The organism is Pararhizobium sp. IMCC3301 (assembly GCF_030758315.1).
Classification (GTDB): Bacteria; Pseudomonadota; Alphaproteobacteria; order Rhizobiales.
The window spans coordinates 2,132,672-2,361,619 of record NZ_CP132336.1 but is presented as its reverse complement, the minus strand read 5'-3'; the positions used below and the strand labels follow the sequence as shown (position 1 = coordinate 2,361,619).

228 protein-coding genes, 1 tRNA gene and 1 other RNA gene (2 of these 230 only partly in view) are annotated in these 228,948 nt (G+C 56.5%); 108 read left to right on the top strand and 122 right to left on the bottom strand.

What is annotated here, in order from left to right; genetic code table 11:
* The 5 genes from RAL88_RS11450 to RAL88_RS11430 all read left to right on the top strand — a co-directional run.
* Positions 1-245, top strand: partial view of an ABC transporter ATP-binding protein gene (locus RAL88_RS11450; RefSeq protein WP_306263481.1) — the final stretch only. The gene continues 1,381 nt to the left of window position 1, outside the view; the window shows 245 of its 1,626 coding nt (coding positions 1,382-1,626); the start codon falls outside the window, past its left edge; the stop codon is at positions 243-245.
* Positions 229-1,686, top strand: a complete 1,458-nt coding sequence (locus RAL88_RS11445; protein WP_306263479.1) for an aldehyde dehydrogenase family protein — start codon at positions 229-231, stop codon at positions 1,684-1,686. The genes RAL88_RS11450 and RAL88_RS11445 overlap by 17 nt, the downstream gene beginning before the upstream one ends.
* Before the next feature lie 14 nt (positions 1,687-1,700).
* Complete coding sequence (locus RAL88_RS11440) at positions 1,701-2,447, top strand: SDR family oxidoreductase (protein WP_306263477.1); 747 nt, start codon at positions 1,701-1,703, stop codon at positions 2,445-2,447.
* Between the two features lie 87 nt (positions 2,448-2,534).
* Complete coding sequence (locus RAL88_RS11435; protein ID WP_306263475.1) at positions 2,535-2,789, top strand: type II toxin-antitoxin system ParD family antitoxin; 255 nt, start codon at positions 2,535-2,537, stop codon at positions 2,787-2,789.
* A complete protein-coding gene (locus RAL88_RS11430) occupies positions 2,786-3,103 on the top strand; it encodes a type II toxin-antitoxin system RelE/ParE family toxin (RefSeq protein ID WP_306263473.1) in 318 nt (105 codons plus the stop codon). The genes RAL88_RS11435 and RAL88_RS11430 overlap by 4 nt, the downstream gene beginning before the upstream one ends.
* Before the next feature lie 31 nt (positions 3,104-3,134).
* On the opposite strand, the gene RAL88_RS11425 is transcribed toward RAL88_RS11430, so the two are convergent.
* The 7 genes from RAL88_RS11425 to RAL88_RS11395 form a co-directional block, all read right to left on the bottom strand.
* Complete coding sequence (locus RAL88_RS11425) at positions 3,135-4,529, bottom strand: TRAP transporter large permease (RefSeq protein WP_306263472.1); 1,395 nt, start codon at positions 4,527-4,529, stop codon at positions 3,135-3,137.
* A complete protein-coding gene (locus RAL88_RS11420) occupies positions 4,529-5,197 on the bottom strand; it encodes a TRAP transporter small permease (protein ID WP_306263470.1) in 669 nt (222 codons plus the stop codon). The genes RAL88_RS11425 and RAL88_RS11420 overlap by 1 nt, the downstream gene beginning before the upstream one ends.
* 64 nt (positions 5,198-5,261) lie before the next feature.
* Positions 5,262-6,266: a DctP family TRAP transporter solute-binding subunit gene (locus RAL88_RS11415; RefSeq protein WP_306263468.1), complete on the bottom strand. Its 1,005-nt coding sequence runs from the start codon at positions 6,264-6,266 to the stop codon at positions 5,262-5,264.
* Positions 6,267-6,512: 246 nt separating this feature from the next.
* Positions 6,513-7,871: a sigma-54 dependent transcriptional regulator gene (locus tag RAL88_RS11410; RefSeq protein ID WP_306263466.1), complete on the bottom strand. Its 1,359-nt coding sequence runs from the start codon at positions 7,869-7,871 to the stop codon at positions 6,513-6,515.
* Positions 7,868-9,718 carry an ATP-binding protein gene (locus RAL88_RS11405; protein WP_306263464.1) on the bottom strand — a complete coding sequence of 617 codons (1,851 nt, stop codon included), beginning with the start codon at positions 9,716-9,718 and terminating at the stop codon, positions 7,868-7,870. Before RAL88_RS11405 ends, RAL88_RS11410 begins: the two co-directional genes overlap by 4 nt.
* Before the next feature lie 50 nt (positions 9,719-9,768).
* On the bottom strand, positions 9,769-10,659 hold the full coding sequence (locus tag RAL88_RS11400; protein WP_306263463.1) for an NAD(P)-dependent oxidoreductase: 891 nt from the start codon (positions 10,657-10,659) through the stop codon (positions 9,769-9,771).
* Positions 10,656-11,249 (bottom strand): Crp/Fnr family transcriptional regulator, encoded by a 594-nt coding sequence (locus RAL88_RS11395; RefSeq protein ID WP_306263462.1) that lies wholly within the window; start codon positions 11,247-11,249, stop codon positions 10,656-10,658. The genes RAL88_RS11400 and RAL88_RS11395 overlap by 4 nt, the downstream gene beginning before the upstream one ends.
* Before the next feature lie 99 nt (positions 11,250-11,348).
* Between RAL88_RS11395 and RAL88_RS11390 the strand changes: the two genes are divergently transcribed.
* The gene (locus tag RAL88_RS11390) at positions 11,349-11,918 is read left to right on the top strand and encodes a hypothetical protein (protein WP_306263460.1); all 570 of its coding nucleotides are present in this window, start codon (positions 11,349-11,351) and stop codon (positions 11,916-11,918) included.
* A gap of 16 nt (positions 11,919-11,934) precedes the next feature.
* Here RAL88_RS11390 and RAL88_RS11385 read toward each other — a convergent pair whose 3' ends face one another.
* The 8 genes from RAL88_RS11385 to RAL88_RS11350 form a co-directional block, all read right to left on the bottom strand.
* Positions 11,935-13,182, bottom strand: coding sequence for an FAD-binding oxidoreductase (locus tag RAL88_RS11385; RefSeq protein ID WP_306263458.1), 1,248 nt, complete (start codon positions 13,180-13,182; stop codon positions 11,935-11,937).
* Positions 13,183-13,190: 8 nt separating this feature from the next.
* Entirely contained in the window at positions 13,191-13,958 is a 768-nt protein-coding gene (locus tag RAL88_RS11380) for an ABC transporter ATP-binding protein (RefSeq protein WP_306263455.1), read from the bottom strand.
* Positions 13,955-14,842 carry an ABC transporter ATP-binding protein gene (locus RAL88_RS11375; protein ID WP_306263453.1) on the bottom strand — a complete coding sequence of 296 codons (888 nt, stop codon included), beginning with the start codon at positions 14,840-14,842 and terminating at the stop codon, positions 13,955-13,957. Before RAL88_RS11375 ends, RAL88_RS11380 begins: the two co-directional genes overlap by 4 nt.
* Complete coding sequence (nikC, locus tag RAL88_RS11370; RefSeq protein ID WP_306263451.1) at positions 14,839-15,777, bottom strand: nickel transporter permease; 939 nt, start codon at positions 15,775-15,777, stop codon at positions 14,839-14,841. The genes RAL88_RS11375 and nikC overlap by 4 nt, the downstream gene beginning before the upstream one ends.
* 8 nt (positions 15,778-15,785) lie before the next feature.
* Positions 15,786-16,841, bottom strand: coding sequence for an ABC transporter permease (locus tag RAL88_RS11365; RefSeq protein WP_306263449.1), 1,056 nt, complete (start codon positions 16,839-16,841; stop codon positions 15,786-15,788).
* 12 nt (positions 16,842-16,853) lie between these two features.
* On the bottom strand, positions 16,854-18,455 hold the full coding sequence (locus tag RAL88_RS11360; protein ID WP_306263448.1) for an ABC transporter substrate-binding protein: 1,602 nt from the start codon (positions 18,453-18,455) through the stop codon (positions 16,854-16,856).
* Positions 18,456-18,662: 207 nt separating this feature from the next.
* A complete protein-coding gene (locus RAL88_RS11355) occupies positions 18,663-19,724 on the bottom strand; it encodes a dipeptidase (protein ID WP_306263446.1) in 1,062 nt (353 codons plus the stop codon).
* Positions 19,721-20,575 carry a 3-keto-5-aminohexanoate cleavage protein gene (locus tag RAL88_RS11350; RefSeq protein ID WP_306263443.1) on the bottom strand — a complete coding sequence of 285 codons (855 nt, stop codon included), beginning with the start codon at positions 20,573-20,575 and terminating at the stop codon, positions 19,721-19,723. The genes RAL88_RS11355 and RAL88_RS11350 overlap by 4 nt, the downstream gene beginning before the upstream one ends.
* A gap of 248 nt (positions 20,576-20,823) precedes the next feature.
* On the opposite strand from RAL88_RS11350, the gene RAL88_RS11345 reads away from it, so the two are divergent.
* From RAL88_RS11345 to RAL88_RS11335, 3 genes are all read left to right on the top strand, one after another.
* Positions 20,824-22,320, top strand: coding sequence for an alginate lyase family protein (locus RAL88_RS11345; RefSeq protein WP_306263441.1), 1,497 nt, complete (start codon positions 20,824-20,826; stop codon positions 22,318-22,320).
* A gap of 147 nt (positions 22,321-22,467) precedes the next feature.
* The gene (gene pobA / locus RAL88_RS11340) at positions 22,468-23,640 is read left to right on the top strand and encodes a 4-hydroxybenzoate 3-monooxygenase (RefSeq protein WP_306263439.1); all 1,173 of its coding nucleotides are present in this window, start codon (positions 22,468-22,470) and stop codon (positions 23,638-23,640) included.
* A 506-nt stretch (positions 23,641-24,146) separates the two neighbouring features.
* Positions 24,147-24,698, top strand: a complete 552-nt coding sequence (locus RAL88_RS11335; RefSeq protein ID WP_306263438.1) for a DUF1465 family protein — start codon at positions 24,147-24,149, stop codon at positions 24,696-24,698.
* 58 nt (positions 24,699-24,756) lie between these two features.
* Here RAL88_RS11335 and rpmE read toward each other — a convergent pair whose 3' ends face one another.
* Positions 24,757-24,981 carry a 50S ribosomal protein L31 gene (rpmE, locus tag RAL88_RS11330; protein WP_306263436.1) on the bottom strand — a complete coding sequence of 75 codons (225 nt, stop codon included), beginning with the start codon at positions 24,979-24,981 and terminating at the stop codon, positions 24,757-24,759.
* 303 nt (positions 24,982-25,284) lie between these two features.
* Between rpmE and RAL88_RS11325 the strand changes: the two genes are divergently transcribed.
* Positions 25,285-27,102: an ABC transporter transmembrane domain-containing protein gene (locus RAL88_RS11325; RefSeq protein WP_306263434.1), complete on the top strand. Its 1,818-nt coding sequence runs from the start codon at positions 25,285-25,287 to the stop codon at positions 27,100-27,102.
* Between the two features lie 22 nt (positions 27,103-27,124).
* Here the strand turns inward: RAL88_RS11325 and RAL88_RS11320 are convergent, their stop codons facing one another.
* Genes RAL88_RS11320 through RAL88_RS11310 form a run of 3 tightly spaced genes read right to left on the bottom strand, consistent with a single transcriptional unit; the run spans position 27,125 to position 29,617 of the window.
* Complete coding sequence (locus RAL88_RS11320) at positions 27,125-27,529, bottom strand: hypothetical protein (protein ID WP_306263432.1); 405 nt, start codon at positions 27,527-27,529, stop codon at positions 27,125-27,127.
* 41 nt (positions 27,530-27,570) lie between these two features.
* The gene (locus tag RAL88_RS11315) at positions 27,571-28,599 is read right to left on the bottom strand and encodes a peptidoglycan -binding protein (RefSeq protein ID WP_306263430.1); all 1,029 of its coding nucleotides are present in this window, start codon (positions 28,597-28,599) and stop codon (positions 27,571-27,573) included.
* Between the two features lie 13 nt (positions 28,600-28,612).
* Entirely contained in the window at positions 28,613-29,617 is a 1,005-nt protein-coding gene (locus RAL88_RS11310; protein ID WP_306263428.1) for a flagellar motor protein MotA, read from the bottom strand.
* 275 nt (positions 29,618-29,892) lie between these two features.
* Between RAL88_RS11310 and RAL88_RS11305 the strand changes: the two genes are divergently transcribed.
* The 4 genes from RAL88_RS11305 to RAL88_RS11290 are packed head-to-tail and all read left to right on the top strand — an operon-like array spanning position 29,893 to position 33,376.
* The gene (locus tag RAL88_RS11305; RefSeq protein ID WP_306263426.1) at positions 29,893-30,783 is read left to right on the top strand and encodes a metal ABC transporter substrate-binding protein; all 891 of its coding nucleotides are present in this window, start codon (positions 29,893-29,895) and stop codon (positions 30,781-30,783) included.
* Positions 30,776-31,690 carry a manganese/iron ABC transporter ATP-binding protein gene (locus RAL88_RS11300; RefSeq protein ID WP_306263423.1) on the top strand — a complete coding sequence of 305 codons (915 nt, stop codon included), beginning with the start codon at positions 30,776-30,778 and terminating at the stop codon, positions 31,688-31,690. Before RAL88_RS11305 ends, RAL88_RS11300 begins: the two co-directional genes overlap by 8 nt.
* Positions 31,687-32,547 (top strand): metal ABC transporter permease, encoded by an 861-nt coding sequence (locus RAL88_RS11295; RefSeq protein WP_306263421.1) that lies wholly within the window; start codon positions 31,687-31,689, stop codon positions 32,545-32,547. The genes RAL88_RS11300 and RAL88_RS11295 overlap by 4 nt, the downstream gene beginning before the upstream one ends.
* Positions 32,531-33,376 (top strand): metal ABC transporter permease, encoded by an 846-nt coding sequence (locus RAL88_RS11290; RefSeq protein ID WP_371932177.1) that lies wholly within the window; start codon positions 32,531-32,533, stop codon positions 33,374-33,376. Before RAL88_RS11295 ends, RAL88_RS11290 begins: the two co-directional genes overlap by 17 nt.
* Positions 33,377-33,395: 19 nt before the next feature.
* Here RAL88_RS11290 and RAL88_RS11285 read toward each other — a convergent pair whose 3' ends face one another.
* From RAL88_RS11285 to RAL88_RS11260, 6 genes are all read right to left on the bottom strand, one after another.
* Positions 33,396-34,052 carry a response regulator transcription factor gene (locus RAL88_RS11285; protein ID WP_306263418.1) on the bottom strand — a complete coding sequence of 219 codons (657 nt, stop codon included), beginning with the start codon at positions 34,050-34,052 and terminating at the stop codon, positions 33,396-33,398.
* Positions 34,049-36,169 (bottom strand): ATP-binding protein, encoded by a 2,121-nt coding sequence (locus RAL88_RS11280; protein WP_306263417.1) that lies wholly within the window; start codon positions 36,167-36,169, stop codon positions 34,049-34,051. Before RAL88_RS11280 ends, RAL88_RS11285 begins: the two co-directional genes overlap by 4 nt.
* A gap of 247 nt (positions 36,170-36,416) precedes the next feature.
* The gene (locus tag RAL88_RS11275; protein ID WP_306263416.1) at positions 36,417-36,968 is read right to left on the bottom strand and encodes a DUF1178 family protein; all 552 of its coding nucleotides are present in this window, start codon (positions 36,966-36,968) and stop codon (positions 36,417-36,419) included.
* Positions 36,965-37,840, bottom strand: coding sequence for a carbon-nitrogen hydrolase family protein (locus RAL88_RS11270; protein WP_306263414.1), 876 nt, complete (start codon positions 37,838-37,840; stop codon positions 36,965-36,967). Before RAL88_RS11270 ends, RAL88_RS11275 begins: the two co-directional genes overlap by 4 nt.
* A gap of 11 nt (positions 37,841-37,851) precedes the next feature.
* Positions 37,852-38,112, bottom strand: coding sequence for a glutaredoxin 3 (gene grxC / locus RAL88_RS11265; protein ID WP_306263413.1), 261 nt, complete (start codon positions 38,110-38,112; stop codon positions 37,852-37,854).
* Between the two features lie 76 nt (positions 38,113-38,188).
* Complete coding sequence (locus tag RAL88_RS11260) at positions 38,189-39,067, bottom strand: ComF family protein (protein WP_306263412.1); 879 nt, start codon at positions 39,065-39,067, stop codon at positions 38,189-38,191.
* A 111-nt stretch (positions 39,068-39,178) separates the two neighbouring features.
* On the opposite strand from RAL88_RS11260, the gene ssrS reads away from it, so the two are divergent.
* The 5 genes from ssrS to ruvC all read left to right on the top strand — a co-directional run bounded on the left by ssrS (position 39,179) and on the right by ruvC (position 42,197).
* Positions 39,179-39,339, top strand: a non-coding RNA gene (gene ssrS, locus RAL88_RS11255) — 6S RNA.
* 33 nt (positions 39,340-39,372) lie between these two features.
* Entirely contained in the window at positions 39,373-39,993 is a 621-nt protein-coding gene (locus RAL88_RS11250) for a 5-formyltetrahydrofolate cyclo-ligase (RefSeq protein WP_306263410.1), read from the top strand.
* On the top strand, positions 39,990-40,820 hold the full coding sequence (locus RAL88_RS11245; RefSeq protein ID WP_306263409.1) for a TIGR00282 family metallophosphoesterase: 831 nt from the start codon (positions 39,990-39,992) through the stop codon (positions 40,818-40,820). The genes RAL88_RS11250 and RAL88_RS11245 overlap by 4 nt, the downstream gene beginning before the upstream one ends.
* Before the next feature lie 88 nt (positions 40,821-40,908).
* Entirely contained in the window at positions 40,909-41,658 is a 750-nt protein-coding gene (locus tag RAL88_RS11240; RefSeq protein WP_306263408.1) for a YebC/PmpR family DNA-binding transcriptional regulator, read from the top strand.
* 32 nt (positions 41,659-41,690) lie between these two features.
* The gene (gene ruvC / locus RAL88_RS11235; RefSeq protein WP_306263407.1) at positions 41,691-42,197 is read left to right on the top strand and encodes a crossover junction endodeoxyribonuclease RuvC; all 507 of its coding nucleotides are present in this window, start codon (positions 41,691-41,693) and stop codon (positions 42,195-42,197) included.
* A 196-nt stretch (positions 42,198-42,393) separates the two neighbouring features.
* Here the strand turns inward: ruvC and RAL88_RS11230 are convergent, their stop codons facing one another.
* Complete coding sequence (locus RAL88_RS11230; RefSeq protein WP_306263406.1) at positions 42,394-43,086, bottom strand: GntR family transcriptional regulator; 693 nt, start codon at positions 43,084-43,086, stop codon at positions 42,394-42,396.
* Between the two features lie 156 nt (positions 43,087-43,242).
* On the opposite strand from RAL88_RS11230, the gene RAL88_RS11225 reads away from it, so the two are divergent.
* From RAL88_RS11225 to RAL88_RS11190, 8 genes are all read left to right on the top strand, one after another.
* A complete protein-coding gene (locus RAL88_RS11225) occupies positions 43,243-44,208 on the top strand; it encodes a tripartite tricarboxylate transporter substrate binding protein (RefSeq protein WP_306263405.1) in 966 nt (321 codons plus the stop codon).
* A gap of 4 nt (positions 44,209-44,212) precedes the next feature.
* The gene (locus RAL88_RS11220) at positions 44,213-44,662 is read left to right on the top strand and encodes a tripartite tricarboxylate transporter TctB family protein (RefSeq protein WP_306263404.1); all 450 of its coding nucleotides are present in this window, start codon (positions 44,213-44,215) and stop codon (positions 44,660-44,662) included.
* 21 nt (positions 44,663-44,683) lie between these two features.
* Complete coding sequence (locus tag RAL88_RS11215) at positions 44,684-46,186, top strand: tripartite tricarboxylate transporter permease (RefSeq protein ID WP_306263403.1); 1,503 nt, start codon at positions 44,684-44,686, stop codon at positions 46,184-46,186.
* 29 nt (positions 46,187-46,215) lie between these two features.
* Positions 46,216-47,493: a hypothetical protein gene (locus RAL88_RS11210; protein WP_306263402.1), complete on the top strand. Its 1,278-nt coding sequence runs from the start codon at positions 46,216-46,218 to the stop codon at positions 47,491-47,493.
* A gap of 657 nt (positions 47,494-48,150) precedes the next feature.
* The gene (locus RAL88_RS11205) at positions 48,151-49,419 is read left to right on the top strand and encodes an ABC transporter substrate-binding protein (RefSeq protein WP_306263401.1); all 1,269 of its coding nucleotides are present in this window, start codon (positions 48,151-48,153) and stop codon (positions 49,417-49,419) included.
* Between the two features lie 72 nt (positions 49,420-49,491).
* The gene (locus RAL88_RS11200) at positions 49,492-50,379 is read left to right on the top strand and encodes a carbohydrate ABC transporter permease (RefSeq protein ID WP_306263400.1); all 888 of its coding nucleotides are present in this window, start codon (positions 49,492-49,494) and stop codon (positions 50,377-50,379) included.
* Positions 50,376-51,239 carry a carbohydrate ABC transporter permease gene (locus tag RAL88_RS11195; RefSeq protein ID WP_306263399.1) on the top strand — a complete coding sequence of 288 codons (864 nt, stop codon included), beginning with the start codon at positions 50,376-50,378 and terminating at the stop codon, positions 51,237-51,239. Before RAL88_RS11200 ends, RAL88_RS11195 begins: the two co-directional genes overlap by 4 nt.
* A gap of 65 nt (positions 51,240-51,304) precedes the next feature.
* On the top strand, positions 51,305-52,405 hold the full coding sequence (locus RAL88_RS11190; RefSeq protein WP_306263397.1) for an ABC transporter ATP-binding protein: 1,101 nt from the start codon (positions 51,305-51,307) through the stop codon (positions 52,403-52,405).
* 46 nt (positions 52,406-52,451) lie between these two features.
* On the opposite strand, the gene RAL88_RS11185 is transcribed toward RAL88_RS11190, so the two are convergent.
* Positions 52,452-53,693: an ROK family transcriptional regulator gene (locus RAL88_RS11185; RefSeq protein ID WP_306263395.1), complete on the bottom strand. Its 1,242-nt coding sequence runs from the start codon at positions 53,691-53,693 to the stop codon at positions 52,452-52,454.
* Positions 53,694-53,952: 259 nt separating this feature from the next.
* On the opposite strand from RAL88_RS11185, the gene RAL88_RS11180 reads away from it, so the two are divergent.
* Together RAL88_RS11180 and RAL88_RS11175 are read left to right on the top strand one after the other, a co-directional pair.
* Positions 53,953-54,999: an SIS domain-containing protein gene (locus RAL88_RS11180; protein WP_306263394.1), complete on the top strand. Its 1,047-nt coding sequence runs from the start codon at positions 53,953-53,955 to the stop codon at positions 54,997-54,999.
* Positions 54,996-55,991 (top strand): ROK family protein, encoded by a 996-nt coding sequence (locus RAL88_RS11175; protein WP_306263392.1) that lies wholly within the window; start codon positions 54,996-54,998, stop codon positions 55,989-55,991. The genes RAL88_RS11180 and RAL88_RS11175 overlap by 4 nt, the downstream gene beginning before the upstream one ends.
* 445 nt (positions 55,992-56,436) lie before the next feature.
* On the opposite strand, the gene RAL88_RS11170 is transcribed toward RAL88_RS11175, so the two are convergent.
* The 3 genes from RAL88_RS11170 to RAL88_RS11160 form a co-directional block, all read right to left on the bottom strand.
* Entirely contained in the window at positions 56,437-57,390 is a 954-nt protein-coding gene (locus RAL88_RS11170) for an acetyl-CoA carboxylase carboxyltransferase subunit alpha (RefSeq protein ID WP_306263391.1), read from the bottom strand.
* 63 nt (positions 57,391-57,453) lie between these two features.
* Complete coding sequence (locus RAL88_RS11165) at positions 57,454-58,455, bottom strand: site-specific tyrosine recombinase XerD (RefSeq protein ID WP_306263389.1); 1,002 nt, start codon at positions 58,453-58,455, stop codon at positions 57,454-57,456.
* Between the two features lie 9 nt (positions 58,456-58,464).
* On the bottom strand, positions 58,465-58,605 hold the full coding sequence (locus tag RAL88_RS11160; RefSeq protein WP_306263388.1) for a hypothetical protein: 141 nt from the start codon (positions 58,603-58,605) through the stop codon (positions 58,465-58,467).
* A gap of 147 nt (positions 58,606-58,752) precedes the next feature.
* On the opposite strand from RAL88_RS11160, the gene RAL88_RS11155 reads away from it, so the two are divergent.
* From RAL88_RS11155 to RAL88_RS11125, 7 genes are all read left to right on the top strand, one after another.
* Entirely contained in the window at positions 58,753-59,355 is a 603-nt protein-coding gene (locus RAL88_RS11155; protein ID WP_306263386.1) for a shikimate kinase, read from the top strand.
* Positions 59,352-60,485, top strand: coding sequence for a 3-dehydroquinate synthase (gene aroB, locus RAL88_RS11150; RefSeq protein WP_306263385.1), 1,134 nt, complete (start codon positions 59,352-59,354; stop codon positions 60,483-60,485). Before RAL88_RS11155 ends, aroB begins: the two co-directional genes overlap by 4 nt.
* Positions 60,486-60,572: 87 nt before the next feature.
* A complete protein-coding gene (locus RAL88_RS11145) occupies positions 60,573-61,865 on the top strand; it encodes an HlyC/CorC family transporter (RefSeq protein ID WP_306263383.1) in 1,293 nt (430 codons plus the stop codon).
* Complete coding sequence (locus tag RAL88_RS11140; protein WP_306263381.1) at positions 61,862-62,971, top strand: NAD(P)/FAD-dependent oxidoreductase; 1,110 nt, start codon at positions 61,862-61,864, stop codon at positions 62,969-62,971. The genes RAL88_RS11145 and RAL88_RS11140 overlap by 4 nt, the downstream gene beginning before the upstream one ends.
* 75 nt (positions 62,972-63,046) lie before the next feature.
* Positions 63,047-63,379, top strand: a complete 333-nt coding sequence (locus tag RAL88_RS11135) for a helix-turn-helix transcriptional regulator (protein ID WP_306263379.1) — start codon at positions 63,047-63,049, stop codon at positions 63,377-63,379.
* A 10-nt stretch (positions 63,380-63,389) separates the two neighbouring features.
* Positions 63,390-63,851, top strand: a complete 462-nt coding sequence (locus RAL88_RS11130) for an SRPBCC domain-containing protein (protein WP_306263377.1) — start codon at positions 63,390-63,392, stop codon at positions 63,849-63,851.
* 199 nt (positions 63,852-64,050) lie between these two features.
* On the top strand, positions 64,051-64,437 hold the full coding sequence (locus RAL88_RS11125; RefSeq protein WP_306263375.1) for a nuclear transport factor 2 family protein: 387 nt from the start codon (positions 64,051-64,053) through the stop codon (positions 64,435-64,437).
* A gap of 115 nt (positions 64,438-64,552) precedes the next feature.
* Here the strand turns inward: RAL88_RS11125 and RAL88_RS11120 are convergent, their stop codons facing one another.
* Positions 64,553-65,098 carry a peptidoglycan-binding protein gene (locus tag RAL88_RS11120; RefSeq protein ID WP_306263373.1) on the bottom strand — a complete coding sequence of 182 codons (546 nt, stop codon included), beginning with the start codon at positions 65,096-65,098 and terminating at the stop codon, positions 64,553-64,555.
* Between the two features lie 253 nt (positions 65,099-65,351).
* Between RAL88_RS11120 and RAL88_RS11115 the strand changes: the two genes are divergently transcribed.
* A complete protein-coding gene (locus RAL88_RS11115; RefSeq protein WP_306263371.1) occupies positions 65,352-65,732 on the top strand; it encodes a YkvA family protein in 381 nt (126 codons plus the stop codon).
* 195 nt (positions 65,733-65,927) lie between these two features.
* On the opposite strand, the gene RAL88_RS11110 is transcribed toward RAL88_RS11115, so the two are convergent.
* The 3 genes from RAL88_RS11110 to RAL88_RS11100 are packed head-to-tail and all read right to left on the bottom strand — an operon-like array spanning position 65,928 to position 67,629.
* Positions 65,928-66,488, bottom strand: coding sequence for a hypothetical protein (locus tag RAL88_RS11110; protein WP_306259178.1), 561 nt, complete (start codon positions 66,486-66,488; stop codon positions 65,928-65,930).
* On the bottom strand, positions 66,485-67,057 hold the full coding sequence (locus RAL88_RS11105; RefSeq protein ID WP_306263369.1) for a ComF family protein: 573 nt from the start codon (positions 67,055-67,057) through the stop codon (positions 66,485-66,487). Before RAL88_RS11105 ends, RAL88_RS11110 begins: the two co-directional genes overlap by 4 nt.
* Positions 67,054-67,629: a recombinase family protein gene (locus tag RAL88_RS11100; RefSeq protein WP_306263367.1), complete on the bottom strand. Its 576-nt coding sequence runs from the start codon at positions 67,627-67,629 to the stop codon at positions 67,054-67,056. The genes RAL88_RS11105 and RAL88_RS11100 overlap by 4 nt, the downstream gene beginning before the upstream one ends.
* A 148-nt stretch (positions 67,630-67,777) precedes the next feature.
* Between RAL88_RS11100 and RAL88_RS11095 the strand changes: the two genes are divergently transcribed.
* Both RAL88_RS11095 and RAL88_RS11090 read left to right on the top strand, forming a co-directional pair.
* Positions 67,778-68,122, top strand: a complete 345-nt coding sequence (locus RAL88_RS11095) for a hypothetical protein (protein WP_306263365.1) — start codon at positions 67,778-67,780, stop codon at positions 68,120-68,122.
* A 241-nt stretch (positions 68,123-68,363) separates the two neighbouring features.
* Positions 68,364-69,502 (top strand): IS3 family transposase gene (locus tag RAL88_RS11090; RefSeq protein ID WP_306263363.1). Its coding sequence is split into 2 segments (ribosomal slippage): positions 68,364-68,619 and positions 68,619-69,502, totalling 1,140 coding nucleotides; the frame shifts between segments, so codons are not numbered across the junction.
* Positions 69,503-69,970: 468 nt separating this feature from the next.
* Here RAL88_RS11090 and RAL88_RS21710 read toward each other — a convergent pair.
* From RAL88_RS21710 to RAL88_RS11075, 4 genes are all read right to left on the bottom strand, one after another.
* A complete protein-coding gene (locus tag RAL88_RS21710) occupies positions 69,971-70,195 on the bottom strand; it encodes a ribbon-helix-helix protein, CopG family (protein WP_371932157.1) in 225 nt (74 codons plus the stop codon).
* A 73-nt stretch (positions 70,196-70,268) separates the two neighbouring features.
* A protein-coding gene (locus RAL88_RS11085; RefSeq protein WP_306264932.1) for an IS3 family transposase occupies positions 70,269-71,407 on the bottom strand; the annotation gives its coding sequence in 2 pieces (ribosomal slippage) (positions 70,269-71,152 and positions 71,152-71,407; 1,140 coding nt in all).
* An 85-nt stretch (positions 71,408-71,492) separates the two neighbouring features.
* Complete coding sequence (locus tag RAL88_RS11080; protein WP_306269539.1) at positions 71,493-71,660, bottom strand: hypothetical protein; 168 nt, start codon at positions 71,658-71,660, stop codon at positions 71,493-71,495.
* Positions 71,661-71,992: 332 nt separating this feature from the next.
* Positions 71,993-72,916, bottom strand: a complete 924-nt coding sequence (locus RAL88_RS11075; protein ID WP_306269537.1) for a DMT family transporter — start codon at positions 72,914-72,916, stop codon at positions 71,993-71,995.
* Positions 72,917-73,304: 388 nt separating this feature from the next.
* Here RAL88_RS11075 and RAL88_RS11070 point away from each other — a divergent pair, with 388 nt between their 5' ends.
* Positions 73,305-73,568 carry a DksA/TraR family C4-type zinc finger protein gene (locus RAL88_RS11070; protein WP_306269535.1) on the top strand — a complete coding sequence of 88 codons (264 nt, stop codon included), beginning with the start codon at positions 73,305-73,307 and terminating at the stop codon, positions 73,566-73,568.
* 48 nt (positions 73,569-73,616) lie between these two features.
* Here the strand turns inward: RAL88_RS11070 and RAL88_RS11065 are convergent, their stop codons facing one another.
* From RAL88_RS11065 to RAL88_RS11055, 3 genes are all read right to left on the bottom strand, one after another.
* Complete coding sequence (locus tag RAL88_RS11065) at positions 73,617-74,891, bottom strand: GGDEF domain-containing protein (protein WP_306269533.1); 1,275 nt, start codon at positions 74,889-74,891, stop codon at positions 73,617-73,619.
* Between the two features lie 514 nt (positions 74,892-75,405).
* A complete protein-coding gene (locus RAL88_RS11060) occupies positions 75,406-76,461 on the bottom strand; it encodes an aldo/keto reductase (protein WP_306269531.1) in 1,056 nt (351 codons plus the stop codon).
* Positions 76,462-76,510: 49 nt separating this feature from the next.
* Positions 76,511-77,086, bottom strand: a complete 576-nt coding sequence (locus RAL88_RS11055) for an arylesterase (protein WP_306269529.1) — start codon at positions 77,084-77,086, stop codon at positions 76,511-76,513.
* Positions 77,087-77,269: 183 nt separating this feature from the next.
* Between RAL88_RS11055 and RAL88_RS11050 the strand changes: the two genes are divergently transcribed.
* Positions 77,270-77,992 carry an ABC transporter ATP-binding protein gene (locus RAL88_RS11050; RefSeq protein ID WP_306269652.1) on the top strand — a complete coding sequence of 241 codons (723 nt, stop codon included), beginning with the start codon at positions 77,270-77,272 and terminating at the stop codon, positions 77,990-77,992.
* Positions 77,989-80,583 carry an ABC transporter permease gene (locus RAL88_RS11045; protein ID WP_306269527.1) on the top strand — a complete coding sequence of 865 codons (2,595 nt, stop codon included), beginning with the start codon at positions 77,989-77,991 and terminating at the stop codon, positions 80,581-80,583. The genes RAL88_RS11050 and RAL88_RS11045 overlap by 4 nt, the downstream gene beginning before the upstream one ends.
* A gap of 21 nt (positions 80,584-80,604) precedes the next feature.
* On the opposite strand, the gene RAL88_RS11040 is transcribed toward RAL88_RS11045, so the two are convergent.
* The 5 genes from RAL88_RS11040 to RAL88_RS11020 form a co-directional block, all read right to left on the bottom strand.
* The gene (locus RAL88_RS11040) at positions 80,605-81,465 is read right to left on the bottom strand and encodes an RNA polymerase factor sigma-32 (RefSeq protein WP_306269526.1); all 861 of its coding nucleotides are present in this window, start codon (positions 81,463-81,465) and stop codon (positions 80,605-80,607) included.
* 196 nt (positions 81,466-81,661) lie between these two features.
* Positions 81,662-82,249, bottom strand: coding sequence for a CarD family transcriptional regulator (locus RAL88_RS11035; protein WP_306269525.1), 588 nt, complete (start codon positions 82,247-82,249; stop codon positions 81,662-81,664).
* Between the two features lie 556 nt (positions 82,250-82,805).
* Complete coding sequence (gene fdxA, locus RAL88_RS11030; protein ID WP_306269523.1) at positions 82,806-83,144, bottom strand: ferredoxin FdxA; 339 nt, start codon at positions 83,142-83,144, stop codon at positions 82,806-82,808.
* Between the two features lie 94 nt (positions 83,145-83,238).
* Positions 83,239-83,625, bottom strand: coding sequence for an RNA-binding S4 domain-containing protein (locus tag RAL88_RS11025; protein ID WP_306269522.1), 387 nt, complete (start codon positions 83,623-83,625; stop codon positions 83,239-83,241).
* 40 nt (positions 83,626-83,665) lie between these two features.
* On the bottom strand, positions 83,666-86,932 hold the full coding sequence (locus tag RAL88_RS11020; protein ID WP_306269520.1) for a helicase-related protein: 3,267 nt from the start codon (positions 86,930-86,932) through the stop codon (positions 83,666-83,668).
* Between the two features lie 1,005 nt (positions 86,933-87,937).
* On the opposite strand from RAL88_RS11020, the gene rpmB reads away from it, so the two are divergent.
* Together rpmB and RAL88_RS11010 are read left to right on the top strand one after the other, a co-directional pair.
* Positions 87,938-88,228, top strand: a complete 291-nt coding sequence (rpmB, locus tag RAL88_RS11015) for a 50S ribosomal protein L28 (RefSeq protein ID WP_306269518.1) — start codon at positions 87,938-87,940, stop codon at positions 88,226-88,228.
* A gap of 106 nt (positions 88,229-88,334) precedes the next feature.
* A complete protein-coding gene (locus tag RAL88_RS11010; protein WP_306269517.1) occupies positions 88,335-88,994 on the top strand; it encodes a VUT family protein in 660 nt (219 codons plus the stop codon).
* Here the strand turns inward: RAL88_RS11010 and RAL88_RS11005 are convergent.
* From RAL88_RS11005 to RAL88_RS10990, 4 genes are all read right to left on the bottom strand, one after another.
* Positions 88,948-90,087: an esterase-like activity of phytase family protein gene (locus tag RAL88_RS11005; protein WP_306269516.1), complete on the bottom strand. Its 1,140-nt coding sequence runs from the start codon at positions 90,085-90,087 to the stop codon at positions 88,948-88,950. The two genes, RAL88_RS11010 and RAL88_RS11005, sit on opposite strands and share 47 nt — an antisense overlap.
* A complete protein-coding gene (gene cobT, locus RAL88_RS11000; RefSeq protein WP_306269514.1) occupies positions 90,059-91,960 on the bottom strand; it encodes a cobaltochelatase subunit CobT in 1,902 nt (633 codons plus the stop codon). The genes RAL88_RS11005 and cobT overlap by 29 nt, the downstream gene beginning before the upstream one ends.
* A gap of 17 nt (positions 91,961-91,977) precedes the next feature.
* Entirely contained in the window at positions 91,978-92,988 is a 1,011-nt protein-coding gene (gene cobS, locus RAL88_RS10995) for a cobaltochelatase subunit CobS (RefSeq protein ID WP_306269512.1), read from the bottom strand.
* A gap of 65 nt (positions 92,989-93,053) precedes the next feature.
* A complete protein-coding gene (locus RAL88_RS10990) occupies positions 93,054-93,683 on the bottom strand; it encodes a J domain-containing protein (protein WP_306269511.1) in 630 nt (209 codons plus the stop codon).
* Between the two features lie 115 nt (positions 93,684-93,798).
* On the opposite strand from RAL88_RS10990, the gene RAL88_RS10985 reads away from it, so the two are divergent.
* Complete coding sequence (locus RAL88_RS10985; RefSeq protein ID WP_306269509.1) at positions 93,799-94,062, top strand: BolA family transcriptional regulator; 264 nt, start codon at positions 93,799-93,801, stop codon at positions 94,060-94,062.
* A gap of 100 nt (positions 94,063-94,162) precedes the next feature.
* Here RAL88_RS10985 and RAL88_RS10980 read toward each other — a convergent pair whose 3' ends face one another.
* Complete coding sequence (locus RAL88_RS10980) at positions 94,163-95,005, bottom strand: peptidylprolyl isomerase (protein ID WP_306269507.1); 843 nt, start codon at positions 95,003-95,005, stop codon at positions 94,163-94,165.
* Positions 95,006-95,295: 290 nt separating this feature from the next.
* On the opposite strand from RAL88_RS10980, the gene secA reads away from it, so the two are divergent.
* Positions 95,296-98,001: a preprotein translocase subunit SecA gene (gene secA / locus RAL88_RS10975; protein WP_306269506.1), complete on the top strand. Its 2,706-nt coding sequence runs from the start codon at positions 95,296-95,298 to the stop codon at positions 97,999-98,001.
* A gap of 86 nt (positions 98,002-98,087) precedes the next feature.
* Here secA and hppD read toward each other — a convergent pair whose 3' ends face one another.
* Positions 98,088-99,182: a 4-hydroxyphenylpyruvate dioxygenase gene (hppD, locus tag RAL88_RS10970; protein ID WP_306269505.1), complete on the bottom strand. Its 1,095-nt coding sequence runs from the start codon at positions 99,180-99,182 to the stop codon at positions 98,088-98,090.
* Between the two features lie 118 nt (positions 99,183-99,300).
* Between hppD and RAL88_RS10965 the strand changes: the two genes are divergently transcribed.
* From RAL88_RS10965 to RAL88_RS10940, 6 genes are all read left to right on the top strand, one after another.
* Entirely contained in the window at positions 99,301-99,768 is a 468-nt protein-coding gene (locus RAL88_RS10965) for an Lrp/AsnC family transcriptional regulator (protein WP_306269503.1), read from the top strand.
* A 224-nt stretch (positions 99,769-99,992) separates the two neighbouring features.
* Positions 99,993-101,045 carry a TRAP transporter substrate-binding protein gene (locus RAL88_RS10960; RefSeq protein ID WP_306269501.1) on the top strand — a complete coding sequence of 351 codons (1,053 nt, stop codon included), beginning with the start codon at positions 99,993-99,995 and terminating at the stop codon, positions 101,043-101,045.
* A gap of 60 nt (positions 101,046-101,105) precedes the next feature.
* Positions 101,106-102,386, top strand: coding sequence for a flavin-dependent oxidoreductase (locus tag RAL88_RS10955; RefSeq protein ID WP_306269500.1), 1,281 nt, complete (start codon positions 101,106-101,108; stop codon positions 102,384-102,386).
* A 9-nt stretch (positions 102,387-102,395) separates the two neighbouring features.
* Positions 102,396-102,908: a TRAP transporter small permease gene (locus tag RAL88_RS10950; RefSeq protein WP_306269499.1), complete on the top strand. Its 513-nt coding sequence runs from the start codon at positions 102,396-102,398 to the stop codon at positions 102,906-102,908.
* A complete protein-coding gene (locus tag RAL88_RS10945; protein ID WP_306269497.1) occupies positions 102,905-104,227 on the top strand; it encodes a TRAP transporter large permease in 1,323 nt (440 codons plus the stop codon). The genes RAL88_RS10950 and RAL88_RS10945 overlap by 4 nt, the downstream gene beginning before the upstream one ends.
* 151 nt (positions 104,228-104,378) lie before the next feature.
* Entirely contained in the window at positions 104,379-105,329 is a 951-nt protein-coding gene (locus RAL88_RS10940) for a formylglycine-generating enzyme family protein (RefSeq protein ID WP_306269496.1), read from the top strand.
* Between the two features lie 263 nt (positions 105,330-105,592).
* On the opposite strand, the gene RAL88_RS10935 is transcribed toward RAL88_RS10940, so the two are convergent.
* The 4 genes from RAL88_RS10935 to RAL88_RS10920 all read right to left on the bottom strand — a co-directional run bounded on the left by RAL88_RS10935 (position 105,593) and on the right by RAL88_RS10920 (position 107,114).
* A complete protein-coding gene (locus tag RAL88_RS10935) occupies positions 105,593-105,754 on the bottom strand; it encodes a hypothetical protein (protein WP_306267982.1) in 162 nt (53 codons plus the stop codon).
* A gap of 131 nt (positions 105,755-105,885) precedes the next feature.
* A complete protein-coding gene (locus RAL88_RS10930; RefSeq protein WP_306267984.1) occupies positions 105,886-106,047 on the bottom strand; it encodes a hypothetical protein in 162 nt (53 codons plus the stop codon).
* A gap of 350 nt (positions 106,048-106,397) precedes the next feature.
* Positions 106,398-106,847 carry a host attachment family protein gene (locus tag RAL88_RS10925; protein WP_306269495.1) on the bottom strand — a complete coding sequence of 150 codons (450 nt, stop codon included), beginning with the start codon at positions 106,845-106,847 and terminating at the stop codon, positions 106,398-106,400.
* 102 nt (positions 106,848-106,949) lie between these two features.
* Positions 106,950-107,114: a hypothetical protein gene (locus tag RAL88_RS10920; RefSeq protein ID WP_306269494.1), complete on the bottom strand. Its 165-nt coding sequence runs from the start codon at positions 107,112-107,114 to the stop codon at positions 106,950-106,952.
* Positions 107,115-107,470: 356 nt separating this feature from the next.
* Between RAL88_RS10920 and RAL88_RS10915 the strand changes: the two genes are divergently transcribed.
* Both RAL88_RS10915 and RAL88_RS10910 read left to right on the top strand, forming a co-directional pair.
* Positions 107,471-108,073, top strand: a complete 603-nt coding sequence (locus RAL88_RS10915) for a DedA family protein (protein WP_306269492.1) — start codon at positions 107,471-107,473, stop codon at positions 108,071-108,073.
* A 258-nt stretch (positions 108,074-108,331) separates the two neighbouring features.
* Positions 108,332-108,580 (top strand): hypothetical protein, encoded by a 249-nt coding sequence (locus RAL88_RS10910; protein ID WP_306269491.1) that lies wholly within the window; start codon positions 108,332-108,334, stop codon positions 108,578-108,580.
* Between the two features lie 146 nt (positions 108,581-108,726).
* Here RAL88_RS10910 and RAL88_RS10905 read toward each other — a convergent pair whose 3' ends face one another.
* From RAL88_RS10905 to RAL88_RS10870, 8 genes are all read right to left on the bottom strand, one after another.
* Entirely contained in the window at positions 108,727-109,095 is a 369-nt protein-coding gene (locus RAL88_RS10905) for a PRC-barrel domain-containing protein (RefSeq protein WP_306269489.1), read from the bottom strand.
* 503 nt (positions 109,096-109,598) lie between these two features.
* Positions 109,599-109,760: a DUF1328 domain-containing protein gene (locus tag RAL88_RS10900; RefSeq protein ID WP_306269488.1), complete on the bottom strand. Its 162-nt coding sequence runs from the start codon at positions 109,758-109,760 to the stop codon at positions 109,599-109,601.
* A gap of 147 nt (positions 109,761-109,907) precedes the next feature.
* Complete coding sequence (locus RAL88_RS10895) at positions 109,908-111,146, bottom strand: sodium:proton antiporter (protein ID WP_306269486.1); 1,239 nt, start codon at positions 111,144-111,146, stop codon at positions 109,908-109,910.
* Positions 111,147-111,254: 108 nt separating this feature from the next.
* Entirely contained in the window at positions 111,255-112,286 is a 1,032-nt protein-coding gene (locus RAL88_RS10890; RefSeq protein ID WP_306269485.1) for a LacI family DNA-binding transcriptional regulator, read from the bottom strand.
* A 79-nt stretch (positions 112,287-112,365) separates the two neighbouring features.
* Entirely contained in the window at positions 112,366-112,704 is a 339-nt protein-coding gene (locus tag RAL88_RS10885; RefSeq protein ID WP_306269484.1) for a hypothetical protein, read from the bottom strand.
* A 45-nt stretch (positions 112,705-112,749) separates the two neighbouring features.
* A complete protein-coding gene (locus RAL88_RS10880; protein WP_306269483.1) occupies positions 112,750-113,625 on the bottom strand; it encodes an NAD(P)-dependent oxidoreductase in 876 nt (291 codons plus the stop codon).
* Positions 113,615-114,139: a gluconokinase gene (locus tag RAL88_RS10875; protein WP_306269482.1), complete on the bottom strand. Its 525-nt coding sequence runs from the start codon at positions 114,137-114,139 to the stop codon at positions 113,615-113,617. Before RAL88_RS10875 ends, RAL88_RS10880 begins: the two co-directional genes overlap by 11 nt.
* A gap of 16 nt (positions 114,140-114,155) precedes the next feature.
* Positions 114,156-114,917, bottom strand: coding sequence for an SDR family oxidoreductase (locus RAL88_RS10870; protein WP_306269650.1), 762 nt, complete (start codon positions 114,915-114,917; stop codon positions 114,156-114,158).
* A 276-nt stretch (positions 114,918-115,193) separates the two neighbouring features.
* Here RAL88_RS10870 and RAL88_RS10865 point away from each other — a divergent pair, with 276 nt between their 5' ends.
* Together RAL88_RS10865 and RAL88_RS10860 are read left to right on the top strand one after the other, a co-directional pair.
* Entirely contained in the window at positions 115,194-116,246 is a 1,053-nt protein-coding gene (locus RAL88_RS10865; protein ID WP_306269480.1) for an L-idonate 5-dehydrogenase, read from the top strand.
* A gap of 138 nt (positions 116,247-116,384) precedes the next feature.
* The gene (locus RAL88_RS10860; protein ID WP_306269478.1) at positions 116,385-117,287 is read left to right on the top strand and encodes an SMP-30/gluconolactonase/LRE family protein; all 903 of its coding nucleotides are present in this window, start codon (positions 116,385-116,387) and stop codon (positions 117,285-117,287) included.
* 6 nt (positions 117,288-117,293) lie between these two features.
* Here the strand turns inward: RAL88_RS10860 and RAL88_RS10855 are convergent, their stop codons facing one another.
* The 4 genes from RAL88_RS10855 to RAL88_RS10840 form a co-directional block, all read right to left on the bottom strand.
* Positions 117,294-117,641 (bottom strand): TfoX/Sxy family protein, encoded by a 348-nt coding sequence (locus RAL88_RS10855; RefSeq protein ID WP_306269477.1) that lies wholly within the window; start codon positions 117,639-117,641, stop codon positions 117,294-117,296.
* A gap of 89 nt (positions 117,642-117,730) precedes the next feature.
* Positions 117,731-118,117 (bottom strand): VOC family protein, encoded by a 387-nt coding sequence (locus RAL88_RS10850; RefSeq protein ID WP_306269476.1) that lies wholly within the window; start codon positions 118,115-118,117, stop codon positions 117,731-117,733.
* Between the two features lie 75 nt (positions 118,118-118,192).
* On the bottom strand, positions 118,193-119,431 hold the full coding sequence (locus RAL88_RS10845; RefSeq protein ID WP_306269473.1) for an RNA polymerase sigma factor: 1,239 nt from the start codon (positions 119,429-119,431) through the stop codon (positions 118,193-118,195).
* Entirely contained in the window at positions 119,343-119,801 is a 459-nt protein-coding gene (locus RAL88_RS10840; RefSeq protein ID WP_306269471.1) for a YciI family protein, read from the bottom strand. The genes RAL88_RS10845 and RAL88_RS10840 overlap by 89 nt, the downstream gene beginning before the upstream one ends.
* Positions 119,802-119,967: 166 nt before the next feature.
* Here RAL88_RS10840 and RAL88_RS10835 point away from each other — a divergent pair, with 166 nt between their 5' ends.
* Positions 119,968-120,666 carry a DUF899 domain-containing protein gene (locus tag RAL88_RS10835; protein WP_306269469.1) on the top strand — a complete coding sequence of 233 codons (699 nt, stop codon included), beginning with the start codon at positions 119,968-119,970 and terminating at the stop codon, positions 120,664-120,666.
* 23 nt (positions 120,667-120,689) lie between these two features.
* On the opposite strand, the gene RAL88_RS10830 is transcribed toward RAL88_RS10835, so the two are convergent.
* From RAL88_RS10830 to RAL88_RS10820, 3 genes are all read right to left on the bottom strand, one after another.
* Positions 120,690-122,801 carry a TRAP transporter fused permease subunit gene (locus RAL88_RS10830; RefSeq protein ID WP_306269467.1) on the bottom strand — a complete coding sequence of 704 codons (2,112 nt, stop codon included), beginning with the start codon at positions 122,799-122,801 and terminating at the stop codon, positions 120,690-120,692.
* Positions 122,802-122,874: 73 nt separating this feature from the next.
* Positions 122,875-123,897 (bottom strand): TAXI family TRAP transporter solute-binding subunit, encoded by a 1,023-nt coding sequence (locus RAL88_RS10825; RefSeq protein ID WP_306269466.1) that lies wholly within the window; start codon positions 123,895-123,897, stop codon positions 122,875-122,877.
* A gap of 250 nt (positions 123,898-124,147) precedes the next feature.
* Positions 124,148-125,164, bottom strand: a complete 1,017-nt coding sequence (locus RAL88_RS10820) for a sensor histidine kinase (RefSeq protein ID WP_306269465.1) — start codon at positions 125,162-125,164, stop codon at positions 124,148-124,150.
* 534 nt (positions 125,165-125,698) lie between these two features.
* Between RAL88_RS10820 and RAL88_RS10815 the strand changes: the two genes are divergently transcribed.
* Positions 125,699-126,451 carry an SDR family NAD(P)-dependent oxidoreductase gene (locus RAL88_RS10815; protein WP_371932176.1) on the top strand — a complete coding sequence of 251 codons (753 nt, stop codon included), beginning with the start codon at positions 125,699-125,701 and terminating at the stop codon, positions 126,449-126,451.
* Positions 126,452-126,577: 126 nt separating this feature from the next.
* On the opposite strand, the gene RAL88_RS10810 is transcribed toward RAL88_RS10815, so the two are convergent.
* Complete coding sequence (locus RAL88_RS10810; RefSeq protein ID WP_306269462.1) at positions 126,578-127,267, bottom strand: GntR family transcriptional regulator; 690 nt, start codon at positions 127,265-127,267, stop codon at positions 126,578-126,580.
* Positions 127,268-127,506: 239 nt separating this feature from the next.
* Between RAL88_RS10810 and RAL88_RS10805 the strand changes: the two genes are divergently transcribed.
* Positions 127,507-128,256 (top strand): Crp/Fnr family transcriptional regulator, encoded by a 750-nt coding sequence (locus RAL88_RS10805; RefSeq protein WP_306269461.1) that lies wholly within the window; start codon positions 127,507-127,509, stop codon positions 128,254-128,256.
* 35 nt (positions 128,257-128,291) lie between these two features.
* Here the strand turns inward: RAL88_RS10805 and hemN are convergent, their stop codons facing one another.
* Complete coding sequence (gene hemN, locus RAL88_RS10800; RefSeq protein ID WP_306269459.1) at positions 128,292-129,647, bottom strand: oxygen-independent coproporphyrinogen III oxidase; 1,356 nt, start codon at positions 129,645-129,647, stop codon at positions 128,292-128,294.
* Positions 129,644-130,123, bottom strand: coding sequence for a hemerythrin domain-containing protein (locus RAL88_RS10795; protein ID WP_306269457.1), 480 nt, complete (start codon positions 130,121-130,123; stop codon positions 129,644-129,646). Before RAL88_RS10795 ends, hemN begins: the two co-directional genes overlap by 4 nt.
* Positions 130,124-130,299: 176 nt before the next feature.
* On the opposite strand from RAL88_RS10795, the gene ccoN reads away from it, so the two are divergent.
* The 18 genes from ccoN (at position 130,300) to RAL88_RS10705 (ending at position 150,115) form a co-directional block, all read left to right on the top strand.
* Positions 130,300-131,946, top strand: coding sequence for a cytochrome-c oxidase, cbb3-type subunit I (ccoN, locus tag RAL88_RS10790; RefSeq protein ID WP_306269456.1), 1,647 nt, complete (start codon positions 130,300-130,302; stop codon positions 131,944-131,946).
* Between the two features lie 11 nt (positions 131,947-131,957).
* Positions 131,958-132,689: a cytochrome-c oxidase, cbb3-type subunit II gene (gene ccoO / locus RAL88_RS10785; RefSeq protein ID WP_306269455.1), complete on the top strand. Its 732-nt coding sequence runs from the start codon at positions 131,958-131,960 to the stop codon at positions 132,687-132,689.
* Between the two features lie 10 nt (positions 132,690-132,699).
* Entirely contained in the window at positions 132,700-132,855 is a 156-nt protein-coding gene (locus RAL88_RS10780; protein ID WP_306269453.1) for a cbb3-type cytochrome c oxidase subunit 3, read from the top strand.
* Positions 132,856-132,859: 4 nt separating this feature from the next.
* Positions 132,860-133,732, top strand: coding sequence for a cytochrome-c oxidase, cbb3-type subunit III (ccoP, locus tag RAL88_RS10775; protein ID WP_306269451.1), 873 nt, complete (start codon positions 132,860-132,862; stop codon positions 133,730-133,732).
* 182 nt (positions 133,733-133,914) lie between these two features.
* Complete coding sequence (ccoG, locus tag RAL88_RS10770) at positions 133,915-135,435, top strand: cytochrome c oxidase accessory protein CcoG (protein ID WP_306269449.1); 1,521 nt, start codon at positions 133,915-133,917, stop codon at positions 135,433-135,435.
* Complete coding sequence (locus tag RAL88_RS10765) at positions 135,435-135,926, top strand: FixH family protein (RefSeq protein WP_306269447.1); 492 nt, start codon at positions 135,435-135,437, stop codon at positions 135,924-135,926. The genes ccoG and RAL88_RS10765 overlap by 1 nt, the downstream gene beginning before the upstream one ends.
* Before the next feature lie 4 nt (positions 135,927-135,930).
* Positions 135,931-138,261, top strand: coding sequence for a heavy metal translocating P-type ATPase (locus RAL88_RS10760; RefSeq protein WP_306269446.1), 2,331 nt, complete (start codon positions 135,931-135,933; stop codon positions 138,259-138,261).
* On the top strand, positions 138,258-138,407 hold the full coding sequence (ccoS, locus tag RAL88_RS10755; protein ID WP_306269445.1) for a cbb3-type cytochrome oxidase assembly protein CcoS: 150 nt from the start codon (positions 138,258-138,260) through the stop codon (positions 138,405-138,407). The genes RAL88_RS10760 and ccoS overlap by 4 nt, the downstream gene beginning before the upstream one ends.
* 161 nt (positions 138,408-138,568) lie before the next feature.
* Complete coding sequence (locus RAL88_RS10750) at positions 138,569-139,942, top strand: HD-GYP domain-containing protein (RefSeq protein ID WP_306269444.1); 1,374 nt, start codon at positions 138,569-138,571, stop codon at positions 139,940-139,942.
* Positions 139,943-140,193: 251 nt separating this feature from the next.
* Positions 140,194-141,711, top strand: coding sequence for a sugar ABC transporter ATP-binding protein (locus RAL88_RS10745; protein ID WP_306269442.1), 1,518 nt, complete (start codon positions 140,194-140,196; stop codon positions 141,709-141,711).
* Entirely contained in the window at positions 141,712-142,707 is a 996-nt protein-coding gene (locus RAL88_RS10740) for an ABC transporter permease (RefSeq protein ID WP_306269440.1), read from the top strand.
* Positions 142,704-143,732 carry an ABC transporter permease gene (locus RAL88_RS10735; protein WP_306269438.1) on the top strand — a complete coding sequence of 343 codons (1,029 nt, stop codon included), beginning with the start codon at positions 142,704-142,706 and terminating at the stop codon, positions 143,730-143,732. The genes RAL88_RS10740 and RAL88_RS10735 overlap by 4 nt, the downstream gene beginning before the upstream one ends.
* Before the next feature lie 189 nt (positions 143,733-143,921).
* Positions 143,922-145,163 (top strand): sugar ABC transporter substrate-binding protein, encoded by a 1,242-nt coding sequence (locus RAL88_RS10730; RefSeq protein ID WP_306269436.1) that lies wholly within the window; start codon positions 143,922-143,924, stop codon positions 145,161-145,163.
* Positions 145,164-145,244: 81 nt separating this feature from the next.
* Positions 145,245-146,564, top strand: coding sequence for a histidinol dehydrogenase (hisD, locus tag RAL88_RS10725; RefSeq protein WP_306269434.1), 1,320 nt, complete (start codon positions 145,245-145,247; stop codon positions 146,562-146,564).
* Between the two features lie 62 nt (positions 146,565-146,626).
* Entirely contained in the window at positions 146,627-147,688 is a 1,062-nt protein-coding gene (locus RAL88_RS10720; protein ID WP_306269433.1) for a LacI family DNA-binding transcriptional regulator, read from the top strand.
* Complete coding sequence (locus RAL88_RS10715) at positions 147,685-148,272, top strand: hypothetical protein (protein ID WP_306269431.1); 588 nt, start codon at positions 147,685-147,687, stop codon at positions 148,270-148,272. Before RAL88_RS10720 ends, RAL88_RS10715 begins: the two co-directional genes overlap by 4 nt.
* Entirely contained in the window at positions 148,272-149,159 is an 888-nt protein-coding gene (locus RAL88_RS10710; RefSeq protein ID WP_306269430.1) for an N-acyl homoserine lactonase family protein, read from the top strand. Before RAL88_RS10715 ends, RAL88_RS10710 begins: the two co-directional genes overlap by 1 nt.
* Before the next feature lie 2 nt (positions 149,160-149,161).
* On the top strand, positions 149,162-150,115 hold the full coding sequence (locus RAL88_RS10705; RefSeq protein WP_306269429.1) for a 3-hydroxyacyl-CoA dehydrogenase: 954 nt from the start codon (positions 149,162-149,164) through the stop codon (positions 150,113-150,115).
* 9 nt (positions 150,116-150,124) lie between these two features.
* On the opposite strand, the gene RAL88_RS10700 is transcribed toward RAL88_RS10705, so the two are convergent.
* The 9 genes from RAL88_RS10700 to RAL88_RS10660 all read right to left on the bottom strand — a co-directional run bounded on the left by RAL88_RS10700 (position 150,125) and on the right by RAL88_RS10660 (position 159,137).
* Positions 150,125-151,636 carry an aldehyde dehydrogenase (NADP(+)) gene (locus RAL88_RS10700; RefSeq protein WP_306269427.1) on the bottom strand — a complete coding sequence of 504 codons (1,512 nt, stop codon included), beginning with the start codon at positions 151,634-151,636 and terminating at the stop codon, positions 150,125-150,127.
* Between the two features lie 41 nt (positions 151,637-151,677).
* Positions 151,678-152,679 carry a 4-hydroxythreonine-4-phosphate dehydrogenase PdxA gene (locus RAL88_RS10695; RefSeq protein WP_306269425.1) on the bottom strand — a complete coding sequence of 334 codons (1,002 nt, stop codon included), beginning with the start codon at positions 152,677-152,679 and terminating at the stop codon, positions 151,678-151,680.
* A 2-nt stretch (positions 152,680-152,681) separates the two neighbouring features.
* Positions 152,682-153,413, bottom strand: coding sequence for a GntR family transcriptional regulator (locus RAL88_RS10690; protein ID WP_306269424.1), 732 nt, complete (start codon positions 153,411-153,413; stop codon positions 152,682-152,684).
* 1 nt (position 153,414) lies between these two features.
* The gene (locus RAL88_RS10685) at positions 153,415-154,326 is read right to left on the bottom strand and encodes a dihydrodipicolinate synthase family protein (RefSeq protein WP_306269422.1); all 912 of its coding nucleotides are present in this window, start codon (positions 154,324-154,326) and stop codon (positions 153,415-153,417) included.
* A gap of 17 nt (positions 154,327-154,343) precedes the next feature.
* Positions 154,344-155,519 carry an L-rhamnonate dehydratase gene (locus RAL88_RS10680; RefSeq protein WP_306269421.1) on the bottom strand — a complete coding sequence of 392 codons (1,176 nt, stop codon included), beginning with the start codon at positions 155,517-155,519 and terminating at the stop codon, positions 154,344-154,346.
* Complete coding sequence (locus RAL88_RS10675) at positions 155,516-157,018, bottom strand: tripartite tricarboxylate transporter permease (protein ID WP_306269420.1); 1,503 nt, start codon at positions 157,016-157,018, stop codon at positions 155,516-155,518. Before RAL88_RS10675 ends, RAL88_RS10680 begins: the two co-directional genes overlap by 4 nt.
* A 5-nt stretch (positions 157,019-157,023) precedes the next feature.
* The gene (locus tag RAL88_RS10670; protein ID WP_306269419.1) at positions 157,024-157,491 is read right to left on the bottom strand and encodes a tripartite tricarboxylate transporter TctB family protein; all 468 of its coding nucleotides are present in this window, start codon (positions 157,489-157,491) and stop codon (positions 157,024-157,026) included.
* A gap of 57 nt (positions 157,492-157,548) precedes the next feature.
* Positions 157,549-158,541: a tripartite tricarboxylate transporter substrate binding protein gene (locus RAL88_RS10665; RefSeq protein WP_306269417.1), complete on the bottom strand. Its 993-nt coding sequence runs from the start codon at positions 158,539-158,541 to the stop codon at positions 157,549-157,551.
* Positions 158,542-158,777: 236 nt separating this feature from the next.
* The gene (locus RAL88_RS10660) at positions 158,778-159,137 is read right to left on the bottom strand and encodes a hypothetical protein (RefSeq protein WP_306269416.1); all 360 of its coding nucleotides are present in this window, start codon (positions 159,135-159,137) and stop codon (positions 158,778-158,780) included.
* Between the two features lie 302 nt (positions 159,138-159,439).
* On the opposite strand from RAL88_RS10660, the gene RAL88_RS10655 reads away from it, so the two are divergent.
* A complete protein-coding gene (locus RAL88_RS10655) occupies positions 159,440-159,691 on the top strand; it encodes a type II toxin-antitoxin system RelE/ParE family toxin (protein ID WP_306269414.1) in 252 nt (83 codons plus the stop codon).
* An 8-nt stretch (positions 159,692-159,699) separates the two neighbouring features.
* A complete protein-coding gene (locus tag RAL88_RS10650) occupies positions 159,700-160,071 on the top strand; it encodes a helix-turn-helix domain-containing protein (RefSeq protein WP_306269412.1) in 372 nt (123 codons plus the stop codon).
* Here the strand turns inward: RAL88_RS10650 and RAL88_RS10645 are convergent.
* From RAL88_RS10645 to RAL88_RS10620, 6 genes are all read right to left on the bottom strand, one after another.
* The gene (locus RAL88_RS10645; protein ID WP_306269410.1) at positions 160,068-161,561 is read right to left on the bottom strand and encodes a sulfatase-like hydrolase/transferase; all 1,494 of its coding nucleotides are present in this window, start codon (positions 161,559-161,561) and stop codon (positions 160,068-160,070) included. The genes RAL88_RS10650 and RAL88_RS10645 overlap by 4 nt on opposite strands.
* Before the next feature lie 22 nt (positions 161,562-161,583).
* A complete protein-coding gene (locus RAL88_RS10640; RefSeq protein ID WP_306269408.1) occupies positions 161,584-163,071 on the bottom strand; it encodes a sulfatase-like hydrolase/transferase in 1,488 nt (495 codons plus the stop codon).
* Between the two features lie 142 nt (positions 163,072-163,213).
* Positions 163,214-164,275, bottom strand: coding sequence for a LacI family DNA-binding transcriptional regulator (locus RAL88_RS10635; protein WP_306269406.1), 1,062 nt, complete (start codon positions 164,273-164,275; stop codon positions 163,214-163,216).
* A gap of 132 nt (positions 164,276-164,407) precedes the next feature.
* A complete protein-coding gene (locus RAL88_RS10630; RefSeq protein WP_306269405.1) occupies positions 164,408-164,914 on the bottom strand; it encodes a tripartite tricarboxylate transporter TctB family protein in 507 nt (168 codons plus the stop codon).
* Positions 164,907-166,379 carry a tripartite tricarboxylate transporter permease gene (locus RAL88_RS10625; RefSeq protein ID WP_306269403.1) on the bottom strand — a complete coding sequence of 491 codons (1,473 nt, stop codon included), beginning with the start codon at positions 166,377-166,379 and terminating at the stop codon, positions 164,907-164,909. The genes RAL88_RS10630 and RAL88_RS10625 overlap by 8 nt, the downstream gene beginning before the upstream one ends.
* Positions 166,380-166,472: 93 nt before the next feature.
* Complete coding sequence (locus RAL88_RS10620) at positions 166,473-167,420, bottom strand: tripartite tricarboxylate transporter substrate binding protein (protein WP_306269401.1); 948 nt, start codon at positions 167,418-167,420, stop codon at positions 166,473-166,475.
* Between the two features lie 339 nt (positions 167,421-167,759).
* On the opposite strand from RAL88_RS10620, the gene RAL88_RS10615 reads away from it, so the two are divergent.
* Positions 167,760-167,960, top strand: coding sequence for a hypothetical protein (locus tag RAL88_RS10615; protein WP_306269399.1), 201 nt, complete (start codon positions 167,760-167,762; stop codon positions 167,958-167,960).
* Between the two features lie 107 nt (positions 167,961-168,067).
* On the opposite strand, the gene RAL88_RS10610 is transcribed toward RAL88_RS10615, so the two are convergent.
* Positions 168,068-168,142, bottom strand: a tRNA-Gly gene (locus RAL88_RS10610).
* Positions 168,143-168,388: 246 nt separating this feature from the next.
* On the opposite strand from RAL88_RS10610, the gene ltnD reads away from it, so the two are divergent.
* The 6 genes from ltnD to RAL88_RS10580 all read left to right on the top strand — a co-directional run bounded on the left by ltnD (position 168,389) and on the right by RAL88_RS10580 (position 172,843).
* On the top strand, positions 168,389-169,306 hold the full coding sequence (ltnD, locus tag RAL88_RS10605; RefSeq protein WP_306269397.1) for an L-threonate dehydrogenase: 918 nt from the start codon (positions 168,389-168,391) through the stop codon (positions 169,304-169,306).
* Positions 169,307-169,318: 12 nt separating this feature from the next.
* On the top strand, positions 169,319-169,840 hold the full coding sequence (locus RAL88_RS10600) for a prolyl-tRNA synthetase associated domain-containing protein (RefSeq protein ID WP_306269395.1): 522 nt from the start codon (positions 169,319-169,321) through the stop codon (positions 169,838-169,840).
* Positions 169,841-169,985: 145 nt separating this feature from the next.
* Complete coding sequence (trxA, locus tag RAL88_RS10595; protein ID WP_371932175.1) at positions 169,986-170,969, top strand: thioredoxin; 984 nt, start codon at positions 169,986-169,988, stop codon at positions 170,967-170,969.
* Between the two features lie 32 nt (positions 170,970-171,001).
* Entirely contained in the window at positions 171,002-171,670 is a 669-nt protein-coding gene (locus RAL88_RS10590) for an LON peptidase substrate-binding domain-containing protein (RefSeq protein ID WP_371932174.1), read from the top strand.
* Between the two features lie 274 nt (positions 171,671-171,944).
* Positions 171,945-172,121: a Trm112 family protein gene (locus RAL88_RS10585; protein WP_306269392.1), complete on the top strand. Its 177-nt coding sequence runs from the start codon at positions 171,945-171,947 to the stop codon at positions 172,119-172,121.
* Positions 172,122-172,234: 113 nt separating this feature from the next.
* A complete protein-coding gene (locus RAL88_RS10580) occupies positions 172,235-172,843 on the top strand; it encodes a TetR/AcrR family transcriptional regulator (RefSeq protein ID WP_306269391.1) in 609 nt (202 codons plus the stop codon).
* 22 nt (positions 172,844-172,865) lie between these two features.
* Here RAL88_RS10580 and RAL88_RS10575 read toward each other — a convergent pair whose 3' ends face one another.
* A complete protein-coding gene (locus RAL88_RS10575) occupies positions 172,866-174,074 on the bottom strand; it encodes an NAD(P)/FAD-dependent oxidoreductase (protein ID WP_306269390.1) in 1,209 nt (402 codons plus the stop codon).
* A 185-nt stretch (positions 174,075-174,259) separates the two neighbouring features.
* Between RAL88_RS10575 and RAL88_RS10570 the strand changes: the two genes are divergently transcribed.
* The 3 genes from RAL88_RS10570 (at position 174,260) to RAL88_RS10560 (ending at position 176,341) form a co-directional block, all read left to right on the top strand.
* Entirely contained in the window at positions 174,260-174,820 is a 561-nt protein-coding gene (locus RAL88_RS10570) for an RNA polymerase sigma factor (protein ID WP_306269388.1), read from the top strand.
* The gene (locus tag RAL88_RS10565) at positions 174,813-175,175 is read left to right on the top strand and encodes a DUF6768 family protein (protein WP_306269387.1); all 363 of its coding nucleotides are present in this window, start codon (positions 174,813-174,815) and stop codon (positions 175,173-175,175) included. Before RAL88_RS10570 ends, RAL88_RS10565 begins: the two co-directional genes overlap by 8 nt.
* A gap of 188 nt (positions 175,176-175,363) precedes the next feature.
* Positions 175,364-176,341: an alpha/beta hydrolase gene (locus RAL88_RS10560; protein ID WP_306269383.1), complete on the top strand. Its 978-nt coding sequence runs from the start codon at positions 175,364-175,366 to the stop codon at positions 176,339-176,341.
* Positions 176,342-176,356: 15 nt separating this feature from the next.
* On the opposite strand, the gene RAL88_RS10555 is transcribed toward RAL88_RS10560, so the two are convergent.
* Together RAL88_RS10555 and RAL88_RS10550 are read right to left on the bottom strand one after the other, a co-directional pair.
* Positions 176,357-176,854, bottom strand: a complete 498-nt coding sequence (locus RAL88_RS10555) for a DUF3291 domain-containing protein (RefSeq protein ID WP_306269381.1) — start codon at positions 176,852-176,854, stop codon at positions 176,357-176,359.
* A gap of 1 nt (position 176,855) precedes the next feature.
* Positions 176,856-178,124: a ubiquinone biosynthesis hydroxylase gene (locus RAL88_RS10550; RefSeq protein WP_306269379.1), complete on the bottom strand. Its 1,269-nt coding sequence runs from the start codon at positions 178,122-178,124 to the stop codon at positions 176,856-176,858.
* Between the two features lie 175 nt (positions 178,125-178,299).
* Here RAL88_RS10550 and tesB point away from each other — a divergent pair, with 175 nt between their 5' ends.
* From tesB to RAL88_RS10520, 6 genes are all read left to right on the top strand, one after another.
* A complete protein-coding gene (tesB, locus tag RAL88_RS10545) occupies positions 178,300-179,205 on the top strand; it encodes an acyl-CoA thioesterase II (RefSeq protein WP_306269376.1) in 906 nt (301 codons plus the stop codon).
* A 312-nt stretch (positions 179,206-179,517) separates the two neighbouring features.
* On the top strand, positions 179,518-179,856 hold the full coding sequence (locus tag RAL88_RS10540; RefSeq protein WP_306269375.1) for a P-II family nitrogen regulator: 339 nt from the start codon (positions 179,518-179,520) through the stop codon (positions 179,854-179,856).
* Between the two features lie 42 nt (positions 179,857-179,898).
* Positions 179,899-181,275 (top strand): ammonium transporter, encoded by a 1,377-nt coding sequence (locus RAL88_RS10535; RefSeq protein WP_371932156.1) that lies wholly within the window; start codon positions 179,899-179,901, stop codon positions 181,273-181,275.
* Positions 181,276-181,472: 197 nt separating this feature from the next.
* Positions 181,473-182,822, top strand: a complete 1,350-nt coding sequence (locus RAL88_RS10530; protein WP_306269374.1) for an aminotransferase class I/II-fold pyridoxal phosphate-dependent enzyme — start codon at positions 181,473-181,475, stop codon at positions 182,820-182,822.
* Positions 182,815-185,595: a DNA translocase FtsK 4TM domain-containing protein gene (locus RAL88_RS10525; RefSeq protein WP_306269372.1), complete on the top strand. Its 2,781-nt coding sequence runs from the start codon at positions 182,815-182,817 to the stop codon at positions 185,593-185,595. Before RAL88_RS10530 ends, RAL88_RS10525 begins: the two co-directional genes overlap by 8 nt.
* Before the next feature lie 81 nt (positions 185,596-185,676).
* Positions 185,677-186,366, top strand: coding sequence for an outer-membrane lipoprotein carrier protein LolA (locus RAL88_RS10520; protein ID WP_306269370.1), 690 nt, complete (start codon positions 185,677-185,679; stop codon positions 186,364-186,366).
* Between the two features lie 52 nt (positions 186,367-186,418).
* Here RAL88_RS10520 and RAL88_RS10515 read toward each other — a convergent pair whose 3' ends face one another.
* From RAL88_RS10515 to RAL88_RS10490, 6 genes are read right to left on the bottom strand one after another with little or no spacing between them, the layout of a single operon-like run.
* Positions 186,419-187,387, bottom strand: a complete 969-nt coding sequence (locus tag RAL88_RS10515) for a tyrosine recombinase XerC (protein ID WP_306269369.1) — start codon at positions 187,385-187,387, stop codon at positions 186,419-186,421.
* Positions 187,388-187,443: 56 nt separating this feature from the next.
* The gene (maiA, locus tag RAL88_RS10510; protein ID WP_306269368.1) at positions 187,444-188,115 is read right to left on the bottom strand and encodes a maleylacetoacetate isomerase; all 672 of its coding nucleotides are present in this window, start codon (positions 188,113-188,115) and stop codon (positions 187,444-187,446) included.
* Complete coding sequence (locus RAL88_RS10505; RefSeq protein ID WP_306269366.1) at positions 188,115-188,303, bottom strand: DUF2783 domain-containing protein; 189 nt, start codon at positions 188,301-188,303, stop codon at positions 188,115-188,117. The genes maiA and RAL88_RS10505 overlap by 1 nt, the downstream gene beginning before the upstream one ends.
* The gene (locus RAL88_RS10500; protein ID WP_306269365.1) at positions 188,300-189,886 is read right to left on the bottom strand and encodes an FAD-dependent oxidoreductase; all 1,587 of its coding nucleotides are present in this window, start codon (positions 189,884-189,886) and stop codon (positions 188,300-188,302) included. Before RAL88_RS10500 ends, RAL88_RS10505 begins: the two co-directional genes overlap by 4 nt.
* Positions 189,886-190,836 (bottom strand): MBL fold metallo-hydrolase, encoded by a 951-nt coding sequence (locus RAL88_RS10495; RefSeq protein ID WP_306269364.1) that lies wholly within the window; start codon positions 190,834-190,836, stop codon positions 189,886-189,888. The genes RAL88_RS10500 and RAL88_RS10495 overlap by 1 nt, the downstream gene beginning before the upstream one ends.
* Positions 190,837-191,844 (bottom strand): fumarylacetoacetate hydrolase family protein, encoded by a 1,008-nt coding sequence (locus tag RAL88_RS10490; protein WP_306269363.1) that lies wholly within the window; start codon positions 191,842-191,844, stop codon positions 190,837-190,839.
* Between the two features lie 65 nt (positions 191,845-191,909).
* On the opposite strand from RAL88_RS10490, the gene RAL88_RS10485 reads away from it, so the two are divergent.
* On the top strand, positions 191,910-192,494 hold the full coding sequence (locus tag RAL88_RS10485; protein WP_306269361.1) for a DUF2585 family protein: 585 nt from the start codon (positions 191,910-191,912) through the stop codon (positions 192,492-192,494).
* Positions 192,495-192,563: 69 nt separating this feature from the next.
* Here RAL88_RS10485 and hmgA read toward each other — a convergent pair whose 3' ends face one another.
* Positions 192,564-193,925, bottom strand: coding sequence for a homogentisate 1,2-dioxygenase (hmgA, locus tag RAL88_RS10480; RefSeq protein WP_371932155.1), 1,362 nt, complete (start codon positions 193,923-193,925; stop codon positions 192,564-192,566).
* 146 nt (positions 193,926-194,071) lie between these two features.
* On the opposite strand from hmgA, the gene RAL88_RS10475 reads away from it, so the two are divergent.
* Positions 194,072-194,572, top strand: a complete 501-nt coding sequence (locus RAL88_RS10475) for a MarR family winged helix-turn-helix transcriptional regulator (RefSeq protein ID WP_306269360.1) — start codon at positions 194,072-194,074, stop codon at positions 194,570-194,572.
* A 39-nt stretch (positions 194,573-194,611) separates the two neighbouring features.
* On the opposite strand, the gene RAL88_RS10470 is transcribed toward RAL88_RS10475, so the two are convergent.
* Both RAL88_RS10470 and RAL88_RS10465 read right to left on the bottom strand, forming a co-directional pair.
* The gene (locus tag RAL88_RS10470; protein ID WP_306269359.1) at positions 194,612-195,067 is read right to left on the bottom strand and encodes a cyclic nucleotide-binding domain-containing protein; all 456 of its coding nucleotides are present in this window, start codon (positions 195,065-195,067) and stop codon (positions 194,612-194,614) included.
* Between the two features lie 260 nt (positions 195,068-195,327).
* Complete coding sequence (locus RAL88_RS10465; protein WP_306269357.1) at positions 195,328-196,011, bottom strand: response regulator transcription factor; 684 nt, start codon at positions 196,009-196,011, stop codon at positions 195,328-195,330.
* Positions 196,012-196,194: 183 nt separating this feature from the next.
* Here RAL88_RS10465 and RAL88_RS10460 point away from each other — a divergent pair, with 183 nt between their 5' ends.
* Positions 196,195-196,737: a L,D-transpeptidase gene (locus RAL88_RS10460; protein ID WP_306269356.1), complete on the top strand. Its 543-nt coding sequence runs from the start codon at positions 196,195-196,197 to the stop codon at positions 196,735-196,737.
* 6 nt (positions 196,738-196,743) lie between these two features.
* Here RAL88_RS10460 and RAL88_RS10455 read toward each other — a convergent pair whose 3' ends face one another.
* On the bottom strand, positions 196,744-197,535 hold the full coding sequence (locus RAL88_RS10455; protein WP_306269355.1) for an inositol monophosphatase family protein: 792 nt from the start codon (positions 197,533-197,535) through the stop codon (positions 196,744-196,746).
* 11 nt (positions 197,536-197,546) lie between these two features.
* The gene (gene efp, locus RAL88_RS10450) at positions 197,547-198,110 is read right to left on the bottom strand and encodes an elongation factor P (RefSeq protein WP_306269353.1); all 564 of its coding nucleotides are present in this window, start codon (positions 198,108-198,110) and stop codon (positions 197,547-197,549) included.
* A 224-nt stretch (positions 198,111-198,334) separates the two neighbouring features.
* Between efp and RAL88_RS10445 the strand changes: the two genes are divergently transcribed.
* The 5 genes from RAL88_RS10445 to RAL88_RS10425 all read left to right on the top strand — a co-directional run bounded on the left by RAL88_RS10445 (position 198,335) and on the right by RAL88_RS10425 (position 203,621).
* Positions 198,335-199,984 (top strand): FAD/NAD(P)-binding protein, encoded by a 1,650-nt coding sequence (locus tag RAL88_RS10445; protein ID WP_306269352.1) that lies wholly within the window; start codon positions 198,335-198,337, stop codon positions 199,982-199,984.
* An 83-nt stretch (positions 199,985-200,067) separates the two neighbouring features.
* Positions 200,068-201,489 (top strand): GAF domain-containing sensor histidine kinase, encoded by a 1,422-nt coding sequence (locus tag RAL88_RS10440; RefSeq protein ID WP_306269350.1) that lies wholly within the window; start codon positions 200,068-200,070, stop codon positions 201,487-201,489.
* Positions 201,490-201,734: 245 nt separating this feature from the next.
* Complete coding sequence (locus RAL88_RS10435; protein WP_306269348.1) at positions 201,735-202,109, top strand: STAS/SEC14 domain-containing protein; 375 nt, start codon at positions 201,735-201,737, stop codon at positions 202,107-202,109.
* Positions 202,110-202,112: 3 nt separating this feature from the next.
* On the top strand, positions 202,113-202,907 hold the full coding sequence (locus tag RAL88_RS10430; protein ID WP_306269346.1) for an APC family permease: 795 nt from the start codon (positions 202,113-202,115) through the stop codon (positions 202,905-202,907).
* Between the two features lie 87 nt (positions 202,908-202,994).
* Positions 202,995-203,621 carry an APC family permease gene (locus RAL88_RS10425; protein ID WP_306269345.1) on the top strand — a complete coding sequence of 209 codons (627 nt, stop codon included), beginning with the start codon at positions 202,995-202,997 and terminating at the stop codon, positions 203,619-203,621.
* Between the two features lie 79 nt (positions 203,622-203,700).
* Here RAL88_RS10425 and RAL88_RS10420 read toward each other — a convergent pair whose 3' ends face one another.
* From RAL88_RS10420 to tkt, 8 genes are all read right to left on the bottom strand, one after another.
* On the bottom strand, positions 203,701-204,546 hold the full coding sequence (locus RAL88_RS10420) for an SDR family oxidoreductase (protein ID WP_306269343.1): 846 nt from the start codon (positions 204,544-204,546) through the stop codon (positions 203,701-203,703).
* A 386-nt stretch (positions 204,547-204,932) separates the two neighbouring features.
* A complete protein-coding gene (locus tag RAL88_RS10415; RefSeq protein ID WP_306269342.1) occupies positions 204,933-205,901 on the bottom strand; it encodes a tetratricopeptide repeat protein in 969 nt (322 codons plus the stop codon).
* Between the two features lie 37 nt (positions 205,902-205,938).
* The gene (locus RAL88_RS10410) at positions 205,939-206,580 is read right to left on the bottom strand and encodes a thiamine phosphate synthase (protein ID WP_306269341.1); all 642 of its coding nucleotides are present in this window, start codon (positions 206,578-206,580) and stop codon (positions 205,939-205,941) included.
* Complete coding sequence (locus tag RAL88_RS10405; RefSeq protein WP_306269643.1) at positions 206,580-207,599, bottom strand: class I fructose-bisphosphate aldolase; 1,020 nt, start codon at positions 207,597-207,599, stop codon at positions 206,580-206,582. The genes RAL88_RS10410 and RAL88_RS10405 overlap by 1 nt, the downstream gene beginning before the upstream one ends.
* Before the next feature lie 24 nt (positions 207,600-207,623).
* On the bottom strand, positions 207,624-208,820 hold the full coding sequence (gene pgk / locus RAL88_RS10400; RefSeq protein ID WP_306269340.1) for a phosphoglycerate kinase: 1,197 nt from the start codon (positions 208,818-208,820) through the stop codon (positions 207,624-207,626).
* Between the two features lie 10 nt (positions 208,821-208,830).
* Positions 208,831-209,373, bottom strand: a complete 543-nt coding sequence (locus RAL88_RS10395) for a DUF924 family protein (RefSeq protein WP_306269338.1) — start codon at positions 209,371-209,373, stop codon at positions 208,831-208,833.
* Positions 209,374-209,467: 94 nt separating this feature from the next.
* The gene (gene gap, locus RAL88_RS10390; RefSeq protein ID WP_306269336.1) at positions 209,468-210,469 is read right to left on the bottom strand and encodes a type I glyceraldehyde-3-phosphate dehydrogenase; all 1,002 of its coding nucleotides are present in this window, start codon (positions 210,467-210,469) and stop codon (positions 209,468-209,470) included.
* Between the two features lie 65 nt (positions 210,470-210,534).
* Positions 210,535-212,526, bottom strand: a complete 1,992-nt coding sequence (gene tkt, locus RAL88_RS10385; protein ID WP_306269334.1) for a transketolase — start codon at positions 212,524-212,526, stop codon at positions 210,535-210,537.
* 646 nt (positions 212,527-213,172) lie between these two features.
* On the opposite strand from tkt, the gene RAL88_RS10380 reads away from it, so the two are divergent.
* From RAL88_RS10380 to RAL88_RS10370, 3 genes are all read left to right on the top strand, one after another.
* The gene (locus tag RAL88_RS10380) at positions 213,173-213,562 is read left to right on the top strand and encodes a DUF4164 domain-containing protein (RefSeq protein WP_306269332.1); all 390 of its coding nucleotides are present in this window, start codon (positions 213,173-213,175) and stop codon (positions 213,560-213,562) included.
* Between the two features lie 133 nt (positions 213,563-213,695).
* Positions 213,696-214,055: a cell division protein ZapA gene (locus RAL88_RS10375; protein ID WP_306269331.1), complete on the top strand. Its 360-nt coding sequence runs from the start codon at positions 213,696-213,698 to the stop codon at positions 214,053-214,055.
* A 132-nt stretch (positions 214,056-214,187) separates the two neighbouring features.
* On the top strand, positions 214,188-215,117 hold the full coding sequence (locus RAL88_RS10370) for a methyltransferase domain-containing protein (protein WP_306269329.1): 930 nt from the start codon (positions 214,188-214,190) through the stop codon (positions 215,115-215,117).
* 18 nt (positions 215,118-215,135) lie between these two features.
* On the opposite strand, the gene RAL88_RS10365 is transcribed toward RAL88_RS10370, so the two are convergent.
* The 5 genes from RAL88_RS10365 to RAL88_RS10345 all read right to left on the bottom strand — a co-directional run bounded on the left by RAL88_RS10365 (position 215,136) and on the right by RAL88_RS10345 (position 219,902).
* Complete coding sequence (locus tag RAL88_RS10365) at positions 215,136-215,561, bottom strand: (deoxy)nucleoside triphosphate pyrophosphohydrolase (protein ID WP_306269328.1); 426 nt, start codon at positions 215,559-215,561, stop codon at positions 215,136-215,138.
* Positions 215,558-216,346, bottom strand: a complete 789-nt coding sequence (locus RAL88_RS10360) for a GNAT family N-acetyltransferase (protein ID WP_306269327.1) — start codon at positions 216,344-216,346, stop codon at positions 215,558-215,560. Before RAL88_RS10360 ends, RAL88_RS10365 begins: the two co-directional genes overlap by 4 nt.
* Positions 216,327-217,556, bottom strand: a complete 1,230-nt coding sequence (gene argJ, locus RAL88_RS10355; protein WP_306269325.1) for a bifunctional glutamate N-acetyltransferase/amino-acid acetyltransferase ArgJ — start codon at positions 217,554-217,556, stop codon at positions 216,327-216,329. The genes RAL88_RS10360 and argJ overlap by 20 nt, the downstream gene beginning before the upstream one ends.
* A gap of 126 nt (positions 217,557-217,682) precedes the next feature.
* On the bottom strand, positions 217,683-219,230 hold the full coding sequence (locus RAL88_RS10350) for a M48 family metalloprotease (RefSeq protein WP_306269324.1): 1,548 nt from the start codon (positions 219,228-219,230) through the stop codon (positions 217,683-217,685).
* 6 nt (positions 219,231-219,236) lie between these two features.
* Entirely contained in the window at positions 219,237-219,902 is a 666-nt protein-coding gene (locus RAL88_RS10345; RefSeq protein ID WP_306269323.1) for a hypothetical protein, read from the bottom strand.
* A 441-nt stretch (positions 219,903-220,343) separates the two neighbouring features.
* Between RAL88_RS10345 and RAL88_RS10340 the strand changes: the two genes are divergently transcribed.
* Positions 220,344-221,417 (top strand): murein L,D-transpeptidase family protein, encoded by a 1,074-nt coding sequence (locus tag RAL88_RS10340; protein WP_306269321.1) that lies wholly within the window; start codon positions 220,344-220,346, stop codon positions 221,415-221,417.
* Between the two features lie 51 nt (positions 221,418-221,468).
* Here the strand turns inward: RAL88_RS10340 and RAL88_RS10335 are convergent, their stop codons facing one another.
* The 4 genes from RAL88_RS10335 to leuS all read right to left on the bottom strand — a co-directional run bounded on the left by RAL88_RS10335 (position 221,469) and on the right by leuS (position 227,589).
* Positions 221,469-223,244, bottom strand: coding sequence for an SLC13 family permease (locus tag RAL88_RS10335; RefSeq protein ID WP_306269319.1), 1,776 nt, complete (start codon positions 223,242-223,244; stop codon positions 221,469-221,471).
* A gap of 133 nt (positions 223,245-223,377) precedes the next feature.
* Complete coding sequence (gene holA, locus RAL88_RS10330) at positions 223,378-224,418, bottom strand: DNA polymerase III subunit delta (RefSeq protein WP_306269318.1); 1,041 nt, start codon at positions 224,416-224,418, stop codon at positions 223,378-223,380.
* Positions 224,419-224,420: 2 nt separating this feature from the next.
* Positions 224,421-224,969 carry an LPS assembly lipoprotein LptE gene (gene lptE / locus RAL88_RS10325; protein WP_306269316.1) on the bottom strand — a complete coding sequence of 183 codons (549 nt, stop codon included), beginning with the start codon at positions 224,967-224,969 and terminating at the stop codon, positions 224,421-224,423.
* Positions 224,970-225,003: 34 nt separating this feature from the next.
* Complete coding sequence (gene leuS, locus RAL88_RS10320) at positions 225,004-227,589, bottom strand: leucine--tRNA ligase (RefSeq protein ID WP_306269641.1); 2,586 nt, start codon at positions 227,587-227,589, stop codon at positions 225,004-225,006.
* A gap of 138 nt (positions 227,590-227,727) precedes the next feature.
* On the opposite strand from leuS, the gene RAL88_RS10315 reads away from it, so the two are divergent.
* Positions 227,728-228,447 (top strand): YggS family pyridoxal phosphate-dependent enzyme, encoded by a 720-nt coding sequence (locus RAL88_RS10315; RefSeq protein WP_306269313.1) that lies wholly within the window; start codon positions 227,728-227,730, stop codon positions 228,445-228,447.
* A 10-nt stretch (positions 228,448-228,457) separates the two neighbouring features.
* On the opposite strand, the gene fsa is transcribed toward RAL88_RS10315, so the two are convergent.
* Positions 228,458-228,948, bottom strand: partial view of a fructose-6-phosphate aldolase gene (gene fsa, locus RAL88_RS10310; protein ID WP_306269311.1) — the 3' portion only. The gene runs 163 nt beyond the window's last position; 491 of the gene's 654 nt are visible here — the last part of the coding sequence; its start codon lies off the right edge, out of view; the stop codon is at positions 228,458-228,460.

Sequence of the window (228,948 nt, the reverse complement as noted above, 5' to 3'; positions counted from 1 at the left end):
TTCTGGCGGATCTGTCCGGGCGCCTCGGGCTGACCTATCTGTTTATTTCGCACGATCTGTCCGTGGTGCGTTCCATCACTGACCGGCTTCTGGTGATGAAGGCAGGGCGGATTGTCGAAGAGGGCCGGACCGATATGATTTTTGACAATCCCCGGCACGCTTATACGAAATCGCTGATTGCGGCCGCACCGCGTCTGCCCGGACAGCCGCCTGTGGAAAGGATGACCCATGAACCTCAAAGATGATCTCTGGTTTGATCCGGCGCTGTGCTTTATCGGGGGCCGCTGGGTGCGGCCTGCCGGAGGTGAGACAATCGAGCTGGAGGATCCGTCTTCCGGCACGGTGCTCTGCGCCATTGCCCGTGGCACAGCGGCGGATATCGATGCTGCTGTGGCGGCCGCCGGCGATGCTCTGCAGGGTGACTGGGGCCGGATGACCGCGCCGGAGCGCGGGCGCATTCTCGCCCGGCTTGGCGCTTTGGTTCTGAGCCGAACCGAGGAGCTGGCGCGACTGGAAGCCGCCGATGTCGGCAAGCCGCTGAAACAGGCCCGGGCGGATGCAATAGCGCTGGCACGCTATATGGAATTTTATGGCGGAGCGGCGGACAAGATCCACGGTGCGACGATCCCCTATCTGCAGGGCTATACGGTATATTCGCTGCGTGAACCCCATGGCGTGACCGGCCATATTGTGCCCTGGAACTATCCAATGCAGATCATCGGCCGCTCTGTGGGCGCGGCGCTGGCGATGGGCAATGCGGCGGTTCTGAAGCCGGCTGAAGAAGCCTGTCTGAGCGCACTGGCCTTTGCAGCGCTCGCCGAGGAAGCCGGTCTGCCGGCCGGGGCGCTGAATGTGGTGCCCGGTCTTGGTGAAGAAGCCGGGGCGGCGCTGTCAGCGCATAAGGGAGTTCATCATATTTCATTCACTGGTTCTGTGGCAGTGGGATCGCTCATTCAAACTGCAGCCGCACGCAATATTGTGCCGGTAACATTGGAACTGGGCGGAAAATCACCGCAACTGGTGTTTGATGATGCGGATCTGGAAGCCGCGCTGCCGTTTCTGGTGAATGCCGGTATACAGAACGCCGGGCAGACCTGTTCCGCATCCTCGCGCATACTGGTGCAGCGCAGCGTCTATGACAGCGTTGTAGAAAAAATGGCGGCGCGTTACGAGGCGCTGCGGGTCGGCCCGGCGCTGGCTGATCTTGATGTCGGCCCGCTGATTTCGGCGCGCCAGAAGCAGCTTGTCGGCGGTTTTCTGGCGAAGGGAGACGATCTGCAACAAGTTGCGAAAGGCCGCATTGTCGATGATGCGCCGGAGCGCGGCCACTATGTCGCACCGACCCTGTTTGCCGACGTTGCGCCGGATCATGTGTTGGCGCAGAGCGAGATTTTCGGACCGGTACAGGTCATCATACCGTTTGACGATGAAGCCGAGGCGCTGGCGATCGCCAACGGCACCGAGTACGGGCTCGTCGCCTCGGTGTGGACCCGCGATGGCGCGCGGCAGATGCGGGTGGCGAAAGCGCTACGCTCCGGACAGGTTTTCATCAATAATTACGGGGCCGGCGGCGGCGTCGAATTGCCGTTTGGCGGTGTCGGCAAATCCGGCCATGGAAGGGAAAAGGGATTTGAAGCTCTGTACGGGTTTTCCAAATTGAAAACCGTCGCGGCATTTCACGGATAAAGGAGAAATATTCCATGCGGCTAGAGGGAAAAACCGCCATTGTCACCGGTGGCGCATCCGGATTTGGCGCCGGCATTGTGCGCAAATTCATTGCCGAAGGGGCGCGGGTCATGATTGCCGATATCAACGCCGCCGGTGCGACCGAAATGGCGGCTGGATTTGGTGATCAGGCAGTGGCTTTCGGCGTCGATCTGGTGCGCTTTGATGAAGTTGAAGCGATGGCCAAAAGCGCCATCGAGACGCTCGGCTGTATTGATATTCTGGTCAATAATGCCGGTATTACACATATGCCGATGGCGCTGGAAGATGTCAGCGAGGCTGAGTTCGACCGGGTTCTGTCGGTCAATGTCAAATCGGTCTATCTGACCGCGAAGCACATTGTTCCGCATATGAAGGCGCGCAAATCCGGGGCCATTTTGAACGTTGCCTCAACCGCCGGCGTCAGTCCGCGGCCGATGCTGAATTGGTATAATTGCAGCAAGGGCTGGATGATTACCGCGACGAGGACCATGGCTGTGGAGCTTGCGCCATGCGGCATCCGGGTCAATGCCATCAACCCGGTGGCCGGTGAAACGCCGCTGCTGAAAACCTTCATGGGCGAGGACACGCCGGAACGACGGGCGCAATTCCTTGCCACAATACCCCTTGGCAGGTTTTCGACGCCGGAAGATATGGGCGCGGTGTCGAGTTTTCTATGTTCTGACGAGGCCAGTATGGTGACCGGCGTGTGCATGGAAGTGGATGGCGGGCGCTGTATTTGACTAAAGCGGCGATAATAACAATCTTTGTTATTATTAGCGCTTGTGGTACCTTCTGCTGATCAATGCAAACCGGAAAGGACAGCCAACTTGAATATCTCATTAACGCCAGAGCTTGAGAAATTCGTTAAAAACCGCGTAGCCTCTGGGCATTATAACAATGCGTCAGAGGTCATGCGTGAAGCATTGCGCCTTTTGCTGCAACGAGATGTGGCAGGTCGCTATTATGAAGATTGGTTGAGAGCTCAGATTGAAATTGGTGTGCAGCAGGCGGGCCGTGGCGAGTTGGAAGATCATGATATGGACGGCATTATCAATGCTGTGAGTTCAGAAACGCGGACATGACTTTCCGGATTCGGCGCACCAAAGCGGCTCGCGAAGACCTCATGAACATTGCCCGCTATACGCGGGACATGTGGGGCGACGAACAGCTTCAAATATATATGCATGAGCTGGAAACCCGGATTTCGACCTTGACTGATAAACCGCAAACCGCCGGGCAGGATGCCTCATATCTTGTTCCTGGTCTGGGCAGGTTAACCCATCATGATCATTATGGAATTTTCTACCGCATCAACGGGTCTGATATAGAAATCATGCGGGTGCTTCATTTGCGGCGCAACTGGCAACGAATCCTGCTGGTTACCTCAGATCATTAGCCGCGTGGGAACGTCGAACTAATTCAACCTCCTAATTCAGCACCAGCTCCGGCCCCATCAGCAGGGTTGGCAGCCATGTCGAGATGATTGGCACATAGGTCACCAGAATCAGGAATACGAACAGCACTGCGAGGAACGGCAGGGCGGCCCTGACTACTGCCATCATCGGCATTTTTGCCACGCCTGAGGTGACGAACAGATTGAGCCCGACGGGGGGTGTGATCATGCCGATTTCCATATTCACCACCATAATAATGCCAAGGTGTATCGGGTCGATGCCCAGCTCCATGGCAATCGGGAAGACCAGCGGTGCAACGATCACCAGCAGACCCGAAGGCTCCATGAACTGGCCGCCGATCAGCAGAATGACATTGACCACTATCAGGAAGACTATCGGACCAAACCCGGCATCCAGCATCAGGCCGGCAATATTCTGCGGCACCTGCTCCTCGGTGAGAACGTGTTTTAGAATAAGCGCATTGGCGATGATGAACATCAGGACAATGGTCAGTCGCCCCGCTTCAAACAGGGTGTGCCGCGTATCCCTGTGGAAAAAGGCGGTGATGAGGGCTACGGGTTTTTGCAGCAGACTTTGCTGCGGCCGTCCCTCACGCGCTGCCAGGGGACCCATGTCCCGATAGATGAACACTGCCACGATAAAGGCATAGACCGAGGCAACAGCTGCCGCTTCCGTGGGGGTGAAAATGGCGGACGTTATGCCAGGAATGCCATAAATGCCGACCATGATGATGACGATCAACAACAGGCCCCAGACGGCTTCGCGGAAAGACGACCAGACTTCGCGCCAACCGGCCCATTCGCCTTTTGGCATGTTTTTGTATTTGGCAATGACATAGATCGTCACCATCAGGAACAGACCGGCAAGAATACCGGGAACGACACCGGCCAGAAACATGCGGCCGACAGACACATCGACGGCGGCTGCATATACCACCATCACGATGGAAGGCGGGATCAGAATGCCCAGCGTGCCGGCGTTGCAAATCACACCGGCGGCAAATTCCTTGGTGTAACCGGCCTGCCGCATGGCAGCGATGACAATCGAGCCGATGGCGACGACAGTTGCAGGGGATGAGCCGGACAGGGCGGCAAACATCATGCAGGCAAAGACGCCGGCGATGGCAAGGCCGCCGCGAAAATGGCCGACACAGGCAATCGAGAACCGGATGATCCTCTGGGCAACGCCACCGGTCGACATGAATGAGGACGCCAGAATGAAGAAGGGGATGGCGAGCAGGGTAAAATGCCCTTCAAAGGCGGAAAACAGAGTCTGTGCCACCGAGGCAAGGGAAGTATCGGAATACAGCAGCAGAAACAGGATCGAGGACAGGCCCAGAGACACGGCGATCGGAACACCGATCAGCAGCAGGCCGATCACCATGGCAAACAGAAAGATGACCTCCATTACCGCGTTCCCTCAACTCGCGCCGAATCTTCTGCAATGTCATCTTCCGCCTCATGAGAAGCGATCAGCCTGTCGGATTGCCCGGTCCAGATCCGCCATGCCGCCTGCAGGAACCGGAACAGCAGCAAAGCCATGGAGAGCGGCAACACAAAATAGGGGATCAGCTTGGGGATTTTTTCGTATTCCTCACCTTCATTGAAGACATCCTCCATCCAGCGCAGCCATTCGGGCATGGGAACATCGCCAACTTCATACCAGGCGCGGCCGCGAAACTCTGTTTCAAAGCCGGTTGGGAACCAGCGTCCGGTTGTCTGCGGCAGATTCGCGAAATTGGCCCAATAGTCCCAGGCACCCTTCATCAGCAGGACCGCAAAGAAGATACACAGCGCAACGGAAATCAGGCCGAGACTGCGCCGGACACGCGGCTCCAGCATGTTGATGACGACATCCACACCCAGATGAATATTCTTTTTCACGGCATAGGAAGTGCCCAGAAGCACAAGCCAGCCGAACAGGAATACCGTGGCTTCCAGAGCCCACAAGATATTGGAATTGAAGATGTAGCGCACCAGCACATTGGCAAAGGTGATTAATGTCATGATGCCGAGAATGGCTGCAATCAGAGTTTCCTCTATCGCGTCCGTGACCGGTTTTCGCGTCGCCCGCATATGCGCCTCCCCAGGCGTTCTCGAAGTCCCGGCGGCGCAATTTCAGCGTCGCCGGGGCAGAAAATCAATGGCGCCCGTTAATTTCCTGGGCCGCTGCGATGCTGTCAGCGCCAACATCGCCTTCAAACTGGGTCCAGACCGGCTTCATGGCTTCCACCCAGGCTGTGCGTTGTTCCGCATTCAATTGACGGACTTCACCACCCGCATCGATGATTGCCTGTTTGGCTTTTTCATTGACGGCGGTGGATTCCGCGTTCCGCAATTCGGTGACTTCCTTCAAAATGGTCAGGAACTGATCGCGCACATCGGCATCCAGACTGTCGAGCCAGTCGACGCTGGTAACAACCATATAGTCTATGATGCCGTGATTGGTTTCGGTAATGCCATCCTGAACTTCGAAGAATTTGCGGCCGAAAATGTTCGACCAGGTATTCTCCTGACCGTCCACAACACCCTGCTGCAGAGCGCCGTAGACTTCCGCAAAAGCCATTTTCTGCGGGCTGCCGCCAATGGCCTCCATCTGTGCCACCAGAACGTCCGATGGCTGCACGCGGAATTTCAGTCCCTGCGCATCAGTCGGCAAAATCAAAGGCTTGTTGGCCGACATCTGTTTCATTCCATTGTGCCAGAATTGCAGGCCCTGAAGGCCGCGGCGCTGCATGTCATCTTTCATGGCCTGACCAGCGTCGGAATTCTGGAACTCATCCACCGCGTTGATGTTTTTGAACATGAATGGCAGATCGAAAATGCGGTATTTCTTGGTAAATTTCTCGAACAGAGACAAGGAAGGTGCAGCCAGCTGGACATCGCCCTGCAGCATCGCTTCCAGAACTTTTTCATCGGTGTACAAAATCGAGTTTGCAAACACTTCCATGCAGGCTTTGCCGTTCATTTCCGCATTGACACGTTCAGCCAGCAGGGTGGCGGCAATGCCTTTGGGGTGTTTGTCGGTGTTGGTGACGTGGCTGAATTTGATAACAACCTCGCCGTCTTCGCAGCTTGCAATGGCGCCGGTGGTGGCAATCGCAATCAGTGCAGCGGCAGCAGTCGCCGTTTTGAGAAAACGCATGAATATCCTCCCTTTGCGTTAGTATCAGCTTACAACAATTCAAAAGTCGTGGTTCAAAAGCACATCGTGGCATGGTGCCTTGGCTTACAGCTTTGGATTGTGCGCTGGAGCACTTGCACAAGTTTCAGCTCGGGATTTCAAGTCCAAAACAAGCTGGCAGCCGACAATCCGGCAGATGGTTTGTGGCAATGGGTGGATATGGGTACGCCAGCGTTGCCAGGATGCCAGAACTTCCACCCATGCCGATCAGTGCTCAGCGTCGTCCTCGGCTGCGGTTGAAAAATCCATGCGGCTGAGATTGTATTTCTGCATCTTTTCATACAGCGACTTCCGCGACAGGCCCAAGGCTGTATAGGTGTCCTTCAATCTTCCATTGTGTGTCGTCAGCGCGGTGGCAATGGCGTTGCGTTCAAACCCGGAGACGCGGTCTGCGAGACTTTCGTCCTGATCCGGTCCGGTATGCGCAAAGTCAAGATCAAGTCCAAGCGCATATCTATCCGCTGCATTGCGCAATTCGCGCACATTGCCGGGCCAGTCCCGCTCGGCGACCGAGATCAGAAGGAACGGCGGCACGGGTGGCGTATCGCTTTTGTAACGGGCGGCCGCCTCGCTGACCAGCTGGGTGAACAGCCGGGGAATATCCTCGCGGCGTTCCGACAGTTTCGGCATGCGCAAGGTGACGACGTTCAGACGGTATAGCAGGTCACTGCGGAACCGTCCGGCCTGCGCCTCGCGCTCCAGATCCAGCTTGCTGGCGGCAATAAAGCGGACGTTGAGGGCAATCTGTTCGTTGGAGCCAAGCCGTATGATACTGCGCTCCTGAATCACCCGGAGCAGCTTGACCTGCAGAGCCATCGGCATGCTTTCAATTTCATCGAGAAAAATTGTGCCGCCCCTTGCATGTTCAAATTTGCCATAGCGGGCGCGGGTGGCGCCTGGAAAAGCCCCGATCTCATGGCCAAACAACTCGCTTTCAATAAGGTCAACTGGCAGGGCTCCGCAATTGATTGCAACAAACGGCGCTTCGGCCCGCTCGCTGATGGCGTGCAAGGCCCGGGCGGCAACTTCCTTGCCAGTGCCGGTTTCGCCGATGAAAAGAACATCGGCATCGGTTTGAGAGACCGCGCGGATCTGCTGGCGCAATTGCACCATTGTCCGGGTGCGTCCCATGAGACGCGCCTCAAGACGGTCGCGACCACCTATTGCCGAGCGCAATTGACGGTTTTCCAGCGTCAGACGGCGTTTCTCCAGGGCGCGCCGCGCAACCTCGACAAGGTGGCTGGCAGCAAATGGTTTTTCAATGAAGTCATAGGCACCACGTCTCATGCTCTCTACCGCAAGGGCAACATCGCCATGGCCGGTGACCAGGACAATCGGCAACTCCGGGTCAATCTCCAGCGCACGTTGCATCAGCGTCATGCCATCCATACCGGGCATGCGTATATCGGAAATCAGAATGCCGGGAAAACTGCGACCCAGCAGATCGAGCGCAAGAGCGCCGTCTTCAAGGCATCTGACAGAAAGATCGGCCAAATCAAGCGCCTGTCTGGCTGCCAGACGCAGATGTTCCTCGTCATCAACGAACAGGATGGTGTGCCCGTTCACTGTGCAGCCGCTCCCATAATATGTTCTGCAACAACCAGATCGATGGTGAAGACGGCCCCACCTTCGGGGTGATTTGTGGTCAACAACTGGCCGCCGAAATCGCGGATAATATTGTAGGAAATCGAGAGACCGAGCCCCAGCCCGTGGCCGGGATCCTTGGTGGTGAAAAAGGGATCAAAAATCTGGCCGACAACTTGCTCGCTGACGCCCGGACCCTGATCGCGGACAGCGATCCTGACGCGGCTGTCCGTCTCTTCAATGGCCACAATGATGAGCGGCTCGGCATGGTCGTCCGGACTTGCGTCAAGGGCATTGCTGATCAGATTGACCAAGACCTGCTGCAGGCGAATCTGGCCGCCCATGATCCAGATATCATGTGCCGGCGGATCGAACAGAATCTGTGCGTTCCGGTCGCGGATTTTACCGGCAAGAATCGAAATGGCATCGTGGATGACAGGCAGCAGGGATACCGGTCCGATCTGCTCCTGCGGACGCCGAGCAAAATTGCGCAGATGTTTGCTGATGGCGGCCATGCGGTCGGCCATTTGTGAAATGCGGCCGACATTTTCTCGGGCATCCTCCGGGCGGCTGCGGTCCAGATAGGTCACTGCATTGTCGGCGTAGGTTTTGACAGCCGCCAGCGGCTGGTTGAATTCATGGGACAGGGCTGCCGACATTTGGCCGAGCGCTGCCAGCTTGCCAGCCTGAACCAGATCGGACTGGGATTTGCGCAATTGCTGTTCTGCCAGTTTTCTCTCCTCGATTTCCTGAAGAAGCTGCGCGTTGGCCAGGTTGAGGTCCGTTGTGCGCGCAGCAACCCGGTTTTCAAGCAATGCCTGAGCGGAGCGCTGCACTTCGATTCGTTCGAACAACCGGGCCCGGCGCTGCAGCATGAAGGCGGCGATCAGCGCTGTCAGCAACATCACCAGAACCGCCATGGTGACAAGTGTATAGGCCTGGGCGCGCGCGGCTGTTGTGGGTGTCAGAATATGAACTGTCCAGCCGGCCTCCGGGATGCTCAGCGATGTTGTGACAAAATTTTCGCGCTTGCCCTCCGCGCCGATGACAAAGCGCTCCACGCCTGCTTCATTCAGAGTGTCTTTCTGCAAGTCCAGCAAGCCAAGATTTTCCTGTTGGTACTGGCGCGAGGCATTGATTTGCGCCAGGGCGAGAGAGTCCAGCGGTTGCAGGCTCTTGAAATGCCATTCGGGTCGGCTTGACATGAAAATGATGCCATATTGGTCGGTGACAAGGATTTCGCTGTCCGCGCCCTGCCAGTCCGCCTCCAGATTGTCCACGGCAATCTTGATTGTGACAACACCGATTATATCATTCAACAAAGTGACGGGCGCGGCAAAATAGTAGCCGCGCTTCAACGATGCGGTGCCAAGAGCGAAGAAGCGCCCCAACGCGCCTTCATTGGCCTGCTGAAAGTAGGGCCGGTAAGCATAATTAAGCCCGACAAAGGAATGCGGCTGATCGAAATTGCTTGCAGCCCACGTGTAACCGCTCCGGTCAATCACGTAGATATCGGAGGCTCCGACAGATGCGGCAATCTTTTTGAGTTCCAGGTTAATCGCGTCAATCAGGTCCGGATCTGCGGACTTGCCGAGCAGTAATTTGATCGATGGTTTCTCGGCGATCAGGCCGGGCAGCGGTTCATAGCGGCTGAGCGCGCCGCGTAAACCGGCCACCGCCAGACGCAATGTCCCCTGGCTTTGTTGGGCGGACCGGATCAGAAAAATACGCTCTACCCGCGCAAAGCCGGCTAAGCCAATGGCTACGGATAATACCGCTGCCAGGGCCAGCCACAGGCCGAGGCGCCGGGATTTAAGAGTACGTCGCATGGGACCGCTCGGGTATCCTCATCGGTTCAGCCGCGCCTATGATACGTGCTTCAAACATATTTGCGCCAATTGTGCTGTTCCTCAAATCCGAGCACGTCGCGGATTTTGCGGTTGGAATACAGCGCTTCTGTTTCGCCCAGTTCATGGGTCAGCTTCACATCCGGGAAAAACCGCCTGGCCAACTCGGCACTGGGAATGTTGGCGGAATTGTCATTATTGCCGGCATTGAAGACCTGATAGCCAAGCCCATCCTTTTTGAGGCACAGATCGACGATCTGACCGAGGTCGCGGGCATCAATGTAGCAGAAAATGTTGCGGCGGCGCTGTGCCGGATTTTCGAAGAAACCCGGAAACCGGTCATAGTCGTGAGGCTCGATCACATTGCCGATGCGCAGAGCATAAATGTCGAAGCCGGAGCGGCGCTGAAACGCACGGGCGGTGTTTTCGTTGACAACTTTCGACAATCCGTAGCTGTCCATGGGATTGACCGGATAATCCTCGTCCACCGGCAGATAATCGGGATCGACCCGGCCATCGGCGAAACAGACACCATAGGTGGTTTCCGACGATGCAATGATGATCTTGCGAATACCCAGTTTCACCGCCGCCTCGATGACATTGTAAGTGCCGATTGTGTTGACGCGAAAGGTTTCATTATCCGGATTGATCAAGATTCGCGGCACAGCGGCAAAATGCACGACGGCATCAAACTCCGGCACGCCGAGGCCGGGTTCCAGCTCATCAAAATTGGCATATGACGTCATGACATTGAACATCTGTCCGGATTGGGTGATGTCGGCAATCAGATTATCGACGCCCGGATAGTCGAGTGGTTTGAGATCCACATTGACCACCCTGTGGCCCTGATCAAGCAGATAGGGCACGACGTGTTTTCCGGCCTTGCCGGAGCCGCCGGTGAAGAGAATGCGTTTTCCTGTCATGATGTAACCCTGCCGTGTTGTGTTGTTTCGCTGCTGGCCAATTGATAGGTGCCGCGGCCGGTTTTGACCAGAGCGCCGCGTGCGGTCAATTTGGCCAGTGCGCGATAGGTTGCCTCGTGAGTCAGACCGATCTCTGCCGCCAGTGATTTGACACTGCCGGTTAACATGCCGTCAGCAATGGCGGCAAAAACACGCTGATCAGCGCTGCGGATGGCGAGCAGCTCAAGCCGGCGCCGATAGGTCTGTATCTGTCCGGCAAACCGCGCTGAAAGCGCAAGGGCAAACAAAGCATTCTGCTGCATGGTCTTTAAAATACGGGCCTTGTCCATGGCGACTAATTCGCTCGTCTCAACAGCCTGTGCATCACAATGATAATGGCTGGAAAACAGAGATGCCTCGGCAAATGTCTGTCCGCCAAAAGCATTGTGAATGATGATGCTCTCGCCGTTTTCAGTATGGCGCAGCATCTGCATGTGCCCCGATTGCAGAAAATACAAAGCGGCGGGAGCGTCGTTCTGCCGGAACAGGATGTCACCTTTGGCGACGCTGTTCCGTTTCAACGCCGTTCGCGGCAGAGAATTGAAGGGCATGGGTAACATTTTCACAGAATATGATTCAAATCATATATTGGCAAGCCATAAGCGATTAGTCTGAGTCCGTTGGATACTCATCGACAGGCGAAAACGAACATGAAACTGAAATTTACCAGACACCTCATTGCCGCTGCCGTTTTGCTTGCAGCAGGCGGAACTTCGTTCGCGGTGGAGCGGCATCACGGGCAAATGCAACCCGAAGCCGCTGTTACCGGTGAAGATTTTCCAAAACAAGGCGGCCAATCGGCATTTGCCGCCATTGCAGAAATCGTGGCGCTTCTGGAAGCTGATCCGGAGACGGACTGGTCTGCGGTGGATATTGCGGGCCTGCGCGAACACCTCGTCGATATGAATGCACTGACACTGAGTGCCACGGCAGAGCAGAGTGAGCAGTCCGGTGCCATGGTTTTCACCATTCGTGGGACTGGCCCGACAGTGCGGGCAATCCAGGCAATGGTTCCGGCTCATGCTCTGGAGCTAAACAAGGTTGCGGGATGGTCGGTGTCGGCAGAGACGACACAGGACGGTGCGATCCTGCGCGTGAAGCCGGACAATAGCGCTGATCTTACCCGGATCAGGGCGCTGGGGTTTTTCGGTTTGATGGCGACCGGCGCGCATCACCAGCCGCATCATCTGGCCATTGCAAAAGGCGCCATGCGGCATTGATCAGGGCGACTAACGATCAGAACCTGGCCGGTGAAAACGGCGCAAGATTTATTTCTGTCTCTCTGCCTTCGATCAGATCGGCGATGATGTCGCCGGTAACCGGCCCCAGGGTCAGGCCCTGGTGGCCATGTCCGAAGGCGCACCACAGATTGCTGTAGCCGGGCACTGCGCCGATCACCGGAAGCATGTCCGGCATACAGGGACGGATGCCCATCCATGGCGTTGTTTCTACCTTGTCGCCAAGCGGATGCAATCGTTGCGCAATCGGTGTGACCTGCTGCAATTGGCGCGGGCTGGGCGGTGCGGACGGGGCGGCAAATTCGGCTCCTGTGGTAAGCCGGATGCCGGCGGATTTGGGTGTCAGCACATAACCATATTCCTCATCGAAAATCGTCGTTGCCAGCGGAGCTTGGGGCACCTGCCTGAAATGAACATGATATCCGCGCTTCAGACCCATCGGCAGTCTCAGGCTGAATTTTGCCGACAATTGCGCCGCATCGGCGCCAAGCGCTATCACCGCGTGCCGGGCATGGATCGGGCCGGCTTCACCGGGCAGGCTGTAGCCGCTTGCATCACCGGTCAATTGCATCGCATCGGCGCTGGCAAAGCGTCCACCAAGGCTGTGGAATTTCGCCAGAAGTTGTATCAGCAAGGCATGGGGATCACTGACAGTCACGGCATCATGATAGTGGATCATGGCGTGAAAAGCCGAGCTGATATGCGGCACCGCCTGGCAGATTTCAGAGCTGCCCTGCAGATGTGACACTGACAATCCGTATTGTTCGGCAAACTCATCGGCTTCAGTGCGTGCGGCGTCATAGCGGTGCGGAGTGCGAAACCCCGCCAGATAGCCCTGGTGCGACAATAGACTGCCGGCATCGGTATCTGCGATCGCCTGCTGCCAGGTCTCAAGGCAGCGTTCGATCAGGCCGGCATAGGATTTTGCGATGCTCCGGTGCCGTGCCTTCGAAGAATACCACCAATAGCGGGTCATGAATGGCAGCAGGCCGGGCAGGGCAGACAGCTGCAGCCGCGCGGCGGTGTTGCGGCCAAGCAGCGTCCTCAACAGGGTTTTTGCATCGCGCGGCATGGCATAGGGCAGCACCGCCTCGCGCTGGATCACACCGCTATTGCCGAAGGATGCGCCAAGGCCCGGGGAGTGCCGGTCGATCACAATAGCTGGAATTCCCCGGCTTTGCAGTTGCAACGCGGTTGATACGCCGACAATACCGGCTCCCAGCACCAGAACAGTGGCCCGTTCCATGAGACGCTCTATTCCGCTGCTTCTGAGGGATTGAACCCGAGCGAACTGGCGAGCAGATGCCGGGTGTAGTCGTGGCTGGCTTTCTGCGCCCGCATGTCTTCGACAGATAGTAGTTCGACAATATAGCCGTGCTGCATGACCGCCATACGGCTGCACATATGGCTGACCACCGACAGATCATGGCTGACCATCAGAAAGGTCAGCCCGCGTTCAGCGCGCAGATCTGTCAGAAGGTTGAGAATTTCGGCCTGCACCGAGACATCGAGTGCCGAAGTGGGCTCATCGAGCAGCAAAATGCGCGGCTCCGGCGCAAGCGCGCGGGCAATGGCGACGCGCTGGCGCTGGCCACCTGACAATTGATGCGGATAGCGGAAGCGGAAGGACGGACCAAGGCCGACATCGGACAGCAGCTTGTCGATGCGTATTTCAATATTGTCAAACCTGTGCAGCGACAGGGTTTCGCTCAACACCTGATCGACAGTATGACGCGGATGCAGGGAGGCATAGGGGTCCTGAAACACCATCTGCACGGTTTTATAGAACTCACTGTCGCGCGTGGCGCCAAGCGCCTTGCCATCGATCTCGATGCCGCCATTCCAGGTTTCGGCCAGCCCGGTAATGGCCCGCAATATGGTGGATTTGCCGGAGCCGGATTCGCCGACCAGGCCAAAGCTTTCACCAAGCGCAACCTCGAAACTGGCATCCTTCACCGCATCAACGCGGGCGCCGCCATGTCCAAACCAGACATTCAGATGTTTCAGAACAATACCGCTCATAACACACCGCTGACGCTGGGTTCTTCACGCCACGCCGGATCGCGCTTCAGGACTTCCAGTCGCGCACGCGGCGCGTCGAGCCGGGGCAGGGAATTCAGCAGTCCGCGGGTATAGGGATGTTGGGCCTCGTGCAATTTGTCGGCGTCACAGACTTCAACAATGCGCCCGCCATACATGATCAGCACCCGGTCACAGAAGGAAGCGACCAGATTGAGATCATGACTGATGAAAATCAGTCCCATGCCGCGATCCCGCACCAGCTTGTCCATAATGTCGAGAACCTGGGTCTGCACAGATACATCCAGCGCGGAGGTCGGCTCGTCAGCAATCAGAATTTTGGGATCGGGGATCATCATCATGGCAATCATCACGCGTTGTCCCATACCGCCGGACATTTCGTGCGGATAGGCTTCGAAGACCCGTTCCGGATCGCGGATGGCAACGGCTTTCAGCATCTCGATGGTTTTCTGCCGGGCCTCGCTTGTGCTGCCCTTTGTATGGATCTGATAGGCCTCCATGATCTGGCGGCCGACTTTCAGAACCGGGTTCAGCGAGAATTTCGGATCCTGCATGATCATTGAAATCTGGTAGCCGCGCACGGCACGCATCTGCTTTTCCGACAAAGCCATCAGGTCGCGGCCTTCCAGAGCGATGCGCTTTGCCTCGACCCGGCCAGGCCTGCGGATCAGGCGCAGAATCGCCCGGCCTGTCATGGATTTGCCGGACCCGCTTTCTCCGACAATACCAAGCCGCTCTCGGCCAAGCGAAAAGGATATGCCGCGGACCGCATCGAACACGCCGCTGCGGGTGGGAAACCGCACCCACAAATCTTCTACATCGAGTAAATTGGGGTCGAGCAGATTTGGCGCTGGAGACCCGGTCATCCACTACTCTCCTTGGGATCCAGCACATCGCGCAGACCATCGCCCAGCAGATTGAAGGCCAGACTGACAATGAAAATCGCAAGGCCTGGAATGGTCGCGACCCACCAAAAATCGAGAATGAACTTGCGGCCGTCAGACACCATCGCGCCCCACTCCGGGGAGGGCGGCTGTGCGCCCAGACCGAGAAAGCCAAGGCCGGCGGCAGCGAGAATAATTCCGGCCATATCAAGCGTGACACGGATGATCAGCGATGAGATGCACAATGGCCAGATGTGCTTGATAATAATGCGCAGGGCACCCGCGCCCTGCAGGCGCACGGCGTGAATATAATCGGAATTGCGGATTGTCAGGGTCTCGGCACGGGCAATGCGGGCATAGGGCGGCCAGGCAGTCAGCGAGATTGCCAGGACCGCATTTTCAATGCCGGCGCCCAGTGCGGCGACAAAGGCCAGAGCCAGAACAAGGCGCGGAAAGGCCAGAAAGATATCGGTGATGCGCATCAGCACGACATCGAGAAACCCTCCGGCATAGCCTGCGACCGTGCCGACAAAAAGTCCGACCAGTGGCGCGATGATGGCCACCAGAGTGACAATATAAAGCGTGATGCGCGCGCCGTAAATTAGCCGGCTTAATAAATCACGGCCAAGCGAATCGGTACCCAGAATATGACCCTCGGCGCCGGGCGGTTTAAGCCGATTGCCCAATTCCTGAACAAACGGATCATAAGGCGAAATCAGTGGTGCAAAAGCGGCAATCAACACAAGGGCAATGAGAATCATCAGCCCGAACACAGCCATCGGATTGCCGCGGAACTGAAGCCAGCTTTGATACAGCGATGCCAGTTTTGCGTGCCGCCGCGATGTCGGCGTGTCGGTCAGCAGCCAGGCACGCCAGGCAGCTTTAGGGGAGGCGGAGGCGAGATCTTGTTGTGACATCTGCGCCTCTATTTCGCCCGGGGGTCGAAGAACTGGTAGAGCAGGTCCGACAGAACATTGAACAGCACGAAAACAAGTCCGACTACCACCGTTCCTCCGAGAACCGCATTCATGTCGGCCGACAACAGGGCCGTGGTGATATAGGAACCGATTCCCGGCCAGGAAAAAATGATTTCGGTGAGCACCGAACCTTCCAGCAGGCCGGCATAGGACAGGGCAATGACAGTGATCAGCTGGACGCGGATGTTCTTGAAAGCGTGGCCCCAGATGACCTGACGTTCCGACATGCCCTTGACCCGCGCCGTGGTGACATATTCCGCCGATAATTGTTCAAGCATGAAGCTGCGTGTCATCCGGCTGATATAGGCCAGCGAATAATAACCCAAAATCGAAGCCGGCAAAATAATATGCGAAACCGCGTTCCAGAACACGGTCATGTCGCCGGCAATGGCGCTGTCGATCAGTATCATTCCGGTTCGGGTCGGGACCAGGCCGTCATAGAAAAAATCGAGCCGACCGGGGCCACCGACCCAGCCCAGAATTCCATAGAAGATCAGCAGACCCATCAGCCCGAGCCAGAAGATCGGCATGGAATAACCGACAAGCGCGACCACACGTGCGGTCTGATCGATCCAGGTGCCGCGCCGGACTGCGGCCAGAACGCCAAGCGGAACGCCGAGCACGACGCCCATGATGGTGCCGATGGTCGCCAGTTCCAGGGTTGCCGGGAAAACCCGGATAATGTCGTCAACCACTGGTCTTGCGGTGAGCAGGGATTTTCCGAAATCGCCGGTGAATACGTCTTTGACATAGTACCAGAACTGAATCAGCAGAGGCTTGTCCAGACCCAGTTTCAGATAGGCGGCGTTATAGACGTCCTTGGCGGCACGTTCGCCGACAATCGCCAGCACCGGGTCTACCGGCATGACCCGGCCAATGATAAAGGTAATGAAAATGAGACCGAGCATAGTGACCAGAATGGTCAGCGCTATTTTGCCGGATTTAATCAGGGCAGGCGGAAGGGGCACCGCACGGCGTCCCTTCCCGATATCGCTCAATGCCATATTGGCGAACCCTTATTTGGTGACTTTCCAATAGGCCGCTGCGGTGATTGCAGCCCCGATTGAAAAGCCCTGCACATTGTCTTTGCGGGCGGTCTGCTCGATTTTCTGGAACATGATCCCGAAGGGCGATGTGGCCTGGTGTTCGCGCTGAATCTCGCGATACATTTCAGCGCGTTTTTCGCGGTCATTCTCGACAACGGCGGCGGCGGTTTTTTCGGTCATTTCCGGGATATCCCAGGCATTACGCCAGGCCAGGAAACCGGTATTTTCGGCCGCATCGGAATTATCCGGGTTCATCGCAAAGGTGGCTGCATTGGTGTGGGGATCTGGATAATCAGGACCCCAGGCGCCAAGATACATGTCCAGTTCACGGGCCCGGTAACGCGCCAGAACCTGTTTTGCGGTGCCGACCGTAATATTCAGCTTGATGCCGGCCTGGGCAAAATTGTTCTGCAGCGCCTGGGCGATTTCAATGCGCTCCTGGGCCTCGCGCACGCCAACTTCTATTTCAATGCCGTCGCCATATCCGGCTTCTTCCATCAGACCCTTGGCTTTTTCGATATTGAGGCTGTAGGGCGTTTCATCAATCGCTCCCAGATAGGTCTGCGGCAGGAAGGCTTGCTGAATAGTGTACTGGCCATTCAGGAAGCTGTCCCGCATCCCTTCATAATCGACCAGATATTTGGTGGCTTCGATGACTTTCGGGTTGGACAGGGCTTCATTCTTCTGATTCAGCGAATAATACATCAGCCGGCCACGCAACTCGCTGTCGACCGTGATGCCTTCCGCACTGGAAATGCCCGCCACATCCTCCGGGTTGAGGTTTCGCGCCACATCAATGTCGCCACGCTCCAGAAGCAGGCGCTGAGTGGCACTTTCCTGAACATGGCGGACAATGACACGCTCCATGGCAGGCGCACCGCCATAATAGTCCGGATTGGCCAGCATGGTGACCGATTCATTGGCTTTCCAGACCACATCCTTATAAGGGCCGGAACCGGCTGTGTTGATCTTCAGCCATTCATTGCCCAGATCACCGTCGACATCATGTTCCATCGCGACTTTGCTGTCGACAATGCCGCCGATTGTGGCTGTCAGGCAGTTGAGCACGAACGAAGTGGCGTAGCGCTTGTCGGTGGTGATTTTCAGGGTTCTGTCGTCTGTCGCAACGATGGTTTCAGCGATATTTTCCGGCGTGAAACCGAACTGGGTGAAAATAAAACTCGGTGTTTTATTCAGCGTTACAGCGCGGCGCAGGCTGAACTCTGCATCCTTTGCGGTGACCGGGTTGCCGGAGTGAAATGTCACGCCTTGCCGCATGGTGAAGGTAATGGTCATGCCATCTTCGGAGACTTCCCAGCTTTCTGCAAGGTCAGGCTGGTATCCGGCGGCAAGGTCGGCAGGGTCGAAATTGACCAGCCGGCCGTAGACATTGCGCAGCACGTCTGAACCGGCAAATTCAAAGCTTTCCTGCGGATCAAGAGTGGTGATGTCATCAATCCGGTTGGCGATGATCAGCATGTTGGCTGGCGTTTGGGCAAATGCCGGCAGCACTGTGGTAGACGCGATTGCGCCCAGCGCAACACCGGCAACCAGTGTTTTCATGAGTTTCATAGAGGCCTCCTTCAAAAATAGATAGAACCGGGACGATGCCCGTTCATGGCATCATCCCACGCTACTTTGTTCGAAGATGCAAGGCCGGAGTCTTTGATGGTTGTCCAGATTGTCTGACGCAGTGCTGGATTCCTGTTGCCGGGATCGAGCTTGTTTCAGTCAGGCACACCTGCAACATGGCCCCTCAACATGGCTGTTGGTACGCACTTATTCACCCCAGGTTTTTCGCAGAACCCGGAGCCAGTTTCCGTAGCATAGTTTTGCCATAAGCTCCTCGCCATAACCATGGTCTCGCATGGCTTTGCGCAACACTGGCAGCCCGGTCACATCGCCAATTGGCTGGGGCACAATTGCGCCGTCGAAATCCGAACCGAAGCCAACCCGGTCTTCACCCAGCCTGTCGATCAGATGGTCGAAATGGCGCAGAATGATGTCGAGCGTGGTATCAGCAGTCATCTGGCCGTCTTCGCGCAGAAAAGCGACCGCAAAATTCAGGCCCACCATACCGTCGCTTTCGCGGATGGCGGCTAATTGCCGGTCAGTCAGATTGCGCGCAGTGGGGCAGATTGCATGGGCATTTGAATGGGTCGCAACAAGCGGCGCATCTGTCAGGGCCGCCACATCCCAGAACCCCTTTTCGTTGATATGGGACAGATCCAGCATGATTTTTCGGGCGTTGCAGGCCCGTATCAGATCTTTGCCGATGGCGCTCAACCCATCTCCGGTATCCGGATCGCTGGGATAGCGGAACGGCACACCATGGGCAAAAATCGTAGGCCGGCTCCAGACCGGGCCGAGTGAGCGCAGGCCGGCTGCATAAAATACGTCCAGTGCGGCAAATTCGGGATCAATCGCCTCCGCTCCCTCAAGGTGAAATATGGCAGCCATCTGGCCGGCTTCGATGGTCTGGCGAAGCTGGGAGGCGGTTCTGCAGATGGTGAGTGCGCCGGCCTGTTCGAGGCGCAACAGGCTGGCGGCTTCCGACAGCGCAACCTTCAGCGCCTGGCCCTGTTCGATAGCTGGCGGCAGTTCAATATCGTAACTCGGTTTGGCCATCTGTTCGTAGCGGAACGCCTTGTCCACCGGTGAAGACACCCAGACGGCAAAAAACCCGCCGGAAAACCCGCCAAGACGAGATCTTGGCAGATCGACATGGCCGGTATCACCTTCGATGAAATAATGCTCCGGATGCGGCTCCCCCTTGCGCAGCAGCTTGGTCAGAACATCATTGTGGCCATCAAAAATCGGGGGTTTGGTCTGATCGATCATGCAGCGCTACTTTTCCGCAGGCCTAATATGGTGCGGGCCTCTGCCGGTGTTGCCGCCTCGCGCCCGTGCTCATGACAGATATCAACCAGCCGGCTCACCAGAGCGGCATTGGAGGGCGCAAGTGTGTCTTGGTCCATGCGCACATTATCTTCCAGGCCGGTCCTGGCATGGCCACCTTCGGCCACACACCATTCGTTCATGGTTATCTGATGGCGGCCAATTCCTGCTGCGCACCATGTTGCCTCAGGCATCAGCCGCTGCGTGGTCTGGCGATAAAAATCAAACACAGCCCGGTCGAGCGGCATGGAGTTTTTGACACCCATGACGAACTGCACATGTGGTGGCCCGTTAAATTGCCCAGCGGCCAGCATGTCCGCCGCCTTGAAAATATGGGACAGATCAAAGACTTCGATTTCGGCGCGAATATCGTGCTCCAGCATTTCTCCGCTGAGCCAGTCGACCAGCTCGGGAGAATTTTCATAAACCCGGGTGGGAAAATTGGTCGACCCGACTGTAAGCGACGCCATATCCGGCCGCAGCGGAAGCATGCCGCCGCGCTCGCGCCCGGCACCGGAGCGGCCGCCTGTGGAAAACTGCAGAATGAGACCGGGGCAATGTTTCAGCAGGCCTTCCTGAAGCCGGGCAAATCTTTCGGGATCAGAGCTTGGTGTTCCGTCTTCATTTCGCACATGGCAATGGGCGATGGACGCTCCTGCATCGAATGATTCGTGGGTGCTTTCGAGCTGTTCTGAAATCGAGATCGGAACAGCCGGATTGTGAGCTTTGCTGGATACCGAGCCGGTAATCGCCACGCAGATTATGCACGGCTCCTGAGTTTTGTGTTGTGGCATGTTCTCTCTGGGATGGATGACGGATCACATATGTTGAAAACAGTCAGCGGCAAAAGTCCAGATAATTGCTCAGAAATCCGAAATACTGTTGCAATGTCAAATCTGACTTCAGCCTGGAACCGGGCGCGGGAACAGGTGATTTTGAACTCCGATTATGTTGTGCCAGCGGTTGACCTGGCGTCCTCATCCGGTGTTAATCTATGGTTAATTCGACAAAGGCATTGGGGGCGCAAAGCAAGGATTTGAATTTGCGTATAGTAGCACTTTTCCTGATTGCCCTGTGTGTGTCTGTTCCCGGAGTGTCTGCACAGTCCAATGAAACCGTAGCCTATGTTCAGGAAGCGCTTCAGGAGCTCGGGTTTGACCCAGGAACGGCAGATGGTGCCTGGGGGCGGAGAACCCGCACTGCGCTGAATGCATACCGGGCCACGCTTGATCTGCCTGAACAGCAGGATATTTCCGGATCCTCGCTGTACAATCTGCATCGCATTGTGGCTGCTGGCCAGACGCTGCCTTTTCCCGGGCAAATCCTGGAAGATTTTGCGGAGCGTCAGGCCTATCTGCAGGAGAATGAGGCCGTTCGGTCCCGGCAATGCAACAATCGGCAGAATCTGCGGCAGGTGACTGCAGACTGGGCACCGGTCACGCGGTTCTCGGAATCGGACGTGTCTTTCGCTGCCGGTGTCACTGCCGGTGTCACTGCAGGTCTGGGGCCAGGTCAGCAGGACTGGGCTTTGGCACTGGCAGAAGGAATTTCGGTGACGACGGCCAATTGCGTGGCGGGGGATGCCGGTCAATGTGAGGTGCTGTGGTCCTATATTCAGAAATGGCCACAAGCAGATGCTCTGATCACCACGACCAGGAAGGTAGAAAATTCCGAGAAATTCGCAAACACAGCATGGCTCGCGAATACTGTCCTGCAGCCGCTGATATTCGCAACCGCCGTAGTTGCGCATATCAGCAATCCTGCGCTGGAGGAGCAGGCGCCAGTGCTTGACTGGCTGTATGATCGCGTCAACCAGTTTTACTTTGTCTCCACGAAGAACGATATTGTCGGAGATATGGACAATACGATCGCCAGAAACCAGGCTCTGGCAGCGGTCCTGCCAAGCATGACGCTTGGTGCATTTCTGGGTGATGTGGAACTGTTTGAACGGGGGTTCCCCCAATTCGAGGCAGCTCTGCTGAACCAGCGTGCCGATGGCAGTTTTCCAACTGAAACCAAACGCGGCTCAATGGCTCTGTCCTATACCGGACTGAAACTGTCCTATCTGTTTGCCCTGGCGGAAATCGCAAAGTCTCAGGATTTCGATCTGTATGATGTGCGCTGGCCACGGGGGCAGGATCTGCATCGTGCTATCACCTACACTCTGCGCGGCTGGTCGAACTGGGACACCCATGTGCTGAAATATGCGCGTGCCAATGATGCGGCCCCAATGACCCCCAGCAGCCCGGTGGCGACGGATTTTGCCGCCAGTTTCGGCTGGCTGCCGGTCTATATGCGCCGGTTCGGCTCACATCCGAATGTGTCGCTGATGAACGGGCTGACACTTGATCCGGTGGTGTGTTCGCCGGCACATATTTCCGAAGGCCGGTCAGATGCCGAATGGTGTCAGATGGCAGGTGCACCGCCCCTGACATTGCGTGCCATGTTGCTCGACAATACGCAGAAAATCTCAGTGTTCAATCCCGCCATGGGCTTCAACGCCGGATGCTTTCTGGCTCGCTCTGACGAGCTGTTTTAGACATTCTGAGACTAAAGTGGGATAAGCAGTGAGTTGAATTGCCGCACCGGCAGGTTATTTCACATATCGTGAAGCCGTACACCAGCCAGCTGATTTTGTAACAGGTATCAAAAAAACCTGACTTCGGCGATTCAATCGGGAGTGAACTTGAAAACACAAGTCGTCATCATCGGCGGTGGGCCTTCCGGTCTGTTGTTGTCCCAGCTGCTGGATCTTGCCGGTGTCGACAGCGTCGTGCTGGAGCGGAAGAGCCGTGACTATGTCCTGTCGCGAATTCGCGCCGGCGTGCTGGAACAGGGCCTGACGGATCTGCTGCGCAAGGCTCAGGTCAGCACACGGATGGACGCGGAAGGCAAGATTCACGACGGTTTTTGTCTCGCTTTCGGCGGCCAGACATTGCGCATCGATCTGAAACGCCTGACCGGCGGCAAAACCGTAATGGTCTATGGCCAGACCGAGTTGACCCGTGACCTCTATGAAGCACGCGACGCGTTAAACGGCACCATATTGCATGAAGTCGAGGATGTGGTTCTGCATGATCTTAAATCCGCATCTCCCTCTGTCAGCTTTCTCCACGCTGGCGAGCGCCAGCGCATTGCCTGTGACTTCATTGCCGGTTGCGACGGATTCCACGGCGTCAGCTGCACTTCCATACCGGCCGAAGTGCGCACAGAGTATGAAAAGACATTCCCGTTCGGATGGCTTGGCGTGTTGTCGCGGACCCGTCCGGTGGACGATGAGTTGATTTACGCCCGCTCGCCGGAAGGTTTTGCACTGTGTTCCATGCGCTCCGACACGTTGAGCCGCTATTATGTCCAGTGTCCGCTGTCAGACAGTGCGGAAAACTGGTCGGATGACAGGTTCTGGAATACACTGTCCCGCCGCATTCCCGCGCATATTGCAGCGCGGCTTGAAACCGGACCATCGATTGAAAAATCGATCGCACCATTACGCTCCTTCATCTCGGAACCGATGCGTTTCGGCCAGTTGTTTCTGGCCGGTGACGCCGCTCACATTGTTCCCCCCACCGGTGCCAAAGGTCTCAATCTGGCTGCTTCCGATATCTTCTATCTCAGCACCGCTCTGATTGATTTTTACCAATCCGGCTCCAATGCCGGGTTGCAGACCTATTCGCAGACCGCCTTGTCACGGGTCTGGAAAGCGTCGCGGTTTTCGTGGTTCATGACCGAATTGCTGCATGATTTTTCGCAGACCGACAGGTTCGGGGACCGTATGCAGGATGCGCAGCTGGATTATCTCGTCGGTTCCGAAGCGTTACAAACTTCGATAGCGGAAAACTATGCCGGGCTGCCCTATTGAAGGCGTCCCCAGTGCCCAGTGCGCCGAAACGTGAGAAACGCTGGGCAGGCAGTCAGACAGGGTTAATAATTGTTTAATAGCGCCGCACGGCAAAAATATAATCTGTTAAGTAGTTATTAACCTTTACACGCTACCTTAAAGTGTGTCTGGATGTTCCAGACCGGCAGATGGTCACTCCCCCATCTGTTTGGATGCCTCCCTGTTAGACTTAAAGAGCCGCTCCCTCCCGCGGCTCTTTTTTTTGGCAATGGACCGCATTGTGCCAGCCTCCCCAGAATTTCGCCAGAATTTGGCCAGAATTTGGCCAGAGCTCGACCAGAAGCTTGCCCGGAGCTTGCCCGGTCGGGCCGTCCGCTGTGTATATTAACAAAGAATTGACACAAATTCGCGTCTGTCTTGCGTGCAGGCCGCCGCCACCTCATAGTGATTTTTTGACACTTATCTGGCAATCATTGATCATGAGGACGGATTCCCGGTCGAATCCATCATATTTGAGCAAAGAAATCATGACGCGCAACGACAAGACGCCGAAGAGCCGGGCTGCCATCGCCATAGCACCGCGTATTGCGGAAACCGAAGGCTTTCTGACGCTGTTCAATAGTGGCATGCGGTTGATTGAAGAAACCGCGTCCTATCTGGACGGTCCCGGACGGTCGGTGTCCAAGTCGCTGTCGCGGCTCGGATCGGTTGCCTATGCCAGCGAATCAATGCGCCTGACGACGCGCCTGATGCAGATTGCATCATGGCTTTTGCTGCAAAGGGCGATCAATGAAGGTGAAATGAGTAACAGCCAGGGCATCGATGAAAAGGCAAAGGTGCGCCTTGGCGGCCTGCAGCCGTCCAGAACCGGAGCTGGCTGGGATGAATTGCCGACGGAGTTAAAGGAACTGATTGAGCGGTCGGGGCGTCTGGAAGAGCGTGTCCGCCATCTGGATATCGGAATGGGCGGGCGGTCATTCGGTATCAGAGCGCCAGTATCTGAACCGGTGGCGCGCGATGCGCTGGCTGACCAGATGGCACGCCTCAGCGCTGCCTTCCAGCCATCAGACAAAACCTGAAAAAAACCCGCACCGGATAAAATCCTGCACGGGTATTTTCAATTCGGCTGGCGCTGAATTATTTGCCGATGAAACCGCCAAATTTATTCTTGAAGCGTGACAGACGTCCGCCACGGTCGAGCAATTGCTGGCCACCACCTGTCCAGGCAGGATGGGAGGTCGGATCGATATCAAGGCGCATTGTATCGCCTTCAGCACCCCAGGTGGAGCGTGTGGTGTATTCCGTGCCGTCTGTCATTACCACATTGATGGTGTGGTATTCGGGATGTATATCAGCTTTCATGAGCCTCAAACTCCAATTGTAATGGGGGCGGACATCGCCTTTGATGCGGTATGTCGCAAACTAAAAATCGGGCATAGCGCCCGATCTGTGCAAAACTCGCCGTTGCTATAGGCCAATCCGGTGGGCTTTCGCAAGCCAAAATGACGAAAATCTCCGCTTGCCAAGCGGATTTACCGCAAATGATCGCGATATTGTGATGAGACGACGGGGTATGAGAACCAGTTTTGCGGCGTGTTGTCGCTTGCCATTGATCAGCATTCGTTGGAAAAGGCAGTCCATATTCCCAATTTTGAATGAATTCAGATGACCGATCAGACACCGAACAGCCAAATTCCTGCAGCGGACAGCAGTCAATCCAGTGCGAACGGCAAGGGCCGTGTCAGTTCATTGGCAATGGTCCTGCCCTATCTGAAGACTTATCGCAAACGGGTGGGTTTTGCGATTGTGGCGCTGACAGTGGCTGCCGGCGCGACACTTGCGGTTCCGTTGGCCGTGCGCCGGATGATCGACTTCGGTTTCGATACGGACAACAATGCGCTGATTGACCAGTATTTCGCGATGCTGGTTGTGCTGGTCGGATTTCTGGCTGCGGCCAGCGCAGCACGGTATTATTTTGTGTCCTGGCTGGGAGAACGGGTGGTCAGTGACATCCGGCGCGATGTTTTCGCCCATGTCATGCGGCTCCATGCGGGCTTTTTCGATACCTCCAAATCCGGTGAGATTATCTCCCGGCTGACAGCCGATACGACACAGATCAAATCCATTGTCGGCTCCAGTATCTCCATTGCGCTGCGCAATTTCTTCCTGTTTGTCGGTGCGGTCATCATGATGGTGATCACCAGTCCGAAACTGTCTTTGCTGGTGCTGGCGGCGATCCCGCTGGTGGTGTTGCCGATGGTGGCTTTCGGGCGCAATGTGCGCAAGCGCTCCCGCGCGGCGCAGGACACGCTCGCGGATGCGACCGCCTATGCGGCGGAAGCCATCGGCGCGGTCCGCACCCTGCAGAATTTTACAGCGGAAAAACGCAGCTCCGCGCGGTTTGCAGCTGCGGTGGACGATGCTTTTGAAGCTGCGCGTGCGGCTGTTGGTGCCCGTGCCGCTCTGACCGCCTTCGCCATATTCATGGTGTTTGCCAGTGTCGTTGCGGTTTTGTGGTATGGCTCGCAGGATCTTCTGGCAGGCAATATCACCGCAGGCGCCTTGTCGCAATTTGTGCTGTATTCGGTGTTTGCTGCCGGTGCGCTCGGCGCCTTGTCGCAAATCTGGGGCGAAGTGGCGCAGGCGGCCGGCGCTGCCGAACGGCTCGGCGAGTTACTCGCCATCAGACCCGAGATCGCCGCTCCGGCAGAACCGCTGGTGCCGGAGAGTGTTTCAGGCGCCATATCGTTCCGCGATGTGTCCTTTGTCTATCCGGGCGCGCTGGAAGCGCCGATCCTGCACAACATCGACATTGATGCGGCTCCCGGCGAGACGATTGCGGTCGTCGGGCCGTCAGGCGCGGGCAAGTCAACCTTGTTTTCGCTGCTCACCAGGGCCTATGACGCCACCGGCGGTGTGGTTGCTCTGGACGGCACCGATATCAGGATGATGGACCCTCAGGAATTGCGCCGGCATTTGTCAATTGTGCCGCAGGAAACCATGATATTCGGCGCCTCGATTGCCGAGAATATCGCTTTGGGAAATCCGGATGCGGACCGGGGCGCGATTATCGAGGCTTCCAAAGCGGCCAGAGCGGATGAATTCATCGTCAGAATGTCCGGGGGATATGACGCCGTGGTCGGCGAGCGCGGCATCACCCTGTCCGGTGGCCAGCGCCAGCGCATCGCCATCGCCCGCGCGATCCTCAAAAATGCTCCTGTGTTGCTGCTTGACGAAGCCACAAGCTCGCTCGATGCGGAAAGTGAAACTCTTGTGCAGCATGCCCTGGAGCGGCTGATGCAGGGCCGTACAACGCTGGTCATTGCGCACCGCCTGGCGACCATATTGAAAGCTGACCGCATTCTTGTCATGGAGGCGGGACGAATCGTCGAGACCGGAACGCATCAGTCGCTGCAAAAACAGGGCGGATTATATGCAAGGCTGGCAGATCTGCAGTTTCAGGACGCCATCGCCGCCGAATAGACCTTGATTGCGTCCTGAATGTTCAGACCACCGGAAGCCTCGCGCCAAAATCGCGCTCCGGTGTACAGGCAGCTTCGATACGCAGCGCCTGTCGTGCGCCATCGGAAACCGGCCGCCATCCGAGGATGCGCCAGGACCAGTCCCATAGTTCAGTTGTGTTATTCTTGTCGACGACCAGGACACCAGGCAGAGAATACGACCTGCCTTGCGATCCTCCAAGACCGAGATAGCGCGCCTGCATGGCGACAAAGGTCAGTTCCCACAAGGAGCGTATGGGCGCATACCGGGCGACGCGGTTCTGGCTGGCATATTGCACACAGAACGGGTTGCCATCCGCTGTTTTTTCGGCCTGATACAGAACAAAGCGGGCCGTGCCAAACAGGATTGCCGGACTGAGCACCAGCAGCAGCAGAGCAAGGCGCAGCATCACAGGACCGGCCTTCCGCAAGGTCTGTGACCGCGGCAAAATCAGCGCTCCGTCAATTTCAACTCGATGCGCCGGTTGCGGGCCAGCGCTTCGGCACTGTCGCCTTCGTCAATGGGTTGAAACTCACCGAAACCTGCTGCAACCAGCCGGTTGGGCGGTACACCCCGTTCCACAAGATGTTCGACCACAGAAATCGCACGGGCTGCTGATAATTCCCAGTTGCTTTTAAAGCTCGCGCCGCTGACCGGGCGGGCGTCGGTGTGACCATCAACCCGCAGCACCCAATTGATATCGTCGGGAATCTGGCTGCGCAATTCCAGAAGTGCATCTCCAAGCTTATTCATTTCCGCAGAACCCGCAGCTGTCAATTCATCGGCTCCGGATGAAAACAACACTTCGGACTGGAAAACAAACCGGTCTCCCACCACCCTGATATCGGAGCGGTTGCTGAGAATTTCGCGCAAGCGGCCAAAGAAGTCGGAGCGGTAACGCGACAGCTCCTGAACCCGTTGCGCAAGGGCAACATTGAGACGGCTTCCCAGATCGGCAATCCGGGTCTGGCTTTCCCGGTCGCGGTCCTCCGAGGCCTCAAGAGCGGTCTCCAGCGATGCAATCTGACGCCGCAAGGCCGACAATTGCTGATTGAGCAGATCAACCTGGGAGCGGGTCCGTTCGGAGAGCTGGCGCTCCTCATCAAGGTTCGCCCTGGCTTCCTGCAACTCCGCGTCCCGGGCGGCTGTGGTGCCGGACTGATCAGCCAGCAGTTCCTCAAGTCGCCGTTTTTCCTGTTCCGTATCTGCCAGGCTGGATTGCATCATTGACAGGCTTTCCTTCAGATCACTTTGTCCGGTACGCTCCAGAGCCAGTAATTCCGTCAGTTCCGATATTTGTGACTGCAGCCGGCTGAGCAGTGTATCGCGACCGGAAATCTCCTGGCTGAGGAAAAATTGCGCCAGCATGAACAAAGACAGCAGGAAAATCATGACGAGGAGAAGCGCGGCCATGGCGTCGACAAAGCCGGGCCAGTAATCTCCGCGCACCACCCGTCGTCTTGATCTCGCCAGCGCCATTGTGTTTTACGCCCTAATCGCCATCACGTTGACGGTTGATCTGCACCAGCGCTTCCAGCAGATGCCTGACCTGATCGTGTTGCTCAGACTGGGATTCAACCCAGCTGCGCACGACCTGCTGTTCTGAACGCATATGCTGAACAAGGCCCTGGATGCCTTCGGCGAGGCTGGCCATGGCAGCGCTGGTTGACTGGGTGCCGCTGCCGGAATCGTGAGCCATTGTCCGGGTCAGCTTATCGATGGCAATACGCAGATCTTCTGTCATCAGAGCATTGGTGCCGTTGCCGTCCATGGAAGGCTCTTCCAGATCCGCAACGGTTGACAGCCAGTCTTCCAGATCGGTGTAGAATCGGTTCTGGGCCTGTCCGGCCTGCAAATCCAGAAAGCCGAGAACAAGGGACCCGGCGAGACCGAACAGAGAGGAGGAAAACGCAGTGCCCATGCCGGACAGAGGGGCTTCCAGCCCGGTTTTCAGATCTTCAAAAATGACACCGGCATCGCCTGACCCGACATTCAGCGACTGGATGGTATCGCCAACCGAGCCGACAGTGCGCAGCAAACCCCAAAATGTGCCGAGCAGGCCGAGAAACACCAGAAGGCCAGTGAGATAGCGCAGAATTTCACGCGATTCATCAAGCCGGACGCCAATCGATTCCAGAACCGAACGCATGGTCTGCTGACTGATCGCCATGGCGCCGAGTCGATCCCCCAGCATGGCAGCCATCGGTGCCAGCAGAATCGGGGGTCTGGCATATTCGATATTCGGGTCAGAGCGGCGAAAGCCGTTGACCCAGTGCACTTCGCGAAACAGCAGCAGCACCTGCCGCAACGATAACAGCACACCGACGAATAAAACCACCACGATGACGCCGTTCAGCCCCGGATTGCTGACAAAGGCTGTAAATATCTGCTGGTACAGAATTAATGCCAGAAAACCGACGATGACCAGAAAAATGATCATCCGCCAGAGAAACACCTGCGGCGATGAAAGCCGATAAGGATCGTAATCACGCGCCATAAACGCTCACACTCCATCAGACACCATCCGGCCAGCTGTCTGTCATGACTGCCCTTGGCCAGCTCAGCCCTTCGACGGGCCGCGATTCAAGGAATTATGATTTAATCATCTTCCTCATTCCCCAAGGAATAGCGCGATTTTGTGACCAAGCAAAAGGACATTTCGACATTGACGCCAATTAAGCCCGCACAGCTTGTGAAAAAGTTGCTACTTGCAAATCATTCTTAACTGCAATAATCACTGGTATGAATTTTTGCTGCTTTTCGGGATTTTCCATGCGTACTGTGATTCTTGTGGCTGCCGCCTGGGTGATAATCGGGTCCGGCGTCGCCGCTTCTGCGGCTGAAAAATTCAAGGTCGTGACCACATTCACGGTCATTTCTGATATGGCCCAGCAGGTCGCAGGCGATGCTGCGCTGGTTCAGTCGGTAACGAAACCCGGTGCCGAAATTCACAATTATCAGCCAACGCCGCGTGATATTCTGAAGGCCCAGGACGCTGACCTTGTGCTGTGGAACGGCTTCGGTCTGGAATTGTGGTTCGAACGGTTTTTCAGGAATCTGCGCGGGGTTCCCAGCGCTGTCGTCAGTGACGGTGTCGAGCCGATCGGGATCGGCAGCGGACCGTATGAGGGAAAGCCCAATCCCCATGCCTGGATGTCGCCGGTCTCAGCCTTGATCTATGTCGAAAATATCCGTGCTGCGCTGGCCACTCATGATCCGGAAAATGCAGCGGTCTATAATGCAAACGCCGCCCGTTACAGTGCGACACTTGACGAAACCCTGGCACCATTGCGGGCGCAATTGGCGGGCATCGCGCCGGAGAAGCGCTGGCTGGTAACCAGTGAGGGAGCATTTTCCTATCTGGCTCGCGATCTGGGCTTCAAAGAGCTGTTTTTATGGCCGATCAATGCGGATGCGCAGGGGTCGCCGCAACAGGTTCGTGCCGTGATTGACAAGGTGCGGGCCGAAAATATCCCGGTTGTGTTCAGCGAAAGCACGGTTTCCGACAAACCGGCGCGGCAGGTTGCCGCGGAAACCGGTGCCCGTTATGGCGGCGTTCTGTATGTTGACTCCCTGTCAGAGGCTGACGGGCCGGTCCCGACCTTCCTGGACATGCTTCGGGTGACGGTGGAGACGGTTGCCAAGGGATTTTCTGATGAATAGTGATGTGGGCCAGCTTGAGGCGGCAGAGCCTGCAGGCCTGTCCGTGGAAGGTGTCAGCGTTGCCTACCGCAACGGACACACGGCATTGCATGATGCCAGTTTCAAGATTCCCTGCGGCAGCATCACGGCACTGGTCGGGGTCAATGGCAGCGGAAAATCAACCCTGTTCAAGGCCATAATGGGGTTCGTTCCGATCAGCCGGGGACGAGTCCTCATTCTTGGGGAAGATGCCAAACGCGCGTTGAAACGCAATGTGGTCGCCTATGTTCCGCAGAATGAGGAAGTCGACTGGAACTTTCCCGTTCTGGTGGAAGATGTGGTGATGATGGGGCGCTACGGCCACATGAATTTTCTGCGCATACCACGGCCGATAGACCGGCAAAAGGTTGATGAAGCGCTAAACCGGGTCGGCATGTCAGCCTATTCCCAACGCCAGATCGGGGAATTGTCCGGCGGTCAGAAAAAAAGGGTGTTTCTCGCCCGGGCGCTGGCACAGGAAGCCAGAATTATTCTGCTTGATGAACCCTTTACCGGTGTCGATGTCACCACCGAGACCACCATTATCGATCTGATGCGCGAATTGCGCAGTGAGGGTCGGCTGATGCTCGTGGCGACGCATAATCTGGGATCGGTACCGGATTTCTGCGACCGCGTTGTGCTGATCCGAGGCACCATTCTTGCGGCCGGACCGACCGAACAGGTCTTCACCCAGGACAATCTGCAGAATGCGTTCGGCGGCGTGCTGCGCCACCACGTGCTCAGTGGCGCTGATCTGCATGATGACGATGATGCACGGCAGGTGACGGTGATCACCGATGATGAACGCCCCTTCGTGCTGTATGGCGAAACCGGTGCGGCGCATGAAGAGCCTCACATGCCTGAGACAAGCGAGGACAAGCGCGGATGATCGAGTTGCTGTTGGAGCCGTTCCAATATGGCTTCATGCTGAAGGCGATGTTTGTCAGTGCCCTTGTCGGGGCCGTATGTGCCTTTCTGTCGGCCTTCCTGATGCTGAAAGGCTGGTCGCTGATCGGTGATGCGCTGTCCCACGCTATCGTCCCCGGAGTGGCCGGCGCCTATATGCTGGGATTGCCCTTTGCTCTAGGCGCCTTTTTTGCCGGCGGGCTGGCCGCGGGCGCGATGCTGTTTCTGAATCAGCGCACCAAATTGCGCGAAGACGCCATTATCGGGATGATCTTCACAAGTTTTTTCGGGCTCGGCCTGTTCATGGTGTCGCTGTCGCCGTCGTCGGTCAACATACAGACCATTATTCTCGGCAATGTGCTCGCCATCAGCACCCTTGACACGATTCAGCTGGTTCTGATCGGCGGCATCTCTCTGGCTATTCTGATGGTGAAGTGGAAGGATCTGATGGTGACATTCTTTGATGAAAGTCATGCCCGCTCGATCGGTATTAATCCGAGCGCCATGAAGGTGCTGTTCTTTACTCTGCTGAGTGCCTCCACGGTTGCTGCGCTGCAGACTGTCGGGGCCTTTCTGGTGATTGCGATGGTGGTAACACCCGGCGCTACGGCCTATCTGCTGACAGACCGCTTTCCCCGCCTCATCGCCATTGCCGTCGTCATCGGCACCGTGACAAGCTGGGTCGGAGCTTATGGCAGCTATTACATTGATGGCGCCACCGGCGGTATTATCGTTGTGTTCCAGACGCTGATTTTTCTCGCTGCCTTTGTATTTGCCCCTAAACATGGAAGGCTCGCTGCCCGCAGGCGCGCCACTTTGAATGCTGAACACCATGCTTGAGTTTTTCTGGGTGCCATTTTCATTTCCGTTCATGCAGCAGGCATTTCTGATTACGGTCCTGATCGCCGCAGCAGCAGCGCTGTTGTCGTGTTTTCTGGTGCTGAAGGGATGGGCGCTGATGGGCGATGCCGTGTCCCATGCGGTGCTGCCCGGTGTGGTGGTGTCCTTTGTGCTCGGCATCCCCGTTGTGGTCGGTGCCTTTCTCGCCGGAATGCTGTGTGCGCTGGCGGCCGGCTATATTCAGGAAAACAGCCGGGTCAAACAGGATACGGTCCTGGGCGTGGTGTTTTCCGGCATGTTCGGGCTTGGCCTGGTGATGTATCTGAAGGTCGAAACCAATGTCCATCTGGATCACATCCTGTTCGGAAACATGCTGGGCCTGACGCCTCAGGATATTGTTCTGACCAGCATAATCGCGATTTTCACCATGGTGGTGATACTTGCAAAGCGACGGGATTTTCTGCTGTTTTCATTTGATCCGCAACATGCCGGTGCCATCGGTCTGCCGGTCAGGGTGCTGCATTATGGCCTGCTGATGCTGCTGTCGCTGACCGTTGTCGGGGCGCTGTCAGCCGTTGGCATCATTCTGTCGATTGCCCTGGTGATTGCGCCGGGATCAATCGCTTTTCTTCTCACCGACCGGTTTGACCGGATGCTGCTCTATTCGGTGCTGATCGCAGTGTTCAGTTCGATCGTCGGCATTTTTGCCAGTTTTCATCTGGACAGTGCTCCGGCACCGACCATTGTCGTGCTGATGGCACTGCTGTTCGTGGTTGTGTTTCTGCTTGGTCCAAAAAGCGGCGTGCTGCGCAAACCTGCCAGCTTTTAAAAAAAGAACGCAGTGTTGCTTAACATTTGGGCGCGTCATCGGCCAGCAGGCCCAGCCTGCTGGCATGCAGTGCAGCTTCAGCGCGGTTTGAGATTTCCAGCTTGCGATATACCGATTTGATGTGGGTGATGACGGTACTGTCTGCCAGCCCGAAGGTTTCGGCCACTTCGGCGACACTCAGTCCGCGCGCGATCAGGCGCAGCACTTCGGTCTCGCGTTTGGTCAGCTTGGCGGTCACCTCGTAATTCGGCCCGGTCAGCTGAAAATGACGCATGATGCGCCGCGCGATCTGGGGGCTGAGCGGTGGGACCCCGGTCAGCAAAAGGCGCAACTGGTGTTCCAGCACATCCTCCGGTTCACTCTTCAGCAGATAGCCCTGTGCTCCGGCGGCCAGTGCTGAAACGATCGCACTGTCGGCGGCCATCACGGTGGTGACAACGGTCATACATTCAGGCTGATCCTGTGCCAGACGCCGTAGCAGGGTCGTGCCTTTGCCATCGGGCAGGCTCAAATCGACCAATGCGAGATCAAAGGCCTGACGCGCACAGGCATGTTCCGCACCGCGCAGCGTGGCTTCTTTGGTAATGTGCGATTCCGGAAAAATCCTGGCGATGATCTCGGCCAGCCATTCCCGTGACTGGCGCACATCTTCAAGAATAAGGATGTCACGAATCATTGTGCCACCTGACTGCGCAAGACGTCCGGATATAGTGGCAGGGTGAGCTGAATGCGGGTGCCGGTTTTTCCCTCTTGCCGGTTGCCAATCTGGCTAAATCCCATCAGCACGGCAGCACGGTCCATGATGTTGGGGATGCCGTGGCCATCTCCCGCCCGAGTCTCATCAAGCAACCCCTTGCCGTCATCCTCGATATCAAGCGCGATTTCGGAATTGTTCAGAGAGATTTTGATCCACACTGTTTTTGCGCCGGAGTGGCGCAATGTGTTTGACACCGCCTCGCGCAGTATTGAGCGCAGGCCGTTGACCAGTTCAAAGGGAATAGTCGGCCCGTTATCGTTCGTCGTGCAGGCCGGTCCGGCCCATGTCAGCGTGACCCCGTGGGCCTCCAGCCGTTGTGCTGCTTCCGTGCGCAGATCGGCAAGCATCGGCAGCAATTCGAATTCGGCCTGAAACCCGTCATTGATGATGGCGCGCAGGTCACTCAAACTGTCGCGCAACAGATCATCCTTGCGCGACACTTCACGCGAATGCAGGGCGCTCAGCAATTGCGCGCCGATATTGTCATGCACATCGCGGCTGATCCGGTCGCGCTCCAAAATGACACCACGCTCATAGGCGCGGCGGCTGTCGGAGGCCAGATCATGCATCTGCAGGATATTTGCCGCGACCTCGACATCATCACGGGAAAACAGACGGCGTCCGCGCTGTGCATAGCGCAGGCGGCGCGGTTCCAGTCCCTCGATGCCGGGGATCAGCAGGGCCAATCCGTCTTCGTCAATTCGCGGGGCGTCTACCTTCTGGCCAGCCATATCCGGCGGCGCCAATGGAGCGAAAACATCTGACAACAGGGCATCCCAGCGGAGCGCATGTTCGCGATTTGTTGGTGACAGGGCCGTGCCAACAATGGCTGCCATGCGCCCCTTCAACGATGCAGACCGTCGGTGCACAAGAAATTTCAGCAGCAATTGGCGCAAGGGAAAATACAGGAACCCGGCAATCAACAGCGCCGCCCCAAGTGACAGCCAAGGCTGTCCCTGCAAAAAGCGGATCAGGAGTACATCCAGAACCAGGATCAGGATCATCCCGCTTAACCAAAGCCAGATGTAATAGGACCAGCGATCCAGATTGAACACTTTGTAGCGCATGATACCAAGTGCCAGGCCGACATGCATGATGTTGAAGAAGGCAAAGGCGATGCCCTGCGGTACGTATCCCGTATCCGTGATGCCAAGGGTCGCGGGCGCGGAGCTCAGAAAGATGAAAAGCGAGCAGCCCACCAGTGACACCAGGATGAACCAGCGCAACCCGGCACGGTTCAACGGCTCGCGCCGGCTGAGATACCACTGGATTATGCCAAGGACGAGAGCGATCAGCATTTGCGACAGGACCGAATATCCAACAATATTGTCAGGCCCTGTACTGAAAAAATTCAATATGATGGCGATGCCATAAAGTCCGGCAGGGATCAGCAGCCAGACTGGACGGAACATTGGCTTGGGATACTGCGAAAACAATCCGACCAGGGCGATTCCGAATGAAATGGCACCGAAGGCATTGATGCCGGACAGGATCTGGAACAGGGCACCATCCAACGCGATCTGGCGGGTTGAGTAAATCGCTGCAGCGTTGGCAAAGACCGGCACAAAGAGCGCTGTCAGCGCAAACATCCGGGCGCCCCAATCATCGCGGCGCAGGCTGATCACCCAACCGCCGATGAACAACGATACCAGCCCCACTCCTAGCTGAAACCAGAAGGTCCATGGCAGGTCGGCAAGGTCGCGTTGCCGCACCTGAAAATTGTTCTGTTCTATGGTCCCGTCAGGCAGCAAATAACGAATGCTGAGCTGTTGCCGGTCCAGTTCAGCGCGAATCAGCGTCTGCCGTTCGCGAAATTCCTGAATCGCGGCATAGCTGCCCAACTGATCCGGTTCTTCGACCAGATCGCTTGCAATAATCTCAATGTCCCCGACCCTGGCCGGGACAGCGCCAACGGGCAGATCAAGCTGGGGCTGAGACAGTGCTACCAATATGCTGGCTATGGACAACGCGATGCCCAGCAGGACCACGCCAAGAAACAGATAGGCCGGTGAGACTTTGTTGTAAAATGCGCTCATAATGACGGAATATTCCCTGCCGTAGAAAAGTAAATCCCCCAAACAGGGGACCACGTAGCTTGAGACGAAGGTTTGATTCCGACAAGTCCAATTCAGCACCTGAGCTGCATTTTTTTGCATTGCCCTGCGTGGCAACAGAAAATCCGGTGTTCAGCCTTAGGCACAGAAAAACCCGGGTTCCATCAGATGCCTTTGAGGCAGTCATGGCCCATGAGAGGCGAGACAAGTCTGCTTGTGAGGGGCAGCTTTAATTGTGGTCTTCGGGAAAAACAGGAAGAGGCGCACAGGCCACTCCCTCTTCGAGCAATTCCTCAACTTCGTCAGCGCTGGCTTCGCCGTAGATCGGCCGCTCATCGGCTTCGTTGAAATGGATTTTGCGGGCTTCTTCGGCGAAGCGGGTGCCGACATGTTCTGAATTTGCAATGACATTGTCACGCCATTGCTTCATCGCCTGCAGAACCTTGCCTTGCAATTCCGCCGGCATTGCAGAAATAGCCTCCTGCGGATTCCGGGCCATAGGAACCGGTATTGGCGTTTTCGCTGCGGCGGGGCGCGGCTGGGATTGGGCATCTGATGCAAGGTCTCTCTCGCCCTGTGCCGGACCTTCACCGCCAGATTCCATGGTCCGATTGGATTTTTTCGGCACGGACGGTGTCATCAGGGCTTTTTCAACAGTGGTCGTGCCGCATTGCGGACAGGCCAGCAAGCCACGTTTCTGCTGGGTCTGAAAATCCTCTCCCGAGCGGAACCAGCCATCAAAGCGGTGAGCATCCTTGCACTGCAGCGAAAAGCGGATCATGCCGCTGCGCTTTCGCTGATAATCTGCAGCTCAACGGACCGGTCGGCCGTCAGGGCCGGTATCTTGCGGCGCGCAGCATCGGCCAGTCCAGGCTCAATCTCGGCGACAATCACAGCTTCATTGCTGCCATCGGCTTCGGCCAGGATAGCACCCCAGGGATCGACAATCATCGAATGACCAAATGTTTCGCGGCCATCCTGATGGCTTCCCGCCTGGGCCGCTGAGACCATGAAGGCAGCGTTTTCGATGGCCCGTGCGCGCTGAAGCACATGCCAGTGCGCCTCACCGGTCTGGCGGGTGAAAACGGCAGGTGTGCCCAGAACTGTTGCTCCGGCCTGGGCGTAGGTGCGAAACAGTGCGGGAAACCGCAGATCGTAACAGATCGAGATGCCGAGCCTGACCGCTGTCCCCGCGACCATCATATCCACCAGCCTGGCCTCTGTGCCGGGACGATAGGTTTTGGATTCGCGCCAGCTTTCGCCATTGTCGAGATCCACATCGTACATGTGAATCTTGTCGTAAGTAGCGGCAATCCGGCCGTCCGGCCGGAACAGGAATGCCCGATTGGCAATCGTCGGACCGCTTTGCGCGCGAAGCGCGATCGCCATGGAGCCGATATGCAGCCAGATTTTCAGATCTTTTGCCAGTTGCGAAAATGCGCTTACAGACGGATTTTCATTCTGCGGCGCAATGGCGGCTTCAAGCGCGGCCCGATCCTTTTCGACAATCGTGGTCATCTCCGGGGTCTGGACATAGTGTGCGCCCGCTGCCGCAGCCGCGCGAATCAGATCTGTTGCCGCAGTGACATTCGGCGTCACTGCGGTGCCGGAATTCATCTGGATACAGGCGGCCTTGAATGCGTGTCGGGACATTTCATCCTACCTTATGCGGCTTGCAGCAACGGATCGAGTTTGCCGGCGCGCTCCAGCGCGTTGATTTCATCAAAACCGCCGACATGCATATCGCCGATGAAAATCTGCGGAAATGTGGACAGGCCGTTGGCGCGCTGAATCATTTCACGGCGCAATTCGTGGTCAAATGTCGCATCATGCTCGCGAAAGGCGACGCCTTTGCGCTGAAGCAGAGATTTGGCGGCGGCACAATAGCCGCACATGGCACGGGTATAGATCGTCACGTCTTTCATGGCAGTCCTTCTGTGCTGCGTTTCACCCCTATATAGGCGCGCGTTTAGATGTTTCACAAGATCGCTGAGCGCAGGCTTACAGATCAATCGGCAGATCAATCGGCAGTTCAGCCGAATCTGTCTGGGAAATCACCCCTTCAGCCGCCGATCCCAGCGGATCAGAGACCAGGGCGAATGTCAGCACAAGCACTTTTGCGGCACCTGCGCGCAAACAAGCTCTGGTGGCGGCCTCAATGGTGGCACCGGTGGTGAAAACATCGTCAATCAGAAGCACCGGCCTGCCTGACATCGCCATGGCACCTTGCGGCGTAGCGCGAAAAGCGCCGCGAACATTATCTGCGCGTTCGCGCCGCGTCAGACCAACCTGCCGACCGGTCGGACGGATGCGGCTGAGCGCCAGAGGCTGAAATTCAAGCTGATGCCGCCTCGCCACGTGGCGGGCCAACAGGGCGGCCTGATTGTAACGCCGGCGCAGCAGCCGCCAGCGATGCAGAGGCACCGGCACCACCAGCGGATGGCCGGTAATCAGATCATCGGCCGTGGTGGCCATCCAGCGCCCCAGAACCGGAGCCAGGTCCGGCCGGTCTTCATATTTCAGACGGGCAACAAGTTTGCGGGCAATCTCATCATACAGAACCGCAGATCGCGCCATGGTAAAGGGCGGCGGGCTGGCAATGGCCCGGGCGCTGATGATCCCCGGTCCCAGATCAAACGCAAAAGGCGTGCCCAATATGGCGCAACGGGGCTTGGTGATGAATCGCAGTTTCTGCCAGCACACCGGACACAGCGCCCCCGGTTCCAGAACCCTTTCGTCACAGGACAGGCAGGCTGGCGGCACTGCCAGATCAAGCGCAAACCGCCCCGCGGTTCTTGCAACACGGGCAATTCCTGACGCCAGAACCGGTGCGATTCGAGCAGATTGCGCGGCTAGTTTGATGTCGTGAGCAGCGGCCATGGCGCAAGTTTAAAAGAGTTTGCAGCTGAACGCCAGTTGTCCGGTTTGCGAAATTCCCTGTGACTCTGCATGGCGGGCTTTATCTTGGCCCTCTTCGAGCCTATATAGCTATAGAAGCTGCGCTTCTCGTGACTGCTCGACATATCCCCGGGGCCTTAACAATCCAAACGGGAGCTGTTCCTGACCTGGCTCGTGGGCCGGGACACACGGCGCCCACCTACGTAGTAGGTTCCCGGGATTGCTCACCGCTTCACGGTTGCCGCGGCTTCGCTTGTTATAAATGGACCGATTTCTTGAACACTGCCGTGGCCCCAGATAAATCCGCGATCCGCGACATATGTCTGGGCCGGCGCGCGTCTCTGAAATCGGATTTCCGCCAGGGAGCATCTGCGCAGATCCGCAGCTTTCTGGCAGCCCTGCTGACAGCGCGTCATCTTGTTGAAAATGTCGAGATTTCAGCCTATCTGCCGATCCGCTCGGAAGTGGATCTGGCCCCGCTGTTGCCGGATCTCGGCAAGGCCGGGGCGCTTTTGTCTTTGCCGGTTGTCGTCAGCAGAACCACAATCGTGTTTCGCAGATACGCCAGTGGTGATCCGCTGAGCTGCGCCGGGTTTGGTACAATTGGTCCTGAAGAGAGCGCTGCCATTGTCGAGCCGCAAGTCCTGCTGATGCCGCTTGCCGGATTTGACGCCAGGGGCGGGCGCATCGGCTATGGCGCCGGTCACTATGACCGGGCCCTGCAAAGTCTGCGGCAAAAAGGCCGCAACCCGATCACCATCGGTGTCGGCTTTGCGGTGCAGCAAGTATCTCAGGTTCCGGTCGAACCGCATGACATACCGCTTTGCGCGATTGTGACCGAAGCAGGCGTGACAGATGCAGCAACCACAGATGTCACCGGTACAGACTTGCTGAAGGCTGGCGCATGAGATTGCTGTTCGTCGGAGATGTGGTCGGCCGTGCCGGACGGATGGTGGTTCAGGAAACACTGCCCGGACTGATCGCCGACTACGCGCTGGATTTTGTGGTTGTCAACGGAGAGAATGCCGCAGGCGGGTTTGGCATCACGGAAGAAATTTTCATGGATCTGCTGGACGCCGGGGCGGATGCGGTGACCACCGGCAATCATGTCTGGGATCAACGCGAGGCGCTGGTGTTCTGCGCCCGGCACGATAATTTTCTGCGGCCGCTGAACTATCCGGCCGGAACGCCCGGCAAGGGAGCAGGCCTGTTTACCGCCCGCAATGGCGGCCGGGTTCTGGTGATGAATGCCATGGGTCGGGTTTTCATGAATCCAATGGATGATCCATTTCAGGCCGTACAACGCGAACTGGATGCAGCGCCGCTGGGCAGCGTTTCCGATGCGGTGATGATTGATTTTCATGCCGAGGCGACCAGCGAAAAACAGATTATGGGCCATTTTGCCGACGGGCAGGCGTCGCTGGTGGTGGGCACACACACCCATGCTCCGACCGCGGATCATCAGATTCTGGATGGCGGCACGGCCTTCATGACCGATGCCGGCATGACGGGCGACTATAATTCCATCATCGGCATGGAAGCGTCGGAGCCGCTGCAACGCATGACCAGCGCGATTTCCGCCGGGCGGTTTCAGCCGGCGCTGGGTGCAGCGACATTAAGCGGCGTCGCAGTGCTCACCGATGATTCGACCGGCCTGGCATTGCGTGTCGAGCCGGTGCGTCTGGGCGGGCGGTTGCAGGAGCATATTCCGGCTTTCTGGATCGAGCAGGACTGACACTCACAGCCGCGCTGGATTTTAAGTCCAAGCAGGCTTATAAGCCCGGCAATACGTTGATCACCCCAAAACCAAATCAGGCAGTCCGATGGCAGGTCATTCCAAATTCAAGAATATCATGCACCGCAAGGGTGCACAGGATAAAAAGCGCTCGAAGGTTTTTTCCAAACTGTCGAAGGAAATTACGGTCGCCGCAAAAATGGGAGGCGCAGACCCGGTCGGCAATCCGCGTCTGCGTCTGGCGATTCAGAACGCCAAAGCGCTGTCGATGCCCAAGGACAATATCGAGCGCGCCATCAAGAAGGCGGAAGGCGGAGACGCTGAAACCTATGATGAAATCCGCTATGAAGGCTATGGTCCCGGCGGTGTCGCCATTATCGTTGAAGCACTGACCGATAATCGCAACCGCACGGCCAGCAATGTGCGCGCCGCCTTCACCAAATTCGGCGGCTCTCTGGGGGAAACCGGCTCGGTGGGCTTCATGTTTGAGCGGGTCGGCGAGATCAATTTTCCGGCAGAAGTGGCAGATGCCGATACGGTGATGGAAGCGGCCATTGAAGCGGGCGCGGAGGATGTTCAGTCCGATGAGGACGGACACACAATTCTGTGCGCCTTTGAAGAGATCAATGAAGTGTCGACCGCGCTGGAAGCGGAACTGGGTGACGGCGCATCGGTGAACCCGACCTTCAAACCGCAGACCGGAGCGCCGGTTGAGGAAGACAAGGCGGAAACGCTGATGAAACTGATCAACGCCCTGGAAGATGATGACGATGTTCAGAACGTTTATTCCAACTTCGAAATCGATGACGCGATCATGGAAAAACTGGCGTCCCAATAAGCCATCCGTGAGTGAGGTCTGACGAGAGCCACGTGTCCCATTGTGTTCGCATCATCGGCATAGATCCGGGGCTACGGCGCACCGGCTGGGGCGTTATTGAAAGCGAAGGCAGCGCGCTGCGCTTCATCGCCTCGGGCACGGTGAGCTCTACCGACAAGGCCGATCTGGCGGCACGGCTGATGCAATTATTCCGCGGTCTCGATGACATTCTGGCGGCGCACAAGCCGGATGAAGCTGCCGTTGAGGCCACTTTTGTCAACAAGGATGCCAAAGCCACTTTGAAGCTTGGACAGGCCCGGGGTATCGCCATGGTGGTGCCGGCGCTGGCCGGACTGGAGGTCGCCGAATATGCGCCGAACCAGGTGAAAAAGACGGTTATCGGCGCCGGCCACGGCGATAAGGGCCAGATCCGGATGATGGTGAAGGTGCTGATGCCAAAAGCAGTGTTTGACACCGATGATGCAGCCGATGCTCTGGCCATCGCCATTTGCCACGCGCATCAACGCGGCGCCTTGGGCAGACTGATGCGCCAGGGTTAGCCAAATTCACGGTAACCCGGTAATCCCGCCCGCAGCCCCTCAGCCCCTCAGGCCCTCAGCCCCTCAGACTCTGGCCCAATCGGCGCTCCGCAGCTTGGCAACTTCACCCTATATCACTGACGACAACTCTCGCGGTTTCGCGGTGCCGGATTCGTCAACTGGCGATACTGAGCGGGTTCAATGATGGCCAGTGAACTCATGAGCGCTGCCATGACCCGGTGCGCAGATGGACCCTCAAAGACATTTCGATATGCGCCTGGGCAGCGGCATCTGCGGCATCAGGATCACGGGCGCGAATGGCGTCAAGGATGCGGAGATGCTCCTTGTGCAATTCCGGCGCGCGCCCCTCGGGGATGTATTTCACTCCTTTCAGCAGCGCCATTTCATCGGAAATCGCCGCGATCGAACGCAGCAAGAACCGGTTATGCGCTGCGGAATAGACAGCCGTGTGAAACTCCCAGTTGATCTGGTTCAGCAGACGTGGATCATCGGCAACCCCTGTGCTTTTCTCCAATATACTTTCCATCTCGGCAATTTCCGCATTCGATGCGTGCTGCGCGGCAAAGCGTGAAGCGACCCCTTCGAGTTGCTGACGCAATTGGTAAAGCTCCACCACCTCGTGGCGGTCCAGCTCTGCGACCACCGCGCCGCGTTGTGGCTCCATCGTCACCCGACGCTCGGATTGCAGTCGGCGCAGGGCTTCGCGCACGGGCGTGCGGCTGACCCCGAGTTCCTTTGATACAACAGATTCGCGGATGCGGTCGCCCGGATTGTAAACGCCATCACGTATCCATCCCGAAAGCGCCTGGTACACATTTTCGGCCAGCGATGGTGCTGTTTCCTCCAACCCCCCCGCACTTTTCCTGTTCTGAGAAGCTCTCGTTGTCACATGATTTTCCAATGAGATAAGCGTGGATTCACCTTAGCTTTGACCAGCGTAAATCCAAACTTGTTTTTTTATGCACTTGATTGTATACGATATAGAACATTACCATCAATTAGACTCGAATGACCCACCCGATCCAACCCGACAGGAGAAACCCTCGTGAAACGTTCCCTTGCGAAGATTGCCGCCACACTCAGCCTTTTGGCGCTTGCTGGCGTCGCCCCCGCTGCTGCGGAATATCCGGAAAAACCGATCACGCTGATCGTCGCCTATTCGCCGGGCGGTGGCACCGATACGGCGGCGCGGACAGTGGCAAAATATGTTGAAAAACACCTGGGCCAGCGCCTTGTCGTGGAAAACAAGGCGGGTGCTGGTGGCCAGATCGGATTTTCCGCTCTGGCCAAGGCAAATCCTGACGGCTATGAAATCGGCTTCATCAATGTTCCCTCGATCCAGTTGGTCAAACGTCTGCGTGACAACGTACCTTACGAGATGGCGGATTTCGCACCGATTGCCAACATTCAGCTTGATCCGGTCGTCATTGCCGTCGAGACAGACAGCCCTTATCAAACGCTGGGAGATTTGCTGGATGCAGCCAAGGCCGATCCCAGCGCACTCAACATTGGCGCTGATGGTCCGCAGTCCAACAATCAGCTACAGCTGATTGTGGCTGAGGACGCATTGCAGACCGATTTCAACTTCATCGCTTTCGATGGCTCCGGTCCCGCGATCAAGGCCACGCTGGGGGGGGATCTTGCCGCCTCGCTGCCATCGGCCAGTTCGGCAGGGTCACATGTCGATGCCGGACGTCTGCGTCTGCTGGGTGTCTTTGCCGATGAACGCAGCCCGCTCTTTCCGGATGTGCCAACCGTCAGCGAAGCGGCAGGCACCAAGGTGCCATCGGTCGGCGCATCACTACGCGGCATTGCGGCACCTGCCGGCATTTCGGACGAACACAAGGCGCGACTGGAGAAGGCTTTTGCCGATGTTATGGCAGATCCCGAATTTCTCGAACATGCAAAGACCGCCGGTCTGCCGCTCAAATACATGGATGCCGCAGCGTTTGAGACCTATCTGCAAGAGGCAGATGCGGCCTTGGGCAAATATATCGACCTGATGAAGTAAGCCAATGGGAATCGCCGAGATGACAACCCGAACCCGTGATCTGGTCTTCGCGGCCATCGCATTGGCACTGGCCATCGTGATCGCAGTGACCGCGTTCGGATATCCTTTCGGCTCTTCCTACTTTCCGCGCACTCTCGCTGTGTTCATGGGGGTGATGGCAGCATTTTTCGGTGTCCGGATACTGCTCAACCCTGCGGGCGACACGAGCGCTGCTGCGACGATCAACCTGGCGGCAGTTCTGACAGCGTTCGGCAGTGTTGCGGCTTATGTGCTGGCGCTCAAACTGGTCGGCTTCGAAGGGCCGACCTTTCTGTTTCTGCTGCTTCTGATGCTCTGGCTTGGCGCCGTCGGCTGGCTGAAAGCACTGATCCTTTCGGCGGTGTTCACGGCGTTTTTGAACGTTATCTTCTTTGGCCTGCTGAGCGTTCCGCGCCCGGACGGCCTGTTGTTCTGACGCGCCTGAAGGAACCCGACGATGTTTGAGAATATGCTTCTGGGTCTGCAGGTGCTTGCCGATCCGGCCCTGCTTCTGGCAGTACTGGTGGGTGTCGTCGGAGGTGTTGTTATCGGCGCGCTGCCGGGTCTGACCAGCACCATGGGCGTAGCCCTGCTGATCCCGGTGACGTTTTCGCTGCCGCCGCAGGTCGGGCTGGCGATGCTGGGCGGGATTTATTGCGCTTCAACCTATTCCGGCGCGATCAGCGCCATCCTGCTGAACATTCCCGGCACCTCTGCCTCTGTTGCCACGATGCTCGACGGCCATCCGATGGCCAAGGCGGGTGCGCCCGGCCGCGCGATTTCTCTGGCGACCTTCGCGTCCAGCATCGGCGGCATCGTCAGTGTCGTGGCGCTGCTGTTTCTCGCTCCGCAACTGGCCGAGTTCTCGCTGCGCTTCGGCTCACCTGAATATTTCCTGCTGGCAGTCTTCGGCATCACCGTCATCGCTTCGATGTCGGCAGGTGCTATGGAAAAAGGGCTGATTGCCGGTGCGCTGGGGCTGATCCTCAGCACAGTGGGCGTTCATCCCCTGACTGGCACCATGCGGTTTACCGCTGGAGTGCCCACGCTGTTTGATGGCATCCCGCTGGTCGTGTCTCTGATCGGCCTTTATTCCATCCCCGAGGTGATCGACCTGATTGACCGCGCCAAAGGCTCACAAGCCATTGCGGCAGGTGTCGACCGCACCAGCCCGCTGGCGGCTCTGCGCGAACTGGGACGTCAGAAGTTCAATCTGCTGCGCTCGAGCCTGATTGGCATTGCTGTGGGTATCATTCCCGGTGTCGGCTGCAGTGTTGGCGGTTTTCTGGCTTATGACGCCGCCAAGAAAGGGTCCAGGACACCTGAAAAATTCGGCCACGGTGCTGCCGAAGGCATTGTCGCCAGTGAAACCGGCAACAATGCCGTTACTGGCGGCACGCTGATCCCGCTGCTGACCCTTGGCATTCCCGGAAACCCGGTAACTGCGGTTTTGCTGGGAGGCATTATGATACACGGTCTGCGTCCGGGGCCGGAACTGTTCACCACAAATGCCGATGTTACCTATGGCTTCATCTTCAGCCTTTTCCTGTCCAATCTGCTGTTTGTCCCCGTCGGCCTGCTGCTGGCGCGTTTCGGCCTGCGGATCGTGCAGGTGCCAGCAGGCATCCTTGCGCCGCTGATCCTGTCACTCGCCGTAATCGGTGCCTATTCCCTGCGTTCTTCCATCGATGACATCTGGATCATGCTGGCCATTGGCGGGCTGGGCTGGGGCATGGCTGCGCTGGCAGTGCCCCGGGCGCCACTGGTGCTGGGGCTTGTTCTTGGTACCCTTGCCGAAGGTGAGTTGGCCCGTTCACTCGCACTGGTGCGCGGCGATCTTGGCGCGTTCGCTCTGCAACTGGTTACACGCCCTGTCGCGCTTGCAATCCTGATCCTGTGCGCCTTGGCCATCATCCACGGCATCATCCAGCACCGTCGCGATTCAAAGATGCTCGAATGACCCGCCCACTCAAAATTCCGGAGAAATTCATGCCAGCCATTCAGTCTGTGTCCTGCCCCATTCGCAAGGTCGGAGACGGAAAGGCACATCATTTTTTTGGTTATTACAACAAAAGCATCTGGGATCAATCGGGGGAAAAGATGCTCGCCCTGCGCGTGCCATGGGCGAGCCGCGACCTGACGGCAACCGATACCGCGCAAATCGGGTATTTTGATCTGACGAAAGGCGACACCTTTCATGCCATCGGTGAAACTTCTGCCTGGAACTGGCAAATGGGCTGTCAATTGCAATGGCTTCCGGGCCTTGCCGGCAACAAGGTGATCTACAATATCCGCGATCCAAAATCCGTCGGCCACTACCCGGGCTTCGCGGCCCGTATCAGAGATATCGAAACGGGTGGGGAAATGACCTTGCCCGACCCGGTCTATTCAGTTGCGCCCGACAGCAGCTTTGCCATCTGCGTCGACTACCGGCGCTTCAACCTGACCCATCCGACAATCGGTTACGTCGAGGGGGCAGCCCCTGCCGATCTGCCGCTTGCCCCTGCCACCGACGGTATTTTTCGCATGAGCCTGCCCGGTGGTGATATGAAGCTGGTCCTCAGCCTGCACGATCTGAGGCACTTCCAGCCCGTTGTCTCAATGGAGGGTGCGGTTCACTGGGTCACTCATCTCGAAATCAATTCCGCCTCAGACCGAGTGTTGTTCATCCACCGCTGGACCCGACGGGTCGAGGATGAAACCTGTTTTCTGCACCGGCTGTTCAGCATGGCCCCGGACGGCAGTGCACTGACCCTGCTGGAATGCACCGATCACCCGATTCCGCATCTGGAGCAGGATCACGACGCCAACAGGCTGGACACGTTCGACTACGAAAAGTCGGAATACCAGATTTCCCATCCGATCTGGCGCGACGATCGGACCATCATGGTATGGGCGCCGCATAATGGCGAAATCCACTATCGGCTTTATGATTCCGATACCGGCACGACCCGAGCGGTCGGTGTGGATGTGCTGACGGAAAACGGTCACATGACATATTCGCCGGATGGTCAATGGATGGTGTCGGACACCTACCCCGACAAGGTCAGCAATATCCGGATGCTGTTTCTCTACCATCTGGAAAGCGGCACGCGCTACGACATCGCGGCGCTGGTAACAAACCCTGACCTGGGTAAGGAAAACCGCTGCGACCTGCATCCGCGATGGCATCCTGATGGCAATTCTGTTTGCGTGGATTCCATTCACGAAGGCGATCGGCAGCTTTACATAGTCGATGTCAGCACGTTGACTAAAGCTGCCACATGAAAAGCGCAGTCCGAGCCTCAGTTTCAGGATGAGCACGGATTGTCTGGCAGCACTCCAGTTTCAGGCAGCACCCAAATTAACGCGGCGATCCTACCTGATCAGCATCACAAAGTGGTTCGCCGTTCATGATATGGCTCTCGCAGGCTGCCGGCACATGGAAATCCGCAAGAGTTAAAATACCATCACGGCCTACAATGACTTTGAAGATATCGAAGCGGATGCACCTGAGCGGATGGCCTCAAAGCTGGCTCTTGCCCCATTGGTCAAGCCTGAATGACAGTTGCCGTTGGCATGCAGTTCTAACATCATATCACTGACGCCGCGTACCAAACTGCCATGCACGACATCTTCTATGGCCGTGAAGCTGTCTATTGATCAAGTCGCCAACCTTCGAGCAACGGTGCCAATGAACGCCGCCAATTTGGGCCTGATTTTTCTCTATCAGGCTCCGCTTCTGTGTCTCTCCAAAACAACAGTTGATTAATACAATTTATTTGCGTAAATATATTTGAACCGGGAGACAAGTGCTTTTCCTTGTGGATTGGCCCAACCTCGGGACGCAGCTTCAGGCGAACGGCGCGGCCCAGCCAAAGACGTCGTCAAATGATGCGGTGAAAAACAATCGGTCAATTTTTGACCAGCAAGGAGGACTACCAAATGGGTTTCAAGAAAACGTATCTCGGTATTGCGACAGCGTTGCTGACCGCAATGGGAACCATGGTGCATGCCGCGGAAGTTGAACTGGAATACTGGGTGTATTCCGACTTTGGCGCAGGCAAGGCCGGAGAACTGCAAAAGACATTCATCGCCGAATTTGAAAAAGCTAACCCCGGCGTGAAGATCAATCTGTCTGCCAAAGGCGATGGCGACCTCACATCCGGCCAAATTGCCGGTGCAGCCAGTGGGACGCTACCCGATGTGTTCATGAACTCAACTGCTGTCGGCAGCACACTTACCGCCGCCGGCGCCCTGAAGAATATTAAAGCTGAGTGGGATGCCATGCCTGCTGAGTTTCGCGATCAGTTTAACAAGGATCTGATCGATGTCTGTACACCCAAGCCGGATGTGATGTACTGCATCCCTTACACAGGCTTCGGTTCGTTCATGTATCGCAATCTTGGCGTCCTGGAAGCTGCCGGCATTGACCCAGCTGAGCCGGTGCAGACCTGGGATCAGTGGATAGCCCAGATGGAGAAAATCAAGGCTGCGGGCAAGACCGCTGTTCCAGATATGTCTCTGGTCTGGTTCTCAATCGTCGACATCTATTCCGGCCTTGCAGATGCGAGCGAGTGGGGTGCCGACTTCGAGAACAAGAAGACGCTTTTGAACAAAGAGAAATACGCGCAAACGCTTGAGATGTTGGCCAAGATGTACCCGTTCAGCTCCGGCACCAGCCTCTGGGATCAGGCCACCAACGATCTGTTTGCAAGTAACGAGCTTGCTTTCTCCCTGAATGGCCCATGGGCAAATCCTGGCTATGAAGCGGCGGCTGCTGAAAACCCCGATTTCAAATATGACTGGGTTCTCGTTCCCGGTCCTGAAGCCGGTAAACAAGGTGGCGTGAAAGGCTATGAAATGATTGGCGTGGCTCCCGGTGACAATGCCGGCATCGCCTTCAAGTTTGCAGCCTATGTTGCCGAGAAACAGCAGATGATCCGTTGGGCCTCCGCTTTGGGTCGCTATAACTCAAACGATGCCGCTCTTGGTGACCCAAGTGTTGCCGGTCATCCGCTGCTGAAGATCACGAATGCTGCCGTGCCGTATGCGCTCTTCAACAAACCGCCCTTCTTCCAGGGCACCTACCCTTCAGACTACTGGCAGGCGATGGTCGACAACGCCAGTGATGTTATGGAAGGCAAGATGACGCCAATGGAAGGTGCCGAGGCAACAATCGAGGCACTCAACGAGATACTCGAAGACGGCTAAGCCGAACTCCCAACAACCAGATCGCGGCGCTGCAATTGTGCCGCGATCTCCAATGAAGCCGGTGAGGAACGAATGAACCCTGGTCTCAAACGCATAGCACCCCATTACATCATGCTTGCGCCGTTCTTCATTATCTTTGCGGTCTTCTTTCTCTATCCCATCGTCAGCGGTCTGTTTTACAGCTTCTTTGAATGGGATGCGATCAATGAGCCTGTTTTTCGGGGGTTGGGCAATTATGAAAAGATTCTGACATCGAGAAAGTTCGAGAAATCGATCACAAACCTTTTGCTCTATGTCGCGATAACAGTTCCGTTGGGTATCACAATCGCCTTCCTGCTGGCCGTCATGGTCGACAGTTTCAAAGGCGTTTGGGGCAAGATCTTCCGCTCCGCCTATTTCGTCCCAGTGATGATGCCTCTGTTTCTGGCTGCCACTATCTGGCGCTGGATCTACGCGCCGAACTTCGGAATCATCAACACCCTCACAGGTTGGTTTGGCTTTGAGTCGGTGAACTTCCTCAATGACACCGATACGATGTTGTTTGCGCTCATTGCCGTCGATATCTGGGTGTCGGCCGGGTTCAATATGGTCATCATTCTGGCTGGTTTGAAAAACGTACCCGAGCATCTCTACGAGGCCGCCCGGCTTGATGGCGCAACCAAGCTGCAAGAGCTCAGATATGTGACGATCCCGATGACCGCACCCGTTCTGTTCTTCGTTATCACCTATGGGTTCATATCGGCACTTCAGGTATTCGATGTTCCGTGGCTGCTCACCGCATCCGACTTCCAAGACTATGGTGGTCGAAGACAAACCCTGTTGTTCCCGGTGATGGACATGATGGGGCGTGGATTCGGTCGTTTGCGATTTGGTGAAGCGGCGGCCTACGGTTTCATCCTTACGTTCATTATCATAACGTTCACTGCCGCAATGTTCGCAATGCGCAGGAGGCAAAAATGAGTAATGCGCTGACCATGCCTCGTTCGTTAAAACGAATTTCGCTCTGGATGGTCCTAAAATGGATCGCAGCAATATGCGTAGCTATCATCGCCTTGTTTCCACTTTGGTGGATGTTCAACATTGTCTTTGCCGAGCCTGGTGTTCCTGTGGCGGTCAACCCACGTCTTTATCCTACGTCTCTTTGGCACGGGATCACCAATATACAGAAAGTTTTCGCTGAAACCGGATATTTGCGCGCCTATTACATCTCGGTGCTCTACACGCTCCTCACAATTGTGGGAGTGTTGACCATCAGTTCAATGGCGGCATTCGAATTCGCATTGTTTGATTTCCCGGGACGCAAAATTCTCTTTTCAGTGGTCATGCTTTCGTTGATGGTGCCTCTGGCCGTGACCCTGATCCCGACCTACCTGCTGGTGGCTGATCTTGGCTGGCTGAACACAATGCGGGGCCTCGTTGTGCCGGGGCTCGCGTCAGCCTTTGGATTGTTTATGCTTACTCAGTTCATGGAGAGCATTCCCAGGGAGACGCTTGAGGCAGGCCGCCTGGAAGGCGCCAACCATTTCCAACTTTATTGGCACATCGCCCTGCCTCTCTCAAAGAACGCTTTGATCACACTGGCGATCCTGACCTTCATGAAGACCTGGGGCAACTTTATCTGGCCTCTGGTCGTCTCAGCCAAGCAGGACATGTACACCGTCAGTCAGGTAGTCAACCTGTTCAATTCGCCGTTTTCACACACTACTGTTGATGTCGTCATGACCGCGAATCTGCTGGCTGCGATTCCCCCGATCATATTCTTTATCATCTTCCAGAGAAAAATCATCGAAGGTGTTCAGATGTCCGGGACAAAGGGATGAGTAGAGCATGCCACCAGACCTGCTGACACACATTGTTTCGCGTAAACCAAAGGAACGATACTAAAATGTCTGAGCTTCATATCAGGGACGGTTTTAAGAGCTACGGCGAAGTGTCCGTTTTGCGTAACATCAATCTGGATGTGGCGACCGGAGAATTCGTGGTTCTTGTGGGGCCATCCGGATGCGGTAAGTCGACACTGTTGCGCATGATCTCGGGTCTTGAGGATATCACATCAGGCGAGATGGAACTGGACGGTTGCATTGTCAATGACGTGGACCCAGCCCAACGGGGGATCGCCATGGTGTTCCAGTCCTACGCGCTGTTTCCGCATATGACCGTCGCCCAGAACATGGGTTTCAGCCTGAAACTGGCCAAACGGCCCAGGAGCGAAATCGCCGAGAAGGTCGGCAAAGCCGCCGCAATCTTGCGGCTTGAGGAACTGCTCGACCGCAAACCTTCACAGCTATCAGGTGGGCAAAAGCAACGGGTTGCCATTGGCCGGGCCATTGTGCGCGACCCAAAGATCTTCTTGTTCGATGAGCCCCTGTCAAACCTTGATGCAGAGTTACGAATCCAAATGCGAGCGGAATTGATCCAGCTGCATGAGCAACTTGGTACAACAATGATCTATGTGACCCATGATCAGGTCGAGGCCATGACTCTGGCTGACAAAATGGTGGTGCTGGAGGCCGGCAACATTCAGCAAGTCGGCCGACCCCTGGAGCTTTACGACGATCCGGATAACAAGTTCGTGGCCGGTTTTGTTGGTACGCCGAAGATGAATTTCATGGCTGTCAAGGTTGTCAAGAAGACAGCAGGGGCCCTCACACTGGCGCTCAAGGAAGGCGCAGATGGCTACACATTTACAGTTCCGTTCAGGGGTGGGGCAAATGAGATTGGAGACGAATTAGAAGTTGGCATACGGCCTGATCAGCTACACTTCCAAGAGAAAGCCGGTAACGAATTCACAATTCCGGTGTCGGTGGCCTTTGTCGAAGAACTCGGCGATTTGACTTATGTCTATGTCGACACCGCGACGGAGGAGCGTTTGTCGTTGCAAAAGAAAGACGGGCGTCACAACAAGGCCCGCGAGGGATTTGCCGTCGCGGAAGCAACTTCAATCCTGTTGTTCGACCTGAATGGAAAGAGAATGCGCGCCGCTTAGCGTTCTTGTATCAGCGGCGGTCACAGCAACAATGCACTATCACAATCTAGTATTGCGTCAGCAGATTGTAGAGGCTTTCGCGTTCAGTGGGTCGCACATAACCGAGACCATTGTGCTGCGTCGTGGATGGATTGAGCAATGTGGATAACGGCAAAGCCGCGGCCCCCAATGTGATATCGCCTGAAACAAACTCCAGTTCGAACCCGTTTGGTTCTCTGATCGAAGAACGGGTTTCTGCCAATCGCTCTTGAGCCTCCCTTACCAAATCCTTCAGCAATGGGTCCGGAAGCAGGCCGCCCAAGAACACTTTCTCGGGATCAAACACGTTCTGCAGAATGTTGATCGCCGTGCACAAGTGCTGCACTGCATTGTCCTTCCACGCCATCAGGTGTCGATCTTTGGCAATAAAAGCGTCCAGGACTTCCTGCTCAGATACGGATGAGTATTCGATGTCGGTTTGTTTAATTGCCTGATAGGCGGAGAAAAGCGAGACATAGCGCTCCAGACAGCCCTTGTTGCCACAAGGACACTGACGACCTCCAGGCTCCACGATTATGTGGCCAATTTCCGCAGAACGATTGTGAGCGCCGCTGTAGTGGGCACCATTGATCATCAAACCGCCTCCAAGTCCCAGTCCAAAATAGAAATAGATGAACGACTGAATGTTCTTTGCGGCACCAAACAGACCTTCGCCAATAGCCGCGGTTGTTGCATCATTTTCAACAAACACCGGCAGTCCGGTTCGTTTGGAAAGGGAATCTGAAAGGGGATAGCCCTTCCAGTTTTTCATGGTGAGCGAATTTCCGGAAACAAAGACACCATTCTTGAAGACACCTGGCATCGCGACGCCCACGCCCAACAGCCTTTTCCTCAAATCCGGTCGGCTCTCGAACAATGCATTGATGACGTTCTCAGCCTGGGCCTCCGCATAGTCCGGGTCCTGGTTCTCAAGCTCAATTCTGAATTCGCTCAGACTTTCTCCGACGACATTGGCCAGTCTGCCGATAATTCTGTGTTGGTCGATATGAAGGCCGACGATGAGCGCTCCTTCGCGGTCAATCGAATATTCCCGTGCCGGCTTACCTTTTTTGCCGGTGTGCAAACTCTTCTCAATGATCAGGCCGTAGGGCATCAGTTCCGACACGATGTTCGAGACTGTCTGCGGCGTCAGTTGCGTCCGTTCGGCCACTTCGTTTCGCGAAATCGGGCCGTGGCGAAAAATCGACTCAAACGCAACCCTGCGGTTGAGGCTTTTGGCATTTCCAAGATTTGCACCCTTCAGCGGCAAATCGGTCTCCTATTTTCATCATGGCGTGAACCCTTTGCGCCACACCTTACTGTATTCTGTCGTGATTTCTAGGAGTTCTGAGAAATTGCTCACAGCCTAAGATATCGGCCCATGAACGTGTGTTCTGTATGGAAGTTGTCAGAATTATCAGACCGACAATGCATCCGGTCGATAACCTCCTCTTGAATAATACAAATGTTTTGTGTTATCCGTATTTGTCGGCGTCGGCGCTCCTCCTGTCAATAAAATAGGCATCAGCATGATTGTTCAGAGATTCATTCGAGAGCAGCCGGACCTTGTTAAGCGAATGTTGGCCTCCGGTTTTGCTGATTTTCAGGATCTGCTGCCGAACTGGAGCGCTGATCGAATCTATCTCGTGGGAACAGGCAGCTCCAAGAATGCCATTCTGGGAGCAGTCAGCTGTTTTGCAGGTCAAAACGCGCATGTCTCCATTCATAGCCCCATGGAATTCTTGCAGTTGAACAATCCGGTGTCCACAAACCGCGTTATTTGTATTGTCGTCTCCCAATCCGGGGAGAGCATCGATACCAATACAGCGACGCGTCTGATGCTGAAGGCTGGCGCACACGTGATTGCTGTGACAGCTGGAAAAGACAGCCCCTTGGCAGACCTGAATCCGAAATTATTGATTTTGCCGGTCGAAGACGAAACGATCGGACCAAAAACCAAGGGGTTCTTTGCAACTCTGATCGCCCTTCACTTGCTTGGAAATGCTCTGAGTAAACGCTCCATCGAGGTTGATCGGATTGCCGCCGCGGACGAGGTGGCTGTCTTTACGGAGACAGCAAATGACTGGGCCAGAGGTGTCAGCAGCACGTTGGCTGAATGCGATGTTGTCGTCGTGGTCGGGCAAGGCAGCCACGTCGGCACAGCCCTCGAAGGCTCACTCAAAATCGCCGAAATGAGCGGCGTTCCATGTTTCGGCCTTGAGACCGAAGAGGCATCCCATGGTCGCTTTCACTGCATAACGGACAGAAGCGCAGTCATTTTCATTGCCTCGACTGAAACCGAAATGGAGTTCGCACAGCGACTGCGTTCAGCCTTGAACCAGTTCGACCTGACGTCATACATCGTCGACCTGACGGGCGCAGCAAAGCCCTCCCCGGATGTCGATTTGAGATGGACAGGCAACATTAAGGGTTTTCCAGTTGAGGTTCTTGCCGGTGTCATTCCATTTCAGTTGTTGGCTGTGCACATGGCAGAAGCGCGCGGCATAGTTCCCGAAAAAATGCGATATCCTGATATGGGCAAGTATTTGGGTATCAAAGTAGGGAAAACGGTGTGAGCGAAGCATTCTACTACGCAGTCGATATTGGTGGCACATCGATCAAGACCGGGATTACTTCGTCCAAAGGCGAGGTGATCGGCAAAAATTTTCTTCCGACTGATGCAAAATTAGAGTTCGACGCTCTTTCCGACGCAATTGCAGCTCAACTCGACGAGATGAGAACATCGTATGGTGTTAAACCTCGCGGACTTGGCATTTGCGTTCCTGGATATCCAGACCCTTTGACCGGCCGATTGATTGATGGATCAGGCAATGTGCCCGTTTTGCGCGAGGCCTCAATTGCCAGCTCTTTATCAAACAGAATGAAAGTCCCATCAGTCATTGAAAATGATGGTGTTTGCGCCGCCCTCGGCGAGTTGCACTTTGGCGTTGGTCGCGACGTCGACAGCTTTGCGATGATAACACTGGGAACCGGGATCGGCGGCGCGATCGTCGCCAACCGCACTGTCATACAGGGACCGAATGGTGAGCCACCGGAGTTCGGTGCAATTGTCGTTCAACCGGGTGTGGGTGCTATTCGAAAGGGTATACACGGATCCTTTGAAGACTTTGTCGGAGGCCGCGCGGTTCTGGCCGACTACGCAGAAAAATCGGGTGAACCTGCTTCACTACTCAATATTAATCTTCTGCGCGAGCGAGCGATAGCTGGGGAGTCGCTGGCGCTGGACACGTTCGACATGATGGCCGAATATACGGCGCAAGCGATTGGCACAATTTTCAATCTGACTGGTCTGACCCACTGTGTTATTGGAGGCGGTGTCTCCAACGCGGGTACATTCCTGACTGATCCCATAGTCGAGAAGTTGCCAAAATACACGTGGCCACTTTTGCTTGAAAGAGCGCACGTAGTTGTTGCTCAGAACGGCAATGACGCGGGATTAATCGGCGCAATGTCAGTATTCACTTCCAGCTCAGGTCACATGCCTGATAACCCCTCCACCAAGCGCGCTGTGCAAAAAGCGACGATCTTTGGAACGGTTGCAGGATGATGCAAATCTCGCCGATACGACGAACCTCCTTGACCCTGCCGTCGGCCCTGAATGCCGCCCGGAAAGAGGCCGACGGCATTTTTTGCCAGGTCATTGGCAAGGGCTTGAGCACCAACGTAGCACCGCGTCCGTCTTCCTCCCGAGATGGTCAGGACCCGGCGGAGGCGTGGTCAGACGCCCCCGTCGGGCTGACTGCCAAGCGGTGTCCAGGAGACACGAGCGACTATGAATTGAGCGCGTCAATCGCTCGCCCGGACCGTCGTATGAGCGTTCGGGTTGCACCTCCAAGACAAGCGAGCCTGCGCAAATAGCTGCCCGTCAGCATGTGCGCCTCAAACCTTCCCGCAATCTGATCGAGTCGAAGAAGGAGCGGAGATGACAGAAACCCGCTATGAAACGCCCCGGGATTGTCGAAGGCTGCCGGCCTCGGCTTTGGTGATTCCAGTTACAAAGACCGGCCGATCGCAAGGAATTTCTGCCGTCTTGCGTTGCGCAGAGTATCGGCGTCCTGTCCGGCCATGTCCTTCAGCGCAGCTTCGATGCGCTCGCCGGTCCTGGTAATGACGTCGTCGATGGCGCGGTGCGCCCCGCCCATCGGCTCTTTGATAATGCCGTCAATGACGCCGAATTTCAGCAAGTCCTGCGCGGTGATTTTCATCGCCGTAGCAGCCTCTTTCGCGCGTGCCGAATCACGCCACAAAATGGAGGCGGCACCTTCCGGTGAAATGACGCTATAAATCGCATGTTCAAGCATGAACACCTTGTTGGCAGCGGCGATGGCAATAGCGCCGCCGGAACCGCCTTCGCCGATCACCACCGCGATGGTCGGCACACCGACGGCGAGGCAGGCATCCGTCGAGCGGGCGATGGCTTCGGCCTGGCCGCGTTCTTCAGCGCCGATCCCCGGATAGGCGCCTGCCGTGTCGACGAGACTGATGATCGGCAGGCCGAACCGGTTGGCCATTTCGATAATGCGAACCGCCTTGCGGTAGCCCTCGGGACGGGCCATGCCGAAATTGCGCTTGATGCGGTCCTGGGTGTCAGCACCCTTTTCCTGGCCGATAATCGCAACCGCTTCGCCTTTAAAGCGTCCGAGCCCGGCAATAATGGCATGATCTTCGCCAAATGAGCGGTCGCCTGCCAGAGGCGCGAAATCCTCAATCAGCCTCTTGACATATTCCAGGCAATGCGGCCGGTCGGGATGCCGGGCAACCTGGGTTTTCTGCCATGGGGTGAGGTCGGAATAAATCTCGCGCAAGGCGTCACTGGCGCGTTTTTCCAGGCGTGACACTTCGTCGCTGATGCTGACGCCATCTTTTTCGGAAGACATTGCGCGCAGTTCCTGAATCTTGCCTTCCAGGTCCGCAACGGGCTTTTCAAATTCCAGATAGCTGTACATCATCGCCTCAGTGTTTGCCGTTTGCTTATTTCATCGCCGGCAGTGGTTTGCAAGCAATCAGCGCTACTTTTCCGCCTTGGGGCGGGGCCTTGAGGGCTGGTCTGCAAGCGGATGCAGCGTCTCCAGGGTTTCGCGCAGATGGTCGGTCTGAATATGGGTGTAAATCTGCGTCGTTGAAATATCGCTGTGGCCGAGCAGGGTCTGGAGGGCGCGCAAATCGGCTCCGTTCTGCAGCAGATGGCTGGCAAAAGCGTGGCGCAGAATATGCGGTGAGACCGGGCTTTTGACACAAGCCGCATGAGACAGTTGTTTCAGATCACGGGCGAAATTCTGCCGGGTCATATGGCCTGTGCGGCTGTTGGCGGGAAACAGGAACTGGCTTTTACTGGCGCGGTTCATGGCCGCCTGATAGTCGGTCAGGCGCTGCAGATAGGTTTCCATTGCGGCTTTTGCCTGCGGGGTCAGCGGCACCAGGCGTTCCTTGTTGCCCTTGCCGCGCACCATGATGAACGGACCTTTGGCATGGGCAGCGGTTTTTGGCAGTGCCACCAGTTCGGAAACCCGCAGCCCGGTGGCGTACAGAACTTCCAGCTGGGCATAGAGCCGCCAGGCCAGCAGCGGCGTATCGCGGCGCGGCGCGGACTTATCGGACGAGGATGCTGCAAGATCTGCTTGGTGGGCATCGCTCGAAGCTGTTGACAGAATCTGCTCCACTTCAAATCCCTGCAGCGATTTTGGCAATGGTTTGCGGGTTTTCGGTGCCTCGACATTGAGGGTCGGATTATCTTCGCGCAGCGCCTCGGTATTGAGAAAGCGGTAGAATTGTTTCAGCGCGGACAGACGCCGCGCAATTGAGCTTGCGGCAAGACCATGACGGGACAAATTCTCCAGATAATGTTCAATGTCGCCGGTGCCGGCTTTGCCAAGGGTTGTGCCGGCAGCCCGCATGTGGGTGGTGGCGTCCTCCAGATCGCGGCGGTAGGACAGAATTGTATTTTCGGCAGCATTGCGCTCGCCGACCATCATCTCCAGAAAAAAATCAATCAGGATCGGGTCAGTCTGCATCCGCACGCTCTAACGATCGAACAATTCAGGATCAACCGGCTCTTCGATGACCCGTGTGCGCGGTTCCAGATTGGCCAGATAAATCAGCACGCCATAGCCCGCGGCACCGACCAGCGTGACAAAAATCAACAGGGTAATCAGGCTTCGCATATCGTATTTCCGCTCCCAAACATCAGACTTTCGCGGCAAACGCCGTTGCTTTGATCTGACAAACAGGTTTATTCATCACCGAAAGCCGGTTTGGCAAGCGCAAGCGCCGATCCGGCTGACAATTTTATCATTGGATGTTTGCCGATAATGGCCGTTTCACCGCCACAGCCCCCTTTTGACCAAGCCCAGCGGTTACGGGATCTTGGCACCAGAAGCATTGTTCTGGTGGGCATGATGGGTGTCGGCAAAAGCAGCGTCGGCCGCCGCCTGGCGCAGGCAATGAACCTGCCATTTGTCGATGCTGACAAGGAAATTGAAGAAGCCGCCAATCGCAGCATCGTCGAGATTTTTGAAGCCTATGGCGAGGCGCATTTCCGTGATGGCGAAAAGCGTGTCATCCAGCGCCTGCTGGCAGATGGCCCGCAGGTGCTGGCAACCGGGGGCGGGGCCTTCATGAATGCGGAAACCCGCGCTGAAATTGCCGAAAGAGGCATTTCTGTCTGGCTGCGTGCCGAACTGAAAGTGCTGATCGCCCGGGTCAAGCGCAAGCCGACACGGCCATTGCTGCAAAAGCCGAACCCGGAGAAAATACTGGCAGAGCTGCTGGCGCAGCGCAATCCGGTCTATGCGCAGGCGGATATTACCATCACCTCCCGGGACGTTCCCCATGAAGTAGTGGTCGGCGACATTCTGACTGCACTTGATGGATTTCTCGCCAGTGACGGTCAACAAAGGGTCAATGCATCATGACTGAATTTCGCGAGGCTGATCCAACACGTGTGCGGGTCGAGCTGGGCGCAAGATCCTATGATATTCTCATCGGCCCGGATCTCATCGCCCGGCTGGGGAGTGAAATTGTCGAGCGTTACGGCCCGGTGCGGGCCGGAATCGTCTCTGACAGTCAGGTGGCGCCGCTCTATCGCAAGCAGATCGAGGCCAGTCTGCAACAGGCCGGTGTTGAGACGGTGTTTTTCCAGATCAATGCCGGTGAGGCCTCCAAGAGCCTGGCGGTTTTTGAAACGCTGGTGGAAGAGGTCGTCGGTGCCAGGTTGGAACGTGGTGATGTTCTGATTGCGCTTGGCGGCGGCGTGGTTGGCGATCTGACCGGCTATGTGGCAGCCTCGGTGCGCCGGGGCATCGGCTTTGTCCAGGTGCCGACATCGCTGCTGGCCCAGGTCGACAGTTCGGTTGGCGGCAAAACGGGGATCAATTCCGCCCATGGCAAGAATCTGATCGGCGCATTTTACCAGCCCGGACTGGTGCTGGCGGATACCGCCACGCTGACGACGCTTTCACCGCGCGAATTGCGCGCCGGTTATGCCGAAGTTGTCAAATACGGACTGATCGACGATCCGGGCTTTTTTCAGTGGCTTGAGCGCAATCATGAGGCAATTCTGGAGGACGGCGACAGCGCGGCGCGGATCCACATGGTGGCAAATTCCTGCCGCGCCAAGGCGCGCATTGTCAGCGAAGATGAGCAGGAACACGGCAGGCGCGCCTTGCTCAATCTGGGCCATACATTCGGCCATGCGCTGGAAGGGGCGACAGGCTATTCCGGCCGGCTGGTGCATGGTGAAGGTGTGGCGATCGGCCTGGTTCTGGCGCACCAGTTCTCGGCCTATATGAATTTGTGTTCGCCGGATGATGGCGCGCGCGTCACCGCGCATCTGCAGACAGTCGGGCTGCCGATCGGCGTCAGCGATATTCCCGGCGCGCGATTGGACACTGCCACGCTGATGCGTTTCATCGCGCAGGACAAGAAGGTGCAGAAGGGCGCGTTGAGCTTTATTCTGACACAGGGCATCGGCCAGGCTTTTGTCTCGCATGATGTGCCGCCCAGCGCCGTTAATGACTTCCTGCTGAAAACGGTCGATGCATAAGCGGTACGCCTTGCGCTTCAATATCCATCAGAAACGCTTTATATGTCAGCCATTCTATTTGTGGCCCCTGCGGAGACCGAGATAATCATGAGTGCTGACTTTTGGATTACGATCCTTGCCATTCTGGCGCTGATCATGCTGTCGGCTTTCTTTTCCGGCTCGGAAACGGCGCTGACCGCGGCATCACGGGCGCGCATGCTTGCCTTTGAAAAAGCCGGCGATCAGCGTGCCGCCCTTGTGCAGCGGCTGATTCTGACCCGGGAACGGCTGATCGGTGCCCTGCTGCTGGGCAATAATCTGGTCAATATTCTGGCCTCGGCGCTGGCCACCAGCCTGTTCATCAATCTGTTCGGCGATAGCGGCGTGGTCTACGCCACTCTGGTGATGACCGCCGTGGTGCTGGTGTTTGCTGAAGTCATGCCGAAAACCCTGGCGATTTCCAATCCGGACCGGTTTGCCCTCACCGTGTCGCCGGTGGTGCGTGTCGTTGTGGCTGTGTTCAGCCCGGTGGTGATTGCCATTGAAGTGTTTGTGAGGCTGGTGCTGAACCGGCTCGGTGCCAATATCGGCGATCAGGATATCCTGTCCGCCCATGAGGAATTGCGGGGTGCGGTGGATCTGCAGCACCACGAGGGCGGCCTGGTGAAGGATGATCGCGACCGGCTCGGCGGATTGCTTGATCTCAATGAACTGGAAGTTTCCGATATCATGGTGCACCGCACCGGAATGCTGGTGCTGAATGCCGATGAAGCCCCCTCGGCGCTGGTCGATATGGCGCTGGCAAGCCCCTATACCCGCATTCCGATCTGGCGCAATGAGCCGGACAATATTGTCGGCGTGCTGCACGCCAAGGATCTGCTGCGCTCGCTGAAGTCTCTGGATGGTGATGTCGACAAGCTCGACATTATGGAAATCGCCTCAAAACCGTGGTTTGTGCCGGATACGACCAGCCTGAAGGCCCAGCTCAACGCGTTTTTGAAGCGCAAGGCGCATTTTGCCCTGGTGGTCGATGAATATGGTGAAGTGCAGGGCCTGGTGACGCTGGAAGACATTCTGGAGGAAATCGTTGGTGAAATCGCCGATGAGCATGATGTCGAGATTCAGGGCGTCGTGCCGCAGCCCGACGGATCGGTCAATGTGGAGGGAACGGTCCCGGTGCGCGATCTCAACCGGGCGATGGACTGGTCACTGCCTGATGATGAGGCAACCACCATTGCCGGTTTGGTGATTCATGCGGTGCAGACCATTCCGGAGCCGGGCCAGGCCTTTACATTTTATGGCTTCCGCTTCCGCATATTGCGGCGCCAGCGAAACCGCATCACCTCGCTGCGCATCACCCCGCTTTCCAAGGATGCGGGGGCGTTGAAAACGGCCGTATGAAACCCGTTGCTGATTATGATCTGGCGATTGTCGGTGCCAGTTTCGCCGGGCTGACCGCGGCCCGCTCTGCCGCCCTGCGCGGGCTGAAAGTGCTGGTCATAGAGGCCAAGAAAGACCCCGGCGCGCGGATTCACACCACCGGAATTGTGGTGCGGGAAGCGGCTGAAGCGGTGGATATTCCCCATACGGTAACGCGGCGTGTGCATGGCATCCGGCTCTATGCGCCGTCTTTGAAACATATGGATCTGTTTGCCCCCGGCTACGCCTTTCTGACCACCGATACTGCCGCGCTGATGCGCTGGCTGGCCGAGGAAGCGACCCGCGCCGGCGTCAAAATTCTATGCGATACCCGCTTTACCGCAGCGCGCTATGACAGCGGGCTGGTGCATCTCGACACGCCCGCCATCACGGCGCGTTTTCTGCTGGGCTGCGATGGTGCCAGATCCCAGGTGGCAGAGGCTTTTGGCCTTGGCAAAAACTCCAGATTTCTGATCGGGGTCGAGGCAGAATACAGCGGCCTTGACAGTTTTGACCCGCGCTTCCTGCACTGCTTTCTGGATTCCAGCATTGCGCCTGGCTACATCGCCTGGGCCGCGCCCGGACCCAAAGTGACGCAGATCGGCCTTGCCACCAAGAGTGACGCCAAACCCGCATTGCAGCGCTTCATCGAGCAGACCGAAGACCGGTTTCACTATTCTGCGGCCAGCATCGTCGAACGCCGCTCAGGCGTCATCCCCTGCGGCGGGCTGGTCCGTCCTTACGCCAGCGATGGCGTGATGCTGATGGGTGATGCTGCCGGTCTGGTGTCGCCGCTGACAGCCGGTGGCATCAAATTGTCGTTTGAATTCGGCCGCCGCTCGGCCCATGCCATTGCCGACCATCTGCTCAATGCCGGACCGCCGCCGGAAAAAATCATCGACCGCGACCTCCCCCGCTTCCGCATCAAATCGGCCCTGCGCAGCGCCCTCAGCTATGGCCCGCCGAACTGGATGTATGATCTACTCATTGGCACCCCGCCGCTGCGGGCGCTGGCGCAAAGGCTGTATTTTCACCGCAAGGGCGGCGGCGGGTCGTTTGAGGAGTTTGCCGGGCGGGTGGCGGATTAGTGAATGCACCTTGATGCTAAGGTATTTTGCTAAGTGTTGTTGACACGCTGCACATAACCTGAAATACTTAGGTCTATGGCTAACTATCAAACCTCGATCGATACTCTTTTTCACGCGCTGGCAGATCCCACGCGCCGCGCCGTTGTTGAACGCCTTTCGCAGGGCTCGGCCACGGTCGGCGAACTTGCTGAGCCGGTTTCCATGGCGCTGCCTTCCTTCATGCAACATCTGTCTGTGCTGGAAAAGGACGGCATCATCAGCAGTGAAAAAGTCGGTCGGGTGCGAACCTGTCACCTTCGATCAGGCGCATTTGAGGCCCTGGAAAACTGGCTTGGTGACCGCCGGGTAATGTGGGAAAGCCGCCTCGACGCACTTGAAAATTACCTCAACAACGAACAGCAGAATTAAGGAGCACAACATGACCAAAACACCGAACATCATCCATGACACGATCAAAGCTGAACGTCTCCTCAATGCCGCTCCCGAACGGGTCTTTGCCGCATGGACCGACAGCGAAGCGCGAAAGCGCTGGGAACCAACACCCGAAGGCATGAGCATGGACTATGACGGCCATGATTTTCAAATCGGCGGATACGAGAAAAGCCGTATGACGAAAGACGGCAATGTGCTGGCCGAATTCGATACGCGGTTTATCGACATTGTCGAGAACAGCCGTGTTGTTTCATCCGTGCGGGTAAATTCAGGCGGCAATGCCCTGTCCTGCTCGCAACACACGATTGATTTTCGAGCAGAAGGCAATGGCACGCGTCTTATCTGCCACGAGCAGGTGGCCTGGTTTCACGGCCACGATATGCGGGCCGAACACGAGGGTGGATGGTCAACACTGCTGGATAGACTGGCTGGGGAAGTCGAAGGCTAGCGTTGCAAAACCAGAGTGTTGCGAGAGCCAGCACATTACCGGCACGTCACCCGCAACCGGGGATTTCATTGCCGGCGGTGGGCTGGCGCGGCCCTGGGCCCCGGACGGTGTACTGGACCGAAATTCTGCCGGTCTGGTGTCGCCGCTGACAGCTCAGCTATTTGCAATTGCGCCAATCACTGCACCACAGGAGACCGAGATGACCACAAATCCAGAGTTGAACAAGGCCAACGCGCAGGCGTTTTATGATCTGATGTTCAATCAATGCAAGCCGCGCAAAGCCATCGAGGCCTATGCCGGTGATGAATACATTCAGCACAATCCGCATGTCGCGGATGGCAAAGATGCGTTCATCGAGTATTTCGAGCGGATGGCGCGGGACTATCCGGGCAAGAAAACCCGTTTCAAGCGGGCGATTGCAGAAGGTCATTTCGTTGTGCTGCACTGCCACCAGACATGGCCTGGCAGTGATGATTATGCCGGCATTGACATCTTCCGCTTCGATGAAAATGGCAAAATCGTCGAGCACTGGGATGTGCTTCAGGTGATTGCAGTTGAATCCAGCAACGATAACGGTTTGTTTTAGTGCGTTTGCCGGACATGGTCAGACGCCACGTGTGGTCTCCAGAACCACGACGTGACGTATGCCCTGCCAGCAAACGCATAATTCCGCTCAAATAAATGATCGGTATCCAACCGGTTTAGCTGAACCAGCCCTTAACCTTGCCCCAGAGTGATTTCTTGGGCGCAGCGGCGACGACAGAGCCCTTGACCGGCTCGCTGCCCTTGATCTCGGGCATGTCTTCACCATCGAAATGTTCTTCGTCAGCCTTAATCTCTGCACGGGCGACGGTCTCTTTGGTAAAGTCGCTGAAATCATCCATGCTGGCCAGGGTGGTGGGGCCGGCCATGCCGTCGGTTTCAAGCTTGTTGGCCTTCTGATAGTCGATCACGGCCTGCTTTGTGCCATTGCCGTAAATGCCATCTGCCGAAATGCCGAGTGATTTCTGCAGTTTCTTCACTGCCGCGCCGCGTGATCCGACCCGCAGCAACACCAGTTCCTGCAAGCCCATTTCCGAGAATGTGTCCGGTCCGGCAATACCGTCGACCGCCAGGTTGTTGGCCTTTTGATAATCCATCACGGCCTGCTTCGTGCCGCTGCCGAAAATACCGTCGGCATCGATCCCGAGTTTTTCCTGCAAACGCTTGACCGGGGCACCGGACATTCCCTGTTTCAAAATAGACATTGTTGCTTCCTTTGTGAAAGATTTGGGCTTCTTGAAAGATTCGGGCCATCAGGCCATTTGGACTATGATGGGATTGTGATTGGCTTGGTGCAGCGATAACGGACAGAAACTGGTTTGGTTGCATGTCAACAGCCCGTCCGTTGTGCTAACGATCAGCCAATGCGCCTGACTTTCAGGAACTCAACAGCAAACCGGCTCTGCATCGCAGCTGCCCTGCGCTGCCGCTGCAATCAAAGCAGGGGACACCATATTTATGCTGGAGCGTTTGAAGGCTTGGGCGCGGACCATAAAGACCGATGTCATTGCGCTTTACATCGCCGTGAAAGACACGCGCACGCCGCTGCTTGCCAAGCTGATAGCCGTCTCTGTGGTGGGTTATGCACTCAGCCCGATTGATCTGATCCCGGATTTCATTCCCGTGGTCGGATACCTCGATGATCTGCTGATTGTACCGCTGGGCATTGTTCTTGCGGTGCGGCTGATACCGCCAGAGCTGATGTCGGAGTTCCGCACACTGGCAAAGCAGCATGAACAGCTTCCAGCGAGCCGGACAGGGGCAATAGTGGTTATCGGCATCTGGGTGGTTGGCGCGACAGTTTTTGGATGGTGGCTGTTCAACCGGTTCGCCGGGTAGCGGTCCGGAAGCAGCGGATTTGAAGCGTGCCAGGCCGCAACATCGCCGATGCGCGCCGCGCGGTTGAATGCGGCAATCCCTTGCATCGGATTGCCAATGGGGGCACCGGCATGTGCGACTGGAATCTGATAACGTACATTATGGAACGTTTTAGAGGCCAAACGGCGACGAAACTCTGTTCTGATTACGGGCGTGTCAAATGCTGAATGAACCTTGCGAAGTTGAGTGTAAATCGTCCATATGTCGGCGCATATTGATTTTCTTATTGAGCGATAAATAATCGGCACTGTCACAGTTCTGTAGAAGTGAATCAACATCATGTGGTTCTGTGATGGTCAAAAACTCCTTCTTTGGGGAGAGGTAGACCACTACTTTCTTACCGCGCTTTAGAAGTTCAAAAACATTGTTGATTGATCCGGCACTTTTCCCGTCCCACAGCACAAACCCATAGTCAGCAACCGCCGCCATTTTTTTGTCCTTTTCGGTGTAGAAATCTCTACCACTTAATTTTTTATCGACCAGAACTTGATCTGTTTGCCAATCACCGACATTATTTCGGCAGGTGGTTCCTGCACAAAAAACCGTGACGTTCCGATAGTGGTTTTGATCCAGAAATACCTGAAGAGCTTTGTCTGCACCATTTGCATCACCGACCACAATCTGAAAATTTTGGTCAATCATGTTTTGAACTCGACTTCTGACAGTGTCGTTGATTCGATTGATTTTTCGCGAACCAGATAGAAAAACGATGGTCATTTTTTGCTCCTTGATTTAGTCATTGTTAAGACAGAAACAAATTCGACTTTTGATTGTTCTGTAAGTATATGGCAGCATGCTTTCAGTGTAGCACCGGATCGATAGAGGTCATCTATCAATAGTACACGATTTCCTGAAATGTCGGTATCACCCTGTATTGAAATTGAATTCATCAAAGCCTCTTTTCGTTCATCAGGATCATCAATGCCTTTTAGTTCTATGCCTGTTTCTTTTTTTAGGTAGCCTTGAAGTACAGGAACACTTCTCTGTTCCCCCAAAGCTTTAGCTATTTCGTCTACAGGTTGGTAAGGGCGATCTTTTGATGACGGTACGGGGATAATTGCATCGAACTGTTCGATTTTGCCGATGGGTTTCAAAAGTTCGACAATCTTTGGTACTACAGATTTATCGTTTTGGTATTTTAACTGGTAGACCAATTCGCCCATTTCACTGCGGGTGGTATCCCATCTATCATGTCCGAATTCATCAGTGCCGAGGTAAGTGCTTGCAAGGGTGTGTAGATCGAATGCAAGCCCCTTTTTCCAATTGCCTTCAAGTCGATATCTCATGCGCTGACCTCCCCTTTTAGATATCTATAGAGCGTTGATCTATCAACTTCTAAAGTTTCTGCTACGGCAGATGGACGTTCGCCTGATTCAATCAATTTGCGAGCGTGTTTAATTTGTGCCGCTGTGAGCGCAGAAGGTCGCCCTAGGCGCACGCCCCGTTTTTTTGCAGCCACAAGTCCTGCTTGGGTGCGTTCGACTATCAGGGAGCGTTCAAATTGCGCCATAGACGCAAACAGGTGGAATATCAGTTCACCATTGGCCGTGGCCGTGTCGATTGTCTCATTGAGTGATTGAAAACCTATATTCCGCACTTTGAGGTCTGCCACCACTTGAAGAAGATGCGGCAATGACCGCCCTACCCTATCCAATCGCCAGACTGTCAGAACATCGCCAGCATCGAGGGAGCGCAAAAGCTTTTCCAGTTTTGGCCGCTTGAGCGATGCACCAGACACTTTCTCGGTGACGACCTTTTCACAGCCAGCCGCCTTTAGCGCATCGCGCTGTGCGTTTGGGTTTTGGTCAACGGTTGAGACGCGGGCATATCCAATTCTCATGCGGATATTTTGCAACAAGATTTTGCGACAGCCAAGTGATTGATTTCACTTACCCACAAAAGGCGTTGCAAAAAGGATCGTACAAAGTTAGTGGTATTATTGACAGGGCATTTAAGACATGCCTATATTGAGTAGGCAATATCGCCAAACTTATCGAGGAGATATCATGACCCCCTACAACCCAGACCGCTTTAACTCCACCTATGAAACCAAAAACGGCGAAGAAATTTGGGCGTTCCTCAATGAGCACGACAACATCATTCGCATGGAAACCGCGACATACCTTGCGCGTCCAGCTGTCGAACCTCTTTCGCCGAAACTCAAGGCAAAGTTCGGAGATGACATCACTGAAGATAGGGTGAAGCAAATGATAGGCCACATGGTGCGTCAAATAATGGAGAAACGCGGCTATCACCATGATCAAAATGCTGTGCGTATTTCTCGTGCACTTAATATTTTTACACGGGCATCTCGATATGCGCCGAATAAAGAAGATGGGAAAACAGAATAATTTTCATTTCAGAAATGCTTGGAATCATTCGACTTCATAAAAAACGCTAAAAGGATAAAATTATTTATAAATATCATAACGTTAAAGACGAAAACTATTTTGTTGATGTAATGCGTAAATTTACAAGAGGGAAAGAGCACATTGAGACTGTGGAGAGAGGTGGCCTGGCAAATCTGAACAATTGAGTTAGGTGGATTTTCTGCTCCCAATCCGGCAGCATTGTCGGGACGAAGGAGCGAAGATGACGAGACGACCCAGACGGAACCACAGCGCTGCATTTAAGTCGAAAGTCGCATTGGCGGCCTTGAAGGGTGACAGAACGATGAGCGAGTTGGCCTCGCAGTTCGATCTGCATCCTAATCAGATCAAGCAATGGAAAGATCATCTGCTCGACGGCGTGATGGAGGTTTTCGACGATAGATCGAACGCGCACAAAGCGCCTGAGATCGATGTCAAATCCCTGCATGCGAAGATTGGCCAGTTGACGCTTGAAAATGATTTTTTAGAAGGAGCGCTCGACAAGGCCGGTCTTCTGCCGAGCGCAAAGAAATGACAGATCGTAATCACAAGCTGAGCCTGACGCGGCAAGCCGATCTGCTGGGGATCAGCCGTGGCAGCCTTTATTACGAGCCGCGCCCGGCCAGTGGATCGCAACTCAGTCTGATGCGCCGAATTGATGAACTGCACATGGCATATCCGTTTGCGGGCAGCCGGATGCTGAAAGGGCTGTTGCGGCAAGAGGGCTTCACCGCTGGGCGGCTGCATGTCGCAACCTGCATGAAAACCATGGGTATTGAGGCGCTCTACCGCAGGCCAAACACCTCAAAGCCTGCGCCTGGCCACAAGATCTACCCCTACCTGCTGCGCAAGCTGGCGGTGACGCGCCCCAATCAGGTTTGGGCGACGGACATTACCTACATTCCCATGGCACGCGGCTTCGTCTATCTTGTCGCTGTTTTGGACTGGTTCAGCCGCAAGGTGCTGGCTTGGCGACTTTCGGTCACGCTGGAAACCGCGCCTTGCATTGAGGCACTCAACGAAGCCATCCACAAGTTTGGCAAGCCGGAGATCATGAACAGCGACCAGGGCAGTCAGTTTATGTCCACGTCCTTCATCAAGGCGCTGAAGGACGTGGACATAAAGATCAGCATGGACGGTAAGGGTGCATGGCGTGACAACGTCTTCGTCGAGCGGCTGTGGCGCAGCATCAAATACGAAGAGGTCTATCTGCGCGCCTATGACAGCGTGTCGATCGCCCGCGAAAGCCTCGCCAGATATCTGGCTTTCTACAACACAAGGAGACCGCATTCATCGCTGGAAGGACTAACCCCCGATCAGACATATAATATCAAGCCCAGGCCGACCATGGTCGCGGCATAAACGGGCGGAAAATCCACTTAAGAAACGGCTCGAAACTGTTCAAACAAACCGAACCACCTCAGAGTTTGGAGAGATGGGAAAAGGAGTTCATCCAAATTATCAAATTAAAACTGAATCAGGGTCACCGCGCTGTTACCATGGAGGAAGTCACGAGGAATATTTGGACGTATCGGAGCATGAGGAAGGATTTAAGCCAGAGAACTTAGCACCAGCACTGACATATGAAGAGTTAAAGAATCAACTGGGTCGCTGTAGGGGCAAGGTTCCTCCTAAATCCTAAGAAATATGACATCTATCTCATGTATTTAGCGAGCGGCAAGTCCTCCACCATATATGCATCTTCACATCAAAGCCGTTGCAAAAAGGAAGGTTTTTGCAACGTGTTTTCGACGCATTTGATTTCAATGGGTTAAGTGTCGCAAAATCTTGTCGCAAAAAGACAAGTGATTTTTTGATTGCCAATCCTAGTTAGTCAGGGCGTTTTGCGAGGCTTTCGGGTGGTATTTTAAAAGTGTCTTCCGCTTCACTGCGAGCTTTGTTCGTGGTGGAAAAACGCTCTGGGCGCAGCTCATGATACTCTCGTAGACAAATTCGTATCAAGTTCGAGAGGGATTTGCCTGTAGAGCTTGCCTCTGGCCGTAACCATTTATCTATGTCTGGATCGATTGTTACCGTTACGCGTTTTTTGGTCATTTTCTATTCCAATGAGGTGGTTCGGTTTGTTTGAACAGTTTCGAGCCGTTTCTTAAGTGGATTTTCCGCCCGTTTATGCCGCGACCATGGTCGGCCTTGGCTTGATATTATATGTCTGATCGGGGGTTAGTCCTTCCAGCGATGAATGCGGTCTCCTTGTGTTGTAGAAAGCCAGATATCTGGCGAGGCTTTCGCGGGCGATCGACACGCTGTCATAGGCGCGCAGATAGACCTCTTCGTATTTGATGCTGCGCCACAGCCGCTCGACGAAGACGTTGTCACGCCATGCACCCTTACCGTCCATGCTGATCTTTATGTCCACGTCCTTCAGCGCCTTGATGAAGTCGATGGACGTAAACTGACTGCCCTGGTCGCTGTTCATGATCTCCGGCTTGCCAAACTTGTGGATGGCTTCGTTGAGTGCCTCAATGCAAGGCGCGGTTTCCAGCGTGACCGAAAGTCGCCAAGCCAGCACCTTGCGGCTGAACCAGTCCAAAACAGCGACAAGATAGACGAAGCCGCGTGCCATGGGAATGTAGGTAATGTCCGTCGCCCAAACCTGATTGGGGCGCGTCACCGCCAGCTTGCGCAGCAGGTAGGGGTAGATCTTGTGGCCAGGCGCAGGCTTTGAGGTGTTTGGCCTGCGGTAGAGCGCCTCAATACCCATGGTTTTCATGCAGGTTGCGACATGCAGCCGCCCAGCGGTGAAGCCCTCTTGCCGCAACAGCCCTTTCAGCATCCGGCTGCCCGCAAACGGATATGCCATGTGCAGTTCATCAATTCGGCGCATCAGACTGAGTTGCGATCCACTGGCCGGGCGCGGCTCGTAATAAAGGCTGCCACGGCTGATCCCCAGCAGATCGGCTTGCCGCGTCAGGCTCAGCTTGTGATTACGATCTGTCATTTCTTTGCGCTCGGCAGAAGACCGGCCTTGTCGAGCGCTCCTTCTAAAAAATCATTTTCAAGCGTCAACTGGCCAATCTTCGCATGCAGGGATTTGACATCGATCTCAGGCGCTTTGTGCGCGTTCGATCTATCGTCGAAAACCTCCATCACGCCGTCGAGCAGATGATCTTTCCATTGCTTGATCTGATTAGGATGCAGATCGAACTGCGAGGCCAACTCGCTCATCGTTCTGTCACCCTTCAAGGCCGCCAATGCGACTTTCGACTTAAATGCAGCGCTGTGGTTCCGTCTGGGTCGTCTCGTCATCTTCGCTCCTTCGTCCCGACAATGCTGCCGGATTGGGAGCAGAAAATCCACCTAACTCAATTGTTCAGATTTGCCAGGCCACCTCTCAAAACGTGTCAATCAATGTGGCAATCGCCACTGCGATACTTAGTATGATACCAGTTTCTGTAATTACGCTTCCTCCAATTGGTAGGAAAAACAAATATGAGGGGAATGCGGCTTTTGCCGCAGACATTAGCATAATTAAAACACTGCCAAGAATAATCGGTTTCATGGGCGCACTCCTTGCGCCCTCGGTGATAGCCGTAATAGATTAAAATAACGTTTAGGGTGCATCACTTTTTGCGGTGGATGCAACGCTACTCCTGCATCCATCAAATATCAGAACGTTGCAAAAAGGATGGTTTTTGCGACAAGTCATTGGCTGCACCTGATTTAAAAACGGCATTAGGATTGAATAATTCAAGCCAATTCATTAGAAAAATTGGCAATTTTGGTAATAAATTGTCATCTGCGCGTCTTTGTTCAAAAAATCGCATGCGCAATAATGTATTTAAGATTTGGATCTTAAATTGAAGAAAACTATTTTAAAGCGTTTCTTGTAGTTTAATTCATATTTGGTGGAAGTTTTTTTATTTTGTAATTAGCAAAAAACTGCCAATTCAAATATCCAATTAGAGCAACCAAAATAATCGTTCCACCTGCAATGGTTCGAGCGCTCGGCGTTTCATCCAGAAACAGCCAAACCCATAAGGGGCCAGTGATTGTCTCCGCTGTTCCCAAGAGTGCCGCAAATGCTGATGGTATGCTGCGAGCACCGATTGTGAAGCAAACAAGACCCAAGGCCAGCGAAGTGCCAAAAACAAACATCACTGACAATTGAAACGTGGATACAATCATCCAGGCGGTGGTCGATAAGCACATAAACACTGAAATGAGCCAACCGATCATCGTGCCAGTGCAGGCTGCAGGGGTCATTCTAATATTGGAGTATCTGCGTGTAATGACGGTAGCACCGGCAAAGGCAAAGGCAATTAAAAATGCAAGCCCGTCGCCAATTGGCGAAATATTACCCTTAAGCGAGTCTGAAACCATCACAAGAATGCCAGCAATCACAGCGCCGATCGCAATCCAGGTCGATTTGCGCAACGGTTCGCTAAAAAACACCCTTGATAAAAGCGCTGCAATTAAAGGCACACCAGCTTGCATCAGCAAAATATTGGCTACGCTGGTAAATTGAAGCGCGATGATAAAACTTGTTGATGCGGTGGCAAAGGCAACGCCTACTGCAAACCCTGGCCAACCCATATCAAGAAATAATTTGTATGTTCCGCGCATTCCATCACGCCAAAACATAAAGGCAAGCAAACAAACAGAAGCAATGCCCGTACGCCAAAAAATGACGACCCAAGGATCTGCAATATCAGCGAGGCGCGCGAGCAACCCGCCCATGCCCCAAACGAGAGCCGCTGCCAAAACCAGCAATGCACCTTGTGCTATGTTATCTTGTGAATTTGCGTCTGTGTTCATTTTAGTTCTTTTCAATTGAAAACCAAAAAAGCATTGATCGATAGCGAGCTACACAAGGGATTGGCACTGTCGCAAATACGGCTCAAATAACAACTTATTTGATAGGCTCATAGCAGCCGCCATTGATTCAACAAGTCCACCGTTCGCTTTTGACCCAGAACTTCAGTTGATGTGCAAGAACTAAAAGTTTTACAACGGCTTTGAACTGTCGCGTTTGAATTTTAGCGCTACATTCACAAAGTCGCACAATCGGATATCTGGAATGTGGCCGCCAACAAATTGAAATTGCCCGGAAGTATTGAAATTGCCCGGAAGTGACTGGTGTTATTGAAACGGTCGGCGTTCATACTATTTTCTTCAATAGGATAAATCTAACCAGGGAATTGATATGGCTGGCGGTTGGACGAAAGATGGCGCAATTCAGGATCAGATAGATGACACTGTATCCGATGCTGTTCAAAATGCGCGGTCACGCATGAATGCCGGTCCAAGCGCAGAGTTTTGCGAGGAATGCGGTGAACCCATTCCTGAACCGCGCAGACAAGCCGTCCCTGGCGTCAAAACCTGCGTCCAGTGCCAATCGAGACGGGATTCAAAAATCGAACACAGCACCTTCAACCGGCGTGGCAGCAAAGACAGCCAATTGCGCTGAACAAACACGCAACTTGGCGAGGATCAGCCGTCGATCAGATCATCATGCTCACGCCGCAATAATCTGCGCAATTCCGTCATTTTCCGGCGCTAAGTTTCCGGCCGATATAACCCGGTTCCGGCCAGCCTCTTTGGCGCGATAGAGCGCCGCATCGCCGGCCTTGACAAGATCTTCAGCGGTCACCGTGTGAGACTGTCGGCTGGCACAGCCAATGCTGACGGTAACTTTGATATCCTCACCGGTTCCGTAATTGATAACAGCATTTTCGATAGCGCTGCGCAGCCGCTCCGCCATCGCCATGGCGCTGTCCTCGCCGCTTTGTGGAAGAATGATCGCAAATTCCTCGCCGCCATATCGGGTCACCACGTCCCCCGGCCGAGTTGTTTCGCTTAATAACCGGGCAATGGCCTGCAATACCCGGTCGCCGGTTTGATGGCCGTGCTCATCGTTAACGCGTTTGAAGAAATCGATATCAACCATCAGGAGCGCCAGCGACCGTTTGTGGCGATCCGCAATCTCGCATTCCTGCGGCAGCTGCTCGTCGAAACTGGCACGATTGAACAAGCCTGTCATGCCATCATGGGTCGCGCGCAGTTCAAGTTCCCGATGCAACCGCTGGAATGTGGCAGACGCGATGTTTAACACCCTGCCGAGTTGTCCCAGTTCGTCCCTGGTGTTGCGAAGTTTAACCCTGTGGGAGAAGTCCTTCTTGACGAGCTTGTGTGCGGCCTCATGAAGTTTTGTGATGGGCCGGAGTACCGAACGGCCGACTGCGAGCCCCATACCAATCAAAAGGCCCAGACCGATGAGAATGGCACTCAACATCGCATAAAAGGCCCTTCCTCCGACGAATTGGGCAGATTCCAGACGCGTCTGCATATCCTGCATTGAAAGTTTCTGGTACCTGGATATCGTCTCATAGAGCGGATCGACCACCGCGTGCACGCGCGCCAGAGCTTTGGTGTTCGCCTCGTTTGTGCCCGGCGTGTTCTGGAATACGTTGAGCATTTCAGCTTTCACACCTTGCCACGCCCGGTTGGTTACGGGGAGCGAGATTTTGGAATGGGCGTGTTCATTCGATCCGAATTGCCTCTCGGCTTCGGCCAGTTGGTGGAACTGCATATCCACCTGCTCCTCGATCGCTTTGAAACGGAATTGCGCGGACTGATCGCCTTCGAACAAGTAACCATATGCCAGATGATCAATCTCCCGCAGTGACTCCTGGATGCGACTGATCACGGAAATATCGAGATGCGTTTCCTCTACACTGTGCTCATATATATTCAGGAGCGCGCGGCCTGAAATCACAGTTATCAGGGCCATGATTGCAAGGCCAAGAATGGCAAGAGCGAAGGCGTATTGAAATCTTATGTGAATCGATCTGTGGAAAGGGTACGCAATCGCGGACCAGAATTTATGGAGCTGGCTGCGTCCCCTCCAGCGATTGCCCGAATAGCGAGGGGTTTTCAGACCCTGCGCGCCCGCAGGTTCGCGCCCAAAAAAACCAAAAAAGGAAAAACTTTTCAATTCGTACCACCCTTCTGTCAGCCCAGGTAAATCTGCTGATGTTGCAAAGAGCGTCTCACAATATTTTTTAGTTTAAGAAAATTCGATATTCCAATTTTTATTCAATAGTGAATTTAAATTTTAATCATATTTCTCGTTGAAGCCTCGGACGGGCCTGCGGTGAAGAGGCGGTACCGGAAAGTCCGCCTGCAGATCTTGCGCGCAGGGCTTTAAAACCGGACAGTTTCAAGCAAGGTTACCAGATCGGTTTTGCAGTGCAGCGAAAACGATCGTTGTTGCACCATTCCACTTACCTTCGACCCAAAACCCCTCAAGGACACGGATTGCCGTGGATCTTGTGCAATTCGTTGATGCGGTCTTCCAACTCGTCGCTCAAATCCAGATCTGCCGCGCCCAAAGCCACATCCAGTTGCGCCAGTGAGGTTGCGCCGATGATGGTGGCGGTGGTGAAGGGGCGGGCGGTGGCAAAGGCGATGGCCATTTGCGCCGGGTCAATGTCAAACTTTGCGGCGAGCGCGACATAGGCGGTGTAGGCCGCCTCCGCGCCCGGGCCCTCATAACGGGCCATGCGGTTGAACAGTGTGCGCCGGGCGCCTTTTGGCCTTGCGCCGTTGAGATATTTGCCGGTGAGAAAGCCCTGGGCCAAGGTGGAATAGGCCAGCAGGCCGACATCTTCACGCAAGGCTACTTCAGCAAGATTGACCTCGAATGTGCGGTTGACCAGATTATAAGTATTCTGGATCGACTGGACCCGCGCCAGACCCTTTGTCCGGTGGGCTTCCAGCCAGGACATGGTGCCCCAGCTGCTTTCATTGGAAAGGCCGATGGCGCGAATTTTGCCGGCAGTGACGAGCTCCGTCATGGCCTCCAGGGTTTCCTCGATCGTGATTTCATCCTCAAGCCGTTCAGGCTGTTTGAAGCGCATCGGGCTGGCGCCGAAGCCGGGCATGTTCCGGTCGGGCCAGTGAATCTGATACAGATCGATATAATCGGTTTTCAGTCGCGTCAGGCTTTTGTCGACGGCTTCAAAGATGTTCTTGCGGTCCAGCTTCGGCAGCGCGCCGTCATCGCGAAACCAGTCCATGCGGTCGCTGCGGCCGACCACCTTGGTTGCCAGAATGACTTGATCGCGGTTGCCGCTCGCCTCAAACCAGTCGCCGATGATCTGCTCGGTGCGCCCGGCCGTGGCGGCCTTTGGCGGAATCGCATACAGCTCGGCCGTATCAAAGAAATTGACCCCCGCTTCAAGCGCGCGGTCCATCTGGGCAAAGCCGTCGGCTCTGGTGTTCTGTTCGCCGAAGGTCATGGTGCCAAGGCACAGGGCGGAAACATTGATATCGGTGCGGCCAAGCCTGCGCATGTCCATAGGTAAGGTCCTGAATTGGTGAGAAATAAATGCGATCTGGTGGGAGGTGTTACGAGGCGTCGGCGATTCTGTCCAGCAGCGCTTCAACGCTGGGTAAAATGCGCTCCACGATCACGGCAACGCCGTCTGCTGTGGGATGCAGCCCATCGGCCAGGTTGAGCGCCTTTTGTCCGGCGACGCCGTCGAGGAAAAACGGATAGAGGAGGACATCGTATTTGTCGGCAAGCTCGGGGTAAATGGCATTGAATTCGGTGCCGTAATCCGCGCCAAGATTGGGCGGCGCGAGCATTCCGGCGAACAGAACCTCAATGCCGCGTTCGGCAAAGCGGGCGAGTGCCGTATCCAGAGCGGTGCGGGTGATCTGCGGGTCAATGCCGCGCAGCGCGTCATTTGCGCCCAGTTCCAGAATGACACCGTCAATGTCCTCGCCAATCGACCAGTCCAGCCGTGCCAGCCCGCCGCTTGCGGTATCGCCGGATACCGCGGCGTTGCGCACTTCGACATGCAGCCCCTTCGCGGTGAGCGCTGCCTGCAGCTGATCGGGAAACGCCGCTTGCGGGGCCAGTTGATAGCCTGCCGACAGACTGTCACCAAACGCCGCCAGAACGGCTTTTTGTTCCGCCATTGCCGGTCCGGTCCAGAATACGGCCTGCCAGGCCAGCAAACATGCTGCAGCTATTATTTTGCAATGCATCAGAAGTTTCCCATATGAGAGCAAGTCTTTCATTCCGGTCTCAGCCACAAATTGTGCTTTTGGCTGTGCTGTTGGCCGTGCAATTTCCATATAGGGCAGAATATCGTGACCGAAATACCCTCGAGCCAAACCGCCGGGCCAGCCATTCGACTTGATGACGTTCATCTCAGCCTCGGCAGCGGTGCGGGACGGGTTCATATATTGAAGGGTTTTTCGTTTGAAGTGAAGCGCGGCACGTCTCTCGGTCTGATCGGACCCAGCGGCTCGGGCAAATCCACCCTGCTGATGGTGATCGGCGGGCTGGAACGGGCCGATAGTGGTGTGGTTGAGATTGCCGGCCAGAGCTTTGACGGGCTGTCTGAAGATCAGCTGGCGGTGTTCCGCGGTGCTCATATCGGCATCGTGTTTCAGTCGTTTCATCTGATTGCCAATATGACGGCGCTGGAAAATGTTGCCGTTCCGCTGGAGCTTGCCGGTGCGGCAGATGCGTTTGAGCGCGCCCGCAGCGAGTTGGAAAGCGTCGGCCTTGGCCAGCGGATGGGCCACTATCCTTCGCAACTGTCCGGAGGCGAGCAGCAACGTGTCGCCATTGCGCGCGCTCTGGCACCAAGGCCAACCCTGCTGATTGCCGATGAACCCACCGGAAATCTGGATGCCGAAACCGGCCGCGACATCACCAATCTGATGTTCAAAATCCAGAAGGAACGCGGCATGACGCTGGTTCTGGTGACCCATGATGGCGGTCTGGCCAATGAATGCGAACGGGTTGTCGCGATTCGCTCCGGGGAAATTTATGAAGACCGGGCGGCAGGTGAAGACCTGCTGCAAAGCGCATGAGTGCGCCGGCTTTGCCGAATCAGGCTCTCCGGGTTGCGCCGCCTGCCGGGTTGTCATTGCGCTTTGCGCTGCGCGAATTGCGCGGCGGGCTGAAAGGGTTTTACATTTTTCTGGCCTGTCTGGCGCTCGGCGTCACGGCGATTGCCGGGGTCGGCTCGGTCTCGCGCTCTCTCAATGAGGGGATATCCCAGGGCGGCACCACGATCCTGGGCGGTGATATCGCCGTTGAACTGGTTCATCGCGAGGCGGAGGCAGCCGAGCGGGCCTATATCGACAGTCTCGGCGAGGTGTCAGAGATCGCCACGATGCGGGCCATGGCGCGGCGCACTGACGGTACTGACCAGACGCTGGTCGAATTGAAAGCAGTCGACGCTGCCTATCCGCTGACCGGCAGGGTGGAGACAGCCACCGGCGCGGAATTTGCGCCACTGCTGGAACGCGCGTCGGACCCGGACGGATTGTGGGGCGCGCTGGCAGTGCCTGAACTTCTTGCCCGGCTCGATCTGGAGGTCGGCGATACGCTGAAGCTTGGCGATTTGACGTTTCAGATCCGCGACACGCTGACGGTTGAACCGGACCGGCTTGCCACTGGCTTCGGCTTTGGTCCACGGCTGATGATCTCTGCACCGGCGCTGCGCGAAAGCGGCCTCATTCAGCCCGGCAGCCTGATGGACTGGGTATACCGGGTCAATCTGCCTGCCAATGCCAATTCGGATGCTGACATGGAGCGCATTGCGGCGGACGCGGACGAAAAATTCCCGCTGGCAGGCTGGGATATTGATACCCGCAACAATGCCTCTCCGGGTCTGCGCCGCAATATCGAGCGATTTGCGCAATTCCTCACCCTTGTCGGCCTGACAGCGCTGGTTATCGGCGGCGTCGGTGTTGCCAATGCAGTGCGCGCCTATCTCGACACCAAGCAGAAAGTCATTGCCACTCTCAAATCGGTCGGCGCATCGGGCGGCTTTGTGTTCCGGGTCTATCTGTTTCAAATCCTGATCCTGGCGCTGGTCGGTATCGCCATTGGACTGTTGGCAGGTGCGGCAGTGCCATTTGTGGCGGCCGGTTTTCTGCGTGACATCCTGCCGGTTGATACCGCCATGGGGATTTATCCCCAAGAACTCGCTTTGGCAGTGCTTTACGGCATTCTGACCACCCTGGTGTTTGCGCTGTGGCCGTTGGGGAAAATTCAGCAGGTATCGCCGACCGCGCTGTTCCGAGATGAAGCTGTCGCCGGGTCCGGCCTGCCGGGATGGCCTTATCTGCTGGGTTTTCTCGGCGCGATTATCGCGCTCATCAGCGCTGCGATTTTCCTGTCCTATGATCCGTTTATCGCCACCGTGTTTGTTGGCGCCTGTGTGGTTGCCTTCGTGCTGCTGCGGTTTGTCGCCACGCTGATTATGGCGGCGGCAAAACGCGTGCCGCGTCCGCGTTCAACGCCATGGCGGCTGGCCATCGGCAATCTGCACCGCAAAGGCGCGTTGACGCCAAGCGTGGTGCTGTCGCTGGGGCTGGGGCTGGCGCTGCTGGTATCGCTGACCCTGATCGACAGCAATTTAAGACGGCAGCTCAGTTCCACCATTGCCGAACAGGCGCCGAGTTTTTTCTTTGTCGACATTCAGAGCAATGATCTGCAGCAGTTCAAGGATGTGCTGTCCGGTGTTGCGCCCGGCGGCGAAGTCGTAACGGTTCCGATGCTGCGCGGGCGGATGATCTCGCTGGCCGGTGTCCCGGTCAACGAGATTGAAGTACCGCCCGGCTCGGAGTGGGCGCTGCGCGGTGATCGCGGCGTCACCTATTCCGCAACTCTGCCGGAAAACTCGAATTTGACCGAGGGGGTCTGGTGGCCGGAAGATTATCAGGGCAAGCCTCTGGTTTCCTATGATGCGGAACTGGCCACAGAGTTCGGTCTGAAGATCGGCGATGAGATTTCCGTCAATGTGCTTGGCCGCGAAATTGCGGCCGAGATCGCCAATCTGCGCGAAGTGGACTGGGAAACGCTGGCGATCAATTTTGTTCTGGTGTTCTCACCCAATACATTTGCCGGTGCGCCGCACAGCGTTCTGGCCACCCTGACCTATCCGCAGGGTTCACAGACCGAGGATGAGCTGGCGGTGCTGAAAACCGTGACGAATGCGTTTCCGGCGGTGACATCTGTGCGGGTGAAGGATGCTCTGGACCAGGCCAACGCGCTGATCGGACAACTGGCCCTTGCGGTGCGGGTGGCAGCCAGCATTGCGCTGATTGCCAGTATACTGGTTCTGGGCGGCGCGCTGGCGGCCGGACAGCGGCATCGTGTTTATGACGCCGTCATTCTGAAAACGCTGGGGGCGACGCGGATGAAGCTCATTCAGGCTTTCGGCCTTGAATATCTGCTGCTGGGCTCCGTCACGGCGGTGTTCGGGCTGATTGCCGGGTCAGGGGCGGCGTGGTTCGTACTGGAGCGGGTGATGGGCGTGGATTTCACATTCCTGCCCTCAGTGGCCCTGTCTGCACTGCTGACGGCCCTTGTGCTGACAGTCGGATTCGGGCTGGCCGGTACCTGGCGTCTGCTCGGTCAGAAAGCCGCGCCGGTGCTGCGGGAACTGTAAGGCAGGTCGGGCACGGGCTCTTTACATAAAGCCTGCGGGCTGGCTTTCGACCAGTGCAACTTTCAGCTTTTCCAGGGCGCGGCATTCGATCTGTCTGACCCGCTCCTTGGAAATGCCAAGGGTTATTCCAAGGGATTCAAGGGTTGCGCCGTCTTCACTGAGGCGGCGGTCGCGGACAATGCGCATTTCCCGTTCCGACAAGACACTCATTGCCGATTTCAGCCATTTGGAGCGGCGCTCCTGGTCCATGGCTTCCGGCACTGTCTCACCCTGATTGGGGCGCTCATCGACGAGAAAATCCTGGCGGTCAGCGCTTCCCCCGTCGCTTTCCGTGAGCGGGGCGTTTAACGACATGTCCGGTCCGGAGAGACGGGAATTCATCGTCGCGACATCCTTCACGGAGACGCCTATGGCATTGGCGATCTCGGTGAAAGTCTCATGGGTCGGAACGCCGCCATTGGCGGCGGTGAGCTTGGCACGGAGCCGGCGCAGGTTGAAAAACAGGGATTTTTGAGCCGAACTTGTGCCGCCGCGGACAATCGACCAATTGCGCAGAATATGGTCCTGAATCGAGGCGCGGATCCACCAGGTGGCATAGGTTGAGAACCGCACTTCGCGCTGTGGATCAAACCTTGCCGCAGCCTCCAGCAGACCGACATGGCCTTCCTGGATGAGATCGCTCATTGAAAGCCCGTAATAGCGGAATTTGGCAGCGAAGGAAATCACCAGCCTCATATGCGCCGACGTCAGCTTGTGCAGGGCTTCCTGATCGCCTGCCTCTTTCCAGCGGACCGCAAGCTGGTGCTCCTCGTCGCGCTCCAGATAGGGCGCTTTCATGGCTGTCCGCATGAAGGTTCGGCGTGCCGTGTGATCATCACTCATACAAATCTCCGCTGCCGGTTGGTCTGTGTGCAGGTGCTCTAAGGTTGAGTACGGGCATGTGGACAAAACGGATCACTCAGCGGCCGGTTTTTGTGACCGGGAGTCTGGAAGTGTACTCTGAAAACATAAAAAACCGGAGCTGCTGGGCAGCTCCGGTTGGCAGTTTGTGGTTTATGAATGGGCTCAGGCCCGCATGCTATGCAGCAGCAGCAGCCTTCGTCTCCGTTTCATCCTCGGCAGCATCCTCTTCGGTGGTCTTGGGACCACGGCGCGGGCTTTTTGCCAGATGGGATTCAATCAGACGCACGGTTTCTGTCTCGGTCTGCTTGTTGACTGCAGACAATTCCCGGGACATGCGCTCCAGAGCAGCTTCATAAAGCTGGCGCTCGCTGTAGGACTGCTCGGGCTGATTTTCAGAGCGGAACAGGTCCCGCACGACTTCGGAAATCGAGATCAGATCGCCCGAATTGATTTTCGCTTCATATTCCTGGGCGCGGCGGCTCCACATGGTGCGTTTGACGCGGGCACGGCCTTCCACAGTGGTCAGCGCTTTGGTGACGGTTGCATCGTCAGCCAGTTTGCGCATGCCGACACTGTCGATTTTCGCGACCGGAACCCGGAGGGTCATCTTGTCGTTGAGAAATTCGATGACAATGAGTTCCAGTTCCATGCCTGCGATTTCCTGCTTTTCAATAGCAGTAATCTGACCGACACCATGCGCCGGATAGACAATATACTCGCTCACTTTGAAACCGTGACGCTGGGTTGTTTTCTTGACTGCCATACGCTTTTCACTCCTAAGTCCGGTCCCGGATACGTATCTTAGACCGGACGGGTTTGTGCACCATACACAGACAGAAGTTTAAGCTGTCTGAATTGTTGGCGCTTTGCCTGCTTGTTAGATGGTTAATTCCGGGTTGGGCGGCTGGATTCTTTTCGTTTGCGCGGTGCAGGCAGCCGCAATTGCTGCCATGCCCGGTGTCCTGTGTTGTGCCGTCAACCAATTCATATGCCGAAAGGTCCCTAAATCCGCGTGACCACAATAGAACCTGCCTTGCGCACTGTCCTCCAGCGCACCAGGCTGATTTCAAACCTAAACCGGGTACTTCCAGCTGAAAATAAACAGCCGGAATTGCAGCTTCAAATGATGTTTTGTCATCCGTTGACTCGAACGTTGATTCGAAAATCGCTTGGCGACCTGCCCGACAAGATTTGATGTCAATCTCTGTATAACAAAAAAAACCGGAAAAATCAATGGTTTCTCGCGGTGCACAAAAATTGGGTAAAGAAGGCTGACATATTCGGGGCTGTCAGTCGGTCAGACCGGTGTGGATCGGGCTTTAATCGCCTTCGCCCGGTGCCTCGGTGAAATATTTCTCGAATTTGCCGCCCTCGCCATCATGTTCCTTGGCGTCTGCCGGCGGTTCCCGCTTGATGGTGATGTTAGGCCATTTCTCGGCATATTCGGTGTTGATCCGCAGCCACTTTTCCAGCCCGGGTTCAGTATCGGGCTTTATCGCTTCGGCCGGACATTCAGGTTCGCAGACACCACAATCAATGCATTCATCGGGATGGATCACTAGCATATTGTCGCCCTCGTAAAAGCAGTCCACCGGACAGACCTCAACGCAATCCATGTATTTGCATTTGATGCAGTTTTCGGCAACGATATAGGTCAAGAGTCGGCTCCTGGATCGGGCTTTCGAGTTTGAATTCTGCTATCTGGTTTTCCGGCAAAGCTCAAGCAAAAGCAGTGCGGCAGACAGCCGGTTTTTAGTCATCTGTTCCCTTCAGACGGATCAAATCCCGACGGGCACGCTTGTCGGGACGTTTGTCTGGAGCCGGAGCTGGCCCCTTGCGGGCCCTTTCTTCTGCTGTCATGGGGACAGGCGGCGGCGTCAAATCCTGGTAGAGAGTTGCAGCTTCGACTGCCGGGCCGCGCCGTGTGCCAGCTTTGACAAATTTAAGTATCCTGATCCGTTTTGGCAAGGCGATGGTGAGCACATCTTCCGGTTTTAGGACAAAACTCGGCGATGTAGTGCGCTCGCGGTTGACGCGAATATGCCCGCCCTTCACGAGCTTCTGTGCCAGGCTCCGGGTTTTCACTGTGCGGGTGAACCAGAGCCATTTGTCGAGCCGCTGTTGGTCGTCCTCTGACACGACAAGATCAGTTCATTTGATAAGTCGACATCAACGTAGCCTAATCCTTCTTTCGAAGAGTCTGTTTGAGGGCGGCCAGAGCCGCAAATGGTGAATCCGGGTCGATCTTTTTTTCCGGCCTTGGCGGCCGGCCGCCCGGACCGGGTTTGCGGGTGGATTTATGGCCAGGTTTCTGATCCGATTTGTGATCCGATTTTCGGCTTCTATTGTGGTCTTGATTTTGGCCCTGATTTTGGCCAGACCTGTCGCCTCCGGGGCTGGCATCCTGCTTCTGGCCGGATCTTTGGCGTTGAGATTGCCTGCCGTCGCGTTTGCCTGCGCTGCGGTCATTGTGAAACCGCGGTTTGGGACGCCACACTTCGATAAAACGGGCCTCATCAGCATCTGCTGCAGGAGCGTTCTCAGCAGGGCTGGCGTCAGAACTGGCAACAAAAGGACTGGCATCAGAAGGACTGGAAACAGCAGGACTGGCAGGTTCGGTTGCCGACACCGCATCGTCAGCGGAAGTCGGGGTGGTGGTGGCCGCGCTGGCGTCAGCGGCTTCTGCAGGCGCAACATCAGAAGGCACAACATCAGAAGGCGCGATGTCTGACGGGGCAGCATGAGCGGGAGCAGTGTCCGGTTGAGCTGTTTGCGCAACTGCTGTTTCTGCAATTGTTGTTTCTGACGCTAATATTTCTGGCGCTAATGTTTCTGGCTCAGCGGGTTGGCCGTTTTCAGCGCTGGACGCAGCACCAGGCGCTGTCTGGCCAGCCTCGGCGCTGTCCGCTTCGCCCGGTTCCGCAGCTGATTCAGATTGAGGTTGCGGTATCGGGGCCTGCTCTGCTTCGCGGCGTTCCATGCGATAGCCAAGAGATTTCAGCACTTCGCTGAAATCCTCGCCGGCACAGCCGAGCAGGGAAGTCATGCCGACAGTGATGGTGAAGCCCGGACCGTCCAGCGCACCTTGAGGCTTTTCGCCCGCTCCGCCGGGTTTCCAGGCCATCAGGGGCCGGATCAGATCGGCCAGCCGTTCCAGAATATCAATCCGTACTGCCCGCTTGCCGCAGATCTTGAAGCCGACGAGGCGGTAGAGTTCCGGCAGATAGCTCGGTTCGACCGGAACCGACGTACGCCCGGCGGCTGACAAAGCAGGAATTTCCTCCCGGCCTGGCAGATCAACCTCACCCTTGTGAAGCGCAAACAGATCAACCAGCAATTTACTCGGCGCCGGTTTGAGCAATTGCGGCACGAAGATATGAAATGCCCCGAATCGCACGCCAAGCTGGCGCAGTCCGGCTCTGGTTTCCTGATCCAGCGCCTTGATTTCGTCGGCAATGGCGGACCGCGCCATAATGCCGTGATGTTCCGACAGGCGGAATGCCACGCCGCGCGCCGTGCCGGACAGGTTTTCAGCGTCCGTGAGATCGAATAATGGCTTCAGCAGTGTTTTGATATGGCTGTCCAGCCACAGATCGAGCCGTGCCTGTATCTGGTCGCGGGGGGCACCGTTGAGTTGTTCATCCGCCAGCAACAGGGTGCGTGGATGCAGCATCTGCTCGGTCGCAATGGCTTTGGCAATGACCTCGCCGCGCCAGCGAATAGACCCGTCCGCCGTCAGAGTGAAATCCTCATTCGGGCTTTGCGACGCCTTGACGGCTTTCTTGCTGATCGCCTCTGCCAGAGACTTGTCGGCAGCCGCGCGCACAGCCTTGGCATCAACGCCTTCTGCCGATGGATCGGCCTGGAACCGGAAGCCGGACAACTGGCCGACATGATGGCCTTCGACCAGCACGTCACCGGTGGATGTAATCTCTGCATCAAGCATAGTCTTCTCTTTCAGTTGCCGCATCAGCACACTGGTGCGGCGGTCGACAAATCGTTGGGTCAGTTGATCGTGGAGAGCGTCCGACAGACGGTCTTCCACTGCTCGGGTTGCTTCCTGCCAGGTCCAGGCGTCTTCCAGCCAGTCGGCACGGTTGGCAACAAAGGTCCATGTACGGATCTCGGCGATGCGGCCAGCCAGCGTATCAATATCACCGACGGGTTTATCGGCCCGTTCGACCTGTTTGCCAAACCAGTTTTCATCTATTTTTCCGTCACGGGCAAGAAAACCGAAAATATGATTGATCAGGTCTGAATGCTGGACGGGCGATATGTTCAGATAATCGGGAATGCGGCAGGCATTCCACAACAGTTCGACACGGTCGGGGCGGGTTACCAGAGCGGTCACTTCCGGGTCGCGTGAGAGGCGGTCGAGCGCCTCCCAGTCCTCCGTCGGCGGTGCGCGGGTCAGGCCCGGTGCATCGGGTGTGATTTCAAGGCTTCTGCGCAAGCTGTCGATGGTCGAAAAATCCAGCTGGCGATTGCGCCATTGCAGGATTTTCACCGGCTGAAAGCGGTGGTTCTCGATGGCATCGACCAGCTCTTCGGAAAACGGCGGCACCGCATGGGAGACGCCAAAGGTGCCGTCGCGCAGATGACGCCCGGCGCGCCCGGCAATCTGGCCGATTTCCGCTGCATTCAGTTTGCGGAATTGAAACCCATCATATTTGCTGTCAGCGGCAAAGGCGACATGATCGACATCCAGATTGAGGCCCATTCCAATGGCGTCGGTGGCGATGAGAAAATCCACATCGCCATTCTGGTACAATTCGACCTGTTTGTTGCGCGTGCGCGGACTGAGCGAGCCGAGAACCACGGCTGCGCCGCCGCGCTGCCGGCGAATCAGTTCGGCAATGGCATAGACCTCATGGGCGGAAAAGGTGACGATAGCTGACCGGCTCGGCAGGCGGGTCAGTTTTTTTGAGCCGGTATAGGCCAGGACGGACATGCGCGGCCGGGTGATGATGTTCGCCCCCGGAAGCAGCCGCTCAACGATGGAGCGCATGGTTTCTGCGCCCAGCAACAGAGTTTCCTGGGTGCCACGCAGATTGAGTAGCCGATCGGTAAAAATATGGCCGCGATCGAGATCTGACGCCAGCTGGATTTCATCGATGGCGGCAAAGGCGCATGTGGTATGATTTGGCAGCGCCTCGACGGTGCAGACGAAATAGCGCGCGTTTTTTGGAACAATTTTCTCTTCACCCGTCACCAGCGCGACATTCTCCGCCCCGGCGCGGACAACCAGTTTATTAAAGACTTCACGGGCGAGAAGACGCAGGGGCAGGCCGATAATACCGCTCTCATGGCCGAGCATGCGCTCAATTGCCAGATAGGTTTTTCCGGTATTGGTGGGGCCAAGAACCGCAGTTACATTGCGGTTGTGCATGCGCGTCGGTGTTTCAGGTTTAGCCGAACCGGTGGAGAGGGCATCATTAAGGGCCACGCGCGCCGCTTTCTTTCAGGCGGGCCAAACGCACAATTTCGATCAGACTACATTATCGATCAGACCACATTATCGATCAGACAATGACAGCGCGTTCAGCCGGATTGTAGGTTACTGGCTGCGACAATGTGCAGCGTCGGGCCGGTTGATAGCACCGGCTATTCCTGATTGCCAGTCCTGTCACTGTTTTATGCTGAATCGCGATCGGCGTGCCGGGCAAACTCCGCGGCGCAATTTACTGCGACCGGAGGGCCGCTACGTTTCCATGCTGAATTAAGGTGTGGAACCATAGCGGAACAAACCGTGCCCGAATCGCTGTTTATTTGTTGTTCTTCTTTTGTTCACCACAATCAGTTGTGGTTCTCACGGTATCCAAACACTAAACACCGTGGAAGCGGATTTTTTCGCAGTGCGTGCGCAGCCGCGGCATTTACGATTTTGGTTCAAAACGGGACAGCTGAATCGCCGGGAGATATGGCACTTTTCAAAGTGGCCTGCAGTATTATTAACCAATGGATCGAATGAGGAACAGACAGGCGACGAATCAGTGACTGTCCTGAGTTGCTGGTTTGTTCTTACAAGATAATGCGTTTCGGAGAAGCCCAGCTACATGATATGCAAGGCCACCGATCAGCATCCTGCCGGCGGACGCACAGTTTCTCCGCTTTGTTAAGGTTTCTGTTCCAAAACAGAACAGGCCTTGGCCGTGTGTTCGCTGCAGCGGTGATTTCGCTGCTGCTACCACCACTGCCACCACTACTGCCAAGGCTACTGGCGCCGACATGTGGCGGGACAGGCAACAGAATCTTTCGATGATCAAGGAAAACCTTGACGCATGGCTGCTTTCTGCCCTATGACCGCTGCGAATTACCTCCCTATGCATTCGGGTGCACGGTGTTGAGGCCTTTCCGGCCTCCCATTGGCAGTTGCTAATGGCCAGCGTCCGAACCGGTTTTCAGCCACACAGGGTGGATTGTCGAACAAAATTTTCGAAAGGTTTGTGCCATGGCACGACGCTGCGACTTGACCGGTAAAGCGGTTCTGACAGGAAACAATGTAAGCCATGCGAAGAATCGTTCGCGGCGGCGTTTTTTGCCGAATCTGTGTGATGTTTCCCTAACAAGTGAAGTTCTTGGTCAACAGATCAAATTGCGGGTTTCCGCTTCTGCGCTGCGCACAGTAGAGCATCGCGGTGGCCTCGACGCATTTCTGGCAAAGGCCAAGGATGAAGATCTGTCATCGGAAGCGCTCCGGGTCAAAAAGCTGGTTGCCAAAAAACAGCCCGCTGCTGCTTGATCATACGAGCAATCCGCGTCCGGATTGCTGATGTTTTGACCGAACGCGCTTCATCTTGCGATGCAGCGCGTTTTTGTGTTGTCCTGTTTTCAGTGAGATTGCCGTCATGAACGCCTCATCCCTTTTCCAGCCCAAGCTTCTTGTGGCCATCGCCGCCATGGTCGGCGTGGTGCTGGCCTCCAATTATCTGGTGCAGTTTCCAGTTGATCTGGTTGTCGCCGGATTTAGCCTGGCAGATCTGTTTACCTGGGGGGCGTTTAGCTATCCATTGGCGTTTCTGGTGACGGATCTTACCAACCGCCGGTTTGGAGCAAGCCGGGCACGAGTCGTGGTGCTGAGTGGCTTTGCACTGGCCGTTCTCCTGTCGCTGTGGCTTGCCACGCCGCGCATTGCCATCGCATCTGGATCCGCGTTTCTGATTGCGCAGCTGCTCGATGTGTCTTTGTTCAATCGTCTGCGTTTCAGCAGTGTATGGTGGAAGGCGCCGGTGGTGTCTTCGGTCACTGCGTCGGTGGTCGATACGGCATTGTTTTTCACTCTGGCATTTGCCGCAGGGCTGTCGGTCCTTGGACCCAATGACGGATTTGCTATCGAGACCGCACCCTTGTTTGCTTTCGGTGTCGAGGCACCGCGCTGGATGTCGTGGGCGCTGGGCGATCTGGCAGTCAAGGTGCTGGCTGTCGCGTTCCTGCTGGTACCGTATCGCCTGTTGACGGGCTTTATCCGCGAGGCTGGTTCGCCGAAGCCGGGCGAGGCCGCGGCGTAACGCCGAATTCTTCCGGGCGCAGAGCAAATTCCAGCAACAAAGTGCGCTGGAAGAAATTCATATTATCGTCAGATATCAGCAGAATAACCGGCGTGCCATCAGGATCGATACGCACAGCCATGCCTTCCATATTGTCAATCTGATGGGTCAGATCGGCGGTCATCAGATCAAGGCCATCCAGAACGATGCCTGCTGCCAGTTGTTCGGGATTGATATCGGCGGCAGCGATCCGGCGGATCCGCACTGCACTGCCGAGAATCAGGGAAAACCGGCGTTCGAGCAGCAGCAGATCGCCATTCGGCAGAAAATCCGCAGCGGTGATATCAAAATCGCCGCGCCGGCGGATTTTGAAGCGCAGTGATGTGCCGCCATTCAAAATCCAGCCGGAATGATTGCCGCCTGACAGAATCCGCTCGCCGATGGCGACCACAGACCCGGCAAAAGCCGAGCCCTCCGGCGGAATTGCAACGGCTTCAATGCCGCGATTTCCCTTGATCCGGTTCAATACATTGCTCTCAGTCAGAATCTGACCCCGTGCCAGGAACCCCTGATCTGCAAGATCAAACGAGCGCAATTTTCCCTTCTGACGCTCAAATGAGACAATTGCCTTGCCGCCCGACAAGGTGAGACCCTCCGCGTCGGCATACCATTTGCGGCCCTGATTGAGCGGGGCGCCTTCCTGGTTGCGGATGGGCCCTGTTGTTGTGTCGGTGAGCCCGGTAATACGTCCCCTGTCCCGCGTGATCCCGGCACTGAACCAGCGGCCGGTATCGCTGACAGCAAGCAGGCCGCCGCCATCGGCGCTGACCGCAAGCCCGGAGAAGGCACCAAAGCCGTCGGACCCCAATAAGGCGAAGCCGCCCCGGAACTGCAAAGCACCGAAATTGACTTTTTCATTGCCGACGATGAATTGCTCGATCGGTTTGGCTTCAATCGTAATGGCGGTGCCGCCGGCCACAGACCACGGCAGAGGTTCTGCCGCGGCCGGGCCGGCAAAGACGGCAGCCAGCCCGCCGAGGCAGAACCAGGCTGTGCGAAGCGCCGCTGCTGCGGGGATTCCCCGCCTACCGGCCGTTTTTTGAACCGCGCGCATTTGCATCTTCGTCAAACAACTCCACCAGCTTATCGGTCATCGCGCCGGCCAGTTCTTCTGCATCGACAATGGTAACGGCACGACGATAATGCCTTGTAACATCATGTCCGATACCAATGGCAACCAGTTGAACCGGAGAACGGGTTTCAATCTCTTCAATTACCTGGTGGAAATGTTTCTCCAGATAATTGCCGGGATTGACAGAAAGGGTTGTATCATCCACCGGTGCTCCGTCAGAGATGACCATCAAAATGCGCCGGCTTTCGGGCCGGCCGAGCAGGCGCTTATGAGCCCAGTCAAGGGCTTCCCCGTCGATGTTTTCCTTGAGCAGGCCTTCGCGCATCATCAGGCCCAGATTACGGCGTGCCCGGCGCCATGGCGCATCGGCCGATTTATAGATGATATGGCGCAAATCATTGAGCCGGCCCGGCATGGCAGGCTTGCCGTCCTGCAACCATTTTTCACGCACCTGTCCGCCTTTCCAGGCGCGGGTGGTGAACCCCAGAATCTCGACTTTTACGCCACAGCGTTCCAGGGTGCGCGCGAGAATATCAGCACAGGTCGCCGCCACAGTAATCGGCCGCCCGCGCATGGAGCCGGAATTGTCGAGCAGCAGCGTCACCACCGTATCCCGGAAATCAGTGTCCTGCTCATGCTTGAATGATAGCGGCGCGGTGGGATCAATGACAATGCGGGTCAGGCGTGCGCTGTCGAGGACACCCTCTTCCAGATCAAATTCCCAGGATCTGTTCTGCTGCGCCATTAACTTGCGCTGCAACCGGTTTGCAAGTCGCGCCACGACGCCCTGAAGACTGTTCAGTTGCTTGTCAAGAAAGGCACGCAACCGCTCCAGTTCAGCCGGGTCGCACAGATCTTCTGCCGCAATGGTCTCATCAAATTCGCGGGAATAGACCTTATAGGCGTTGTCGTCATTGCGCATGCCGCGCGGCGTATTCGGCCGCGTAGTCTCGCCGGAATCATCCATTTCCGCAGACGCATCATCGTCGCTGTCGGAAAAATCGGCTTCACCGGCTTCCGATTCGCCAGCGTCCTGTTCTTCGCCGGTGGCTTCGCTCTGGCTTTCAGAATCCGCGCTGTCGCCATCACTCTCGTCAGCTTCGCCCTGGGCCGCATCATTGCCGCTGTCGCCGTCATCGCCATCATCATCATTGGGGTCATCATTATCGGCGGCGCCGTCGAAATCGTCGCCCATGCCGAAATCCGTCAGCACATCGCGCACTGCATCGGCAAAAGCTGTCTGATCCTCCAGAACATCGCCAAGCCCGGTCAGCCTGTCCCCGGCTTTCTCATCAATAATGCTGCGCCAGACTTCAACCAGATCATTGGCACTTTGTGGCGGCCGGTATCCGGTGATTTTCTCACGCATGAGCAACGACAAAGCGTGCTCCAGCGGCGCGTCGTCGGTGGAATCAATGGTGCCGAAATCGGTTCTGGAAAACTTGTCTTCCAGCATCGCGGAGAGATTTTTGGCAACGCCTGACATGCGCTTTGCGCCGAGCGATTCACAGCGGGCCTGTTCCATGGCGTCGAAAATGACGCGGGCGGTTTCGGTCGACGGAGCGCGCCTTGCGTGAAGGACGGGGTCGTGAGCGGCAATGCGCAAGGCCATGCTGTCTGCCATGCCGCGGGCGGTGGCCAGATCTTCCGCTTTTGCACCGCGCGGCGGCTCCGGCAGGCGTGCCCGCCCTGGCGCGAGGCTGGGCCGGTTGGCAGCAAAGGTGACTTCCAGCTCAGGCTCTCCGGCCATGGCGCGCATGGTCAGTGCCACGCTGCGTTTGAATGTCTCGCTGGCGTTTGCCGCTTGCTTTCCGGCGGCGGCCTTGGAGCCGGTTTTTGGCTGGGGATGTAGCATCGCCGTCAGTCCGCGCTCTAGCCGGTGCCCAGGACCAGATTGGCAGATGATTCTGGCAGTTCCTCGCCAAAGCAGCGCTGATAGAACTCGGCCACCAATGGGCGTTCCAGTTCATCGCATTTGTTGAGGAATGTCACCTGAAAGGCGAACGCCAGCTCGCCGAAAATATTGGCATTTTCAGCCCAGGTGATCACTGTGCGCGGGCTCATGACCGTGGACAGATCGCCATTGATGAAGGCACTGCGCGTCAAATCCGCAAGACGCACCATATTGGAAACGGTTTCGCGTCCTTCGGCGTTTCTGTATTGCGGAGCCTTGGCGAGGACAATGTTGGTTTCCTCATCATGCGGCAGATAGTTCAGGGTGGTCACAATCGACCAGCGGTCCATCTGACCCTGATTGATCTGCTGAGTGCCATGATACAGACCCGATGTATCGCCCAGACCAATGGTGTTGGTGGTGGAAAACATCCGGAAACACGGATGCGGGCGGATAACCTGGTTCTGATCAAGCAGGGTCAGCTTGCCCTGAACTTCCAGCACGCGCTGGATCACAAACATCACATCGGGCCGTCCGGCATCATATTCATCGAACACCAGCGCGATATTGTGTTTCAGCGCCCAAGGCAGAATGCCGTCGCGGAATTCGGTGATCTGCTGGCCATCGCGAATAACAATTGCATCCTTGCCAATCAGATCGATGCGGCTGACATGACTGTCAAGATTGACGCGGACCGTAGGCCAGTTTATGCGCGCGGCGACCTGCTCGATATGGGTTGATTTGCCGGTGCCGTGATAGCCGGTCACCATGACCCGGCGGTTGTGGGCAAAACCGGCCAAAATGGCCAGCGTGGTGTTTTTGTCGAACAGGTAATCCAGGTCGAGATCGGGCACATATTCATTGGCCTCACTATAGGCAGGGACCATCAGATCGCTGTCGATGCCAAAAGTTTCGCGAACGGATAACTGGATGTCCGGCATTCCGGAATCGGCCGTTGCGGGAGAGGTTGAAAATGCGGCTTCAGTCATGGGTATCTCCAGCGCGACCGGGAGAGGCCGGCTCTTATGTTGGTTTCGCCTGTTGAGTTCAGACCCTAGCAGAACCCGGCGGCCTTGAGGTAATTATAGGCCTGAATGATCTCGCGCAAGCGGTCTTCAGAACCCTTGTCACCGCCATTCACATCAGGATGGTGCTTCTTGGCAAGCTCCTTGAAGCGTTTCTTGATGTCATCTTTCGTCGCAGTGCCATCAAGCTCGAGAGTTTCCAGCGATTGTTTTTCGACATTCAGCAGCTTTCTGCCGCGCTGGTTCGGTGATTCCTGCTGACCGTTCTGCGCTTTCTGGCGGGCGCGGTGTGCCATGAACGCATAGGGGTTATGGGGCTTGGCGCTGGTCGGGCCATCCTTGCCATTCACGCCCATTTTCCAGGTGGGGCGATGACCGAAAGACGCGTCTTTCTGGAATCTGGCTATGTCGCCATCATCCATGCCGGAAAAATAGTTGTAGGTCTTGTTGTAGTCACGCACATGATCCAGACAGAACCACAGATAGTCATTATCGCGGCCGCGGCCTTTTGGCGCCCGGTGGGTGGCCGCTTCGGAACATTCGGGATGCGAGCACAAAGTGTCTCTGGCAGGCTTGGCTTCAGCCGCCATTTTTTTCCGCTTGCGCGCTTTCGCGGGCGAAATCCGGATCTTGTCGAACAGGTTATTATCAGCGCTCATGGTGCTCTTACGAATCGAATGAATTTGGTTTTGAAAAAACCGACGCAATATTGTGTCGCTTTGCGGCGCGTGTTTCAAGACCTTCCGGCAAGGTTGTCACATAGGAGCGCATTTAATGTCCGTCAAAGCACAAATTGAGGAAAAATTGACACAGTCTTTCCAGCCGACTGCCCTCACCGTTGTGGATGAGTCGCATCTTCACGCTGGCCATTCCGGCTGGCAAGAGGGCGGTGAAACACATTTTCGTGTCGAAATCACGGCACCTGGATTTGCTGAAATGAGCCGCGTCGCAAGGCACAGGGCAATCAATCAGTGCCTGGCGGAAGAGCTGGCCGGCAAGGTGCACGCCCTGGCAATCAGGGCCGAGGCCAGCATCTAGACCGCTTCATGGTTCAGTGTAAACATGAAGCGGCCCGGGGCCTTTTGATCAACCTGCATTATGACGATTCGCCAAACTATTCGCCAAACTATTCGCCAGACTATTCGGTGGCGCGTTCAACGTCATATTCTTCGCGCAGGGTATTCAGCTTTTCGGTGAAGCGTTCGCTGATCACGACATTGCGCACACCCTCTTCGGCCTCCTCAAAGGTTGGAAGCGGAGCGCTGCCTTTTTCATAGACCTGAATGACATGCCAGCCGAACTGGGTCTGGACCGGCTCAGATGTGATCGAACCCGGTTCCAGAGCGAAGGCTGCGGCTTCGAATGTCGGTACCATCTGGCCGCGTGAAAATTCACCAAGATCACCGCCACTGGGTCCGCTGGGGCCGGTGGAGCGCTCTTTGGCAAGGGTTTCAAAATCCGCCCCGGCCTGCAATTCTTCGATGATCTTTTTGGCTTCGTCTTCTTCCTTGACCAGAATGTGACGGGCGCTGACAGTCACGTCCGGCGTAAGTTTGCCGATCTCCACCTCGTAACGGGCTTTGATTTCATCGTCGCTTACGGCCTCAAGAATTTCCTTTTCGAAATAGGCATTGCGCAGAGCGCGCGCTTCCATAAGCTTGACGCGGCGCTTGAATGTTTTACTATCGCCAAGCCCGGTTTTCCGCGCTTCCTGGGCAAAAATTTGCATGTCGATCAGCAACTCGATGAGTTTTTCACGGCGCTCGGCTTCGGGGATGTCCTGCAGAATTTCAGCAAAATCCTGGTTGGCAATAGACAGATCCTGCTCGGTAATCTTGGTGTCACCCACCGTCAGCACGAGGGCATCGGGATCGGGGGCATTTTCCATCGGCTTTTCTTGCGCAAACCCGCTCTGGGCAAGGCCAAGGGCAAATACGCCTGCCATGGTCAGGGTTACAAATGAATGGCGAATAGCCAGCATAATGAGTTCCTCTACGTCAGATTTTCATGTTTTGGTGGGCAATGGCGGCCAGCCATAGCTCATTTTTTATGGACTTGCATCCTTATCATTTCGTCATAATTTATATGCCGGCGGGCGAATTGCTGAAAAAGCGGTCAGAATTGCGTGATATCGCTGCAGGTTGAAGGGCGAAGCGCGGTTAGCGCGTTGACATGCCCCATGCCCCCTCCTATCTGTCAGCGGTTATTTCCGCCAAGTGCATTAACGCCCTTCGGCATTTTACGAAACATAGAGAATTTAAGGATTGGCACATGGTTGGCCTCGGCGCACTTGCCCGCAAAATGTTTGGCTCTGCCAATGACCGGCGGGTCAAATCGTTTCAGCCCAAAGTGGATGAGATCAACGCGCTTGAGGCGGAGGTTAGCGCGCTGACAGACGCGCAGTTGCGCGCGCGCACAGACGCATTCCGGCAGCAACTGAAAGATGGTGCGAAACTCGATGATCTGCTGGCTCCGGCTTTCGCCACGGTGCGCGAAGCCGCCAAGAGAACCCTGGGACAGCGGCATTTCGATGTTCAGCTGATCGGCGGCATGGTGCTGCACGAAAATTCCATTGCTGAAATGAAAACCGGTGAGGGCAAGACGCTGGTTGCAACCCTTCCGGTGTACCTCAATGCGCTGACCGGACGCAGCGTCCATGTGGTCACGGTGAATGATTATCTTGCCTCGCGCGATGCCGGCTGGATGGGCGAGATTTACGAGTTTCTCGGCCTGACCACGGGCGTGATTGTGCATGGTGTGGATGATGCCGGCCGCAAGGCGGCCTATGCTGCCGATGTGACCTACGGCACCAATAATGAATTCGGCTTTGACTATCTGCGCGACAATATGAAATCGAATATCGATCATATGGTTCAGCGCGGGCATTATTACGCCATCGTCGATGAGGTCGATTCAATTCTCATCGATGAGGCCCGCACACCGCTGATCATCTCCGGCCCGCTGGAAGACAAATCAGAGCTCTATGTGCAGATCGATGCGTATATTCCCGGTCTGGATGAGGCGGATTTCGATCTTGATGAAAAGGCGCGCAGCGCCACGTTCACCGAAGCGGGAACGGAAAAGCTTGAAACGCGTCTGACCGAAGCCGGGGTGATGAAGGGCGAGTCTTTGTATGATGTTGAGAATATCACCGTAGTACATCACCTCAATCAGGCACTGAAAGCGCACAAGCTGTTCCAGCGCGACAAGGACTATATCGTGCGCGACAATGAAGTCGTCATCATTGACGAATTCACCGGCCGGATGATGCCGGGCCGACGGTTTTCTGAAGGCCTGCATCAGGCACTGGAAGCCAAGGAAGACGTGGCGATCCAGCCGGAAAACCAGACGCTGGCTTCAATCACCTTCCAGAACTATTTCCGGATGTATGAAAAGCTGGCCGGCATGACCGGTACGGCCTCCACGGAAGCTGAAGAATTTGGCGACATTTACGGCCTCGGCGTTGTCGACATGCCGACCAATCGCGATATTACGCGTATCGATGAAGATGATGAGGTTTACCGCACGGTTGAAGAAAAATACCGCGCCATTGTCCGCGATATTATCGAAGCGCGGGAAAAAAGTCAGCCGGTGCTGGTGGGTACAACGTCAATCGAGAAATCTGAACTTCTTGCCGAGTTCCTGAGGACGGAAAAAATCAAGGATGTGAAGGTTCTGAACGCCCGCTATCATGAGCAGGAGGCGGCGATTGTGTCCCAGGCCGGTGTGCCCGGCGCCATTACCATTGCAACCAATATGGCCGGACGCGGTACGGATATTCAGCTTGGCGGCAATCTGGACATGCGCATCGATCAAGAATTGTCCGATCTTCCCAAGGGTGAGGAACGCGACCAGGCAATTGCGAAAATTACAGCGGAAATCGAAGAAAAGAAGCAAGAGGCGCTGGCAGCCGGCGGGCTCTATGTGATCGGCACGGAACGCCATGAAAGCCGCCGCATCGACAATCAGCTGCGCGGCCGTGCCGGCCGTCAAGGCGACCCCGGGCGGTCCAAATTCTTCCTGTCGCTGCAGGATGATCTGATGCGCATTTTCGGCTCTGACCGCATGGATGGCATGTTGCAGAAGCTTGGCCTGAAAGAAGATGAAAGCATCGTTCACCCGTGGATCAACCGGGCGCTGGAAAAGGCGCAGCAGAAGGTCGAGGCGCGGAACTTCGATATTCGCAAGAATATTCTGAAATTCGATGATGTGATGAACGATCAGCGCCGCGTGATCTTCGAGCAGCGGCTTGAACTGATGCGCGAACAGGACCTGTCTGAAGCCACGGCCGATATGCGCCACGATGTGGTGGAGGCGATTGTCGCCAAACATATTCCTCCAAAAGCCTATGCCGAACAATGGGACGGAGCGGGCCTGCAGAGTGATGTCAAAACCAAACTCAATCTTGATCTGCCGATCCTCGACTGGGTGCAGGAGGAAGGCATTGCCGATGAGCAAATCCGCGAACGTCTGACCCGCAAGGCCGATGAATTCTTCGCCGCCAAAGCGGCGCGATTCTCGCCGGAAATCATGCGTCAGGTGGAAAAGGCCGTTCTGTTGCAGACCCTGGATCATTTGTGGCGGGAACATCTCGTGCAACTTGATCATCTGCGCCAGGTGGTGGGGTTCCGCGGCTATGGCCAGCGCGACCCGCTGAATGAATACAAGGCGGAGAGTTTTGAGCTGTTTGAGACGCTGTTGCTGAGCCTGCGGGAATCAGTGACGATGCAGATTGCCCATATCGAACTGTCGCGGGAATTGCCGCAGATGCCGGATGATCCGGATGACGACGAGATGATTGAATCACACCCGGACCCGGAAACCGGTGAGAACCGGGCAGGCGCGCCGATTTCTGCCAATGCAGCTGCCAATCGCGATGCCGACAATCCGGAAAGCTGGGGCAAGGTGGGACGCAATGAAGCCTGCCCGTGCGGTTCGGGCAAGAAATTCAAACATTGCCACGGGCAGTTTGCCTGATTGGTTCATTTCACCGGGTTTACGCGCGTCCAATCAATAGACACGCAGTCCCGGTAAAATGATCTGGTATCGCGATAAAATGTTCTCTAAGTCAAAACACCGCGTCTGATCTGGTCTTCCTCGATGGATTCAAACAGAGCGCGGAAATTGCCTTCTCCGAAGCCTTCATCTCCCTTGCGCTGGATGAATTCAAAGAAGATCGGACCGATCACGGTTTTTGAGAAAATCTGCAGCAGGATTTTTGTCGTGCCGCCATTCACCACGCCTTCTCCGTCAATGAGGATGCCGTGGGCTTTCATGCGGTCAACCGGTTCGCTGTGGCCATGAACACGGTCGAATGACTGATCGTAATAGCTCTCCGGGGGCTTCGGCATAAAGCGCAACCCATTGGCGGCCAGCGTATCAGTGGCATCATAAATGGTCTCGGTGCCGGCCGCGATGTGCTGGATGCCTTCGCCATTATATTTCTTCAGATATTCCTCGATTTGACTTTTGTCATCGGTGGATTCATTCAGCGGAATGCGGATCTTTCCGCAGGGCGAGGTGATGGCCCGTGACACCAGGCCGGTCAGCTTGCCCTCAATGTCAAAGAAATGGATCTGTTTGAAATTGAACAGGGTGCGGTAGAAATCCCACCATTTGTCCATATTGCCGCGAAACACATTGTGGGTGAGATGGTCGAGATAATAAAAGCCAACGCCGTCCGGCTTGGGGTCGCGCGCAGCAGTCCATTTAAATTCCGCGTCATAGACCGAGCCTTTGTCACCATAAGTATCGATGAAATAAAGCAATGACCCGCCAATGCCGATAATGGCCGGTGCATCGAGAACCTTGTCGTCGCCCAGATATTCCTGTGCCCCATTTGCCAGCGCATGCTGCAGGGCATGGCCGGCATCCACCACCCGCCATGCCATAGACGGCGCACAGGGTCCGTGTTTTTCGACAAAGCGGCGGCCAAAAGAGGCTGGTTCGCCATTGACAAGATAGTTGATATCTCCCTGGCGCCACAATGTGATCGCCCTGGTCTTGTGCTTTGCAACTCTGGAATAGCCCATTCTGGAAAACAGCTCTTCCAGCACAACCGGGTTCTCATGGGCGAACTCGACAAATTCAAAGCCGTCCGTGCCAGCCGGATTTTCCGTGCTGATCTCGGCGATCGTATCATGTGGAAACGGTCCCATTTTAATCCCCTGTCGTGAATACTAAATGCAATAATAACGCAATATACATGCGTTTATATTGTAATATATGCCGAAAAAAACTAGATTAACGGAAAATACACGCAGATATTGGGAAATTATGCAGGAAACAGGCATAGATAAATTTGACCGAAAGCTTCTGGCAGCGCTGCAGCAGGATGGCCGGCTTACCAATGCCGAGCTGTCCGAGCGGATAAATCTGTCAGCGTCACAATGCGCCCGGCGCCGCGTCAGGCTGGAGGAAGCCGGCTGGATTAAATCCTATCATGCCGTGCTGGACCGGGAACGGCTTGGTTTCGGGCTGATCAATCTGATTTCCGTGACATTGGCGACTCACAACCGGGACAGTGCCAAACAATTTGCCGAGTTGATCATGCGTCTGCCGGAAGTCATGGAAGCGCACGCTCTGACGGGTGAAATGGACTACATGCTGAAGGTTGTGACCAGGGATCTGAAAGGCCTGTCCAGTTTCGTCAATGATTATCTGTTGCCCCATGATGCGGTGCAAAATGTCAAAACGTCGATTGTTCTGGATACCATCAAAGAGGGTGGCGGCCTGCCCCTGTGAGCGGAGCTTTGGCGCGACGATCAGAAGCCGCAGTCCCATCGCCGGATCATCACAGCACTGGATGGTTACAAAAACACTTGTCATGCTGCTGATTTTTGGGCTCTGTTATTCACCGCGTGACGGTGTAAGCTGAATAGCAGATTTGAAGCCGGACTGCACGCCAGGCCAGAGGAGCCGGTCGCACGATTGGCGGCCAAAAACACAATTCAAAGAGGAGGACAATTATGCTGAACCGCCGATTTCTTATCAACACTTTAGGTGCTGCCGCGCTTGCCGTGACAGGACTTGCAGCCGCGTCATCTGCGGGCTTTGCGCAGGAAGTCACGTTGCGCCTGCATCAGTTTCTGCCGCCCCAGGCGAATGTGCCGAAGCAGATTTTGTTCCCCTGGGCAGAACGGGTGGAAAAAGCCTCTGGCGGACGCATCAAGATTGATATTTTTTCAGCCATGGCGCTGGGCGGCACGCCGCCTCAGCTGATCGATCAGGCCCGCGACGGAGTGGTGGATATTGTCTGGACGCTGCCGGGTTATTCGCCGGGCCGGTTTCCGCGCGCTGAAGTGTTCGAGCTGCCCTTCATGATGACCAATGCCGAGGCGGTTTCGCGCGCCTACTGGCAGCTATATGAAGATGAAATGAAGGATGCCGATTTCAAGGATTTCAAGATCCTCGGTGCCTGGGTTCACGGCCCCGGCGTGATTCACGCCAAAGGCAAAGGTGTGCGCAGCCTGGCCGATATGAACGGCAAGAAACTGCGTGGACCGACACGGGTCATCAACGACATGCTGAGCGAGGCCGGAGCGACGCCAGTCGGCATGCCGGTACCGGCCATTCCGGAGGCCCTGTCAAAAGGCGTCATCGACGGAACCGTGATTCCCTGGGAAGTGACACCGGCGCTGAAAATTGCCGAATTGGTCAACACCCATACGGAAATCGGAGGTGATCGCGCGCTTTATACAGCCACTTTTGTGCTGGCGATGAACCAACAGCGTTACGCGGCCTTGCCGGATGATTTGCGCAAAATTCTGGATGACAATTCCGGTCTGGAATTCTCCGCTCTGGCGGGCCGTACCATGCAGGAATATGATGTGCCGGGCCGGAAAATTGCCGAAGAATCCGACAATGAAATCGTTGTCATTGAAGGCGATGCTCTGGCCGAATGGCAGGCGGTCGCCGCTCCGGTGGTGACGCGCTGGATTGCCGAAATGGATGCCAAAGGCATTGACGGGCAAGCGCTGCTCGACAAGGCCAGGGATCTGATCGACAAGAACTCGATGTAGCTGGCATTGGACATTGCGGTCGCAGCAGCGGCCGTGGTGTCAGGCCTGTAGCGCGCTGTCATGACGATCCTTATTGCAGGCGCCGGTATTGCCGGTCTGACCCTTGCCCTGACCTGCCACCAGCTTGGATTGCCGGCCCGCATATTTGAACGGTCTAAATCATTGCAACCGCTTGGTGTCGGCATCAATCTGCAACCCAATTGCGTGCGTGAACTGTTTGATCTTGGTCTGCAAGCCGAGCTGGAAAAACTGGGACTGCGCACCAGTCAGGTGGCCTATTTCACAAAATACGGCCAGCCGATCTGGTCGGAGCTGCGCGGTCTGCATGCGGGCAATAACTGGCCGCAATATTCGATCCACCGGGGCGAGTTGCAAAGCCTGCTTTACAGGATTGCAGCGGACCGGTTGGGTGCTGACGCTATTGTGACCGATGCCGCGCTGGTTGAATGCAAAACTGATGCAGCCGATGTCTGTGCCGTGTTCCAATCTGCGGGTGGTGTGGTGCGGTGCGAAAAGGGCAGCGTGCTGATCGGCGCAGACGGAATCCATTCAGCATTACGCCGCCAGTTCTATCCCGAAGAAGGAGCGCCGATCTGGGGCGGTGCCGTGCTGTGGCGTGGCACCAGCGTTGCCAGGCCGTTCCTCGACGGCACGACGATGGCAATGATCGGCCATGAATTTCAGAAATTTGTCAGCTATCCGATCAGCACGCCGAATCCGGCCAGCGGTGCGGCGATGATCAACTGGATTGCCGAATTGAAATTCGCGCCGGACCGGTCCTGGCGCAAGGAAGACTGGAACCGGGCCGGCAATCCGGACGATTTTCTGCCGGCATTTGAGTCCTGGCAGTTTGACTGGCTGGATGTTCCGCAACTGATCGGAAAATCCCGGGAGGTTCTTGAATATCCGATGGTTGACCGCGATCCCCTGCCACAATGGAGTTTCGGCCGGGCGACGCTGATCGGAGATGCAGCCCATGCGATGTATCCGATCGGCTCGAACGGGGCTTCGCAGGCCATCATTGATGCCCGCATATTGGGGCTCAGTCTGAAGCAGAATGGCCGCACCGGCGCGGCTCTGGCGCATTATGAAACACTGCGGCGGCCACCAACCAACGCCATTGTTGTTGCCAATCGCGGCAATGGCCCGGATCAGATCATGCAACTTGTCGAGCAGCGCAGTGGCGGCGAGAAGGTTGATCCCAAGCTTGTTATTTCCCGGGAGGAGTTGCAAGATCATGCCTCGCATTACAAATCCCTGACGGGCCTGAGTATTGACGCATTGAACGCCAGGCCGCCCATCATCGACCCCGCACTGGCGGCTCATTCCTATCAGAAGTGATGCACAGTAATGTATGCAGTCCTGAACCGTGCGGTCTATGCTTTGAGCCTCCTGTTTGCTTTGCTTGGGGGTGCGGTGCTGATTGTGTTGACATTGCTGACCGTCGCCAGTGTCAGCGGCCGGGCTCTGATCCCGCTTGGTCTTGGGCCGTTGCCGGGCGATTTTGAACTGGTCGAAGCGGGCGTGGCGTTTGCGGTATTTGCCTTCCTGCCATGGTGCCAGCTCAATCGCGGCCATGCCAGTGTGGAAATTTTGACCCAGTTCCTGCCCACTGGCTTCAACCGCTTTCTGGATGTGGTGATTGATCTGCTGATGCTCGCGGTGGCGGTGCTGCTGTTCCGCCAGCACTATCTGGGCACGGTGGACAAGACGCTTTACGGCGAAACCACTTTCATTCTGCAATTTCCGATCTGGTGGGCCTATGCGGCGGCGCTGTCGGGGGCGCTGGTGTTTGTGCTGGTGGCAGGGTTCTGTCTGTGGCGCAGCATCACAAGCCTGTTCCGGCCGGAGGCAGCGGCGTGAGCGATGTTGAAATCGGGCTGTGGTCGTTTCCCGTTCTGCTTGGCCTGATTTTTCTCAGAGTGCCGATCGGATTGTCGATGCTGCTGGTCGGGCTGGGCGGCAGCTACGCCATCAACGGCACAACCCTGATGGGATTTGCGCAACTGAAAAACCAGACCTACGGCACCTTCTCCAGCTATTCGTTGTCGATCATTCCGCTGTTTCTGCTGATGGGCCAGTTTGCCACATTAGGGGGCCTGTCGACGGCGCTGTTCAAGGCCGCTGAAGCCTGGCTTGGCCACCGCAAGGGCGGTGTTGCGATGGCAGCAGTCGGAGCCTGTGCCGGGTTCGGAGCGATTTGCGGCTCTTCGCTTGCCACTGCCGCCACAATGGGGCAGGTGGCGCTGCCGGAACTGAAGCGCTATGGCTACTCGCCGGCCTTGTCGACCGGTGCGCTGGCTGCGGGTGGCACTTTGGGAATTCTCATTCCGCCATCGGTGATTCTGGTGATTTATGCGATTCTGACCGAGCAGAACATTGCCAAACTGTTTGTCGCTGCGCTGCTTCCCGGCCTGCTGGCGGCTTTGGGATATATGATCACCATCGCAATTTATGTCCGGGTTGATCCGCAATCTGGCGGCGTGCGCGCAAGAATGGCCTATGGCGCGCGGTTCCGCGCATTGGTGCCGGTGTGGCCGGCATTGCTGGTTTTCCTGGCTGTGGTAGGCGGAATTTATTTGGGTATTTTTACGCCAACAGAAGCGGCCGCAATCGGGGCATTCGGCACCGGACTGATTGCCCTGTTCAACCGGGGATTGACATTTGCCAGCCTGAGGCGGGCGATCCTCGCCACAGCGTCATCAACCGGAATGATTTTCTTCATCATTCTGGGCGCCGCCGTTTTCAACGGATTTCTGGCACTGTCGCAACTGCCGCAGGAATTGGCGCTGTATGTGCTGGATCAGGGCATCAGCGCCTGGACGGTTCTGTTTGGAATTCTGATTCTCTATCTGCTGTTTGGCTGTGTCATGGATTCCCTGTCGATGATTCTGCTAACAGTGCCGATTTTTTTCCCAATTGTGTCGGGTCTTGATTTCGGCATGAGCACCGAGGAGTTCGCGCTCTGGTTCGGTATCCTGGTGCTGATCGTCGTAGAAGTCGGGCTGATCACGCCACCAGTTGGGATGAATCTGTTTGTGATCAATTCGATGGACAAGACGACGCCAATGTCCGCCACCTATCGCGGCGTGCTGCCGTTTGTGCTGAGCGATATTATCCGGGTCGGAATTCTGCTGGCGTTTCCGCTGATCACTCTGGCGCTGGTGCGGTTGTTGTATTAGACCGTTTCCCGATTGAGTGTAGTCAGGAAAAGCTCCAGCGGCGAGCGCGACAAGACTTGCCACCAATCTGCATTCTATCTTATGGATGGCGGTTCCAGGATACTGCCGGCTACACATACTAACGTGCTTGAGAAACAGGATCATCAACGTCGTGCCGGATCATTCAGATGACAGCGCTGGCAGTTGCTGCCCGCACCGCAGCGGAACGTCCCCAGCTCCGGTTGCAAGCTCTCATGATCTATCGGTGTTTGAAACGGCACCGCCGCCACGGATCTCAATTGAAGGCGGTATGGCGCAAATCGGCACCGACAAGATCGTCATCGCTGAGGATGAAGAAGGCCCGCCACGCAGTGTCACTGTGAAGGCGTTTCAAATTGATGCGACGACTGTCACTAATCAAAGGTTCAGACAATTTGTTGATGCAACCGGCTATGTGACCGAGGCCGAGCGTTTCGGTTGGTCTTTCGTATTTTACACGGATGTGCCGGAAGACATCACACAGACTCAGGGTGTTTTGCGAACGCCATGGTGGCGGCGTGTGGATGGCGCGGACTGGCGGCGTATCAACGGACCGGAAACCGAGCAGGCCTGGCATCCCGATCATCCGGTCGTTCAGGTCTCCTGGAATGATGCCAACGCCTTTGCCCATTGGGCCCAGGGTGAATTGCCATCCGAGGCGCAGTGGGAACATGCGGCGCGCGGCGGGCGTGACAATGTTGAATATCCCTGGGGCAACCGGGCGCCGGATGATGATGCGTTCCAACCCTGCAATATCTGGCAGGGGCGCTTTCCGGAAACCAATAGCGGCGCTGACGGCTATTTAAGAACCGCTCCGGCGCAGTCCTTTGCGCCAAATGATTTCGGGCTCTACAATATGTGCGGGAATGTCTGGGAATGGACCCGCAATCCGTACAGGCTGCGGTCTTTACGCAAAAGTGCCAGAGCGCGGGAGCGTGCAATGGCCGGGTACAAGATTTCCAAAGGCGGCTCATTTATGTGCCACGTCAGCTATTGCTTTCGCTATCGCATTGCCGCCAGAAACGGAAACTCTCCTGACAGTACATCCCCGCATCAGGGCTTCAGACTGGTTTATCCCGGATAAACCCGATCGTGGGTCACCAAAACAGGAAAGCCCGCCGACAGGGTCGGAGGGCTTTGAAAGGTGGAGCATCAGCTCTGGTCAGCTCTGGCATGTCGCGATTATTATTATTGTTCTTGGCGGCTTGGTCCGTCTGATTGCTCAGCTGCGTATTCAGTTTTGGTGCTCGGATCCCGCCGCCCGGCCCAAGAGCAAACTCTAGGGGCGAACAATGTAAAGGCGGCGAGATCCTTGCCGCAACAAGCGTGCTGTTGCGCTGTTCCGGCTTATTTGCCGGACAGATCCAGGGCCAGGCCGGTAAAGCCGGGGGTCATGGCATCTGGCGAGCTGTCATTGGCCGGGTTGTAAACACCGGCACTGGCAGCAGAAGCGCCAAGAACGATTGAACTGAGGATCAGGATAGGTGCTGCGATCTTTGAGAATGTCATTGTTTTATTCCTTGTTTTTGGTCGACATTTAATCTGGTTTGAACCGGGTGCCGCTGGCTTCATCAACTTTGGGAGGAAAGCTGGCGAGAGCCATCGGCATCCGGTTCGGGGAAGGGATCAGCTGATCCAGCTTATTTGCCGGACAGGTCCAGAGCCAGGCCGGTAAAGCCGGGGGTCATGGCATCAGGCGAGCTGTCATTGGCCGGGTTGTAAACACCGGCACTGGCAGCAGAAGCGCCAAGAACGATTGAACTGAGGATCAGGATAGGAGCTGCGATTTTACGAAAAGTCATTTTCTTATTCCTTGTTATTGGTTTTCGTTAATTTGGTTTGTTGCGAGTGGTGAATGCCTCTCGATGACGATGATTTAGGGAACTGTATTTGCAATTTAAACAGGGACAATCCGTTCGCTCAGACTGAACATTCACAGCGCCGTGAGAGCGCTTTGGCACAATGGCGGAGTTCTGCGGATGCCGATTTCCCAGCTCACGGAAATGCCAATCAGCCTCACCATTGTGTGTAGTCCCGTGACAAAACCGTGTCTGGAAACAGCGGTGAAAAATTGCGGACTTGGTCAAAAATTCTGCCCGCTGCAACGTTTTTCAGGCCAGACACGGCTTGGATGCAGTGCGGATGTTGGATGTCAGTGGCCCGCTAGAATGGATTCGATCTCGGCGATCGGATGGTTGGTCAGCGTTTTATCAACCTCGCCGATGATTTTTTCAGTGACTTCCTGATGAAGCTCATTGCGAAGGTCGCCAAGCGTGGCGGGCGGTGCGACAATGATCAAATGATCGAAGCGGTGTTTGTGCGCCTGCCGGTAGAGAATATCCGACAATTCATGGGCAAATCTGGTTTTCTCCAATTTGTGCCAGTCGGTGTCCTCCACAGCACTGCGATGCGGACCTGGTCCATCATTGAGCCGGCCGGGGCGGTTGGCTGCCTGTTCCCGATTGGGTGGATTATCCTGATGTTCCTCGCGGAACACTTTGAGATGGGGATAGACCTCGTCGCCCTCATTGTACAGAAACAGCGCCTTCTCTCCGTCGGCAACGACGACCCAGGCTTTGTGCGGTATGTCAAAATGGCTCATAAGAATCTCCTTACCAGTGATCAGCGGGTCCGATCTGACATGGGCCGGACTGCGTTGTTCAGCAGTCAGGCACAAAAAGCCGCCGACCCACCCGTTTCAATATCAAGCGGCGTGACGTTCGTGTTCGCCTTCTTTGGTGATGAAATTACCGTCCGGCGTCGCCACATGAACAGTAGCCTCAGCGTCTCTCAGTTTGTTCAACGGAACTTCAAGCTCTGATTGTTCAAAGCAGAGAGTGCACATGATCAGGATTTTTGATTGATTCATTTTTGGTATCGTCTGATCCTTTCTTCTAATTGAATGGGCTCAACCCGGTGGACCTTGAGAAGTTCCAAAATTCCGCGAACATGAAAAATTGTCAAATCTGCTCCTGCCCGTGCTGTAAAAAGGTATCCGCGTTGCGCGTGAAAAAACCGGCATCCGTGCAGCAAGATAAAGAAGTTTATGCCGTGCTGGAACCCAGATACTCTTGCCCGGTTGGTCAAAGAGGCTATTTGCCTGTCGGTTGCCGCAGTTGAAATTCTGGAAATGCAAAACCAGAGACGGGCTGCACTGCAATCCGGTTAGTTCTCAGCAAGGCGTAGCGGAATGATCGTTTGTCACCCTGTTTAGAAGGATATGGAATGTTTGACTGGATAACAGCCTTGCTGGAAAACTCCGGCTATCTTGGAGTTGCGGCATTGATGTTTCTGGAAAATGTGTTTCCGCCGATTCCTTCTGAAGTGGTGATGCCGATGGCCGGGTTTCTGGTGCAGCAGGGGCGTCTGAATGCACTCGGTGTGGTTCTGGCCGGAAGTCTGGGTTCGCTGGCCGGAGCCTATGCCTGGTACTGGGCGGCCATGCGCATCGGCAATCGACGTCTGAGGCGCTTCATCCGCCGCTACGGGCGCTGGCTGACATTATCAGAAAGCGATCTGGATAAAACCATCAGCTGGTTCGCGCGCCATCAAAACCGGGCAGTGTTTTTCGGCCGCATGGTCCCTGCGGTTCGCACGCTGGTTTCGGTTCCTGCGGGCTTTGCGCGGATGAACATCGGCGCGTTTTTGTTGTTCACCCTGGCCGGCACTGTGATCTGGGTCGCGGTACTGAGCGGCGGCGGCTATCTGCTTGGCCAGCAATATGAGCTGGTGGCAGACTGGCTCAATCCGTTGTCAAATCTGGTGATCGGCGTGATCATTGCCATCTACATCTACCGGGTCGCAACCGGCAAGGCGAAGTGCGATTGAGGCCGCTCTCAATTGAAAATTCTCTGCCAGTGCGTCCAGCATGCCAGTGCGTCCAGCATGCAGGTCCAACGAGCCCGCGCCGTGGCCGGAGGTGTGTGAACGGAACCAATGACGGGTTGTCCGCATTGACCCGTAGACGGGCAGAAAAACCCGTCAGTGGCTGGCGAGGTGCCCTATGCTGCAGTGAATGAAGCATCATCGTGAGAAGCGCCAGCAAATCGCAGCCCAACCGAATTGCAAAAGAAAATGGAGATTCCTATGCCCAGTCAGGACGTGAAAGCGAAGATCGAAGTGATCATGAGTGATGCCAGCCTGTCGGTTGATGATAAAGTCCGCCGTTTGGAGAGAATGTATCAGGACGTGCGCGAGGAAATGCGCGCGGCGACGGAGAGCAGTATGGTGACTGACGATGACATCGGGGATGAACTGCAGGATATTGAAAAAGCGCTGGATAAACTGAACCATCACCCGGATTCTATCGAAGACAGCGGTGCTGCGACGCTGTAGTTCGTTTGCTTTTTATGTGTATTTGAGGGGTCCGTGCAAATCGCTAAAAAGCGGATTGCGCCGATCTTTGTTCGATATAAATGTGGCCGGGCATCATCAATGCCCGGCCACATAACTAACTGCTGGTTCCCGGAATGATCGCACTATCAGATATAGCCGACCGGTGGTATTCCCCAGTAATCAGTGAGACGACCGCCATAGGCCGTATCGTTCCAGTCGGGTTCTCTGTTGACTCCATAACGCGGCGCATCTTCGAGGCGCTCCCGGTCGATGTCGACGCGATAGCCACCCTTGTCGATATCATATTTCAAACTCTTCCACGGAACCGGGTGGTATTCTTCGCCGATACCGAGAAAACCGCCGAATGACATAATTGCAAATTGCGCTTCGCCACTGTACTTCGACAGGACGATATCGTCGATCTCGCCCAGATGCTCATCCTGGAGGTTATAAACCTTGGTACCCCTCACTTTTGAGGCGGGAATATTGCTGGCTGCTATGTTTATATCAGACATGTCTACTCCTTTAGGATTTGAAGTTGGTCACGTCCTAATAACGGTTTCGAAGGTGCGAGGGTTCCAAAGTTTTCCTGAAATTTCCCGGCAAATACCGGTGCATTTGAGCTGTGGCGATGCCTGTCACCGGGTCTGACAGTTGCCCTAACCGGAGACCGGTTCACCGCCATTGAAATGCGATATCGGTCCGGTCATGTAACAGGGATTTTCGCTTGCCAGAAACCGGAAAGACGGGCCGGGCGCGATCCCATTGAGCGTATCCGGCGACACGCATGCTTCGACGTCACCGCGGCCTGACCAGGGTCATAATGGAGCGCCTTTTCGTGGCAAAATTGATCGGCAGGTCCGGATCGATCGGCAGTCAATTTTTTCGGAGATGCTGCTCTGCGGCGGTGTCGATGACGACAGCCAGCCGCGAGAATCCTGCAGCGGCGACGGGAGGCAGCCATCTGCTTCCCGCCGGTCGTTTTGGCCGACCGTCGCCGCAAGACTTTCAGCTTATGTCAGGCCAGGGCTACCAGACCGAAGATTGCAAGCAGGAACAGAATGAGGACGATCCCGATCAGTATCTTTGCGCCAGTCAGTGCCGCACCCGAAAGACGTCCAAACCCCAACAGGCCGGCGATGGCAGCCACCACCAGCAAAATAAGAATCCATTTTATCATGATTATTTCCTTACAATGAGTTGCCGGACAATAACGAGGCAGCAAGAGCTAAGGTTCCATGATCCTGTTGGATCACGTCGCATGTCAATAGACAGAATAGTTGTGATTGTCAGTCAGGGCAGAAGCTGCGGTTGCTGAGGAGCTGTTTCAACTTGGGTCTGATGGCGGGTTTTTGGGTGCTCTGTGGTGAACAGAATGCGGCTGATGGCTCGCCAGACGGGCATAGAGAGCAGCGCCCGGCGCTGCGCTCAAACCGTGCAGTACGGCGCTGATCCAGACCGCGTTGATGGCTATATTAAGAACAGGACCCGACAGGTTCGGATCGATATCGGGCACAACCAGCAGCGCAAAAAGTGCAGTGGCAAGACCTCTGGGACCGAACCAGCCAAAAAACAGACGGGTGCCGGGTCCGGCGTCCGTCCCGATCAGCGAAAGATACACTGCCAGCGGTCGCACCACAAACAGACTGACCATGATCAAGGCGAATACCGGCCATGTCAAAGCGTTGATCGCCTCCGGTACCAGGGCCAGCCCGAGCAGAAAGAAGGCGCTCCATGAAAGCAGCTGGCCTTCACTTTCGGTAAATTCATAGACGAATTTGCAGCGGCCCTTGACAACATGGCCGAAGGCCAGTCCGGCGACAAAGGCGGCGATAAAGCCGTTTCCGTCAATCGCGGTTGCGCCCATATAGGCAGACCCGGCCAGCGCCAGTGCGCCGATGCCCTCAAATGTTTCAGACGTGGTGTCATGGTCCTTGGCCCAGATCAGCAGCCTGCCGCCGACCAGACCGGCAAAGGCACCGATCAATGGTCCGAATATCAGTTGTTTGGCGCCAAATACCAGCCATTCGGTGCTGCTCTGGTCGGCAACGCTCATGGCAAGGCTGGCAAACAGCAAAATTGCGGGCAGGGCCAGCCCGTCATTCAGGCCGCTTTCTACCGAAAGAGCCCGGCGCGCGCGTTCGGGAACCACCGGGTTGGTGACCACAGCTTGGCCCAGCGCTGCATCGGTTGGCGTCAGAATGGCCGCTACCAGAGCGACACCCAGAAGCGGCCAGCCCGGCAGAAACGGCCATGCCGCCAGCGTGCCGATCACAAGCGACAGCGGCAGCCCTGCGATCAACATGCGCTGCGGCCAGATATGATGCTGGCGCAAGGTCGTCAGGTTGATCTGGGCGGCATCGAGAAACAGCAGAACGATCAGCGCGATTTCCGCAACAATGTGCAGCACTTCCTCTGCCCCGGCCTGCGGCATGGTACCGGTTGTCGACAGCACATAGCCGAAGGCCATGAACAGCATCGGTGCTGTCACCATGGTGGTGGCGAGACGTTTCGCCAGCATGGAAAACGCAATGGTGAACAGTGCCAGAAGAAGCAGACCGGTCATTGGCAGAATATATACCGCGTTGGATATTGGGGAAGTCGGTTGGCGGAGTGTGGTCCGGCTTTGCGATGACCGCAAGGCCGTTCCTGCCTTATGTATGTGCGAGCGTGGTTATCTGCGCCGCAGCGAACTGTCTCTGATCAGCAGTTTTGGCTCAATGTGGTGAATGGTTTGCGCAGTGGCATCCGGTTCTATGGACAGCAGATTGAGGATCACCTGTGCCGCGATTGTGCCGATGCCGGTGGCGCTGACGTCAATTGTGGAAATTGGCGGAAAGGCCTGTGCAGACAGATCGTAGGCACCAAAACCGCCAATCGCAATGTCATCAGGGATGGTCAGGCCGCGGCGCTGGCACTCTGTCATCGCACCAAAGGCTGACAGATCGGAGACACACAAGACCGCCTCGGTGTCGGGCCAGAGCTGCAGCAAAGAACGCATTGCACTGGCGCCATCGCGCATGGTGATGGGCGGTAATTCCGCTGCGCTGATGCGCTCGTCGGTCAGGCCGTAATTCCGCATCGCAGTTACGAAACCGCGGCGTCGGTCCTGACCTCTGGTATCACGTGAAGGATGGCCGCCAATATAGCCGATTTTGCGATACCCCTGCTGATAGAAATGATCGACCATCAGCCGCGCCGCTTCAGCATTGGAAAACCCGACAACCTGGCCGATCGGCTGTTTTGGCAGATCCCACATTTCCACCACCGGGACACCACATTTTTCCAGCATGCGCCGGCACCGCTCGGTGTGTGCTTCGCCGGTGACAATTATGGCTTCCGGCCGGCGGCGCAAAAACTGTTCGACCAGCCGTTCCTCCTCCTCGATATCATAATCGGTATAACCAAGCAGAACCTGCAGGCTGGTGTTGCGCAAAGCCTGGGTCAGGCCGCGCAGCGTATCGGCAAAATTGGCATTGTTGATCGAAGGAATGGTGACTGCAATGAAACCGGTGCGGCGCGATGACAGTCCGGCGGCGGTGCTGTCCAGCACATAGCCGAGTTCGTCAGCTGCCTTGCGGATTTTCTCACGGGTTGCGGTGCTGACAGATGTGTTTGGCTTCAGGGCCCGCGAGACAGTCATGGGTGACACGCCAGCGCGGCGGGCCACATCCATCATGGTCGGTTGTTTTGTATTTGGAGCCATTGAGTTGAGTTCGGAGGGTTAGCGATTGTTATCGATATCAAATAGCACGGTTCCGCGCGCTCACCAATGGCGCGCCCGATCAGACTTTGACCGGAAACTCACTTGCCGATGTGACGTGGTGGTGGATGCGCCCGTCAAAATAGCGCTCCACTAGAATGCCGGTGACTTCGCGGGATTTGAAGCGGGCCTCGCAGGACAGTGCCCGTTCCATGGCGGCCTTGTCCGGGTAGCTGATGGCAAGGATCAACGGGAACTCGGGCGCGCCTTCATCACGCTCCTCGCCAAACATCACGCGCACTTCCACAGCGCCGTCGAATGTCGTCCAGAGCGGCACAAGATTTTCGTTGACAAAGGATCTGAATGCCGGGGTCTGGCCTTCTTTCACAGTGCCTTCGAACAGGGCGTATCGGGTCAACATCGGCGATTTCCTTCCAGATTTCATTGGCGGCATAACAAGTGTGTATCAGGCGCCGGGGCCTTCGAAATATTTCATCAAAGCAGCATTGTCGGCGCTGCCATGACCGGCCGAAACCAGCAAACGGTGAATTTCGGCGCAGACCGCTGTCAGTGGCATCGGGGTGCCGGTCAGCCGGGCAAGATCCTGAACGCCGTTCAAATCCTTGACCATATTGCTGATGCTGCCGGACGGGGTGTAATCCTTGAGTGCCATTTTCGCCATATACTCCTGCAGAATGGCGCTGTCAGCACGGCCACCGGCGATGGCTCCGGGAATTCGGACGGCATCCACACCGGCATCAAGCGCCAGTTGTGTTGCCTCGGCAACGGCAACAAAATTCAGCGCGCACAGCACCTGATTGATCAGCTTCGTGGTCTGGCCGGCACCGCTGGGCCCCATCAGGGTGAAATTGGCGCATAAATGCTCCATCACCGTCTTTGAGCGTTCAAAATCATCTGAATTTCCGCCAGCCATGACGGTCAATTCGCCAGCAATCGCCTTTGGTGCGCCACCGGACAGGGGGCAGTCGAGCCAGCCAAGCGCTCGCTCCGCCGCATCGCCAGCCAGGATTTTGGTGGATTCGGGATCAATCGAAGACATGTCGATGATCAACGTGCCGGCGCGCGCGCCAGCTGCAACACCTTCGGTGCCGAACACGGCACTGCGCACGATTTTCGGGGAATTCAGGCTGAGAATGACAAAGTCCGAGGCCTGTGCCGCCGCGGCAGCCGTGGGCGCGGCGTTTGCCCCCTTCGCTACCAGGGCGGCAATCCTGTCCCGGTCAAGATCGTATACGCTGAGCTGATTGCCGGTTTCCAGCAGCCGCGTGCCGATGGCACTGCCCATTACGCCGGCACCAATCAGTGCCACCTTATTTGTCATTGAAGTCCCTTTCATCGCCACTCGCTTTAAGGGCGGCCATTGCGCGGGCGACAATGGCGTCAACCGGCGCATCAATTTCCACAGTCACCGCGTCTTCATCGGTGCCTGGCGGCTCCAATGTTGCAAACTGGCTGTCGAGCAGGCTGAGCGGCATGAAATGTCCGGTGCGTGCATCCATCCGTGCCCGGATCAAGTCCCGGCTGCCGGAGAGATAAACAAAGCAGGTTCTCTCGCCCGCCGCTTTGGTAATGCACTCCCTATAGGCCCGTTTCAGTGCCGAGCAGCCCCCGACCACAATGCCGTCGCGGTTGTGCATTTCCCGGCCAAAACGCTCCAGCCATGGCCAGCGGTCGTCGTCGGTCAGCGGCTCGCCCCGGCTCATCTTGGCGACGTTTTGCGCCGGATGATAAGTGTCGCCATCAAGGTATAAACCGCCGAGTTTTTCCGCCAGCGCTTCGCCAATGGAGGATTTTCCGCAACCGGCAACACCCATCACAACAAACAGGCGCGCCATGGCGGGTGCGGAGGTGTCAGAGCGAGGCAGTGATGCCTCCATCGACATAAAGGGTATGACCATTGACGAAACTGGAGGCAGCGGAACTGAGGAAAATACAGGCCCCGACCAGCTCCTCGACATTGCCCCAGCGCCCGGCAGGCGTGCGTTTTTCCAGCCATGCGCTGAAATCAGGATCGGCCACCAGCGCCGCATTCAGCGGCGTGTCAAAATAACCCGGCGCGATGGCATTGATCTGAAGCCCGCGTCCGGCCCAGTCGGTGGCCATGCCCTTGGTCAGATTGCCGACCGCGCCCTTTGTCGCCGTGTAGGGCGCAATGCCGGGCCGGGCCAGCATGGTCTGGACAGAGGCAATGTTGATGATCTTGCCGGAGCCGCGTTTGATCATGTGTTTGGCAACGGCCTGGCCCACATTGAAGACCGTGGAAATATTGGTGTGGAGCAGACGTTCGAATGCTTCAGGCGGAAAATCTTCCAGCGGCGTGCGGTGCTGCATGCCGGCATTGTTGACGAGAATATCAATCGGGCCGGTTTCGGATTCAAAACCATCAACGGCGGATTTGGCGGCGGCGTGATCGGTCGCATCAAAGGCGAGCTGGTGGACATTGGGTCCGATTGTCTCCAGCCGGGACGCAGCGTCGGCAATCCGGCTAGGGTCGCGGCCATTGATAATAATATTGGCCCCCGCTTCGGCTAGTCCTTTTGCCAATGCGAAGCCGATTCCCTGGGAAGACCCCGTCACCAGGGCAGTGCGCCCGGACAGATCAAACAGCTTCATCGCATCGCTCACGCCACAGATCCTTTTTATCTCGACAGAATTTTAGACTTTTGTATATGGTACCGATAACATCTTCAAGAGTCTCAATGCGGAAAATGCACATGAATACGCCAGCGATGTTTTTCAGACCTCAGGGTGAACAAAGCTTTCTGACCCATGTCTCACAGATTTTCCGAGGCTGGACAATGCGTGGCTGCAGCCGCATCATGGTTGCAGCACAGCGGAATCCCTGTCCATCAGGTTGAGATCCCAACCCTTCAAGGAAAACAGAACACAATGCGCGCAATTGTCATTCACAAAGCCAGGGATCTTCGCGTCGAAGACCGCGCCGAATCAGCGCCCGGAGCCAAACCCGAAGCTGGACAGGTGCAGATCAAACTGGCGACCGGAGGCATCTGCGGGTCCGATCTGCATTATTATAATCACGGCGGTTTCGGGCCGATCACGCTGAAGGAACCGATGGTGCTGGGCCATGAGGTCTCGGGATTTGTCAGTCAGATCGGCGAGGGCGTCACCGGTTTTGAAGTCGGCGATCTGGTGGCAATTTCGCCGTCGCGCCCCTGCGGCCATTGCAAATATTGTGCGCAGGGTCTGCGCAATCATTGTCTCAATATGCGGTTTTACGGCTCCGCCATGCCATTTCCACACATCCAGGGTGCGTTTCAGGAAAGCCTGATTGCCGAGGCCAGCCAATGCGTCAAGGCAAATGGCCTGACGCCGGGTGAAGCCGCTGCCGCCGAGCCGCTGTCGGTGACGCTGCATGCGGTGCGGCGGGCCGGTGAAATGCTGGGAAAAAAGGTACTGATTACCGGCAGCGGACCGATCGGAACCCTGTGTATTCTGGCGGCCAGAGCTACCGGTGCTGCTGAAATTGTCGTCACCGATCTGTCCGATCCGGCTCTGGCCTACGCCAAAACAATCGGGGCCGACAGGACCATCAATGTTGCAACCTCTGGAGATGCGCTGGAGGACTATCATCCCGACAAGGGCTATTTCGATGTATTGTTCGAATGCTCGGGGGCGGCACAAGCGCTGGCCGCCGGCATTGCGGCGATGCGACCACGCGGTGTCGTCATGCAGCTTGGACTTGGCGGCGACATGAATCTGCCGATGATGCTGCTGACGGCGAAAGAGCTTGATCTGCGCGGCTCATTCCGCTTTCACGAGGAATTCGCCACAGCAGTGCAATTGATGCAAAGCGGCCAGATTGATGTGAAGCCGCTGATCTCACATACATTTGCGATTGAGCAGGCGGTTGAAGCGTTTGAAATCGCGAGCGACCGGGCGCAATCAATGAAGACCCAGATCGAGTTTGCAGCAAGCGCATAGACGCGGCAGCGATCTGCAGATTCAGCCATACGATCTGTGGCATCGGGTCAAATATGCTCTATAGAATTTTGCTGGAAGCGACGGATTTGATAGTGATGGCATCTTCGCAGCAGAAAGAAACAACAAAGATCGGTTCGCATGGCGTTTTTTGAAGTACTGGACAAATCCTTCGTCAGTTTTGTTATGGGAAACGCGACGCTCAAACAGATCGCGACCGGGTTTGACTGGGTGGAAGGCCCGGTCTGGTTCGGTGATGCCAATTGTCTGCTGTTTTCCGATATTCCGAACAACCGGATCATGCGCTGGATACCGGGTCTTGGCACCAGCGTGTTCCGGGAACCCTCCAACTTCGCCAATGGCCATACGCGGGACCGGCAAGGCAGGCTGATTTCCTGCGAACACGGGGCGCGGCGGGTGACACGCACCGCGCATGACGGGTCCATCACTGTGATTGCCGACAGTTTTGAGGGCAAGCGTCTCAACTCGCCGAATGATGTGGTTGTCAAATCGGACGGGACGATCTGGTTCACCGATCCGCATTACGGGATCATGACAAATTATGAGGGCCAAAAATCGCAGCAGGAACTGCCCTGCCAGGTCTACCGGGTGGACCCGGATGCCGGTACGATCGAAGCAGTCCTGACAGATTTTGCCTGCCCGAACGGGCTGGCCTTCTCGCCCGATGAAGACCGGCTTTATGTGGCCGATACAGGAGTGATTTTTGACGACAGCGCCGAGCGCCATATTCGTGTGTTTGATGTGGGGCCTGACAACCGCCTCAGCGGCGGCGAGGTGTTTCATACCATTTCGGTGGGCTTTGCCGACGGGTTCCGGCTCGACAGGGATGGCAATCTGTGGTCGTCAGCGGCCGACGGAGTTCACTGCATCAATCGCGACGGCGAGTTGATCGGCAAGATTCTGGTGCCGGAACTGGTTTCGAATGTCTGCTTTGGCGGCCGGGCAAAGCATCAGCTTTTCATCACCGCCACCACCAGCATCTATATGATCAGCCTCAACCGTGAAGGTGTGCAGCGGCCTTAAAATGATTCATTTCGGCTTTGCCGGCAGGGTGGCGACGAAGCTGAGGGCGAGCCCTATCCATTGTTTCAGTGTCTCCGGATCACAGGCTCCTTCATCGACATAGACAAAGCCACGCATGGGCCGCCCGCCCTGATCCATTATGCGCGCTGCCGGCCGCCGCAGCGCTTCGGCCTGATTGTCTTTGCCGACCCGGAACAGAAAGCGGCCTTCGCCGCTTTTCTGGCGGCTGGCACAGCCCAGCATGTTTCCATCAAGGAAAAAGCACACCGCGCCCATCATGCGTTTTTCGGAAATGCCGGCCATCCCTCCAACGGCGCGGCGAAAACGTTGGTTCAATTCTTCATCATAGGCCATGGCCGGGTTTATTCTCCATCAAATTTCGGCAGGGGTCGGATGGGATTGTATTATGTCAACTATACGATCCCATCCGACCCCTGCCACGGCTATTTTTGCATGCTTTCATAGGTAATGAGCGCAATTTGCGCGCCCTGCGGATCTGCGATCGTGCTGACGCGGCCAACGCCGGGCATGTCGGCCGGTTCGCTGACGATCGTGCCGCCGGCTTTCTGGGCCCGCTCAACACAGGCATCCACATCGTCAACGGTTACGAAAATTGTCCACGCGCCTTGGCTTTGCGGCATCGGGGAAAAGCCGCCGATCGGCTGCTGACCAATCATGATGGCCGGATAGCTGGTGCCATCCTGCATCGGCAGATCGCCGATCGTCCAGCCGATGGTGTCGCGGTAGAATTTCATGGCAGCAGCGCTGTCCGGGCCGGCATGCCCGATCCAGCCGGCATTGCCGGGTGTTGTCATTGTCAGTTCGCTCATAATGTTCTCCCTTAGCGGATCATCTGCACAGCGCAGAGACCAGAGGACGGATCAGGCCGAGAGAATCCGACAGCCTTAGGAATTTTTTTCGCAGGCCATGATTTTATCCTTCAGAATGCGGCGCTCCGCTGCCGTCGGATTATGGCGCAAAGCCGTCTCATAGGCAGCTTTTGCTTCGGCGAATTGCTCCAGATCAAACAAAAAGGCGGCGCAGACCGCGTGATACCAGCGATAGGTCTGAAGGTCTGCGCCTAGAGGTCGCAACATGGCGAGGGCCGCCTCCGGCCCTTTGATTTTCTCTACCGCGACAGCCTGATTGAGGCGGATGATCGGTGTGGGTTGAATGGCGTAAAGCAGTCCGTAGAGCCGCACCAGTTCGTGCCAGTCGGTGTGCTGGGCTGCCGGCGCAAGGGAATGCACCGAGGCGATGGCGGCCTGAAGCTGGAACGGGCCGGAGGGGCCGCGGCGCAGAGCTTTTTCCAACAAGACGCGCGCCTCGGCAATCATCGAGTGGTCCCACAGGCGGCGATCCTGATCGTCCAGCGGTACCAGATTTTGCTCCGCATCGAGACGCGCATCGCGCCGGGAATGCTGAAACAGAAACAGTGCCAGAAGTCCCATCAGATCGCCGATTCCGGGAAACAGCTCGAGCAGCAGACGGGTCAGGCGTATGGCTTCCTCGCATAGTGGCTGCTTGATCTGAATCTCGCCGGAACTGGCTGACCAGCCTTCATTAAACAGCAGATAGAGCATCAGGCAGACGGTCTTCAGACGCCTGCCGCGCTCGGTCATATCCGGTGTTTCAAAAGAAATATCTGCGGTGGTCATAGTGCGCCTGGCCCGTGTCAGACGCTGTTCCATTGCCTTCGGCCTGACCACGAAGGCACCGGCAATCTGTGCGACCGACATGCCGGCAATCGTTTTCAGAGCAACAGCCAGCTGGTCCTGGGGCGACAGAGAGGGATGACAGCAAATAAACAAAAGCCGCAGCACATCGTCGCGCAACCCGTCATTGTCGAGCTGCTCGGCATACAGATTTTCCATGTCTTCCGCGTCGGTCGGGGGAAGTGTCAGCTCGCAGAGACGCTGGTTTTTGCGAATGATGTCGATGCCGGCATTGCGGCCGACTTTCAACAGCCAGGCCAAGGGATCGTTCGGCATGCCACTGCGCGGCCAGGTCTGCAGGGCGCGGACACAGGCATTGGCAAACGCTTCCTCGGCCAGGTCAATATTGCGGAACTGGCGGGTCAGCGCGGCTAGGGCCTGGGGCCGGATACCGGCAAATCTGGCCTGCAGCCAGGCATGCTGTGTCACTGCTGCGCTCCAAGCACGCCGCCAGCCCATGCCACCGGACGGATTTCAATGCTGACATAGGGCGAGGTGATTTTTTCAGCAAATGATATGGCTTCTTCCAGCGAGTCGAACTGCGCGACATAAAAGCCAGAAAGCGTTCTTTGGTTTCGGCAAACGGACCGTCCATAAGGGTGGGTTTCTGGCCGAATTCGGCAACCGGCCGCAAGGTCACCGCACTGGTGGTGGGCATTAGTTTGGCAGTTCCATAGGCACCCCGTTCCTGCAATGCGGCCTGCAGTTCATAATGGCTTTGCATGGCTTCCTGCTGTTTTTCCGGCGGCAACCGGTCAAAAGTTCCTTCCGCTCCGTAGATCAGAATTGCGTATTCCATCATGCGCCTCCTGCGTCTGGCCAATTCTTCCAGGACGATTGCCGGGCGCCGATTCCGACACCCGCGCAAAAATAAAAATTGCAGCTTGCTTCAGTCTCCGATTGTGCGACGCTTTTGTCCAGAATTGCTGAATCCGCATCACTTGAATTTACTCCGGGAGGCCAATATGGATTTGCAGAAACCCGTTTCCAGAGACGAGTGGCTGGAGGCCCGCAAGGCTTTGCTGTTACGTGAAAAAGCCTTGACCAAGGCGCGCGATGAGCTCAGCGCATTGCGGCGCGAGATGCCGCTTTGTCAGGTTGAGAAAACCTACAATTTTCAGAGCGAAGAGGGCCGTGAGACATTGCGGCAATTGTTCGGGCCGCACCGGCAGCTCATCATCTACCACTTTATGTTCGGCCCGAACTGGCATGAAGGGTGTCCCAGTTGCTCTTTCTGGGCAGATGGTTTTGAAGGGATCGATGTCCATCTGGCGGCGCGCGATACGGCCTTCGTTTGTGTTTCTAATGCGCCACTGGACAAGCTACTGGCCTACCGCGCGCGTCTTGGCTGGCGTTTCAAGTGGGTTTCGGCAGCGGACACAGGCTTCAGCCCTGATTTCGCTGTGAGCTTTCATGATGGCGATCAGAGCCTGTCGGCCACAGGATATAATTATTCCGGCACATTTTCTGCTGACGAGCTTCCTGGGGTCAGCGTTTTCATTCGCGACGGTGAAACCGTGTTTCACAGCTATTCGACCTATAGCCGCGGTCTCGACATGCTGAATGGTGCCTATCATTTTCTCGACCTGACGCCGCTGGGGCGGCAGGAGGAAGATCTGGACTGGTCGATGGCCTGGCTGAAGCGCCGCGACGCCTATGACTGAGTTGCCCGGCCGGAAGTCAGTGATCAGGCGATGGCCGGTCTTCGCATCCGCAGATGGGCAGCGAACAGTCCGGCAAATCCGGCCAGCGCAACCATGTGCCACACAGTGGGCAGTGGCCACAACAGCGTTGCTCCAACGAGCAGAATTGCCAGTCTCATGACCGGGTCGAGCGGATTTTCCCAATGGCCTTCAATGGCGGCACCAATGGCCCAAAGACCGAACAGGGCAAAGATCGTGATTTCCAGCATGGTGGCCCAGTCCCCTGCCAATAGCGGGGTGTAAGCAAACAGCAGCGGCACCAAATAAAGCCCCTTGGCAATTTTCCAGGCGGAAAATCCGGTTTGCATGGGTGGTGATTTGGCAATGGCAGCAGCGGTAAAGGCGGCCAGACAAACCGGTGGCGTGACGTTGGAATCCTGGCTGAGCCAGAACACAATCATGTGGGCCGATAATAAGGCTGCCATCAGAATTGATGGATCAAACAACAAATCATATAGCAGAACCAGCGTTTCCAGCGGCAGCGATGCCATGATTTCGGCCGCGGCCTGTTGTGACATCGGGGCCGACAAGGCGGCGAGTTGCTCGGGCACGGCAATCATGAACACGGCTTTCGCGGTTTGCGGAACCTGGCCGGCGATCAGAAGATCGGTAATCTGCGATTGCAGAATGAGCTGATACAGGGCCGGCGCAGACAATGTGCCCAGCACGATATAGGCGGCGGTGACCGGCAGACCCATGCCAAGAACCAGCGAGGCCAGCGCCACCAGCACCAGAGCCACCAGCAGATTGCCGTCGGCCCAACTGGATATCATGATCGAGAAAGTGTTGCCGATGCCGGCGGTGGCTATGACATTGACAATAAGCCCGACCGCGGTCAGTAGGATTGCGGTCATGATCATGTTGCGCGCGCCCAGTTCAAGCGCCGCGAAAATTGCTTTCGGGCCCATGCGGTGGGGGGTCAGCCATGATGCGGCGATACAGGCCAGAATGGCGTAGCCGGCAGCGTAGGTCGGCGTGTAGCCGCGCACCAGCAAGGTGATCAGAAGTGCTACCGGAATGATGAAGGACGGGGCTCCGCGTTTGAGGACATCAAGCAGGGCCGGTGTGTCATCTCCGGAGATCAAATCCGCATTGGTGCGTTTGGCGTCTATCCGGACAAAAAAGGCTACCGTGGCAAAATAGAGTAGTGCTGGCAGCGCGCTCATCGCGACAATATGGGTGTAAGGAATTTGCGTCGCAGCGGCCATGACGAATGCGCCCGCACCCATGATCGGCGGCATCAACTGCCCGCCGGTGGATGAGGCGGCTTCAACACCGGCGGCAAATTTGGGGGCAAAGCCGGCTCGTTTCATCAAAGGAATGGTGATCACCCCGGTCGATGCCGTATTGGCGACCGCCGAGCCGGAAATGGTTCCGGTCAGTCCGCTGGCCAGTACCGCGACAAATCCGGGTCCGCCGACCGTGCGTCCGGCCACAACGCGGGAAATATCGATGATGAATTCGCCGGCACCGGATTTCAGCAGGAAGGCGCCAAAAATGATGAACATGAAGACAAAGGTGGATGAGATGCGGGCAATCGAGCCGAACAGGGCATCATCGCCATAGATTGAGCGGAACATCAGAGTTTCGGTCGACAGGCCGCGAAACGCAAAGATGCCGGAAATATGCGCGCCCCAGAAGCTGATATAGGACAGAGACAACACGATCAGGATCGGAATGATCCAGCCGGTGGTGCGGCGGGTGAATTCGATGGCACCGAGAATAACCACGGTGCCGGCAATCCAGTCCATAGTCACCAGACGGACGCCGCGATCGTAAATGCCATCTTCCGCATAGACCAGATAGAGCGCTGCCAGACCGACCGCGAGGCCAAAGCCGATATCAAGTGCCCTGACCAGTCCGTGACGCGCCCAGCTGTGTGCCGATATCGGCGAGACCAGAGCACACAGCACAGCAAAGCCGCCGAAATGAATGCCGTTCTGCCAGAGCGTCGAGACATTGCCGAACGAATTCATCCATAAATGGCTGACAGACAGAGCAACAGCCAAACCGGATATGGCCCATTGCAGAGCTTTGCTGCCGGCCCGGTTCGGGGTGGCCGGCAGATCATTCCGGGTATGCGTTTCGGCGCGCATCATTCGCCTCATCTTGCGCCAGCGCTGCGGTCCCGGGAAAGGCGTGCCTTTACCCGAGCAACAGTGCTGGCAGTTACTTCGCCATCAGGTTTTCAGGAATATCGATGCCGACTTCCTTGTAGTAACGCGCTGCGCCGGGATGCAGTGGCAGCGGCAGGCCGGCGATTGCCTTTTCCAGAGCCATGGCTTTGGTGGCCGGGTGGATTGCATTCAGAAAGGCCAGGTTCTCATATATCGTCTTGGTGATGAGATAGACGGATTCTTCATCGACATCCGCAGAGGTCGCCAGAAAGTTCGGCTGGGCGATGGTGTTGACATCGTAATCCTGCCCGGGATAGGTGCCGGCCGGAATGAGGTAAGGTGTCCACAGATCCTTGCCGCCATCCGCAGCCTTTGCCTGCTCCTCAGTGAATGACAACATCTTCACCTTGTCCGCGACAGTGGCAAATAGTTGGGTAATTGCGCCGGTGGGGACGCCGGCCGGGGTGCCTAGGCCAGCCGCCTTGCCATCCTGAACCGCATTTGCCGAAGGCCCATAGCCGCCTTCGACCAGTTCGTAATCGGTTTCAATATCAACACCCAGGCCGCTGAGCAGCGCAGCGTTTGAACCAACGGTGCCAGAATTCCGGCTGCCGAGCGCCATCGGTTTTCCCTTGAGGGCAACCAGGTCACTCATTGTGCCGGTTTCTGCCAGATCGGCGGCGATGACGAATTGCTCGACATTCTGCCAGAGCATCGACACTGAACGCAGCTTTTCCTGTGGACCATCAGCAGACACGGGTCCGGTGCCGGTGGCAGCGTAATAGCCGTAAAGGCCCTGAAGAATGGCGAATTGTGCTTCGTTCTCACGTAGAAGGCGGACATTTTCTCCCGACCCGGCCGAGTTGATGGCGGCCATGCCGATTTTGAATTTCGGTTGCAGTTTGACCTTTGTCAGGGTCGCAATGGCAACACCGACCGGATAATAAGTGCCACCTGTAGATGCCGTCGCCAGGATGTAATTGACGTCCTCTTGCGCATTGACTTCTGTCGTGAAAATGGACGCATGCGTCATCGCGGCAAAGGCAAGGCCTGTTGCCAGTGTGAAAAATTTCATGAGTTCCTCCCAGAACATAAAGATAGTCGGGAACCGTGTGGTCCTGCCACTATCCTAACAATCTTTCTGCCGGATTGGCCAACCTTATTAACGTATTGAAATTTATCATATATTTTAAGCTGCATAATTCGGCTGGTGTTTTGCAGCAGATTCTGGTCCGCATCATCGCTGAAATCCGGTTATACAGAATGGCTGAGCGAGCAATTGCAAGCATCGCGGTTGACCGCGTTTTTGGGGTATTCCTGACAGTTCAGGCGCGGCTTACTGTGAAGGAACTCTCTTCGGGGAGCCGAAAGCTGATTGTACAGGTCAGACCCGATGGCTTGAAACTCATGTCGACGCTGCCATCCAGTTCAGAAGGCAAAACCCGTTGCAGGAGGATCGAGCCAAAGCCCTGCCTGTCCGAGGCAATTACTTGCGGACCGCCAGTCTCAGTCCAGATGAGATCTACCCGGTCGCCCTTTTCAGAACCCTCTGCTGACCACTCCAGATCGACCCGGCCTTCAGGATGGCTGAGCGCGCCGTGTCTGATGGCGTTGGTCGCAAGTTCATTGAGCGCCAGTGTCAGGCTGACCGCATACCGTGCGGGCAACCAGACCTGCGGCCCACGGGTCGCGAACAGAGTGTTGTCAATGTCGCAATAGGGCGATAGCGAGACCTGCGCCACTTCGCTCAGGGACGCTCCGCCCCAGTCATGGTCTGTCAGGATTGTGTGGGCGGAAGCCAGAGCATTGATGCGACCTGTGAAGGCCTTGCGTCCCTCGGCAATGGAAGCGCCATCGGGAAATGACAATTTGGCAATTGACTGAATGACAGTAAGCGTATTGCGAACCCGGTGGTTAAGTTCACCAAGCACATCGCGCAGGCGTTCTTCCGTCTCCTTGGATTGACTTATATCGACGACATGTCCGATAAAGATCGGATTAGAGCCACTTCCATTTTCCAGATAGCGACCGCGCACGCTGATGAAGCGCTGTGTCCCTTTAGCGGTGATGATCTGGCACTCAAACGACCACGATATTTTCTGCGTCACTGCATGTTCAAACAAGTCTGCGACGCGCGTTCTGTCTCTTGGCACTACGTGGCTCAAAAACTGATCGAACGTCCAGTCCGGCAGCATTTCATCATAGCCGAATATTACATCGTGATACGCGTTCCGCCAAGCGTGTAGTGTAACCGTGTCCAGTTCCCACGCGCCGATTTCCGCCATTTCGAGCAGATTTTCAATATTATTGGATTTCGACTTTTGTGGAATAGTGTCAGACATTTGCAGCTGCTTTCAGCAATTTAGATCAGGGCGTTTTTTCGGTGGACGCAAGTTGTGTTAAAAAATCCCTGTTTTATGAACCTGAGAAAGCGGCACTGACATCCGCCAATGATCCAAATCTGCTGGATGGGTAGGAAATTCCTGTAGTTTAACGCGGCGGCGGCAAACCGGTTCCCACAGCCGCGTAAAAGAATTCGGCTTTGGACTCGCGATTTATGTCCTATTCTGATTTGCGGAGCTGATCGAAGCCTGTCTGAGGTGCGCAAAATCGACTGAAACGTTTTCGGGGTGTGGTGCAAATCCGGCCTGCAAAATCATAATAACCATACTAGAATACAAGTTACTTGACGGATCAGAAAAATAGTGTTTATTACGCGACCCACATCATTTTGAGCCAGATGCTGCTGATTTTGCTGTTGCTGATCCTGGTGCCTGGAATTGTGCTGTAGTTGCCACGGTTGCTGATGCCAAAATCCGTTCTGTAGTGGCGAAGAAAACCTTCTTCGCCTGCCCCTTAGCCAACCCCCAGGAGATATTATGACCCTTGAAGGCAAGACTGCAATTGTAACCGGTGGAGGCCGGGATATCGGCCGGGCCTGCGCCCTTCGTCTTGCGCAGGAAGGTGCCAGAGTGGCCATCAATTATCACGCCAGTGGCGATGGCGCCGCCTCTGCGGTTGAGGAAATCATCGCCAATGGCGGAGAGGCGTTTGCGCTGCAGGGCGATCTGACCAAGGACAGTGACCCAGCGCATCTCGTCGCGGAAACTCAGTCGCGTTTTGGACCGCAGATCAATGTCCTGATCCATGTGACCGGCGGCCTGGTGGCGCGCAAGACCATTGCTGAAATGGATGTCGACCACTGGAATCACATCATGAACCTCAACACCACGTCGCTGTTCCGCATGGTGAAAGCGGTCGAGCCGCACATGCCGGATGGAAGTTCGATCGTCTCTTTCGCTTCGCAAGCTGGCCGCGATGGCGGCGGTCCCGGGGCCGTTGCCTATGCCACATCAAAGGGGGCGGTGATGACCATGACACGCGGTCTTGCCAAGGAATTTGCCCCGCGCATTCGCGTCAACACAATCTGCCCCGGCATGATTGACACGGATTTCCACAATATTTTCACCAAGGACGAAGTGCGCGCCAAAGTTGCCGATGGGACGCCTTTGAAACGGGAAGGCCTGCCAGTGGATACGGCCAATCTCGCCGTTTTCCTGTCGTCCGATCAGGCTGCATTCATGACCGGAACAAGCGTCGATATCAATGGCGGGATCCTGTTTTCCTGATATAAATTTCATGGTTCAATCGGGTTTGCGCTGTCGGTCCCGGCGAAAGATGCGCAAACCCGTCAGTGGGCCGGACAGTCCCAGACGGGTTCACTCCAGACGGCCTCTTTCCAGGACGGGCTCGGTTCAGTCCTCGAAATATTCCGGGTGGCGCTGTCTGGCATTGGCAAGGGTCTGGTCGAGGCGGCAAATGTGCAGCCGCGTCAGACGGTCCATTTCGGCAATGTCCTTGCGCACCAGCGCCTGATAAATCTGCTGGTGGTCCTGATAGACCTCATTCATGCCGCGTTCGGAAGTCAGGCTGATCATGCAAAGCCGGTCGACATGCGCCTTGCTGTCGGCAATGGTCTCGAAAGCGAATTCGCAATCGGCTGTGGCGCAGATGAGATTGTGAAAATCATAGTCCAAGGCATGAAATTGCGCGGCCTCGCCGGCTAGCAGAGCCTTTTCCTGAGCGGCCAGATTACTCATAAAGCCAGATTCAAACGGGTTACCTTCCGTGTGACAGGCTTGCCGGATGACTTCCAGCTCGACCGCCAGGCGCAGGAAGCGTGCATTGAGGATTTCGCTGTCGGAAATTTTGCAGACAAGGGTCGCTTTCTGCGGCCGGATTTGCAGCAAATTCATTTTGCTTAGCCGGATAAATGCTTCACGTACCGGCTGGCGCGACACCTGAAACTGACTGGCAAATTCGACCTCGGATATTTTGGTGCCGGGTTCAAGGCGCAACGACACGATTTCAGCGCGCAATTGATCGAAAATATCGTCTGCCGCGGTGCGTCGCGCGAAATTACTTTGAATTGCCTGAATATTCATGCAAGGCCCTGTGCCATACTGCTGGTGATCCAATGGCCGGTCGCCATTAGCGAAACGCAAATGTGGCGGTTTGCGCACGTCAACAATATGGCTGAAAGGCGCCGGAAGCAAGGAATCACGGGCAAAAGCACTGATGGTGTTTGTTTTTTCTTGGTTTGGCAGGTTTAATTCTTAGATTCGATTTGAAATTCCAGATAGAACTCGCCCCGCCTGCGCTGATTGGTTAGCGGGAGGTGGGAATGGAGGCAGATGTGCCGGACGATTCCCGGAAAGATATACACAATTCAGACGTCCCCGTTCTCTGCCGTGCCTGTGAAGCACGGCATCGTGGGGTTTGTGGTGCGTTGACACCAGTGCAACTGTCAGGTCTGGCCAAACACACCAAAAAAACAAATCACGTGGCGGACAGTGAATTGCTCGCTTCGGGCGAAGATTCCTACCATTATTCGAATGTGATCAAGGGCGTGGTCAAACTGACAAAATTGATGGCCGATGGCCGCCAGCAGATTGTCGGGCTGCAATTTTCGCCGGATTTTCTCGGCCGGCCTTTCCGCAAGCAGAATGATTCCTATGCCGAGGCGGCGAATCAGGTTCACTTATGCTCGTTCCCGCGCACAGTTCTTGACGATATGGTAAAACAGTCGCCCGAGCTTGAGCACAGATTGCACCAGCAGGCCCTGAAGCAACTGGATGAAGCCAGGGATCTGATGCTGACGCTGGGCCGCAAGACCGCAAGCGAAAAAGTTGCCACCTTCCTGCATATGATCGCCATCCACAAAGACCCGGAACTCGATGACGAAAGCGGCCAGGTCGAGTTTGAATTGCCGCTGAAGCGTGCCGATATTGCCGATTTTCTCGGCCTGACAATCGAAACCGTCAGCCGCCAGATGACGAAGCTGAGAAAAGCCGGCGTGATTGATATCCGCAACAACCGGATAATCCTGGTGCCCGATCTTGAGGCGCTACACGATGCCTGCGAGGCGCAATAGATCGCATTCAGTCGGTCTGCAACGCGCCGGTAGCCTCAGACGGCCTGCGAATATTGCGCAGTACCGCGAGTGTAATAGGCGTCAAAACCTGATGCGACAATGCGGGCAAAGGCCCGCGCCGACAGGGGAATGGTCAGGGCATTGCCGGAAAAACTGCAAAGCCCGAACCGGTCCTGCGCGGCCAGTTGCGCGGCTTCGTCGCGATAGGGCAGTGCGGCTTCGCCAAACTTGCTTTCAAGGCTGGTAAAGCAGATGCTGAAATCGCACATCAGCCGTTCGATGATATGGCTGCGGATTTTGTCATCGAGGCTCAGCGCCGCACCCTTCAAAACTGGCAATTGGCCCTGTTCCACGCACCCCTGATACTGCCCGGTGGCAACTATGTTCTGCACATAACCGCCATCCGAGCGGCCAATCGACGAGGCACCAAAGCCGAGCATGGTGCGGCAGTTATCTGTGGTGTAACCCTGAAAATTGCGGTGCAGTGTGCCAGCAACAGCCGCTTTCGACAGGGCGTCGGCCGGCTTGGCAAAATGATCGATGCCAATGGCTCTGTATCCGGCATTTTGCAGAAACTTCGATGCCATCCGGGCCTGTTCGAAGCGCTCATATCTGCCTGGCAGATCTGCCTCCTGGATCATTTTCTGGTGCTTTTTGATCCAGGGAATGTGAGCATAGCCGAAAAGTGCCATGCGGTCGGGATCAAGATCGCGACACTTTTCAAGCGTATCGCGCAGCCGGGCAGAGGTCTGCAACGGCAAGCCGTAAAGCGCATCAATGTTGAGAGAGGTAATGCCGATCTTGCGCAGGCGTTGAACCACATCCCGGGTCTGTTCGAAACTCTGCGGACGGTTGATAGCCTGCTGGACCTGTGGATCAAAATCCTGCACGCCGATGCTGGCGCGGGTTACCCCGAGTGCAACCAGCCCGTCATAAAGTTCATCATTGGTGTCGGACGGGTCGATCTCAATGCTGATTTCCGTGTCCGGCGTGATTTGAAATGCACCGGCAAGGCTGGTGCGCAACGCCACCATGTCCTGCAGCTTCAGCAGACTTGGTGACCCACCGCCCAGATGCAGGCTCTTCAAATGCGGCCTGACTGCAAGCCGGGCGGCGTATAGCTCTATTTCACGGCGCAGATAGCCCAGATAGGTTTTCACCGGGGCGTATTTCAGCGTGTATTTGGTGTGGCATCCACAGAACCAGCACAGCCGGTCGCAAAATGGAATGTGGAGATAGACCGAGACCGGCTCGTGGGCAGGGAAGTCGTCCAGCAGGGCGTTCATCAGAACCGCTCCGGTGCCCTCGCGGAACTGCGGTGCGGTGGGATAGCTGGTATAACGCGGAACAGAGGCGGGATGGGCTGCAAGGACAGCCTTATGATCAATCATGCCGGTGTCCCCTTCTGCGTCAAAAGCGGCAAAAGATGTTCCTTTTCAAAAGCAATGTGCCTCCGCAATCCCTCAAAGAAACCGCGCAGCATATAAGACAATTTGTCTATATTGCTGACACCGACTGTTGCCAGCTCCTCCAGAGCATCGACAATCTCGTCCGCAAAACTCTCGTCCTCACAATGTTCAGCACGAAGTCTGGCCAGAACCGGTTCCAGCTCGGGCTGGTTGCCAGCTTCGTCAAGCAGCAGGGGAAACAGATAGTCCTCTTCAAAAATGTGGGCTTTGCGGATGATCTGGCGAATGCGCTGCGCCGTGAGAAGACAATTATTGCGGCTGAAATTATTTGGCAATGAATCGGCGATGTCTTCCAGCGCGGCGCATACACCAAGCTGGCTCTTGAAATACCTGTCCAGTGTCGAGCGAATCTGCTCCCGCGACAGCGGGTGAATGACCGCACTCCTTCTTTCCGGCATGCATCCAGCTCCACGGGTGAATTATCAGTGCGCAGAATGAAGGGTCTGGAAGAAACCGGCCTTGATCCAGATCAATGCGACACCCGGTACAGCCTTCTAGCAAGCTCGCATGTCAGGGATTGTGAACGATCGGTAATAATGCAATCTGAGAGCTGATTTCGTCAGAGGTATAAAATATGCGCAATGCAACACCCGCCATCTTCGTTGGTTTGGCAACTATTCTGGCCTTTATTGGCGCTGGATTGGGGCAGGATGAGCCCTTCAGAGCCCATATGTGGGTCCTGGTTCTCGTTCTGGGGCTGGCAACAATTGTGCTCATGCGGCGCGTGCAATTCGCGCCGGCAGGGCAGAGACTTGCAGGCCGGGAGGTCGGCCAGAACGCCTATATGGACGAGGTCATCCGTTATGGTGTGATCGCCACCTCTTTCTGGGGTCTGGTCGGATTTCTGGTTGGCGTTATTGCAGCCTCGCAGCTGGCCTGGCCGGTGCTGAATATCGAGCCCTGGTTCAATTTCGGCCGACTGCGCCCATTGCACACTTCCGCTGTGGTCTTTGCCTTTGGCGGCAATGCCCTGATCTGTTCCGCGTTCTATGTGGTGCAGCGCACCTCGCGCGCCCGTCTTTGGGGCGGCGATCTGGCATGGTTCGTGTTCTGGGGCTACCAGCTGTTCATCGTCATGGCGGCGACCGGCTATCTGCTCGGAATCACCCAATCGAAGGAGTATGCCGAACCGGAATGGTATGTTGATTTGTGGCTGACCATTGTCTGGGTTGCCTTTCTGGCGGTGTTTCTGGGAACTATCGTCAAACGCAAAGAGCCGCATATTTATGTAGCAAACTGGTTCTTTCTGTCCTTCATCGTCACCGTTGCCATGCTGCATGTGGTGAACGGGCTTTCCATGCCGGTCTCGTTGCTGGGGTCGAAGAGCTACTCGGTCTTTTCCGGTGTGCAGGATGCGCTGACACAGTGGTGGTACGGCCATAACGCTGTCGGCTTTTTCCTGACCGCCGGATTTCTCGGCATGATGTATTATTTCGTGCCCAAACAGGCCAACCGTCCGATCTATTCCTACCGGTTATCGATCATCCATTTCTGGGGCCTGATTTTTCTCTATATCTGGGCCGGCCCGCATCATCTGCACTACACCGCGCTGCCGGACTGGGCACAGACCCTTGGCATGGTGTTTTCGATCATGCTCTGGATGCCGTCCTGGGGTGGCATGATCAACGGCCTGATGACCCTGTCGGGCGCGTGGGACAAGGTGCGGACCGATCCGATTTTGCGGATGATGGTTATCTCGCTGGCATTTTACGGCATGTCGACCTTTGAAGGTCCTATGATGTCGATCAAGGCGGTGAACTCGCTGTCGCATTACACAGACTGGACCATCGGCCATGTCCATTCAGGTGCCCTTGGCTGGAATGGCATGATCACTTTCGGTGCTTTGTATTACCTGGCGCCAAAATTGTGGGGCCGGACCCGGCTGTACTCGCTGCGCATGGTGAACTGGCATTTCTGGCTGGCGACTCTGGGTATTGTTGTCTATGCCGCTGTGATGTGGGTTTCCGGGATCACCCAGGGTCTGATGTGGCGCGAATATGATTCCCAGGGCTATCTGGTCTACTCCTTCGCGGAGACCGTGGCTGCGATGTATCCCTACTATGTGATGCGGGTTATCGGCGGGCTGCTGTATCTGTCCGGCGGGCTGATCATGGCCTACAATATTTACATGACCATCAAAGGCAAATTGCGGGACGAGGTTCCACTGGTTGATTCTTCGGCACCATCCCGTCCGCTGAGTGCTGCCGGCGCGGCCGAATAGGAGACTGATCAATGTCGTTTCTGAGTAAACATAAAATCCTGGAGAGAAACGCGTCGCTGTTGCTGGCCGGGTCTTTGCTAGTGGTGACTATCGGCGGGATCGTTGAGATCGCGCCGCTGTTCTATCTGGAAAACACCATCGAGAAAGTCGATGGCATGCGCCCCTATTCTCCGCTCGAACTGGCAGGGCGCAACATCTATGTGCGCGAAGGCTGTTATGTCTGTCACAGCCAGATGATCCGACCGTTCCGCGACGAAGTGGAACGCTACGGGCAATTCTCGCTGGCGGCAGAATCCATGTATGACCACCCGTTCCAGTGGGGTTCGAAACGTACCGGTCCCGACCTTGCACGGGTTGGCGGGCGCTATTCCAATGAGTGGCAGGTGCAGCATCTGATTGACCCGCAATCGGTCGTTCCAGAATCGGTCATGCCGTCCTACGCGTTTTTGCAGGAAACCCGGCTCAAGGTGGAAAATCCGCAGGCTCATCTGGTGGCAAACCGCCGTGTGGGTGTGCCTTATAGTGACGAGATGATTGAAAACGCAGAGTTTGATCTGCGCGATCAGGCCGATCCGGATGCCGATTTTGACGGATTGCTGGAACGCTATCCGAAAGCGGTGGTCGCTGATTTTGACGGCAATCCAGAGCAATTGAGCGAGATGGATGCCCTGGTGGCCTATCTGCAGATGCTGGGCACGTTGGTGGACTTCTCGTCCTACGAGCCTGAACAGAATCTGCGCTAGGAGAACAGCGATGGAATCGACCTATCAATCTATGCGCACCTTCGCCGACAGCTGGGGCCTGCTCTACATGTTTGTGATTTTCATCATCGCAATCGTGTGGACCTTCAGGCCCGGCTCCAAGAAACACAGTGACGATGCGGCCCGCATCCCGTTCCAAGAGGATTAGAATCATGGCCGAACACAATGAAATTGACGAGGTCACAGGTGTCGAGACCACTGGCCATGACTGGGATGGCATCAAGGAACTGAACAATCCGCTGCCGCGGTGGTGGCTGTGGACGTTTTACGCCACGATCGTGTTTTCCATCGGCTACACGATTGCCTATCCGGCCTGGCCTGGCATTTCAGGAGCCACCAAGGGTGTGCTGGGCTGGTCCAGCCGGGCTGATGTGAGCGCGGATATTGCCAGGGTCGAGGCCTCGCGCGCAGTGCTTGGTGACAAGGTGCAGAGCATGGATCTGGCGGATATCCAGGCCGATCCTGAATTGCTGCAATTTGCCATCGCCGGCGGTGCTTCGGCATTCAAGGTGAATTGCTCGCAATGCCATGGCGCAGGTGCTGCCGGTGGCGGCGGCTATCCAAATCTGCTGGATGATGACTGGATCTGGGGCGGTGAGCTGGAGCAGATTTATCTCACGCTGCAGCACGGCATCCGTTCCGAGACGCATGAGGAGACGCGGCTGTCCGACATGCCGGCCTTCGGATCGGATGATCTTCTCGAGCGCAGCGACATTGTGGATGTTGCCTGGTATGTGCGCCAGCTGTCCGGTCAGGACAGCGACACGGAAGCGGCGCTGCGCGGCGAAAGTGTCTATGCGGATAACTGCGCTGCCTGTCACGGCGATGACGGCAAGGGCAACCGCGACCTGGGCGCGCCGGATCTGAGTGACGCGATCTGGCTTTACGGAGGCGAGCAAAAGCAGATCGTGGCACAGATATCGGAGCCGCAACAGGGGGTCATGCCCGGCTGGGCCGACCGGTTGAACGAAACCACAACCAAGCAGCTGGCGATCTTTGTTCACAGTCTGGGCGGCGGCGAATAGGCGTAGATATGGATTGAACAGCGGTCATAATTCCGTTGCAAATCTGCGGGATTACATCGCTTTTCAGGACAGGCTGGCAGCGGCTCGAGTGCTGGCTGCCCGCCTGCCGGTTGATATGGATCAAGGTTGCCCGGTCTGTTCCGCAGCATGGTTGAAAATTGAATCCACAGGCCGGAAACCACATGAACAAAGTCGATTTTTTGAAAGATCCGCCCGAACTTTATGCGGCGCGCAAGAAGATTTTCCCGAAGCGCGCTTCGGGAGATTTTCGGCGTTTGAAATGGATCATCATGGCCGTCACTCTGACGATCTACTATGTCACGCCCTGGCTGCGCTGGGACCGGGGCGGCTATGCGCCCGATCAGGCGGTTCTGGTGGATGTGGCTAACCGGCGCTTCTATTTCTTTTTTATCGAGATCTGGCCGCAAGAATTTTATTTTGTCGCCGGCATGCTGGTGATGGCCGGAGTCGGGCTGTTTCTGGTGACGTCGGTGGTTGGCCGGGCGTGGTGTGGCTATACGTGTCCGCAAACCGTGTGGACGGATCTGTTTCTGGTCGTGGATCGGTTCATCGAAGGTGACCGCAACGCCAGAATGAAGCTTGATGCTGCACCCTTCACGCTGGGCAAAATCCGAAAACGCGTCGTCAAGCACACCATCTGGCTTGCCATTGCCGTTGCCACCGGAGGAGCCTGGATTTTCTATTTCGCCGATGCGCCCACCCTGCTGGTGGAGCTTGTCACCGGAAAGGCCGCCTTCATCGCCTATGCCACTATCGCTGTACTGACTGCGACAACGTATGTTTTTGGCGGTCTGATGCGCGAACAGGTGTGCAATTACATGTGCCCGTGGCCACGCATTCAGGCGGCCATGGTGGATGAAGATTCTCTTGTTGTCACCTATAATGACTGGCGTGGTGAACCGCGCACCCACGGACGCAAAAAGGCGGCTGCCGCCGGCGAGCCGATGGGTGATTGTGTGGATTGCGATGCCTGTGTTGCAGTGTGTCCGGTGGGAATTGACATTCGCGACGGGCAGCAAATGGAGTGCATAACCTGCGCTCTGTGCATTGATGCCTGTGATGATATTATGGGCAGGCTGGGACGCGAAAAAGGGTTGATTTCCTATTCCACGCTGAGTGACTACAACACCAATATGGCGCTTGCGACGGAGCCTTCCACCAACACCATAAATCCTGACCGGATTCGCGATGGCGAGGGCTTTGTCGCTGGTATAAGACGGTTTGACTGGCGGATCTTTCTGCGGCCCCGCACGCTTTTGTATTTTTTCCTCTGGGCGATGATCGGGGTTGGATTGTTGACGGCTCTGACCCTGCGTGACCGGCTGGGTGTTAATGTCCAGCACGACCGGAACCCAATATTCGTGCAACTCAGCGACGGCGCAATCCGCAACGCCTATACGGTGAAAATCCTGAATATGCTGCAGGAGCCGAGGGTGATATATCTCTCGCTGGAGAATCTTCCCGGCGCAACCATGACAATCGCCGGGCTGGACCAGCCCGAAGGTGTATCATTTGCAATTCCTATTGAACCTGACAAATTGCGTGCCCTGCGCGTTTTTGTCAGACAGCCCGCCGATTTGGTTGAGGGCGGATCAACCGGTTTCCAGCTGATCGCCGAGGATAGGCAGTCCAATGAAAAAGACGTTTATGACGCCGTCTTTGCAGCGCCGGAGGCCAGATGATGTCCCTGCTTAAACGCATTTTTACGCCGGAAGAATTTACCGGTTGGCATATGGCGGGAGTGATGGGTCTGTTTTTCGGCACCATCATTTCGGTCAATTTGTTTCTGGCCTTTTCTGCCAGTTCCAGCTGGACCGGGCTGGTAGTGGCGAATACCTATGTCGAAAGTCAGAAATTCAACTCCAGAGCTGCCGAGTTCCAGCACCAGGCAGAGCTGGGCTGGCGGGCAGCGCCAGAATATGCGGACGGCGTATTTTCGGTCGCTCTGACGGATGCATCGGGCCGTGCCATCGAGCCGGTTGAAGTTGAAGTCAAGCTGGGGCGGCCGGTGCATGAAGGCGATGACAGGCGCTTGCAGCTGCGGCAGGCAGGCGGCGGGCGGTTCGAAATTGAAACCCTGCTGGGTGCCGGTATCTGGGAGGCAGACCTTAGTGTGTCCGATGCCGGTGCGGTGAGATGGAGCCGGATTTTCCGTTTTGAGGTGAAGGGCTGAGCCAATGGGCTGTTGTGGCAGTGAAGCACTGGCAGAATCTGAGCCGGTTGCGGACGGGCAGGGTGAATCGGCGATGTTGCAGGCAGCGCTGATCGAGGCCGGCCAGAGGCAGCCCGACGGCACCTTCAAATTTATTTTCTCTGTTCCTGCTATGCATTGCGGCGGCTGTATTTCAGCCGTCGAAAGGGCAGTATTGTCCGTGCCGGGTGTTAAAAGCGCGCGGGCAAACCTGACTTTGAAACGTTTGACCGTGCTGGTCGAACAGGCGGCTGATATCATTGCTGCCGAAAGCACTCTGGACCGCAGTGGCTTTTCCGCATCCCCGATTGACCAGGTCGAAGTCTCTGAACAGGAGGATGAACGGACGTCTTCCGCCTTGCTCAGAGCGCTTGCGGTGGCGGGGTTTGCGGCCGGCAATATCATGCTGCTGTCGGTCTCGGTGTGGTCGGGTGCGGATGGGCCGACGCGTGATCTGTTTCACCTGATTTCCGCCGTGATCGCGATTCCAGTGGTGGGTTATTCCGGACAGGTGTTTTTTCGCTCCGCGCTGACGGCGCTGCGCGGCGGGCGGTTGAACATGGATGTGCCGATTTCGCTGGCCGTGCTGCTGGCTCTTGGCATGAGCCTCTATGAGACGTTTACAGGTGGCACAGATGCCTATTTCGATGCGGCCGTGACTTTGCTGTTTTTCCTGCTGATCGGGCGCTATCTGGATCAGCGGATGCGGGACAAAGCACGCAAATCGGTAGTCAGTCTGAGCCGGATGTCGGCAAAGGGCGGCTCCCGCATCATGCCGGATGGTGGGCTTGTCTACACGCCGGTAGAAGACATCATGCCGCAGATGCGGTTGCGTATCTTTCCAGGCGATCGGATTCCGGTAGATGGTACAATTCTGCGCGGCGGCAGTGATCTGGATCGTTCGCTGGTCACAGGCGAAAGCGCTCTGGTGCCGGTCAGTACCGGCGATGGTGTCGAGGCAGGCACGCTGAACGTGACCGGGTCCATTGATCTGGTGGTGACGAAGCAGGCCGATCAGTCGTTTTTGTCAGAAGTCATGAAAATGCTGGAGGCTGCTGAGAACGGACGCGGTGCCTTTGTCCGGATTGCCGACCGCATGGCGCGGATTTATGCGCCCGCTGTGCATCTGCTGGCGCTGGCGGCTTTCATCGGCTGGATGGTGGCGAGCGGCGGTGACTGGCACAGATCATTGACCGTTGCGATTGCGGTGCTGATCGTGACCTGTCCCTGTGCCCTTGGCCTTGCTGTGCCGGTGGTCCATGTTGTCGGTGCCACGCGGCTGTTTCAAAACGGTATTTTGATGCGCGATGGATCGGCACTGGAACGGCTGGCGGAGATAGACCGGGTGGTCTTTGACAAGACCGGAACGCTGACCATGGGTGACGCAAGCATTGCAGCGGTTAGCGGGCTTTCGACAGCGGACCGTGCGCGGGCGAAAACCCTTGCCGCGGCGTCATCGCATCCGGCTTCAAAAGCCATTGCCGGGTTACTATCGGCAGAACTGATGCTGGAGTGCCAGTCCGTTGCCGAAATACCGGGTTTTGGTGTCGAAGCGCGGATCGAAGGTGAATTGATGCGTCTGGGCCGTCCGGGCTGGGTGGCCGAGATTGCCGCGCCGAAGGATGCGCCCGCGGGCGATGCGCCGGGTAGTCAGACACCCGACGGGAGTATCGCCTTTGCGGTTGCGGGCGCACCGGCTGCCGGGTTTGCTCTTGTGGAAACTGTGCGAACGGATGCGGAGCAGACGATTTCCGCCTTGAAGCGGCAGGGGGTTCCAAGTGAAATACTGTCCGGTGATGGTCCCGGACCTGTTGCCCGTATCGGCCAGCTACTGGGAATCGATGCGCTTCGATCAGGCGAAACACCGCAGTCGAAATTTACCCATATCACTACCCTGCAACAGGACGGACACAAGGTTCTGATGGTCGGGGACGGGATCAATGATGCGCCCAGCCTGGCTGCCGGGCATGCCTCCATGGCTCCGGCCAGTGCTTCGGATATTGGCCGCCAGGCGGCGGATTTTGTCTTCACACGGGACAGTCTGAAAGCTGTTCCCTTTGCTATCGGCATCGCGCGGCGGGGCTCGCGCCTGGTGCGGCAGAATTTTGGGCTGGCCATCCTCTACAATTGCATTGCCGTGCCGCTGGCAGTGGCAGGTTTTGTCACGCCGCTGGTGGCGGCGATTGCCATGTCAGCCTCGTCGATCGTGGTTGTGGCCAACAGTTTGCGACTGCTGCGCGAAAAGGACACTGGTGCGATGTTTTCCGGAGCAGTAGGAAGCTTGTCCCGGACCAGGTTGAAACGGGCGCGGGCATGAACCTGCTGATCTTTCTCATTCCCGTTGCGCTCGGCCTAGGCCTGCTTGGCCTTTGTGCCTTTTTGTGGAGCCTGAAAAGCGGTCAGTATGAAGACCCGGACGGCGCAGCGGAACGAATTCTCAACGATGATGACCGGCCGCTTTAGCCGCGAACGGCTGTACGCAGTGCGACCTTACGCAGTGCGACCTAGTGTCTCGTGCCGGACAATTGATGCATCATATGTAAGCGCTTGTTAAAATTTCACTCTTACATTCGGGGGCAAGAAACTCGGGCACGAAACTCGGGCAGCAAAAGCGGAATGTGATGATGAAAACCGGTTACAGGAAACAGCCGATTGAAAGTGTAAATCTTGCTGAACTGCTTGGCACGCTGTCTTTTGCGCTTGATATGACAGAGGGCCAGCCGGAGGGCCACTGTATCCGGTGCTGCTGGATCGGGTCGAATATCGGATTGCAGCTTGGCCTGAATGAAGCCGAATTACGCGATCTTTATTATGCATTGTTGTTGAAAGATCTTGGCTGCAGCAGCAATGCCGCACGGGTCTGCAACCTCTATCTGACAGATGATATTGCGTTCAAACGCGACTTCAAAACCGTCGATGGCAGTATGAGCGCGGCTTTGCGTTTTGTGTTTTCCAAAACCGGACTTGAGTCCGGCCTGAGCGAACGCATTCGTGCCCTGGTGAATGTCATACAAAATGGCGGTGAACTGGAACGGGAGCTGATCGAGACACGCTGCGAACGCGGTGCCGATATTGCCCGGCGGATGCGGTTTTCCGAGGCCGTACAGGATGCTATTCGCTGCCTTGACGAGCGATGGGACGGTAAGGGCTTGCCAAACGGTCTGACAGGCGATGCAGTTCCGGTGATCGCCAACATTGCGCTGATGGCGCAGGTGATCGACGTCTTTGCCACTGAACAGGGACAACAGGCGGCTGTCACAGAGGTGAAATCACGGCGCGGAAAATGGTTCAGCCCGGCATTGGTCGATGCTTTCCTCGCGGCGCAGACGGACCCCTCGTTCTGGGATGTTCTGCGCGGTTGCGATCTGGAAACCCGCGTATTCACCATGATGCCGGCTCTGCAGGCTCAGCCGGTTGATGAGGATTATCTCGACGAGATTGCCGAGGCGTTTTCCGATGTGGTGGACGCGAAAAGCTCATTTACTGCCGATCACAGCAACCGGGTTACGCTTTATTCGGACATCATTGCCGAGGAAATGGGACTGTCAGCCGATCACCGCCGCTGGCTGCGCCGGGCCGCATTGCTGCATGACCTGGGAAAACTGGCGGTGAGCAATCAGATTCTGGACAAGCCGGGCACGTTGAGCGATGCCGAATGGACTGCAATCCGAAGCCATCCCCGGCTCAGCGAGAAAATTCTGGAGCGCGTCTCCGTGTTCAGGGATATCGCGCCGATTGCCGGTGCCCATCATGAAAGGCTGGACGGCAAAGGTTATCCGAACGGGCTCATGGCGGAGCAATTGTGCCTTGAAGTGCGTATTCTGACAGTCGCTGATGTGTTTGATGCGCTGTCGGCGGAACGGCCCTACCGCGCCGCCATGCCGATTGCCAAGGCATTTGATATTCTCGACAAGGGTGTTGGCGCCGCGTTTGATGGAGATTGCGTGGCTGCTCTGAAAACCGGCTTCCAGCGTTTGAGCGCCTTTAAGGCCGCCTGAGGCTTGTCGAGTTGCGGGCCAGCTGTGCGCAAAGCAAAGCGCTGCCGGAGCGCGCGCAACCTTAAATAATCAGGCCTGCCGAAGCATATCCCCTTGCTTGAAAATTTCCCGAATCCGGCCAAAGAACCGGAAAGTATTTGACGGATACCGGTTTTATAAACTAACAATTGGAAGCGTTTACAAAGCTTTTGAAAACGTTTCCAATTGATGGAGATGATTTCAGATAGCAAAAAGCCTTGGGGAGGGCCGTCGTGCAGGAAGGCGTCTTAAGTGTTGACTCACTGTCAAAACGCTATGGCGCGACCGTGGCTTTGAGCGATGTTTCCCTGTCTATCGGAACCGGCGAAGTGCATGCCATTCTCGGCGAGAACGGGGCCGGCAAATCCACCCTTGTGAAGATCCTGTCCGGTGTTGTCCGGCCAAATTCCGGTCGCCTGCATCTGGCCGGGCATGTTTATGCTCCCAGTTCAATCGTTGATGCGCGGCGCAGCGGCGTATCAACGGCGTTTCAGGAATTGAGCCTGATTCCGAATCTGACGGTCGGGGAAAATCTTTTGCTGCCGAATGCATCCCGGAGCCGGTTCTGGCCGGAGGCAAAATCCGGCATTTTGAAGCGCGCGGCCAAGATGCTGTCCCAATGGCAGGTCAGCGACATCGTGCCGGATGCCACAGTGGCGGATCTTTCGCTGGCGGAACGTCAGCGTATCGAAATTGCACGGGCTTTGTCTCATGCGACGAAATTGCTGATACTGGATGAGCCGACCGCTGCCTTGCCCGATCCGGCCTGGCTGTTTGACCAGATCAGGCGGCTCACCGCAAACGGCGTGTCGGTCATGTATATTTCCCACCGGCTCGGTGAAGTGCGTGAAATCTGCCAACGCGCCACAGTTCTGCGCAATGGCGCAACAATTGACACGGTCGATCTGAAAGGTGTCAGCGATGACGCGATCTTCGCCATGATGGTTGGCCAGAAGCCGGATCGTGTATTCGGTCAGGTCCGACACCAGCGGGACGATGCGCCTGTGGTTCTGGAAACCAAAGAGCTGGTTGCCGGCAAGGCAAAATCGGTCAATTTATCGCTGCGAACCGGCGAGATTGTCGGTCTGGCTGCCCTGGAAGGCCAGGGCCAGCAGGATTTATTCCGCGCATTGGGCGGCGTTATCAGACATTCTGCCGGGCAGATTCTGGTTGACGGCAAGCCTGTCAGCTTTACCTCTCCCAGACAGGCGCTGGCTGCCGACCGGGGGATTGCCTTCGTTCCCGAGGAGCGCAAATCGGAAGGGATTTTCCCGCAGCTTTCCGCCGCTTCCAATATCGCGCTAGCGAAGCTGGAAAAGGCCGCCAGATTCGGGCTGGTGCTGTCAGCTCTGGAACAGCAAGCCGCAACAGATGCGGCCAGAAAAGTGTCCCTGTCAGAGCGCTACATGTCGTTTGCCGTGGGCAGCCTGTCCGGCGGAAATCAGCAGAAGGTCCTTCTGGCGCGCGCCCTGATGACGGGGTCCAAAACCCTGGTGCTGTTCGATCCGGCGCGCGGCGTCGATGTGGGCACCAAACAGGCCATCTATGCCATGATGCGGGATTTCGTCGCCACCGGTGGAGCCATCCTGTTTTACTCATCTGAATTATCTGAACTGGTTAATCTGAGTTCGCGTTGTCTGGTGATGTATGACGGCCGTATTGTTGCAAATGTGCCGCATTCGGAGATTTCCGAAGAAACCCTGTTGGCAGCCGCCCATGGCCGTGTCGACGCCGCGAAACTGGTGGCCTGAATGTTCCGCCGCTCCCTCCCAAGCGCCGGACAGCCCGCTTTCAATATGCGGGCAATTGCCGACAGCGCCTTCCTGATCATCGTGATCTATCTGCTGATGGCGCTGGTATACGGTTATGTTCAGCCATCTGCAGTGTCGCAATATTCAATCGAGTCGCTGTTCAACAATTCGCTGCCGCTGATGCTTGCCGCAGCCGGTGCGACATTCGTCATTCTGCAGGGCGGTTTTGATCTGTCGGTGGCCGGCGTCATTTCATTGACCAATGTAACCGTGGCCGTGGTCGGGTTGGACGGCGCGTCCGGGGCGGCGCTGAGCCTGGCGATGGTGGTGGCAATCGGGCTGGGTGTTGGTGCGATCAACGGTTTTTTTGTCGCCTATCTGCGTATTCAGTCCATCGCGGCAACGCTTGCCACGATGATTATCTGCCAGGGCGCAGCGCTTTTGATCCTGAAGGCGCCTGGTGGCTTTGTATCCGATTTCATGGCCTATGAACTGACCTCATCGCTGTTCAGTCTGGTCCCGGTTGCGGTGCTGATATCGGTGGTGCTGATTGTGTTCTGGTCGATTTTTCGCACAACCAATACCGGCCGCGCCCTGTTCGCGGTGGGAGAGGATGAACATGCTGCTGCCCTTTCGGGGATTAATGTAGCGCGGACCCGGTTCACGGCGTTTTGCTGGGCCGGCGTGTTTTACGGCATGGCGGGATATATGCTGGCAGCGCAGACCTCGACCGGAAATCCGAATGCGGGTGGGCCGTTTCTGCTGCTCAGCTTTGCCGCAGTTGCACTGGGCGGGACATCATTTGCCGGCGGCAAGGGCGGCATGACCGCCTCGCTGTTTGGCGCCGCCACCTTGATGCTGATGCAAAAAATGCTGTTCGCGATCGGCGTATCGTCGTTCTACACCGGTGTCATTCAAGGATCGATCATGCTTCTGGCGGTGCTGTTTATGGCTGTTGTTCAGCGTGCGACGCAGCCAAAAGGCACCGCGATATGAGCAACCCGCAGGACGCACTCCATACGCCTCTGGACGAGCAGGAAGACCGCCGCACCACCGGCAGTATCAGTGGCCAGGCTGTCACAGTGATTGCGATTTTCGCTCTGACCCTGGCGATGATCTTCGCCTCGCGTCTGGTCAGCCCGTCCTTCGGCGGCTGGTCGCAAATTGAAACCGTGCTCTATCTTGGTTCGTTTCTGGTGTTCTGTGCCTTTGGCCAGGGACTGGTGATCCTGGTGCGTGGTCTGGATCTGTCAATTGCTTCGGTGATTACACTTGGTGGTGTGTTGACGACGACATTGATGAATGGCAGCGATAGCGGGCTTTTCTATCTGATTCCGGCGGTTCTGCTCCTGTGTGCCCTTGTCGGCGTGATCAGTGGTATCGGTGTCGCGGTTTTTCACATTCCACCCTTTATTGTGACCATGGCTGTGGGGCTGATCGTCTACAGTCTGGCGTTGGGTTATACTCAGGGAACGCCGCGCGGTTATCCGGCACCGGCGCTGTCAGCTTTCATGCAGGCGAAGTATCTGGGCATTCCCGCTTCGGTCTATCTGCTGCTGGGATTCGTTATCGCCGGAACAGTATTGCAATCCTATTCCAGCCTCGGGCGCAGATTGAACGCTGTCGGCAATAATCCTCTGGCGGCCTATATTGCCGGTTTGCCCAGCAAATCGCTGATCATCTCGGCTTATGCGATTTCCGCGCTGTGTGCAGGTTTCACCGGGATGATGCTGGCGGGCTATTCCAACGGCGCAACGTTGCGCATGGGCGATGCCTATCTGCTGCCCTCAATTGCCGCCGTTGTTGTTGGCGGGTCTTCCATTCTGGGCGGAAAAGGCTCGTTTCTAGGCACGGTAGGAGGAGCACTGCTGTTGACAACGCTGGCGATGATCCTCAGCGCGCTGGGGATTCAGCAAGGCTGGAAAACAATTATCGAAGGCGGGGTCATCCTGCTGGCGCTTGTAGCCTTGCGGGAACAGTCGATGACCGCAATGCAGATGTGGTTCGGGCGTAAAAAGTAATTCCGCTGTCAGGGTTTTGAAGAGATCTTCGCCAGGCATTGGAAACGTTTCCAAAGTGATCCTCACAGAATTGGATCGCGATTGGGCAAGGGGTGGGCAGAGCGCGCATCCCGCACCGGGTGACTTTTGTTGCCAGGACTATCAGACGTAACGGGCGACAACCCGAGTTTTAACAGTGGAGGTAAAGACATGACATTTCTCAAAACGACCAAGGTGGTAGCTCTCGGAGCTCTCATCGCCGCAACCACACAATTTGCACTGCCCGATGCGGCGCAGGCCAAAACCAAGGATGGCAAACATCTGATTTATCTCTCGCTCAGCTATTCGGGCAATTCCTGGCAGAGTGAGGCCGCCAATATCGTGAAGGCGCTGGCTGCAACGCCGCCCTACAATGAAACTGTGGAACTGGTTGAGGTGATTTCCGGAACGGACCCTCAGGCGCAGATTTCCGACTATCAAAGCATGATCGCCAATGGCGCTGACGGTATTGTCAGCTTCCCGATTTCATCGACCGCACTGAACCGTGCAGTGAAACGCGGTTGTGAGCAGGGTGTCCTGATTTTCATGTATGATGCCACGGTCACCGAACCATGTGCATACAATGTCAGCTATATCACCTCCGGTTTCGGCGAAAACTCTGCCCAGGCCCTGGTCAATGAACTCGGCGGTAAAGGCAAGATTTTCCTGTCTCGCGGCGTGCCGGGCAATTCGGTGGATGATCGCCATACCAATGGCGCCATGCATATCTTCAATCAGTATCCCGACATTGAAGTTGCTGCGGAATATTTCAGCTTCTGGGATGACCGGACCACACAGCAGGAAACCGCCAAAGCACTTGCCGCACATCCCGATGTCGATGGCATCTGGGCTCAGGCCGGTGAATATGGTGCCCTGCAGGCTCTGCTGCAGCTCAACCCCAACCGGCTGGTGCCGATGACCGGTGAGAACTCGAACGGGTTCCGTCAGGCGCTTGCAAATCCGGATTATCAGAAGATCGGTCTTGCCGGTGTTTCGGCAGGCTCTCCGCCGGCACAATCCGGCCTTGCCTTCAAAATCATGATGGAGATTCTGACCGGCGTGCGCGAGCCGCTTGCAGAAGGCTCCCGCAACATTGAGTATCCGCTGCCATGGGTACCGGCCGATGCGGTGGTTGTCTGCGAAGGCGACCGGCTCGAAAATGGCTGCAATGTCTTCCCTGAAGACAAGGTGCCAACCTCGTTTGTGACGGAAGTCTTCAATCCGGAATTGTTGCCGGAACTGTCACTGGTGTCTGCGCTTGACGGTAAGCCGACAGAAGGTGCCACAATCCAGGCATTGCCGGAAGGCGCGGTTGCAATGGCTCCCAACGAGCCAGGGATCAACTGTCGTTCGTGTGACGCGCCGGCTGGTCTGTATGCCCTGACCAAAGTCGAGGCGACCGTTCAACCATAAGTCTGATGCCCGCCGCGGCAACCGAACATGCGGCGGCGGGCACAGTCTTTCAAAAATGATTATCCGGTAAAGGAAAACCATATGGCAATTGAGTATCTGAAACGGGGCAAACCCGACGCTGAACGATCACAAGATGATGCCAAGGTGCGCAGTGTGGTCGAGGCGGCGCTGAGCGATATCGAGCAACGCGGCGATGTGGCGGTGCGGGAGATGAGCGAGCAGTTTGATTCCTATTCGCCTGCCTCCTTCAAGCTGAGCCCGTCGGAGATCGAAGCGCTGATGGCGCGGGTCAGTGCACGCGATATGGAAGATCTCAAATTTGCCCAGGCCCAGGTACGCAATTTTGCCCAGGCGCAGCGCGATTCAATGCTTGATATCGAGATCGAAACCCTGCCGGGCGTCATTCTGGGACACAAGAACATCCCGGTGCAGTCGGTGGGCTGCTATGTGCCGGGCGGCAAGTTTCCGATGGTTGCCTCTGCGCATATGTCGGTGGCGACGGCATCGGTTGCCGGTGTGCCGCGGATCATTGCCGCCACGCCGCCTTTCAAGGGCGAGCCTAACCCGGCGGTGATTGCGGCGATGCATCTGGGCGGGGCCCATGAGATTTATGTGATGGGCGGTATTCAGGCGGTCGGGGCGATGGCCATCGGCACGCAAACCATTGAGCCGGTGCACATGCTGGTCGGGCCGGGCAATGCCTTTGTCGCTGAAGCCAAGCGGCAGCTTTACGGCCGTGTCGGAATTGATCTGTTTGCCGGTCCCACGGAAACCATGGTGATTGCCGATGAGACGGTGGATGCGGAAATCTGCGCTACCGATCTGCTGGGGCAGGCCGAGCACGGCTATAATTCCCCGGCAATTCTGGTGACCAATTCACGCAAGCTGGCGGACGAGACACTGGCGGAAATCGAGCGGCTGCTGCAGATCCTGCCAACCGCCGATACCGCCTCTGTCAGCTGGCAGGATTATGGCGAGGTGATTGTCTGCGACAGCTATGAGGAAATGCTGGATGTGGCCAATGATATTGCCTCTGAACATGTTCAGGTGATGACGGATCGCGATGACTGGTTCCTCGATAATATGCAGTCCTATGGCGCGCTGTTTCTGGGGGTGCGCACCAATGTTGCCAATGGCGACAAGGTGATCGGCACCAATCACACCCTGCCGACCAAAAAGGCGGGGCGCTATACCGGCGGTCTTTGGGTCGGCAAGTTTCTGAAAACCCATTCCTATCAGAAGATCACCACCGATGAGGCTGCCGCCAGCATTGGCTCGTATTGCTCGCGGCTCTGCCTGCTGGAAGGCTTTGTCGGCCATGCCGAACAGGCCAATGTCAGGGTCAGGCGCTATGGCCGCCAGAATGTAGGCTATGGAGAGGCGGCAAAACCCATTAAATAGGCTTGGGGTGCGGATGATGAATTGGTCTGCGCCCTGAATATTGCCGATTTTGAGGTCCCGATATGAACGAACCCGTTATGACTCTGACTGCCAAGCCGCAGACAAACAGTCCCCGAGTGACTGTCAAGGATATCGCCCGCGAAATGGGCGTCTCCATTGCCACCGTGTCCCGCGCTTTCAGCAATGATTCAACAATTGCTGACAAGACCAGAGAGAAAGTGCTGCAGCAGGCGGCGCATATGGGCTATTCACCCAATTTGTTCGCGCGCGGCCTGATCACCCAGCGCAGCCGTATCGCCGCGCTGCTGACCTCAAACATCACAAACCCGTTTTATCCCGAAGTGGTGATGAAGCTGACACGGCGTCTGCACGAATTCGGCCTGCACACCATGCTGTTCACCTCGGATGCGGAAACCGACATTGATGACGGATTGAAAGTTCTGCAGCAATACAATCCGGATATCGTCATTGTACTGGCCGCGACGATGTCATCGGAGACAGTAAAAACATGCGTCGACGGCCGCACCCCGGTGATTCTGTTCAACCGCTATGTGACCGGCAGCCACGCCAGTGCGGTGTGCTGCGATAACGTCAATGGCGGGCATATGGTGGCAATGCGCCTTGCAGCGGCCAACCACCGCCGGCTGGCCTATATTTCCGGCTATGATGATGCCAGCACCAATGTTGACCGCATGCGCGGCTTTCAGCAAGGCTGCCGGGACGCCGGGCTGGACGCACCCCGGATTATCACCGGTGGCGATTTCTCCTATGAGACCGGCTATCGCGGAATGAAGCAATTATTCGAAGGCCCTGACACTCCGGACGCGGTGTTCTGCGCCAATGATCTGCTGGCAATCGGTGCCATGGATGCAGCTCATCGCGAGCTTGGCCTGACTGTGCCGCAAGACGTTTCGGTAATCGGCTTTGATGATATTGCGATGGCAAACTGGCCGTCGCACAATCTGACGACCGTACGTCAGCCCGTCAACGCCATGATCGAACTTCTGATTGCGGAAATCGAGCGGCTTCTGCCCGGCGTCGATACCACTCCGAACGAGCAATTCGTTCCCGGCCGGCTGATCATACGCGGTTCCGCCCGTTTAGAGGAGCACTCTGAGGGATGACCGCAAGCGCCCAAAAACCGGGACCCCTGCATGATGCCCATTGCGATATCTGGGCGGTTCCGCAGATGTCTTCGCCTGACGTGCTGATTGCCGTCGGTTATGACGATGAAGCGGTGGTCAGCTATCTGGCCGAGATCAGCCCGATCTACGCCGCCCTGTGCCGCATTGTGGCGCAGTTCGGCGGAATTTTGCTGTTGGCCATGAATGCAAAACAGCCGGCGCTGTCGCTGGATCACCAGATGTGGACAACGGCTTGCGATCAACTGGCTGAAGCCAGCGAGCGGCTGCAGGCGATAAAACCGCCAGCCGAGGCCAATCAGCACTTCAAGGCGATGGGTCATCTTGCTGCTCAATTGCAGCAACTGGCAATGGATACCGACACCTTGTCGGTGACCAGGGATGCGGCGCAACGGCGCCAGGATGTCATGATAATTCTGCAGCGCTTGCAGGCCATTCAGCAATTGCTGGTCGGCACTGCGGTGCCGAACGCCAACATCACACCGGTGGATTTCAGCCATGCCTGCTGCACATGCGGCGCATCGGCAAGAAGCCAACGGCCCACACACAACCAGGGAGAAACCTAATGGCCGATTATTCGATTCATGTTCTGGAGTATTGTTATGTCCCGGAATATCACAAGAGCGGCGTTCTGTATGGCGCCCATAATGAAGGCTATGTAAAACTGCCATATTGCTACGTCCTGCTGCGCAGCAAGGACCATGTAGCGCTGGTAGATGTGGGCTATAATGACAAGGATTTCGGCAAGCATCTGGGCGATAAATTCGGCGTTGAAAACTGGCGCTCGCCAAAGGTGGTGCTTGCGGAATGCGGCCTGACACCGGAAGATGTCGATACGGTATTTATCACCCATGCGCATTTCGACCATTTCGGGAATGTCGAAGATTTCCCCAATGCGACCTTCTACATTCAGCGCGACGAGATTGAAAAATGGGTCTGGGCGATGTCCTTGCCCGAGCGCATGCGCTGGATGATGATTGCTGTTGATCCAGGCGATATTCTTCGTGGCGTCGGGCTGGCAGCGGCCGGTCGGCTGACTGTGGTTGACGGTTCGGTGGAAAATGTACTGCCCGGCGTTGACCTGCATGTCGCCCGCGACAGCCATACTTTCGGATCAATGTGGGTGACGGTGCGCAATGACGGGCTGGCCGCATCGGAAGATGTCTGGGTTCTGGCCGGCGATCTTGTGTATCAGTTCGACAATCTGGCCGGTGACGGATCGGTGGTCGGCGTTGATACGATGTATACGCCGGTCGGGCTGGCGCTGGGCAGCCAGATGAATTTGATCCTCGCGACCGAAGAAATGATGAAGCAGACCAGTTATGACGACAAGCGCGTGATCCCGATTCACGAAGAGCGGCTGGCGGAGCGCTTTCCCTCACGCATCACCGATGAAAAGCTGCGCATCAGCGAAATCTGCCTGGCAGATGATGCAAAATCGATTGTGAGTTGAAGATGAGCGGGGAAGCTGCCGAAAAGTCTATTGCAATTGTCGGGGCCGGTCTTGTCGGTCTTGGCTGGGCCATCGTCTTTGCCCGTGCCGGATGCCGCGTCAACGTGTTCGACCACAGTGAGCGGATCATGGAGGAGCTTCCCGGGCAACTCGAAACGATCCTGGCTGATCTTGTCAGTTTCGAATTGCTGGAAGATGCTGATGCGGTCAGCGCTCGCATTACCCTGGCAGCGACACTGGCCGAGGCGGTGCGAGATGTCAGCTATGTGCAGGAATCCGTGCTGGAACAGGTGGACGTCAAACGCGCGCTTTATGCCGAGTTGGACGGGTTGCTGGGACCGGACACGATTGTCGGCTCTTCGTCGTCCGGCATTCCGGCGTCGCAATTTACCGAAGGGTTGTCAATCTCGCCGCGCTGTCTTGTGGCCCATCCGGTAAACCCGCCCTATCTGGTGCCGCTTGTGGAACTGGTTCCGGCAGCCTGGACCAGTGCGCAGAGCGTTGACGCCGCGTATCTGCTGATGCAGCAGGTTGGGCAACACCCGATCCGCATCAACCGTGAAGTCAACGGATTTGTCCTGAACCGGCTTCAGGGCGCTCTGCTGAGAGAGGCCTGGGCGCTGTTTGATGAAGGCTACTGCTCGGTTGAAGATATCGATGCAACCGTGTCGAAAGGCCTGGGGCTGCGCTGGTCCTTCATGGGCCCGTTTGAAACCATCGATCTGAACGCGCCGGGCGGCGTGGCAGATTATGCCCACCGGCTTGGTGATCTCTATCTGGAGCTTGCCCGCGAACGCACGGACCCGCAGCCGTGGAGCGAGGAGTTGATCGACCGCGTGGAAGCGGAGCGAAATCAGGTGCTCAGCCGGGATGCATTGCGTGACCGGACGCGCTGGCGCGACCGGCGGCTGATGGCTCTCGCCTCACATAAGCGCGACACCCAAGATAGTGTTTGAGTTGTAGGCCTAACCTGCCAGTTCCACTGGGAGCAGGGATCGCGGGAAGTTCTGAAAGGAAACAGGCCGCAACCAGCGCACAATAGCCAAAGATCCGACCGAAGTTGCGCGGATATCGGTGCTGGCCGGATAAGGTCCGCCATGCATCATCGCTGCGCTTACTTCCACGCCGGTGGGAAAGCCGTTGCAGAGCAGGCGTCCGGCCTTTTCTTCAAGTACGGGAAGCATCCGCGCGGCCAGACCCTCGTCGCCCTCATCCAGCTGTAATGTGATCGTCAGCTGGCCTTCAAGCGCATTGGCGAGCTCCAACATCTGCTCGCTATCATCGCATTCGACGAAAATCCCAACAGCGCCAAAAACTTCATGTTGCAAGGCGGGGTTCGCCATCCAGCTTGCTGCATCGATGCGAAAAGCGGCCGGGCTGGCCTGGCGGTTGTCGCCGCTGCCGGGGACTGTATCGATCCCGGTGACCGCTTCCATTTGAGCGGCAAAACCGGCCACGCCCTGATGATAGGCCGAGCCGATTGCCTCGGTCAGCATTTTTTGATCAGCGGTTGCCTCAAGCGCTTCTGCAGCGGCGGCCTGCAGGGCACCGAAGGCCGTATCTTTAACTGCAATCAGAACGCCGGGATTGGTGCAGAATTGCCCGGCCCCCATGGTCAGAGACCCGGCCCATCCGGTGCCGATTTCCGCAGCCCGCGCTGTCATGGCCCCAGGCAGGCAAAACACCGGATTGACCGAACCCAGCTCACCATAGAACGGGATCGGCTGCGGGCGGTTGTGACACAGATCATAAAGCGCCCGGCCGGCTTTCAGCGAGCCGGTGAAACCGACTGCGCGGATTTCGGGGTTTTGCACCAGCTCAATGCCGACCCGCGGACCCGCGCCTTGCAGAAACTGGAAGGTGGCTGCGGGCAGGCCGCAGGCTTTGATCGCACTGGCAATCGCCTGTGCAACGAGTTCCGCAACGCCGGCATGAGCGCCATGGCCTTTGACAATCACCGGGCAGCCGGCGGCCAGCGCCGAAGCGGTGTCGCCCCCTGCCGTGGAAAAGGCGAGCGGAAAATTTGATGCACCGAACACCGCGACGGGACCAATGGCTCTGTGGGTCAGGCGCAGATCGGGACGCGGCAGCGGCTGGCGGTCCGGCAGTTCCTTGTCGATGCGGATATCAAGAAAATCATCGTTTGAAATCAGCTCGGCAAACATGCGCAGCTGAGCCGTGGTGCGGCCACGCTCGCCGGCAAAGCGCGCTTCCGGCAGACCGGTCTCACGAACACCGGTTTTGGTGATTTCATCGCCCAGCACATCGATTTCCTCGGCGATGGCTTGCAGAAAAGCGGCGCGCTCCGGCCTTGGCGTCCGGCTGAACGGGCGAAACGCGGCGCGGGCGGCAGTGCAGGCCTCATTGATCTGGTCTGTGGTGGCCTGGGCAAATGCAAATCCGTCGAGATCTGCCGATGCGACGGTTTCGTTCGATCCGGTCCAGCGGCCATCAATCAGGTTCTTACCATGTAGCATTATAGGTCCTTTGCTCCTGTTGCCAGGATTTGAATTTGAAATCAGTGCGCGGCGCGCTGTCTGCTGGCCATGCGCAGCAGCAGGTTAAAGGCCTGGCGGGTGGCGCCAATATTGGCCTTGTTCTGACCGGCAATATCAAAGGCAGTGCCATGGGCCGGTGTGGCAATCGGGAAGGGCAGGCCGCCGGCCAAGGTCACGCCACGTTCAAAGCCCAGCAGCTTGATCGCGATCTGTCCCTGATCGTGATACATGGTGACAACCGCATCGACCTCGCCGCGTCTGGCTTTGAGAAACACCGTGTCTGATGGCCATGGCCCGGTGACATCCATCTGCCGGGCCTGACAGGCGCGCACTGCCGGTTCGAGAATATCGATTTCCTCACGGCCGAATTTGCCATTGTCGCCGGCATGCGGATTAAGCGCTGCGACAGCAATGGCAGGCCGGGTCTTGCCGGCCCTGATCAGGGTTTCGGCGGCCAGATTGACAGCGCGGATAATGCCGGCCTGAGTGATATTGGCAGCGACGTCCTTGAGGCCGATATGGCTGGTGACCCGTGTCGTCATCAGTTCATCAAGCACATTGATTTCGCTGTGATAGCCGGTAAAGCCGAGATAACGCGCCATATAGCGGTGCTCGTCGTCGGCGTTCAGCCCGGCTGCCGTCATTGCGCTCTTGTTGAATGGCGCAAACAGAATGCCGTCGACATGGCCCGCCACCGCCAGATCCATCGCCTTGTCGAGACAGCGAAGTGAGGTTGTGCCACCGGCAATGGTGATCTTTGCAATCTCGACAGCATCGGGCTCAATGGTGTGCAGATCGAGATGAGCAAGACCGGTGAATTGCGGCACGTCATCCTCGCTCAGCGTATTAAGCTCAACCGGCAGTGCGGCCTGTTCGGCGCCGCGCTGCCAGAGATGGGCGTCCCCGACCAGCAAAATGTCGGCTGCCGCGCGCACGCCGTCCTCGTTGAGCAATTTGGCGATCAGTTCAGGGCCGATGCCGGAGGGATCGCCGGGAATAATTGCAATTCTGGGACGTGTCATATTCAAGCCTGTTCTTCGGATATCCGGGCGGATTCGCGTTCGCTGAGCGCCTGGGCAATGTTTGTTTCTGCAGTTTTCAGATGGGCCTTGAGTGCGCGGGCGGCAGCTCTTGCGTCGCGGGCGAGCAGGGCGGCGACAATATCTGAATGTTCCTGGCGCGTGCTTATGCGGCCGGCACGGCGTTGCGAAGACAGGAAGCGGACGCGCCACAGGCGGGCGTTGTAGGCAGCGTGGGTCTCTGCAAGGGGCGGGTTTCCTGCGGCCCGCACAATTGCCTCGTGAAAGCGCATGTCCGCCTGAAATCCGGCCAGTTTGCCATCGCCATCATCGGTGTTGATCTCGGCAATGGCTTGATTGATTTTTGCGATCTCCTGCAATTCGCCATCGCTGGCGCGGACGCAGGCCAGTTCTCCGGCGACGGCTTCCAAAGCGCCCTGAACGCGCAGGCAATTGTTGATCTCATCAAGCGTGGGATTTGCCACGAAAGGCCGGCGCGCTGCAGTGAACTGCACCAGGCCTTCATTGGCCAGCAGGCGGATGGCTTCGCGCAGCGGAGTGCGACTGATGCCGAGCGCTTCTGACAATTCACGTTCGGGCAGGCTGATGCCGGGCGGCAGCTTTTCCAGAAGGATCATGCTGCGCAGGGTCTGGGCGGCATCTTCTGCAAGGCTGAGACTGCGCGACAGGCCGCCTTCCGTCTGCATCAGTCCTTTCAGGTTCACAACTTTGCTCATGTCATTTGCCCCAGTTCAGAACCACCGGATCCAGCGGACGGATCAGCTCGAGCAATTGCGCGCGCGTGTCGCTGTGCAAGGGGGCAATGGGATGGCGGCAGAAATCGGATTTGATAACGCCGCCCTCAACCATTGCAGCCTTGGCTGAACGAAACCCGCATTGGCGGTTTTCAAAATTCACCGCAGGCAGGACCCGCGCATAATGGGCCAGAGCGGCGCTGCGGTCGCCTGCAGCATGGGCGGTGATAACGGGTTTGATCTGATCGGGGATCATAGCCGAGGTCATCGATCCTGTCGCCCCGGCATCCAGATCGGCCATCAGGGTGATCGCCTCTTCGCCGTCAAAAGGTCCTTCAATTGCATTGCCGCCGGCGGCGATCAGGGCGCGCAGTTTGGCGGCGGCCTGGGCGCATTCGATCTTGAACAGTTTCAGCATGTCGATCTGCTGCGCCATTTTCACCAGCAGTGGTACCGGCAGATCAACCCCGGACAAGGGCGCGTCCTGCACCATGATCGGAATGCCGACTTCGCCGACACGGGCAAACTGCTGGAAAGTCTGTTCGGCGGTGCCGCGCATCAAGGCGCCATGATAGGGCGGCATCATCATCACGATGGCGGCTCCCAGCGTCTTGGCTTCCTCAGCCCGGGCGACCACAATATCGGTGGCAAAATGACTGATGGTGACGATCACCGGTACGCGCCCTGCAACATGTTCCAGCGAGACACGAGTGAGAAGCTTGCGTTCCTCGTCCGTGATCAGAAACTGCTCGGAAAAATTCGCCAGGATGCAGATGCCGTCTGAATTCTGATCGATCATACAGTCCAGAACGCGCTTCATGCCTTCAACATCAACTGTGCCATCGGCGTGGAACGGTGTTGGTGCGACGGGCCAGATACCTTGAAATTGTGCCATGAGAATTGCCTGTGGGTTTATTCGTTGATGTCGAAATGTTTGAGGTGCCTGTCGGTGATGGAAATTCCCAGCCCCGGCAAATCATCATCCAGTTGCAGATAGCCGTCGACCGCATCCGGGTCGCCGTCGAAAATATAGTAAAACAGCTCATTGCCGACTTCCACGTCGAAGACCGGGAAATATTCGCTGATCGGGCAATTCGCATTGGCCATGGTAAGGTGGTAATTATGCATCTGGCCGGCATGGGGTATAACCGGGATCTGATAGGCTTCGGCAATGGCGTTGATCTTTTGCGCCGCGGTAATACCGCCAACCCGGTTGGTGTCATATTGCAGAATGCTGACGGCTTTCCTGTCGATCAGATCCTTGCAGCCGATGACGGAATATTCATGCTCGCCGCCTGAAATCGGAACAATGCCCATGGCATTCAGCTCGGCATAGCCTGCGACATCGTCGGCTATGACCGGCTCTTCGAGCCAGCGCGGCTGGTATTTTTCAAGCTTCGGCAACATCCGCCTTGTGTAATCCAGGTTCCAGCCCATATAGCATTCCAGCATCAGATCATTGTCGTAGCCAATGACCTCGCGCAGTGCCTCCACCCGTTTCAGATTTTCCCGCATGCCGGGCATGCCATCCTTTGGGCCATAGCCAAAGCGGGATTTATAAGCTGTGTATCCATTTTTCATGGCGGCTTCCGCCTCGGCCTGCATGGCGGGTATAGTATCGGCATAAAGCTTTGAATAATAGACCGGAATCTTTTCCTTGGTGCGCCCGCCCAATAATTTGAACACGGGCTTGCCGACCTGTTTGCCCATCAGGTCCCAGATTGCGATATCAATCGCCGAAATGGCGGTCATGCCGATGCCCTTGCGGCCCCAGGCGTGGCTGCGGCGGTACATTTTCTCCCAGATATAAGCGTAGTCGAACGGGTCCTCACCGATGACAAGCGGCGCGTAATACTCGTCGATTGCCTTTTTCACCAATGCGGGCGCAAGGGCGGCATTGCCGATGCCGATTGTGCCGTCTTCGCTTTCCACCTCGCAGGTCAGCCATTGATGGAAGCGGAAGGAGGACATCGCATCGCCGCGCTCCCACAGCAGATCGGAGGCATTCGTGCAAAAATTGCCCTTCGGCGGAACGGTGGGGCCGGTCCAGTTCCAAACCCGGCAACGGATCGATTTGATACGGCTCATGATGGAGATCCTTCCCTGAGTCTCATCCGTGACCGGACGATGAATTTCCACAGCGCCGGTCCGAACAGTGCAAAGGCTGTGAGAATGAGGAAAAACGCCGACAGCGGCCGGGTCGCGATCATCCACCACTGCTCGTCGAGCATCACCATCGACTGGCCAAGGCGCTGCTCAAGCATGCCACCAAGGATCAGACCGATGGCCAGAGGCACAACGGAAAACCCGTATACCCGCATGAAATATCCGACAATGCCAGAAATCAGTGCAATCCAGACATCGAACATCGACTGATCCAGCGCATAAGCGCCGACAATCGAAAAGATGAAGACGGTGGGCCACAGGATCGGAACCGGGATCAATGTGACGCGGGCAAAGATTTTTGCGCCGTACAGCCCAATGCCGAGAAACAGCAGATTGACGAACAGCATCGACCAGAAAATGGCAAAGGCGAAATCGGCCTGTTCGGTGAACATGGTGGGTCCGGGGCGCAGACCATGGACCAGCAATCCGGCAAGGATCACCGCTGCGGTCGGGCTTCCGGGAATGCCAAGCGCCAGGGTCGGCACCATTGCACCGCCGGTAGCGGCATTGTTGGCAGCTTCCGACCCGGCAATGCCTTCAATGGCGCCATGTCCGAATTCTTCCGGCGTCTTCGACCAGCGCCGCGCTTCATTGTAACCGATCATCGAGGCGACCGTAGCGCCTTCGGCGGGCAGGATTCCGATAAAGGTACCGATTCCTGAGGAACGCAGAATGGTTTTCCAGACCCGGCGGTAATCCTCGCGAGAGGGCAGTTTGATCGCCTTCATGGTGATCTGTTTGCGCTTCAGATGCAGCGACGAGGCTTGTGACAACAGCTCGGAAATCCCGAAAACCCCGATCATGACCGGGACAAAACCGATCCCCTCATAGAGTTCCGGGACATCAAAGGTGAAGCGTTTGACCGAAGTCAGAAGATCGGTACCGAGCGTGGCGAGAAGAATGCCAAAAGCGCCGGCGATCAGATTCTTGATCGGCGAACCGCCGCCAACGCTGACCAGCATTGACAGGCCAAACAGGGTCAGGGCGAAATACTCCGGCGGTGCAAAATTATAGGCGGCGCGAGCCAGAATCGGTGCAGCCAGCATTAGAACAATGACGCTGAACACGCCGCCGAAGGTTGAGGAGACCACGGCAAGGCCAAGGGCGCGTCCAGCCTCGCCGCGCAATGCCATCGGATAGCCGTCAAGGCAGGTCGTCGCACTGGCCGATGTGCCGGGTGTGTTGATCAGAATTGCGGTAATGGCACCGGCGAACGTCGCCGAGCAGTAGATAGCGGTCAGGATCGAGATCGCGGCGACAGGCTGCATGGTCAGGGTGAACGGAAGAAGCAGTGCCGCGCCGGTGGTTGCATTGAGGCCGGGGAGTGCGCCGATTATGACGCCGCCAAAGGTTGCCGCGACCAGCAGCGCAATCAGGCCGGGATCGGTGAGGGCCATGAACCCGTTGAAAAAAGCATCCATGGCGCTCACCCGTACCAGACAGAGGTCAGCAATCCGTGGGGGAAGCGGATTTTGAAGACCAGATCAAACATAAAGAACACCAGCGCCGGTATCACTATGCTGACAATGGCGATGCGGTGGGGGCGGCGTTCGCCCCACAGAAGGGTCAGGGCTGCTGCAAATATGCCGAGGGCAAGAAACAGATCGATCTGGATCAGTGCGACAAAGACCAGCATCAGCAGCATAGTCATCCATGATTTCGACGTGATGCGCTCGACGATGCGGACCGGATCCTTCCACACCATCAACAAGGTCAGGCTAATGATCAGCAGGCTGACGAGTTGCGGGAAATCGGACGGTTGAATGCCGCGTTTGAGGATCGGCGGCATCTTCTTGAACGTCGTCGTGACATAGATGGCTACGAGGCAGAAGAGGATGATAGTGACCGGAACCAGCCATCTGGCCAGCCCGTCAGGATGAGATGATCTTTTCATGGGGGCCGCCTGATGTGCCCCCTGACCCGATAAGGAACAGGGGGCTTGCATGGAAGTTTACTCGATGAAGCCGAGCTCTTTCAGCGCGGACGCCATTTCGGTAACCATGGTATTCAGCTGATTGCCCCATTCCTTGGAACCGGCAACAGAAGAGGAATCCAGTCCGACCGACGTCAGAAATCCCTGATAGACGCTGTGCTGCATGGATTTCATCAACGCCTCTTCAATCTTGGCGGCTACATCATCCGGCGTATCCTTGTGGACGACAAAGCCACGCACAGTGGAGAAGCTGACCGGAATGTCCATTTCCTTTGCGGTGGACACGTCAGGCAGCGCCGACATGCGTTTGTCGGCCAGCACGACAATCGGGCAGACATCACCCGACTCGATCTGACTGCCGGCTTCGGCAAGGTTCAAAACCGCTGCATCGACCGCACCGGCAACCAGTTGGGTGGCCAGTTCGCCGCCGCCGTCAAAGGGCAGGATTTTCGGGGTTTTCATGCCACCCTTCTTGGTGAACATGAAGGCGGATACATCATCGATATTGCCCAGATGCGTCGTGCCGTAAGTGATCGGCTCGTCTTTCTGCTGCGCTACAAAATCAGCGGCATCGGCATAGACACCGCATTTCACCATCAGGATCTGGGGATCGTCGGTGCCGCGGGCGATGGGGCGGATATCATCCAGCGTCATTTTGGTTTCATTCTTGGCCAGTTCGGCGGCATGGCCGATGGTGAAGGTCAGAATGGAATAGCCATCTGCCGGCTGGGTGAGGTAGTAATCCATGGCAACAACGCCGCCGCCGCCGCGCTTGTTGACGACAACCATATCGGCGTTCAGCTCACGCCGCGCCCGCAGCATCATCATGCGGGTGGTGACATCCGTGCCGCCGCCATTGCCGGCATGGGTGATGACTTCAATGGTTTTTGACGGATATTCCTGGGCCTCAGCCTGGCCACCTGGCATCAGGCTGCTCAGGGCCAGCGCGGATGCGCCGGCAATCAAGCTCAGCGTGCGCGCTGTCGCAGTGTGTGTGCTGTGGTGTTTCATAGTGTCCTCCCGGTTTGTATCGACCCTTTTCGCTTGGACAAAAAGGGTTTTTGGTATTCAGGTATACCATAACTCAAATTGCCTAAAGAATGTCCGCCGCCGAGTCAAGCGCGCGGCGCAGGATTTGTCGAAGCCTGAAATATCAAAGAAATCCAGAAGGGAGAGCGTTCGCAAACGTTGTGTTGAAAGTGGCCGTTTCTATGACAGAGCGGATACAGCCACACCGGCTTTGGGCTCTAGCGGCGCGCTTTTCGCCAGCCCTGAGCCTTGGCTTCCGCCTCGGAACAGAACCAGCGTTCACCGCGGGTCCAGGAAATGACTGTCTCGTCGTAAAAAAACTGACCGGGAACATGATAGATGCGTTCCCCGCTATTCAGGCTGACATTGCCTTTGATCAGACAGTTGCTGTTGAACGCAGGACTAATGCCCGCAACAGTGCGCGCAGCCGGTCGAAAGACGTCGCGCATATACCTGTTTTCAAGGAAATCCTGACCATATAAAACCGTCATGAATGCCACGAAAAACAAGATTGCGCGCGTTATCAGGCGAATGCCGCCGGCGAATATTCCCGTCTGCTTGCTTCGTTTGCTGCGCATGTTTGGCAACTTTCCCATTGATACAGCGTATCAATCAGAGGTTGCTATGCTGTAAAATTAGCCGGAATAATTTGATCGAATAATCGGACGCCCAACGATTGCCATGGGTCACAGGCCTGGCAGGTCGCGATAAGGGCAGCAGTTTGAAAAAATCACACAACGGGAACGAGGTCAGCCAAGGTTGTGAGGCTGTGGCGAGGGAGTACGGTGTCCGCGTGAGACTGAAGAGTCAGACACGAAACGAATCACAATTAGCTAATAATTATTGTTGAATTTTTATCGCAATATGCGATATATGGCCTATGAAGCAGGTGACCTACACAAAGCAAGCGATCAAAATGCTCTCCAGAATGCCAGCCAGCACATTAAGGACTATCAGGGCAAAGATCGCGATTTATGCTGAAACACCAGAGAAGCTTTCGGCGAATGTAAAGAAGCTGCAGGGTGTTGAGGGCTTTCGCCTGCGTGTTGGCGACTGGCGCGTTATCTTCAACGAAGATGCGCAGGTTGTTGCCGTTTTGAAAGTTGCCCCGCGTGGCAGCGCATACAGTTAGGAAATATCATGGACGTACAATTTATCAGAGCCCCCGATGGCAGCGAAATGGTTGTGTTGCCTCGTGTTGAATTTGAAAAGCTTCAAGACGCTGTTGAAGACATTCAGGATGCGCAGGCACATCGTGATATCGAACGCAAACTTGCAAGCGGAGAGGAAGAGCAGATCCCTTTTGAATTCGCAAACCGTCTCATCGACGGCGAAAACCCAATTCGTGTCTGGCGTGAATACCGCGGTCTTAAAGCTGTCGAACTTGCCGGGAAAGCAGGTGTCAGCCAAGCCTACCTGTCCGAGATTGAAACCGGGAAGAAAGAGGGCCGTGTGAGCACGCTGTCAGCCATAGCTGGTGTGTTGGGCCTTACAATTGATGATCTGGTTTAAGAGTTGAGATCATATGACAATGGGGTCAGCCAATTGTCCTCGGCCTTCATTTCCCACCGCAGCAGGTCTGTGGGGCGCGTGGCTTTCGCCCACTCTTCGAGCATTGCCTGATCTGCGCCATTGGTAGCAAGACTGGCGGAAATTGCATTTGGGTCCCAGCCGGCGAGCACACGATCAAGCAGCCGTTGCCCTACGCCTGCAAAAGCCGGATCATCGATCAGGTCACGCAATTCCGGGGGGTCGTCCTGCAGATCGAACAGCTGATCGCGATGACCGTGATGATAGATGTATTTATAGCGACCAAGGCGCACCATGCGTTGGATTACTTCACGCCCGCCGGCCCAGGGTGGTACCCCGTCATTGACATATTCGCAGAAGGTCTCGTCACTCCACGGCATCGCCGGATTTTCAAACACGCCAGCAAAACTCTGGCCCTGGCTGTTCGGAAGTTCTTTGGCACCCGCGATGTCCAGCATCGTCGCCGTCACATCGGTCAGATTGACAATGGACTCGCAGCTCTGATTGGCAGGTATGACGCCTGGCAGGCTCATGATCAATGGAACTTTTGCGGCTTCGTCGTACAGCGTGGATTTCCACCATAATCCGCGATTGCCCAAATGCTCGCCGTGATCAGACGTATAAATGACAAGCGTGTTATCAGACAGGCCAGCCTGCTTCAGCGCGGAAAGCACACGCCCGATCATCGTGTCCAGCGTTTCCACGAGCCCGTAATAGGCAGTGCGTGCACGCATGGTTTCAGTGGGTGTGGCGTCAGCAACTCCGCGATCCTTGCGCCACCATTCATAGTGCGGATGTTCGTCTTCAGGCGGCGCGATCGAGGGTGGCGGCACCTTGCCCTTGTAGGCTTCAAATAATTCGGGCGAACATACATAGGGTGCGTGCGGCAATATCCAGCCGATCGTCAGTGCAAATGGCCGGCTGTCACCGTCAGCCCGGCGCCGCCCGATTTCTTCCAACTGGTCAATCGCTGCTTCTGTCACAGCATGATCATAGGTTTCATAAGCCGACCGGCCGGGGCCAGATGCGGTGAGGCTGTCTCGCCACGGATCATTGGCTTTTGCCAGTGGTCCAAGATCATGTGCCACACCACCCAGCCAATTTGCCGAATGATCGCCAACCAACCGGCGGCTGTAACCGCGCATCTGATCAGGCCCTATTGAGTGCATGCGCCCGGCCAACACAGTATCGTAGCCCGCCGCCCCCAGCGAATGCGCAAAAGTCGGGATGCCTGATGGCAGGATGTCGCGATTGGTCCAGGCACTCTGGCGATGGGGTTCACGCGCGGTGAGAAACGACATGCGCGAGGGCAGGCAGATAGGAGAGGGACAATAGCAATTCGTAAAGAGCGTGCCGCTGTTCGCCAGTTTGTCGAGGTTTGGCGTCTTTACGATCGCATCGCCATAACATCCGGCAATGGGAGCGTGCTGGTCGGAATAAAGCAGCAGAATGTCAGGTTGAGGCTTGGTCATTTCTAGGTCCACTGAATGCGGTTCATTCTGGTTTGGCATCGAGCCAATTATGGTCAGATTGCATCTGCCACATGTAAGCGCTGGGGGGATTGACCTGTTGCGCCCATTTCTGCAGAAGCGCCTTGGCATCAAGCGTCTCCTCGATTTGCGCACGAACAGCGTCGGGATCCCAGCCGCGCAACACCGCTTCGGTCAATTGCTTGACGATGCTCGCGTGGGCGCTATCGCCGGCAAGATCGCATTCTTCGAGAGGATCTTCATCAAGGTCAAAGAGCTGTGGCACAAACCCGTGATAGTAGATCAATTTGTAGCGGCCCTGTCGGATCATGCGGTTCTGGCTGGTGCCGGCAATGCCCCAGTCAAAACGTGAGCCGTGGCAATATTCAGAAAAGGCACAATCGATCCAGGGGGCATCGGCCGAGCGGGCAACGTTAAGAAAACTGATGCCGTCCGATTCGGGCAATGCCGGCGCACCTGCGGCCTCCAACATGGTTGCGGTCAGATCAATGAGATTGACAACCTGATGGCGCCGTTCGCCTGCCGGCAGCGTGCCAGGCCAGCGCAGGATCATCGGAACCTTGACGGACTCTTCGTAGAAGGTGTGTTTCCACCACATCCCGTGGGCACCCAGTTGCTCGCCATGATCGGAGGCATAGACAACGAGCGTATTGTCCGCGAGACCGAGCGCTTCCAGCCGATCCAGAACCTTGCCAATCGCCCGATCCATTGACGCGACCAAGCCATAATAGGCGGCACGGGCGCGCTTTTCTTCGGCCTCGGAAACGTCGGTAATCCCGCATTTTTCACGCCATTGTGCCAACCACGGATGTTCATGGCCGGGCTGCGGGCTTCGCGGATGCGCAAGTCCGACAAGATCCTCGAAGCGTTTGAAATCGTCGGCTCGGGCGACGAAGGGTGCATGGGGCAGCATCAGACCGCACGTCATGGCAAAGCGCTGGCGCGTCCCTTGTGCAATCTCGGCGGCAAATTGATCGAGTTCCAGCAGTGTGGCTTCGATCACATCCTTGTCTTTGACTTCATAAGCGCTTTGCCCGCTGCCGGAATTCAGCAGGCTGCGCCGGTCAGGTGAGGCAGTGCCTTGCAGAGGACCCATATCGACGCGCGCAACACCGCTCCAATTGGAATGGTGATCGCCGACTTCCCGGCGCGCATAGCCGAGCAGTTGATCGGGGCCGACCGAATGCAAACGCCCGACCAGCACGGGGTCCAGCCCCGCCGCGCCAAGGGCATGGGCGAAGGTCGGGATGCCCGAATGCAGGATGTCCTGATTGCCCCAGACACGATTGCGATAGGGATGGCGTGCTGTCATCGCCGACATTCTGGAGGGGGTACAAATCGGTGATGAGCAATAGGCATTGTCAAACACAACACCGCCTGCGGCAAGCTTGTCGAGATTGGGCGTCTCGGCCAGCGGATCGCCGCTATAGCCAGCAACCCGTGCAGAATGCTGATCAGAAAAGATAAAAAGCAGGTTCGGTTGATCAGACATGCAGCACAAGAACCCCCCAATACCCGCTTCAATCCACGCGGGCGATACCCATTATGTACTCGAGAACATTTGCTATGTAAAGAAAAACGGGGTTGCGGTGTTTTACAAGGTTCGGGGCAGGAAGTTATTCGGTGAAATAGCTTCAGGTGCTGTCGCGATGAATGATTTGGGTTGCGACGCATATCCGTCTGATTTCGCTTTCGCCATCCTGGGTCAGACGCAGGATTTCCTGTGCACCCTGTTGCGCAATCTTTTCAAAAGGCGCGTCCAGACTGGTCAGACCCGGCTGGACGACGGAAGCCAGTTCCGTTCCGTCAAACGCAGATAACGCTACATCGCGTGGCACGCGCAGTCCGTTCAACAAACAGAACTGCAAAGCGCCGACCGCCACCATATCACTGGCAAACAGCATCGCATCTGGTATCTGATCTGCGGCCGCAAGCCTGCTCATAAGTTCGAAGCCTTCAATGAAGGTCGGGTTTGCCTTCAACTCCAGGCCGCGCACCTCCAAAGCATTCGCAGCCGCGAATTCATCATCATGGCCAACTGGAAAAAATGTACCGCCAGCGTTCCTGATCCCGTCAGCAAAACCGGTGACGCGCTTGATGTTCATGGAACTTAACGGATTGGCAGAATGGACATAGGTCAAGCGCCGGTAGCCGCGCTCGAGAAGATGCCGGGATAATTGCAGTGCCGCTGCGCGCTGATCGTATCCGATACAGGCAATCGGGCCGTTCTCGTCATAATTCAACAGTTCGATGCTGGGCGAACGGGTGTTGCGCAGGGTTTCGCGCATATTGTCGCTGAGTTGGGCGCCAAACAGAACAATTGCGGCCGGGCGCCATCCGGCCAATTCACGCAGTGTGGTTTCGCGCTGTTCCTCCGCGTCAAGCAGTGGAAACAGATTGACAATCAGACCACCAGCATGCAGCTGCAATGCAAGTTGCTCCAGCATGGAGCCATAAACCCCCGCCATCTGGGGTGGCGTCACCAGTGTTACTATTTTGCTGCGCTCGGATCTCAGCCCGCGCGCGACCTGATCGGGTATGTAACCCGCTTTTGCGATGGCCTTGTTTATGCGCTGGAGCGTCTCGTCAGCCACCAGATCGGGCCGCGACAAAGCTCTTGAAACCGTGATCCGATTGACGTTGGCTTCGCGCGCAATATCAATCATCCGGGGACGTTTGTATTTGGCATCTTTCACGTCGGTGTCCCGGTTTGTGGAATGAATTGCAACCTTAAGACAATTCATTGTTTCAGGGAAACGCAGTGCAGCTCCATATGGTTGCCCCGCCGCGGTATCGAATGCGCTGCGCGCCTCGCTTGGTAAAGTCAGTTATCCGTTCAGATCGATATACAGAATCTGCGTGAAGACATATTGCAGGACTGCCCCAAGAATCAGTCCGGATACCACGCCATACACAGCATCGCGCCAGCCTGGCCGATGCGACAACAGAAGGGTCGCACAAGCGACAAAGGCACCGCTGGCCAGATAGAGCGGAAGAATATGATAAACCAGAGCGGCGACGAACAGCGCAGTCGCAATTGAAAAAAGCGCGGTTTTCCGCACAATTGCAGAATCTACCATCAATGGTGGCGGCGGTTGACGCAGATTGCGACGGAGCTGAAAGCCAATTTGAACCAACACCAGCAAACCAACCAGAATGGCGACAGCCGAAGGCAGGAAATCCGGGCCAACTGCATCAAATACCGGCCCTTTGGTCTTGCCGGTGCCCATCAGTATGATCGCGCAGAAGATCAAAATGGCGATTTCCACGTGAAGCCCGGCGACAATCGCCAGTACCGAAGCGGCTGTCTGCTCTTGGCTCTCGTGGTCATCCATTTTTGCGGATCCTGAACATGAAATACCACATGATTCCCGTCAGAACCATGCAGGCAACGGGTATTGGTGTGAATACCAAAGGCAGGATATCACCGTCAGTATACATGGTCGCGTTACGAAATGAAGTTTCGGCAAGAGGGGCAAGCACCAGGCCGATGACCAGTGGCGCAAGCGGATAATTGCGCCGCTCCATTCCAAAGCCGACGACAGAAAATCCCAACATCACCAGAACGTCAAACCAGCTGTTAGCCAGCGCAAACGAGCCGATGACACTGAGAACCAGAATTCCCGGCAGCAGCAGCTTGGTGGGAACGGCAGCAATGCGGGCAATCCAGGGCGTGATCAGATACATCAGGGCGAGCATGATGACATTGGCGATGAGGACTGAGGCAAGGATGGTTTGGACAAATTCCGGATTGGACCGGTAGAGGCCGGGTCCGGGCTGCAAGCCATGAATGACGAGCCCGCCAATCAGGATCGCATCGACCACGCTGCCGGGTATTCCAAGCGCAATCAGGGGCACCAATGCACCGCCGACGGTTGCATTGTTGGCGCTTTCCGAAGCGATCACGCCTTCTTCCGATCCGTGGCCGTATTTTTCCGGTTCGCTGGAGAACGACTTTGCGACAGAATAGGCAAAGGCGGAGCCGATATTGGCGCCGACACCGGGTAGAATACCAATCCATGTGCCAATCACCGAGGACCGCACCAAATTGACACCATGCCGCCGCAAGTCGCTCAGCGACATGAACATGCCATGGAGCGATTGGCTGATCCCGCTTTGCACCCGCCCTTTGCCCGGCTTGATGATCTCCGAGAGTATCTGATTGCCGGCAAACAGGCCGACCAGAACCGGAAGCAGTTTGAACCCGTCGCGCAGTTCCGCAATGCCGTAAGTGAAGCGGTAATTGCCGCCAATCGGGTCAAGCCCGGGCAGGGCGATGAGAATGCCCAGAAGCCCGGCGATCAGTCCCTTGATCATGTTGCCCTTGCTCAGCACAACCAGCAAAAGCAGCGCCATGACGATCATCGAGAAAAAATCAAATTCGGTAAATCTTACGGCAATCCGGCTGAGCGGCTCTGCCAGGGCAATCAGAAACATCCATGATATGATACCGCCAATGAAGCTGGCCGCGATACCCAGTCCGATGGCGCGCCCGGCCTTTCCATTCTGGGTCATCGGATAACCGTCAAACGTCGTCATTACCGACGCTGCGGTTCCCGGCATGCGCATCAAGACCGCAGTAATCAGCGATCCGGATACGGCGCCCACATACATTGCGATCAACATCGCAATCGCGTTGACGGCTTCCATTGTGAATGTGAATGGCAGGCTCAGTGCGATCAACATCGACCCTGTCAGGCCCGGTATTGCCCCGATGGTAATGCCGAGAAACACACCGATTGTGATGTAGAGCAGCGTTACCGGCGCCAGCGCCTGCAGCAAAGGGGCAAGAAAATCCATGTCGGCTTTCGCTTGATTGAGTTATTCCGGCGACAGTTTGGATAATTGCGGCCGGTCCAAAATGAACCGGCCGTACTCTGCACGTGCAGGATTTTATTTTTCCATCGCGGCGGCTACGCTTTCAAGCGTCTTGTACAGCTCGGCAACCTCGCCTGCCGCTTCACTGCCCGTCTGGAAGGTAGGCACCATGCCACGCTTTGTAAGCGTCTCGGCAATCTCCGGATTGGCCAGAACAGCTTTCAAGGCGGCGCCGAAACGTTCAACACGGTCTTGCGGGGTGCCAGCCGGCATCAGCCACATATACTCAACTCCCATATTCATCGGGTAGCCTTGTTCGGTTGCTGTGGGCACATCCGGGAAATATGAAATCCGATCGCCGCCCAGGGCTGCAATCACCCGCACTTCGCCCGATTCTGTAATCGGCAACGCTTCTGAACCGGCCAGAACACCCACATTGATATGTTCTCCAAGAAGTGCCGCTGTGGTGGCAGCACCGCCGCCTGTCTGGACATAGCGGAACTTGGCACCCTTGCCATTGGCCTCAAGCATCAACATCGAAAAATGATTCACGGCGCCCAGATTCACTCCGGAAATCACCGGGTCACTGCCTCTGGCAAGTTCCATCAACTCATCAAGGTTGGTGATTTTCGAACTGGCTGGCACGACCGAAACAAGCGGGATTTCCACGCCAAGCGCGGCCAACTCAAAATCGGTAATTTTAAAGTCGGCCTTGCCCAGCGCCATCGCGGTCAGCAGCGTGACGTGATTGACCAGCACGCTGTAGCCGTCCGGGTCAGCTTCATAGACCTGCCGGCTGCCACCAACAGAACCGCTGCCGGGCACATTCACAACGACAATGGTGCCGTTCAGTTCTTTTTCCAGATAAGGCTGGATAGTGCGAACCAGCACATCCGTGCCGCCCCCTGCGCCCGCCGCAACAATCATACGGATGGGCTCTTGGGGGTAGTCCTGGGCCGTCGCAGCCTGGTTGCCAAGTGCAAGAGCAAAGGCTCCAGCAACAATTGCTTTCAATTTGGTCATGTTTTCCTCCGGTTCGGTATTACAGGCTTGGTTTTTCTACTGGGTTTTGAATTGCATATATGTCGAGGTAATTTGCGATCGAAAAGATCGATTTCGCGCACAGCCTCTTCCATCTTGCGCCACTTTACAGGCCTTATGTTCTCGAGTACATTAACTTCATACTCCACCGAGCGCAAGGTCTCATTTTTCGGCAACTTCCCCGGCGAAGACTCGACAGAGGACCAGAAATGCAGCGGGATCGACCGGCCTGAATTGTTGAAGAGTCTGGGATTGGAGAGGCAAGGCTGAGCAAATCCCTTGCCGCTGGCGGTCTCAATCCTGCATCAATAGGAGTATTCGATGGCTCGAAAATCCACATCGCATACCACCATAGACTTCGAAAAATCCGTACGGATTGACGATCTTGCCCACCCGTGGCGTGAGCCGGAGATCTTGCACTACGCAATCGACGGCATGGTCTACGGTCGGCGCCAACCCGGCCGCGTCGTCCCCGGCAATTGCTGCGTGGTCCTGGCGACAGACTATGACGGTGATTTGTGATGAATATCAATTGGGGGGTCAAAATGTTGCGCTGGATGATAAATAGACGGCAGCAAATTAAAATCGCGGCGCTGCTGCCAGCATCATCGTGTAAACATTCTGGAAAATGGAGCGGGCGAGGCGATTCGAACGCCCGACCCCAACCTTGGCAAGGTTGTGCTCTACCCCTGAGCTACGCCCGCATCCTTGGGTATTGGCAACCTCTTCGGTTGCGCTGGCACATATGGCGCAAGAAAAATGGAAAAGCAAGCTAAAGATTCAGCTTTTTTACGAGGTGGCGGGGCGGTGCTGGCAAGCGCCATCCGCTGCTGCAGGTGGCCAGCAGTTTGCGCCCTGGCGACAAAACGCGGCCGGGTGGTTGCAATCCGCCGCATATCGGTAAATGAAAGAGCTTTACAGCGGCAGGCCGCACATCGAAAGAGGCAGATATGAGTGATAAAGCGACGACTTCAACAGGTTCGGTCGGCGTTGTCGGGCTCGGCTCAATGGGGTCCGGCATGGCAGGATCTCTGGTGGCGGCAGGGCTTGATGCCTATGGTTTCGATGTAAACAGCGCTGCGGTTGATCGGTTTGTTGCGGCGGGCGGTAAAAGCGGCGATCTGCAGGATTTGGCAGGGCGGTTCTCCTGCGTGGTGCTGGTGGTGCTGAATGCGCCACAGACCGAGCAGATCCTGTTCGGGCCATCGGGTCTTGCGGCAAAGCTTGGCAAGGGCACGGCGATCATCGCCTGCGCAACGGTGCCGCCGCAGTTTGCCGAAGATATGGCGGCGCGCTGCGAGGCGCTGGATCTGCACTATCTCGATGCGCCGATTTCCGGCGGATCGGTGAAAGCCGCAAAGGGCCAGTTGACGATCATGGCTTCCGGCGCGGATGCCGCGTTTGCGGCGGCGCAGCCAGCGCTTAATGCGATGGCCGAGCGGGTGTTCAATCTGGGTCCAAAGCCGGGCACTGGTTCGGCGATGAAGGCGGTCAATCAATTGCTCGCCGGTGTGCATATTGCCGCGATGGCCGAGGCGATGACCTTTGGCATGGCGCATGGCGTCGACGGCCAGCAGATGGTTGATGTGATATCGCAATGCGCCGGGTCGAGCTGGATGTTTGAAAATCGCGGACCGCATGTGGTGGCGGGGGATTACACGCCGCATTCGGCGGTGGATATCTGGCCGAAGGATCTGGGTATCGTGCTGGATATGGCGCGCGGCAAAAAATTTGGCGCGCCACTGACCGCAGCAGCGCTGCAGCAGTTTCTGGCAGCATCGGGATCGGGTCTTGGCGCAGAGGATGATGCGGCGGTGGCAAAAGTCTATGCCAGAAATGCCGGTCTTGATCTGCCGGCAAAAGCCTGATGTGAGGCGGGGATGATTACAAGGGACGATCTGTTTGCCAGGCTGGACGAGCTGGATATTGCCCATCAAACTGTGTCGCATCCGGCGCTGTTCACGGTGGCGGACAGCCAGCAGCTGCATGGTGAACTGCCCGGCGGGCATTCCAAAAATCTTTTTCTGAAAGACAAGAAGGGCGGGCTTTTTCTGGTGGTGGCGGAACAGGCCAGTGTCGTGGATCTGAAAAGCCTGCACCGCCATATTGGCTCGCAGCGGCTGAGTTTTGGCAAGCCCGAACTGTTGATGGATGTGCTGGGCATGACGCCGGGATCGGTCAATCCGTTCGCGCTGATGAATGATAGTCAGAAGCGCTGCACCCTGTGGCTGGACGAGGCGTTGATGGCGTATGAAAAGGTGAATTTCCACCCGCTGGAAAACACCATGACCACGACCTTAAAATCCACGGATCTGCAGCGTTTTGTCGAGGCCATTGGATTTACCGCAAACCGGCTTGATTTTACCGCGCTTGCAGTGCCGGCCGGTCAGCCGGCAGGCTGAGTGCAGGCCGGTTGTTATGTGGGATTAAAACCCCATTTGGAACGTTAATGAGACTGTTGTACTAACGGCAGACTAAAGACGAGCATAGGGCAAGAGCATGATGGATGAAAAATTTCAAATGGGCGGCGCAGTTGGCGGCGCGTCAATGAGTGATCAGGGTTCCGGCCTGTCGGCATCGATGGGTGGCGCGCCGATGGCTGGCGCAGCGGCAAATGCTGCGGATAATGGCCTGGTGGGTGGCGCAGCCAGTGGCGAGTTGATCAAGGACACGACAATGCAGAGCTTTGTCGCCGACGTGATCGAGGCCTCGAAACAGCAGCCGGTGCTGGTTGATTTCTGGGCGCCCTGGTGTGGTCCCTGCAAACAGCTGACACCGCTGCTGGAAGCGGCAGTGCAAAAGGCCGGTGGCCGGGTCAAGCTGGTGAAGATGAATATTGAAGACCATCCGGAAGTCGCCGGCCAGATGGGCATTCAGTCAATCCCTGCCGTGGTTGCGTTCAAGGACGGGCAGCCGGCAGACGGGTTCATGGGCGCTGTGCCGGAAAGCCAGATTACCGAATTCATCGACAAGCTGGCTGGTCCGGCTGGTCCCTCGCCGATTGATGACATGCTGGAACAGGGCCAGGCCGCGCTTGACGCCAAGGACTTTGGCGGCGCGGCGCAGATTTATGCGGCGATCCTGCAGGCCGAGCCTGAAACTGTGGCAGCTGTGGTCGGCATGGCGGAGTGCTATATCGGCACCGATCAGGCCGACAAGGCGCTGGAGCTGCTGGCGATGGTACGCCAGCAAGTACCGCAACTGGCCGATGATCCTGCACTGGCGACAGTGGAAACCAAGATCGAACTGATCAAACAGGCCGAAGCTCTGGGGGATGCCGGAGACATGGAGACGCAACTGGCGGCTGATCCGGATAATCATCAATTGCGGTTTGATCTGACGCTTGCGCTGAACGGCCGCGGCGACAGGGCTGGTGCTGCGGATCATCTGCTCCATATAATGCAGCATGACCGCGCCTGGAATGAAGATGCTGCGCGGACGCAATTGCTGCAGTTCTTTGAAACCTGGGGTGCCAAGGATCCAGCCACGAAATCGGGACGCCGCAAATTATCGGCGCTGTTGTTTTCGTAGACATGGTTCAGCCGAAGGAGCCGGATATGTCAGTGCAAGTTGGTAACAAGACGTTTGACAGCGCGGAGGACTTCCCGTCTTCCGTACCGATTTTTCCTTTGAGTGGCGCGTTGCTGCTGCCCAAGGGACAGATGCCGCTGAACATTTTTGAGCCGCGTTATCTGGCGATGATCGACGCGGCGCTGGCCGGCGACCGGCTGATCGGGATGATCCAGCCAGCGTTGGGCGACGTGGAGGGGAAATCGGATGCGCTGTGCGAACGCGGCTGTCTGGGGCGCATCGTCTCGTGGTCGGAGTCGGGCGATGGCCGTTACCTTGTCACACTGATGGGCGTCACCCGGTTTCAACTGACCCAGGAACTGACAACGATGACGCCTTACCGCCAGGCGCGGATTTCAATCCTGCCGTTTCTCGGCGATATGGATGGCGAACTGGCGGAGCGGGAAGTGGATCGTGACGTTCTACTGGCGACATTTCGGGATTATCTGGAAGCCAATGACATGGAAGCCGACTGGGAAAGCATCAATCAGGCCTCGACGGAATCACTGGTCAATGCGCTGTCGATGATGAGCCCTTACGGACCGGCCGAAAAGCAGGCCCTGCTGGAGGCACCCGATTTGAAGACCAGGGCGGAAACCCTGATCGCCATCACCGAAATGGAACTGGCCCGCGGCGATGATGGTACAAGTCCGCTGCAGTAGATCGCTTCACGGTTACATTGAACCATTTGATGCTCCAGATCAGTTCATCGGCAAGGCAGTCAACGCGGCGCGATGCTGCGCATCGGGCAAGTTGGCTAACGCTGTCCGGTGGGCTGATATGGAGCACCGAAGGCCGAATTTGCACGCCCGCCGGACGTCGTTACACTTCGCTTGTGGTCATGAAGACCACGGCGCGAAGTGTGCCTAGCCGGCAAACGAGCAATTCCGGTCAAATGATTCAATGTAACCATGAAGCGATCTAGGACCTGACAGCGTGACCCAGCCCGACCGAAAACTTCTGGAATTGCTGGTCTGCCCGGTGACGCGCAGTCCTCTGGTGCTGGATGAGGAGGGCAACTGGCTGGTGAGCAAAAAAGCCAAGCTGAAATTCCCGGTCCGCGACGGCATTCCCATTATGCTGCTGGATGAAGCGGAACCGCTGGATGAGTGACTTTCCTCTGACAGCATCGGCATGATCTGAACAGGAAACCCTTCCATCGCAGGATAAATCGGCATAACATAAGTTGACCGACTAACTTTTACCGGTTGCGAAGGGGATGGCTTATGGCGGACAAATCGGGTCGCTCAAAGCGTCAGCGTCTTGAAGACAGCGCGGCGCAATTATTCTGGTCAAAGGGGTTTGCCGCAACCAGCATTGCCGATCTGGCGCGCCAGGCGGATGTGCCGATTGGCAATGTCTACTATTATTTCAAGAGCAAGACCGAAATGGCAGAGGCTGTGGCCGAGATGTTCGTTCAGGGCTCACAGGCCGTCCTGGAAGATATCGAAGCCCGTTTTCCGACTGCCTTCGGCAATTCCCATGCCTTGGCGCGCAAGCGGATCGAGGCATTTTTCGACATGCTGGAAAAATCCCATATGAGCCGCGCCAAAGCTGGTTGCCCGATTGCCCGGTCGATCTCCGATTTTGCTGGGGTTGCTCCAAAGGCAGCGCGCAAAGCCTCCGAGGCACTGACCATGCTGACGGCGTTTCTGGGTCGCGAGTTGATGCGGGCGGGCCATCCCAACGGAATGGTCGCGGCGCAGCAGAGCATTGCCTTGTGGCAGGGCGCGATTGTACTGGCCCACGGTACATCGGATCCGCAAATCCTGATGCGGCTATGTGCCGAACAACGCGAAGTGTTATTGCGGGCCGTCCACCACGACATCAACTAAAGCGCGAGTTTGAAGCGCCCATCTACAATGCCTGGGCCGCAGCCCAGCCGCTGGCCCAGGCCCACTGAAAATTGTAGCCCCCCAGCCAGCCGGTCACATCAACTGCCTCGCCGATGGCATAAAGTCCGGGAACCCGTTTCGCCGCCATGGTTCTTGAGGATAATTCAGCAGTACTGATGCCGCCAATGGTAACTTCGGCCTTGGCAAAGCCTTCAGTGCCGCTGGGATGAAACTGCCAGTCGGCAAGGTTTTGTTCGACCGTCGTCAGCGCCTTGTCGGACAGATTTGCCAGCTCCCGGGTGAGATCCGTCTGGCCCTCCAGCGTTTGCGCAAGTCGGCCGGCCAGAGTTTCGGCGAGCCGGTCCGGCAGACGGGCGGACAGAATGCTTTGCAGCGCTGCACGCGGTTTTTCGCGTTTTGTCCGACACAACCAGCCCGGCTCGTGGCCGGGGAGAAAATCCACGCCGATGGTCTGGCCATGACGCCAATAGGATGAAATCTGTAAAATGGCGGGACCGGACAGGCCCTTATGGGTGAACAGGGCTGCCTCGCGAAAACCGGTCTTTCCGCAGCGGGCGATGATGTCGGTCGCGACACCGGACAGATCACGAAACAGCGCTTCCTGCGGCCCAAGCGTAAAGGGCACAAGGGCGGGGCGCGGTTCTACAATTTTCAGACCGAAGCTGCGCGCCAGCTCGTAGGCAAAGCCGGTTGCGCCGAGTTTTGGAATGGACGGTCCGCCGGTGGCTATCACCAGCGCAGCCGCCCTTACGGTTCGGGTGCCGAGGCTGAGTTGAAACAAGCCATCGCAATGGCTGATGTCACGCGGTGAGGCATCAAGGCGCAGCTCTACGTGGCCCTGGTCGCATTCGCTCATCAGCATCGCGACAATCTGCCGGGCAGAGCCGTCGCAGAACAGCTGACCCAGGGTCTTTTCATGCCAGGCAATGCGATGGCGCTCGACAAGAGCGAGAAAATCAGCGGCGCTGTAGCGGCCAAGGGCGGATTTGGCGAAATGCGGATTGGCTGACAGATAGCGGTCCGGGGCGGTGTGAATATTGGTGAAATTGCAGCGCCCGCCGCCGGAAATGAGAATTTTCCGACCCGGCTCCGCCGCATGATCCAGCAGCAGCACGCGCCGGCCGCGCTGTCCGGCAATCGCGGCACACATCAGACCGGCACCACCAGCTCCAAGAATAATGGCGTCATAGTGAGAGTTAGGTGATGGCATTGAGGGTACTGTCCAGGTGACTGATGGCTGCGGCTCTATACCGTCTTTGCCGGAAATTCAAAAGATGTGAGATCATCAAGCGCACGAACTGTTTCAATGTAACCTGAAATATTCTGGAGATTATATTGAACCGGTTGAGACGGCGGGTGCACCTTAGCTATGAGAACCGTATTTTGAGAGGTGTTATGCGCCGCGCGAGCCGCATCCTTGAAGACTACCTTGTGGCCAGCGCCAGGCTGGGAGACAGAACGGCTTTTACGCGTCTGGTAGAATTGCGCGGACCGCGGCTTTTGAGCCACGCCACACGTCTTCTGGGCAATCGCGAAGAAGCCAGAGACGCGGTGCAGGAAGCCTGGGTTGATATCTTTCGCGGCCTTCGAGCGTTACGGGACCCAATGAGTTTTCCGGCCTGGTCAATGCGGATTGTGACGCGCAAATGCGGTCGTTTGATTGACGGTAAAGCATCCCGGCGCAGATTGGCGCAGGAGTTGACCCTTGAAGCCGGCACGGCGCTCGAAGACGGAGCCGGCGATTTTGTGGACGCTTCTGATGCCACAAAAGTGCGGGCGGCGATTGATGCTCTGCCGCCCGGACATGCCGCCACCATCGCCCTGTTCTATCTGGAAGATATGAGCGTTGTCGAGGTTGCGATCGCGCTTGATGTGCCGGTGGGAACCATCAAAACGCGGTTGATGCATGCGCGCAGTAAACTGAAACACATTCTGACAGGAGACAGTGATGAATAAATTGGACAGACTGATTGAAGAAGCCCTGGAAGAGCAGGACCGTGACATTCTGCATCAGACCGAGGAACTGGGGTTCTTTGCTCTTGGCATCAGCCAGTTTTCCGGCAAGCTGGGGTGGGTGACATGGGTGCTGATGATCGTGCAGACCGCGATGTTTGTCGGCGCGGTATGGGCCGGGTTCCGTTTCTTTGCAGCAACGGACATGTTGCCCGCCCTGAAATGGGGCCTTTCGGCCGTAACCCTGGCGCTGATGGCGACCCAGTTGAAGCTGAGCCTGACGCCGCAAATGCAGGCGGACCGGATCATTCGCGAATTGAAGCGCATCGAACTGATGCTGGCGCGGCAGAAAGCGTAAGGTAACCGATCCGCGCTGCGAAGGCCCGCACTGACACGCCCACACTGGGGCGATCCGGTGCGGGTGCCTGATCTTGAGGGTGCGGGCTCACATCCCCTGCACTTGCCACAGACTGACACTATATAAAGATAAATGGGGTCTGCTCTCCGGCTTAATTGAGACCGCATCGCCCGCCAGGATTGTAACATATGGTGACGTCCACAGGTTTGAAAGCATTGCGGTTTGCGGTGTCGATCGGCAATGTTCTGGCACCGGCGCTGACGGCCAGAACAGCTTTTCGACTGTTCTGCACACCGCCGCGAAGCAACGCTCTATCAGACCGGGAGACGGCGATGACGCGGCGCGCTGAAAAACGCCTCGCTGCCGCGACACAAATGGATGTCCCCTATCGCGACGGGCCGCGTTTTGACGCTGACGGAATTGACCAGACCCAAGGCACGGCAAATGATCAGAATTTGCGGAGCTATATTTTTGATCCCCAGACAGTGTCGGATTCCACAAAAACAGTGGTTCTGGTCCACGGCTGGACCGGCCGCTCCTCCTATATGTTGAGTTTTGCCAGCCCACTCCTAGCCAAAGGCTATCGTGTTGTCGCAGTGGATTTGCCGGCGCATGGCAATTCGTCAGCGCGGCAGTTGCATCTGCCCAAAGCGGTCAACGCGATGAGCGAGCTGCACCAGCGCACCGGGCCCTGGCACAGCATTATCGCGCATTCCTTCGGCGGTGCCGTAGCCTGTACACTTGTGTCTGGCCTCATTCCGGTATTTGCCAAAGTACCATTGAAGCGGCTTGTGCTGATCGCCACGCCGCATTCGATGCAATGGATTTTTCACGGATTCGGGCGCGCGGTCGGTCTCAATCGCAAAACCCAGACCCTGTTCGATGAATTGGTTGTGCCGCTGGCCGGACGGCCGCTTGAGCATTTTGAAAGTGCCGACATGCTGCAGGAGGCTTGCGTACCGACGTTGCTGTTGCATGCGCCGGATGACAAGGAGGTGCCTTTTTCAGGCGCGCAAGCGATGGCCGCATCCAGCGCAAAGGTCACCTTGCAACCCATGCCGGGTCTGGGCCACCGGCGCATTCTATATGCGCCTGATACGATTCGTGCGGCTACGGAATTTGTCCATACGGGGAAGGTCCGGCAACACAGTTCTGCAGCGAAATAGTCCGGCTCTATTGTCCTATGTCGCCTGCCGCAAGCGCGTCGGTTGGCCGGCCCCGTCAAAGGCCTGCTTGAAGTTGAAGGCATGCGGTGTTGAGCCGTGATCATGGAGATATTCAAAGCGTGCCACGCCCTCAGCCCAGTCCGGGATATGGTCGGCTTCCACCCACCACAACACATAGGGAGGCCAGACTCCGCGCTCAAACCAGGTTTTGCCAAGAACGAATGCCTCCCGGTGCAGGCCGGAATAGGTGAAGTTGAATAGCGATTGCAAATCCAGCCACAGCGACAGGGTGGCCGGTGACCAGCCATCGCCGCGCTCGTGATAAAACCGGGGAAAAATCTGGGTGCCCCAACTTGGCGGTCCCGGTTCGCCATCATAGCCGGAGCGGGCGACAAAGCCCGGGGCGCTGCCGACGTGGTGCATCAGCGGATCATGGCGTTCGCGCCAGCCCTCATTTTGAGCATCTTCTGCCGGCTGCTTGAAAACACCGAAATTATAGGCGGCGAGGCGCACTTCAGATCAACTCGCCCTGCAGCAGCTTGGGCTGAGCGGAAAAGCCAGCGGCCTCGCCGATAAAGCGTTTTTTCAGCCCCGGCATCCGGTTGACCAGTCCAAGGCCGAATGTGCGGGCCAGACGTATCGGCGGCAGGTTGTTGGAGAACAGGCGGTTGAGTATATCGGTGGTGGCTGCCATTTGAACGGTGTCGGCGCGGCGCCAGCGCTCGTAATTCTGCAACACGTCCAATGTGCCGAAATCAAGCCCCAGACGGGCTGCATCGACCAGAGTTTCCGCTAGGGCGGCGACGTCACGCAGACCCAGATTCAGGCCCTGACCGGCAATCGGATGGATACCGTGAGCTGCATCTCCCAGCAAAGCGAAGCGCGGGCGGACAAAATCCCGGGCGACCATCAGACCGAGCGGAAATGACTGTCGTGGACTGGCCAGCGACAGCGTGCCCAATTCATGGCCGATGCGGCGTTCCAGTTCCATGCGAAAGGTGAACTCATCGCCCGCGACCAAACGTTTTGCATCGCCATCGGCCTCGGTCCAGACCAGCGAGGAGCGGTGCTGATCCCCTTTTGATGGCAGCGGCAGAATTGCAAAAGGACCGGCGGGCAGGAAATGCTCCCAGGCGCGGCCATGATGCGGTTCGGTGTGGGAAATGGTGCAGACAATAGCGCTCTGGCCATACTGCCAGCCCACGGTTCTGATACCGGCCAGTTGGCGCAGGGCGGAGCGCACACCATCGGCAGCAATCAACAATCGGGTCATGATTATTTTGCCTGTGCTCAAGGTAAGGCGCTGAACCGGCCCGTCCAGGGAAAAATGAGTGACCCGGCCGGGCGGCAGAAATTCAAGGCCGCGATTTTCCGCTGCAACGGCAAGTGTGTGCACCATGACCTGATTGGGCACCATATGGGCAAAAGGCGCAGCGCTGTCAGCGTCGCCTGCAAAAGTCAGAAAAACCGGACGCACGGCATCTCCGGTCTCGCTGTCCGTAACAATCATCTCGCGGATTGGCTCGGCCGCGGATACCATATCATCCCAAACGCCCAGCGCCTGAAACAGATTGCGACCGGAAGCGGCAATTGCGGACGATCTCTGATCTTCCGACGGGGCGCGCGGATCGCGCGGATCAATGATGCCGACCTTCATGTCCGGAAGGGATGTTTTCAGGGCAAGCGCCATGGCCAGACCGGCATAACCGGCACCAGCAATCACCACATCAAAGGGAATTTCGGGTCCATCGGCATTCTGGTTCGAGGATTTGGTTGCGGCCATGGTGCTGTTCCAGATTTCACACGGGTCAGGCTGAAGATGGCCTTATCTAGCATGGCTTTCAACATGCGGGCAGAGATTTTCGCGCCAAATCCGCATTGGCTGCAGGCCGGACACTTGTTAGAGAAAGGCGCAGCGAGATATTGTATCTCTCTCAACAGCGCTCCTGGAGAACCTGATGACCGGGTCTGAAACCGACAAGCCAGAAGCCGCGGCAAACTCCCGATCCGCAATTGACCGGATGATGGCGATTCTGGATCTGGAGCGGATTGAGGCAGACAGATATCGTGGTCAGAGCCCGCAGGATGGCTGGCAACGGGTCTATGGCGGCCAGGTGATCGGTCAGGCTCTGGTGGCGGCTTCGCGAAGCGTTGAAGACCGGGTGCTGCATTCGCTGCATGGCTATTTTCTACGTCCCGGCGATCCCAGTATTCCGATATTCTACGAGGTTGAACGGGTTCGTGACGGTCGCAGTTTCTGCACCAGGCGCGTGGTTGCGTTTCAGCACGGCAAAGAGATTTTCATCATGTCAGCCTCGTTTCAGGTGCTGGAAGAGGGGCTTGAGCACCAGATTGATATGGACGCGGTACCGGATCCGGAGAGCCTGATGGGCGAATCGGAGATGAAGGCAATGATGCTGAGCCAGCCCAATGTGCCGGCACCGGTGAAACGCTATTGGGAACGCGACCGCCCGATTGAATTCCGCCCGATTGACCTGACGCATTATGTCAGCCGGGAAAAGCTGCCGCCGCTCCAGAAGGTCTGGGTGCGCAGCAGCAGCCCCCTGCCGGATGATGCCGCCCTGCAAAAATGCGCTCTGGCCTATATGTCGGATATGACGCTGCTGGATACGGCGCTGTTTGCCCACGGGCTGAATATGTTTGTCGGCAAGTTGCAGATGGCCAGTCTTGACCACGCCATGTGGTTTCACCGCCCGTTCCAGGCCCATGACTGGATGCTGTACAGCCAGGACAGTCCAAGTTCGTCAAATGCCAGAGGCTTTTGCCGTGGATCGATCTACAGCCGCGATGGAAAACTGATTGCTTCTGTTGCTCAGGAAGGCCTCATCCGCCAAATCGTCTAAATAATAGGCATTCTTTCGCATGCGATGATAAAATAGGCATTTTCGGTTAAATCGAATTGTACATCTGCGAAGACGCCCGGTTTTTGGGGGTCTGAGGCTGTATAACTCTCCCAAAAACCATTAAAAAAATCAATCTGTTACGAAGAAAATGCCGATATATCTCGGTTCTGGCACGAAGCTTGAATAAATACTGCTGAGCAATACCGGGTGCAGGATCTGTCTGCATGCCGTGTGATGCAGAAGTGTCGACCAAACGAGGCTAATCGAAGCCTGTGAGGCAGCAACCGACACACCAGAACGGGAAGCGACTATATGAAAATCATCATGGCAATCATAAAGCCATTCAAGCTGGATGAAGTGCGCGATGCGCTGACGGGCATTGGCGTGCAGGGTCTGACAGTGACCGAAGTCAAGGGTTATGGGCGGCAAAAGGGCCATACGGAAATCTACCGCGGTACAGAATATGCGGTCAGTTTTCTGCCAAAACTGAAAATCGAGGTGGCCGTCAGCAACGACATTGCCGAGCAGGCCATCGAAGCCATCGCAGCGGCAGCAAAAACCGGCCAGATCGGTGACGGTAAGATCTTCTCCTTCGCGCTTGAAAGTGCGGTGCGTATCCGCACCGGCGAAAGCGACTCCGAAGCGCTGTGAACTGCGCGTGGTTTAAAGAAAAAGTCCCAAGGAACGAATAAAATGATGTCTTTGATTTTGAAAAAAACCGGCCTGGGTGCTGGCACCCTGTTGCTGGGTGTCCTGTCTCTCAGTGTCCTGTCGCTGAGTTCTGGTACAGCTTTTGGTCAGGAAGCGACGACACCCGATGCGCTGGCCAGTTTTGCAGCAAGCGTTGATATTGCCTATATTCTCAACACAATGCTGTTTTTGATCGGTGGTTTCCTCGTCATGTGGATGGCCGCAGGCTTTGCCATGCTGGAAGCCGGCCTGGTGCGCAGCAAAAACGTTTCCATGCAATGCCTGAAAAACATCTCGCTGTATTCCATTGCCGGCCTGATGTTCTGGCTCATCGGTTACAATCTGATGTATTCCGGTGTCGATGGCGGTTATTTCGGTACACCGACACCGAAAATCATAGACCCGGTTGGCGGCAATGATCTGGCGACCGGATATTCCGGCGCGTCAGACTGGTTCTTCCAGATGGTGTTCTGCGCTGCAACGGCTTCAATTGTCTCCGGCACGCTTGCCGAGCGTATCAAATTGTGGCCATTCCTGATTTTTACGGCCGTTCTGACCGGCATTCTCTACCCGATCACCGGGTCCTGGGAATGGGGCGCAGGCTGGCTTGATGGCATGGGCTTTTCCGATTTTGCCGGCTCCACACTGGTTCACTCCGTCGGTGGCTGGGCGGCTTTGTCCGGTGCCATTCTGCTGGGTGCCAGGGCTGGGAAATATACCGCCGATGGCCAGGTTGTCGCAATGCCCGGTTCGTCGATTCCACTGGCGACTCTCGGCACTTTCATTCTGTGGCTGGGCTGGTTCGGCTTTAACGGTGCGTCTCAGCTTGCCATGGGCACAATCGCCGATGTCACCGATATCTCACGCATATTTGTCAACACCAATCTTGCTGCCAGTGGTGGTGTGATTGCTGCCGTCATTCTGACACAGATCATCTACAAGAAAGTTGATGTCACCATGGCACTCAATGGTGCTTTGGCAGGTCTGGTTTCGATCACCGCAGAACCGCTGGCACCAAGTATTTTCACGTCCGTCATCATCGGCGGTGTCGGCGGTGTCATTGTGGTGTTCGCCGTACCCATGCTCGACAAGCTGAAAATCGATGATGTGGTGGGTGCGATTCCGGTTCATCTTCTGGCCGGTATCTGGGGCACAATGATTGTGCCGTTCAGCAACAGCGATGCGACCTATTGGGTTCAGTTTGTCGGGGTTGTGTCCATCGGTGCCTTTACCTTTATCGCATCCGGTCTGGTCTGGGGCTTGCTGAAAGCCACAATCGGCCTGCGTCCGAGTGCGGAAGAGGAAGCGATGGGCATGGACAAGGCGGAAGTTGGCATCGAAGCCTATCCGGAGTTCGGTCAGGGCAGCCAGCGCATCTGATCCGGCCGATCATTCAGCACGATACGCTGAATAGACCTCCAGAACGCAGCGCAGAAACCCGGATTGCCTGGCATTCCGGGTTTTTCATTGGCTCCACGCATCCGGATTTACCGCATTGAAGCTGTCGTGGTTAAAGGGCGCTTAACCAAAAGCCCCTACTATCTCGGCCAGTTCTGCGTATTCTCAGGTAGTGTTTCATGCGTTCGGTCCCGCCCGATAAATCCATATTGCAAACCAATGCCAAGCGACCCGCCTCTCTGGAGTTGCCGGGTTCGCCGTTTCAGCGCGTCACCACACTGCTCGACGGGATTGAGCCGGGGCAGACGGAAATTGATCTGGGTGTCGGCGGGCCGCAGCACCAGATGCCGGCGTTTGTGGAACCGGTTCTGATGCAGAAAACGGCGGAATTTCGCCACTACCCCCCGAGTAAGGGAACGCCGGAATTCCTCCAATCGGTGCGCCAATGGCTGGATCACAGATATGCTCTGGACGGGCTGGTCGGAGAGGACGCCATCCTGCCGCTGAACGGATCGCGCGAAGGGCTGTTCTTTGCGTTGTTTGAAGCAAAACGACGAAAACCGGTCGACGATCCGCTGGTGTTTTCGCCAAACCCGTTTTACCAGACCTATGCGGCGGCGGCGAAGGCAGCCGGTTGCCGGTTTTTAAGCCCGCCTGACAGCGTGGCAGAAGGCATGGCGGCGGAAAGCCTGCAGGGCTTGCCCGATTTTGCTGCCCTGGCCCCGGAACTGCTCGCCGATACGGTGGCTGTCTATGTGGCGTCGCCGACAAATCCTCAGGGCAATTGTGCGCCACTGGAATATTGGCAGAGCCTGATTGCACTTGCGGCACGCCACAATTTTATGATTTTCGCTGATGAGTGCTATTCCGAAATTTACCGGGACAGGCCCCCGACCGGAATACTGGAAGCAGCGCGGGCCGTAGGTTCGCTGGCCCATGTCGTCAGTTTCAACTCGCTGTCAAAACGCTCCAATCTGCCTGGATTGCGCGTCGGCTTTATGGCCGGTGACGCCGAGTTTCTTCGCGAACTTGCGAAATTCAGAAATATGGCCGCCCCGCAAGTGCCGATGCCGCTGCAGGCCGTGGCCGCGGCGGCGTTTGCTGACGAGACACATGTGGCTGAGAACCGTCGACTCTATAATGCCAAATTCGACATGGCGCAGGCTGCGCTGGCGTCGCTGTTGCCATTGCGAATCCCTGAAGGCGGCTTTTTTCTGTGGGCTGATTGCAGTTCATACATGCCCGGAGAAGCCATGGCTCTGCACCTTTGGAAAGAGGCCGGCCTGCGGGTTGTGCCCGGTGCCTATCTGACGGCGGACGAGACAGATGAAAACGGCACAGGACAAAACCGCTCCGATGGTTTTATCCGGATTGCCCTTGTCCACGATCTGGCGACAACGGACGAGGCCATCAACCGTCTCAGGCACTGTCTTGAGCAATTGCCACAAATTTCAACCCGGAAATCAAACCCAAAATCATCCGGGAGTTCACACCCTCAAAACGAGCAGACAGGTAAGTTTCATGCGTAATGCTGCTTCATTTCAGATTCATACAGCCGGCCCCCTGAATTATGTGGATTATGATGCCGACCGGCAGATTGCCGATCAATTGGCCTATGCCAATCAGATCCCCTCAATTTCGGAACGCCATGGCATACGCTACTGGTTGGGACGTAACCTGTCTGCCGCCAGCGGTCTGCTGCTGATCGCAATTGCCGCGGCCGGGGCGGCATCGCTTGCAACCTGGTCGGTTCAGGATCCGAGCCTCAATTTTGCCGCGTCGGGACAGCCGCGGAATGCGTTGGGCGCGCCAGGCGCGATTACCGCTGATCTGTTCATGCAGTTTTTCGGTCTTGGATCCATCATTCTGCTGCTGATCCTTGCGGTCTGGGGCTGGCGGCTGGTGTTCGGCCAGCGCTTGTTGCGGCACAAGCGACGCATCGGATTCAGCGTGGCTGCAATGGTGTTTGCAGCGGGCACGGTTTCCGCCCTTCCGGTGACGGCGAACTGGCCCTTGCCGATGGGACTGGGCGGTGTCGTTGGCGATGTCATGATCTGGCTGCCGGTTGCCGCTTTCGGAAACCTGTTTTCCGGCTTCATATCCTATCTGACTGCGGTGATATTCGGCCTGATCTGCGTATTCAGCTTTGTCATGGCTGTCTGGCGGCGCTCTGGTGCAGCACAGCCGGTACACAGCGAGCCGGATTACGCGCCTTCCCGTGACGATTATGAAGATGATTATGATGATGAGCCGTCCAGTGGCTTCGGGATCAGTGCCGTTGCCGCTTACGGGGTTGGGGCGATGGTTCATCTGGCGCTCAGCTCCAGGGCAATGACCGGACGCGCCTTGCGCAAACTGGCCGGATCGGGAAAAACCGCCCGTGCCGAAGGCCGGCGAAACCGTGTAACCGCTCGCAGCGAACCGTCCATGTCTGCTGTTGAACGCAGGCAGGACAGCTCCGCCCGGTCCTGGCAGGAAGACGACAGGGATTCTGATGCCCCGGAGGCCGGAGACTGGGTCGATGGTGAATTTGTTGCCTATGATCAACAGCCTGCAGACGTCTGGTCCGACGAGGTTTCTCAACAGAGCGCCCGGCCCGGCACTGTCGCGCGGGCGGCGGCCGCCGACGTGAGGACGGCTGAAACGGAAGGCCAGGCCAAACGACCAGGGGCGGCGCAACGTGCACATGCAGCTCCGCAAAACCGCGTCACGGCACCCAAACCCACGCCGAAACCAGGAAAGCGGGCCAGCCGCGAAGCCCAGCCGGATCTGCTTGGCAGCCAGGACTACGAATTGCCGTCACTGCATTTTCTGTCAGAACCGGTGCACACAAATGCCAGTGCCAATCTCAACACTGATGCGCTGGAGCAGAACGCCAGGCTGCTGGAAGGTGTGCTGGAGGATTTTGGCGTGCGGGGCGAAATCATCAATGTGCGTCCCGGCCCGGTGGTGACCCTATATGAACTGGAGCCGGCTCCGGGCATCAAGTCCTCGCGCGTTATCGGCCTGGCAGATGATATTGCACGCTCGATGAGTGCCATCGCCGCCCGTGTTGCGGTGATCCCGGGACGCAATGCCATCGGCATTGAATTGCCCAATGCAAAACGCGAAACCGTGTTCCTGCGCGAATTGCTGGATTCCAGTGATTTTGAGAAAACCAAGGCGAAACTGGCGCTGTGTCTGGGCAAGACCATTGGCGGTGAGGCGGTGATCGCTGATCTGGCGAAAATGCCGCATCTTCTGGTCGCCGGAACAACCGGATCGGGTAAATCGGTTGCAATCAATACCATGATCCTGTCGCTGCTCTACCGCATGACACCGGACCAGTGCCGTTTGATCATGATCGATCCCAAAATGCTGGAGCTGTCGGTCTATGACGGAATTCCGCATCTGCTGACACCGGTGGTAACCGATCCGAAAAAGGCGGTTGTGGCGCTGAAATGGACCGTGCGGGAGATGGAAGACCGCTACAAGAAAATGTCCAAACTGGGTGTGCGCAACATTGACGGTTTCAACAGCCGTGTGGCGCAGGCGTCCAAAAAGCGCGAAGTCATGACTCGGACCGTGCAGACCGGCTTTGACCATGAAACCGGTGAAGCGATTTACGAGCAGGAAGAGCTCAATCTGGAGAAGATGCCATATATTGTCGTCATCATCGATGAGATGGCGGACCTGATGATGGTTGCCGGCAAGGAAATTGAAGGGACCGTCCAGCGGCTTGCACAAATGGCCCGCGCAGCCGGAATTCATGTGGTGATGGCGACACAGCGGCCTTCCGTGGATGTTATTACCGGCACCATCAAGGCAAATTTCCCGACCCGGATTTCATTCCAGGTGACCTCGAAAATCGACAGCCGGACGATTCTTGGCGAACAGGGTGCCGAACAACTTCTGGGCATGGGCGATATGTTGTTCATGGCTGGTGGCGGACGCATTCAGCGCGTTCACGGCCCGTTTGTCGATGATCAGGAAGTGGAAGAAATTGTCGCCCATCTGCAGACCCAGGGTGTGCCTGAATATCTGGAAGCCATTACCAATGAAGATGAGGTGGAAACCTCTGCAGTGCTCGATGCGATGACCGGCGGCGGTGACGGCGGCGAAGCAGATCTTTACGATCAGGCGGTGGCAGTCGTGCTGCGCGACAAGAAGGTCTCCACCAGCTATGTGCAACGGCGGTTGTCAATAGGCTATAACCGGGCAGCCTCGATCATCGAACGGATGGAACAGGAAGGTGTCATCAGCGCTCCCAACCATGCCGGCAAACGTGATATACTGGTGGGAAATGCGGAAGAGACGATTTAGAATGTGGCAGCCGTGATTTTGCCACAGTGGATACCTAGCTGACTGTTGGGCGCGCAGAAATTGTCTGATTGGAAAATTGATATGACGCAAAAACCGGTACACAGATCTTCGCAAACCATTGCGGCCGACGCCGCCGCTTCGAAAGCAGGCCTGGCCTTTGCCTTTCTGTCACTCTGGTTTGTGGTGATGCTGACCCTGACCCTGCTGGTAAATCCGGCACGGGCGCAGACCAATGGCGAAGTCTTGAATGATATTGGCGCGTCGCTGAACAAAATGCGCACCATGGGCGGGGATTTTGTCCAGTTCGGCCCTAATGGTGAAAAGTCGGAAGGCACATTCGCGCTCGACCGGCCCGGCAAAATCCATTTCCGCTATGATGCCCCGTCGAAAATCCAGATCATGTCAGACGGTAAATCCGTGGTGATCCATGACCGCGCGTTGCAGACATGGGATTTGTGGCCGCTGTCGAAAACGCCGCTGCGTTTCCTGTTGTCGGACAAAGTGGATTTCCTCAATGATTCCAAAGTTAAAGGCATCAAGGTCGAGGCTGACATTGTAACCGTGACAATGGTTGAGGAAAGTATGTTCGGTCAGGGCAGGGTTACTTTGCTGTTCGACCGGCCCACCAAGGAATTGCGCCAGTGGACGGTAACCGATGCCCAGGGCCTGGATACAACGGTTGCGGTGTATAATCTGAAAGGCGGGATGAAGTGGGAAAAGGATCTGTTCAAGATTCCCTATGGCCGGATCGCTATTACAGAGCGCCAGTAATCCGCAACCGAGACGTTGCGCCGACGGGTGAATGCCAGCCGGATTTTCCAATTTAGCCATTGCCGATCATATGCGGATGCGCCTTGGAATAAACTGACAGCAAATGCCGCGTATCGACCTGCGTATAGATTTGCGTGGTTGACAGGCTGGCATGGCCCAAAAGCTCCTGAATGGTGCGCAGATCGCCGCCGCCGGCCAGAAGATGTGTCGCAAAGGCATGACGCAGCGCATGCGGTGTGGCGCTGTCAGGCAAGCCGAGGCGGAAGCGCAGATGCTCGACGGATTTCTGCACGATACGCGGGTTGAGACGCTTGCCGCGCACCCCATAGAACAGGGCGGTCTCAGGTAGATCGGCCCTGGCTGCCACAAACGGGCAGATGTTCACGTAGAGATTGACTGCCTCGATAACAGCAGGCAGCACCGGGACGAGGCGTTCCCGCCCGCCTTTGCCGAGCACCCGCATCAGCCCCGTCTGAAGGGCCGGGAGATCCTTTTGCGACAGGCCCAGCGCTTCGGAGATGCGCAATCCGCAGCCATATAGCAGGCTCAGAACGGCCGCATCGCGCGCGCCGACCCAGGGCTCGGTCGCTAAATCCGGCTCGGCAGCTTCTTCCAGCAGACACTGGGCTTCGTCCACGGCAACAGGCCGAGGCAGGCTTTTGGCCTGCCTGGGAGTGGTCAGGGCATTTGCAGCGGTCACATCGACAATCCGCTGCCGGCGCAGATAAGCAAAAAATGAACGGATTCCGGCCAGGCTGCGGGCCAGGGACCGTGCACCGCTGCCGCTGCCCCGGCGAAAGGCCAGATAGCTGCGCAAATCCGTGATCTTCAGCGCGGCCAGGTCCGGCACACCGGCGGGCGCGCCCAGATGGACTGACAGAAAGCTCAGAAACTGACGGCTATCGCGCTCATAGGCTTCAATGGTGTTGGGCTGAAGCCGCCTGCCGTTTTCCAGATGGTTCAGCCATTGCCGTCTGTGCTCCAGCAAGTCCGTTTCGGCAAAAACAAGCGGTGTCGGCATGGTGGCTCCGGGGACTCAATCAGACATTAGTGTAGCACTGCGCGCTTGCCCGAATGTTAAGAGCTGGCCTCTGGTTTCACCCGGTCGGGATGCGCGGCTGCAAATGCCTCAAGCGCCTGGCAATGTCCGTCGATGCCCCGGATGGCAGGCAGGGCTGCAAGGTCAGCGCCCCAGCGCCTTGCATTATAGATTTGCGGGACAAGACAAATATCCGCCAGTGTCGGCTGGTCGCCGCAGCAAAAACGGTTTACCGCACTGCCTGTGAGCAGGGTCTCAAAGGCGGTCAGCCCCTTGATGATGTAATGGCGCATCCATTCAGGCCGGATCGTATCGGCATCGCGGACCGATGTGTCCGCAAGTTCGGTGATATGCGTCACCACACCCAGATTGCAGATCGGATGAATGTCCATGGCGATGATATGGGCCAGTTGTCTTGTATGGGCACGGGTCTCCGGGTCAGACGGCAGAAGCTGCGAGCCGGGGGTGATGTCGTGGAGAAATTCGATGATCGCCAGCGACTGGGTCAGCAAGTGATCGCCGATCCGCAGACTGGGAACCAGTCCCTGCGGGTTGATGTCCCGGTAGGATGGGCCCAGATGCTCCCTTTGCAACAGATTGATCGGGATGGTCTGATAGTCGAGGCCAAGCAGATTGAGCGCAATGCGGACGCGATAGGCGGCCGAGGAGCGCCAGTAATCATAGAGAACTGGTCTTTGCTGTTGCGGCATCAATCAGCCCTCGCTTTGGGCAGCAGGTGTTTCAGCCGGTCGAGATCGCCGATCTCATTGGCCAGCAGCAGCACCAGCCTGGCATTCAGCGCCTGGCTCTGTTCCAGACTGAGCCCGTCATGGGCCGCCATAAGATCGGCATAAAACGCATCGCTGTGGGGGCTAAGATTATCAAGATCAGAACTCATGACAGATGGCCTTGCAGGGTTTGGACGGCACGCCGGAGATTTTTTTTCAGCTCTGCCGGAGTGGTATAGCGCGCCAGAACGTGCTGATCCGGACGCAGCAATGTGGCCGCATCGCCGAAGCGCTGCTGATACAGCGATCCGGGCCTGCCGATTCTTATGATAACGACGCCCGGCACCACAGGGCTGTCCCAATGCTCCGGGAGCAGCAATTTGCAGGCATTGGTATCCTGCTGCTGCAATTGGTCCAGCAGCCATCCGGCAGCGCCGTCCTGTTCCAGCGGGGCATCAGGACAGGCCTGCCCGATCATCACATCATCCTCCTCTCGCTGCAGGCTGAGACCGTGCAGCGAGCAGGGCAGCGAAAGACGACCGGAATTGACCAGTTTTCGGGCAAAATTCTCGCTCTTTGCCAGATCCAGCACGGCATCGCGAAAGATGCGTTCCATGGCGCTTTTCGGCGTCATGAAATTGGTCGCGCGGGCGGAATTGCGGATATTCTCGTCAGCACCGAATGCGCGCTCTTCGTCATAGCTCTGCAGCAGGGTTGCAGCGGCACGGTGCTGCAGAGTTGCGGCCAGTTTCCAGCCCAGATTATCGACATCCTGAATCCCGCCATTGCCGCCTCTGGCACCGAAAGGGGAGACGATGTGGGCGCTGTCACCGACAAAGATCACCCGTCCATGAATGAAACGGTCGAGCCGGGCGCAGGTAAAGCTATAGACCGAAACCCAATCCAGCTCGAACGGGCACTCGCCTACCATCGCGCGAATGCGCGGGATGACCCGCTCGGGCTGTTTTTCCAGCTCCGGATCGGCCTCAGACCCAAGTTGAAGATCAATCCGGTAAATATCGTCCGGCTGTTTGTGCAACAGGGCGGACTGGCCCGGATGGAACGGCGGCTTGAACCAGAAATGCCGCTCTGCCGGACCTTGGCCGAACGGACTTTCCGGCATGTGGACATCGGCAATCAGGAAGCGCTCTTCAAAGGTCTCACCGGAAAACCGCAATCCCATGCGCTTGCGGCTGGGAGAGCGGGCGCCGTCACAGGCCAAATAATACTGCGCTGCCGTGCTGTAGCCGCCATCAGGGGTTTCGATCTGCAAAGTGACATGATCGCCCCGGTCTGTGTGCCCGACCACTTTGTTGCGCCAGCGCAGATCGATCAGATCGGGAAAATCCGCAATTCGCTCAATCAGATATTGCTCGACGTAATATTGCTGAAGATTGATGAAGGCCGGCATCTTATGGCCGGTCTCCGGCAACAGATCAAAGCTGTAAACTTCGTCAGGACCATGAAACAGCCGGCCGGTTTTCCAGGTCACACCCTTGGCCAGCATGCGCTCGCCGACACCGAGCCGGTCGAAAATCTCCAATGTGCGTTTTGCCCAGCAGATCGCCCGCGAGCCGACCGAGACCTTGTCGCCGTCAGCGAATATCACCGAGGGAATGCCTCTCAGCGCCAGATCAATCGCCATGGCCAGACCAATCGGTCCGGCACCGACAATGGCAACCTGGTGGCGCGGCTCAGTCTTTTTCAGAGCGTCAGGTGGTGTGTAGGACTGGGTCTGGTAATGATAGGCCATTATCCCTGAAGACTTTCCCACATCTCCCGGTCTCTTGCGGCGGTCCAGATGCGCGGCGTGTCGATATCTCGTGCTTCATCATAGGCGCGCGCCACATTGAAGGGCAGGCAATGTTCATAGATCGCGTAGTCGCCGAATTTTTCGTCGCAGGCGGCGCGGCAGGCAGCGAAAGCCTCTTTCAGCGAACCTCCGGCAAGGGCAATGCGGGCGACGCTGCGATAGGTGGAAGTGACAAAATCGGCCGTGGAATCCAGTGCCGCATTGACCAGTTCGGGTCCGACAAGCGCATCGCCGCGGCCGGGGGCAATGGCATCCAGATCCCAGTTACGGATATTCTGCAGCGTTGCCGGCCAGTCATGAAAATGACCGTCGCCGCAATAACACGCCGAATGATATTCAACGATATCCCCGGTAAACATCACGTTCTGGTCGGGCACATAAGCGACAATATCGCCGGCGGTGTGAGCGCGACCCATGAACATCAGATCAACTCTGCGCTGGCCCAAGTAGACGGTCATGCGGTCATTAAAAGTGAGGCTTGGCCAAGTCAGACCGGGAATGCTCTCATGCCCCTGAAACAGACGGGGAAAGCGGGCAAATTCGGAATCCCAATCTTCCTGGCCGCGTTCCACCACCATTGCACGGGCCTTTTCCGACATGATGATCTCCGAGGCCTGATAGGCTGACGCCCCCAGCACCCGCACCGCATGATAATGCGACAGCACCACATGGCGGATCGGCTTGTCGGTCACGCCGCGGATTTTTTCAATCACCTTGGCTGCCATGCGCGGTGTTGCCTGGGCATCGATGATCATGACGCTGTCATCGCCGATGATGACCCCGGTATTGGGATCGCCCTCGGCGGTGAAAGCCCACAATCCTTCGCCGATTTCAGAAAATGAGATGTTCTTCTCAGCCAGATCTCCGGCAGAGGCAAATTGTCTGACCATCTAGGATTTCTCCACAGTTTGCTCGATTGCACCAAAGATGGAATGGCCCTCGCCATCCTTCATCTCAATTCTGACCGTATCGCCAAACAGCATGAAGGGCGTTGCCGGCGCGCCATCCTCGATGGTTTCAATCATGCGAATTTCGGCGATACAGGAATAGCCGACGCCGCCAAGCTCGACCGGTTTTCCCGGGCCGCCATCGAGCTTGTTGGACACCGTGCCGGAACCGATAATCGTGCCGGCACCCAGGGGCCGGGTTTTTGCGGCATGGGCAATCAGCTGGCCAAAATCAAAGGTCATGTCGACACCGGCATTGGCGCGGCCGAAGTTCTCACCGTTGAGATCCACACAGAGCGGCAGATGCAACCGCCCGCCATCCCAGGCATCACCAAGCTCGTCGGGCGAGACCGCGACAGGAGAAAACGCGCTGGAGGGCTTTGACTGGAAAAATCCGAAACCCTTTCCGAGTTCTGCGGGAATGAGCGCGCGCAGCGACACATCATTGACCAGCATCACAAGGCGGATCGCCGCACTTGCGGTTTTTGCGTCGCAGCCCATCGGAACATCACCGACAATGACAGCGACTTCGCCCTCCATGTCGATGCCATAGGCCTCGTCAGTCACTCTGATCGGCTCGCGGGGACCCAGAAATGTGTCTGAGCCGCCCTGATACATCAACGGCTCCTCCCAGAAGGATGCCGGCATTTCCGCGCCGCGCGCTTTGCGCACCAGTTCGACATGGTTCACATAGGCTGATCCGTCGGCCCATTGATAGGCGCGTGGCAGCGGCGACAGGGCATCATGCTCGCGAAAGCGTTGCGTTGGCTGCGCCCCGGTTTCAAGGCTTTGCGCAACGTCTTCCAGCCTGGGTGCCAGCACTTGCCAGTTATCCAGCGCCTGCTGCAGGGTAGTTGCGATATGACCGACCTGTGAGCAGCGGGTCAGGTCTTTTGACACGACCACCAATTGACCGTCTCTTGTATCATTTTTGAGAGAGGCAAGTTTCATTCGCCTTTTTTCCTTCTTGTTTGCGATGCAGGCTGCAGATGTGATGTTCGGGGTATTTTGTGCATTTGTCGACGCCTGCTGCAAAAAACTCGTCGTTTGCCGCCCGGGCCATTGGCCTGACATTGGCGACGACCTTGGCAATGACGCTGTTTTTATGGTGGATGGGCCGCGACTGGATCTGCTTTTGCGGGACTGTGAAGCTCTGGCAGAACGAAGTCTACAGCTATGAAAATTCTCAGCACGTTGCCGACTGGTATACGTTCTCCCATATCCTGCACGGAATTCTGGCCTATGCCGTGCTGATACGATTCTGGCCGAAAAGTTCCTGTGGCACACGGTTTGCCATTGGTGTCGCATCGGCGGTTGCCTGGGAGATTATCGAAAACAGCAATTTTGTCATTGCCCGATTTCGCTTCGTCACTGTGTCGCAAACCTATCTGGGCGACAGTATCATCAATTCGGTGTTTGACATTGTGGCGATGATGGCCGGGTTTTTCCTGGCGCGCCATCTGCCGATTTATCTCAGCGTTCTGCTTGCCCTGCTGCTGGAAGGCAGCATGATGTTCTTCATCCGTGACGGGCTCGCACTGAGCACATTGATGCTGATCTGGCCGATTGATGCTGTGCGCATGTGGCAGTTTGGTGGCTGACAGACACCGCCGCTCTGAAGCGCAGATTGTGCCAGCCGCAATGGCAGCAACCGGCTCGAGTGCCGCCATTCAGCAGCCCTCTTTTGTACCGTCAAAGTGCTTTTTCAGGCCGGCCCAGCAATCGATATAATTGTCCTGCAGGCTGGGCAGTTGCATGGCATGGCGAGTGACCTGCTGGGGAAATCTGGTTTCGAACATGAAGGCCATCGTGTCGGCCAGCTTGACCGGTTTCAGGTCTGTATTGGAGGCTTTTTCATAGGCGTCGAGATCCGGCCCGTGGGGCAGCATCATATTGTGCAGGCTGAAGCCGCCGGGGACAAAGCCCTCCTCCTTGGCATCGTACTGGCCGCAAATCAGACCCATGAATTCGCTCATGATGTTGCGGTGATACCAGGGCGGCCGAAAGGAATGTTCCGCCACCAGCCAGCGCGGCGGGAAGATCACAAAATCAATATTGGCCGTGCCCTCTTCGCCCGAAGGCGCTGTCAGGACCGTGAAGATCGACGGGTCGGGATGATCGAACAGGATGGCCCCGACTGGCGAGAATGTGGCAAGGTCATATTTGTAGGGCGCGTAATTGCCATGCCAGGCGATGACATCCAGAGGCGAGTGATCGATCTCGGTGCGGTAGAAATGGCCGCACCATTTCACATGGACCCGGCAGGGTGTTTCCTTGTCTTCAAATGCGGCAAGCGGGGTTTTGAAATCGCGTGGATTGGCCAGACAATTCGCGCCGATCGGACCGCGGTCGGGCAGGGTGAATTTGGCTCCGTAATTCTCGCAGATATAACCGCGGCAACTGCCGGACAGGGGAACCACCTTGAAAAACAGGCCGCGCGGCAGAACGCAGATTTCACCGGCTGCAACATCAATCACGCCCATCTCGGTGAAAATCCGCAAGGCGCCCAGTTCCGGCACAATCAACAATTCGCCATCGGCGTTGAAGAAATAATCATCAATCATGGGCGCATTGCAGATAAAGATATGAGTCGCCATGCCGGATTGTCCAAGCGCGTCACCGGCCGTGGTGATGGTCTGAATGCCATCGAGAAAGCTCGTTGGCCTGTCGGGGAGCGGCAGCGGGTCCCAGCGATATTGTCCCAATGGCGGCGCTGTGTCAGCATGGATCGGAGCGGTTTTCCAGGCGTCGCGCGTTTGCGCTGTAAACTCTCTTGTATGGCGCACGCTGGGGCGGATGCGATACAGCCAGGAGCGTTCATTGGTGCCGCGCGGCGCGGTAAAAGGCGAGCCGGACAATTGCTCGGCATACAGGCCATAAGCGCATTTCTGCGGACTGTTCTGACCTTGTGGCAGGGCTCCAGGCAGGCTTTCGGTTTCAAAATCATTGCCAAAGCCCGGCATATATCCGGCAGGATCCGGTGCCAGCGCGCTTGTGGTGGCGCGCTCCTGCGGCTGATTGATCTGGTTCATGGTGTTCAATCCCTCATCAGCGGTTCTGCCACGGCGCTTCACCTTGCGCCGCGCGATCATCGGCAGACCAGCAATTGCTTTTGATAGTTTCGTTTGTAACAATCGAAAATGTAACTATCAACATTGGCAGATTGGAACTGGGTCCTATGCAGCAACAGGCATCAGCGGATAACCAGAGCGATATTCTGGAACTGGAACGCTTTCTGCCCTACCGGCTGGCCCGTGCGGCAGAACTTGTCAGCCGTGATTTTTCGCGGATCTATAAGGACCGCACCGGCATGACACGCCCTGAATGGCGGGCATTGGCAACACTGGGGCAGTTTGGCGAGGTTACGGCCACATTCATTGGCCAGCATTCCTCGATGCACAAGACCAAGGTCAGCCGCGCTGTCGCAGCGCTGGAACGGCGCGGCTGGCTCGTCCGGCGCGCCGATGAGACCGACCGCCGTGTTGAGCATCTGGCGTTGAGCAAAAATGGCTGGCGGATCTACAGGCAGTTGATCGTGGAGGCAAAAAAATTCGAAACGGATTTGTTGCAGGCACTGGGACATGCCGCATCCGATTCGCTCGATCACGGGCTGCATCAACTGGAAAAACGGAACCGGGCGAGGGACGCAGCCAGCGCGCCGGTTGACGCCAAATCCTGAGGACCGGAAAGAACGTGCGGAGCGCGTGACCGGGTCGGGTCAGGCCTTGAGTTTTTGCTGGACCCGTTTCAGCTGAGTAATGGTTTCGTCGAGGCGGCCGCGCAGACTTTCTTCAAGCCGCACGGCGATGTCCGGATATTCGGTGATAAAGCGGCGAAACAGCGAGCGCCGGATTTTGATCACTTCGCTGCTGCGGGTGGCAATCGCCGTGGCCGGACGCAGGGTTTCGCTGATCAAAGCGAGTTCGTTGACAACCGATCCCTGGCCCAGACGGCCTGCGGAAACCGCGTTGCCGCCGCTGCGCTGGAACAGCTGGATTTCGCCTTCGGTGACAACAAAGCCGGAACCGGCGACATCGCCTTCCTGGAACAGAATTTCCTTGGGGGCCAGCTTTACGGTTTCTGCGCTGAAGGCCAGCAGGCGCAATTGTTCGCTGTTCAGTTCCGAAAACATCATCACCTGGCGCAGTGCCTCGATGTCGCGCTCAATGGTCACACTATGTCTTTCTCAGTTCCGGGGGCCTGGATGCTTTGGCGAGATGATTCCGGTGGGGGAGACGATTTTGGCCAAAATAACACCCATCCTGAAGGACGCAATACCGAAAGACCGGTTGTGGAAAGACAGGCAGCAGAAAGACCGCAGGTCTTCCCGCAATCCGTGCATTATTTTTGAGCTTTCTATGCGGCGCCAATACAACCCCCCGATTGAAGTCAGGCGCTAGAGCGGTTCATGATTGAATTGAACCATGAACCGCTCTAGGGAACCAGCTTATATCCGCCATCCTGAGTCACGAGGATTTCCGCATTGGACGGATCTTCCTCGATTTTCTGGCGCAGACGATAAATGTGTGTTTCCAGTGTATGCGTTGTGACACCGGCATTATAGCCCCAGACCTCATGAAGCAGGACATCCCGTGTCACAACCTTGTCGCCAGCGCGGTGGAGAAATTTGAGGATCGCAGTTTCCTTTTCGGTCAACCGCACTTTCTCGCCGGCATCGGTGGTGAGCAGTTTGGCGCTTGGCCGGAAATGATATGGACCGATTGAAAAGGTCGCGTCTTCGCTGTTTTCATGCTGGCGTAACTGGGCGCGAATTCGGGCCAGAAGCACGGCAAAGCGCAGCGGCTTGGTGACATAATCATTGGCGCCAGCTTCCAGTCCGAGAACCGTATCGGCATCCGTGTCATGACCGGTAAGCATGATGATCGGTGCGCGAAATCCGTTTTTCCGCAGCAGTTTGACGGCTTCGCGGCCATCCATGTCGGGCAGTCCGACATCCATCACCAACAGATCAATCCGGCCATCGCGGGCGGCCGCCATTCCGGTGGCCGCAGAATCTGCATCGGCGATTTCAAACTCCTCGTAAAGTGCGAGTTGTTCAACAAGCGCTTCGCGCAAATCCGTGTCATCATCAACGATCAGAATCTTGCGTTCGTTCATCAGGAGCCTCATGACCAAATCTGAAACGGCAGGTTGCAGGGCATTGACGCACTGCCGACAAATCCATTTAACAGTCTTAGAACATTGTTTGAAATATCGCGCAAGCGATGGCGCGCTGTTGGCGCAGTGACAATTTGTCAATTCGGTGTGAGCAGGCTGTGATGCGGTTTAAGGAAAACTGAAATGTCGGTATTCCGGCTCGATAAATGGCATCCCCACGATTTCCATGTGAGGCTGCTGAACCGCGCGACGACCCGTGGAAAACTTCATTTCGGAAGCCGGGCGTTTGACTGCGCGCTGGGCAAAACCGGTATCATTTCACAGAAGCGCGAAGGCGATGGCGCAAGTCCATCTGGCGGTTTCACGCTGCTGGGCGGTTTTTTCCGCGCCGACAGGCTGGCAAAACCGGCGAGCTTGTTGCCGCTGCGGCCAACCCATCCGCTGGATGGCTGGTGCGATGATCCGCATGATGCGCGCTACAACCAGCTGGTTCAACTGCCGCTCTCCGCAAGCCATGAAAATCTGTGGCGCACGGACCGGCTCTACGACATTGTTGTTGTGCTCGACCAGAACATCAGCCCGCGCATTCCCGGCGCTGGCAGTGCCATTTTCTTCCACATAGCCGCGCCCGGCTTCAGTCCGACCGAAGGTTGTATTGCGGTTTCCCGCGACACCATGCGCCACGCGCTCCGCTTTGCCCGGCGCGGCTCAAAAATGTGGATTTGAAAAGCCTCAGCTGCGTTCAATGATGGTCTTGCGGATGGTATCGCGCATGATCTCATTGCCGGCAATGATGCCGCCGCTCTCCATCATGCGCTCGCCGCCGGAAATATCGCTGAGAAAGCCGCCGGCTTCGCGAACCAGAACAATGCCGGCCGCCATGTCCCACGGCTGCAATTGATGCTCCCAATAGCCGTCGAGCCGCCCGGCTGCGACCCAGGCCAGGCTCAGAGCTGCCGAGCCAAGACCGCGCACCGCAGCGGCATGGGCGCTGGAGGCTTTGGCTTCTTCCAGATAACGCCCGAGCGTTTTGGTGCCGATATGTGGAATCGCCGTGCACAGCGCTGCATCGGCCAGTTTGCGGCGCGCGGCAACGCGCATGCGCCGGTCATTCATGAAGGCGCCATTGCCCTTCTCTGCGGTGAATAATTCTTCGGTGATCGGGTTGTAGATCACCCCGGCGACCAGCTTGCCTTCGCGCTCCAGAGCAATTGAAACGGCGAAAATCGGCAGCGAATGGAGAAAATTGGTGGTACCGTCGAGCGGATCGACGATCCAGCGGTGCAGCGGGTCAGTGCCTTTCACCTCGCCGCTTTCCTCCATCAGGAAGCCCCAGTCCGGGCGCGACTTGATGAGCGATTCATAGATGATTTCCTCAGCCTTTTTATCGGCGGCGGAAACGTAGTCTCCCGGACCCTTGACCGAGACCTGAAGATTTTCCACCTCGCCGAAATCGCGGGTGAGGCTGCGGCCCGCCTTGGTGGCGGCCTGAACCATTATGTTGAGAAGTGCACTGCGTGCCATGATGAAAGGCCCTATTCGCCGCGCCGCAGATAAATCAGCTCATTGGTGTCAACGACAATGCGCTCACCCACCGTGATGAAGGGTGGCACCATGACGCGGGCACCATTATCCATGATCGCCGGCTTGTAGGACGAGGAGATGGTCTGCCCCTTCAGGGCAGGTTCGGTTTCGCTGACTTCCAGAGTGACCTGATCGGGCAGCGCCACGCCAATCGGGCGCTCTTCATACATCTCAACGGTGACCTGCATGCCATCCTGCAGGAAAACGGCGCGGTCGCCGACAAATTCGGACTGCAATTCAAGCTGCTCGTAAGTGGTGGTGTCCATGAACACCAGCATGTCGCCTTCGGCATAGAGGAACTGATAATCCTTCTGCTCCAGACGAATGCGCTCAACCGTTTCCGCCGAGCGGAAGCGCTCATTGAGCTTGCGGCCATCGAGCAGATTTTTCATTTCGACCTGGGCAAAGGCGCCGCCCTTGCCGGGCTTGACATGCTGCACTTTGACAGCCGCCCAGATGGTGCCCTGATGCTCGATGACATTGCCGGGGCGAATTTCATTACCATTGATTTTCATGAATTTTGTCTTTTGTGGCGTGTTGAGAGGATTGAAGGCGTCTGCACCACATTTTGTGAGTTTTTGCAAGGGGTGGGGGTAAGTGGCTGAGGACAGTGTGATCGCCCAATTTCGATATTCAGCCTGATTTCGGGGCAATTATCTGACCCCGTCATGTATCTCCGTTCATTCACCCACAAAAGGCGTTGAAAAAACATGGTCTTTGCACCAGCGCATGGAACGATATGGCGTCCAGCTTGTTTCGTGACGGCGGGATGCGGGCGCGGCAGACGGAAACGGGATACGAAATGGCAGACCATTTGAAACTATGTGTTATCGGCAGCGGCGCGATGGGTATCTATCTGGTCAACAGGCTGGTTGCAGACCGCATTCCCGCGTCCATCGAGGTGTTCGAGGCCACAGATGAGGCGGGGACGGGCATGCCCTACCGCCAGGGTACGAATGCGGATTACATGCTGTGCAATGCATTCAGCCGTGAAATTCCGCCGATTACCCGCCCGCTGATCGACTGGCTTGAATCCCGGCCCCCGCGCGAGCTCAGCGAATGGGAGCTTTCTACCCACGATCTAAGCCCTCGTGCGTTCTATCCCCGCACCCTCATCGGCGAATATCTGAGTTCAGAATTTGATGCGCTCTGCTGCAAGGCCAAAAACGCCGGTTTTGACCTGATAATCAACACATGTTGCAACGTCACAGATATTTCTGTGAATGGCGGTCAGGCGCGCGTTACCTATGCAAAAGACGGCGAAGAAGCCCACAAGCAATTCGACATTGTGATCATCGCGACCGGTCACAAATGGCCGGCGGTGCCAACGATTGATGATGTTCAACTGGTGTCGCCATGGCCATACAGCAACATTGAAGCCCTGCCGGACGCAAATATCGGTGTGCTTGGCTCGTCTCTGTCTGCCATCGACGCAGTCATTGCGCTGGGTCACGCACATGGCCATTTTGACGACCACAGTGACCATATCACATGGCACCCCAACAGCGCCGAAAGCGGTCTGCGCGTCACCATGGTGTCGCGTACCGGTGTGATGCCGGAAGGCGATTTTTATTATCCTTTCCCCTATGAGCCGTTACAACATTTAACCGAAGATGCAGTGGCAGCCGAGATCGCCAAGGGCAAGGATGGCCTGCTGCAACGCACGTTTGCGCTGTTGTGTGCCGAACTGGACGCTTCCGACCCCAGCTATTTGAAACATCTGGGTAAAGCGGCCAGAACCCTTGAAGGATTCGCACCGGGCTATTTTTCGCATCGCCAGGAAATCGGTGGCTTGGCGGCTGTAAAAGATGATCTGGCCGAGACGCGCAAGTCGATGAAACAGCGCCAGACCGTGCCGCACCGATATGCCCTGCTGCGCGGTCACGAGGTTTTCGGGGAAGTTTTGCGGCATCTAAGCGACGCCGATTACAAACAATTTTCCAAAGACCTGATGCCTGTGTTTGGAGATTGCTATGCGGCTGTGCCCCACCTCTCCCTCGCTCGAATTGTCGCGATGTACGACGCCGGTGTACTGGAATTGCTTGCGACGGTTGATAATGCGAGATTCAGCCAGTCGGAAGAGGGTCAGATATCGGTTGAAACCGAAGACGGCCGTAGAACATTTCAGGCAGTAATCGATGCCCGCGGCCAGTCAGCAGAGCCGCTTTCCAAACTGCCTTTCCCGTCCCTCGCCGCCTGCTTTCCGGTCGATTCCACCCCGGTACTGGAGCCTTTCAGACTGGACATCGGCGCGTCCGGCTGCGCACAGATTTACTGCCTGGCACTGCCTCAAATCCTTGAGCGATATCCATTTTCGCAAGGGCTCGCCAATTGCGACAAGCTGGCCAAAGATGTGGTCAGCGATGTGGCAGACCGCCTGGCGTCATAGGTGCGATGGTGAACCTTTCTGACAGTCCGGTTGTAGGCGGGTGCTGCTGACCCGCAGTGCACTGCAGTTTCCTGATAACCGGCGTGCAGCGGCTTTTCAGCAAATCAAACATGCGCTATACGCACCAAAGTGTAATTGTTTTCTTTGCAATAACCGAACGTTGGCCTTTTGGCTGCTTTCCAGTACGCGGATGTTGCCAATGCGCAAATGGAGAAACACATACGATGAACCAAGAAATACTTCCCCGCGCAACTGTTCAGGATCATGCGGCGTATCTATCGGGGAAACACGATTTCCAGGCTGACATCCAAATCGTATCTGGCAGCGACCTCATCGGAACGATATTGGAAACGATCTTGCTGGCTACGAACATGCGCTTCGCCGCCGTCGCACGTGTAACAGCCGAACGTTGGGTCGCCTGTCGAACTGTAGACGAAGTCAATTTCGGGCTCGCCGAGGGCGACGAGATCGAAATCCAGTCCACCTTCTGTCAATCCGTCCGAGCCACAGGTCAGCGCGTGATGTTCAACGATGTCGCGACTGATGATGTCTATCGCGGCCATCCTATCGCGACAAATTTCGGCATTGTCAGTTATGCCTCCATTCCAATATATCGCAGCGATGGCAGCTTCTTTGGCACACTTTGCGCCATAGACATCGAGCCGCGGGAGGTGAAACATCCGCGTGTTGTCGCCATGCTGGAGATGTTTGCCAGCGTCATCAGCCAGGGCCTCGAAACTCAGGAACAGCTGGCAGCTCAGGAGCTTCTTATCGAAAAAGAACGGGAGTTGGCCCAAATACAGGAAGAGTTCGTAGCCGTTCTGGGCCATGATCTGCGCAACCCCGTTGCTGCTTTCGGGGCAGGTCTTCGGCAGCTTGAGAAAGAGCCCCAGAGTGCCAGAACAGAGACGATTTTGCCGCTGATGCGCTCATCGCTGCGCCGGATGAACGAATTGATCGAAAATATCATGATGCATGCAAAGTCCCGCCTGGGAGGCGGTATCCGCATTTCCGCGACACCGAACGCGCCACTGGCCGAAGCCATTACTGAAGTGGTTGAGGAGTTCCGGATTGCGGCACCGGAGCGTGAAATTGTGCTTGAACTGGACTTCAACCAGCCTGTCCACTGCGACGCTGCACGCATTGCACAGGCTGTCTCAAATCTGGTTTCGAACGCCATCAATCATGGGACACCCGGCTCTGTGATAAAAGTACAGGGCACGTGCGCGGAAGGCGAACTTGCGATTACTGTTTCCAACCGGGGCAAGGCGATTCCTGAAGAGCTGAAAAGCGATCTGTTCCGCCCGTTCCAGCGTGGCAGGAAAGCAAAAAGCGAAGGTTTGGGGCTGGGGCTTTTTATCGCCTCCTCCATCGCGCACTCTCATGATGGTCGCATCGATGTGACGTCCAAGGACGGCACGACTGCCTTCACGCTGAAGCTGCCGCTTTTTGCCAAAGACCGCGCTATGGAAAGTGACATGCCCGACGGCCATCTGCTGAGTTGACCTGGTTTCTGCCAGGCAACTCTTCACGTCCTGTCCCGGTGGTGCCGGTTCAATGCCATTCCGGCCCAATCCGGAGATTGGCCGCCGTAACTGTCGCCACACTGCAGCTTCATGCAAGCGCATGGATGGAAGAGGCGCAGCATTTTGATGTTGGCGTCGCGACTCCGCACTGGCGCCATTGATTGAGATCAACGACACTCCGGATCATTTCTGCGGGAATAGTTCTCAGTTCAGGAGAAACCGACATGCTGAATATCACAAAGAAATCCGCTAATCGTGTGGACATTGAATTGAGTGGCAGCCTCGATGCTGACAGCATGCGTATTGCGCTGGATCAGTTGATCGAAGTATCGGAAGGGGTCAGCAACGGACATATGCTTTACAGGATATCAGACTTTTCCATGCCTACACTGGGTGCTATCGGAGTTGAAATGGCCCGCCTGCCAAAACTTTTCGGGTTGCTCGGCAAATTTGATAAATGCGCGGTGCTCAGCGATTCCAACTGGCTGCGGACCGCCGCCACTGTAGAAGGCGCACTTTTTCCGGGAATCGACATCAAAAGTTTTGAGTTCGACGAGATAGATGCGGCAGAAGCCTGGTTGGGCACGGCTGCAGCATAGACCGTGCCCAAAAACCGGCAGACCACTGGGGGTGCCGCCATACCTCAACCGGAACGTTTGCAACGGGTGCTGACGACGCGGCTTGTGACGCGTTACGGGCTCGGTGTAACCGTGGGGGTGGGCATTTATGTTCTGGTTGGTGCGACCGCCGCCAAGGCCGGCCCATTTGCCCCGATATCCTTCCTCATCGCGGCTGTCGTAGTCGCGTTCACAGCCTTTTCCTATGCAGAGCTTTCCACGCGCTATCCTGTCAGTGCAGGAGAGGCAGCCTATGTCGAAGCCGGATTCAACTCCGGATGGCTGGCCACGATTATCGGCCTGGCCGTCGCTTTGTCAGGCATGGTGTCAGCCGCGGCAGTGGCTATAGGTGCTGCATCCTATCTGCACGATTTCACCATGGTGTCGCAGAGCGCGCTGACGGTGGCGGTTGTCGGGATCATGGGATTGATAGCACTTTGGGGCATTGCACAATCCGTCGCAGTGGCTGCGATCATCACGATTATCGAAATCTGCGGTCTGATTTTTGTGATCATCTGGGGGATTTTCGTGGCTGAACCCCTGGGTGTTGACCCGTCCGAAATGCTGCCTGACCTGGCGGGGTCACACTGGATCGGCATCGGTGCGGCATCGCTGCTGGCTTTCTTCGCCTTTATCGGGTTTGAAGACATGGCCAATATCGCCGAGGAGGTCAAGGACCCGGTTCACACAATGCCTAGATCGCTTCACGGTTACATTGAATCATTTGACCGGATTTGCGCGTTTGCCGGCGAGGCACGCTTCGCGCCGTGGTCTTCATGACCACAAGCGGAGTGTAACGACGTCCGGCGGGCGTGCAAATCCGGCCTTCGGTGCTCCATATCAGCCCACCGGACAGCGTTAGCCAACTTGCCCGATGCGCCAGCATCGCGCTGCGTTGCCTGCCTTGCCGATGAACTGATCTGGAGCATCAAATGGTTCAATGTAACCGTGAAACGATCTAGAGCCATCATCTGGACGCTGGTTCTGGCGACAATCCTCTATATTGGCACCACCACAGCAGTTCTGATCGCGGTGCCGATCGAAACGCTTGCCGTCTCTGCCGCTCCGCTATCGCTGGTGTTCGATGCTGCCCCTGAGAGCGTCAGACAAACCTTCTCCGCTGTTGCTATCGTGGCCACCATCAACGGCGTGCTGATCCAGATGATCATGGCATCACGCGTGCTCTATGGCCTCGCGGATCGCGGGCATTTGCCTGCCGCATTCGCCGTGGTGTCCCACAGAACCAGGACACCGGTTCTTGCAACCGTGACAGTCGTCCTTATTATTCTACTTCTTGCGTGGGCGCTTCCCATCGAGGCGCTGGCTGAACGCACCTCTCAAATTGTACTGTTTATCTTTGTCGTGGTGAATGCTTCTCTCATCCGATTGAAACGGACGGGGAACGGAGGAGGCCAATATTTTCAGGTGCCGATGTTGGTGCCAGTTCTGGGTATTGTCAGCTGTGTCCTGCTGTTCGCAACTGCTTTCATTTGACGGGTGATAGGGACGGTGCCGCATCATCCCCCGGCTCATAGCTGATATTTCGCGGGTCACGATACGCTGCACCGCAGGCTCAAGGTTGGCGGGCTTGGAAGTAATCATCCCAGCTTTGATGAGGGCGGCCTGCCGCCGCTTCATAGTCGCTGGGATGGTCGAGCGCGCCGTCGCGGATGCCCTCATAGATGCCGGTGATGATTGCGCCGATGAAAGGGCCCAGCTCGCGCGTGCGATCCTCCAGATAATCTTTCGCCGAAATCGCACGATAGAGGATTTGGCTATCGGCCATCTGGCTTAGATAGGACGCCAGCTGGTTTTGGGTGAGACGGTCGCCATGCAGATTGTAGGTGTCGCCGGGACGCGCGTCGTCGATCAACAGGCGCGCATAGGCGTGGGCCAGTTCAAAACGTGTCGCGTATCCGCAGCGCCCGTTGCCGGCGCAGTTGACAATTTCGCCAGCCGCCACGTAATTCGGAATATAGTCAATGTCCGGCTCGATATAGATGCCGTTGCGTCCGATCGCCCAGTTGAGCCCGCTGGAGCGGATATCGGCTTCGGTCTGGCGATTGGATTGCACCACTGGCGAGAAGGCAGTGCCCTGCTCAGCCCCCTGGATGCTGGTGTAGACGATCCGGCGCACGCCCGCTGCCCTGGCCGCGTCGATCACGTTGCGGTGCTGCACGATGCGTTCCTCGGGTGGCCCGTTGCCCGAGATCAGAAGCAGCGCATCAACGCCCGCAAGCGATCCTGTCAATGTCTCGGAATCGGAGTAATCCCCCGGGCGGATATCAACGCCCAAATCCGCCGCCCGGCTCGGGCTGCGGGCAAGGCCGATAATCGGCCGGCCCACGTTGAGGCGTAGGAGAGCCTGCAGGACCTCGCGCCCCAATTGGCCAGAGGCGGCGGTGACAGCGATGGTCATGCTCGACGTTCCTTTTCTCAAAAGTGTGAAAACGGGATGACTGGAACGCTTTTCACACCGGCGTTTGGAGGTAGAGAGCGTCGATGCGCTCTGCCTCATCGTATACCAGAATATCGGATCGACAATCCTGCTTGGCATCTGGCGGACCGCTGCGAGCTATCCAGAGCTCTTGTTCGGCTGCTGCCGGATTGGCGGTTGCGCCCGCTTGGATATCATGCCCTATGGCCAGACAAATCGCGGTGCCAAAACCTGACGCTGCGGCGGTTCGATGCCAAGGATCTGGACGTTGCGCAGATGTTCGCCGATCAGCGATGGCAGGACAACCGCTTGACGCGAATAGCAGAATGGGATGCCGGGCGGCGGATGCGAGATGCCGCGTGGAGCGCCTATTGCCAGCTCTGTGACAAATCGAATGCGGCGGCTTTTTCTTCGTCGGGGAGATCATCGAACCAGTCGGTGAGCCAGACGTCTTCCAATCCGGCGCGGCGGGCGGTGAGGTACCATTTCCCGGCTTCGACCGGGTTTTTGTCAGTGCCAAATCCGGTCGCCATCAGCCGGGCGATGCGGGATTGCGCCACCGGATTGCCGGCCCGGGCGGCCTGCAGAAACCAGTTGGCGGCGGCGCTGCGGTCCTGCGCAACACCGCGGCCATCATAGAGCATGGCGGCCAAGTCAATCTGCGCATCAATCAGGCCCTGACGAGCAGCTTTTTCATACCATTGGGCGGCGACAGCGGCATCGCGGGCGACACCGGCACCCTCGTCAAATGCCGCGCCGAGCGCATATTGCGCCTCGGCGTGCCCGGCAAGTGCCGCGCGGCGCAGATAGGCTGCTGCGATGCCAACCTTGCGTTCAACGCCTTCACCTTCCAGATAGAGCAGGGCAAGATTGTAGAGCGCGTCAGCATGGCCGGTCTGCCCGGCCTCGGCAAACATGTCTGCTGCCTTCGTCTTGTCGGGCAACACGCCATGGCCGCGCAGATACATCATGCCAAGGGCAAATTTGGCCTGCGGGTCGCCAGAGGCGGCAGCCAAACGGAACCAGTCGGCGGCTTGCCGGTAGTTCTTTTCCACACCCTCGCCCTGATAGAGAATCTGGCCCAGAAGAGTTTGCGAGGGCGCATCGCCCTGTTCGGCCTTTTCCAGAGCGAGCGCAAAGGCTTCCAGATAATAGCCGCGCTGATAGGCGCCAAATGCCGGATCCACAATCGGCGGCGGTAGCTGATCGGGCGGCGGTGCGGTTTCAGCCGCAGCGGGGACTGCAGCATCTGTGCTGGACGCGGCAGTGTCCTGCGCCTGCGCAACCGCGCTGATCAGCCAGATGGACCACAGAAAAAGAAAAATCGGACGCAGCAAAACAGACACTATTCCAGATTGGGACCAGCCCTACGCGCTAGTCATTCTGCAACAATTTATGGGCGGCCTTTATGGCAGCTTCGGGGCCATCGGCATGCTGCCAGACAAAGCCGTTGAGGCCGATAAAATCAGCCCGGGTGGCCACAGCATTTTCGACATCTTTGAGCTGTTTGCCGGCCATCGCCACGCAGGGAATTTCAAACAGATCCGCCCACCATGCCGCCAGTTCCAAAGCCGAATCCGGGCTGGTCTCCTCTGTCTCGAACATATCGCCGAACAGCAGATAATCCGGCAGCGCCTCGCCCTTTTCCATGGCGTCATGGCGGTCGCGTATCGTGCCGGCCCCGACAATCTTCGCAGGCTGAAAGCGGCCGATGACATCTTTCAATTCTTTCAGATTGCCGGTCAGATGAATGCCGTCGGCTCCGGCGCGGCCACTGATCTGGGTGTCGTTCAGGGTGAGGGCGGCAGCGCCGTGTTTCTGGGCAATCGAGGCCAGCAGCTTGCAGTCATTCTGATAGCTGTCAGAGGCATCGCCCTGACTGCGCGGCGCGATCAGCAGTGCGGCCACTTGCGCAGCCTGCAGAACCCTGTCCAGTAAACCGGCGAATTCAGTGCGCTCGTCAAATTGCGGAGTGACCAGATAAAGTTGAGCCGCAGAGCGGTATTTGTCAACCATTATGCTTCCAGACTTTCAGACCATTTTCCACAAGCAGCGAGACCGTTCATCCGCGCCCGGTGGGCAAAGGCGGTTTGCGCCGCAATGCGGTTTTCGGCTTTTCCGCACCAGGTTTTCAGCGCCGCCGCCTGCAAAGCGCGGCCATAGGAAAATGTCAGGGCCCAGGGCAGGTCAGCAGAGGCATTCATCGCATTGAGATGTGCGGTTGCCTCCAAATCAGACTGGCCGCCGGATAAAAAGGCAATGCCGGGTACCGCAGCCGGTACTTCGGCCCGCAGACAGGCAAGGGTCTTTTCGGCAATTTCACCGACGCTGGCGCGCTGGCCGGATTGCTGGCCGGGCACAACCATATTGGGCTTCAGGATGATGCCCTCAAGATCGACCCTGGCATCGTGGAGTTCGCGGAAAACCGTGTTGAGTACCCGCCGGGACACATCTGCGCACTGATCGATATCATGGCTGGCATCCGGTCCATCCATGGTGACCTCCGGTTCGACAATCGGCACGATCCCGGCTTCCTGGCAAAGCGCTGCATAGCGCGCCAGAGCATGGGCATTGGTCTTGATCGCGTTCCAGCTGGGCCGGCCATCGCCGATGGCAATGACGGCACGCCATTTGGCAAACCGCGCGCCCTTGTCATGGTATAGCGCCAGCCGCTCGCGCAACCCATCAAGGCCTTCTGTCACGGTTTCGCCCGGATGACCTGCAAGCGGTTTGGCGCCCTTGTCGACCTTGATCCCGGGAATGGATCCAGCAGCGCTAATCAGATCGACCAGCCGTGCCCCGTCCGGTGCTGTCTGATCCAGTGTTTCTTCAAACAGGATCACGCCGGAAATTGCATCTTTCATGGCCTCGCTGCGAAACAGCATTTCGCGGTAATCGCAGCGATTGGCCGGTGTGCATTCGACCTGAATGCTGTCGAACCGCTTCTTGATTGTGCCAGTGCTCTCGTCAGCAGCCAGAATGCCCTGGCCTGCGGTCACCATCGAAGCAGCGATGTCGTGAAGAATGCTCATAATTTTTATCCATTCCAGAGAAACCGCTTATGCGGGTTTGAGGGCATCAACTCCTGGCAGGGGCTTGCCCTCCATCCATTCCAGAAATGCGCCACCGGCAGTGGACACATAGCTCAATTTGTCACCGACGCCGGCATGGTTCATGGCGGCAACCGTATCGCCGCCGCCCGCCACAGAGGTCAGCGCGCCTGCGCTGGTAAGCGCGGCAGCATGCCTGGCAGTGGCGACAGTGGCCTTGTCGAACGGTTCCATTTCGAACGCGCCAAGCGGACCGTTCCAGACCAGTGTCCTTGTGCCATCGAGCTTTGACCTGATCAGCGCGACGGAATCCGGTCCCACATCCAGCATCATCGCATCACCGGGAATCCGGTCCACGGAGACAATTTCATGGGCGGCATTGGCCTTGAATTCGCGGGCGACCACAGCATCGACCGGCAGGATGATTTCGCAGTCATTTTCGGCAGCGGTGTCCATGATGCGTCGTGCTGTATCCGCCAGATCATGCTCACACAGCGACTTGCCGACATCCTTGCCCTGTGCCGCCAGAAAGGTGTTGGCCATGCCACCGCCAATGACCAGCATGTCGACCTTGGTCATCAGGTTCTGCAGCAGGTCCAGCTTGCTGGACACTTTGGCACCGCCGACAATGGCCATCACCGGCGCGGCCGGATTGCCAAGACCGGCCTCAAGGGCTTCCAGTTCGGCCTGCATGGTGCGGCCGGCATAGGCCGGCAGCAACCGGGCCAGGCCTTCGGTGGAAACATGGGCGCGGTGGGCGGCTGAAAATGCGTCATTGATGAACACATCACCAAGCTTTGCCATTTGCCGCGCCAGATCGGGATCGTTTTTCTCCTCGCCCGGATAAAACCGGGTGTTTTCCAGAAGAATGACTTCGCCGGGCACAAGTGCAGCGACAGCCTGCTGCGCCGTTTCGCCCACACAATCGGCCGCAAAGGCGACCGGTTTTCCCAGCGCATGGGTCAGCGCAGGGACAATCTGGCGCAGTGACAGCTCCGGTAGAATCTGGCCTTTCGGCCGCCCGAAATGAGCCAGCAGAACAACTTTTGCGCCCTTGCCGGAGAGTTCCCGAAGAGTGGGCAGAATACGGTCGATGCGGGTCATATCGGTGATTTGGCCATCGGCCATTGGGACATTCAGATCGACCCGGACGAGACAGGTTTTCCCGGAAGGATCAAGATCATCGAGGGTTTTGAATTTAGACATGAAAGGGTCCTTAGAACATGGAATCGCCGGTGCCGGCCATATAGGCCTGCTCTTCAGCGCTGCTGATACGTCCAAGCGCGGCATTGCGTTTTGGAAAGCGCCCGAAACGCTCGATCACCGCCCGGTGTTTTTTCGCGAAATCCAGATCGCCAACATTGCCCAATGTGGTGAATACAACGATCGATTGGTCCTGGATAGCCAGACTCTCGGAATGCATAAAGGGCATATAAAGAAACGGGCGTTGCCGATCTTGCAGCTTCAGATCATCACCGGTGGCAACGGCTTCCTGGGCCAGGGCCAGAGCCAGCGGATCACTGGCGAAGGCGCGCGGCTGGCCGCGAAACAACTGACGCGTGAACTGGTCCAGAATGATAATTTCGGCAAGGCGTCCCTGCGGCGTGCGGCGCCAGTGAAACAATTCGCATTTCTCAGCCTGGACCAGAAGGTCCGCAAAGCTGGCTTCGACCTGATCATCAAACTCGGCCTTGCCGCCGAACCAATCCTTGGCAGTGTGTTCATCGAACCAGAATTTCAGAACATCATCCGGCGACATATCCGCTCCCCAGTGACAGTGGTGTTTGTCATGGCCCGATCTTTAATACGGGTCGGACCAAAAAGTCAGGGCTGCCGAAGCAGCCCTTTCTCAATCAGTTCAATTTACCCATTGCGACAGCAGTATCGCTCATCCGGTTGGAGAAGCCCCATTCATTATCGTACCAGGTCAAAATCCGGCACATGGTTCCATCCATTACTTTGGTCTGGTCCATGTGGAATACCGAGGAATGCGGGTCATGATTGAAGTCAGTCGACACCAGCGGTTCGTCGGTATAACCCAGAACGTTTTTCAATTCGCCATCGGCAGCGGCGCGAATGGCATCGTTGATTTCCTCAACGCTGGTCTGGCGTGATGCGATGAAGGTGAGATCAACCACCGAGACATTTGGTGTGGGCACGCGAATCGCAACACCATCAAGCTTGCCATTCAATTCCGGCAGCACCAGACCCACCGCTTTGGCAGCACCGGTGGAGGTCGGGATCATCGACAGGGCGGCGGCCCGACCGCGGTAAAGATCCTTGTGCATCGTATCCAGCGTCGGCTGATCGCCGGTATAGGAGTGGATAGTGGTCATGAAGCCTTTTTCGATGCCGATGGTCTTGTTCAGCACATAGACAACTGGCGACAGGCAATTGGTGGTGCAGGACGCATTGGAGACGATTTTGTCGTCGGCTGAGAGACTTGCATGATTGACGCCATAGACAATCGTCTTCACATCAGAGCCACCGGGCGCTGAAATCAGAACTTTTTTGGAGCCGTTTTGCAGATGCAGGTCGGCTTTTTCGCGACTGGCAAAAATGCCGGTACATTCGAGGGCGACATCGACATCGCCCCAGGGAAGATCCTTCGGATCGCGGATCGCGGTGACCTTGATGGGGCCCTGGCCGACATCGATCGTATCGCCATCCACCGTCACGGTGCCGGGAAACCGGCCATGCACGGAATCATAGCGCATCAGATGCGCGTTGGTTTCAACCGGGCCGAGATCATTCAGAGCGATGACCTGAATATCGGTGCGTCCGGATTCGATGATGGCGCGCAGAACATTTCGGCCAATACGTCCAAAACCATTAATGGCAACTTTTACAGTCATTCGAATGATCCTTTCCCCAGGGGGCAATATATGAATTCGGCAATGTTGTTTCGTGGGCTGGAACCCTATTCAGAAAGTTTTGCCCAGGCCAGATCAGCGACAGCCTGTGCGGTAATTCCGAAATGTTCGTAAAGCTCCTTGTAAGGACCGGAGGCGCCAAAGCCTGACATGCCGACAAATCCGCCCTTGTCGCCAATGAAGCGGCGCCATCCCATTTCGATGGCGGCTTCGACGGCAATCTTGACCGGGGATGTTCCAATCGTGGCCGCCTTGTATTCCGCGCTCTGTGCTTCGAAAAGTTCAAAACAGGGTACGGATACAACTCTGGTGCTGTGGCCGGTCTGGTTCAGAAGTTCGCTGGCCGCAATGGCAATTTCCACCTCTGAGCCCGAGGCAAACAGAGTGACATCTGCGGTTTCGCCTTCAGGAATAACCACTTCGTAAGCACCGCGCGCGCACAGGTTTTCGCTGTCAAACTCAAACCGGGCGGGTTTCAGATTCTGGCGGGTCAGGGCGATGGCGCTTGGTGTCGTTTCCTGCTCCAGAGCCAGTTGCCAGCACTCGGCAGCTTCAACGGCATCGCAGGGGCGGAAGACGTTGAGGTTGGGAATGGCGCGCAAAGCAGCCAGATGTTCAACCGGCTGATGGGTTGGACCATCTTCGCCAAGACCGATGGAATCATGGGTCAGAACGTGAATAACGCGCAGGCCCATCAGGGCCGCCAGACGAATGGACGGGCGGCAATAATCGGAAAAAATCAGAAATCCGCCGGAATAGGGAATCAGGCCGCCATGCAGGGCCATGCCATTCATCGCCGCGGCCATGCCGTGCTCGCGAATGCCGTAATGCACGAATCGACCGGAAAAATCACCGGCTGACCACGCCACCATACCCTTCGTCCGGGTGTTGTTGGAGCCGGTCAGATCTGCAGATCCGCCGATGGTTTCGGGGATCGCCGCATTGATCACTTCCAGAGCGGCTTCGGACGATTTGCGGGTTGCCATAGTCGGCGGCTCACTGGAAAGCTGCTTCTTGTAATCCAGCATGGCCTGCCCGAACCCTGCCGGCAGAGTGCCTCTCATGCGGCGCTCAAACTCGGACTGCAGATCGGAATTCAACTCGGTGAAGCGCTTGTTCCACTCCTTATGGGCCTGCGATGAGCGCAGTCCGGCAATGCGCCAGGCATCGAGAACATCACTGGGAACTTCAAAGGGAGGGTAATCCCACCCCAGATTTTTGCGCGCGCCGGCAATCTCTTCCGGACCAAGCGGAGCCCCATGGGCAGCGGATTTTCCAGCTTTGTTGGGCGCACCGAAACCAATGATGGTCTTACAGGCGATCATGGTCGGCTTGTCACTGCTCTGCGCCGCCTGAATGGCCTCGGTGATGGCCTTCTCGTCATGACCGTCAACCGACAGTGTGTTCCAGTTGGCCGCTTCGAAACGTTTGATCTGGTCGCCGGATTCCGACAGCGACAAAGGACCGTCAATCGAGATGCCGTTATTGTCAAACAGCACGATCAGCTTGTTGAGGCCAAGATGGCCTGCCAGCGAGATTGCCTCATGGCTGATCCCTTCCATGAGATCGCCATCAGAGACCAGGACATAGGTATGGTGATCGACAACTTTTGTGCCGAATTCATCGGCCAGCTTCTTTTCAGCCATGGCCATGCCAACAGCAGTGGCGATGCCCTGACCCAGCGGCCCGGTTGTGGTTTCAATTCCGCTGGCGTGGCCATATTCGGGATGGCCGGCTGTTTTCGACCCCAACTGGCGGAAATTCTTCAATTCTTCCAGTGTCATGTCCTCATAACCCAGCAGATAGAGCAGGGAGTAGAGCAGCATTGAGCCGTGGCCGGCGGACAGAACGAAGCGGTCACGGTCGGCCCATCTGGAGTCGACAGGATCGAATTTCATAAATTTGGTGAACAGAACCGTGGCGATATCGGCAACACCCATGGGCAAGCCGGGATGGCCTGAATTTGCAGCCTGCACTGCATCCATTGCAAGTGCGCGAATGGCATTTGCCATGCGTGTATGTTTTTCACTATTTGTCATTGAAAATGTCTCTTGATCCCAATTGGACGGTGTTTCATTGCGATGCGGATACTGTACCTGAATCTATGCGCACTGAAGGTCCGAAGCAATCATGTTGATCTTTTCAGCAGATCAACGCATCAACCGCGTTCAAGGCCATTTGCGGTAGGACAGGTCCCGTCTTTCGTGTGTTTCATCTGTACTTTTCGCGCAGACACATAGCATCTGGAAGCGGTGAGTCAATCGGGCGCACATGCGGTCGCTGGCAGTGGCCGGGCCAGTGAGCGGGAGAGTGATCGGCGCAATGCGCCGCGCGGGGCCGCGCGGGTCTGACAAAACGTCGCGGGCTGCTTCCAGCAGCATATAATGAAGTCTGACCAAGCCATTGTCATAAAAGGACTTGTGCGAATCCTCGCAAAAAGGCAAACTTTGCAGGGAGGACGCCAATCCGGCGGGGAATTGCTGCAAATCAGTTGTTGCAGACTGGATCGCAGAGTGGTTCGCCGTATATTCGCCTGCTTCCGGGTATGTGTCTTGTCCTGTTGTGTATTGTGTTGAAGGTGTTCAAATTGTTGAATTTGGAGGCTTGATATCGCGATAGTGGTCAACCCGCCTGGACAGTGTGACTACCCCTGATCCGCTCTCAGGCATAATAATGTGGCAGCTCATGGCCCAACGACCTTTTTCAAAACCTTTGGCGGCAAGCCCTGCCTCTGCTGTGTCCAATTCTTCCCGCAAGCAAATGCCTGCATCCCAGGTCCCAGCATCCCAGGCTGCCAGCGCGGAACTGGATCTCAACGGCTCCCTGGAGCGATTGACCGATTCCGTACAGCATCTGCGCAAAGCGGTGGAGTACCGTCTCAAGCTTGATGAAAATCAGGGCGATCTTCGCGCAGAATTCAACCGGATGAACGACGAACGCAAACGCCTTGCAGCACGCCTTGATCAGGCCGAAGGCAAGGCACAGTCAGTGCAGCAGGCCACTAAAGATGTGTCCCGCCGGCTGGCAAAAGCAATGGAAACGATCCGCATGGTTTTGGAGAATCAGGCAAACTAAGTCAGGCCTGCCAAAGGGTCCCGATTGAGGATCCAGATCAACTCACCCGACTCGACAGCTTGGACGGCGGGCAACTTTATAAAACTGGAAATCTGAAAAAATTTCAGCATCCGGGAAGAGCAGTGAACGCATCATGGCGCAGATTACAGTGAACATAAATGGCCGCAGTTACCGGATGGCCTGTGAGGATGGCCAGGAAAGCCATTTGCAGTTGCTGGCGGAGCAGTTTGACACGATGGTCAAGCAACTGCGCTCGTCCTTTGGCGAGATCGGCGACCAGCGCCTGACCGTAATGGCCGGGGTGATGGGACAGGATGAAGTATTCGAATTGCGCAACCGTGTGATGGCTTTGGAAAAAGAGCTGGAAAATCTGCGCGCAACCCGCGATCAGGCGAATGATCGGGTGCAGCGGAGTGAAACGCAAATGGTGACGCAAATGGACGAGGCTTCCAAGCTTATCAATGAAATGGCCGAACGGCTTGAGGGAATGTAAGCTGATGTTCGCGGTACTGCTGTGCCGCTTCCGCTTCCGTTTCTGTTCCGGCGCAATTGCCCGTTTCATGTTCTGCGAGATTTTCTGTATCTGGCAGGCCAAACGGTTTTTACGATCAGGCTAAGTTAGACCATGTCCAGTGTACCGGCTCTTTTCGATCATGCATTGCTTGCCGCGCGGCGGCGCAGGGCTTTGGCTTGCGAGCAAAGATTTTCAGATGCCGGATTTCTTCGACAATCGGCGATTGATGATCTGGTGGAGCGGCTGGAGGCGGTCAGCCGCAGCTTTGAACATGCGCTGGATGTTGACGCCCCCGATGAGGCTCTGGCACAGGCGTTGCTGGCGACCGGCAAGGTTCACAATGCCTCTGCTGGCAAAGGATTTTCAAATGCCGATATTGATCACCCGCGCAATGAAGCGGACGGGCGTCTTGGCGATCTGCCGGAAAATGGCGGTTGCTATGATCTGATTACGTCGGTGCTGTCGTTGCAGTTTGCCAATGATCTGCCGGGAACGCTGATACAATTGCGCCGCGCCCTGAAGCCGGACGGGCTGTTTCTCGGGGCGCTGCTTGGTGGTGACACACTGATCGAATTGCGTCAGGTGATGCTGGCGGCGGAAAGCGAAATTCTGGGTGGTGCCGCGCCCCGTATTCTGCCCTTTGGCGAAATGCGGGACATGGGTTCGCTGCTGCAGAGAGCAGGCTTTGCTCTGCCTGTGGCTGACATCGACACGCTTGTGGTGCGTTACAGCAACCCGTTGCGGCTGTTGTCCGACCTGCGTGCCATGGGCGCAACCAACATTCTGCGCTCAGGCGCGCGGCAGCCGCTGCGCCGCGATGTTGTGATGCGGGCGATGGACCTGTACGCACACCGGTTCGCCGAAGCAGATGGCAAGGTGCCTGCCACGTTTCAGATCATCTCGCTGTCAGGTTGGGCCCCTCATGAAAGCCAGCAAAAACCATTGCGGCCGGGCTCGGCCAGAACGCGTCTGGCTGATGCGCTGGGCGTGCCGGAAACCCCGGCAGGTGAAAAGGCCGGACATGCAAAACCGGTCAAATGAGCTAAACAGAATTATGCTCTATTCCAACAGATCGACCAGATGAGGAATCAGCGGAATGTCGGCGGCCGGCATGTCATAATTCCGCAAATCGCGGGGGCGGACCCATTTCAAAGCTTGGTTTTCGCGGCCATTTCCCGAGCCCAGACCTGCCGGGCCTTCATAACGGCGGCACACATAAAGCGGCATCAGCAGGTGGAAATCATCATATGAGTGGCTGGCGAAGGTCAATGGCGCGAGACAGGGCAGGGTGGCGGTGACACCAAGCTCCTCACGCAATTCGCGGATCAGACTGGCCTCCGGGGTTTCCCCGGTTTCCACCTTGCCCCCCGGAAACTCCCACAATCCAGCCATCGGCTTTCCCTGCGGGCGCTGGGCAAGCAGGATGCGATTATCCCGGTCAAGCAGGGCACAGGCCGCCACCAGCACGATGTTGTGAACTGTCATTCTATCTGTCCGACCTGATCGCTGGCAGTGTTGAAACTGCGATAGGCATAGCGATAGCGTTCGCCAAAGCCAAGCGCATCATAAAGCCGTCTGGCAGGAAAATTGTCCGCCTCCACCTGAAGCCAGGCGGTTCTGGCACCATTGTCGGCGCCCCAGGCCAGAGCGGCATGGCTGAGTGTGCGGCCAATTCCGGTGCGGCGTGCAGCCTTTGCCACCGCCAGCCCGAACAGACCGACCAATGTCCCCTGAATCACCGCAATGGCCACTCCCAGACATTGATCCGGCGCGGCGACACGCAAGAACCGAACCGGTTTTTCAATGGCGCTGAGCGTTTCTGCAATCGCCGTCGCATCAATGGTCCTGTCCATGGTCAATGCCATATAGTCGGCAATCCACTGCGGTGCGGGAACTTCGAAACCCTCAAAGGCACCGTGGTTGAATGCCGACTGCAAGGGAGCGGTCATCACCACAGATTCAGAATAGGGACCGGACCAGCCATCCCTGCTGCAGGCTTCGGTCAACTCTGGCGGGGTCAACGGCGTGACGCGCAGGGTTGGCTGAACACCGCTGGCGGCAAAGATCGCCATTGCCCGGGCCAGGCGCGGCTCGATGCCGGCATTATCCTCTGGATCCAGGCAATTGATTGAATTGGTGCGTTTATAGGGCAGATGGGGCGACAGGCGAACCTGCCATGCACCGTCTGCAGCCACCCTGGCGGCGGGCCATGAGGCGAAGCCTGCAAGCTCCAGCGATCTGATTGTGGTATCAGCTTCTGTAGTCGCCATTGATCGCTACATATTCCTTGGTCAGATCGCAGGTCCACACGGTCGCTTCGCCGGAGCCAACACCCACGTCAATGCGGATCGGTATTTCATCCAACTGCATCATGGCGCTGGTGGCTTCCTCGGAATATCCTTCAAACCGGATTCCGTTTTCAGCCACGCGAATATCGCCGAAATGGATCGACAACAGATCCCGGTCAGCCGGTTCGCCGGCCTTGCCGACGGCCATGACGATCCGGCCCCAATTGGCGTCCTCTCCGGCGATCGCGGTTTTAACCAGCGGCGAATTGGCAACCGAGAATGCAATCTTTTTGGCGGATGCGTCGCTTTCGGCACCGCTGACAGTGATTTCAACCAGCTTGCGGGCACCTTCGCCATCGCGCACAACTTGCAGCGCCAGATCTTTCATCAGTGCCGCAAGAGCGTCTTCAAACCCGGCGAAGTCACTATCCTCCAGCAGGGCATTGTTGCCCGGCAGAGAAAACAGCAGCACGGTGTCGCTGGTCGAGGTGTCACTGTCCACCGTTATGGCATTGAAGGTTCTGTCGATGGTGTTGGCCAGGGCAGCCTGCAGCGTTTTCGCGGGGAGAGGGGCATCAGTGAACAGGAACGACAACATGGTCGCCATGTCCGGCTGTATCATGCCCGACCCCTTAGCCATGCCGTTGATGGTATATTGCCGGCCGGCCAGATCAAATGTCCGGGTTGCAAGCTTCGGGAACGTATCGGTGGTCATGATAGTGCGTGCTGCAGCTTCCCAGGCGTCGGAAGATGGCGAACCGCTGCCTGCCAACTGGTCCATGATGAGGGCATATTTTTCCGCGGGCAGAGGCTCGCCGATCACACCGGTTGAGGCGAGAAATACATCTTCGGGCGCGCAGCCAATGGCCTCTGCCGTCAGCCGGGCGGAAGTTTCGACCGCATCGCGTCCTTTCTGCCCGGTAAATGCATTGGCATTGCCGGAATTGACCAGCAGTGCGCGTGCCGTGCCGCTTGCGAGGTGCGCCTTGCACCATTCCACGGGAGCGGAGGGACAGCGTGAACGGGTGAAAACCCCGGCAATCTGGGCGCTGTCTTCAAACTGAACCAGCAGAACATCGCGGCGCCCGCGATATTTGATACCGGCTTCTGCCGTTGAAAATAACAGCCCGGAAATGACCGGCATTTGCGGTATGGATTTCGGTGCCAGAGGCGAGAGAGCGATGGAGGGCATGGATTCGGCTCTTATTTGCAGGTCCGGGGAAGACCGGGTGAAACAGAAAACCCTTATTCATGAAAATCGCCATTTAGAAAAGCACAGAGTGAATTTTTCACAATGACCCATGTCTGGAACGTCGCTTTAATCCACCACGATCTTGACCAGACTGCCGGGGCGTAAGTCCGCACCTTCCTGAATGCCGTTGAGAACAAGGAACAGCTTATGTCGGCGGTCAACGCCTTGCATCCGAGCGGCCATTGAGGCCACAGTATCGCCCCTGCGGACCTGCATAATTTTCACTGACAGTGGTTTCAGTCTGGCTTTCTCAGATCGGCCAAGACGCCGGAAGTTGGCCAGAGTCTGATCAGCGTCAGTCTCCAAATCAGTGGTTTCGTCTGCATTGGCGAACAAGAAACGGTAGGTCGCGTCTTTCAAACGGACCACGACGATGCGAAAGCGCCAGCCTTTGGCGCGGGCATTGGCTGTGGCAGCTTCCAGACCATTGATACTACGCGCCTGTATCGAAGCCGGGTCCAGGCCGCCAATCCAGCCCGATCCCATATAGTCGACAAGGGACAATTGCGCCGGAATCTGAATGCCGTCAAACCGCATGGCAGTGCCATTCTTATCTGCGGCAAGAACGGCGTCGGAGGAGTTTTCCAGCGTGTAACCGCTAGGCAGCTCAAATGCAAAACCCAGCTTGGGATGCAAATAGGACCGCCCGCGCACATAGCCTTCGGAAGGATCATCGCCGAATGTCAGGCCGTCAATCGCTGCCAGATAGCGCGCACGTTCTGCTGTGCGTTCGCTGTTTGAAACATTGAAGGAACGCGCGGTTTGAACGACTTGAGAAATGCGGGCCGGAGTAGCAGGATGGGATGCGAGGAAATTCGGACTGTTGGCATTGGTCGACAGACTTTCCGCGCGAAAGCGCCCGAACCGTCCCATGCTGGTCAGAAAACGTGCCGCAGCATAGGGATCAAGATCTGCCCGGACCATCATTTCCACACCGATCCGGTCAGCTGCCAGTTCCTGTCCACGGGAAAAGCTTGCCAGTGAAATCTGGCTGGATGAGAGGGCGATCTGGGCTTCCATCTCATCGGTAATGGCATCAGTCATCACCTTGTTGGTCAGTTTGGCCTCCTGAGCCCGCTGCTGCCTTTGAAATGCATGATTTTCAGTAACATGCGCCATTTCGTGGGACAGCACTGCCGCCACTTCCGAGGTGTCATTGGCCAGCGCCAGCAAACCGCGAGTCACATAGAGATAGCCACCGGGCAAGGCAAATGCGTTGACAACGGGCGAGTTCAATATGGTCAGGCGATAATTCTGCCGCGGATTGGAAGAGACTGCGACAAGCCGTTCTGTGACGTTGTCGAGAAGGGCTTCCACGTCCTTGTCGCGGTAACGCCCGCCATAGGCGGTGACGACACGGGGATGCTCGCGCTGGCCAATCGAAGAGCCAGCACCGGGAGCCAGTCCTGACAGGCTGGGCGCGCCGGGAAAGGACACACAGGCCGAAACCAGTGGAAATCCCAGAATAAGCACAACAAGCGGCCGCACGCGCCGCAAACCTTTACCTGTCCGCAAGCCGGCAAAGCCTGCAGTGGATACAAGGGCCGCACGACGTCGAAACCGATTGCGGAAAGCCGCACCGATCTGAAACAACTGACTTGTCAATATCGGCAAGCCCGCTCACTCCTCTATTATGATTTGTGCTGTATTGAAGACATCGATCATGGGTCCGCCTTTCGACTGAATGACGCCGCGTATTTCAACGCGCCTGCCTTTCAGTGTCTCCAGGGGAAAACCGATGTCGTTGAAATGCTTTTCCACACCCGCAGTCATCCGCACTGTAAAATCCTGCGCGTAGTTCCGTCCGAAATTGAGATACCGCCACCGTCCTGCGCTGCCTGTGCTTAGCACAACGCCCCTAATGATTCCGTAACGCCCCGCAGCGCGTTCTATTGTAAGAAGTTCAACTGCACCAACGAATAATGGTTCCATGCCTCCAGTTGAAAATATGGGATATTGTTGACTTAAATCCAGTTTCCAGATGCCTTCTCCGGCCATTTGCGCGGATTTTTCAGAAGAATATAGTGCTTCGGCACAACTCGTCTGATCGGGATAAATATAGAGAAATGCTTGTCCCCTTGCCAACAGATCAGCCTGCAGCCAGCCAGCATATGGCATCGTGACGTCCGGCTTCACAAATATGTGTGCCGGCAGATATCCCGTCCGATCCGGCTGTTTCGCCGCAGGATAGGGAATTATCGTTCGGCCTATGACCTGGCGGAGCAGATTGTCCGCCGTTGCCATCCAGATGTCGGATAATCTGAGTTTCCGGCCATCTTCCAGCACCAGTCTGCCTTTGGCATCGGCCTGGATGATCATTCCCGGTTGGGCCGGTTTGAGGCCGCACGCGGACAGAGCTGCTTCCTGTGCGTTGGCGGGCGCAGCGCCGCCAATCCCGAGCACCAGAGCCATTGCCAATAACCCAGATAGAAGCGGCCGCATCTCGGTTGGGCGGCACAAAGATTGAGCCCGAACCCGGGATTTGTCTGTTGCAGACCGCATGCCAGCCTATTCAAAACGCAGGGTAAGGAAGAATTACAGCCGTATATTATGAAATGATGGCGTTGGAAAAACAGATCATCAGCTGGGTGAAAAGTCACATTAGATTAAAATAATTCAGATGTCAGGCGGTCAGTAGCGCAAAATGCCCACATTTCCGTGATTTGCGGTAACCGGATATCAACCATATTCTGGCTTGATTGATCAAACTGTTTAAGGGATTTCCGTTTGACCCTGTTTCGATCTGTATTGGCTCAATATTCTGCCCGTCTGCGTCTGGCAGCGGGTTTGTCGCTGCTTGTCGTGCTGGCTGCCTGCAATCCGAATTTTGATTTTGATGAGCGCCATACAAAACCTTTGTCGAATGCCACCAAAACACGGCTTGAGACGCTGAAAATGGACGCCGATTCTCCCATGGTGGTTCGTATCTTCAAGGAGGATGCGGAGCTGGAGGTCTGGAAATGGCGCAAGACTGACCGCAAATACGCGCTCTACAAGACATACGATATTTGCGCCTGGTCCGGTGAACTGGGCCCCAAAATCAGGGAGGGCGACCGCCAGGCACCCGAAGGTTTTTACACCATTTTGCCAAGTCTGATGAACCCGAAATCAAATTACTATCTGGCTTTCAATCTGGGCTTTCCCAACGAGTTTGACCGGGCTCACAAGCGGACCGGAACCTATCTCATGGTGCATGGTTCCTGCTCATCGGCCGGGTGCTATGCCATGGAAGATGAGCATATCGAGGAAATCTATCAGCTGGGACGGGAAAGTTTCAACGCAGGGCAAAAATCCTTTCAGGTTCAGGCCTTCCCGTTTCGCATGACCAATGCCAATCTGGCGCGGTACAGCACCAGCCCGCATATCGATTTCTGGCGCATGCTGAAACTTGGATCAGACCATTTTGAGGCGACCAAACAGCCGCCCAAGGTGAATGTCTGCAACAAACGCTATGTTTTCAATGCCGAGGCAGCAGACGGTGGGAAATTTATCCCGGACGAGGCTTGCCCGCCCTATGCGGTGCCCGAGGCAATTGGCAAGGCCGTGGCCCGATATCGCGGCGAGCCGTATGTGCCGCAAACACAGATTTCCAGTATCCCGGCGATGCAATCTGTCAGGCGCGACGCCGGAGCTGCGGAGACCGCACCGGCTGCGCAATCCACCATCGCGATACCGGCAACAGTGGCGATACCGGTAGCAGAACCGGCGGCCGATGTTGCCACTGCCGAACAAGCGGCCCCGCAGTGGGTTGAGCCAAAACCTGAACGCAAAGGCCTGTTCAAAAAGTTGTTCCGCCGCTAGATTTCCCCGTGGCAGGCGCTGCACAGGCGAATGCATAACAACTCGTCCGGTTTACAACGGCCAGACCAGAAGGATTACCGGCACAGAAACGGCAATCACGATGATTTCAAGCGGCAGACCCATGCGCCAGTAATCGCCAAAGCGGTAACCGCCCGGGCCCATGATCAGAGTGTTGTTCTTGTGACCAATCGGGGTCAGAAAGGCGCAGGAAGCCGCCACCGCCACTGCCATCAGGAACGGATCAGGGTTGACATTCAGCGCTCCGGCAATGTTGACCGCAATCGGTGCTGCAATCACAGCGGTTGCGGTGTTGTTGAGCAGGTCAGACAGGGTCATTGTGACAACCATCAGAACGATGAGAACCACCGGAATGGGAAAAGAACCGGTGTATGAGACGATGGTATTGGCAATCAGTTCGGTTCCCCCGGAGGTTTCCAGCGCAGTGCCCAGCGGTATCATCGACCCCAACAGAACAATCACCGGCCACTCAATCTGCTCGTAAAGCGTGGATATCGGCACGATTTTCAGCACCACATAGAGGACCACCACGGCCGCCAGGGCGATTGCCAGTTGCAACACGCCAAAAGATGCGAGCGCCAGTGCAATGCCGAACAGGCCGACGGCCAGGCTGGCCCGTTTGTGCTGAGTGACGATGAGACCGCGTTCACGCAGGGGCAGCACGCCCAGCCAGCTGGCGACACTGGGCAACTGCTCCGATGCGCCGAGCAGCAACAGCACGTCGCCGCTTTCAATAGCCAGATGACGCACCCGGTCGACGAAACGCTTGCCTTTCCGGGAGACGCCCAGAAGGGTGGTATTCTGCCGGTAGAGCAGTTTCATATCCATCGCCGAGCGACCGATGATGCGGCTGTCATCCGGCACCACAACCTCCATCAGAGCCATGCCTTCAGAGGCAATTTTTTCGTGACGCTTCTCACCGATGAAGGAGAGCTTCAAAGCTGAGCGGAATTTGTCGATTGAATCCGGCGATCCTTCGACCACCAGAATGTCACTCTCGCGGATTTCATTGGTGCGGGCGCGGCCCGGCAATCTGCTGCCGTTGCGCACCAGCCCGATCGTCACCACGTCGGCCTCTTCCGCGTCGCCATCCAGATCGCGCACCATTTTTTCAAGCGCAGGACTGTCCTTGCCGACCACCAGTTCAGCAATATACTGGCCCAGCGAGCTGAAATCGGCTGCCTGTTCCGACTTTGAAGTGTCCACCGGAATGAGCCGCCACCCCACAAGGGCAATGAAGGCAATGCCTGCAATGGTGCAGGCAATCCCCACAGGGGCGAAATCGAACATGGAAAAGGGAACACCTGTTACGGTTCCCCGATAGGCGGCAATAATGATGTTCGGCGGTGTGCCGATGAGGGTGATCATGCCGCCCAGAATTGTTGAAAAGGCAAGCGGCATCAGGGTAATGCCGACAATGCGTTTTGCCTTGCCGGCCGCCTGCATGTCGACCGGCATGAGAATGGCAAGGGCGGCAACATTGTTGATGAAGGCGGACAGAACGCCGCCGACCACGCCGAGAATGCCGATATGCTGGGAGATCGGCCTTTCTGTCGCCAGAAGCCGCCGTGTGATGAGATCGATGGCCCCGGAATTGATCAGGCCGCTTGAGACTACCAGCACAAGGGCGATGATGATGGTCGCCGGATGGCCAAAACCGGAAAATGCCTCCGAGTAAGGCACAACGCCGACAATCAGTGCCACTACCAACGCACCGAAAGCGACCAGATCATAGCGGTATCTGCCCCAGATCAGCATGGCAAAGACTGCCGCAAACAGACCAAACAGAAAGATTTGTTCAAAGGTCATAAACGCATTTCTTCCAATCGTGTGAGACCAAGTGGAGCCAAGTCGCGAAATTAGGCCAGTTGTAAGTTGATTGCGACGTTCCAGCGACTAAATTGTCCCGATAATGTGGTGTTTTGTTCCAGTGCCGGACGCCTTATCCGCGACGGGCGTTTCCCGCTATACGGATTAACGCATCTCCCAGATGGGCGGTTGCAAGTCCCTGCTGCTGGCGGCTTTTCAAAACCGCATCGGACAGCAGCGCAAGGGCACGCTCCAACCGCGCAACTGTCCACATTCCCAACTGTTTGCGAACCACGCCTTTGCGCATGAAAAAAATCGGTGGAGTTACCCTTTCCACCACCTGAGCAGCCGGAACACCCTGTTCAACCATGATTCGGGCTTTGTGCAAAACCTGAAAATTGCGCAATATCAGTGGGCCTGCGGCGGCGGGACTGAGGCTGCCTGCATCCATCCGCGCCAGTGCATCCATCAGAGCAGGCATCTGCCCAAGGGCGGCGGCATCGCTGAGTGCATCGGCAGACAGAACAGACGTGTCACCGGACAGGGCCAGGACATCCTCCTCGCTGATCGTACCCTTATCGGCTGCGAAAAGGCAGAGTTTCTGAATTTCGCGGCGGCTGGCAAGACGATCTCCTCCCAATTGGCTGACAAGCCTGTGTCTGGCGTCTTTCGTCATGCTGAGGCCGAAGGCTTCCAGTTCTTCGCTGATCAACTGATTGAGGCTGGCAGTATCATCGGCAAAACACGCGATGGCGGCAGCGTCATTGCTGTTTTCAATCAATTTGCGGACGGCTGTGCCCTTTTTCAAATCTCCCGCTTCGATTACGATGAAGGCGTCCTGCGGCGGATCTTTCAGCAGTGGAGCGATCTGGTCCTGCAGGTTGCGGGCACCATGAGCCTTGGCATGGATAAAACGGGCGCCGCCGAACAGCGAGATGGTATAAGCCTCATTTGCCAGCCGTTGAGGATCGCTGTTGAGGTCTTCTGTGGCAATGCGGGTCAGACCGAAGGGGTCGTCGGAATTGCCGCCTGACAATCGCTGCAGCCCATCAAGAATGGCGCTGGCGCGTTCCGACACCAGCCCTCTGTCCGGCCCGAACACCAGAACCATGCGATACCGGATTGACGGGTTTTTCAGATAGGAATTCAGTGCTTCCTTCTGCAGAACCGCCATAATTACCGCTGGGTGGCAAAATAGGTGGAGATCCGGGCTGTGATTTCGTCGGCAGCCGATTTTGCTGCGCGGTTTTCCGCGTCGCGGCGGGCGCGGATGTTGGCAAAGCTCTGCGATGAGCGGTCATAGGAGGCGCTGGCGCGCACTGTGCCCGCGGTCAGTGTGGTGTTGGCCACTGGGTCCAGTATGCGGAATTTGACAATTGCAGTCAGGCGGTAGGACGCCGGAGCACCGCTGCGGGCCTCAATGGCAATGGCATCATCTGACTGTTTGAGAGTGTAGCTCATCTGGTATTTCTTTTCGGCAATAGAACGGCCGAGATTGAAATTGAAAATAAGCCGGTTGCGCAGCTCCTGAGATATCCGGTCTTTGGCCGGATCAATGGCGATTGCGGCCATTTCATCAGATACCTGTTCAACGCCGGAGCCGCTGCCTGGCCCATAGACGGGCCGGACGTTACAGGCTGCGGTCAGCAGGGCCAGCGCTATAATGGCCGGGGTCGGGGATTTGAGAATTCGCAAAATCAAATGCATCTGTGTGTTCTCGCTCACGATAAACTGCTGCAACATCTCATTATTAAGTTAATCAAACAACCACGTTCACAATGCGTCCAGGCACGACAATCAGCTTCTTCGGAGCCCTGCCATCCAGTGCTTTCAGCACGGCCGGGATGGTCAGAACTGCCTCTTCCACTGCCTGTTTTGAGGCTTCTTTCGGCACCGTGATTTCGGCGCGCCGCTTGCCGTTGATCTGCACTGGCAGAATGACAGTGTCCTGCGAAAGCAGCGCCTCATTCACCTTAGGCCAGGGACGGCTTGCAATCAAATCGGAATGTCCCAGATGCTGCCAGCATTCCTCGGCCAGATGCGGCATCATTGGGGCCAAAGCATGGAGCATCATTTCAAAAGCGCCGCGGATGGCACCATTTGTGCTGTCCTGAGCATCGGCCTTGCTGAGCTGAGCTGAAATCGCATTTGCCAATTCATAAATCTGAGCGACGGCACGATTGAAACGCAGGCCATCAATGTCCGCTTCCACAGCATGCAGCGCCTTATGCGCAGCTGCGGTCAATGCGTGATCCTGGGGGGAGCCTGCCGCCGAATCGAGCGCCGCAACTTCCTGAACCAGGCGCCAGACGCGCTGAACAAAACGATGCGCGCCTTCAACCCCGGCGTCAGTCCAGATGACATCGCGTTCCGGCGGCGAATCAGACAGCACGAACCAGCGCGCCGTATCCGCGCCATAGGTGCGAATAATATCGTCAGGATCGACGGTGTTGCGTTTGGATTTCGACATTTTCTCGATCTTGCCGATGGTCACTTCCTGACCTCCGTCAATCAGGAATGCCCTGCGCTCGGTGCCTTCGCCCTCAAACCGTAGTTCAGCGGGCGCAAACCAGGCGCGCTCCTGGCCGTCATGATAGGCTTCATGGACCACCATGCCTTGGGTAAACAGACCTTCAAATGGCTCTTCTATGGACATGTGTCCGCAGCGCGACATGGCGCGGGCGAAAAACCGCGAATACAGCAGATGCAGAATCGCATGTTCAACACCGCCAATATACTGATTGACCGGCAGCCAGGCATCGGCGGCCTGCGGATCGGTCGGCGTGGTGCTGCGCGGCGCGGTGAAGCGGGCGAAATACCAGGACGAATCGACGAACGTATCCATCGTATCGGTTTCGCGGACAGAATCCTGGCCGCAGGCCGGGCAGGCCACTTGTTTCCAACTGGCATGGCGATCAAGCGGGTTGCCAGGCGTTTCAAAATCAATCTCGTCCGGCAGTTCGACCGGCAACTGGTCTTCGGGAACCGGCTGTGGGCCACAGCTGGGGCAATGGATGATCGGTATCGGACAGCCCCAGTAGCGCTGCCGCGAAATGCCCCAGTCGCGCAGGCGATAATTGATCTGCCGCGTGCCCTGAGGTGCGCCGTCGAGCAGGGCCTGCTCAAGGTGCTCGGCGACCGCCTGCTTGGCCGCTTCAATGCTGAGACCGTCCAGAAATCCAGAATTGAAAATACTGCCGGGGCCGGTATAGGCCTCATTGTCAATCGTGAAGCCGGCGGCATCGGCATCCGATGGCAGGACAACAGGGGTCACCGGCAATTTATACTTGTTGGCAAAGTCGAGGTCACGCTGGTCATGGGCCGGACAGCCGAAAATCGCGCCGGTGCCGTAATCCATCAGCACGAAATTGGCGACATAGACCGGCAAAGTGCCTGCCTGAAGCGGATGCTTGACGCGCAGTCCAGTGTCAAAGCCGCGTTTTTCGGCGGTTTCCACAGCAACGACGCTGGTGCCCTGTTTGCGGCATTCGGCAACAAAAGCCGCCAGTTCCGCATTGTCTTTGGCCAGATCCTCCGTCAGCGGATGGTCCGGTGACAGCGCCATGAAGCTGGCTCCGAACAAGGTATCCTGCCGTGTGGTGAAGATTTCCAGCGGCTCCCTGCCGGCGCCGTCAAACGCAAACCGGACGGACATGCCTTCCGACCGGCCGATCCAGTTTTTCTGCATCAGGCGGACCTTGTCGGGCCAGCGCGTAAGTCCGTCCAGCGCTGTCAGCAGATCTTCGGAATAGTCCGAAATCCTGAAAAACCACTGGGTGAGTTCGCGCTGTTCGACATCCGCGCCGGAACGCCAGCCTTTTCCGTCGATGACCTGTTCATTGGCCAGCACGGTGCGGTCGACCGGGTCCCAGTTGACCTTGGATTTCTTGCGGTAAGCAATGCCCGCCTGAAGAAAATCCAGAAACAGTTTCTGCTGCTGGTGATAATAGGCGACATCGCAGGTGGCGAATTCGCGTTGCCAATCGAGCGACAGACCCATGGATTTAAGCTGGCTGCGCATGGCGGCAATATTGGCATAGGTCCAGGCCTTGGGATGGACCTTGTTCTTCATCGCGGCATTTTCAGCCGGCATGCCAAACGCGTCCCACCCCATCGGGTGCAGCACGTTGAAACCTTTTGCCCGTTTGAACCGGGCCACCACGTCACCCATGGCATAATTGCGCACATGGCCGACATGAATGCGGCCCGAGGGGTAGGGAAACATTTCAAGCACATAATATTTTTCGCGCGGGTCGTCAGTCTGCGTCGTGAACAGCTCCTGGCCGGTCCAGACTTTCTGCCAGTGGGGCTCAACGATCTGCGGGTTATAACGTTCTGTCTGCACTTTTGCGGAGGCCATATTTCGCGCTCAAATTTCCGGAAGTTGCTTTCAAATCTCGGCGAGACAAACACCAGAAATGACAGCGGCGGTCAACTGCAATAAAAGGCAGGGCAGTGGAATCATCAGCAACAGGACCAATTCATGGCGTGGGCTCCCTCACCAACTCCAGATCCGGACGAGACCATCGCCCGGCTTGCAAAAGTACGCGGCGAAATCGCCGAAGCGGCGCAGCGTTATGAACGCGACCCGGCAGCCATCCATCTGGTGGCGGTCAGCAAGACCTTTGCGGCCGAGGCGCTGGAGCCGCTGTTTCAGCAGGGTCAGCGGGTTTTCGGCGAAAACCGGGTGCAGGAAGCGCAGGGCAAATGGCCTGTATTGCGGGAGCTTTATCCCGATCTGGAGCTTCATCTGATCGGACCATTGCAATCCAACAAGGCGGAAGATGCCATCGCCCTGTTTGATGTCATTGAAACGGTTGACCGCATCAAAATTGCCAAGGTTCTGAAAAAGGCGGAGGACAAGCTTGGTGTGAAGCGGAGTTTCTTCGTTCAGGTCAACACCGGAGACGAGACGCAAAAGGCCGGGGTGACCCCGGCGGAGGCGGTGGCTTTCGTCAGGGCCTGCCGCGACGAAATCGGTCTGAATATTGCCGGGTTGATGTGCATTCCACCCGCCGATGAGGTGGCTGCACCGCATTTTGCGCTGCTGCGTCAACTGGCGGAGGAAGCCGGTGTGTCCGGGCTGTCGATGGGCATGAGCGGTGATTTTGATACGGCGATCATGCTTGGCGCGAGCCATGTGCGCGTCGGCAGCGCCATTTTGGGATCACGGGCGGCTGAACAGTCCCAGCCGCCCGAGTAAGACTGCGAAATCAGGCGATCGACTGGCCGGTTTTTTTCCAGTCTTCCAAAAACGCCGCAAGGCCCTTATCCGTCAGCGGATGTTTCACCAGTGCTTTCAGGGTTGCCGGCGGCGCCGTCACCACATCAGCACCGATCAGAGCAGCCTGTCTGACATGCTCGACGGTACGGATCGAAGCAGCCAGAATCTGGGTCTGGAAATCGTAATTGTCAAAGATGATGCGGATGTCAGCAATCAGATCCATGCCGTCAACGCTCATATCATCGAGCCGGCCGACAAAGGGCGAGACATAGGTCGCGCCGCACTTTGCCGCCAGAAGCGCCTGGTTGGCTGAAAAGCACAAAGTGACATTGGTCTTGTGACCATCGGATGTCAGCGCCTTGCAGGCTTTCAGCCCGTCCAGGGTGAGCGGCACCTTGATGCAGATATTGTCCGCAATCTTTGCCAGCACAGCTGCTTCCTTCATCATGTCGTCATACTCGGTGGCAGTGACTTCGGCGG

Coding starts and splice junctions, on each gene's coding strand:
- RAL88_RS11445 (WP_306263479.1), top strand. CDS start 229: ATGAACCTCAAAGATGATCTCTGGTTTGATCCGGCGCTGTGCTTTATC.
- RAL88_RS11440 (WP_306263477.1), top strand. CDS start 1,701: ATGCGGCTAGAGGGAAAAACCGCCATTGTCACCGGTGGCGCATCCGGA.
- RAL88_RS11430 (WP_306263473.1), top strand. CDS start 2,786: ATGACTTTCCGGATTCGGCGCACCAAAGCGGCTCGCGAAGACCTCATG.
- RAL88_RS11425 (WP_306263472.1), bottom strand. CDS start 4,529: ATGGAGGTCATCTTTCTGTTTGCCATGGTGATCGGCCTGCTGCTGATC.
- RAL88_RS11420 (WP_306263470.1), bottom strand. CDS start 5,197: ATGCGGGCGACGCGAAAACCGGTCACGGACGCGATAGAGGAAACTCTG.
- RAL88_RS11415 (WP_306263468.1), bottom strand. CDS start 6,266: ATGCGTTTTCTCAAAACGGCGACTGCTGCCGCTGCACTGATTGCGATT.
- RAL88_RS11405 (WP_306263464.1), bottom strand. CDS start 9,718: ATGCGACGTACTCTTAAATCCCGGCGCCTCGGCCTGTGGCTGGCCCTG.
- RAL88_RS11400 (WP_306263463.1), bottom strand. CDS start 10,659: ATGACAGGAAAACGCATTCTCTTCACCGGCGGCTCCGGCAAGGCCGGA.
- RAL88_RS11395 (WP_306263462.1), bottom strand. CDS start 11,249: ATGCCCTTCAATTCTCTGCCGCGAACGGCGTTGAAACGGAACAGCGTC.
- RAL88_RS11390 (WP_306263460.1), top strand. CDS start 11,349: ATGAAACTGAAATTTACCAGACACCTCATTGCCGCTGCCGTTTTGCTT.
- RAL88_RS11385 (WP_306263458.1), bottom strand. CDS start 13,182: ATGGAACGGGCCACTGTTCTGGTGCTGGGAGCCGGTATTGTCGGCGTA.
- RAL88_RS11380 (WP_306263455.1), bottom strand. CDS start 13,958: ATGAGCGGTATTGTTCTGAAACATCTGAATGTCTGGTTTGGACATGGC.
- RAL88_RS11375 (WP_306263453.1), bottom strand. CDS start 14,842: ATGACCGGGTCTCCAGCGCCAAATCTGCTCGACCCCAATTTACTCGAT.
- nikC (WP_306263451.1), bottom strand. CDS start 15,777: ATGTCACAACAAGATCTCGCCTCCGCCTCCCCTAAAGCTGCCTGGCGT.
- RAL88_RS11365 (WP_306263449.1), bottom strand. CDS start 16,841: ATGGCATTGAGCGATATCGGGAAGGGACGCCGTGCGGTGCCCCTTCCG.
- RAL88_RS11360 (WP_306263448.1), bottom strand. CDS start 18,455: ATGAAACTCATGAAAACACTGGTTGCCGGTGTTGCGCTGGGCGCAATC.
- RAL88_RS11355 (WP_306263446.1), bottom strand. CDS start 19,724: ATGATCGATCAGACCAAACCCCCGATTTTTGATGGCCACAATGATGTT.
- RAL88_RS11350 (WP_306263443.1), bottom strand. CDS start 20,575: ATGCCACAACACAAAACTCAGGAGCCGTGCATAATCTGCGTGGCGATT.
- RAL88_RS11335 (WP_306263438.1), top strand. CDS start 24,147: ATGACGCGCAACGACAAGACGCCGAAGAGCCGGGCTGCCATCGCCATA.
- rpmE (WP_306263436.1), bottom strand. CDS start 24,981: ATGAAAGCTGATATACATCCCGAATACCACACCATCAATGTGGTAATG.
- RAL88_RS11325 (WP_306263434.1), top strand. CDS start 25,285: ATGACCGATCAGACACCGAACAGCCAAATTCCTGCAGCGGACAGCAGT.
- RAL88_RS11320 (WP_306263432.1), bottom strand. CDS start 27,529: ATGCTGCGCCTTGCTCTGCTGCTGCTGGTGCTCAGTCCGGCAATCCTG.
- RAL88_RS11315 (WP_306263430.1), bottom strand. CDS start 28,599: ATGGCGCTGGCGAGATCAAGACGACGGGTGGTGCGCGGAGATTACTGG.
- RAL88_RS11310 (WP_306263428.1), bottom strand. CDS start 29,617: ATGGCGCGTGATTACGATCCTTATCGGCTTTCATCGCCGCAGGTGTTT.
- RAL88_RS11305 (WP_306263426.1), top strand. CDS start 29,893: ATGCGTACTGTGATTCTTGTGGCTGCCGCCTGGGTGATAATCGGGTCC.
- RAL88_RS11300 (WP_306263423.1), top strand. CDS start 30,776: ATGAATAGTGATGTGGGCCAGCTTGAGGCGGCAGAGCCTGCAGGCCTG.
- RAL88_RS11295 (WP_306263421.1), top strand. CDS start 31,687: ATGATCGAGTTGCTGTTGGAGCCGTTCCAATATGGCTTCATGCTGAAG.
- RAL88_RS11285 (WP_306263418.1), bottom strand. CDS start 34,052: ATGATTCGTGACATCCTTATTCTTGAAGATGTGCGCCAGTCACGGGAA.
- RAL88_RS11280 (WP_306263417.1), bottom strand. CDS start 36,169: ATGAGCGCATTTTACAACAAAGTCTCACCGGCCTATCTGTTTCTTGGC.
- RAL88_RS11275 (WP_306263416.1), bottom strand. CDS start 36,968: ATGATCCGCTTTTCGCTGCAGTGCAAGGATGCTCACCGCTTTGATGGC.
- RAL88_RS11270 (WP_306263414.1), bottom strand. CDS start 37,840: ATGTCCCGACACGCATTCAAGGCCGCCTGTATCCAGATGAATTCCGGC.
- grxC (WP_306263413.1), bottom strand. CDS start 38,112: ATGAAAGACGTGACGATCTATACCCGTGCCATGTGCGGCTATTGTGCC.
- RAL88_RS11260 (WP_306263412.1), bottom strand. CDS start 39,067: ATGGCCGCTGCTCACGACATCAAACTAGCCGCGCAATCTGCTCGAATC.
- RAL88_RS11245 (WP_306263409.1), top strand. CDS start 39,990: ATGAGATTGCTGTTCGTCGGAGATGTGGTCGGCCGTGCCGGACGGATG.
- RAL88_RS11240 (WP_306263408.1), top strand. CDS start 40,909: ATGGCAGGTCATTCCAAATTCAAGAATATCATGCACCGCAAGGGTGCA.
- RAL88_RS11220 (WP_306263404.1), top strand. CDS start 44,213: ATGGGAATCGCCGAGATGACAACCCGAACCCGTGATCTGGTCTTCGCG.
- RAL88_RS11215 (WP_306263403.1), top strand. CDS start 44,684: ATGTTTGAGAATATGCTTCTGGGTCTGCAGGTGCTTGCCGATCCGGCC.
- RAL88_RS11210 (WP_306263402.1), top strand. CDS start 46,216: ATGCCAGCCATTCAGTCTGTGTCCTGCCCCATTCGCAAGGTCGGAGAC.
- RAL88_RS11205 (WP_306263401.1), top strand. CDS start 48,151: ATGGGTTTCAAGAAAACGTATCTCGGTATTGCGACAGCGTTGCTGACC.
- RAL88_RS11200 (WP_306263400.1), top strand. CDS start 49,492: ATGAACCCTGGTCTCAAACGCATAGCACCCCATTACATCATGCTTGCG.
- RAL88_RS11195 (WP_306263399.1), top strand. CDS start 50,376: ATGAGTAATGCGCTGACCATGCCTCGTTCGTTAAAACGAATTTCGCTC.
- RAL88_RS11190 (WP_306263397.1), top strand. CDS start 51,305: ATGTCTGAGCTTCATATCAGGGACGGTTTTAAGAGCTACGGCGAAGTG.
- RAL88_RS11180 (WP_306263394.1), top strand. CDS start 53,953: ATGATTGTTCAGAGATTCATTCGAGAGCAGCCGGACCTTGTTAAGCGA.
- RAL88_RS11170 (WP_306263391.1), bottom strand. CDS start 57,390: ATGTACAGCTATCTGGAATTTGAAAAGCCCGTTGCGGACCTGGAAGGC.
- RAL88_RS11165 (WP_306263389.1), bottom strand. CDS start 58,455: ATGCAGACTGACCCGATCCTGATTGATTTTTTTCTGGAGATGATGGTC.
- RAL88_RS11160 (WP_306263388.1), bottom strand. CDS start 58,605: ATGCGAAGCCTGATTACCCTGTTGATTTTTGTCACGCTGGTCGGTGCC.
- RAL88_RS11155 (WP_306263386.1), top strand. CDS start 58,753: ATGGCCGTTTCACCGCCACAGCCCCCTTTTGACCAAGCCCAGCGGTTA.
- aroB (WP_306263385.1), top strand. CDS start 59,352: ATGACTGAATTTCGCGAGGCTGATCCAACACGTGTGCGGGTCGAGCTG.
- RAL88_RS11145 (WP_306263383.1), top strand. CDS start 60,573: ATGAGTGCTGACTTTTGGATTACGATCCTTGCCATTCTGGCGCTGATC.
- RAL88_RS11140 (WP_306263381.1), top strand. CDS start 61,862: ATGAAACCCGTTGCTGATTATGATCTGGCGATTGTCGGTGCCAGTTTC.
- RAL88_RS11135 (WP_306263379.1), top strand. CDS start 63,047: ATGGCTAACTATCAAACCTCGATCGATACTCTTTTTCACGCGCTGGCA.
- RAL88_RS11130 (WP_306263377.1), top strand. CDS start 63,390: ATGACCAAAACACCGAACATCATCCATGACACGATCAAAGCTGAACGT.
- RAL88_RS11125 (WP_306263375.1), top strand. CDS start 64,051: ATGACCACAAATCCAGAGTTGAACAAGGCCAACGCGCAGGCGTTTTAT.
- RAL88_RS11120 (WP_306263373.1), bottom strand. CDS start 65,098: ATGTCTATTTTGAAACAGGGAATGTCCGGTGCCCCGGTCAAGCGTTTG.
- RAL88_RS11115 (WP_306263371.1), top strand. CDS start 65,352: ATGCTGGAGCGTTTGAAGGCTTGGGCGCGGACCATAAAGACCGATGTC.
- RAL88_RS11110 (WP_306259178.1), bottom strand. CDS start 66,488: ATGACCATCGTTTTTCTATCTGGTTCGCGAAAAATCAATCGAATCAAC.
- RAL88_RS11105 (WP_306263369.1), bottom strand. CDS start 67,057: ATGAGATATCGACTTGAAGGCAATTGGAAAAAGGGGCTTGCATTCGAT.
- RAL88_RS11095 (WP_306263365.1), top strand. CDS start 67,778: ATGACCCCCTACAACCCAGACCGCTTTAACTCCACCTATGAAACCAAA.
- RAL88_RS21710 (WP_371932157.1), bottom strand. CDS start 70,195: ATGACCAAAAAACGCGTAACGGTAACAATCGATCCAGACATAGATAAA.
- RAL88_RS11080 (WP_306269539.1), bottom strand. CDS start 71,660: ATGAAACCGATTATTCTTGGCAGTGTTTTAATTATGCTAATGTCTGCG.
- RAL88_RS11075 (WP_306269537.1), bottom strand. CDS start 72,916: ATGAACACAGACGCAAATTCACAAGATAACATAGCACAAGGTGCATTG.
- RAL88_RS11070 (WP_306269535.1), top strand. CDS start 73,305: ATGGCTGGCGGTTGGACGAAAGATGGCGCAATTCAGGATCAGATAGAT.
- RAL88_RS11065 (WP_306269533.1), bottom strand. CDS start 74,891: ATGGCCCTGATAACTGTGATTTCAGGCCGCGCGCTCCTGAATATATAT.
- RAL88_RS11060 (WP_306269531.1), bottom strand. CDS start 76,461: ATGGACATGCGCAGGCTTGGCCGCACCGATATCAATGTTTCCGCCCTG.
- RAL88_RS11055 (WP_306269529.1), bottom strand. CDS start 77,086: ATGGCGGAACAAAAAGCCGTTCTGGCGGCGTTTGGTGACAGTCTGTCG.
- RAL88_RS11045 (WP_306269527.1), top strand. CDS start 77,989: ATGAGTGCGCCGGCTTTGCCGAATCAGGCTCTCCGGGTTGCGCCGCCT.
- RAL88_RS11040 (WP_306269526.1), bottom strand. CDS start 81,465: ATGAGTGATGATCACACGGCACGCCGAACCTTCATGCGGACAGCCATG.
- RAL88_RS11035 (WP_306269525.1), bottom strand. CDS start 82,249: ATGGCAGTCAAGAAAACAACCCAGCGTCACGGTTTCAAAGTGAGCGAG.
- rpmB (WP_306269518.1), top strand. CDS start 87,938: ATGGCACGACGCTGCGACTTGACCGGTAAAGCGGTTCTGACAGGAAAC.
- RAL88_RS11010 (WP_306269517.1), top strand. CDS start 88,335: ATGAACGCCTCATCCCTTTTCCAGCCCAAGCTTCTTGTGGCCATCGCC.
- RAL88_RS11005 (WP_306269516.1), bottom strand. CDS start 90,087: ATGCGCGCGGTTCAAAAAACGGCCGGTAGGCGGGGAATCCCCGCAGCA.
- cobT (WP_306269514.1), bottom strand. CDS start 91,960: ATGCTACATCCCCAGCCAAAAACCGGCTCCAAGGCCGCCGCCGGAAAG.
- cobS (WP_306269512.1), bottom strand. CDS start 92,988: ATGACTGAAGCCGCATTTTCAACCTCTCCCGCAACGGCCGATTCCGGA.
- RAL88_RS10990 (WP_306269511.1), bottom strand. CDS start 93,683: ATGAGCGCTGATAATAACCTGTTCGACAAGATCCGGATTTCGCCCGCG.
- RAL88_RS10985 (WP_306269509.1), top strand. CDS start 93,799: ATGTCCGTCAAAGCACAAATTGAGGAAAAATTGACACAGTCTTTCCAG.
- RAL88_RS10980 (WP_306269507.1), bottom strand. CDS start 95,005: ATGCTGGCTATTCGCCATTCATTTGTAACCCTGACCATGGCAGGCGTA.
- secA (WP_306269506.1), top strand. CDS start 95,296: ATGGTTGGCCTCGGCGCACTTGCCCGCAAAATGTTTGGCTCTGCCAAT.
- hppD (WP_306269505.1), bottom strand. CDS start 99,182: ATGGGACCGTTTCCACATGATACGATCGCCGAGATCAGCACGGAAAAT.
- RAL88_RS10965 (WP_306269503.1), top strand. CDS start 99,301: ATGCAGGAAACAGGCATAGATAAATTTGACCGAAAGCTTCTGGCAGCG.
- RAL88_RS10960 (WP_306269501.1), top strand. CDS start 99,993: ATGCTGAACCGCCGATTTCTTATCAACACTTTAGGTGCTGCCGCGCTT.
- RAL88_RS10955 (WP_306269500.1), top strand. CDS start 101,106: ATGACGATCCTTATTGCAGGCGCCGGTATTGCCGGTCTGACCCTTGCC.
- RAL88_RS10950 (WP_306269499.1), top strand. CDS start 102,396: ATGTATGCAGTCCTGAACCGTGCGGTCTATGCTTTGAGCCTCCTGTTT.
- RAL88_RS10935 (WP_306267982.1), bottom strand. CDS start 105,754: ATGACATTCTCAAAGATCGCAGCACCTATCCTGATCCTCAGTTCAATC.
- RAL88_RS10930 (WP_306267984.1), bottom strand. CDS start 106,047: ATGACTTTTCGTAAAATCGCAGCTCCTATCCTGATCCTCAGTTCAATC.
- RAL88_RS10925 (WP_306269495.1), bottom strand. CDS start 106,847: ATGAGCCATTTTGACATACCGCACAAAGCCTGGGTCGTCGTTGCCGAC.
- RAL88_RS10920 (WP_306269494.1), bottom strand. CDS start 107,114: ATGAATCAATCAAAAATCCTGATCATGTGCACTCTCTGCTTTGAACAA.
- RAL88_RS10915 (WP_306269492.1), top strand. CDS start 107,471: ATGTTTGACTGGATAACAGCCTTGCTGGAAAACTCCGGCTATCTTGGA.
- RAL88_RS10910 (WP_306269491.1), top strand. CDS start 108,332: ATGCCCAGTCAGGACGTGAAAGCGAAGATCGAAGTGATCATGAGTGAT.
- RAL88_RS10905 (WP_306269489.1), bottom strand. CDS start 109,095: ATGTCTGATATAAACATAGCAGCCAGCAATATTCCCGCCTCAAAAGTG.
- RAL88_RS10900 (WP_306269488.1), bottom strand. CDS start 109,760: ATGATAAAATGGATTCTTATTTTGCTGGTGGTGGCTGCCATCGCCGGC.
- RAL88_RS10895 (WP_306269486.1), bottom strand. CDS start 111,146: ATGACCGGTCTGCTTCTTCTGGCACTGTTCACCATTGCGTTTTCCATG.
- RAL88_RS10890 (WP_306269485.1), bottom strand. CDS start 112,286: ATGGCTCCAAATACAAAACAACCGACCATGATGGATGTGGCCCGCCGC.
- RAL88_RS10885 (WP_306269484.1), bottom strand. CDS start 112,704: ATGTTGACCCGATACGCCCTGTTCGAAGGCACTGTGAAAGAAGGCCAG.
- RAL88_RS10880 (WP_306269483.1), bottom strand. CDS start 113,625: ATGACAAATAAGGTGGCACTGATTGGTGCCGGCGTAATGGGCAGTGCC.
- RAL88_RS10875 (WP_306269482.1), bottom strand. CDS start 114,139: ATGGCGCGCCTGTTTGTTGTGATGGGTGTTGCCGGTTGCGGAAAATCC.
- RAL88_RS10870 (WP_306269650.1), bottom strand. CDS start 114,917: ATGAAGCTGTTTGATCTGTCCGGGCGCACTGCCCTGGTGACGGGGTCT.
- RAL88_RS10865 (WP_306269480.1), top strand. CDS start 115,194: ATGCGCGCAATTGTCATTCACAAAGCCAGGGATCTTCGCGTCGAAGAC.
- RAL88_RS10860 (WP_306269478.1), top strand. CDS start 116,385: ATGGCGTTTTTTGAAGTACTGGACAAATCCTTCGTCAGTTTTGTTATG.
- RAL88_RS10855 (WP_306269477.1), bottom strand. CDS start 117,641: ATGGCCTATGATGAAGAATTGAACCAACGTTTTCGCCGCGCCGTTGGA.
- RAL88_RS10850 (WP_306269476.1), bottom strand. CDS start 118,117: ATGAGCGAACTGACAATGACAACACCCGGCAATGCCGGCTGGATCGGG.
- RAL88_RS10840 (WP_306269471.1), bottom strand. CDS start 119,801: ATGGAATACGCAATTCTGATCTACGGAGCGGAAGGAACTTTTGACCGG.
- RAL88_RS10835 (WP_306269469.1), top strand. CDS start 119,968: ATGGATTTGCAGAAACCCGTTTCCAGAGACGAGTGGCTGGAGGCCCGC.
- RAL88_RS10830 (WP_306269467.1), bottom strand. CDS start 122,801: ATGCGCGCCGAAACGCATACCCGGAATGATCTGCCGGCCACCCCGAAC.
- RAL88_RS10825 (WP_306269466.1), bottom strand. CDS start 123,897: ATGAAATTTTTCACACTGGCAACAGGCCTTGCCTTTGCCGCGATGACG.
- RAL88_RS10820 (WP_306269465.1), bottom strand. CDS start 125,164: ATGTCTGACACTATTCCACAAAAGTCGAAATCCAATAATATTGAAAAT.
- RAL88_RS10810 (WP_306269462.1), bottom strand. CDS start 127,267: ATGAATATTCAGGCAATTCAAAGTAATTTCGCGCGACGCACCGCGGCA.
- RAL88_RS10805 (WP_306269461.1), top strand. CDS start 127,507: ATGGAGGCAGATGTGCCGGACGATTCCCGGAAAGATATACACAATTCA.
- hemN (WP_306269459.1), bottom strand. CDS start 129,647: ATGATTGATCATAAGGCTGTCCTTGCAGCCCATCCCGCCTCTGTTCCG.
- RAL88_RS10795 (WP_306269457.1), bottom strand. CDS start 130,123: ATGCCGGAAAGAAGGAGTGCGGTCATTCACCCGCTGTCGCGGGAGCAG.
- ccoN (WP_306269456.1), top strand. CDS start 130,300: ATGCGCAATGCAACACCCGCCATCTTCGTTGGTTTGGCAACTATTCTG.
- ccoO (WP_306269455.1), top strand. CDS start 131,958: ATGTCGTTTCTGAGTAAACATAAAATCCTGGAGAGAAACGCGTCGCTG.
- RAL88_RS10780 (WP_306269453.1), top strand. CDS start 132,700: ATGGAATCGACCTATCAATCTATGCGCACCTTCGCCGACAGCTGGGGC.
- ccoP (WP_306269451.1), top strand. CDS start 132,860: ATGGCCGAACACAATGAAATTGACGAGGTCACAGGTGTCGAGACCACT.
- ccoG (WP_306269449.1), top strand. CDS start 133,915: ATGAACAAAGTCGATTTTTTGAAAGATCCGCCCGAACTTTATGCGGCG.
- RAL88_RS10765 (WP_306269447.1), top strand. CDS start 135,435: ATGTCCCTGCTTAAACGCATTTTTACGCCGGAAGAATTTACCGGTTGG.
- RAL88_RS10760 (WP_306269446.1), top strand. CDS start 135,931: ATGGGCTGTTGTGGCAGTGAAGCACTGGCAGAATCTGAGCCGGTTGCG.
- ccoS (WP_306269445.1), top strand. CDS start 138,258: ATGAACCTGCTGATCTTTCTCATTCCCGTTGCGCTCGGCCTAGGCCTG.
- RAL88_RS10750 (WP_306269444.1), top strand. CDS start 138,569: ATGAAAACCGGTTACAGGAAACAGCCGATTGAAAGTGTAAATCTTGCT.
- RAL88_RS10740 (WP_306269440.1), top strand. CDS start 141,712: ATGTTCCGCCGCTCCCTCCCAAGCGCCGGACAGCCCGCTTTCAATATG.
- RAL88_RS10735 (WP_306269438.1), top strand. CDS start 142,704: ATGAGCAACCCGCAGGACGCACTCCATACGCCTCTGGACGAGCAGGAA.
- RAL88_RS10730 (WP_306269436.1), top strand. CDS start 143,922: ATGACATTTCTCAAAACGACCAAGGTGGTAGCTCTCGGAGCTCTCATC.
- hisD (WP_306269434.1), top strand. CDS start 145,245: ATGGCAATTGAGTATCTGAAACGGGGCAAACCCGACGCTGAACGATCA.
- RAL88_RS10720 (WP_306269433.1), top strand. CDS start 146,627: ATGAACGAACCCGTTATGACTCTGACTGCCAAGCCGCAGACAAACAGT.
- RAL88_RS10715 (WP_306269431.1), top strand. CDS start 147,685: ATGACCGCAAGCGCCCAAAAACCGGGACCCCTGCATGATGCCCATTGC.
- RAL88_RS10710 (WP_306269430.1), top strand. CDS start 148,272: ATGGCCGATTATTCGATTCATGTTCTGGAGTATTGTTATGTCCCGGAA.
- RAL88_RS10705 (WP_306269429.1), top strand. CDS start 149,162: ATGAGCGGGGAAGCTGCCGAAAAGTCTATTGCAATTGTCGGGGCCGGT.
- RAL88_RS10700 (WP_306269427.1), bottom strand. CDS start 151,636: ATGCTACATGGTAAGAACCTGATTGATGGCCGCTGGACCGGATCGAAC.
- RAL88_RS10695 (WP_306269425.1), bottom strand. CDS start 152,679: ATGACACGTCCCAGAATTGCAATTATTCCCGGCGATCCCTCCGGCATC.
- RAL88_RS10690 (WP_306269424.1), bottom strand. CDS start 153,413: ATGAGCAAAGTTGTGAACCTGAAAGGACTGATGCAGACGGAAGGCGGC.
- RAL88_RS10685 (WP_306269422.1), bottom strand. CDS start 154,326: ATGGCACAATTTCAAGGTATCTGGCCCGTCGCACCAACACCGTTCCAC.
- RAL88_RS10680 (WP_306269421.1), bottom strand. CDS start 155,519: ATGAGCCGTATCAAATCGATCCGTTGCCGGGTTTGGAACTGGACCGGC.
- RAL88_RS10675 (WP_306269420.1), bottom strand. CDS start 157,018: ATGGATGCTTTTTTCAACGGGTTCATGGCCCTCACCGATCCCGGCCTG.
- RAL88_RS10670 (WP_306269419.1), bottom strand. CDS start 157,491: ATGAAAAGATCATCTCATCCTGACGGGCTGGCCAGATGGCTGGTTCCG.
- RAL88_RS10665 (WP_306269417.1), bottom strand. CDS start 158,541: ATGAAACACCACAGCACACACACTGCGACAGCGCGCACGCTGAGCTTG.
- RAL88_RS10660 (WP_306269416.1), bottom strand. CDS start 159,137: ATGCGCAGCAAACGAAGCAAGCAGACGGGAATATTCGCCGGCGGCATT.
- RAL88_RS10655 (WP_306269414.1), top strand. CDS start 159,440: ATGAAGCAGGTGACCTACACAAAGCAAGCGATCAAAATGCTCTCCAGA.
- RAL88_RS10650 (WP_306269412.1), top strand. CDS start 159,700: ATGGACGTACAATTTATCAGAGCCCCCGATGGCAGCGAAATGGTTGTG.
- RAL88_RS10645 (WP_306269410.1), bottom strand. CDS start 161,561: ATGACCAAGCCTCAACCTGACATTCTGCTGCTTTATTCCGACCAGCAC.
- RAL88_RS10640 (WP_306269408.1), bottom strand. CDS start 163,071: ATGTCTGATCAACCGAACCTGCTTTTTATCTTTTCTGATCAGCATTCT.
- RAL88_RS10630 (WP_306269405.1), bottom strand. CDS start 164,914: ATGGATGACCACGAGAGCCAAGAGCAGACAGCCGCTTCGGTACTGGCG.
- RAL88_RS10625 (WP_306269403.1), bottom strand. CDS start 166,379: ATGGATTTTCTTGCCCCTTTGCTGCAGGCGCTGGCGCCGGTAACGCTG.
- RAL88_RS10620 (WP_306269401.1), bottom strand. CDS start 167,420: ATGACCAAATTGAAAGCAATTGTTGCTGGAGCCTTTGCTCTTGCACTT.
- RAL88_RS10615 (WP_306269399.1), top strand. CDS start 167,760: ATGGCTCGAAAATCCACATCGCATACCACCATAGACTTCGAAAAATCC.
- ltnD (WP_306269397.1), top strand. CDS start 168,389: ATGAGTGATAAAGCGACGACTTCAACAGGTTCGGTCGGCGTTGTCGGG.
- RAL88_RS10600 (WP_306269395.1), top strand. CDS start 169,319: ATGATTACAAGGGACGATCTGTTTGCCAGGCTGGACGAGCTGGATATT.
- trxA (WP_371932175.1), top strand. CDS start 169,986: ATGAGTGATCAGGGTTCCGGCCTGTCGGCATCGATGGGTGGCGCGCCG.
- RAL88_RS10580 (WP_306269391.1), top strand. CDS start 172,235: ATGGCGGACAAATCGGGTCGCTCAAAGCGTCAGCGTCTTGAAGACAGC.
- RAL88_RS10575 (WP_306269390.1), bottom strand. CDS start 174,074: ATGCCATCACCTAACTCTCACTATGACGCCATTATTCTTGGAGCTGGT.
- RAL88_RS10570 (WP_306269388.1), top strand. CDS start 174,260: ATGCGCCGCGCGAGCCGCATCCTTGAAGACTACCTTGTGGCCAGCGCC.
- RAL88_RS10565 (WP_306269387.1), top strand. CDS start 174,813: ATGAATAAATTGGACAGACTGATTGAAGAAGCCCTGGAAGAGCAGGAC.
- RAL88_RS10560 (WP_306269383.1), top strand. CDS start 175,364: ATGGTGACGTCCACAGGTTTGAAAGCATTGCGGTTTGCGGTGTCGATC.
- RAL88_RS10550 (WP_306269379.1), bottom strand. CDS start 178,124: ATGGCCGCAACCAAATCCTCGAACCAGAATGCCGATGGACCCGAAATT.
- tesB (WP_306269376.1), top strand. CDS start 178,300: ATGACCGGGTCTGAAACCGACAAGCCAGAAGCCGCGGCAAACTCCCGA.
- RAL88_RS10540 (WP_306269375.1), top strand. CDS start 179,518: ATGAAAATCATCATGGCAATCATAAAGCCATTCAAGCTGGATGAAGTG.
- RAL88_RS10535 (WP_371932156.1), top strand. CDS start 179,899: ATGATGTCTTTGATTTTGAAAAAAACCGGCCTGGGTGCTGGCACCCTG.
- RAL88_RS10530 (WP_306269374.1), top strand. CDS start 181,473: ATGCGTTCGGTCCCGCCCGATAAATCCATATTGCAAACCAATGCCAAG.
- RAL88_RS10525 (WP_306269372.1), top strand. CDS start 182,815: ATGCGTAATGCTGCTTCATTTCAGATTCATACAGCCGGCCCCCTGAAT.
- RAL88_RS10520 (WP_306269370.1), top strand. CDS start 185,677: ATGACGCAAAAACCGGTACACAGATCTTCGCAAACCATTGCGGCCGAC.
- RAL88_RS10515 (WP_306269369.1), bottom strand. CDS start 187,387: ATGCCGACACCGCTTGTTTTTGCCGAAACGGACTTGCTGGAGCACAGA.
- maiA (WP_306269368.1), bottom strand. CDS start 188,115: ATGCCGCAACAGCAAAGACCAGTTCTCTATGATTACTGGCGCTCCTCG.
- RAL88_RS10505 (WP_306269366.1), bottom strand. CDS start 188,303: ATGAGTTCTGATCTTGATAATCTTAGCCCCCACAGCGATGCGTTTTAT.
- RAL88_RS10500 (WP_306269365.1), bottom strand. CDS start 189,886: ATGGCCTATCATTACCAGACCCAGTCCTACACACCACCTGACGCTCTG.
- RAL88_RS10495 (WP_306269364.1), bottom strand. CDS start 190,836: ATGGTCAGACAATTTGCCTCTGCCGGAGATCTGGCTGAGAAGAACATC.
- RAL88_RS10490 (WP_306269363.1), bottom strand. CDS start 191,844: ATGAAACTTGCCTCTCTCAAAAATGATACAAGAGACGGTCAATTGGTG.
- hmgA (WP_371932155.1), bottom strand. CDS start 193,925: ATGAACCAGATCAATCAGCCGCAGGAGCGCGCCACCACAAGCGCGCTG.
- RAL88_RS10475 (WP_306269360.1), top strand. CDS start 194,072: ATGCAGCAACAGGCATCAGCGGATAACCAGAGCGATATTCTGGAACTG.
- RAL88_RS10465 (WP_306269357.1), bottom strand. CDS start 196,011: ATGAACGAACGCAAGATTCTGATCGTTGATGATGACACGGATTTGCGC.
- RAL88_RS10460 (WP_306269356.1), top strand. CDS start 196,195: ATGTCGGTATTCCGGCTCGATAAATGGCATCCCCACGATTTCCATGTG.
- RAL88_RS10455 (WP_306269355.1), bottom strand. CDS start 197,535: ATGGCACGCAGTGCACTTCTCAACATAATGGTTCAGGCCGCCACCAAG.
- efp (WP_306269353.1), bottom strand. CDS start 198,110: ATGAAAATCAATGGTAATGAAATTCGCCCCGGCAATGTCATCGAGCAT.
- RAL88_RS10445 (WP_306269352.1), top strand. CDS start 198,335: ATGGCGTCCAGCTTGTTTCGTGACGGCGGGATGCGGGCGCGGCAGACG.
- RAL88_RS10435 (WP_306269348.1), top strand. CDS start 201,735: ATGCTGAATATCACAAAGAAATCCGCTAATCGTGTGGACATTGAATTG.
- RAL88_RS10420 (WP_306269343.1), bottom strand. CDS start 204,546: ATGACCATCGCTGTCACCGCCGCCTCTGGCCAATTGGGGCGCGAGGTC.
- RAL88_RS10410 (WP_306269341.1), bottom strand. CDS start 206,580: ATGGTTGACAAATACCGCTCTGCGGCTCAACTTTATCTGGTCACTCCG.
- pgk (WP_306269340.1), bottom strand. CDS start 208,820: ATGTCTAAATTCAAAACCCTCGATGATCTTGATCCTTCCGGGAAAACC.
- RAL88_RS10395 (WP_306269338.1), bottom strand. CDS start 209,373: ATGTCGCCGGATGATGTTCTGAAATTCTGGTTCGATGAACACACTGCC.
- gap (WP_306269336.1), bottom strand. CDS start 210,469: ATGACTGTAAAAGTTGCCATTAATGGTTTTGGACGTATTGGCCGAAAT.
- tkt (WP_306269334.1), bottom strand. CDS start 212,526: ATGACAAATAGTGAAAAACATACACGCATGGCAAATGCCATTCGCGCA.
- RAL88_RS10380 (WP_306269332.1), top strand. CDS start 213,173: ATGGCCCAACGACCTTTTTCAAAACCTTTGGCGGCAAGCCCTGCCTCT.
- RAL88_RS10375 (WP_306269331.1), top strand. CDS start 213,696: ATGGCGCAGATTACAGTGAACATAAATGGCCGCAGTTACCGGATGGCC.
- RAL88_RS10370 (WP_306269329.1), top strand. CDS start 214,188: ATGTCCAGTGTACCGGCTCTTTTCGATCATGCATTGCTTGCCGCGCGG.
- RAL88_RS10365 (WP_306269328.1), bottom strand. CDS start 215,561: ATGACAGTTCACAACATCGTGCTGGTGGCGGCCTGTGCCCTGCTTGAC.
- RAL88_RS10360 (WP_306269327.1), bottom strand. CDS start 216,346: ATGGCGACTACAGAAGCTGATACCACAATCAGATCGCTGGAGCTTGCA.
- argJ (WP_306269325.1), bottom strand. CDS start 217,556: ATGCCCTCCATCGCTCTCTCGCCTCTGGCACCGAAATCCATACCGCAA.
- RAL88_RS10335 (WP_306269319.1), bottom strand. CDS start 223,244: ATGACCTTTGAACAAATCTTTCTGTTTGGTCTGTTTGCGGCAGTCTTT.
- holA (WP_306269318.1), bottom strand. CDS start 224,418: ATGGCGGTTCTGCAGAAGGAAGCACTGAATTCCTATCTGAAAAACCCG.
- RAL88_RS10315 (WP_306269313.1), top strand. CDS start 227,728: ATGGCGTGGGCTCCCTCACCAACTCCAGATCCGGACGAGACCATCGCC.